Here is a 164,423-nt window from a genome sequence, read left to right as displayed (position 1 = left end):
CGTTCAGGTCCGCGTCCCTGATCGCCCCGGTCGCGAAGATCACCGCGTCGTAGTGCGCCCGGAGGTCCTCCAGGCGGACATCGGTGCCGTAGTCCACGTTCCCGAAGAACCTGATGTCGCCACGGTCCAGTACCTTGTGCAACGCGTTCACGATGCCCTTGATCCGCGGATGGTCAGGAGCGACCCCGTAGCGGATCAGCCCGTACGGTGCCGGGTATCGGTCGAACAGATCGATCTCGACCTCGAGCTGCCCGTCCTGCACGGGGTCCGACTTCGTCAGGATGTCGGCGGCATAGACACCCGCCGGTCCGGCCCCGATGATCGCGACCCGCAGCGAACGGGCCGCCGCAGTGACAGGCACGGAAGCAGGCGGAGAGGAGGGCGAGGAGTCGGATGCAGTGTTGGGCACGAGCAGGTTCCTGTTCTGGCGAGGGGTGGCGGCGTGGAAGGGCCGGACTAGCAGGGCATGAAGTGGGGCGAGAGCGTGACGACGTCACCCACCACGATGACCGCCGGGGCGCGCACGCCGGTTGCCTCCGCGCGGTCCGCGATGGTGGCGAGCATCCCCGTGGTGACGCGCTGGGTCGGCATCCAGCCGTCCTCGATGATCGCGACCGGAGTGGAGGCAGCGCGCCCACCGTCCATGAGGATCCGGGCGGACCTTCGGAGGAGGGAGACGCCCATGAGGAGGATCAGCGTGTGGTCGCTCCCCGGAGGAATCAGCCCGACCTGTTGGGTGATGCCCTCGTGTCCGGTCAGGACACTGAATCCCTTGGCGATACCCCGGTGGGTGACGGGGATGCCGGCGGCGGCAGGGACGGAGATCGCGGACGTGACGCCGGGAACCACTTCAACGGGCACGCCGTACTCCCGGCAGTACTGTTCCTCTTCTCCCCCGCGGCCCAGGACGTAGGGGTCCCCGCCCTTCAGTCGCACCACCAGGTGTCCGAGGAGTGCCTGTTCCACCAGGATCGTGTTGATCTCCGACTGGGGTACGGGGTGGTGCCCTGGCATCTTGCCGACGTCGATGACCTGGACGTCCGGCGCGAGCTCGTTGAGCACGGACCGGGGACCGAGCCGGTCGGCGACGACGACGTCCGCCTGCGCCAGCAGCTGCCGGCCGCGGGAGGTGATCAGGCCCGCTCCGCCCGGGCCACCGCCAACGAGCGCGACCCTGCCGGATCCGGTGATCCTCCGGTGGCTCCTCAGCGGCAGCGCGCCGGTCTCGAGAGCGGCGGCCACGCCGTCGCGTAGTGCCATCGCCCGGCGCGGGTCACCGTCGGTGTTGACGGCCACCGTCACGCCGTCGAGCGATGCCACGGCCGGGACCCAGGCCGTCGAGTGGTCGGAGTCCCCGCCCTTGACGCACCAGATGCGCGCGGCCTCGGCATCGGCGGCGATCACGGCCTGGATGCGGTCGCTTCCCGAATGGGCCAGCACCAGCCAGGCGCCGTCGAGATCGCGGACGTGGTAGCCCCGTGCCTTCCACTTCAGTGTCCCGGCTGCGGCGAGTTCGCGGATTTCCTCGCACGCCTCCGGGGCGACGACGGTGATGAGGGCCCCGTCCTCGGCGAGTGCGGGAATGCGGCGTGCGGCCACCGGGCCACCGCCCACCACGAGGACCTTCCGTCCCGCGAGCTGGAGTCCGAGGGGGTAGGTCATCGCGTACCTGCTTCCAGTAGCCCGCGGCGACGGAGCAGACGGCGTTCCAACGGCCCGAAGACGATCAGTTCCACCACCACCCCGATCAGCAGGATGATCAGGACAGCAACCAGGACGACTGCCATGTCCGACAGCACCCGGCCCTGCTCGAGGAGTCCGCCCAGACCGAAGCCGAGCGCGCCGCCCGTCGCGATGATCTCCGCTGCCATCAGTGAGCGCCAGGAGAAGGCCCAACCCTGCTTCAGCCCCGCAACGTACCCGGGAAGCGCCGCCGGAAGAACGATCTTCACCACCAGTGCCCACCGTCCTGCACCCAACACGTGGCCCACCCGGCGGTACTGGTCGGGCACCTGATCCACCCCGGAGATGAGCCCGTTGACGATCGACGGGATCGCCCCCATGAGGACGACGAAGTAGACGGTGGCGTCGCTCAGGCCGAACCAGACGATGGCGGCCGGCACCCAGGCGACCGAAGGGAGGACCTGCAAGCCGGAGATGATCGGACCGAAAGCTCCACGAAGGAGCCCGTTCTGGGCGAGCAGCAGACCCAGCGGAGTGGCGATCAGCACGGCGATGACGAACCCTGCCAGGCCTCGTTCGAGGCTCGTGAGGATGACAGCCTGTGCCTGGCCGTCTGCGATGAGCCCGCGCAGCGTCAGGAACACGTCGGCGGGCCCGGGCAGCACGTCGGGACGCGGCCGCACCAGCCACACATACATCTGCCAGCAGTAGATGACCGTGACGACTGCGGCGACGGGCAGCAGCGCCTTCGTCACTCGCGCGGACCAGCCGATGGGAGGAACTGTCTGCTGTTGGAGTGCATCGAGGCCCGCGTCGAGTTCCCGGCCTGAATCGCAGCCAGGATCGATCCCACGGTCGAGGCCGGGCGCGCGGGTTGCGGACCGATGATCCTGCAGGTGCTGCGTCGGCGGCCCCACGGCGTGAGGGTCGGACACGTGCGTCTCAGGCTGCATGGCGTCGGATCTCCTTCCGCAGTTCGGCGGTGATGCTCGCCGTCAGGGCTACGGCATCCCGGCCGGCGGTGGACCACTCACCGACGACCCTGCCCGGCCGCGAGGACATCAGCAGCACTCGCTGCCCGAGCAGCACCGCCTCTCGGACGTTGTGCGTGATGAAGACGATGGTGCGGCCCGTCTGTCGCCAGACCCGCAGCAGCTCGTCGTGCAGCAGGTCGCGAGTGATCGCATCGAGCGCGGCGAAGGGTTCATCCATGAGCAGCACGTCCCGGTCCTGCGCGAGCGATCGCGCCAGGGCGACCCGCTGGCGCATGCCTCCGGACAGCTCATGCGGTTTCTTGCGTGCGGCGTCGGCGAGGTGCACCACATCGAGGAGGCGCGCTGCCTCGCTGCCCCGCTGTGCCCGCGGTACCCCGCGCAGTTCGAGCGCCAGCTCCACGTTGCCCTGTGCCGAGAGCCACGGGAACAGGGAGGGGTCCTGGAACATGAACGCGGCCCTGGGTGCGGCAATGGTGCCCGTCGTCGGCGATTCGAGTCCCGCGATGAGGTTCAGCAGGGTCGATTTGCCGCAGCCGGACGCGCCGAGGAGGGTGATGAACTCACCCGTCGCCACGTCGAGATCGACGCCGTCCAGGACCAGTGGAGCCTGGTGCGAGAACTGTTTGGACAATCCTCTGACGGTGATGCTGGGAGGCTCGAGCACTACGTTTCCTCAGCCCTCTCCTGATCCGGTCGCGGACACCGGATCAAGTGCGGATTCCGCCCGCACGTCATTGAGGAGTGTGAGGTCCAGGATTCCTCCGATGTCGTACTCCTGGGCCGTACCAGCAGCTATTGCATCGGCCAGGAGCTGTTCCAAGGAGCCTCCGAGCGGGTCCTGGGTGAACTCGAGGCTGCCGAGCGCCCGGTTCAGTACGGCGTCGGGCAGTGCTTTCGATTGTGCCGCTTCGAGGCCCCGGTTGAGCACGTCGGCGGCATTACCGGCAGTTCCGGCAGCCCCGGTTCCACCGGTGTTCGCCTCCAGCCACTGCAGTGCTCGCAGTTCTCCGCGCAGCAGGGCTTCGACCTGCTCCGGGTGATCGGCGAGATAGGTCGAGGACACCACGAGGAGCGTGGTGGGGAACCGCCCTCCGGGCCACAGGTCCTTCTCGTCGACGAGGACCGTACCGCCTGCTTGGAGGACGAGGCGGGAGGCCCACGGCTCGGGCACCCATGCGCCGTCGAGGTCGCCGTTGGCGAAGAGCTGCAGGGAGAGGGCATTCTCCGTCGGAGTGATCAGGACATCGCCCGTGGCACCGGTGCCGGTCGACAGACCGTTGTCGGCCAGCCAGGTACGCAATGCCACGTCCTGCGTGTTGCCCAACTGCGGTGTCGCGAGCGTTGCGCCGCGGAGATCATCGGCGGTCCCTATACCGGGTCGCACGACGAGTTGCGCTCCTCCGGACGTGGCTCCGGCCACGACGCGCAGGGACTCGCCCTCGCTCTGGATATAGGAATTGATGGCTGGATTCGGCCCGATGAAGGCGGCATCGAGGGCACCGGCGTTCAGGGCCTCGACCGCAGCGGGCCCGGCGTTGAAAGCCTGGGCAGTGAGGCTCGTATCACCGAGCTCGTCCTCGAACATCCCTGTCTCGAGGCCTACGAGGGCAGGAGCGTGGGTCAGGTTGCCGAAATAGCCGAGGCGGAGTTCATCCGCTGCCGAGGCCACCTGCGGAACAGAGGCGGTCGAGGTTACCTGCTGCGAGGAGGCGTAGGCCGCGACGGCGGCACCTGCCGCCACCGTAGCGACCAGGCAAGCCCCGAGGGCTGTCTCCACCGCCCGGCTCTTCAGGACGCGCCCGCGTCCCGAGCGGCGTCGGGCCAGGTTCTCGTTGATCGGTCCCGTGGCTTCAGGAGACATCGGGACCCCCAGCGGATCGGGCGCCTGCAGGGCCCGCCGACGCAGGATCGGAGCCGGTCACGAGACCTGCGGCCAGGGTGTTGCCGTCCCCTGGGTCGATCACGAGGAACGAGCCGGTATGGCGCGATGCGGCATAGGCGTCGATCGGCAGCGGGGAAGCGACCCTCAGGCGCACGGTTCCGATGTCGTTGAGGCCGAGCCGCGCGGCGGGCTGGTCCGTGAAGGTGTCGAGGTCGAGTCGACCGAGGATCTCCGAGATCCTGCCGCGCACCGTCGAGCTGCCGTGCTTGATCAGCACCAGCGATCCGGGTTCGAGTGCCTTGGGCGAGAGCCAGCACAGGGACGCCTGGATGTCCCGGCTGCTGCCCCCGTGTGTTCCGGCCTCGGCGATCAGATCACCGCGCGCGATGTCGAGGTCCTCCCGCAGCCTGAGCACCACGGATTGCGGCGCAAAGGCTTCGTCCAACTGCTCACCCGCGGCATCGATCGCTGAGACCACCGTCGTCCGCTCACCAGGAAGAACAGCGACAGCATCTCCCACACGGACTGTGCCGGCGACGATCTGGCCGGCGTAACCGCGATAGTCCCGGTACTCGTCGGGGTCGAGCCCCGGTGCCAGGGCACTCTGTGGCCGGATGACAGTCTGGACCGGGAAGCGGAAGGACTCGCTTCCGGTCTCGAGATCGGTGAGCGAGGGCAGGCGCTCGAGGATCTCGAGAAGTGACGGACCCGCATACCAGGGTGTGCGCTCCGAGCGGTTCACGATGTTGTCACCTCGCAGCGCGGACACGGGCGCTACAGTGAGGCTCGTCTCCCCCAGCTCTGCGGCCGCACGCTGGAGTTCTGCCTCCACACTGCGGAAGCGGGCTTCGCTGTAGTCCACGAGGTCGATCTTGTTGACCGCGGCGATGAGGTTGGGCACGCGCAGTAGCCGGGCGACGGCGAGATGGCGTCGCGTCTGTTCGAGCACTCCCTTCCGGGCGTCGATGAGTACGACGACGGCGTCCGCGGTCGAGGCCCCGGTCACCGTGTTCCTGGTGTACTGCACGTGTCCCGGGCAATCGGCGAGGATGAAGGAACGCTTCGCCGTCGCGAAGTACCGGTAGGCGACGTCGATGGTGATGCCCTGCTCGCGCTCGGCGCGGAGTCCGTCGGTGAGCAGGGCGAGGTCGAGTTGCTGCACGCCGTCCACCGCCGCACCGCCGAACCCCCGTTCGGCCGAAGTCCGTTCGACGGCGTCGAGTTGGTCGGCCAGGACCGATTTGCTGTCATGCAGCAGCCGTCCCACGAGCGTCGACTTCCCGTCGTCCACAGAGCCTGCCGTCGCGAACCGGAACAGCGAGCCGGTGGCGAGGTCCGGAACATTCTCGGTGAGGAGGGTCATCAGAAGTACCCGTCTTTCTTTCGGTCTTCCATGGCGGCTTCGGAGATGCGGTCGTCGGCACGGGTGGCGCCGCGCTCCGTGATGGTGCTCAGGGCCACTTCCCGCACCACGTCGGCGGCGCTGGCGGCGTCGGACTCGACCGCGCCGGTGCAGGACATGTCGCCCACGGTGCGGTAGCGGACGGTCCGCACCTGCACCTTTTCGTGGGGTTCGGGTCGGGACACCTCCCCCACGGCGCGCCACATGCCGTCACGGCGGAACACTTCACGCGCGTGGGCGTAGTACAGCGGCGGGAGAGCGATGCCCTCCCGTTCGATGTACCGCCAGATGTCCAGCTCGGTCCAGTTGCTGATGGGGAAAGCCCTCACATGCTGGCCCACGGTGTGCCTCCCGTTGTAGAGCCGCCAGAGTTCGGGGCGCTGGTTCCGGGGGTCCCACTGGCCGAACTCGTCGCGCAGCGACAGGATGCGCTCCTTGGCCCTGGCCTTGTCCTCGTCCCGGCGGCCGCCGCCGAAGACGACGTCGAACCGATTGGTGCTGATGGCATCGAGGAGCGGCTGGGTCTGCAGGGGGTTCCGGGTACCGTCGGCGCGTTCGGAGAGCCGGCCGTCGTCGATGTAGTCCTGCACCGATCCGACGACGAGCCGCAGCCCCAGCCGCTCCACGGTCTCGTCGCGGAAGGTGATCACCTCGGGGAAATTGTGCCCCGTGTCGACGTGGAGCACGGGGAAGGGCACCCGACCCGGCCAGAACGCCTTCGCCGCGAGGTGGAGCATCACCACTGAATCCTTCCCGCCGCTGAACAGCAGGGCGGGTCGCTCGAATTCGGCGGATGCCTCGCGCAGGATGTGGATCGCTTCGGACTCGAGGGCGTCCAGGCCCGACAGCAGGCGATTCCCGATTGCAGTGCTCATTGGTGTATCCCGCATTCTGTCTTGGCGAGTCCTGCCCAGCGGCCGGCTCGCGGGTCTTCTCCCGGGGCCACCGGACGCGTGCAGGGACGGCAGCCGATCGAGGGGTAGCCGTTGGACAGCAGCAGGTTGACCGGTACCTGGTGCGACCGGGCGTACTCCAGGAGGTCGTCGAAGCTCCAGGCGGCCAGCGGATTTACCTTCACGAGCTCGTGCTGGGTGTCCCACGTGACCAGGGGTGTGGTGGTGCGTGTCGGAGCTTCGTCGCGCCGTACCCCGGTGAACCACACGTCGTAGCCTGCCAGTGCATCCTTCAGCGGATCCATCTTCCGCAGCGCGCAGCACCGCGCCGGGTCGGTACCGAAGAGATCCCTGCCGTAGCGGCGGTCCTGCTCCTCGACCGTGAGCGCGGGAAGGACGTCCACGAGGTTGACGTCGAGGCTTCCCGCCACTTCGTTGCGCGTGGCGAGGGTTTCCGGGAAGTGGTACCCGGTCTCCAGGAACAGGACGTCGACGCCCGGGAGTTGCTGCGAGACGAGGTGGGGCAGGACGGCGTCCGCCATCGAACTGGCCACCGCCGTGGCTGCGACGCCGAACTCCCGCGCGACCCAGGCGACGATGTCCTTGGCCGGTGAGTCCCAACCCAGTTCCTCGTTGCCCTGCAGTGCGAGTGCCCGGAGCTCCTCGCTGGTGCGACCGTGACCCGTCATAGCAGTGCTCCTTCCTCTGCTCGGTGTGCCCACTCGGCGAAAGTCTCCGACGGGTGCTTGTCCGCCACGAAGCGGCGCACCAGTCGTTCCACGTACTGCGGAAGATTGTCGGCGGTGACCTTCAGACCGCGGACCGTGCGCCCCAGGCCGGCCTCCTCACGGTCCATGGAGGTCAGACCTCCCCCGAGGTGGACCTGGAAGCCGGGAGACTGGCCACCCTTGCCGTCGGGCAGCAGCTGGCCCTTCAACCCGATGTCGGCCGTCTGAATCCGGGCGCAGGAGTTGGGGCAGCCGTTCACGTGCAGCGAGAGCCTCTCCGGCAGGAGCCCGGACTCCGCGAGGTCCGCGAGCCGCGTCTCGAGCTCGGCCACCGCCGTCGCCGCCGTGACTTTGGTCTCCACGATCGCCAACTTGCAGAACTCGATCCCTGTGCACGCGATGGACGAACGACGGAACACCGAGGGCTTCGCGGAGAGCCCCAGGGCCCCCAGCCCGGTGACCAGCGAGTCGAGCCGGTCCTCGGAAACGTCGAGCAGGACGAGTTTCTGGTGCGGAGTGGTGCGCAGCCGCTCTGATCCGTGCTTCTCGAGCAGGGTTGCGAGCGAGGTGAGGGTGGAACCGGAAAGACGTCCGACGACGGGCGATACTCCGACGAAGTACCGTCCGTCCTTCTGCCGGTGGATCCCGACGTGGTCACCAGGAGTGGAAGGCTTCGGTGCTGCCGGGCCGTCGGCCAGCCGGTACCCGAGGTATTCCTCCTCGAGGACGTCCCTGAATCTCTCCGCTCCCCAGTCGGCGAGCAGGAACTTGAGACGGGCCTTGGTCCGGAGCCGTCGGTAGCCGTAGTCCCGGAAGATCCTGGTGATGCCGACCCAGACGTCGGCGACCTGCTCGGGCTGGACGAAGGCGCCCAGGCGCTCCGCCAACCGGGGTGTGACGGAGAGGGCGCCGCCCACCCAGAGGTCGTACCCCGCTCCGAGCTCCGGGTGAAGCATTCCCACGAAAGCGACGTCATTGATCTCGTGGACCACGTCCTGGCTGGGATGGCCCGTGATGGCGGTCTTGAACTTCCTGGGCAGGTTGGCCAGCTCGGGATCGCCGATGAAACGCTGGGCCAGTTCCTCGATGGCCGAGGTGGGATCGATGATCTCGTCGGCGGCGATTCCGGCGACCGGAGAACCGAGGATCACGCGCGGGACGTCACCGCACGCCTCGGTGGTGGAGAGACCGGCGGCCTCCAGCCGACGCCAGATCTCGGGTACGTCCTCGACCCGGATCCAGTGCAGCTGGATGTTCTGGCGATCCGTCAGGTCCGCTGTTCCACGTCCGAAGTCCGTCGAGATCCCACCGATGACCCGCAGCTGGTGGGTGGAGAGGGAACCGCCGTCGATGCGGACCCGCAGCATGAAGTACTTGTCCTCGAGCTCGTGCGGTTCGAGGGTTGCTGTCCTTCCGCCGTCGATCCCGGGTTTCCGCTGCGTGTAGAGACCCCACCACCGGAAACGCCCGTGCAGGTCGGTCTTCTCGATCGAGTCGAATCCCTGGCGGGAGTACACCTGCCCGATGCGCTCGCGCACGTTCAGGCCGCTGTCCTGCTGCTTCCACGCCTCGTTGGCATTGAGCGGGGCGGTCCCGTCGACCTTCCACTGCCCGTTCGGCTTGCCGGTCTTCGTTGCGCCGATCCTGGTCCGGGTGTCCGCAGCGGCTGCTGATGAACTTGTCATACAGGGACAGTACGGCGACATGGCCGGTGCCCGATGAAGCGTTACCGAGGCCCTTCACGGTGGGTCTCACGCAGTAATACGGGGACGCACCCCGTCATGGAACAGCCCTCGATGACCGCGCTCGGCGGCCCGGCGACGACGGCAGTACAGTGTGTGCGGACCGACGGATGAGAGTGTCGGAGCCCGGTTCCCGAAGCTCGAGGAAAGGCGTGGGAAGTGACCTACGTAATCGCGCAGCCATGCGTGGACGTCCAGGCCAAGGCCTGTATCGAAGAGTGCCCTATGGACTGCATCTATGAGGGCGATCGATCGCTCTACATCCACCCGGATGAATGCGTGGACTGCGGCGCGTGTGAGCCCGTGTGCCCCGTCGAGGCGATCTACTACGAGGACGACACCCCGGAGCAGTGGGCCGAGTACTACAAGGCGAACGTGGAGTTCTTCGACGACCTCGGTTCACCCGGCGGAGCGGCCAAGGTCGGCAACACCGGATTCGACCACCCGATCATCGCCGCCCTGCCGCCCCAGAACCAGCCCGCCTAGCGGACCCCCTTCGACGGCGGTCCCCGACTCTTCCCGAGAGTGTTGCACGCTATGTTACTCGCCAGTAACATAGTCGCGGACCAACATCTCGAAGAGGAGCACCAGGTGAGCCCAGGAACCGGCAGCACGCCCGTCAGGAGCGCATCGCGCGCCGTTCGCGACGTCGTCTTCGTCGACGGAGTGCGGACCCCCTTCGGCAAAGCGGGCGACAAGGGCATCTATGCGGGCATGCGGGCCGATGACCTGGTCGTGAAGTGCATCCGTGACCTCCTGCGCCGCAACCCCTCGTTGCCCCCGGAGCGCATCGACGATGTCGCCATCGCCGCCACCACGCAGACCGGGGACCAGGGGCTGACGATCGGCCGCACGGCCGCCCTCCTCGCCGGGCTCCCCCGCACCGTTCCCGGCTTCGCGATCGACCGCATGTGCGCCGGGTCCATGACTGCCGTGACCACGACGGCGTCGGGTATCGCCTTCGGCGCGTACGACGTCGTCATCGCCGGCGGAGTGGAGCACATGGGCAACCATCCGATGGGCGCCGGTGCCGACCCTAACCCGCGCTTCCAGTCCGAGCGGATCGTGGACCCTGCGGCGCTGAACATGGGCAACACGGCCGAGAACCTGCACGACCGTTTCCCGGCCATCACCAAGGACCGCACGGACGCCTACGCCGTCCGCAGCCAGCAGAAGCTCGCCGCCGCGTACGAGGCCGGACAGATCCAGCCCGACCTCGTACCCGTCGCCGGCCGGAGGCCCGGTTCCGGCTGGACGCTCAACTCCGTCGACGAGCCGCCGCGTCCCGGAACCACCCTGGAGGACCTCGCCTCCCTCCGCACCCCGTTCCGCGCCCACGGCCGGGTCACGGCCGGCAACGCGGCAGGCCTGAACGACGGCGCCACCGCCGCCCTTCTCGCATCGACGGACGCCGCGGCCGAGCTGGGGTTGAGCGTGCGCATGCGCCTGGTCTCGTACGCCTTCGCGGGCGTCGAGCCGGAGGTGATGGGGATCGGACCCGTTCCTGCCACCGAGAAGGCCCTGCGTCAGGCCGGGCTCGAGATCGACGACATCGGCCTCTTCGAGATCAACGAGGCCTTCGCCGTGCAGGTGCTGTCCTTCCTCGACCACTTCGGCATCGACGACGAGGATCCGCGCGTGAACCGCTACGGAGGCGCCATCGCAGTCGGCCACCCCCTGGCGTCCTCCGGGATCCGGCTCATGAACCAGCTCGCCCGCCAGTTCGAGGAGGACCCGACGGTGCGCTACGGCATGACCACGATGTGCATCGGCCTCGGAATGGGTGCCACCGTCATCTGGGAGAACCCCCGCCACGGACACTACGGACAGGATGCAGCATGAGCTTCGACCGCTACGACGAACTGGCAGCACTGGTTCCCGACGAGATCGTCACGCACTCGTACGTCCAGGACATCACCCTTCCCGGAGGGGCCGGCATCCTGGCGCTCATCACGCTGGACAACGACCTCGACCACATCAGGCCCACGACCCTCGGTCCCAACACCCTCATCGAGTTCGGCCGCACCCTCGAAGGGCTGAAGGAACGCGCTGCCAGGGGTGAGATCTCCGCCGTCGCCGTCACCGGCAAGCCCTACTTCCTCGTCGCCGGCGCCGACCTCAGCACCGTCAAGAGCGTGAAGTCCGAGCACCTCGGCCGCCTCATGGCCGAACTCGGCCATGAGGCGTACGACCTGCTCGCCGACCTGGGCGTCCCCAGCTTCGCCTTCATCAACGGCGTCGCGCTCGGCGGCGGGCTCGAGATCGCCCTCGCCGCGAACTACCGCACGGTGTCCACCGGCGCCAACGGGATCGGCCTGCCCGAGGCGTTCATCGGCCTCGTGCCGGGCTGGGGTGGCGTCTACCGACTGCCGCGGCTCATCGGGCCGGTGAACGCAGTCAAGGTGATGGTCGAGAACCCGCTCAGCAACAACCGCAGCCTGGACGGCACCTCCGCATACGGACTGGGCATCGCCGATGCCCTCTTCGAGCCGGCGGACTTCATCGAGCAGTCCCTGCTCTGGGCTGCCCGCGTGCTCACCGGCGGCGAGGCCGACGCCGTCGGGCAGCGCCGCGCCGAGCTCGCACGGTACGACGACGCCGCCTGGACCGGCGCCGTCGCGGCGGGACGGGCCTTCGTCGAGGCGAAGACCAGCAACGCAGCACCGGCGCCGTCGCGGGTCCTCGATCTGCTCGAGGCGGGCCTGACCTTCACGCAGAAGGAATCGGCAGCGGCGGAATGCGCTGCCCTGGCCGAACTGATGCAGACGCCCGAGTTCCATGCCACCGTCTACGCTTTCCTGGACCTCGTGCAGAAGCGCGGCAAGCGCCCGGCAGGAGCGCCCGACCGGAAGCTGGCCCGTCCGGTCTCCAAGGTCGGCGTCGTCGGGGCCGGCCTCATGGCAAGCCAGCTCGCCCTCCTCTTCGCACGCCAGCTCACGGTGCCCGTCGTCATGACCGACGTCGACCAGGCGCGCGTCGACAAGGGCGTCGGGTATGTCCACGCTGAGATCGACAAGCTGCTCGGCAGGAAGCGGCTCACCCAGGACGCCGCGAACCGGACCAAGGCGCTCGTCTCGGGTTCCGTGTCCAAGGACGAGTTCTCCGACGCCGATTTCGTGATCGAGGCCGTCTTCGAGGAGATGTCGGTCAAGAAGCAGGTTTTCGCGGAGGTAGAGGTCGTCGTCTCCCCCGAGTGCATCCTCGCGACCAATACGTCGTCGCTCTCGGTAGCGGAGATGGCGGCGGACCTCCTGCATCCCGAGCGCGTGGTCGGATTCCATTTCTTCAACCCGGTGGCCGCCATGCCGCTGCTCGAGGTGGTCCGCGCCCCGAAGACGGACGACGCCGTGCTCGCCACGGCCTTCGTCCTCGCGAAAGGCCTGAAGAAGAACGCCGTCCTCGTGCAGGACGCCCCCGCCTTCGTGGTGAACCGGATCCTCGGCCGCATGTTCGGCGAGATCACCGCCGTGTTCGACGAGGGCACGGACGCGGAGACCGCGGACGGCGCGCTGCGCCCCATGGGCCTGCCCATGACACCCTTCCGGCTGCTCGCGCTGGTGGGCCTGCCCGTCGGCCAGCACGTGCAGGAGTCGCTGCACGCCGCGTTCGGTGACCGGTTCCACGTCTCGGCGAATCAACGGAAGCTCATCGACGCAGGTATCAAGGGTCTCTGGGAGAAGCAGGAGGACGGCAGCTACGCCGTTCCCGAGTCCACCCTCGCCCTGCTCGAACGCGGGGACAGGCCGTCTACCGCCGAGGAAGTCCTGATGCGCACCCAGGACGCGCTGGCCGACGAGATCGGCCGCATGCTCGACGAAGGGGTGGTCGCGTCCGCCGAGGACATCGACCTGTGCATGATCATGGGGGCCGGCTGGCCGATGCACCTGGGCGGCATCACGCCCTACCTCGACAGGGTCGGCGCCTCCGAACGCATCAACGGCAGGACCTTCCACCAGTCCTGACCCGTCTCCGCAGTGGTCGGCAGCAGCCGTCACCACCTGCGGCGGGAAGGCTCCCCAGCCCGGACAGGGGCTGGGGAGCCTTCACGTCGGAACTACCCGCTCGCCGTTCCAGGTGCGATGCCGCACGCGGAACGGCGACTCACGCCGCCGGCCGCGGAAAGATCCGATCCAGTTCCGCGAGATCCTCGTCCGACGGCGTCCAGTCGGCAGCCGCGGCGTTCTGGCGGACCTGCTCGGGCGAGGTGGCTCCGGCGATCACCGATCCGACCGACGGCTGCGCGACGAGCCAGGAGAACGCCACCTGCACCTCGGTGAGGTCCCGTTCGCGGACGAACGCGGAGAATGCCTCGAGCTGGTCCCAGTCCGCCGTCTCCAGGACGTTCTTCCGGGAGTGCGTCAGCCGACTCCCGGCTGGTACCTCGTCGCGCCGGTACTTGCCGGTGAGGAGACCGTTGGCGAGCGGGAAGTAGGGCAGGACTCCGAGCCCGTAGGCTTCGACGGCCGGGACGATCTCGCGCTCGAGCCGGCGATCCAGGAGGTTGTACGGGTTCTGGGCGGAGATGAAGGGTGTGTAGCCGCCGCTGCGAGCCGTGAACTCGGCCTCCGCGATTTGCCATCCTGCGAAGTTGGAGTGCCCGAGGTAGCGCACCTTGCCGCTCGTGACGAGGTCGTCGAGGGCTGCGAGCGTCTCCTCGATCGGGGTCAGGGCATCCGGGGCGTGGTACTGGTAGAGGTCGATCCAGTCCGTCCCGAGGCGGCGCAGGGACGCCTCGACCGCGCGGATGATGTAGCGCCGCGAGCCTCGGGCGCCCCAGTCCGGACCGTTCGCCCCGCCCATGTCGAGACCGAACTTGGTGGCCAGCACGACGTCGTCGCGCCGGGTGCCGAGGGCCTTGCCCAGCTGGATCTCGCTGACCCCGGGGGCCCTGCCGTACATGTCCGCGGTGTCGAAGAGTGTGATGCCGGCGTCGATGGCAGCATGCACGACGGCGTCCGTGCCCTCCTGTGACTCGGAGGTCGTGCCGGCCCTTCCGAGATTGTTGCAGCCGAGCCCGACGGTGGAAACGCTGAGTCCGGAGGAACCCAGTCTGTGATAGGTCATCATCGCCCTAACCTACCAAGACAGTTGCCCCGGGCACATGACCCGGGGCAACTGATCAGGAGTTGCCTCTAGGCGAACCAGATGCCGATCTCGCGCTCTGCGGACTCGGCCGAGTCGGACCCGTGCACCAGGTTCTGCTGCACCTTCACACCCCAGTCGCGGCCGAAGTCGCCCCGGATGGTGCCCGGCGCTGCGGTCGTCGGCTCCGTCGTCCCGGCGAGCGAGCGGAAGCCCTCGATGACCCGCTGGCCTTCGAAGACCGCTGCGACGATCGGGCCGCTGAGCATGAACTCGACGAGGGGTTCGAAGAACGGCTTGCCGACGTGCTCCGAGTAGTGCTCCTCGAGCAGTTCACGGGTAGCCCGCACCTGCTTCAGCTCGGCGATGGTGTAGCCCTTCGCCTCGATGCGGGACAGGATCGTGCCGGTCAGTCCGCGGGACACGCCGTCGGGCTTGACGAGGACAAGGGTGCGCTCAGTGCTCATGGAAACTCCTGGGTGGGCGCCACGCATGGCGCGGTGGTCGGGTATCACCGTCGACTCTACTAAAGGCGGCGCCGCTATTCAGGGTTGGCCTTCTCCCACTCGGCCTGGAGGCGGTCACGCTCCACGTTCTCGCGGTCCACCCGGATACCCTGCCGGATACCGAACAGCCAGGTCGCGGCGAACGCGAGGCCGACGGCGAACATGGCCGGCTCGAGGAACCCGCTCGCGATGAGAACGAGTTGGAGCACCCACCCGAGGCCTATCCCCCACTTCCGCGTCAGCACGGCGCACGTGAGGATGAGGACGACGCTGAGGACGATCCCCGAGATCAGGATGACGGCGGGCGATATCTCGTCGCGCCTGAGGCCGAAGACAGCGAGAGTCGCGAAGAACACGACGAACGCCTCCAACAGGAGGACGGTGGAGGCGAACATGATCTTCGTCGAGCGCCGCTTCTTCGGCATGCCGGGGCGCCACTCGCGCTGGGCTCTGGTCATGCGTGCCATGGATCGCCTACTTCCCCAGGAGCGTGCGGGCTTCGCCGACGACCGTGATGGAACCGGTCACGAGGATGCCTCCCGCAAGGTCATTGTTCTCCTCCGCCTTCATCACTGCCCACTCGAGGGCGTCGTCGAGGCTCGGGGCGATGTTGATGTTCTCCTCCGCGAAACCGGCCGAGAGCGCGGCCTGCAGGAGGTCCGCTGCCGGGACGGACCTGGGCGACGTCGACTGCGTGAGGCAGACGTCCTCCAGGATGCCCCCGAGCTCTTCGTGCAACTCCGCGAGGATCCCCTCCGCATCCTTGTCCTGCAGGACCCCGATGACCAGCACGAGCCTGCTGAAGTCGAAGGCCTCGTGGATCCCCTTCGCCGCGGCACGGGCCCCTGCCGGATTGTGTGCTGCGTCCACGACGATGCTCGGGGCGGTACGGACCACCTCGAGGCGACCGGGAGAGGTGACGGCACGCAGGCCGTTGCGCACGAGCACCGTGTCGAGCTCGCGTTCCCCGCCGCGCAGAAAAGCCTCCACCGCCGCGACGGCCACGGCGGCGTTCTCCGCCTGGTGCTCGCCGTGCAGGGGCACCAGCAGTTCGCCGTAGCGGCCGGCAAGTCCGGTAAGCGACACCACCTGGCCCCCGACGGCGACCGTACGGGACTCGACACCGAACTCGACGCCTTCGAACCGGAACTCCGCGCCCACCTCGCGGGCACGCTCGAGGAGCACCTGGGCAGCATCGCGCGGCTGGATCGCGCTGATGAGGAAGGAGCCCGGCTTGATGATGCCGGCCTTCTCCAGGGCGATGTCCTCGACCGTGTCCCCGAGCAGGTCCGTGTGGTCCAGGGAGATCGGCGTCACCACGGCCACCTGCCCGTTCCCGACGTTCGTGGCGTCCGTGATGCCCCCGAGCCCGACCTCGATCACGCCGACGTCGATGGGCTCGTCGGCGAAGATGGCGAACGCGAGGATGGTGACGCACTCGAAGTAGGTCAGGCGTGGTTCGCCGGCGACCAGCAGTTCGCCGTCGACGATGTCGAGGTAGGGCTTGATCTCGTCCCACACCCGCACGAACGTCTCATCCGCGACGGGCTCACCGTCGATGCTGATGCGCTCCGTGACACGGGAGAGGTGCGGGCTCGTGAAGCGGCCCGTCCGCAGGTCGTGCGCCAGCAGCAGGTTCTCGATCATGCGCGCCGTCGACGTCTTGCCGTTGGTACCCGTGATGTGGATGATCGGGAACGCCTTGTTCGGTTCACCGAGGATCTCCATGGCCCGATGCAGCGGAGCCATCCGGGGCTCCATCCTGTTCTCGGGCGCGCGGCTGAGCAGTTCGGCGTAGACGCTCTCGACCGAGAATCCGTCCAGCGCGGCTCCTCCCTCAGTGCCCGTACCGTTCGTGTCATCCATGCTGCTGCTCCTGCTTTCCGACGGTGATGCTGAATTCGTTGCCCGCGTCCTCGACGGCGGTGATGCTGAGCTCCACGGTCAGGGTCTCCGCCCTGATGAGGTCCGCGTTCGCCTCCAGCGCCGGAACCTGGTCCGGTGCGACACCGATCGTCGTGCTGATGCGGTCGCTGATGTCGAGGTCCGCGTCCCGGCGGGCCTGCTGGATCGCACGGATGGCGTCGCGCGCCGTGCCCTCCGCCGCGAGTTCGTCCGTGACCTCCGTGTCGAGGACGAGGAACCCGCCGCCCGGCAGTACCGTGACGGCCTTCGAGGCCGCGTCGTTTCCCTCCACCACGGTGTCCAGCGTGTACTCGTGGGGCTCGAGCGCCAGGCCACCGGCGGTGACGGCGCCGTCGTCGTCCACGTGCCAGTCGCCCGACTTCGACGCCTTGATCGCGGTCTGCACGTTCTTGCCGAGGCGGGGCCCCGCCGCCCGAGCGTTGACCACGAGGCGCTGCGAGATGCCGAACTCGGCAGGCTCGGCGTCGGCCGAGTCGACCAGCCGGACGCCCTTGAGGTTGAGCTCGTCGGCGATGATCGAGGAGTACTGTCCTGCGAGGTCGGCGGCGCCGGGGGCGACGATGGTCAGTTCCCTGAGCGGCAGCCTCACCCTGAGGTTCGCAGCCTTCCGGAGGCTGGAGCCGACGGAGCACACCTGCCGCGTGCGGTCCATCTGCTCCACGAGGTCGGGAGCAGCGGGGAACGACGCGGTGTCCGGCCAGTCGGTGAGGTGGACGGACCGTCCTCCCGTGAGTCCTCGCCAGATCTCCTCGGTGACGAGGGGAAGCAGCGGCGCTGCGACGCGGCAGACCGCTTCGAGGCAGGTGTACAGGACGTCGAACGCGTCGGTGTCCTCGTCGAAGAAGCGCTGGCGGCTCCGACGGACGTACCAGTTGGTGAGCGTGTCCAGATAGCGCCGCAGGGACTCACAGGCGTCGCTGATGGTGAAGGCATCGAGGGACTCCGTGAGATCGCGCACGAGGTTGCCGGTGTTCGCCAGGATGTAGCGGTCGATTGGCTCCTTGAGCTGCGCTGCCGCCTCGGGCGTCACGGTCTTCGCCTCGTAGCCCTCGCCGCCGTCGGCCGCATTGGTGTAGAGGCTGAAGAAGTGCCAGACGTTCCACAGCGGCAGGATGACCTGGCGAACGCCCTCCCGGATGCCCTGCTCGGTCACCACGAGGTTGCCGCCCCGCAGGATGGGCGACGCCATCAGGAACCACCGCATGGCATCCGAGCCGTCGCGATCGAAGACCTCGGACACATCCGGGTAGTTCCGCAGGCTCTTCGACATCTTCTGGCCGTCGGAGCCGAGGACGATGCCATGGCTGATGACGTTGCGGAAAGCGGGTCGGTCGAACAGCGCCGTCGACAGGATGTGCAGCATGTAGAACCAGCCGCGCGTCTGGCCGATGTACTCGACGATGAAGTCGGCCGGGTTGTGGGTGTCGAACCACTGCTCGTTCTCGAACGGGTAGTGCACCTGGCCGTACGGCATCGAGCCGGAGTCGAACCACACGTCGAGCACGTCCTCGACGCGGCGCATCGTCGACTGTCCGGTCGGGTCGTCGGGATTGGGCCGCGTGAGCTCGTCGATGAACGGGCGGTGCAGGTCGACCTCGCCCTGCTTGTTCACCGGCAGCCGCCCGAAGTCCGCCTGCAACTCCGCGAGCGAACCGTAGACGTCGGTGCGCGGGTACTCGGGATTGTCGGACTGCCACACGGGGATGGGACTGCCCCAGAAGCGGTTGCGGCTGATGGACCAGTCACGCGCGTTGGAGAGCCACTTCCCGAACTGGCCGTCCTTGACGTTGCCGGGGATCCACGTGATGTCCTGGTTCAGCTCCACCATGCGGTCGCGGATCTTGGTGACCTCGACGTACCACGAGGACACTGCGCGGTAGATAAGCGGATTGCGGCATCGCCAGCAGTGCGGGTAGCTGTGGACGTAGCTCGCCTGGCGCACCAGTCGGCCCTCGGATTTGAGCACGCGCGTGATATGCCTGTTCGCCTCGAAGACCTGCAGCCCGACGATCTCCGCGAGGGGCCCCTTGCCGAACATCGGCAGGAACTTCGCACCCTCGTCGACCGAGAGGATCACCTGGATGCCGGCTTCCTCGCAGACCTTCTGGTCCTCCTCGCCGTACGCGGGTGCCTGGTGGACGAGGCCGGTGCCGTCCGTGGTCGTGACGTAGTCCGCCACGAGGATGCGGAAGGCGTTGCGGTAGCCGCCCTCCTCCGGATCGGCGAGGTAGTCCCACAGCGGCCGGTAGGCGAGTCCTTCCAGCTCGGTGCCCAGGTGCCGGGACGTGACGGCCTCGCGCGCTGCGGCGGCGTCCGCGAAGCCGAGGTCCTTGGCATAGTTTCCCAGCAGGTCCTCGGCGATCAGGAAGCGGCCGGCCTCACCGTCGCGCTCCCCATCGAGGACGACGTAGGTGATGTCGGGCCCGACGGCGAGCGCCGCGTTGGTGGGCAGCGTCCACGGCGTCGTGGTCCATGCGAGGGCCTGAACGCCGTTGAGGTCCCTCGAGAGGGCCGACTCGCCGGCGAGGATCGGGAAGGTCACCGTGACGGTCTGGTCCTGGCGGTCCTGGTAGACGTCCTCGTCCATCCGGAGTTCGTGGTTGGAGAGCGGCGTCTCGTCGTTCCAGCAGTACGGCAGCACGCGGTAGCCGTTGTAGGTCAGCCCCTTGTCGTGGAGGGTCTTGAACGCCCAGAGGACGGACTCCATGTATTCGGGGTTGAGGGTCTTGTAGTCGTTGTCGAAGTCCACCCAGCGCGCCTGGCGTGTCACGTAGTCGCGCCACTCCCCCGCGTACTTCATGACGGAGGCCCGGGCGGCGTCGTTGAAGTTGTCGATGCCCATCGCGAGGATCTGCTGCTTGTCGGTCATGCCGAGCTGCTTCATGGCCTCGAGTTCGGCGGGCAGCCCGTGCGTGTCCCACCCGAAGCGCCGCTCCACGCGGTGGCCGCGCTGCGTCTGGTACCGGCCGACGAGGTCCTTGGCGTATCCCGTCAGGAGGTGGCCGTAGTGCGGCAGGCCATTGGCGAACGGGGGTCCGTCGTAGAAGACGAACTCGTTGGAGCCGTCCACTCCCGGATCCCGCGCGTCGATGGAGGCCTGGAACGTGCCGTCCTCCTGCCAGTAGCGCAGGATGCGTTCCTCGAGCTCGGGGAAACGCGGCGAGGCGCTGGTTCCCGAGGAACGTCCGTCATCGTCGGGCGACACTGCTTTGGGGTAGATCTGCGGCATGACTCTCATCCTGTGTACGGCGGCGTCGGGTGGTGCAGGAATCCTGCCGTGAGGACGGGCGCCCGTTCCGCCTGCCGCCGGTTGCCTGACCGGCCGCAGGGGTTCTGGACCCGCGGTACCACCTCACTTGCCGCCGTCGTCCGCCGCGCACCTGCTGCCAGGACGCGACGATCGGGGCTGCCGCTCGTTCGCAGGCTGTGACGGGCCGCCCCGTCCGGTTCTACGGGCCGCCCGCGAGGGGATGGGCCTTTCTTCCGGAAGCTCGCCGGTGATTGCCGGGTCGATGCTGATGCCCCAAGTCTAGCCCCGGCGCGAAATCGTTGTCGAAAGCGCGACGGCACTGCCGACAGCGGCACCCGCACGGCGGCGCCGCTGGGAGGGACGCGGAAAAGCGTTGTGGTCGGAGCTGGGGCTTGGCAGGGTGGGAAGCATCCGATAGCAACAGGACGGACCCTGCATGCCTCCCTCTACCCTTCCCACCGCGTCCGCGCTGGATACCGCGCGGCTGCTGCTGGGCGTCTTCCTGCCCACCGTCGCCAAGGGACCCATCATCAGGCGGCCGCGCGTCGTCGGGCTCGCGGCCCGCCTCGAGCTCGATGCGAAGGCCGTCGACATCGTCAGGAGGGTCCACGCCAAGTACCCGTCGGGCCCCCTGATGCTGAAACTGCCGATCCGCAAGCAGGCGGTGATCCTGGCGCCCGACGACGTCACCACCGTCCTGGCCCGGTCACCCGAGCCGTTCTCGCCCGCGACCAGCGAGAAGAAAGCGGCACTGTCGCACTTCCAGCCCGCCAACGTCCTGATCTCGCGGGGTTCCGTGCGCACGGTGCGCCGCGCCCTCCAGGAGCAGGTCCTCGACACCGGCCATCCGGTGCACCACCTCGCCGACCGGTTCGTCCCCATCGTCGAGGAGGAGATGCAGCAGCTGCTCGCCGACGCCGCGAGCAGCGGCTCGCTGCCCTGGGACGACTTCCTCGACGCGTGGTACCGCGTGGTGCGCCGCGTGGTCTTCGGCGACCACGCACGGCACGACAAGGAACTCACGGCAATGGTGATCCGCCTGCGGAAGGACGGCAACTGGGCCTTCCTCAGACCGGTGCGGAGAAGGACGCGCGCGCGGTTCCTCCAGCGCATCTCCGACGAGCTGGCGAACGCGGAGCCCGGGAGCCTCGCGGCCGTCCTGGCGGCAGCACCCATGGGGGACGGCGCCGAGCCCTCGCAGCAGGTGCCCCAGTGGCTCTTCGCCTTCGATCCGGCAGGAATGGCGACCTTCCGCACCCTGGCCGTCCTCGCGACCCACGACGAAGCGATGGCGACGGCGAGACGCGAGGTCGATGGCGACACCTCCGGACGGCGGTTCCTGCCCTACCTGCGGGCGAGCGTCCTCGAGTCCCTGCGCCTGTGGCCCACGACGCCGATGATCCTCCGCCAGACCACCGCGCCCGTCGAGTGGGACCACGGAGTGATGCCGGCGCAGTGCGGCATCCTCATCTACTCGCCCTACTTCCACAGGGATGACCGGTCCCTGCGCAACGCGCACGGCTTGCGGCCGGAACGCTGGCTCACCGACGAGGACGACGGCTGGCCGCTCGTCCCGTTCAGCGACGGACCGGTGGTCTGCCCTGGCAAGCAGTTGGTGCTGCTCCTGACGAGTGCGGCGCTGGCCTCATTGGTCAGCGGGAACGACGTCGAGCTCGCCCAGGGTCAGATCCTCGACCCGTCACGACCGCTGCCCGGCACGATGGACAATTACTCGGTGCGCCTCGTCGTGTCCCCGCGGGCGCCATGACCGCTACTGCGGGAAGCGCAGCACCTTGTGGTTCGCCGCCTGGGCAAGGGGCCGGAGCACGAGCTGGTCGATGTTCATGCGGTGGGGCGCGTTGAGGGTGAACGCGACGGCGGCGGCGACGTCGTCCGCGGTGAGCGGGTGTGCCACGCCCTCGTAGACCTTGTCGGCGGCGCCCTGGTCACCGCCGAGCCGGTTGAGTGAGAACTCCTCGGTGTGCACCATGCCCGGGGACACCTCGATGACTCGGATGTTGTGCTCCGCTTCCTCGAGCCGCAGCGAGCGTGCCATGGACTCCTGGGCTGCCTTGACCCCGCAGTATCCCGCACCGCCCTCGTAGGCCGCGAGCGCCGCGGTGGAGGTGAGGAACAGGACGCTGCCCTGGCCGCCGCCGCGCAATGCAGGCAGAAGCGCGCGGGTCATCCGCAGGGAGCCGAGCACGTTCACGTTGTACATCCACTCCCAGTCCTCGGTCCTCGCCTCGGCGACACGTTCGGTGCCGAACGCCCCGCCCGCGTTGTTCACCAGAGCGTGGACTGGGCCGGCCGCCGCGACCTCTGCGGCGAAGGCGTCGACGGAGACCTGGTCCGTGACGTCCAGGACCATCGGAACCGCGCCGGTCTCCTCGGCGAGGGCCTCCAGGCGGTCGACGCGCCGGGCTGCGGCGACGACGTCCCAGCCGGCCCGGCGCAGGGCGCGCACCGTGGCCGCGCCGATTCCGGAACTGGCTCCCGTGACGACGGCACGGAGGGCGGAGGGGGCTGGTGTCACGGGTGCGCCGAGCTGGGCGGGAGTCTGGGTCATGGAGCCACTGTAGCGATGGGGCGCGGACGCGCGCGTAAGGTCCGGTCATTGACCATCGGGTGGCAGGGCATCCCCGAGCGCACCGCAGGCGGTGTCAGTACCTGTTCAACCGGTCGATGAACTCGTCGGCGCGGGCGAGGGTCTGCACCAGCTTCTCCCGCCGTTCCGCAGCCGAGGCGCGAAAGGCGTCGAGGGACGCGCGGAGCAGCTCCCTGCGGTCAGGGTCCGTCTCCGTGTCCCACTGGTCCGTGACGTCCAGGAGGGCCTGCATCTCCTCGAGCGAGAACCCGAGGGGTTTCATCCTGCGGATGAGCAGCAGGCGCTCGACGTCGTCCTCCGTATACAGCCGGAATCCCCCCTCGGAGCGCGACGAGGGGGGCAGGATGCCGACCTCGTCGTAGTGGCGGATGGTCCGCAGGGACAATCCGGTCCGTTCGGCGAGTTCTCCGATGTGCATGGTCTGCATCACCCCATCATCCTGCTTCACACCGGCCCTCCTCGTCGTGACAACCCTACCGTTACGTTAGAGTTGATTCTGGCGCCGGCCTAGGCGGGCGCGCTCCCTGCACAGCAGCAGCCATCGTCCCGCGGCGCTCCGACGCCGGCACGACGCAGCCCCGCACCCCGAGGACAGACCATGACGACCACTCCACGGACTCCCACCGACCCTGCTGCCCTGACCCCGGTCGAGCGGCAGTCCGTCGCCCGGACGCTGAAGGACGCGCGACTCCTGAAGACGGAAGTCCTCGCCGGGCTCGTCGTCGCACTGGCCCTCATCCCCGAGGCGATCGCCTTCTCGATCATCGCCGGAGTCGATCCACGCCTGGGTCTGTTCGCGTCCTTCACGATGGCGGTCTCCATCGCGTTCCTCGGTGGCCGCCCCGCCATGATCTCGGCCGCCACCGGAGCCGTCGCCCTCGTCATCGCACCCTTGGTTGCCAGCCACGGCGTCGATTACTTCATCGCCGCGGTCATCCTCGGCGGGGTCTTCCAGGTCATCCTCGGTCTCGCAGGCGTCGCACGGCTCATGCGGTTCATCCCCCGCTCCGTCATGGTCGGCTTCGTCAACGCGCTGGCCATCCTGATCTTCATGTCCCAGGTGCCCGAGCTCATCGGTGTTCCGTGGCTGGTCTACCCGATGGTCGCCGTCGGACTGGTGATCGTCTTCGGCCTGCCCCGCCTGACGAAGGCGGTCCCGGCACCCCTGGTGGCCATCGTCGTCCTGACCGTGTTCGCGGTCCTCGCCAACGTTCTCGTACCCACCGTCGGGGACAAGGGCGAACTGCCGGAGAGCCTCCCGTCGCTGTTCTTCCCGAACGTGCCGCTGAACCTCGAGACACTGCAGATCATCGCTCCGTTCGCCCTCGCGCTGGCAGCGGTCGGGCTGCTCGAATCCCTCATGACCGCCAAGCTCGTCGACGACATCACCGACACCCGATCGAACAAGACCCGCGAGTCCTGGGGTCAGGGAGCCGCGAACATCATCACCGGCCTGTTCGGCGGCATGGGCGGCTGCGCCATGATCGGCCAGACGATGATCAACGTGAAGGCCTCCGGGGCGCGCACGCGCATCTCGACCTTCCTGGCCGGCGTCTTCCTGCTCATCCTCGTCGTCGCCCTCGGGGACATCGTGGCACTCATCCCCATGGCGGCCCTCGTGGCCGTCATGATCTTCGTGTCCATCGCCACCTTCGACTGGCACAGCATCCGGCCGACGACCCTCCAGCGAATGCCCAGGAGCGAGACCACGGTCATGCTCGCCACCGTCGTCGTGACGGTCTGGACCCACAACCTCGCCATCGGCGTCGGCGTGGGCGTCCTCGTCGCGATGGTCGCCTTCGCACGCCGCGTCGCGCACTTCGTCACGGTCGAACGGACCGAGGACACCGTGGACGGTGACCGCCACGCCACGTACACCGTGGACGGGGAGCTGTTCTTCGCGTCCTCCAACGACCTCTACACCCAGTTCGAGTACGCCACCGACCCCCACCGCGTCACGATCGACCTGCACGGTTCACACCTGTGGGATGCCTCGACCATCGCCGCCCTCGACGCCATCCAGGAGAAGTACCGCACCCACGGCACCGACGTGAAGATCGTCGGCCTCAACGAAGCCTCGTCGAGGATGCGCGAACGCCTCGGCGGGAAACTCGGTGCGGGCCACTGACGTCCGGAACGTCATCGTCCCGCCGTAGGGAACAATGGGGGCATGGCCGACACGACCCAGGGCACAGACACGCCCTCCTCCCAGTCCGTTTCCGTTCCCGACAAGCCCGCCCTCGAGGGGCTCGAAGAGAGGCTGTCCCGCCAGTGGCGCGAGGACGGCACCTATGCCTTCGACCGCGACACGACGCGCGGCGCGGTCTATTCGATCGATACTCCCCCGCCAACGGCGTCCGGGTCCCTTCACGTCGGGCACATGTTCTCCTACACCCAGACGGACGTCATGGCCCGTTTCAAGAGGATGAGGGGCGCGAACGTCTTCTATCCGATGGGCTGGGACGACAACGGGCTCCCGACCGAGCGCAGGGTCCAGAACTACTACGGGGTCCGCTGCGATCCCAGCGTCGCCTACGACCCCGACTACCGGCCGCCCGCCGAGCCGCCCAAGAACCAGCGCGACTTCGACGCCGTATCCCGCCGCACCTTCATCGAGCTCTGCGAGGAGCTGGCCGTCGAGGACGAAAAGGTCTTCGAGAACCTCTTCAGCACGCTCGGGCTCTCCGTGGACTGGAACCTGACCTACCGCACCATCGACGACACCTCGCGTGCCGTCTCGCAGCGGGCCTTCCTCGAGAACCTGCGGGCGGGCGACGCCTACCTCGCCGAAGCTCCGACGCTGTGGGACGTCACCTTCCGCACGGCTGTCGCTCAGGCCGAACTCGAGGATCGCGAGCAGCCCGGGGCATACCACCGCATCGCCTTCCACGGCGCAGGTGGCGAACAGATCCACATCGAGACCACCCGACCCGAACTCCTGCCGGCGTGCGTGGCCCTCGTTGCCCACCCCGACGACGAGCGCTACAAGCCGCTCTTCGGCACCACCGTGACGTCACCCCTGTTCGACGTCGAGGTGGAGGTCAAGGCACACCCCCTCGCCAAGCCGGACAAGGGCAGCGGCATCGCCATGATCTGCACCTTCGGTGATCTGACGGACGTCACCTGGTGGCGCGAACTGCAGCTGCCGACGCGAGCCGTCGTCGGTCGCGACGGCAGGATCCGCTCCGAGACGCCCGAATGGATCGCCACCGACCGAGCGCGCGAGAACTACGCGCAGGTGGCCGGCAAGACGATCTTCAGCGCCAAGGAGGCCGTCGTCGCCCTGCTGCGCGACAGTGGCGACCTGGACGGCGAACCGAAGAAGATCATGCACCCGGTCAACTTCTACGAGAAGGGCGACAAGCCCCTCGAAGTGGTCACGAGCCGCCAGTGGTACATCCGCAACGGCGGGCGCGACGCCGGCAAGCGGGACGCCCTGATCCAGCGCGGGCGCGAGATCGAGTTCCACCCGTCCTTCATGCGCTCGCGCTACGAGAACTGGATCGAGGGCCTGAACGGCGACTGGCTCGTCTCGCGACAGCGGTTCTTCGGCGTGCCCGTACCCGTCTGGTACCGCCTGGACGCCGACGGCGAACCGGAGTACGACGACCCCATCCTCCCTGCCACGGAGTCGCTCCCGGTCGACCCTGCCGCCGATCCCGCTCCCGGCTTCGACGAGTCGGCCCGCAACCAGCCGAACGGTTTCATCGGGGACAACGACGTGCTGGACACCTGGGCGACGTCGTCCCTCACGCCGCAGATCGTCGGCGGCTGGGGCCGCGACGAGGACCTGTTCGCAAAGGTCTTCCCCTTCGACCTCCGCCCCCAGGGCCACGACATCATCCGCACCTGGCTCTTCTCGACCGCCGTGCGCGCAGACGCCCTGCAGGACTCCGTGCCGTGGAAGCACGCAGCCCTCTCGGGATGGATCCTCGACCCGGACCGCAAGAAGATGTCGAAGTCGAAGGGCAACGTGGTGGTCCCGACGGATGTCCTGGAACAGTTCGGCGCTGACGCCGTCCGTTACTGGGCCGCTTCGGCGAAACTCGGTGCGGACACCGCCTACGAGATCAACCAGATGAAGATCGGCCGCCGCCTGGCCATCAAGCTGCTGAACGCCTCCAAGTTCGTCCTGAACCTCGGCGTCACCGAGGCGTCCGTCGGCGAAGGCGCACTCGGCCGTGTCTCGAACGCCCTGGACCTCTCGCTGCTCGCTCAGCTGCGTACCGTGACCGAGCAGGCGACGGCCGCCTTCGAGAAGTACGACTACGCCCGGGCCCTGCAGCTCTCGGAGTCCTTCTTCTGGACCTTCACGGACGACTACGTGGAACTGGTCAAGGACCGGGCCTACGGCGACGCGGGCGACCCGGAGACGCAGTCCGTCCAGACGACCCTGGCCACGACCCTCGACGCCCTGCTGCGCCTCTTCGCACCGTTCCTCCCGTTCGCGACGGAAGAGGTCTGGAGCTGGTGGCGCCAGGATTCGGTGCACCGGGCAGCATGGCCGAGCGCCGAAGCTCTGGGGGCGCTGCCGGGCACGGCCGACCCCCACGTCCTGACCTCCGTCGCCCTGGCGCTGGGCGGCATCCGGAAGGCGAAGTCCGAGGCGAAGGTCAAACAGCGCACCGAGGTGGAGACCGCCGTCGTGACGGCGCCGGCTGCCCAGGTGGAGCAGGTGCGCGCGGGCCTGGCCGACCTGCTCGCGGCGGGCAATGCGAGGGACCTCCAGCTCGCGGAGGGCGACGGCGCCCTGAGCGTCTCCGCCGTGCACCTGGTCCCCCAGCCGGTCGAGTAGTTCTCCGCGCAGTCCAGTAGTGCCCCGCACAGGGAAGGGACCCACCGATCGGTGGGTCCCTTCTCTGTCCTGCGCGGGCTACGGCGGGCTACGGCGGGCTACGGTGGGATCCGCAGTCCAGGGCCGGGTCCTAGTCGAACGTCGGTCGTTCTGTCCGGGAGCGCTTCAGCTCGAAGAACTCCGGGAACTCCGCCAACAGCACCGCGCCGTCGAAGATGCGGCCTGCCTCCTCGCCGCGGGGGATCCTCGTCAGGACCGGTCCGAAGAATGCCGTCCCGTTGAAAGCTACGACGGGCGTTCCCACCTCGTCGCCGACGCGGTCAATGCCGTCCTTATGGGAGGCACGGAGCTGCTCGTCGTATTCGTCGGAATGGGCGTATCGCGCGAGGTCCGAGGGCAGACCCACTTCCTGGAGCGATTCACGGATGACCGCGTCGAAGTCCTTGTTCTGGCCGATGTGGATGCGGGTACCCATCGCGTCGTACAGCTTCTTGATGTACTCCTCGCCGTGGAGCTCGCGGGCGGCGATGATGACGCGGACGGGTCCCCAGCCCTGCAGCATCATGGCCTGATACTCCTCCGGCAGGTCCCGTCCCTCGTTGAGGACGGAGAGGCTCATCACATGCCAGTCCACGGAGATGTCGCGGACCTGCTCCACCTCCCCGATCCAGCGCGAGGTGATCCATGCGAAGGGGCACAGGGGATCGAACCAGAAATCAGCTTTCTCGACGGTAGTGGACTCGCTCATGCGGTACTCCTTGCGACGTTGGGAGGCCGAGGCCTTTTCCGGTGCAACCGTGCCCGTCACCGGCCTATTCCGCTCGGATTGGTGCCCTGCGCACCGAGACGGTGTAATGGAGGAACACGACCAGTCGACGATGCCTGGCGCTATCCCTGCGTCGCCATCGGGCTGGATGAGTTCGCACCGGCGCTCCCGGTGCTCGAAGGGACGCAGTCTTGCAGCACCACCGGACCGAGAACGCCCACACCCACGACACCTGGCTCGAACGCGAGGCGCTCGCAGAGGCCATGATCCCGATCATCGGGCACCTGTACCGCACCAACAACGTGGTGACGAGCATCCATGGACGCAGCCTCATCAACAAGTCCACGATGAACATCCTCAAGGCGCACCGCTTCGCCCGCCGCATCACCACCGAGGAACTCCGCCTCGAGGACACAGCTCCCCTGCTCCGGGTCCTGGCCGATCTAGACCTCGGCGCCGCCGCCATCGACATCGGGCGCCTCCGTCTCGCCTACGACCGGGCATTCGCCGCCGGTGACGAGAAGACACTGGAGGAATTCCTGCGCAGCGAGCTCGCCGACATCGTCGGTCAGGGCGGACGGGACGAGCGCACCAGCACCGACGTCGTCCTCTACGGCTTCGGCCGGATCGGTCGCCTCGTCGCCCGGCTGCTCATCGAGAAGGCCGGCGGCGGGCACGGGCTCCGCCTGCGCGCGGTCGTCGTCCGCCGCGGATCGGCCAACGACCTCAGCAAGCGCGCCAGCCTGCTCCGCCGGGACTCCGTCCACGGATCCTTCGAGGGCACCACCCAGGTCGACGAAGCCACGAATACGATCACCGCCAACGGCACCTGCATCCAGGTCATCTACTCCGACGACCCCGCCACCATCGACTACACCGCCTACGGCATCACCGACGCCCTCGTCGTCGACAACACCGGCCGCTGGCGTGACGAGGAGGGCCTCTCCCAGCACCTCAGGAGTACCGGGGTCGCCAAGGTCCTCCTCACGGCACCCGGCAAGGGAGCCCTGAAGAACATCGTCCACGGGATCAACCACGCCACCATCGAGGACAGCGACAGGATCATCACCGCTGCCTCCTGCACCACCAATGCCATCACCCCTGTCCTGAAAGCGATCAACGACCGCTACGGAGTCGTCCACGGCCACGTCGAGACCGTGCATTCCTTCACGAACGACCAGAACCTCATCGACAACTTCCACAAGGGTGACCGCCGCGGCCGCTCCGCCGCCCTGAACATGGTGCTCACGGAGACGGGAGCAGCCACAGCCGTGGCCAAGGCCCTGCCCGAACTGGCCGGCAAGCTCACCGGGAGCTCGATCCGCGTCCCGACGCCCGACGTCTCCATCGCCATCCTCAACCTCACTCTGGAGGCAGGGACCACGAAGGAGGAGGTCAACGAGTACCTCCGCGAGATGTCCCTGCACTCCGGCATGCGCAAGCAGGTCGACTACATCGACAGCCCCGAGGTCGTCTCCACCGACTTCGTCGGCTCACGCCGTGCGGGCATCGTCGACGGACTCGCGACCATCGCCGACGGCGTGCACCTCGTGCTGTACGTCTGGTACGACAACGAATTCGGCTACAGCTGCCAGGTTGTGCGCGTCATGGAGGAGATGGCCGCCGTCCACCCGCCGTCCTACCCTGCGGCCGATACCAGCGCGCCGGTGGCAGCGAGCGTCTGACACTGCCGCCGATGCAGGAGGGGCCCGGCCAGACGGCCGGGCCCCTCCTCATCCGCGCGTCAGGCGGACTTGTTGCGACGCTTTGCAACCACCTCGTGCGAGATGAGCGTTGGCTCGGCGCGCTTGGCGACGACGTCGTCCGTGATGACGACCGTGGCGATGTCCTCCCGGCTGGGGAGATCGAACATCACCGGCAGGAGTACCTCTTCCATGATCGCCCGCAGGCCTCGTGCACCTGTCCCGCGATCGAGGGCGAGATCCGCGATCGCTTCGAGCGCTTTGGGCTCGAAGACGAGTTCGACGCCGTCGAGCAGGAACATCTTCTGGTACTGCTTCATCAGGGCGTTCTTCGGCTCCGTCAGGATCTGCATGAGAGCAGGACGGTCCAGGTGCGTGACGGTGGTGATGACCGGAAGTCGTCCGATGAACTCGGGAATCAGGCCGAACTTCAGCAGGTCCTCGGGCATGACGTCGCCGTAGCTCGCCTCCTCGTTCTTGAGGGAGCTGAGCGGCGCACCGAAACCGATGCCCTTGCGTCCGGCGCGTGATCCGATGATCTCCTCGAGTCCGGCGAAGGCTCCGGCGACGATGAAGAGGACGTTCGTGGTGTCGATCTGGATGAATTCCTGGTGGGGGTGCTTGCGCCCGCCCTGCGGCGGCACGGAGGCCACTGTTCCCTCGAGGATCTTCAGGAGTGCCTGCTGGACGCCCTCACCCGAGACGTCACGCGTGATCGAGGGGTTCTCGCTCTTGCGCGAGATCTTGTCGATCTCGTCGATGTAGATGATTCCCTGCTCGGCCTTCTTGACGTCGTAGTCCGCGGCCTGGATCAGTTTGAGCAGGATGTTCTCGACGTCCTCGCCGACGTACCCGGCTTCCGTCAGCGCAGTGGCGTCCGCGACGGCGAACGGGACGTTCAGCCGACGGGCCAGGGTCTGCGCGAGGTAGGTCTTGCCGCAACCGGTGGGGCCGATGAGCAGGATGTTCGACTTGGCGATCTCGACGTCTTCGGTCTCGGCGGCATCGGCGAGGGTACCGGCGGCACGCGGGCCGTTGCCCGACTGGATGCGCTTGTAGTGGTTGTACACGGCGACCGCTAGGGACCGCTTGGCAGGCTCCTGGCCCACGACGTATTCCTGCAGGAAGTCGAAGATCTCGCGGGGCTTGGGCAGCTCGAAGGTCCCGAGATCAGCCACCTCGGAGAGCTCTTCCTCGATGATCTCGTTGCACAGGTCGATGCACTCGTCGCAGATGTACACGCCGGGGCCTGCAATCAGCTTCCGGACCTGCTTCTGGCTTTTCCCACAGAAAGAGCACTTGAGTAGATCCGTGCTCTCACCAATGCGAGCCATGGTTCAATCCCCTTAGGTATTTCGCGATTGCTATGTCCACTCTAGGCCACGAGGACCTCGGAACCAGTATCAAAATGCCCGTGGTGCCTTGCGGCGCCACGGGCGATGACCCTCTCTGTGCTGCGGGTCCGGGACCGTCTGGACCCGGACCCGCCGTCACGCCTAGGGGGTGTTGATCTTCGGCGGGGTGATCTTGCGCGACGTCAGGACCTCGTCCACCAGGCCGTACTCGACGGCGTCCGCAGCGGTGAGGATCTTGTCGCGCTCGATGTCGATGTTCACCTGTTCCGAACTGCGGCCCGAGTGCAGGGCCAGCGTGTCCTCGAGCCAGGTACGCATGCGCATGACCTCGTTGGCCTGGATCTCCAGGTCGGAGGCCTGGCCACCCTGCCCGCCGGACAGCGCGGGCTGGTGGATGAGCACCCGCGCGTTGGGAAGGGCCAGGCGCTTGCCGGGGGCACCCGCCGCGAGCAGCACCGCGGCGGCACTCGCCGCCTGGCCGAGGCATACGGTCTGCACCTCGGGACGGATGAACTGCATGGTGTCGTAGATCGCCGTCATGGCGGTGAAGGATCCACCGGGCGAGTTGATGTACAGCGTGATGTCCCGCTCCGGGTCCGTGGACTCGAGGACGAGCAACTGAGCCATGACGTCGTCTGCCGACGCGTCGTCGACCTGCGTGCCGAGGAAGATGATGCGGTCCTCGAACAGCTTCGTGTACGGGTCCTGGCGCTTGAAGCCGTACGGCGTGCGCTCTTCGAACTGGGGAAGGATGTAGCGGCTGGTCGGGAGGTTCTGCGCCTTGGATTCCGCTGCTGCCTGGAAATCGTGGTTCATGGTGTCTCCTGTAGGACGACTGATAGAGGAAGGGGCTGGGCGCGGACTACGGCGTCTGGTCGGTTCCGCCGCCACCGGAGACGGACCCCGAGTGCGCCGAGATGTGGTCGAAGAAGCCGTACTCGAGCGCTTCCTGGGCCGTGAACCACTTGTCGCGGTCGTTGTCCTTCAGGATTTGCTCGACGGTCTGGCCCGTCTGCTCCGCCGTCAGTTCGGCCATGACCCGCTTCATGTGCAGGATGAGCTCTGCCTGGATGCGGATGTCCGTCGCCGTTCCGCCGATGCCGCCGGAAGGCTGGTGCATCAGGATGCGGGCGTGAGGAGTCGCGTAGCGCTTCCCCTTGGTGCCGGAGGACAGCAGGAACTGACCCATCGACGCGGCGAGGCCGGTCGCCACGGTTACGACGTCGTTCGGGATGAACTGCATGGTGTCGTAGATCGCCATGCCCGCGGTCACGGAGCCGCCGGGCGAATTGATGTAGAGGTAGATGTCCCGCTCGGGGTCCTCCGCCGAGAGCAGCAGCAGCTGCGAGCAGATGGCGTTCGCATTGTCGTCGCGGACCTCGGAACCGAGCCAGATGATGCGCTCCTTGAGGAGCCTGTTGTAGATGTACTCGTCACGGCCGCCCATTTCGGGGCCGGCCATCCTCGGGGTGCTTGGTTCGGTTGCCATCGACGTTAACCTCTCACTCTGGCGGGCCGCTGCCACTCCGGCCGACCCGTCCGTTTGTCTCTCCTTGGACACTAACCCGCTGCGCTCCCGAATTGCTCCCGCGCGCGGAACTGTTCGCTGACGGCGCACGGTGGTGGGAACGGACGCCGACGCCCGTCCTTCCCGAGCTGCCGATCGCCGAGAGGGCCCGTTAACGCACCAGCGGTGCCGCTGCCCGGAGGCTGCGGCACCGCTGGTGGAGGCTGGGCGAACTACTCGGCGCTTGCCTTCTTCTTGGTCGTCTTCTTCTTCGGCGCTTCAGCGACTTCCTGCTCTGCAGGAGCATCCGCGGTCTCTACCGACTCGGCCGATGCGGCGGCCTCCGGCTCACCGGCCTGGATATCCTCTGCCACGTCCTGCTCGGTCTCGACGTCGTCCGCGCTGATGGTCTCCGGCTCGTCCCCGGCGGGCCGCACGAACTCGCTGAGGTCCACTGCTGCACCGTTGGTGTCCGTGACGGTTGCGTATTCGAGGACCTTGGCCAGCGCCTTCCGGCGGCGGACCTCGCCGACGATCATCGGGACCTGGCCGCTCTGGTCCAGCATCTGGGCGAACTGGTTGGGCTCCATGCCGTACTGGCCCGCGGTGGACACGATGTAGTCGATCAGCTCGGCCTGGCTGACGCCGACCTCTTCCTTCTCCGCAACGGCGTCGAGGATGACCTCGTTCTGGAAGGCGCGCTCCGTGTTGGTGCGGATCTCCGCCCGGTGCTCCTCGGTGTCGTGGTCCTCACCGGCGCTGTGGGCGTTCTCACCGTTGAAGTGCTGCTCCAGCTGCTCCTCGATCACGCTGTCGGGAACCGGTACCGCGACGAGCTCGACGAGCTTGTCCAGCACCTTGTCGCGTGCCTCGACGCCCTGGTCCATCAGCTTCGACTCCGATGCCTGCTTGGCGAGGTCGGCCCGCAGTTCCTCCGCGGTGTCGAACTCGGAGGCGAGCTGCGCGAATTCGTCGTCGACCTGGGGAAGCTCGCGCTCCTTGACGGCCTTGACGGCGACGGTGACCTGAGCATCTGCGCCGGCGTGCTCGCCACCGGCCAGCTTCGTCTCGAAGATTGCGCTCTCGTCGACCGACAGGCCGGTGACAGCCTCGTCCATACCTTCCAGCATGGTTCCGGAGCCGATCTGGTAGGAGAGGTCCTGGGCCGAGTCGACCTCTTCACCGGCCACCGACGCGGTGAGGTCGATGGTCAGGAAGTCGCCGTCCTGGGAAGGGCGGTCGACCGCTGTAAGCGTACCGAAGCGTCCACGAAGCTCGTCCATCGCCTTCTCGATGTCCTCGTCGGAGGCCGCCACGGGCTCCACGGTGACCTCGATGCCCTTGTAGTCGGGCAGTTCGATCTCGGGGCGGATGTCGAGCTCGACCGTGAAGGTGAGCTGGCCGTCCTTCTTGGCGGGATCCGGCACCTCGGTGATCTCGACCTCGGGGCGGCTCAGGGGACGGATTCCGGTCTCCTGGACAGCGCTCTGGTAGAAGCCGTTCAGGCCGTCATTGATGGCTGTCTCGATGACGTAGCCGCGGCCGACACGCTGGTCGATGAGCTGCTGGGGAACCCTGCCCTTGCGAAATCCCGGAACCTGGACCTGGGTGGCGATGGTCTTGTAGGCCTCGTCGATGCTGGGCTTCAGCTCCTCGAAGGGAACCTCGACGTTCAGCTTCACCCGGGTGGGGGAAAGGGTTTCAACAGCGCTCTTCACAGCGTAGGACTCCTGAAATGATGGGGATTGGTTCTGCAGTGGAGGCGTTTTCTTCATCACACGACAGAGTCGGGGTGACAGGAGTTGAACCTGCGACTTCCTGCTCCCAAAGCAGGCGCTCTACCAAGCTGAGCTACACCCCGTAAGTGCGAGTGACAGTCTACGCATCTTTGCGCCTGCCGCGCACATTTGGCGATAGCGCGGCAGCTGTGGTGTAGTTATATGCGTTCCGAGGGGCACCGCGAGGACCCTCTGCGGGGATGTAGCTTAATGGTAAAGCCTCAGTCTTCCAAACTGATTACGCGGGTTCGATTCCCGTCATCCCCTCTTCCGGCCGCGAGGCCACCATCACCCGGACCCGCCGTCCGGGTGATGGGCTTTTAAGCCCCTGCTCCACGGGTGGTGCGCACTCCCGTCACTCCGCCTGGCACCGAGGGCACCAGTACACCTTGCGCGCAGCCAACTCCCCGGTCAGGATCGGGGTTCCGCAGCGTCGGCACGGTTCTCCGGTGCGCTTGTACACGTAGTGCGGCGCTGAGCGCTTCGGGCGTCCGTTCCTCGCCTCGGCCGTCGTCGTCACGATGCGTCCTTCGCGCACGCCGTCCCTCATCAGCCGCACGGTGTCCGTCCAGATGGCGGCCGCTTCGTCCTCGCGGACCTGCCGGCCGGGCCGCCACGGATTGATGCCCTGCAGGAAGAGCACCTCGGCGCGGTAGACGTTCCCGATCCCTGCGACGACGGACTGGTTCATCAGCTGGATGCCGACCGGCGTCACGCTCGACGTCAGCTTCCGGACGAAGACCGACCCGTCCGACCCGGCCTGAAGCGGATCGGGGCCGAGCTTCGACCGTGCCGCCTTCTCCTCCGCCGCACTGATGACCTCGCACGCGGTCGGCCCGCGCAGGTCGGCCCAGCCGTGAGCCGAGACGAGGCGTACCCTGACGGCTCCGACGGGAGCGGGCGGGCCGCTGTACGACGCCGTCCCGCCGGGCTCGCCCTCGTCGGAGGCCTGCTCCGTCTCACCCACCCTGCGCGGAGCACCGATGCTCGAAGCGCCGCGGAACGTCGCGTCGCCGCCGAAGCTCCACGCGCCGTAGAGGCCGAGGTGCACGCGCAGCACGCGGTCGTTGTCGAACCGCAGGAACATCTGCTTTCCGTGGGCCAGGGCGCTGAGCAGCGTGGCGCCATCCAGTTGCGCGGCACCAGCGGAGAAACGGCCCTGGGGACTCGACACCGCGAGTCGCTCACCGACGAAGACCGAGGTGAACTGCTGCGCGAGCCGGTGGACCGAATGGCCCTCAGGCAACGCGCCCGGATCCCTCGTACAGTGCGATCTGCGCGATCCTCCGCGCGTGTCGCTCGGCGCCGCTGAACGGTTCGGCGAGGAAGGCCTCGATGATCGCCGTCGCCTCCTCGACCGAGTGCTGGCGGCCACCGACGGCGATCACGTTCGCGTCGTTGTGCTGGCGCGCGAGGCGCGCGGTGTCCAGGTTCCAGGCAAGTGCTGCCCGCACTCCACGCACCTTGTTCGCTGCGATCTGCTCGCCGTTCCCCGAGCCGCCGAGAACGATCCCGAGTGCCTCGGTGCCCTGCGCCTGGTCGGCCACGACAGCCTCCGCCGCATTGATGCAGAACGAGGGGTAGTCGTCCTCGGGGTCGTAGGACGTCGGTCCGTGGTCGACGACGTCGTATCCCGCTGCGGTGAGGTGCGAGAGCAGGTGGGCGCTCAGCTCCATGCCGGCGTGGTCTGTGGCGAGGTGGACGCGCATGGCGATCTGTTCCTTTGTCTGGCGTGGATGGCACCGGACGAACCGGCGGTGGGGTGTGACGTCCGCCCGGCGGCAGGACGGTCCCAGCCTAGTGCGCGTCGCCAGATGGAGACCAAGCGGATGACGGCGCCGCATCGGATGAGAGAATACGAATCGCGCGTAACCCGCATCACACGCGCCGTACCCGCAACCCACCCTGGAGGCGATCCTTGCCCGGTCTGAACCTGACGCGCGACGAAGCACGCACGCGCGCCGAACTGCTCTCTGTCCACTCCTATGACGTCACCGTCGACCTGACGCGCGGTGACCGTGTGTTCCGGTCGACGACGGTCGTCTCTTTTGACGCCCGGCAGGGAGCCTCGACCTTCATCGACGCAGTGACCGACACCGTGCACCGCGTCGAACTGAACGGGGTGGAGCTCGACGCAGCCGAGGTCGCCGACGGCGTGCGGATACAGCTACCCGCGCTCTCCGCCAGCAACACCCTCGTCGTAGAGGCGGACATGCTTTACATGAACACCGGAGAGGGGCTCCACCGCTTCACCGACCCCGTGGACGGCGAGGTCTACCTCTACACGCAGTTCGAGGTGCCCGATTCGCGCCGGGTCTTCGCAGTGTTCGAGCAGCCGGACCTGAAGGCGACGTTCCGCTTCGCCGTGACGGCGCCCTCGCACTGGGATGTGATCTCCAATGCGCCCACGCCCGAACCTGTGCAGGCCGGTTCCGACGCTGACGCCGGAGCGAACTCGACGTGGTACTTCGACCCCACGCCGGTCATGTCCTCCTACGTGACCGCGCTCATCGCCGGGCCGTACCAGTCCGTGCGCAGCGAGCTGACGAGCTCGGACGGCCGGACGATCCCGCTCGGCGTCTTCGCCCGCAAGTCGCTGATGCAGTACATGGACGCGGAGAACATCTTTGAGCTGACGCGCCAGGGTTTCGAGTTCTACGAGGAACAGTTCGGCACTCCGTACCCCTTCGCGAAGTACGACCAGCTCTTCGTCCCCGAGTTCAACGCCGGCGCGATGGAGAATGCCGGTGCCGTCACCTTCCTCGAGACCTACGTGTTCCGCTCCCGCGTGCCGGACGCGACGATCGAGCGCCGTGCGATCACGATCCTCCACGAGCTCGCGCACATGTGGTTCGGGGATCTCGTGACGATGCGCTGGTGGAACGACCTCTGGCTGAACGAGTCGTTCGCGGAGTTCATGTCCACGCTCGCCGCGGCCGAGGCGACGGAGTTCACGCAGTCGTGGACGACCTTCGCCATCCTCGAGAAGGGCTGGGCCTACCGGCAGGACCAGCTTCCCTCGACCCACCCCATCGTGGCGCAGATCAACGACCTCGAGGACGTGCAGGTCAACTTCGACGGAATCACGTATGCGAAGGGCGCGTCGGTGCTCAAGCAGCTGGTGGCCTGGGTGGGACAGGACAAGTTCATGGAGGGCGTGCGCCAGTACTTCGCGAAGCACTCCTGGAAGAACACCGAACTCGTCGATCTCCTGTCCGAGCTCGAGGCGGCCAGCGGCCGCGACCTGAAGGCCTGGTCCGCACTCTGGCTCGAGACCGCGGGCGTCAACACGCTGCGTCCCGAGTTCAGCACGGACGACGACGGCACCATCACCTCGTTCGCCATCCTGCAGACCGCGATCGAGGCCTTCCCCACGATCCGCCCGCACCGCCTCGCCGTCGGTTTCTACGACCACGACGACGACGGCGCGCTGGTGCGCACGCACCGGGTCGAGCTCGACGTCGACGGCGAGCGCACGGAGGTCGAGGACCTCGTGGGCCGCAGGCAGCCGGCGCTCGTGCTGCTGAACGACGACGACCTCGCCTACGCGAAGATCCGACTCGACCCTGCCTCTCTCCGCACCTCGGTGCGGCATGTGAAGGACTTCAGGGAGTCACTCCCCCGTACGCTCGTCCTCGCATCGGCCTGGGACGCCGCCCGCGACGGCGAGACGCCTGCACGCGACTACGTGGAGCTGGTGCTGCAGAACATCGGCGCGGAATCGGACTCCTCCGTCGTGCTCGTCCTGCTCCGTCAGCTGGCCTCGACGCTCGCGTTCTACGTCAATCCCGACGATCGCGAGGCGATGGGCGATGCAGCCGCGGACAGCCTCCTCGACCTCGCGCTGGAGGCCGAGGCCGGGTCGGACGCGCAACTGCAGTTCACGAAGGCGTTCTCGTCCCACGCCCGCACCGCCCGGCACCTCGACACCGTCGAGGCACTCCTGACCGGCGAGCGCGTTCCTGCCGGCCTCAGCGTCGATCAGGACCTTCGTTGGGAGCTGCTGACCAGTCTCGTGGTGGGCGGCCGGTACGGTCAGTCCGAGATCGATGCGGAACTCGCCCGCGATACGACGGCGACGGGTCAGCTCGCGGCCGCCGGAGCACGTGCGGCCGTTCCGACACCCGAGGCCAAGGAAGCGGCCTGGTCCGCGCTGGTGGATTCCGCCGACCTGCCGAACTCGACGCAGCGCTCCATGATCGCGGGCTTCTCTCGGGTGCACGAGCGCGCACTCCTCGAGCCGTTCGTCGAGAAGTACTTCGCCTCGATCCAGGACGTCTGGGCCACCCGCACGCACGAGATCGCCCAGCAGATCATCGTGGGTCTCTATCCCTCGCTGCTGACGACCCAGGCGACGCTGGACCGGACCGACGCGTTCCTCGCGGAGCTCGGGGAGGCATCGCCTTCCCTCCGCCGGTTGGTCCTGGAGAGCCGGGACGGAATCGAGCGCGCCCTCAGGGCGCAGGCGGCCGACAGGTAGCAGGTCGACCGGCACGGAGGAGGACGACGTCGCTGTCCCCTCCGTGCCTGTCCCGGCGCGTCCCGAGAGCGTACTAGGGTCGATCCATGAATCTGCAGGAGCACCACTACTCGGCACGGATCCGCTGGACGGGCAACCTCGGTTCCGGTACTTCCGGCTACCGGTCCTACAGCCGTGACCACGAGGTGGACGTCGACGGCCCGGGGCTTCTCCTCGGGACCGCCGATCCCACCTTCCACGGCACGAAGGAGCGCTGGAATCCCGAACAGCTGCTGCTGGCCGCCGTCGCGCAGTGCCACATGCTGTCCTACCTCCACGTCGCCGTGAAGAACGGTGTGATCGTGACGGGCTACCGCGACACGGCGACCGGCTCGCTGCGTCTCAACCGGGACGGCAGCGGTGAGTTCACCGGCGTCGTGCTGCGCCCCCACGTGGAGTTGCTGGACGAAGCCCAGGCCTCACTGGCCGACTCGCTGCACGGGGAGGCGAACCGGCTGTGCTTCATCGCCCGGTCCGTGAACTTCCCCGTGCACCACGAGCCGACGTCCGGCCCCACGCCGCAGCACTCGTGACGAGCACGCCCCCGTCGTCGGGCCGCGCCCGCCGCTGTAGCCTGTTAAGGCGTCCCCGCGCCTTCCGGCTCCCTGTGGCGGACTCCCCCGGATCCCCTGCATGAAAGCGATCCCCATGACATTCCTTCCCTCCCTCGGTTATGGCGGCCAGGTCATCGGCGCGCTGATCATCCTGATCGGCGCCGTGCTCCTATGGCTCGTTGTCCGCTACCTCATCGCGCGCTCCGTGAAGCGCGTCCAGGACGGCTACAGCGTCTTCAAGAAGCCGCACTTCAAGTGGGCGCAGCCTGTGCTCCGTCCCTTCGACAGTGCTCGTCGCGTCCAGCGGGCGGAGACGATCGGCGGCCTGATGTCGAGCGTCGCTGCCGGGACCATCGCCATCGTCGCGACCCTCATGGCCATCGATACCCTCGGCTTCAATATCGGTCCGATCCTTGCGAGCGTGGGCATCGTCGGTATCGCCATCGGTTTCGGTGCACGCGAGGTGATCCGGGATGCCTTCCTGGGGTTCTTCATCACGATCGAGGACCAGTACGGGATCGGCGACACGATCGAGGTCGGTGACACGGTGGGCGTCGTGCAGTCGCTCGGGCTGCGGATCACCCGCATGGTCGACGAGAACGGAGCTATCTGGTACGTCCGGAACGGGGACATCACCAAGGTGGGCAACAGGTCGCAGGGCAACTACGTGGCGCCGCCGGAACCTGCACAGGCGGCGGCGGAGGGGCAGTCATGAGTTCGTCCGAGCACCCCACCCGTGAGACGGACTCCGGCGAGGACGCGCAGCACGCCGGTTCCGCCGCGCCATCGGGCGAACCGCCCCTGCTTGCGCAGCCCCCGGGAGCGCGGGCAGCGCTGCCCGTCGAGCGCCTCGTCGCCGCGGGCCAGGGTTTCACCCAGCCCCAGTACACGGACAACTTCTACGACACGGTGGGCGGCCACGAGACGTTCGTGAGGCTCGTCGACACCTTCTACGACGGCGTGGCGCGGGACGACGTCCTCCGTCCCATGTATCCGGAGCAGGACCTCGGCCCCGCGAAGGAACGCCTTCTGCTCTTCCTCGAGCAGTACTGGGGCGGGCCGAAGACCTACGGGGAGCAACGGGGACACCCGAGGCTCCGCATGAGGCACATGCCCTTCCGCGTCGGGCCCGAGGCGAGGGACCGGTGGCTCCTGCACATGCGCGCCGCCGTCGATTCCCTGGACCTGGCTCCCCTGCATGAGGCGACCCTGTGGGACTACCTCGACCGTGCCGCACACTCGATGGTGAACGCCGCGGATTGAGGTCTGCCCACCGATCGGTCCGACCAGCCATGCATCGATGGTGCGCTTCGTCCGGGCCACCCGCCACACGGGGCCGATGCACGCCGGTCCTCGAAGAACTCAGAAGATGGCAGCAGCGCGCACGAGGACGTGCCCGCGGCCCGTGCTCACGCGGGACCAGCGTCCCTTCGTGCGGATCGTCGCGTCCGCTCCCGGCTCGAGGAATCCCAGGCTGAACGCACCGAATGCAGCTCCTGCCGCTACCGAACCGGGAACCCCTTCCAGCGGGCGTCCCCAGACCGCGGCCCGGACGCTGCTCACGAGGGGCGCGCCCGCCCGATCGGGAAGGCCTCGTGCCACGGCCCCGATACCGTCCTTCGCCGCCTGCTCGAGCGCATCGCACGGCACCATTCCTTCGTGCACCCATCCGGACCGCGGCGGCAGGACCCCGGCCCAGTTCTCCGTCGCGGTCACGGTCGGCACGGGGAATTCGACGTCGTCGTCCCCCATCCGGGCCAGTCGGTCGAGGACCGACCCCAGCGACACCGTCACGTCGACATCCGCGCCGGCACCGAGTGCCATGGTTCGCAGTCCGAGCACCGTCGGAACCGGCTCACCGAGGACGGTGGGACGAAGCGTGCAGACATAGGCCGCCAGGACGGAACCGGCCGTGAGCAGCCGCATGCCGCCGTCCTCGGTGGCCCGCGCCCGGGCAGTAAACGTCTGTAAATCGGCAACCGTCTGCTTGTCTCCGAAGCGCAGCGTGGGGGACGGCACGGCGCGCTACCTGCCGCGCGGGCGACGGAAGGCCACAGCCGGTCCGCGCCAGGTCGAGAGGATGTCCTTCTGGCTCTCCGACAGACGGACCGGGCGCCCGGTGCTGCGGCTGACCAGGACCATGGTGGTCGCAGCTACCGCACTCGTGGTGCTGCCTTCCAGCACCACCTGATCCCGCACGGCGTAGCCCAGTTCGAAGCTCGATCCGCCGATATCGGTGACCCACAGGTCGACGGCCGCAGGTGTGGTGCTGAAGTTCAAGGGAGCCCGGTATTCGATCTCCTGCCGGCCGACGAGGGTGTAGTGGTCAGGGTCGACGAGGTCCATGAAGGATCCCCCCGGCTGCGACTCACTCATCAGCAGCACCCGCGCGTCCTCCAGGAACTGCAGGAAACGGACGTTGTTCACGTGTCCGTAGGAATCCTCGTCGCCAAATCGCAACTGGAGGGGAATGGTGTGGACCGGGGGCATGAAGCCATCCTTCCAGACGCCGTCGGGCCGGTGCCATTCGGGCGCCGTCAGGGCGCGCAGTGTGAGCAAGGCCATGAGCGCTGGCGTACACCCGCCTTGAGCGCATATACGGCTCCGTCTACTGTCAGTAGGTGCCTGGAGTGTCCGCGATGGCTGGTCCGGTCGACGCTCGCCCTCCCCTTCCACAGCACCTGTTCCACGAGGAGACACCCGACGATGGCAGAACAAGCGCCAACACCTGAAGCACCGGCGGTACGAGAGCCAAGGAAGGATCCGACGGCAGCACTCCTGGACCTGCTCGACCTCAGCAGCGCGGAGGGAGCGCAGACCGACGAGGAGATCTTCGTCGGCGGCTCCGCGCGCCAGCCGAGCCGCCGCGTCTTCGGCGGTCAGGTGCTCGCCCAGTCACTCATCGCGGCCATGCGGACCGTGGACCGGACGCGGGACGTGCACTCCATGCACGCCTATTTCCTGCGGGCGGGTGACGCGGATCAACCCATCACCTTCGGCGTGCAGCGCCTGCGCGACGGGCGTTCCTTCTCGGCTCGCCGGACCCACGCCTACCAGAACGGTGTGCCTATCCTGTCGATGATCGCGTCCTTCCAGGAGCCCGACGGCGGCATCGTCCACCAGGATCCGATGCCCGGCGACGTGCCCGACCCCGAGAGCCTGCCATCGACAGCCGATATCCTCGGCGGTCTGGATCATCCTGTGGCACGTGCGTGGGCGTATGACCGCCCCTTCGACATCCGGCACATCGACGCGCCGCTGTATCTCTCGAACGAGGGTTCACGGGAGCCCCGGAACGCGGTCTGGATGCGCAGCCTGGGACCGATGCCGGACGACCCGAACGTCCATCGCGCCGCCCTCGCCTACGCCAGCGACTACACGCTGCTGGAGTCCATACTGCGTCCCCACGGCCTCAGCTGGATCCAGCCCGGCATGAGCGTCGCGAGCCTCGACCATGCGATGTGGTGGCACCGCCCGGTGCGCGTGGACGAATGGCTGCTGTACGTGCAAAGTTCTCCGAGCGCATCCGGAGCCCGTGGACTCGCCGCAGGTCGCATCTACAGCCGTAACGGAGACCTCGTCGCCAGTGTCGCGCAGGAGGGGATGGTCAGGATTCCGCCTGCGTGAGCGCTGCGCCCGGTACTCGCCCTCCCCCGGGAGTACCGCTGGACGAAGCGACGAACGACAGGAGGGACACGGCTTCGAGCCGTGTCCCTCCTGTCGTGCGGTGATGCTAGTCGCGCGTGAGGCGGCGGTGCGTGACGCGGTGCGGCTTCGCGGCGTCGGCCCCGAGGCGCTCCACCTTGTTCTGCTCGTAGGCGTCGAAGTTGCCCTCGAACCAGTACCAGTTGTCCGGGTCTTCCTCCGTGCCCTCGTAGGACAGGATGTGGGTCGCCACCCGGTCCAGGAACCACCGATCGTGCGAGACGACAACGGCGCAGCCCGGGAATTCGAGTAGCGCGTTCTCGAGGCTCGAGAGCGTCTCGACGTCGAGGTCGTTGGTGGGCTCATCGAGCAGCAACAGATTGCCGCCCTGCTTGAGCGTCATGGCCAGGTTCAGCCGGTTCCGCTCTCCACCGGAGAGAACCCCCGCCTTCTTCTGCTGGTCCGGGCCCTTGAAACCGAAGGCCGAGACATAGGCGCGGGACGGCATTTCCACCTGTCCGACCTGGATGAAGTCGAGGCCGTCGGAGACGACTTCCCACAGCGACTTGTTCGGGTCGATTCCTCCCCGCGACTGGTCCACGTAGGAGATCTTGACCGATTCGCCGATCCGGAGTTCTCCGCCGTCGAGCGGCTCGAGCCCGACGATGGTCTTGAACAGCGTGGTCTTGCCGACACCGTTGGGTCCGATGACACCGACGATGCCGTTGCGCGGCAGCGAGAAGGACAGTCCGTCGATGAGGATGCGCTCGTCGTAGCCCTTGCGCAGGTTGTGTGCCTCGATGACCTGGCTGCCGAGCCGGGGGCCCGGCGGGATCTGAATCTCCTCGAAGTCGAGTTTCCTGGTGCGCTCGGCTTCCGCAGCCATCTCCTCGTAGCGGTTGAGGCGAGCCTTCGACTTCGTCTGGCGTCCCTTGGCATTGGACCGGACCCACTCGAGTTCATCGCTCAGGCGCTTCGAGAGTTTCTGGTCCTTCTTGCCCTGGACTTCGAGCCGGGCGCGCTTCTTCTCGAGGTAGGTCGAGTAGTTGCCTTCGTACGGATAGAGGTGGCCGCGGTCGACCTCGGCGATCCACTCGGCGACGTGGTCGAGGAAGTACCGGTCGTGGGTGACGGCCAGGACCGCACCCGCATAGGACTTGAGATGCTGCTCGAGCCAGAGCACGCTCTCGGCGTCGAGGTGGTTGGTGGGCTCGTCGAGGAGGAGGAGGTCCGGCTTCTGCAGGAGGAGCTTGCACAGGGCGACCCGGCGACGCTCACCTCCGGAGAGGACGCGGACGTCGGCGTCCGGCGGCGGGCACCGCAGCGCATCCATCGCCTGCTCGAGCTGGGAGTCGAGATCCCACGCATCGGCGGCGTCGATGGCTTCCTGCAGCTTGCCCATCTCATCGAGGAGCGTGTCGTAGTCCGCGTCCGGACTGGCCATCTCTTCCGAGATCTCGTTGAACCGCTGGATCTTCCCGTAGATCTCGCCCACGCCCTCCTGGACGTTGCCGAGCACGGTCTTCTCCTCGTTCAGGGGCGGTTCCTGCAGGAGAATGCCGACCGTGTAGCCGGGGCTCAGACGTGCTTCGCCGTTGGAGGGAGTGTCCATGCCCGCCATGATCTTCAGGATGGTCGACTTACCCGCGCCATTGGGTCCGACCACGCCGATCTTCGCGCCCGGGAAGAACGACATGCTGACGTCGTCGAGGATAACTTTGTCGCCAACGGCCTTGCGCGCCTTGGTCATTGTGTAGATAAATTCCGCCATGCCTCTAAGGCTAGTGGTTGGCTACCGTCTTCTCACATTCGCGGGGCCTGCCGGCACCCCGGTCGCAGGAGGTCAGCCAAGGGAATCCGCCCGGCAGGAACAGCTGCACGCGGGACGAATGCTCATAACGCTGAGCGCCCTCCACGGAAGCACCCAGCCCGCAGGTACGAGCCCGCTAGCGTTGGTCGCCGACGAAGCACAGACCGGTGGCCAGAGCCGGTAGCAGCGTCACCGAGACCGTTCCCTCGCGAACCTCGCCGACGATGCACGTCTCTCCTGTACGGCCCGCGCCCTGGATGGAGTCGACATCGAGCCCTGTCGGCGTGCGGTCGATGGACACCTCCACGGAGTCGGGCACGGATCCGGCATCAGCGAAACCCTGCTCGATCGCTGTCCGTACCTCGGCGCTCGTCACCGAGGCCTGCGCACTTGCCAGCGTCCGCAGCGCACCTTCGACGGCGGCGGCGATTCTTGCGGCGTCCGACGGCGTCTCGTCGGGCGCGGCCGTCGACTCCGACCCGCCCGCCCCTTCGCCCGGAGGGGTTGCTACCGCGGAGGCACCGCTGCCCGCAGTAGCCAGAGGAGCGGGGCCAGGGGTTGCCGTGCACGACGTCAACGCGAGGAGGGCGCCGGTCACCAGCACGGTCAGAACCCTCTCCAGGCTGGGCCTTCGGGGGTTCTGCTCGGGGAGAGTGGCACTAGTCACGCGTTTCATCCTGCCACGCGCGCCGCTCCCCTGCGTCCGCGCTGCCGCCGTTGCCGCGCTGTGTGATCCTCCCGTTCCTCCTCCGTCGACCCGGCTAGAACGGTACGGCCTCCGGATCCAGGGTGCCGTCGCGATCCCTGCTACCTTCACCGATCGCGGCCGCTTCGCCCAGCCCTGGACCGTGCGATGTCTCGTAGAGCTCACCCGTTGCGGGGTCCACGGTGTCCGGGACGTCGCCGTCCGGCATGCCGCTGCCGGCCTGAAGGCCGGAGGGATCATCAGTACCCGCACCGGGAAGCGCCTCGCTCCGGTCCGCCGTCGTCCGCCTGAAGTTCGCGGTACCCCACATGAGATCGTGGCCGGCGGTGTCCGCATCGATCTCGACCGAGGTGCCCGTCCGTCCGTCCGCGTTGATCCAGGGACGGATCCGCAGGCGCCCGGCGACAATCACGCGGTCACCCTTCTTGATGCTGGCTCCGGCATTGGTCGCCAGCTGCCGGAACATCGACACCGAGTACCAGTTCGTGTGGCCGTCCACCCACGCGTTGGTCTCCCTGTCGAATCGGCGTTCTGTCGAGCACATGCGGAATCCCGTGATCGGAAGACCGCTCTGAGCCAGGGAGAGCCGTACCTCTGTGGCGACGTAGCCCCGCACGGTGATGATGTCAGTCATGATCTGTCCTTCCGTAGGTCCGAAGGGCGGCGATACGTGCCGGCCTGGGTCCAGTCTTCGCCGCACGTCGGAAACGGTCGGCGCCGCTCACCCCTATGTGGACAACGCTCCGGCTGGCTAGGCCACGGAAGCCCGGAGGGGAAGCAACCGGCTCGCAGCAATAGTCCCTTGAGCTGATGCCGCCCGTTTTCCTAGCGTGGAGGGATGGAAACTGCATCACGTCACGACACCATCGGAGCCGACGACCGCGTGATCGGCTCGCTCGAGGAACTGGCCGCTCTCGTACGGGGCGCGGAGACTGTGTACCTCCGCTACTCCTGCGGCTACGAGGCAGACCGCGATTCGACGAGCGAGGACGGCGAGAGCGGGCTCGCGCTGCCGGGGTTGTCCGTCAACCCGCTCACACCCGAGCAGTGGTGGACCCGCCCCATCGAGGACTGGCTGGCACGGCAGATCTGCCAGTACCGGCATCTGGCGGAGGACGAGGAAAGGTATCCCTGGGTGCTCACCGGGTCCTGCGTCGGCCGCGGTCCGGACTGTGAGCCGCTACTTGCCGAGGTGGAGCCGCTCGGTCGGCTGCATGACGGACTTCTTCAGGAGGCAGAGCGGGTCTACGATGAACGCTTCGACACGGGCAACCGTCCCTGAGACCCTGCGCTCGGGCACCGGGCCGAGGAATGCGAAGGGCCGGACGCATCGGCGTCCGGCCCTCGTGCTGTGCCCCCGGCAGGATTCGAACCTGCGACCAGAGGATTAGAAGGCCCCTGCTCTATCCCCTGAGCTACGGAGGCAGCTCACCCAGTTTACTATCCGCGGTTACCATGAGCGGCGCACTGTTGGGTGAGGCGCCCGGAACGCCACTACTCGTCGGCGGTGAAGACCACTTTGAGCTCGAGGCGGTGCTGGCCGTCCGGGTCCTGGGAGTAGATGGCCTTGCCCGAGATGCCGCTGAGTCCGCCGGTTCCCGATCCGGGAATGATGTGCCCCGAACTCGCTGCTTCCGCCCCCTCCGCGACCCCCCAGTGCTGGACGGTCATCGTTCCGTTCCGGTCCCCGACCGACCCGACGAACTGTTCGGACGCCACGTAACCGGCGCCGACGTCGTTCCCCGCCATCAGGAGTTCGGCGGTGCTGGTGCCGCTGATGTCCCCCTCGAAGACTTTCTCCGCCCTGACCCTGGACAGCTCCCCGGTGCTGCCCGGTGCCGAATAGGCTTCCGCGTCCCAGGCGGTGATCTCGTACTCGCCGCTGTACGTCGTCGTTCCTGTATCAGTCATCTGCTTAGTATTGCCGCTCCGTGGGTGTCATGCATGCCGCATCTGTGCGGCTCCGGCTCCTGCGTGCCGACCGCACCGACCGGGATCAGTGCAGTTGCCCCGGTGCGAGGGGCTGGTAACGACGACGGAACAATACCTTCGTACTGCGGTCCAGGAAGACGAGGTACAGCGCGAAGCCGAGGGCGGCGACAGCAGCGAGCTGGCGCGCCATCGCGAGACTCAGGTCGAAGTAGGGGAAGATGTCGAGCTGGTCCGAGATCGCGTAGACCATGAAGAAGGCGACGGTGACGTAGAGGAACTTGACCTGCCAGTCGTCGCGGATACCGGTCACCGCGAAGAGCGGGATGAGCCAGACGACGTACCAGGACTGGATCATGGGTGCCAGCATGACGATCGCGGCGAGGGAGAACGCCAGCCGTCGCACGAGCCGGCTGTGGTCGCCGCGGAGGACCTGGAACGCGATGATCACGAGGGACGCAACCCGCGCAAGGGTATGGAACGCGTTGGCGAGGTCCCATCCGCGGAGGCCGAGCGCGTCACCGAGCGTAGCGATGACGAGTCCGATGAAACCGACCGGCGCGTACCAGATCCACACGCTTCCCGGGGTACTCAGCGCTCCGACCCATCCGAATCCGAAGGTGTTCACGAGGCCCATGATCCACAGGATGCCGAGGCACAGCCCTGCCGTCAGGAACCAGTAGAGGAAGCGCCGCGGCCAGGACGCCCCCCTGCCGGCCCACATGAGCCCCACGAACGGCAGGAAGATCAATGTGATCGGTTTGATGCCGACGGACAGGGTGATGAGCAGGATACCGAGCACGGGCCGTTTGGCTGCGGCGAAGTAGAGACCCGCGAGCGCCAGGCCGATCATCAGTGCGTCATTGTGGATCGCGGCGACGAAGTTGATCAGGAAGAGTGGGTTGGCTGCCGTCAGCCAGAGCGCCCGGTTGGCGTTGATGGAGTGCAGCTCGGCAAGTTTCGGGACGAAATAGACGCACAGCGCGACCCCGATCAGCGCGACGACCCTGAAAAGGATGATCGACGTGTCGGGGTGTCCTCCGGTGATCCTGACGATGCCCTCTTCGATCCAGAGGAAGACCGGCCCGTAAGGGGTGGGGCTCTGAGCCCACAGATCGTCGGCGCCGATCTGCAGGTAGTTGGAGATCTGCGAATAGCCGTCGACGTAGGGGTTGAGTTTGGCCACCATGACCTGGCCCTGCGCGATGTAGGCGAACACGTCCCTGCTGAACAGCGGAAGCGCTGCTGCGAGTGGGATCGTCCAAGCGACGATGGCCTTCAGGAGATAGGGGCGTGTCTCGTCGGACCAGCCGTTCAACCGTTGACCGAGCCGGAGCCACGCCCGGATCAGCAGCATCCCGCCCAGCGCCAGGACCAGGACGGACAGCACGGCCCCGGCGGGTTCGAAGCGGAGCCAGATGATGATCGGATGACGGCGCAGTTCGGCGGAGGCGAGTGAAAGCCAGCCAACCCCGAGCGATCCCATCCACATCATCAGGGACCCGATGAATCCCTGGAGGACGGCGACATTGGGTCGGTTGGGGCCCGGCTGCGTCTCGATCTCGGTGAGCGGGACCTGGGCGGGCATCTGGAAAATCCAATCTTCGGCAAGCAGGAGTCGGCGTGGAACGCCCTCGTTCTCAGACCTTCCACCGTCATGCGGTGGACGGCGGGCGTCCGCGGTGCGGCACCCTTGCCGGAAGCAGCAGGGTCACCCAGATCTCCCCGCAGGCCTGAGCGAACTGTTCGAATATTAGCACCGGGCCTCCGCCTGCACCGTATGGGCAGGCTGTGGGATCGGCATCGACAGGCCGCCCCTGACATGGAGCGGGACCAGGAAGCGCACGGCCTGGGGCGGCGCCGCGGGGTCAGGGCCGAGCGGTACATTGGTCTGATGCCGATATCGAATGAACACATCGTCTGGATCGACTGCGAGATGACGGGACTGGACCTCGTCAACGACGCCCTGATCGAGGTGGCCGTCCTCGTGACCGATTCCGAGCTCAACATCCTGGGAGACGGTGTGGACGTCGTGATCAGACCCACTGCCGAAGCTCTCGCCCAGATGGGCGATTTCGTCCGCGACATGCACACCACCTCAGGCCTGCTCGAGGAACTGGACGGCGGCATCACGATGGAGGACGCGCAGGAACAGGTTCTCAGCTACATCCGGAAGTGGGTCCCGGAGCCTCGAAAGGCGCAGCTCGCGGGTAATTCCGTAGGAACGGACCGCAACTTCCTCGTCCGCGACATGCCGCTCGTCGTCGACTACCTGCACTACCGCATCATCGACGTGTCCACCATCAAGGAACTCGCACGCCGCTGGTACACCCGTGCCTACTTCCAGGCTCCTGCGAAGACCGGCGGACACAGGGCGCTGGGTGATATCGAGGACTCCATCAGGGAGCTGCGCTACTACCGTGCAGCAGTCTTCGTTCCTGCACCCGGACCGGACTCGGCCACGAGCAGGGCCATAGCCCGCACGATCGCTTCCTGACCGCCGCTGCCACCCGCCCCGGCGGGCGGTCGGAAGCACACGAAAAAGTGTGTAAACTTGTATCCGCTGCCTTCCGCAGACAGCTTCGACGGAGCGATCCGACGGGCCGGACAGCGGAGACACTTGGTGGGTATAGCTCAGTTGGCAGAGCGCCTGGTTGTGGTCCAGGAGGTCGCGGGTTCAACCCCCGTTACTCACCCTCAGTCGTCAGGGACATCCTGACCACGTATGCCGTCCCGGAGACCGTCCGGGACGGCATACGCATTTCCGGCCCCAGTAAGCCCACGCCCGGATGACAGTCCGCCACTGTCTGAACTCCTCCGGCTGACTGCAACGAAGGATCCCTGCCATGGAACGCACAGTGTTCGAAGAGGATCACGAACTCTTCCGTGACGTCGCCCGCGAGTTCAACGATCGCGCCGTCGCTCCCCACTACGCGGGGTGGGACCAGCGCCACATGATGGACCGGTCGGTCTGGACTGCCGCCGGGGAGCAGGGGCTTCTCGGGTTGGCCGTACCGGAGGAGTTCGGCGGCGCGGGTATGCCCGACTACCGCTTCCGATCGGTGCTCGACGAGGAGTTCGCACGCAGTAACCACCTCGCCGTAGGACTGGCCTTCCACCTGCACGACGATCTCGTCCTGCCGCACCTGCTCGCTCACGGCTCGGACGACCTCAAGGAACGCTGGCTGCCGGGTATGGTCTCCGGCGAGATCGTCACGTCGTGCGCGTGGACCGAACCAGGAGCAGGCAGCGATCTGCGGGGCATCCGCACCAGGGCCGTCCGCGACGGCGACGACTGGTTGATCACCGGCCAGAAGGTCTTCATCGGCAATGGAATCAGCGGCGATGCCTCCCTGGTGCTCGCTCGTACCGACGGCAGCACAGGCCGTGGATCGAGCGATTCCTTCTCGCTCTTCATGGTGGGCAAAGGCGAGGGCTACACTCCCGGCCGCCAGCTGGACAAGATGGGACTCCGGGCATCGGACACGGCCGAACTGTTCTTCGACAACGTGCGCGTCCCGGGAGGTGACCTCGTCGGTGAGGTCGGTCAGGGACTGCGCTACAGCCTCGAGCAGATTCCTCAGGGCCGGCTGGGGATCGCCGTCGCCTCCTCCGCCCTCGCGCGGGCGACCTATGAGCAGACGCTGAGGTACGTGACCGAGCGTAGCGCCTTCGGTGAGCGGGTGCTCGACTTCCAGAACACCCGCCATGTCCTCGCCGACATCCTCACCGAGGTGGAGGTGACGGAGACCTTCGTCGACGCCGCGGTGCTCGCGTTCAACTCCGGTTCCCTGACGCCCACTGCTGCAGCGCAGGCCAAGCTGTGGGCGAGTGAGCGGGCGAAATCCATCACCGACAGGTGCCTGCAGCTGCACGGCGGGTACGGCTACATCCTCGAGTACCCGGTATCTCAGGCCTTCCTCGCAGCACGGCTGTTGACCATCTTCGGCGGCACCAGCGAGATCATGCGCGAGTCGATCGGGCGGTCGATCGCCGACCGTCCAACCCAGAAGAGGTAGGTTCCATGGCTGTCCACCCCATCACCATCATGGGAGAACCCGTTCTGCACCGGCGTGCCCAGCTCGTCGAGGCCTTCGACGATGAGCTGCGGAGCCTGATCGCCGACATGTTCGAGACGATGGACGTCGCCAACGGCGTCGGTCTCGCCGCGCCGCAGATCGGCGTGGGACTGCGCGTCTTCGTCTACGCGATGGAGAACGACGACGGCGTCGCCCCCCGCGGCGTGCTCGTGAACCCGACGCTCGTCACCTCCAAGGTCCCCGGCTCGGATCCCGATCCGGAGGAGGAGTCCGAGGGCTGCCTCTCCGTCCCCGGAGAAGCGTTTCCGCTCAAGCGCGCCAAATGGGTTCGGGTGTCCGGGTTCGACGGTCATGGCGCTCCGGTCGGATTCGAGGCGACAGGGTGGTTCGCCCGGTGCATGCAGCACGAGTACGACCATCTGGACGGCAAGCTCTACGTCGACAGGCTGAACAATCGCCAGGCGCGGAAAGCGAGCAAGGCGATGAAGAATCAGGGGTGGGGTGTGCCAGGGCTGACGTGGATGCCCGGGGTCGATCCTGATCCCTTCGGCCACTAGGTCAGGCCGACGAGAACCAGGCGCGGGAGCGCCGTCATGCTCTCCCTGACGTACCGAGGCCTTTCTCGGGAGTCCCGAGGTGTGGCCCGGGTGCCTCGACGAGGTCTTCCAGTCTCCTGACACCCCGCAGTGGTCCCACCAGGGCGACGAGGGGGGCGAGGGAGGCGATCAGTACGCCGATCAGCACGGCCTCGCGAATGCCGAGCGTCTCTGCCAGGACGCCTGCCAGCACACTGGCCAGGGCAAGCATGCCCCAGCTCACGGTCCTTGAGGCAGCCCCCAACCTGCCCATCATCCCCGGCGGGCACACTCGCTGACGGAAACTCGAGCCGACGACGATGTTCCAGGCGACGCTTGCGCCCATCACGAACATGCCGAGGATTCCCCAGAGCATGCCCCACCCGGGAGTGAGCATCAGCAACGAGGCATAGCCGAAGACACCCGGCACCATGGACCAGCGCCAGAGGGGTCCTGATCCGAAGCGCTCCCCCATGGAGTGGGCGGTGATACCACCGACCGCTCCGCCGGCGGAGGCAGCCGCCAACAGGAATCCCAGCCACACCTCCGACTCCCCCAGGGTCCTCAGCACGAGGAGGACGAGCAGGGAGGCCGCGATGTTGCCGCCCAGATTCCAGAGGGCGGCGTTGAGGAGAATGGCCCGCAGCGGAGCCGTGCTGAAGGTGTAGCGGAGCCCCGCCCACATGTCGTGGAGGATCCGCCGGTCGGTGTGAGGCTGCACGATCTCCTTCACGTCGAGGCGCTGGATGGCGATGAGGGATACGACCGACGTCGCCAGTTGGACGACGAGCGTGTTGGAGGCTCCCGCCATCGTCGTCAACCATCCTGCGACCGACCGGCCCGCCGCGTCCGCTGCCGCTCCTGAACCGGTGATCAGGCCGTTCCCTTCCATGAGCTCGTCGGGTGTGACGGCCTGCTGCACGAGGGCTGCGTCGGCCAACTGGAAGAAGACGGACGCGATACCGGCGAGGAAGGCCGCCGCGAACAGCAGTGGCGTGCTGAGGAAACCGAGCCAGTACCCGAGCGGCAGGAGCGCGAGAACGACGACGCGCGCGGCAAGGGACGCCAGCATCACCGGCCTGCGCGGCAGCCTGTCCACCCACACGCCGATGGCAAGCCCGAAAAGGAGCCACGGCAGGAACGTCATGCCGGCGAGGGCCGCGACCTCGAAATTGCTGGCGTCGAGTTCTACCGCAGCGATGACAGGCAGTGCTACGGCTGCGACTGCGTTCCCCAGCACGCCGAACGTGCTGGAGACCATCAGTGCCCGGAAGTTGTGGTTGCGCACCAGCAGGTGTCTCGTCCCGGTACCCCCAGCGCTCATCCGATCACCCTAACCGAGCACGACTAGGAGGACCGGCCCGAGCAGTCCAATGATCGGCTCCTTCTCACGGCCCCTTGACCAACGCATTCCTCACACCGATAATTGTTCGCTTCAGCAATGAATGGGCAGGTCCCGCGGAGTTCCCGATTTCACCGATGGCTTAGCCGCAGCTATTACGTTGCCGCGCGACGAGGGTGGGCGGAAGATAGTTCCCGGGAGGGTTTCCCGCGGTCGTTCCCCCAGCAGTATCGCGGTCGATGCCCTCCTGAGGCGGCTATAGACGCCGGGCGGTCCCCCTACCTCTTGAGACCGGGTACGGGGGGCCGCTTCATAATGCCGCCGGGATGGCGGGATGGGCCGACCGATACGCCGGGTTCTGTCATCGCGCGCCGTTACCGTCGCGCGAGTGGCGGCCATCCATCTACGGACGCCGTTGCCGACGCCCTCCAGCGGCCTACCCGTGCACTCGGGCGGGCAGCCCTGATAACGCGCACTGTCTGGCCTTGCTCCGGGTGGGGTTTACCGAGCCATGCCGGTCACCCGGCACGCTGGTGGTCTCTTACACCACCTTTTCACCCTTACTGCCCGTGCGTGGGCCGAGGCCTGCTGCGGACAGCGGTTTCTTTTCTGTGGCACTGGCCTGCGGGTTACCCCGAGTGGGCGTTACCCACCACCCTGCCCTGCGGAGCCCGGACGTTCCTCGGTGGAACCGATGCTTGCACACCATCCAACGCGACCGCCTGGTCGACCCATCCGTCGTCCATTCTAGGGGACCCGGAGCTTCTGCCGCACAGCGGTCGGGCGGGTGCCCGAGTTGGATAGAGTTGATCAGTGCTGATCCTGCTTCCGCCGTCCGAGGGTAAGACCGAAGCCCGCAAGGGCGAGCCGCTGCGGCTGGAGGACCTGCACTTTCCCGAACTGCTCAGCGCCAGGCGCGCGGTGCTCACCGCTCTGGCTGAGGCCAGCAGCGCAAACGACGCGCATTCGATCCTCGGCGTCGGCGAGTCCCTTGCGGCAGATGTCAGGCGCAACGTGATCCTCGACGAGGTACCCGCCGCACCCGCGCACGACGTCTACTCCGGCGTCCTGTACGACGCTCTCGACTACGCCGGAATGACAGCGGCCCAGAAGCGCAAGGCGCGGGAACAGTGCGTCGTCGTCTCCGCCCTGTGGGGTGCCATCGGCTTCGGCGACCGAATCCCCCCCTACCGGTTGTCCATGGCGGTGGATCTTCCCGGTACGGGACGCCTCGCGGGGTACTGGAAGAGACACCTGGCGGATCCCCTGGTGCAGCACGCCGGCGCGGACCTCGTCGTCGATTGCCGGTCCAGCACCTACGCTGCAGCCTGGGCGCCGCCCGTGCACCAGAGTGCTGCCGTCAACGTGTACCAGGTGCGCAACGGCAAGCGCACCGTGGTGTCCCACTTCGCGAAGCACACACGCGGTGAGCTCGCCCGGCATCTGCTGACGCGGCGCGGCACGCCTCCTGCGACTCCCGAGGCCCTGCTGAGGGCCGCACGGGAGAGGTGGACGGCTGAACTCGAACCGGCATCGACACGGAAGCCTGCTCAGCTCAGCATCATCCTCGGGTGAGGAACCCGGGGCCGTCAGACGGCCACGAGCTCCACCTCGAAGCCCTCCGCGTTCTCGAGGTACGCCGCATAGTGCTCGGGTCCTCCAGCGAACGGGTGGCGGCCGGCGAACAGCAGGGTCCACCCGTGGCTGCCTGCCCGTCGTGCCAGGAGGTCGACGTCGGCACGGCTGCCTGCTCGGAACGCAAGATGGTTCACACCGGGGCGACGGCGCTCGTGGGAAGCATCGGCGACGTCCGGACCACTCTCGAGCACCACGTAGAAATCGTCGGAGCCGTAACTGACGCCGTCCTTCCAGGACTCCATGCGCGGGAAGCCCAGCCTCTCGAGCAGCCAGCCGAGACTTGCTTCCGCGGCGGTCAGATCACGCGTCCAGACCTCCAGGTGATGAAGCCTGCCGGCAGGACGAGGAACCGCTGCCGCGACGGGTGGTTCGCCCGCCGTGGTTGCTGCTGCCGCCCGCGGTTTCCAGTCGACGCCGGCCATGCCGGCGTCCATCGCCTCATTGGACAGCCGGTCTGCGTCCTTGTTGCGCTCGCGCGGGATCCACTCGTAGGTGACCCGGCGCGGATCGAGCACCTTGCGGGCCTTCGCTGCAAGGACGCGCATGTCCGCGTGCTTGATCTGCCAGCGCCCTGACATCTGTTCGACCACGAGCTTGGAGTCCATCTTGACGTGCACCGACGCGGCGGGATTGATCTCACGCGCCAACTCGAGGCCCGACACCAGGCCCGAGTACTCCGCGACATTGTTGGAGGCCTTGCCGATGTAGGCGGCCTTCTCGACGAGGATCCGCCCGGTGTCGGGGTCCCGCACGAGCGCACCATAGCCGGCGTGTCCCGGATTCCCGCGGGAGCCGCCGTCGGCCTCGACGATGAGCCGCGCGGGCGCGTCCGCAGGCTGCTGGTCATGGTCCGATTCGTAGGGATCGAACAACTGCTGGTCCGTCACGGCTACTGGTTTCCCCAATCGCCGGACCGCACCAGGATGCAGCCGGAATCGGGGCACAGCACGACGTCGTCCGGCGCAGCGCCGGAGATGTCGGCGAGATCGCCCGGACTGAGCTGCATGCCCGAGCCCTCGGACTTCCCGTGGAACAGCCGCGCGGCGCCGACGCCGCGCTTCGCCAGGATGCGCTCGTAGATCGCCAGCAGGCCGGCCTCGAAGGTCGCGGCGAGTTCGTCCCGCTGGGCCTGCACCCGGGTGCGCTGGACCTCGACGTCGGCGAGTTCCGCATCGCGGGCCTCCTCGAGCGCGCGGAGTTCCGCGCGGACCGCATCCGTGCGGCCCTGGACTTCAGCCTGTGCAGCACGTGCTGCATCGACACGTTCCATCACGTCCAGTTCGACGTCCTCGAGGTCCGAACGCCGCTTGGTGAGCGATGCGACCTCGTGCTGCAGGGCGGTGAGGTCCTTCGAGGTGCCGGTTCCGCTGTTCAGCCGCTTCTCGTCCCGTTCGAGCCGGTTGACGACGCTCTGTACCTCGTCCTCCGCCTTCGTCAGTTCGCGCTGGAGATCGCCGAGCTCGGTCGTCGCACGGACGAGTTCGCCGTCCACCTCGGCCACGCGCGCGGCGACGACGCCCAGTTCGGGGTTGCTGCGGGCGGCGGCAGCCTGCCTGCTGAGTTTGTTCAGGGTCGAGTCGAGTGCCTGCAGGTCGAGCAGGCGGAGTTGTTCCTCGGGTGCAGCCTTGGCCACGGTAACCTCCAGGGTCGGTCGAAAAAGGGCAACGACGGGCGGGCGTCAGCGTCGTTCCAGCCTAGGTCACGTCGTCGTTCGTCAGCGGCCCGGCGTGAGGACGAAGTCCCAGGGATCGGTGTTGACCCCGCTGACCCGGATATCGGTGACGAATCCCTGATCGGACAGGACGTTGCTCAGGGCGTCGCTCGCGGGCGTGAGCCACAGCCACTCGCTGCCGAAGTGCGAGACATCGATGAGGTACGGCGTCCCGCCGGACGCGGCCTCCCGTACTTCCGAGGCGGCGTGGTGGCGCAGGTCTGCGGTGACGTAGACGTCGGCCTGGCTCGAGCGGACGCGGTCGAAGAGGGAGTCACCAGCTCCTCCGCACACGGCGATCCTGCGCACGAGCGCGTCCTTGTCCCCCGCCACACGAACTCCTCCGGCGACGGCCGGAAGGATGGAGAACACCATCTCCGCGAACGAACCGAGTGCCATCGGAGCTCCGAGGTTGCCCACGCGCCCGATTCCCTCCTCGGGCAGGCCGTCCGCTGCCGGAGCGAGCGGTTCGACGTCCGTCAGTCCCAGCGCATCGGCCAACACGTCGGAGACACCGCCGACGGCGCTGTCACCATTCGTATGCACCGTCACCAGAGCGCATCCCGCCTCGATCAACCGGTGCACGACCTCGCCCTTGAACCCTGTCGCTGCGACGGAGGTGACCGGCCTGAGCAGCAGCGGGTGGTGGGACACGATCATCGCCGCTCCCCACGCGAGCGCCTCGTCGAGGACCTCAGCGGTCGGATCGACGGTGAACAGGATCTTCTCCACCCGGTTCTCGGACCGCCCGGCGACGAGCCCGACGGCGTCCCACCCCTCGGCGAGGCTCTCGGGCCACAATTCCTCGATCGCGAGCAGCACGTCCCCGACCGTCGGCGCTACTGCGACCGCTGCGCTCCCGTCGGCCCCGGTCCGCGCGGTACCTGTCTCTTCGTCTCCCACCGTGCCGCCGGTCGGGGACGCTTCGACGCCGGCGTCGTGATCGTTCTGTTCCATGACACCAGTAATACCTGCCGCTGCCGGCCCCTCCAACTCTGCGGGCTTCCTCCCTGGGCGGATGACAGACGGGAATCATCGGTGCCCGCCGTGCATTGACACAGTCATGAAGACTTTTGTGCTCGGAGGGGGCTGTTTCTGGTGCCTCGATGCCCTTTACCAGAAGACCCGGGGGGTGACCGAGGTCGTATCCGGTTACACCGGCGGCCATACGAAGCACCCCGACTACGACTCCGTCTGCTCGGGCATCACGGGTCATGCGGAGGTTGTCGCGGTGACCTTCGACGAGACCGTCATTCCGGAGGACGTCATCCTGGACATGTACTTCGTATCGCATGACCCGACGACGCTGAACCGACAGGGATACGACGTCGGCACGCAGTACCGGAGCGTCATGTACTACCAGGACGCGGAGCAGAAAAGCCTCTTCGAGGAAGCCATCGCGCGCAACCAGGAGAACTGGAAGAACCCGATCGTCACCGAGGTCAGCCGCCTCCCCGAGTTCCACGTGGCGGAGGAATGGCATCAGAACTACTACGCGAAGCACCCGGAACAGGGCTACTGCCAGGTGATCATCAACCCGAAGCTGTCCAAGGCCAGGAAATATTACTCCCAGTGGCTTGCCGCGTAGGCGCATCAGCACCCAGCCGTTAAGCTGACCGCCGTCGGTGACGGGGTGGCTTCCATGCGCCCGCGGCCGACGTCATCCCGAACGTCCCGACTCCTCTGAACAGGCAGGCTCCGCATGGCAAAGATCTACGACGACGTCACCCAACTGGTGGGACGCACTCCCCTCGTCCGCCTCAACCGCCTCACCGAGGGTCTCGACGCCCAGGTCGCCGTCAAGTTGGAGTTCTACAACCCCGCGAACAGCGTGAAGGACCGCATCGGCGTCGCCATCATCGACGCGGCAGAGAAGGCCGGAGCCCTGCGTCCCGGCGGCACGATCGTCGAAGGAACCTCCGGGAACACCGGTATCGCCCTGGCCATGGTGGGCGCCGCACGCGGCTACAAGGTGATCCTCACGATGCCCGAGACGATGTCGACCGAGCGCCGTGTCATGTTGCGCGCGTACGGAGCGGAGATCGTCCTGACCCCTGGTTCCGAGGGCATGCGGGGCGCCGTCGAGCGGGCAAAGGAGATCGTCGCCACGACGGAGAACGCCATCTGGGCGCAGCAGTTCGCCAACGCGGCCAACCCTGCCATCCACCGCGCGACGACGGCCGAGGAGATCTGGGACGACACCGACGGAGCCGTCGACATCTTCGTCGCGGGTGTGGGTACCGGTGGCACCATCACCGGCGTCGGTCAGGTACTCAAGGAGCGCAAGCCCGGCGTCCAGATCGTCGTCGTCGAGCCCGCGGACTCCGCGATCCTCAACGGTGGTGCGCCCGGTCCCCACAAGATCCAGGGGCTCGGCGCGAACTTCGTACCGGAGAACCTCGACCGCACGGTCTACGACGAGGTACTCGACGCCACGGTCGAGGACTCGGTGCGGGTGGCTCGTGCACTCGGCACGCAGGAGGGGATCCTCGGAGGGATCTCGTCCGGGGCGATCGTCTGGGCTGCGCTCGAGCTCGCGAAGCGACCGGAGAACGCCGGTAAGCTCATCGTGGCCGTCGTCTGCGACTTCGGCGAGCGGTACATCTCCACGGTGCTCTTCGACGACATCCGCGGCTGAACCGCGGTCAACGGTCTCCCGGCCGATCCGTTACACCTCCGTCACCCCACGAAAAGGTAGTAGTGAGCTTCCTCGAACGACTGCGCGAAGACCTCGAGACAGCGCGCGCCCACGACCCTGCTGCTCGTGGTTCGCTGGAGAACACCGTCGTCTACTCGGGGCTGCATGCGATCTGGATGCATCGGCTCACGCACCGCATGTGGCGTAACGAGCGGCTCCGGTTCCCCGCTCGCGTCCTGTCTCAACTGACTCGCGCGCTCACCGGTGTCGAGATCCATCCGGCAGCCACCATCGGCCGCCGGTTCTTCATCGACCATGGCATGGGCATCGTGATCGGCGGTACTGCCGAGATCGGTGACGACGTCATGCTCTACCAGGGGGTGACCCTCGGCGGGCGGTCGCTCGAGAAGATCAAGCGCCATCCGACGATAGGCGACCGCGTGACGATCGGAGCCGGAGCCAAGGTTCTCGGTCCGATCACGATCGGGGCGGGAAGCGCTGTCGGTGCGAACGCGGTCGTCGTGAAGGACACGCCGCCGGATTCCATCGTCACCGGGATCCCTGCGACGTTCCGCCACCGCGATTCGCGCCGGGAGACGCACCCCGCCGTCGACCCGGCGGAGTATGTGGATCCTGCTATCTACATCTGATGAGGGTCATGCGTCGCTGACGCACGACCCGATTCAAACCCGACGCAGAACGAGGAAAGCCCCGGACAGCTGTCCGGGGCTTTCCTCGTTATCGATCGACCGTGCGTCAGTGGGTGTCGACGGCCTCGATCTCGGACTTGTCCTCGCCCCAGAGGGTGTGGAACGTTCCTTCGGTGTCGACGCGGTTGTAGGTGTGGGCGCCGAAGAGGTCACGCAGGCCCTGGGTGAGCGCGGCGGGAAGGCGTGTGCGGCGCAGTCCGTCGTAGTAGGCCAGGGACGCCGAGAAGACGGGCACGGGGATGCCCAGCTGGACGGCAGTCGCGACGACGCGCCGCCAGGCCGGTACCGCGCCCGCGATCGCTTCCGCGAACGCGGGAGCGAGGAGGAGGTTAGCCGGACGGTCGTCACCGGCGTAGGCCTTCATGATGTCGTCGAGGAGCTCGGCGCGGATGATGCAACCGGCACGCCACAGCGACGCGATCTCGTCGAGCTTGAGTTCCCAGCCGTACTCCTTGGCGGCGGCCGTGAGCATGTCGATGCCCTGCGCGTAGCTCACGAGCTTGGACGCGTAGAGCGCGAGGCGGACGTCCTCGACGAAGGTCTCGGGCAGTTCGACCGTGCCCTCGTGGCCCTGCAGGACTTCCTGGGCCTGGAGGCGCTGCTCCAGCTGCGAGGACAACGCGCGGGCGAAGACAGACTCGGCGATACCCGACGTCGGGCTTCCCAGTTCGAGCGCGGAGACGACCGTCCAACGCCCGGTCCCCTTCTGCCCGGCCGCATCGACGACGACGTCGACGAAGGGCTTGCCGGTGCGCCCGTCCGTGTGACCGAGCACCTCGGCGGTGATCTCGATCAGGAACGAGGACAGGGTGCCCGAGTTCCAGTCCGTGAAGATCTTCGCCTGCTCCGCCGGCTCGATCCCCGCACCGGAACGGAGGAGATCGAAGGCCTCGCCGATGACCTGCATGTCGGCATACTCGATGCCGTTGTGCACCATCTTCACGAAGTGTCCGGCTCCATCCGTGCCGATCCAGCGGCAGCAGGGTTCGCCGTTGTACTTCGCGGAGATCTTCTCCAGCATCGGGCCGAGCGAATCGTAGGACTCGCGGGATCCACCGGGCATGATCGATGGGCCGAGGAGCGCGCCTTCCTCCCCACCGGAGACGCCGACGCCCACGAAGTGGAGGTCCTGCGCCGACAGGGCAGCTTCGCGGCGGCGGGTGTCCTCGTAGTGCGAGTTGCCGCCGTCGATCACGATGTCACCGGGTTCCAGCAACGGCGTGAGCTGATCGATCACGGAATCCACCGGCTTGCCCGCCTTGACCATGATCAGCACGCGGCGAGGCTTCTCGAGGGAGTCGACGAGCTCCTGCAGGGTCTCCGTGCGGATGAACTCGCCGTCGCCGCCGTGCTTCTCCAGCAGCGCGTCCGTCTTCTCGACCGACCTGTTGTGCAAGGCCACCGTGTAACCGTTCCGGGCGAGGTTCCGGGCGAGATTCGCCCCCATGACTGCAAGGCCTGTGACGCCGATCTGTGCGCTCAATGTGTTTCCCGTCGTTTGTCAGCTGCATGCATAGCGCTGCATGTGCCGGTGCTCCGGGCGCGTCGCCGCGCGAGCCATCCGGTCGCTTTCACACTATTACCGTGGCAACACCCGCCGCCACACCACCCGCCCCACACGGCGTTATGTTTCATCGGTGCGGCACGGCGATGTGTCCGCATTAACAGACCACGGACTGTGACGCTGGCGCCATCCGTGAAAGAATGATAAGGATGTCCGACGTTACGGTTACTCCCGCTGCCCCAGCCCCCTCTTCCTCGCGCCCTCAGGTGCGCCCTGAAGTGGAGGGTGCCGAGCCGATCGTGGCGAGCGATGGGCGCCCGTTGCTGCAGTTCAAGTCGCCGCGCGTCAGTCAGCCACCCGTGCATCTGGCGGATCTCACGCTCGTCGAGCGGCAGGAGCGCCTGAAGGAACTGGGCCACCAGGGCTTCCGCGCGAAGCAGCTGTCGACCCACTACTTCTCCCACTTCACCACCGACCCCGCGGCGATGAGCGATCTTCCCAAGGCCGGTCGGGAGGAGCTGGTGGAGTCCATGTTCCCGCCGCTGCTCACCGAGGTGAAGCGCCTGACGACGGACAACGGGGACACGATCAAGTTTCTCTGGCGTCTCTTCGACGGGGCGCTCGTGGAATCGGTCCTGATGCGCTACCCGGGCCGCGTGACGCTCTGCGTCTCCTCGCAGGCCGGCTGCGGCATGAACTGCCCCTTCTGCGCCACCGGCCAGGCCGGTCTGACGCGCAACATGTCGACGGCGGAGATCGTCGACCAGGTCGTCGCGGCCAACCGCGCCCTCGCCGAGGGTGCCCTCGGTGACCTGCGCACGGATGGCGGGCACGACGCCGATCGCGTCACCAACATCGTGTTCATGGGTATGGGCGAGCCCCTGGCGAACTACAAGCGCGTGATGGCGGCATTGCACCGGTTCGTGGACGACTCCCCGGAGGGTCTCGGCATGTCGGCGCGCAACATCACGGTGTCCACCGTGGGCCTGGTACCGGCGATCAACAAGCTCGCAGCCGAGTCCCTGCCGGTGACCTTCGCACTGTCGCTCCACGCTCCCGACGACGAGCTCCGCGACGAGCTGATTCCCGTGAACACACGCTGGAAGGTCGATGAGGCCCTCGACGCGGCCTACAACTACTACCGCACCACCGGGCGTCGGGTGAGCATCGAGTACGCACTGATCAAGGACATGAACGATCACGCCTGGCGTGCCGACCTGCTCGCAAAGAAGCTCAACCAGCGCGGGCGCGGGTGGGTGCACGTCAACCCCATCCCGCTCAATCCGACCCCTGGTTCCATCTGGACCGCGTCGGAGAAGCATGTCTCGACCGAGTTCATCAATCGGCTGCGTGCTGCCGGGATCCCGACGACGCTGCGCGATACGCGCGGCAAGGAGATCGACGGCGCCTGCGGTCAGCTTGCAGCCGGCGAGTGAGGCCACTCCGATCGGCGCGGTACTCCGATCGGGACGGCACCCCGATTGGCGCGGCACCCCGCCGAGCCGGTATAGTCGTCCCTCGTGATGGCGACCGTCGAGCGGTAGCCGACGGAACGGCATCGCAGGTTTCGGGTCTTTAGCTCAGCTGGTAGAGCGCCACGTTTACACCGTGGATGTCATCGGTTCGATCCCGGTAGGACCCACCACGGAACAGGCCGAGCCCCACTGCGGGGCTCGGCCTGTTCCTGTTTGTACCGCGTCCTGGTCGATGGCGTCCTGCACGGACTGTCCGGCGCGTGATCACCCCTCGACGCTACCCGTGCGGCAGGTTCGGCAACCGCGCGGCGAGATAGGTCAGGGCCTCGGAGACACCGACCTCGACCTTGAGCGATGCGAAGTCGTCGCCGCGGGTCGGGCCACGATTGATGATGACCACCGGTTTGCCTGCCTTGGCCGCGTGCCGGACGAAGCGCAAACCGCTCATCACCGTCAGCGATGATCCGGCGACCAGCAGGGCGTCTGCCGCATCGACCATGGCATAGGCGTCGGCCACCCTGCTCTTCGGGACATTCTCGCCGAAATAGACGAAGTCGGGCTTGAGCATTCCTCCGCAGACCGGACACGGTGCCATCACGAAATCGCCCGTGTCATCGACATCGGCATCCGCGTCCGGTGCGACGTCACCGGCGTCGGACGCACGCTCGAGGTAGCCGGGATTCAGGTCCTCGAGGATCTCCGCGATGCGCGACCGAGGGAAGACCGACGCGCATTGCAGGCAGACCACCCGGTCGAAGGTCCCGTGCAGGTCGATGACGTTGACGCTCCCGGCGGACGAGTGGAGCCTGTCGACATTCTGCGTGATCAGGCCCGAGAGCAGGCCCCGCTGCTCCAGCAGGGCGACCGCCGCGTGGCCCGCGTTGGGATCGGCTCTGCGAAGGTGGCCCCACCCCACGTGGTTCCTGGCCCAGTAGCGGCGCCGCAGATTCTCATCGCCGACGAACTGCTGGTAAGTCATCGGGTTGCGCGGCACGGACTGAGGCCCTCGATAGTCCGGAATGCCGGAGTCGGTACTCAGTCCCGCTCCGGTCAGCACCGCAAGACGCAGCCCGGCCAGCAGCTCGACTGCCTGATCGAGGAGTTCCTGCTCCCGGACCGCCATCGGGGCGAGATCGGATGCCGGGGTCCCACTGACGAAACCGGTCAGCCCGAGCTGCGGGTTGGACTCCGGACCCGGGAGGTCGTTCCCGCTCGCCCCGCCGTCACCCTGGGCGCTCACAGGGCCGCTTCGACGGCACCCAGCGTCCGTGCGTAATCGCCGATCGGTCGGCCTTGCCCGTGGGGCGAGGAAATGACCGCCCGCACGGTGCCCCCGCCGTCCAGGACATAGCTGACACGTTCGGCGAAGCCCTGGGCGTCGTCGAACGCGTCGTAAGCCCGCGTCACGGCGCCGTGGGGCCAGAAGTCGGCGAGGAGATCGAATGAGATGTCATTGGCATCCGCGAAGGCGCGCAACGTGTACTTGTGGTCGACGGAGACTGCCACGAGGGTCACGCCCGCGGCGTCGAACAGGTCGAGGTTGTCCCGCAACTGACCGAGCTCGTCGGTGCATACCCGCGAGAAGGCGAAGGGGAAGAACACGACGACAGCTCCCCCGCTGAGCGAAGAGCTCTCGACGGTCTCGCCGAACTGGTTCGCGAGGGCGAACCCGGGTGCGACGGACCCCACCTCCAGCGGCAAGGCCTACTGCTTCCGTCGACTGACGAGCCGGGTCGCGGCCCATTCCTTCGAGACGCCGGCGGACGACGTCGAATGCAGGCCGGCCGTCGGAGCGGCTTCCTGGACGTCTGCGGGAGCGACGTAGCCCGGCCGTCCGGACTTCGGCGTGAGTAGCCAGACCACACCGCCGGCTCCGAGCGAGGTCAGGGCGTCGACCAGAGCGTCGACCAGGTCACCGTCGCCACTGCGCCACCAGAGGATCACGCCGTCGACGACGTCCTGGTCATCTTCCGTGAGCAGTTCGGACCCTATGCCGTCCTCCAGGTTCTCCCGGAAGTCGAAATCGACGTCGTCGTCGTCGTAACCGAGTTCCTGAAGAAGGTCTCCATTCTTGAAACCCAACTTGCCTGCCACGTTGACCGCAGTGGCGGCTTCAGCCTCGCTCACTTAGCTCCTCCTGGAAAAACGGGACTGTCGCCTGACGGGCCCTCGTATGGAAATACATTGCTACCAGCCAACACCTTTATACGCCAAGCATCAAGCCAGTCGGGCGATTGAGGGCTCCGGAATGCATCGGTCGACCGCCACGAGCGGGAGGGGTTGTGTGCAAGCCCTCGGCGTAATCTGTCGGACGGCCTCGATCCCGCTACGCATCGAAGGCGCGGCGGCGATAGAGTGAATCGGTATATGGCCCCGGTTCCTACACCGATCGGCCGAGCATGTATCCCTGCGCGTGCCCACACGAGCCCCGCGCAGGCATAAAGCGACACAGACAAGATCTGTGGAAGTGGAGAGATATCGCGTGGCTGCAGAACAAGGTACGGCGGATATTCTGAGCGGTCTGACCGTCGGCAAGCCCGACGGCGATCCCGAAGAGACCGCGGAGTGGATCGAATCCCTCGACCAGCTGATTCGCACCCAGGGCACCGAGCGCGCGCAGTACATCATGCGTTCGCTCCTCCAGCGTGCCGGTGCACAGTCCGTGGGCGTGCCCATGGTCACCACGACGGATTACGTCAACACCATCCCTGCCGACCAGGAACCCGAGTTCCCGGGCGACGAGGAGATCGAGCGGAAGTACCGCGCATGGATGCGCTGGAACGCCGCTGTCATGGTTCACCGCGCACAGCGCCCCGAGATCGGTGTCGGTGGCCATATCTCCACCTACGCCGGTGCGGCCACGCTCTACGAGGTCGGCTTCAACCACTTCTTCAAGGGCAAGGACCACCCCAGCGGCGGCGACCAGGTGTTCTTCCAGGGACACGCGTCCCCGGGGATGTACGCGCGCGCCTACCTCGAGGGGCGCCTCACCGAAGAGGACCTCGACGGGTTCCGCCAGGAGAAGTCGAAGGAAGGGCATGCGCTCTCCTCCTACCCGCACCCGCGCCTGATGCCGGACTTCTGGGAATTCCCGACCGTCTCGATGGGCATCGGTCCCATGAACGCGATCTACCAGGCGCAGTCCAACCGCTACCTGCACAACCGCGGGATGAAGGACACGTCCGAGCAGCAGGTGTGGGCCTTCCTCGGTGACGGTGAGATGGACGAGCCCGAGTCCCGTGGCCTTCTCCAGCTCGCTGCGAACGAGAAGCTGGACAACCTGAACTTCGTCATCAACTGCAACCTGCAGCGCCTCGACGGACCGGTCCGCGGCAACGGCAAGATCATGCAGGAGCTCGAGGCGTTCTTCCGCGGCGCGGGCTGGAACGTCATCAAGGTCGTCTGGGGTCGTGAGTGGGATTCACTGCTCGCCAAGGACGACGGCGCACTCGTCGACATCATGAACCAGACTCCGGACGGTGACTACCAGACGTACAAGGCCGAGTCCGGTGGCTTCGTGCGCGACCACTTCTTCGGCAAGTCCCCCGCGACCAAAGCCATGGTCGAGGACCTCTCCGACGCAGAGATCTGGAACCTCAAGCGCGGCGGCCACGACTACCGCAAGGTCTACGCCGCCTACAAGGCAGCGACGGAGTTCAAGGGCAAGCCGACGGTCATCCTCGCCAAGACGGTCAAGGGTTACGGTCTGGGTCCGCACTTCGAGGGCCGCAATGCAACCCACCAGATGAAGAAGCTGACGAACGCCGACCTCAAGGCGTTCCGCGACCACCTGCGCATCCCCGTCACCGACGAGCAGATCGACGACGACCTCTACAACGCGCCGTACTACCACCCGGGTGCCGATGCTCCCGAGATCAAGTACCTGCTCGAGCGTCGCCGCGAACTGGGCGGTTTCGTCCCCGAACGGCGGACGAAGCACGCCGACGTCGTCCTGCCGGGGGACAAGGCCTACGAGACGGCCAAGCGCGGTTCCGGCAAGCAGATGGCCGCCACGACGATGGCCTTCGTCCGCATCCTGAAGGACCTGATGCGGGACAAGGAATTCGGCAAGCGCATCGCGCCGATCATCCCTGACGAGGCACGGACCTTCGGCATGGACGCGTTCTTCCCGACCGCCAAGATCTACAACCCCAACGGGCAGAACTACCTGTCGGTGGATCGCGATCTCGTCCTGGCGTACAAGGAGTCGATCGAGGGCCAGATCCTGCACGCGGGCATCAACGAGGCTGGGTCGATGGCAGCCTTCACGGCAGCCGGAACCGCCTATGCCACGCAGGGCCAGCCGCTCATCCCGATCTACGTGTTCTACTCGATGTTCGGTTTCCAGCGGACGGGCGACTCGATCTGGGCCGCCGCGGACCAGATGGCACGTGGTTTCATCATCGGGGCAACCGCCGGACGCACCACGCTGACGGGCGAAGGCCTGCAGCACGCGGACGGGCACTCGCCGATCCTCGCGGCGACGAACCCCGCGGTGGTCACTTACGACCCCGCATTCGGCTACGAGATCGGGCACATCGTCCGTGACGGGCTCAACAGGATGTACGGGGATATCGGCGACAACCCGGAGTCCTTCCGCAACGTCATGTACTACCTCACGGTGTACAACGAGCCGTTCGTACAGCCCGCCGAACCGGAGGAACTGGATCTGGACGGCCTGCTGAAGGGGATCTACCTCCTGAAGCCCGCGAAGGTGGACGGTCCCCGGACGCAACTGCTCGCGTCGGGTGTCGCCGTGCCGTGGGCCCTCGAAGCCCAGAAGATCCTCGCGAAGGACTGGGGAGTCTCGGCCGATGTCTGGTCGGTGACCTCCTGGAACGAGCTGCGCCGGGACGGCCTCGAGGCCGAGGAGGAAGCCTTCCTCAACCCGGGAGCAGACGCGCGGAAACCCTTCGTCACGCAGCAGCTCGAGGGTGCGACCGGGCCGATCGTCGCGGTGTCGGACTTCATGAAAGCCGTGCCCGACCAGATCCGCCAGTTCCTGCCGAACGAGTTCGCGACCCTCGGTGCGGACGGCTTCGGGTTCTCCGATACACGAGCGGCCGCTCGTAGGTTCTTCAAGATCGACAGCCACTCGGTCGTCGTCCGGGCGCTCGAGATGCTCGCACGCAGGGGCGAGGTCGACGCGAACGCGCCGAAGGAAGCCATCGAGCGGTACCGCCTGCTGGACGTGAACGCCGGAACGACTGGCAACGCCGGCGGCGACTCCTAGGACCTAAGCGGGTCCCCCGAGGGGCGACGGCGGAGCAGCTGCAGTGCTGCTCCACCGTCGCCCCTTTTTGTAGCCTTCTCACAAATGGGAGCACGTGGCACAAAGCCGTATGCTCGGAGGATGCCGCAGCCCGAAGAAGTATCCGGTAGCGCCCCGGACCGAGCCGGAGCGACGAATGCAGGCACCTCTCCCCCGGATCCGGCGACGGTCGACAAGCTGCGGGCGACGATCGGTTCGCTGTCCACGGCGACCCTCAAGCAGCTCGACGCAGACCTGCCGTGGTACCGGGGACTCCGACCGGACGAGCGGTCCGCCCTCGGCCTGGTCGCGCAGAAGGGCATCGCGTCCTTCGTCAACTGGTACCAGAAGCCGGTATCACCGGCCTGGGTGCTGAGCGACGTCTTCGGGACCGCACCGACGGAACTCACCCGCTCCATCAGCCTCCAGAAGGCCCTGCAACTCATCCGCGTCGTGGTGCAGGTCGTGGAGGACCATGTGCCCTTCCTCGCTCCCGCCGCAGACCAGGCTCCCCTCCGGGAAGCGGTCCTGCGCTACTCGCGCGAGGTGGCGTTCGCCGCGGCGGACGTCTATGCGCGCGCTGCCGAGACCCGGGGCTCCTGGGATACGCGGCTCGAAGCGCTCGTCGTCGATGCCATTCTCCGCGGTGAGAGCTCCGATGCCCTGCGTTCGCGCATCGCCGCCGTCGGGTGGAAGTCCCAGGCGCGCATCACCGTCATGGTCGGTAGTGCTCCCCCCGAGCCCAACGCCGGTTTCCTCAACGAACTCCGCCGCATCACGGGTCGGTTCGCCGAGGATGTCCTCGTCGGCATCCAGGGCGAGCGGCTCATCCTGGTGCTGGGCGGCGTGAAGGACGCAGCGAAGGCGTACCCCCGCATCAGCGAACTCTTCGGGGACGGAGCCGTCGTGTTCGGGCCCGAAGCGGAATCCCTCGTCGAAGCCAGCAGTTCGGCGCAGGCGGCATTCGCCGGCCTCACGGCGGCCCGGGCCTGGCCCGCGGCACCACGTCCCGTCTCCTCGGAGGACCTCTGGCCGGAGCGCGTCGTTTCGGGTGACGAGACAGCACGCCGCGCGCTCGTGCGGAACATCTACCGGCCGCTTGTCGCGGCATCGAACGGTCTCGAGCAGACCCTGTCCGCCTACCTCACCCTCGGGCACTCATTGGAAGCCACCTCACGCTCCCTCTTCGTCCACGCCAATACGGTGCGGTACCGCCTGCGGCGCGTCTGCGACGTGACCGGCTGGGATCCCCTCATCCCTCGGGAGGCGTACGTGCTGCAGACCGCACTCGTCGTCGGGCGCCTGTCCGCACCAACCGTGCCCCTCGTGCCCCCGTCAGGCGGATCAGCCCCCGGCTCAGGGCGCGCCGTCCGCTCGGGAGTAACCGACAAGGCCGCTCCCGCCGCGCCCGCTCGCTCGTCCAGCTTGTAGACTTCCTACAAAGGCACACTGCGAGCTTGGTTCAGCCGAACACCCGATAATGCCCCACCACTTTGGAAAGCTGGAAGAGTGCTTGCAATCGCCTGCCCGGGACAGGGCTCACAGACTCCGGGTTTCCTGAACCCATGGCTCGATCTCCCGGGAGTCCGAGGCCATCTTGAGCAGCTTAGCGACCGTGCCGGCACGGACCTGATCCGGCACGGCACCGTCTCTGACGAAGACACCATCAAGGACACCGCCGTCGCCCAGCCGCTCATCGTCGCCGCCGGCATCGTGACGGCCCGACTGCTGCTGACCGACCACACGCTGACCGCGGCGACGGTTCTCGCCGGTCACTCCGTCGGGGAGATCACCGCGTCAGCAGTTGCCGGAGCCCTCAGCGAGGAGGATGCAGTCGCCCTCGTCCGCGTCCGCGCCAACGCCATGGCCGAGGCAGCCGGCGCGACCCCCACCGGCATGAGCGCCGTTCTCGGCGGCGACCCGGAGGAAGTCGCTTCGCGGCTGGCCGATCTGGAGCTCACGGCAGCGAACGCCAATGGGGGCGGGCAGGTCGTCGCAGCCGGAACTCTGGACCAGCTCGCCGCCCTCGCCGACAATCCGCCGGCCAAGGCCCGCGTGATCGCACTGAAGGTCGCCGGAGCCTTCCACACCAGCCACATGGCTCCTGCGGTCACTGCACTCGAGCAGTTGCGGCCTCTGCTGGCTCCAGCCGACCCCATCGCCACCCTCATCTCCAACTACGACGGCAACCCGGTGGCTACCGGCGACGGCAATCTCGACAGCCTCATCGCGCAGGTGTCACGTCCGGTGCGATGGGATCTGTGCATGGAATCCATGCAGGGCATGGGTGTCACCGGCATGATCGAACTGTCTCCCGCAGGGACGCTGACCGGTCTCGCGAAGCGCGGAATGCGCGGTACGGCGACCTTCGCCGTAAAATCGCCGGAGGACCTGGACGCCGCCCGCAGCTTCATCGAAGACCACACGCGGACCACGGACCTCGATCCGTCCCTTAGACCTGAAGGACCCCAGTGAGCATCACCGCGATCAAGCAAGCGCCCCTCCGCGAGCACACCCGACTTCTCGGCGTCGGCGCCTACCGGCCGGAGATCATCGTCACCAACGACGACGTGTGCCAGTGGATCGACTCGTCGGACGAGTGGATCCGGCAGCGCACGGGCATCGTCACACGCCACCGGGCTCCCCGCGACGTCAGTGTCATCGACATGGCGGAGGCAGCCTCCCGGGAAGCTCTGGCCGCCGCCGGCATCGACGCATCCCAGCTCGGCGCGGTCCTCGTCTCGACCGTGACGCACCCCTACGCGACACCGTCCGCGGCCGCGCAGCTGACGGACCGCCTCGGTGCGACTCCGGCGCCCGCCTTCGACATCTCCGCGGCATGTGCAGGGTACTGCTACGGCATTGCACAGGGCGACGCCCTGGTGCATGCAGGGACGGCCGAGTACGTGCTGGTCGTCGGCGTGGAAAAGCTGTCGGACTTCATCGACAACTCCGACCGGACCATCTCGTTCCTGCTCGGCGACGGCGCCGGTGCCGTCGTCATCGGGCCTGGCGACACACCCGGAATCGGCCCTTCGGTCTGGGGTTCGGATGGCAGCAAGCACGAGTCGATCCGCATGACGCGCTCGCTCACCGATGTCCGTGACTACGCGCTCGGCGCCGTCGCGACGGATACCGAACGCGACGAAGACATCGACGCCGGCCGCGAGAGCCTCTGGCCGACCATGCGCCAGGACGGGCCGACCGTCTTCCGTTGGGCCGTATGGGAGATGGCGAAAGTCGCGCAGCGGGCACTGGACGAAGCGGGTGTGACAGCCGATGATCTGGCCGTCTTCCTTCCCCATCAGGCCAACATCCGTATCATCGATGAGATGGTGAAGCAGTTGAAGCTTCCCGAGCACGTCCACGTCGCGCGGGACATCGTCGACGCCGGCAACACCTCGGCTGCTTCGATTCCCCTGGCCATGCATCGCACACTCAAGGAACAGCCCGAACTCAGCGGCAAGCTCGCGCTGCAGATCGGTTTCGGCGCCGGCCTCGTCTTCGGGGCGCAGGTCGTGGTTCTTCCGTAGATTTCAAGCCCAGACCGCGCACAGTGCGGTTTGACCATCCCCGCCGGCACACCGGCAAGAACAGAAAAGGAGCCACCATGGCTAGCAATGAAGAGATCCTGTCCGGTCTGGCCGAGATCGTGAACGAGGAGACGGGCCTCGCGCCCGAGTCGGTCGAGATGGACAAGTCCTTCACCGACGACCTCGACATCGACTCCATCTCGATGATGACCATCGTCGTCAACGCGGAGGAGAAGTTCGGCGTCCGCATCCCCGACGAAGAGGTCAAGAACCTGAAGACCGTCGGCGACGCCGTCAACTTCATCTCGGGCGCGCAGGCCTAGTTCCAGCCCTTTCCAGCGCTGCGGCCGCTCCCGGTGTCACCGCCGTGGGCGGCCGTATTCGTCATCTCCCTGCCCCGGCGCTGCCGGCGCACGCCACAGCTTTGAAAGAGTGACCATGCCACGCAAAGTCGTCATCACCGGACTCGGTGCAACCACCCCCATCGGCGGGGATGTTCCCACCATGTGGGCCAACTCCCTCAAGGGCGTATCGGGCGCACGGACGATCGAGGCCGACTGGGTGCAGAAGTACGAGCTGCCCGTGACCTTCGCCGCCCAGATCGCCACCCCGGCCGCGGAGGTCCTCACCCGCGTCGAGGCGAAGCGCATGGACCCGTCGACGCAGTTCGCCGTGGTCGCTTCCCGGGAGGCCTGGCGTGACTCCGGTATCGAGGAGGTCGACAAGGACCGCCTTGCTGTGGCGTTCGCTACCGGAATCGGCGGGGTATGGACCCTGCTCGACGCATGGGACGTCCTGCGCGAGAAGGGACCCCGGCGTGTCCTCCCCATGACCGTTCCGATGCTGATGCCGAACGGGCCCGCGGCGGCGGTGAGCCTGGATCTGGGCGCACGTGCGGGGGCGCACACACCAGTATCGGCCTGTGCCTCCGGCACCGAAGCGCTGCATCAGGGACTCGAGCTGATCCGCTCCGGGAAGGCCGACGTCGTCGTGTGCGGTGGCGCCGAGGCCGCGATCCATCCGATGCCCATCGCGGCCTTCGCTGCCATGCAGGCATTGTCGCGGCGCAATGACGAGCCCGAACTCGCATCGCGTCCGTATGACACCAACCGCGACGGGTTCGTCATGGGCGAGGGAGCCGGCGCCCTCGTCATCGAGGCCGAGGAGCACGCCCTCGCCCGCGGTGCACGTATCTACGCCGAGCTGGGTGGCACCTCCGTCACTGCCGACGCCTACCACATCACAGCGCCGGACCCCGAAGGCCTCGGAGCCACACGTGCATTGAAGGCCGCACTCTTCGACGCGCGGGCCCAGGCGGAGGACGTCGTCCACGTCAACGCCCACGCGACATCGACACCCGTCGGTGACAAGCCCGAGTACACCGCTCTGAAAGCTGCACTGGGTTCCCACGTCGACCAGGTAGCCGTATCGGCCACCAAGTCACAGACCGGTCACCTCCTGGGAGCGTCCGGAGCTGTCGAGGCCGTCATGACGGTGCTTGCGATCCACGACCGGAAGGTCCCCGTCACGATCAATCTCGACAACCAGGATCCCGAGATTCCACTGGATGTGGTCACCTCACCCAGGGAACTGCCTCAGGGCGACATCGTCGCACTGAGCAACTCGTTCGGGTTCGGCGGCCACAACGCCGTCATCGTGCTTCGCAGCGTCTGATCCACCCGCCAAGCCCGGATACGCGAGAGGCGCCACCCATCGGTGGCGCCTCTCGCGTATCGGGTTACCAGCCGATCCGCTTGTTTCTGTCTCGCGAGTACCCCGCTATGGAACGGGACCATCAGCTAGAACCCTCGTGGGGTTGTCAGCCCACCTGGTGGAGCCAGCGAACGGGAGCACCCTCGGCGGCATGCCGGAAGGGTTCGAGCTCCTCGTCCCACGACTCCCCCAGCGCCAGGGACAACTCGTGGTAGACCGCGGCCGGGTCGCCGGCACCCGTCTCGTAGGCATAGCGGATGCGGTCCTCGGTCACCATGATGTTGCCGTGCACGTCCGTCGTGGCGTGGAAGATCCCCAGCTCCGGGGTGTGCGACCACCGGCCGCCGTCTGCCCCGGCGCTCTGCTCCTCGGTGACCTCATAGCGGAGGTGCGCCCAACCCCGGAGGGCAGAAGCAAGCTGCGCCCCTGAACCCTGCGGTCCTATCCACGACAGCTCCGCACGCAACATTCCGGGCGCGGCGGGCTGCGCCGTCCACTCCATGTCGATGCGCTTGTCCAGCACAGAACCGATGGCCCACTCGACATGAGGGCACAACGCAGAAGGGGCTGAGTGCACGTATAGGACACCGCGCGCCATCACAACAGACATTCCATCCTCCATAGCTGTAGGTACGTCTTCCCCAACGACCTTCTATGGCTGATGACACTGCGATGAATCGACGGAACCTCCACGAGACCTACCCGCACGCACGGCGCGGGCTCCCTGTGACTATTGCCCATTGTGCCCGAGAAGGGGAAATTCCGCCACTGTAACTACTGCAGTGCTATTCAGCGCTTCGCTGCCAGCGTTCGTGAAAGATCCGAAGCACCTCAGGCCCTGGGGTGCGCCTGCTCGTAGCTGCGCCGGAGACGATCGACGGAGACATGGGTATACAGCTGGGTGGTTGCCAGGCTCGAGTGTCCGAGGAGCTCCTGTACCGCCCGGAGGTCGGCCCCTCCGTCCAGGAGGTGGGTCGCGGCGCTGTGCCGTAGTGCGTGCGGGCCACGCGCCGCGGTGTCACCGAGGCTCTCCAGCGCTTCCTTCACCTGGGTTCGGACAGCACGCTGGTCGATCCGCCCGCCGCGGCGTCCGAGGAACAGCGCAGGCCCGCTCTTCTCCGTCCACCACTGCGCCCGGCCGCGCCTCAGCCAGTCATCGAGAGCATATGCCGCTGGAGTGCCGTAAGGGACCGTGCGCTCCTTCGAGCCCTTACCCAGCACCACGAGCGTTCGTCGCTCGGCGTCCACATCGTCCACGTCGAGTCCGACGAGTTCTCCGACGCGGATCCCTGTCCCGTACAGGAGTTCGAGCATCGCGCGTCGCTGCAGCAGGTGCGGGTCGCCCTGCTCGGCGTGGTCGTTCATCCCGTCGAGCAACGAGGCCGCCTGCTGGTGAGTCAGCACCGTCGGCAGGCTGCCGTGTCGCTTCGGGGACCGCAACCGGACAGCGGGATTGGCGGGGATGAGTTCTTCGCGCACAGCCCAATCCATGAAGCTCCGTATCGAAGCGGCTCGCCGAGCGATGGTGGAACGGGAAAGCCCTGCCCCGTCGAGTGCACCCAGCCAGGAGCGGAAGTGGTGCAGTTCGAGCTGTCCCACCTCGGATACCCCTGCCTGGGCAGCATGCGAGAGGAAGAGTTCTAGATCCTTCCGATATGCCCTGATAGTGTGCGTCGAGCGATTGCGCTCCCGCACCAGATAGTTCTCGTATCCCTGGATGGTTTGGAAGAGACCAGCAACCAGAGGAGCACTGCCTTCTGTCATCTCCGCCTTCCCTGCCAGCAACCACCGGCAAGCCAGCATAGCCTGGACCTCTCACTGGAACGGGGATCACCTGCGTGCTTCTTCGAGTACCCGTGAAGGCCCGGCTGCGCTCCGGCCCCTGCGCCTCAGTCGCCGGTTGCATGACCGGTACGCCCTCGGCGCTATCCGGGGTCGGCGCTGACGCCTTCGAACTGCCGGTATGCAGGACTTCCCCGACTGCCAGGCAGTGCAGATCACGCTTCACCGGGCGCTCGATGAAGCGAAATGTTCCTCCCGTTCCAGCAACGCCATCTTGGCATCGGTGCCCGCGGAGTACCCCACGACAGCGCCTGCACTGCTGACCACCCGATGGCCAGGAATGACGATGGAGAGTGGGTTGGCCCTGACTGCCGCTCCGATCGCCCGCCCCATGCTCGCGTTCCCCAGGGCGGCCGCCACATCGCGGTAGCTTCGCTTTTCGCCGTAGGGAATCTGCACCAGTGCAGCCCACACTTGTCGCTGGAACGGCGTTCCCCGAGGCTCGATCGGTATGTCGAAGGCTCGACGGGAGCCTTCGAAATATCCGTCGATCTCCCGCGTTGCCGCATCGAGCAACTCAAAGGTGGTGTGCGTCGGACCATACATCCCATCCGTGGCCGTCCGGCACGCACCGCCCCTCTCCGGCGTACGCAGGACATTGATGGGTAGACCGAGGAGGGACTGCGCCGGACAGGGATCGTGGTTCTCGTGGTAGATACCGGTCACCGCCGAACCGGATGCGACGATCCGCAGCGAACCGATCGGTGTCGCCATCACGCAGTGGAACCGCTCGTCGTCTCCGGTGTTCGTCCTTGCACTGTCCATCCCTGATCTCCTGTCCTGGTGTTGCTGCGGGCGGTGACCGGCGGTCACCGATAGTGTCGGCGCGTCGAATATCGGCACTCGTCGTCGTGGGTGCGCCGAGCAGGTCACTTCTTCTCTCGGCGCCACCCCTCGCTCGTCTTTCTGGCCAGACCTTCGATCTCCAGTCGCGTGAGGCCGCTGATGACCTCCTTTGCAGAAAGCCCCGCCACCTGCGCGAGCTTGTCGACCGTCGTCCACGCACGAACCGGTAACGCGTCCAGGAGCAGGAGATCCGGTATGGTCAGCCCGTCGTGATCCTTCCTGGGTGCTGACTCCTCCCTCACTCGGTCGCCGAAGGGGTCAGTTCCGAGTGGACCCGCCAGCTCGGCCACGTCTGCCGCGTCCGTGGTGCAGACAGCCGTACCGTCCCTGAGCAGCCGATGGCAGCCGGCGGAGTTGGCCGAATGGACAGAGCCCGGTACTGCGCCGACAGGCCTGCCCAGGCCGGCCGCGTGATGGGCGGTATTGAGAGCGCCGGAGCGCCACCGCGCCTCGATGACGACGGTGACGGCGCTGAGCGCAGCGATGATCCTGTTGCGCTGCAGGAACCTCCACCGGGTCGGCGAACTGCCGGGTGGTACCTCGGAGATCAGGAGGCCGCGCTGCATGATTGTTCTCAACAGGTCTTCATTCCCTGCCGGGTAGTATCGGTCGACACCGCACGCGAGGACCGCGATTGTCGCCGGAGGCCCGCCTGCCTCGGAATCCACCCCGACCACGGCCAGTGCGGCGCGGTGTGCCTGTGCATCGATGCCGTACGCGCCCCCCGACACGATCGTGTAACCACGGCTCGAGAGGCCGGACGCCATGTCCGCCGTCACCGAGGCTCCGTAGTTGGTGCTGTCGCGCGACCCCACGAGCGCAGCGATGCAGCTCGACTCGGGAATTCTCGAGTGTCCCCGCACCCACAGACACAGCGGTGCCGAGCCTTGCAAGTCGTCGAGGGAATGGGGCCACTCTGTCGATTCAGGCACCACCAGTCGCCCGCCCAGCCGTTCCAGCGTCGCGAGGTCACGCGCGGGAGCCAGGTCACGAAGCCTCGGCGACCACCGGTCCAGCCCGTCCGTCAGGAGGTTGCTGCGAGCAGGTTCGACGTCAAGTGCCGAGCACAGCTGCAATGTCATGTCTCTGCCCGCAGCGATGTCCCGTCGAGCGATCCGCAGGGCATCGACCGGGCCCGCAATGGACACCAGTGCGAGCCCGACGGCATCAGAGGGTTCGAACAACCGCGAAAGGGCAGCTCGTGCCAGCGTGGTCTCCAGCAAGCTACTCACGCTGCTCGCTCCTGCAGCCGGAACCCGAGAGCGGTGACGACATCATCGGCGCTCGGCCTGTCCTGACCGGCGAGATCAGCGATGGTCCACGCCACCCGGAGGACCCGGTCCCAGCCGCGCGCGCTGATCAGGTTGCGCTCCAGCGCCTTGTCCAAAGGGGCAGTGACCGACCGGGGCAACGCGAGGTCACCACGAAGGATACGTCCCTGCACCTCGGCGTTGGTTGCGTACTTCCACCCTCGCAGCCTCTCTCGCTGGGCCTCCCTTGCCTTCGCGACGCGAAGAGCGACTGTTGCTGATTGCTCAGCCGGCTCTGCCCCCACGTAATCGGCCAGCCCCACCCTTTGCACGACCAACTGCAGGTCCACGCGGTCCAGCAGCGGACCGGAGAGCCTGTTGAAGTACCGCCGGCGCTGCTGGGCAGTGCACATGCAGTCGATTCCCTTGCCGCTCGCCAGCCCGCAGGGGCACGGGTTGAGAGCGAGGACGAGTTGGAAGCGGGCGGGATAGGTAGCAGTACCTGACGAGCGGTGCAGTACCAGTCGCCCACTTTCCAGGGGCTCGCGCAGCGCCTCGAGCACACGGCGCTCGTACTCCGGTGCCTCGTCGAGGAACAGGATCCCGCGATGGGCACGTGACGCAGCACCCGGCCTAGGGATGCCACTTCCTCCTCCGATGATGGAGGCGGGCGTCGCAGTATGATGCGGGCTCTCGAAGGGCGGCTTCCGAACCAGCTCCGTACAGTGCTTCTCACCACTCAGGCTGTGAATAGCGGTGACCTCCATCGCATGGTCATCCTGCAGATCCGGCAGGATGCCCGGTAGCCGCTCGGCCAGCATCGTCTTCCCTGCTCCCGGCGGTCCGACCATGAGCAGGTGATGAGCGCCGGCCGCGGCGATCTCCAGCGCGTACCTCGCTTCGTGCTGTCCTGCTATGTCCGACAGGTCCCGTAGCGGTCCGGCCGATACGACGGGAACCTGAGGCACCTGCCGCTGTGCCCGCACGGGCACCGTGACCTGGGCATCGTCTGCCCCGAAGGCAAGTGCGACGTCGGCAAGCGTCAGGAAGGAGCGGACCTCGGCGGAGGGAACCAGGGCTGCCTCAGCAGCATTCTCCGCGGCGACCACGATGCTTCGATGACCGGCGTCCACCGCCGCCATGACGGCCGGCAGGACACCATGGACCGGCCTCAGCTGCCCGTCCAATCCCAATTCCGCGATGAACACCGTGGAGCCGGAACCTCGCACGTCCCCGGCCGCTGCCAGTGCAGACATGACGATTGCCAGATCGAAGGATGATCCGCGTTTCGGAAGCGAGGCGGGAATGAGGTTGACCGTGATCTTCCGGCGACTGAGCGGTACGCCTGCGTTGCGTGCTGCGGCCCTGATGCGGTCCTTCGCCTCATTCAGGGACGCGTCCGGCAGGCCGAGCAGCACGAACGCCGGCAGGGTTTGACCGATGTCGGCCTCGACCTCCACGACATGACCGTTCATACCCACCAGGGACACCGCGTAGGTGCGTCCGAGTGGCATCAGACCACTGCTCGCACATGTTCGACCCGTGGTGCGCCGGAGCCGTCGTCGAGGACACCGACGGCGTCGATACGGAAGCCGCTGAAGCGCAGGTTGTGCGCTCGGGCCCACTTCGAGGCGAGCACGTAGAGTCTCTCGAGCTTGCCGGCGGTGATCGCCTCCAATGGTTGGCCGAAGTTGTCCGAGCTACGGGTCTTCACCTCGACGATGACGAGCGTCGATCCGTCGATGGCTACGAGGTCGATCTCCCCTGCGGGACACCTCCAGTTGCGATCGACGATCTTCAGCCCGGCCCGTTCGAGAAACACAGCGGCCGTCGCTTCCCCGCGACGACCCAGTTGATCTTTCGCCAACATGGCTTCACCTCCCAGCCTCAGCCTTCGGGATGGGCGGGTGGAGGAGGACCTCGTTCAGGGCTATGTGGACAACGAGCACGGTAGGCGTCGCACAGGGCGCAGTTGTGCACAGTGCGAGAAAGCGGTGGCACCAGCCCGTACTCGCTCGTAGCGTGGGAGCGTGGGTTTACAGTTCCCGTCACGTCGGCCGCAACGAAAAGGAGAGACAGTGTCAGAAAGCAGCGCCCTACCCAGTGGCACGGAGGCGGACCGCCAGGAACAGGGGACCATCGTCCCCTCCGGCGCCGCCGGACCCGGTCCGGACATCGTGAGCGCCGGAACTGGCGGGTCGGAAGCCGATCTCCAGGAACAGGCCGTCCCGGCGGATTCGGCAGAGACAACGGATACCGGCAGCATCGGAGGCGAAGGAACAGGCGGGTCCGAGGCGGACCGTCTGGAACAGGTTGCGGTCGTGCCGCTCGAAGGAGAAGACGCCTTCCCCCGTGGCGCAGCCGATGAGGACAGGTCGCAGTGACCCGGGCAATGCGTACCCGGACGACGCCGGCCTAGGCCGCAGCGACCTGCGCAACGCCGGCCGTGACGACGCCCGCCCGGGAAACGCCAACTCAGGCCACGTCACTTGTTGCGGTCGAAGGTGCGTTAGGCCGATCCTCCGCCAGCCTCCCCTGAGGGACGGCTACTGGTCCGTGCCTGCGGTTCCGGCAGCGCAGCAGAGAAGCAGTATCAGTTGCCCAGCGTGCCGTCCTTCGGCAACGCGATGTCATCCGATTTCGACAGCTCCTCGACGTTGACGTCCTTGAAGGTGATGACGCGCACGTTCTTCACGAAACGCGCTGATCGGTAGACGTCCCACACCCACGCGTCCTGCAGCGTCAGGTCGAAGTAGATCTCGCCGTCGGCCGACCGGGCCTGCAGGTCCACGTTGTTGGCGAGGTAGAAGCGGCGCTCCGTCTCCACGACGTAGCTGAACAGCCCGACGACGTCGCGGTATTCGCGGTAGAGCTGAAGCTCCATGTCGGTTTCGTAGTTCTCAAGATCCTCGGCGCTCATTCGACCATCATCCTCCAATTTCGACGCGTGGCATGTCGGGCCGGTCCAGGCTTCCCAGTCGCCACGTCTTCCGGTGATACTCGCTGGGTCCGACGACGTCGATCGCCGCCCGGTGTCCCTCGGTGGCGTAGCCCTTGTTCACATCCCAGCCGAACGCAGGATGGTCGCTCGCCAGGGACACCATCAGGGCATCGCGCTCCACCTTCGCCAGAACGCTTGCGGCTGCGACGCTCTGGCACGTCAGGTCGGCCTTGATCCGCGTGCGCACGGGTGCGGTGCAGCCAGCTACCTCGATCTGCGTCGGCCCGTCAGGCTCGAAGAGGGCCTCCTGGGCGGCCGGCGTGGAGAGCCAGTCGTGGTTGCCGTCGAGGATCACGGCGTCCGGCCTCACCGTCTCGAGAACGGACGCCCAGGCCCTGCTGCCGGCGGTGCGCAGGGCGGCCATCAGCCCCAGTTCGTCGATCTCGGCAGCACTGGCATGCCCCACGGCGGAGGCCGCTGACCAGCGGCGGATGCGCGGCACCAATGCCTCGCGCTCGGCCGGCAGGAGCAGTTTGCTGTCACGAACTCCGCGGAGGGTCTTCGAGGCGTCGAGGTCGACGACGACGATCCCGACCGAGACCGGCCCGGCCAGGGCTCCCCTGCCGACCTCGTCGCACCCGGCGATGTACCGGTGGCCGTCGACGGCGAAGGACTTCTCGAACCTCAGGCTGGGAGCAGTGGAGCGCTTCTTGCGCAGAGGTGCCGTCATTCTGCAGGGACGGGCTGTGCCGACGGTTGCGGATCGGGGACGTCGTCGAACACGTCCGGATGGTTGCCGAGGAAGCCGATGCGATTCAGCGGCCAGGCGATGACGGCCGCTTTGCCTTGGATGTCATCGACATCGACGAAACCCTCGCCGGGCTTGTCCCGGTTTGCCCGTGAGTCGGCGGAAGCGTTGCGGTGGTCCCCCATCACCCAGATCCGGCCCTCGGGTACCACCACGTCGAACGGGAGGTCGGAAGGATTCGCTCCCGGATACAGGTAGGGCTCGTCGAGCGGCTGCCCGTTCACGGTGATGCGTCCTTGTGCATCACAGCAGATCACATGATCGCCAGGAAGACCGATGACACGCTTCACGAGGTGCTGCTGCGACTCGTCCGGGGCCAGCCCGATGAAGATCATCGCCTCCTTCAACCAGCTGACCTCCACCTCGGCCTGTTCGGGCAGCCAGCCTTCGGTGTCGCGGAACACGACGATGTCGCCGCGTTTCAGATCGAAGGGCTGCGGCACGAGCTGATTGACGAAGATCCGATCGTCGATCTCCAGAGTCTCCTCCATCGATCCCGACGGGATGAAGAACGCCCGGAAGAGAAAGGTCTTGATGAGGAAGGACAGCACCAGCGCGATCACCACGATCGTGCCGATCTCCTTCAGCCACGCGAGGAAACCCCGATCCGTGTTCTTCGTGTCGTGCTTCGGGCTCCGGGAGGCATCGGCGGAACCGGCCGGCACGGCGGCTTCAGGATCGAAAGCGGGTACTGCGGGTGTCTCGGCCCCAGAGGGCGACTTCCTGCGGAAGCTCCGTGCCATGTGCTGATGTCCTCTGTGGTCGTAATACCGGCGGCCACCCACCGAATGGAGTACTGCTGAGCGCCGGTTGCGCCGGACGTGTCAGTCGACCGGCTGGTCGATCGGGGCGAACCGGTCAAGTGGCCAGACTAACTGAAAGGCTCGTCCGATGATCCGATCCTCGGCGATGAGCCCTCCCCCCGGCGCACCCAGCAACGAGCGTGAATCCATCGAGGCCGAGCGGTGATCGCCGAGGAGCCACACGCGCCCCTCGGGCACGACAGAGTCGAACCCCAGGTCGCTCGCGGCGTCCCCCGGATAGACGTACGGCTCATCCAAGGCGTTCCCGTTGAGCATCAGTCGTCCGTCCTTGGCGCAACAGGCGACGCGATCGCCGCCCACTCCGATCACCCTCTTGACGTAGACCGTGTCACTGCCCGTCAGCCCTAGCCACTGGCCGGCGCCGGCCAGCAGGCGCTCCGGCACACTTCGTCCATCACTGATCGGATCGAACGAACCGCGCCCGTCGAACACGACGACGTCCCCCCGCCGCACGCCGCCGGGTTCACCCTCGAATTTACTCACGAGCACCCTGTCACCTTCGGTGAGCAGGGGCTCCATGGACGTCGACGGTATGTAGTAGACGTCGACGAAAAAGCCTCGTACGAGTCCGGTGAGGAGGGCTGCGATCACGACGGCGGAGAACACGAAACGCCAGCCCGCAGAACGGGACCGGCGTTTCGTGTGCTCTCCGACCGGAAGCCGGGAAGCGGGGGTTTCGTGCACCAGAGGAGGTTACTTGACCGTCTTGGGGTCGCGCTTCTCCTTGATCTTCGCTGCCTTGCCGCGCAGTTCGCGCATGTAGTACAGCTTGGCGCGGCGCACATCGCCCTTGGAGACAACTTCGATCTTGTCGAGGACCGGGCTGTGGACCGGGAACGTACGCTCCACACCGACACCGAAGCTCACCTTGCGGACCGTGAAGGTCTCGCGGATGCCGTCGCCCTGGCGGCCGACGACGAAGCCCTTGAAGATCTGAACACGGGTGTTCTTGCCTTCGATGATGTTGACGTGGACGTTGACGGTATCGCCAGCGCGGAAGTCGGGGACGTTGTCGCGGAAGGATCCGGCGTCAACGGAATCGAGAATATGCATGATGCTGCTCCTGGTGAACGCCACAGGTCACTCACGTGGGTCACGACGGTCAAGGACGAGGCGCAGGGCCGCGGCAATGCCGTCGAAGTAGATTCCCGGCTGATCCGATGATTCGGAAGCCGGTGTGCTGAACTGTTGGCTGGACGCCCCCTGTGGCAGGGTCCGGCCCAGTGGACACAATCTACGATTATTCCACAGTGACCACGTCGATCGTTAATGCGATACGCGCCTGAGCACGCCGTCCACGATGTCGAACCCGGTCTCGCGCAACGCCTTGAGGTCGGCCTTCGTCAGCTCGCCGGTGTCGACGCTCGCGAGCAGGTCCGGTCGTCGCTCTGCGGTGCGGTGGAACTGCTCCAGCCGCCGCCACTGGGCAATCCTGGCGTGGTTGCCGCTCAGCAGGACCTCGGGGACGTCGCGACCCCGCCACGATGAGGGTTTCGTGTAGACCGGGTACTCGAGCAGACCGTCGGAATGGGATTCCTCGACGAGCGAAGCAGGATTGCCGACCACTCCCGGAATGAGCCTGCCCACCGCCTCGACCATTGCGAGGACGGCCACCTCTCCCCCATTCAGGACGTAATCCCCCAGGGAGACCGGGCGGACATCGAATGCGGTCCGCGCCCAATCGACTGCGCGTTCGTCGATACCCTCGTAGCGTCCGCAGGCGAAGACGAGGTGGTCCAGTTCGGCGAGCTCGTACGCCATCGCCTGGTTGAAGACCGCTCCTGCCGGCGACGGCACGATCAGGGTAGGAGGGCGTTCTGCCGCCGGAGCTTCCGCCAGCACCGCTTCGAGCGCTTGCGCCCACGGCTCCGCCTTCATGACCATTCCCGCGCCCCCGCCGTAGGGAGTGTCGTCCACCGTCCGATGCCGGTCCGTGGTGAAGGCACGCAGGTCGTGGACGCGTACGTCGAGGACGCCGTCCTGCCGCGCCTTGCCGATGAGCGACAGGTCGAGTGCGGCGAGGTACTCCGGGAAGATGGAGACGACGTCGATACGCACTAGAGGCGTGCCTCGCCCTCGGGTGCTGTCATGCCGTCGCCGTCATCGGGCGCCTGGTTCGAGCCGGGGGTGTTGAGATCGAACAGGCCCGAGGGCGGGACGACCACCACGAAGCCGTCGACGACATTCACCTCGGGCACGATAGCTCCCACGAACGGCACGAGGGCCTCGTGTCCATCGGCCAGTTCGACCACCAGCAGATCCTGCACGGCCATGGTCCGCAGTGCGGTGACCTTGCCGACCGCCTCGCCGTCGACTCGGACGTCGAGCCCCACGAGTTCGTGCTCGTACCAGGCGTCGTCCTCGTCGCTCGTCGTGTCGCTGTCGATGAAGAGCCGTGCACCGCGCAGTGTCTCGGCCTGGTTGCGGTCGGCCACCTGCTCGAAGCCGACGATCAGGATGTCCTTGTTCCATCGCGCCTTCGCGACGGTCAGGGCGGACACCGCGGCGTCCTCGACCCGGAACGTCTCGCCCGGTTCGAAGCGGTCCTCGGGTGCGTCGGTGAACAGCTGGACCGTCACCTCGCCCCGGATGCCGTGGGGCTTGCCGATCCTCGCAACGAGTACTTCCATGGTGGTGCTCCTGCTGCTTGTGCCTTCAGTGATCCGTGCGGTGATGCGTGCGTGCATACGTGCGGTGTCGGAGGTACCGACACGGGTGGAACATGAGATCGGCCCCACCGCCATGTCCTGGTGGTGGGGCCGATCGAATAATGGTGGCGTGAAGCTCCGGGCGGGGTCAGCCCCGGCGGCGGTCGGTGTCGACGACGTCGACCCGTACGGGCTCACCGTCCGCGAGGGCGGCGACGACGGTACGCAGGGCACGCGCCGTGCGGCCCTGGCGACCGATCACCCGGCCGAGGTCCTCCTGATGGACCCGGACCTCGAGCGTCTCACCGCGGCGGTTGTTCTTCACGGATACCCGGACGTCATCCGGGTTGTCCACGATGCCGCGGACGAGGTGCTCCAGAGCTTCGGCCAGCAAGTTACTCTGCCTCGGTGGCTTCCGCCGCGGCGTCGTCGCTCTTCTTCGCCTTGGGGGTGATGGCCTCGGGGACAATCACGGAGCCCTTCTCGGGTGCGACGAACGACTCCTTGGCTGCCTTGGTCCTCAGGGTGCCTTCCTGGCCCTTGAGTCCCTTGAACTTCTGCCAGTCACCGGTGATCTTCAGCAGTACGGAGACCTGCTCGGTCGGCTGTGCACCGACGCCGAGCCAGTACTGCGCACGCTCGGAGTTGATCTCGATGAACGAGGGCTCCTCGGTGGGGTTGTACTTACCGATCTCTTCGAGGGCACGGCCATCACGCTTGGAGCGTGCATCCATGACGACGACACGGTAGAAAGGTGCGCGGATCTTGCCCATGCGCTTGAGGCGAATCTTTACGGCCACTTGTGTGGTCACTCCTTGTAAATGAAAAGGGGCGAACCCGTCGTCCTGCTCCCGTGGGGCGGGCCATTCAGAGGGGTTCAAAGGACACAATTCACGCACAGAGAGAGGGGCTGCACGGATCGAGTACGAATCCATTGTGCCAGACCGCCGTACTTTAGGCGATTCCGCCGTCCTGCCCGTCTGCCGCGACTCTCAAACGGTTCCGCCAAGGGTCCTCGAAGCGCAGTTCGGCCCCGGTGTGGTGGCTTGTGATCCCGGCGTGGGAGAGCCTGTCGGCCAGCGCAGCCACCTCGTCGGCCGCGGGCACCCGGATGAGGACCTCGCCGAGCCCGAGGGTATCCTTGCGGGGCCCCGCTCCCCTGCTGTTCCAGACATTCATGGCCATGTGGTGGTGGTAGCCGCCCGCCGAGACGAAGAGCGCCTGGTCATGCCAGCCTGCCGTGCGTTCGAACCCGAGCACGTCGACGTAGAAGCGCTGGGCGAGGTCGACATCACCGACCTGCAGGTGGACGTGCCCGACCGACGCGCTGCGGGACACCGCGTGCGACGCGGCGTCCTCGGTGAGGTGCCTGTCGATGTAATCCCGGGGTGCGAGCGGAAGACTGTCCATCACGACCGTGCGGTTTCCGCGCTCGTCCTGCGACCAGTTCCATACGTTCCGCGGCCGATCGAAATACAGTTCTAAACCGTTGCCTTCGGGGTCGCTGAAGTAGAACGCCTCACTCACGAGGTGATCGGCACTTCCCACGAAGGTGCTGAGGGGGTGGCGGGCGGCGGAGGCGACGGCCGCGGCGAGACCTGCGCGATCCGGGAAGAGGAGAGCCGTGTGGAAGAGGCCGGCTTCGCCGCGCTGCGGCAGGTGCAGCTGCCGGGCCTCCTCCATACGGATGACGGCCGCGCCCTGGCGCCCGAGCACGACGACGTTCACGCCATCCTCGAGCACCTGCAGGTCGAGGGCCGTGGCGTAGTAGGTGGACATCAGGGCCAAATCGCCGACCCTGAGTGTCAGCGTTCCCATGGTGGTGTCGGTGGGCAGCAGATCCTGCGCGGACATGTCGGCTCCTGGGTAGGAAGAACAGCGGATACGCACACAACTGCTTGAACATTCAACTTATTCCTCGACCGCGCGCTCCCCGAGCGTTCCATGCAGGACGCCGGACGGGAGGTACGCCCGGGAGACGAGGTCCCCCGGGGATTGGGGCTGCAGGCGACGGCGGCCCGCGCCGGCTCCAGGCGCGGCCATGGCTCGTCAGGCTGCTGCTTGCTCGCTGGCAGAGCGCAGGAAGGCCCGGATGTGCGCGTCTCCTTGCACGGTGTCATGCGGACGGTGTCCCCCGGGAGCGACCCGGTGCACCGCGCCGGTACCTGCGAGGTACTCGGCGACCTCTTCGTAGAGCGGTTCCCAGCCACCCGTCAGGACGAGGGTCGGTACTCCGGGCACGATCGACAGGGGCGCCTCCCAGGGCGGGGCCTGCAGGCGCAACCTCGCAGCGTCGCGGCGGGCATCGGTGGTCGCCGGCGCGGGAGCGTCGGCGGCGAAGACCCGGCGCACGAAGGTCTGGAGGAACTCCTCGTCGGACATCAGTTCACGATCATCGAACAGCGGGGCCATCAGCGCGATGTGCGCAGCCGTCGCCGGGAGGCCGACCGTCAGGGAGAGGCACGCAGGTTCGATCAGCGTGAGCGTCCTCACCAGGTCCGGGCGTTCGACTGCGAGCATCATGGCAGGGACAGCGCCCTGCGAGTGGGCGACGACATCTCCGCCCGCTCCCAGGGCTTCCGCGATGATCGCCTGATCGCGAACGTGGTCGGTGGGGGAAGGTTCCTCCACAGCGGAGAAACCGTGGCGACGCAGGTAGAGGCAGTCGAACTCGAGGGACAGACCGTGCTGCCTCGGCCATGCGGCCGCGCCGAACTCGCCGCTGCCGTGGACGAAGACGACCCGCTCGGCGCTCAGCACCGAGCCGCTCCTCGAACGGGGGACGGGCATGACTCCCGTTACTTCCCGAGGAACTTCTCGAAGCCCTTGGGCAGGTTCATCGCGGCGGGATCGAAGTCCTGCTGGCCCCCGAACGCAGCTCCCGTCGGCGCCGCGGTTCGGGCGGCGGCGCGCCGCGCCTCGGCTTCCTGGGCCTCTAGGGCGGCCTTGGCAGGATTACCCGACCGCGGCTTCTTCTTGCCCTTGGCCGCCGCTGCAGCCTTGGCCTTCCGCGGACCGCCGAAACCGCCGGGCCCTGCCATGCCTGGCATACCCGGGATACCACCACCGGACGCCATCTTCCGCATCATCTTCTGCGCCTGCGTGAAGCGCTCCAGCAGGCCGTTCACCTCTGATACGTGCACGCCGGAACCGCGGGCGATCCTCGCGCGGCGCGATCCGTTGATGATCTTGGGTGCCAGGCGCTCGTGCGGGGTCATGGAGCGGACGATGGCTTCCACGCGGTCGATCTCACGCTCGTCGAAGTTCTCCAGCTGTTCCCGCATGTTCGCAGCACCCGGCATCATCATGAGCATCTTCTTCATGGAGCCCATGTTGCGGATCTGCTGCATCTGCGCGAGGAAATCGTCGAGTGTGAAATCCTCCTGGTCGGCGAACTTCTTCGCCATCCGGGCCGCTTCGTCCTTGTCCCAGGACTTCTCCGCCTGCTCGATCAGGGTCAGGATGTCGCCCATGTCGAGGATGCGCGATGCCATGCGGTCGGGGTGGAACAGCTCGAAATCGTTCAGCCCCTCGCCCGTGGAGGCGAACATGACCGGCTTGCCGGTCACGGATGCGACCGAGAGGGCGGCGCCGCCGCGGGCATCGCCGTCGAGCTTCGTCAGCACGACGCCGGTGAAATCGACGCCCTCGTTGAAGGCGAGCGCGGTGTTGACAGCGTCCTGGCCGATCATCGCGTCGATGACGAACAGCACCTCGTCAGGGCTGATGGCAGCGCGGATGTCGGCCGCCTGCTGCATGAGCTCGGCGTCCACGCCGAGACGGCCGGCGGTGTCGACGATCACGACGTCGTGCAGGCGGGCACGCGCCTCGGCGACGCCCTGGCGCGCGACGGCGACGGGATCACCGGTGGCGGACTCGAACTCCGAACTGACGCCCGGGTGTGGGGCATAGACGGGGACGCCGGCACGCTCGCCGTTGACCTGGAGCTGTCGGACAGCGTTCGGACGCTGGAGGTCGCACGCGACGAGGAGGGGGCTGTGGCCCTGGCCCTTGAGCCACTTGGACAGCTTGCCCGCGAGGGTCGTCTTTCCCGCGCCCTGCAAACCCGCCAGCATGATGACCGTGGGCGGATTCTTGGCGAGGCGGAGCCGTCGGGTCTCCCCGCCCAGGATCCCCACGAGCTCCTCGTTGACGATCTTGACGATCTGCTGCCCGGGGTTCAGTGCCTGCGAGACCTCCAGCCCGAGGGCGCGTTCCCTGACGGCGGCGGTGAACGCACGCACGACGGGCACGGCCACATCCGCGTCGAGCAGGGCCCGCCGGATCTCACGCACCGTCGCGTCGATGTCAGCCTCGGTGAGGCGGCCCTTCCCACGGAGGTTCTTGAAGGTCGCAGTCAGCCGGTCGGAGAGTGAATTGAACACGTGCCGTGAACTACTTTCATCGGGAGATAGGAAGACTCAACTCCCAAGGGTACCAACTGAGCAGCGCCGCGGGCTGTCCGGGTCCTGCCTCCGCTCGTCAGCGGGGCCGGTGGTCGCACCAGCCGACACACCAGCCGACACGCCAGCCGACGCATTGCCGGACGCGATGCTGGACAGCGGGACACACGCAGGGATAAGTGGCAAGGTGAAGAGGTGGATACTTCCTCTCTCGCAGAACACGACATGATTCCCGCCGAGGCCGATACCCGCGTGAAGACCCTGCTCATCCTGGGGGCATCCGGTGACCTCACCGGGCGGCTGCTGCTCCCCGGACTCGCGCGGCTCATCCGCCTCGGTCGCGCTGACGGCTTGAAGCTGGTGGGTGCAGGTTCGGACGACTGGACGGACGAACAATGGCGCCAGCGCGTCGACGGAGCGTTCTCCGCCGCCATGGAGAAAGCGGACGACGCCGGCCGCGCGTCCCTCCAGCAGGTTCGCGACAACAGTTCCTACCACCTGATAGACGTCACCCAGGACGGCCTCGCCGATCTGGTGAGGACGCTCGAGGGGCCGGTGGCCCTCTACTTCGCCCTCCCCCCGGCTGTCAGCCAGATGGCCTGCAGCGCCCTGGGCACCAACTCCCTGCCGAAGAGCACCCGCCTGGTGATGGAGAAACCCTTCGGCACCGATCAGGCCTCAGCCCACGACCTCAACGAGAAGCTCTCGAAACTGGTCCCGGAGCAGAACATCCACCGCGTCGACCACTTCCTCGGCAAGGCGACGGTCTTCAACATCCTGGGCCTCCGCTTCGCCAACCGCATCCTCGAGCCTGTCTGGAACAATCTGCACATCGAGAAGGTCGAGGTGATCTTCGACGAGGATCTCGCTCTCGAGAACCGCGCGCGCTACTACGACGGGGCCGGCGCACTGCGGGACATGATTCAGAGCCATCTCCTGCACGTCATGGCCCTCCTTGCGCTCAACGCGCCGTCGACCCTTCATGAACGGGACCTGCGGGATCACATCGGCTCGATCCTCAGGGCCAGTACGGTCGATCTCGACACGCCGGGAAGTAGCCGCCGTGCCCGCTACACGGCCGGCAGCATCGGTGACCGACAGATTCCCGACTACACCGCCGAACCGGGGGTCGATGCGGCGAGGGGCACGGAGACGCTGGCCGAGGTCACCGTCTCCATCAACAACGAGCGGTGGTCCGGCGTGCCGTTCGTCCTCCGCTCCGGCAAGGCGCTCGGCGCGAAGCGCAAGGAGGCTGTCATCACCTTCAAACCCGTCAGCCACCTGCCCGTCGGATTCACCGGTCAGGACGCCCCGACGAAGCTCCGCATCGGGTTCGGACCGGACACGCTGCAGCTCGAACTGGACGTCAACGGCCCGGGCGACATCTTCTCGCTGGACCGTGCGACCCTCAGCGCGGATCTGAACGAGACGGACCTCCTGCCCTACGGAGAAGTGCTCGACGGCGTCTTGGCCGGTGATCCGACACTCTCGGTCCGCGGCGACACTGCCGAGGACTGCTGGCGCATCGTGGAGCCCGTCCTCAAGGCGTGGTCGGAGAACAGGGTTCCGCTGGAGGAATACCCTGCAGGGTCCACGGGACCCGACTCCTGGCCTTCCTCGCACGGCCGCGCTCAGTACTGAGCGTTCGGCCGTTGCTCGAGCGGCCCTGCGCACGGCCTGCGGTCTTCGGAGGGCTCTCCCTCCGAGGACCGCAGACAGCGAGGAAGGGCCATCACATCCCGTGATGGCCCTTCCTGCTTCCGACCTGGTACCGCCCGTCGGCTGCTCCTACAGGGCGGCGTCCCCTCGCTCGCCCGTGCGGACCCGGACTGCTTCCTCGACCGGGATCACCCAGACCTTGCCGTCCCCTGCCCGGCCGGTATTGGCGGTGGAGACCAGGACATCGACGATGTCGGTGACCCAGGCGTCCGCTACGAGGACCTCGACACGCGCCTTCTGCAGGAGGTCCACGGTGTACTCGGCTCCGCGGTAGACCTCGGTGTGGCCGCGCTGACGGCCGTAGCCGCTCGCCTGGCTGACCGTGAGCCCCTGCACACCGTAGTTCTCAAGGGCACCCCGGACACCGTCGAGCTTGTCGGGACGAACGATTGCTGTCACGAGTTTCATGAATGGATGCCCTCCGTGAGGTTCTGCTGCGGAGCCTTATCCGCAGTCTGGGTGGTCTTCTCCGTGTCGTTCTCCTGCGTGCTGCTTCGCTGGTGGGAGAACATCTGCTCCGCGAAGGGGTGGAACGATCCGCCGACTCCCAGCCCGCCGAACTCGTACGCCGTCTCGGCGTGCTCCGACAGGTCGATGCCGGAGACCTCGTTGTCGGGAGTGACTCGGAAGCCCATGGTCTTGTGGATGGCGAGACCGATGATCGCGGTCATCACGGCGGACAGCGCGATCGCGATGACCGCCGCGACGATCTGGGCGACCAGCTGGCCGCCACCGCCACCGTAGAAGAGCCCGCCACCCTCACCGTCGACGGGCAGCATGATGAACCCGATGGACAGGGTACCGATGATGCCTGCAACGAGGTGCACGGCGACGACGTCGAGTGAGTCGTCGAACCCGAGGCGGTACTTGATTCCTACTGCCAGCGCGCACAGTGCTCCGGACACGATGCCGAGGCAGATCGCCCCGACGGGGCTGACGTTGGCACACGCGGGAGTGATGGCGACGAGGCCTGCGACGATGCCCGAGGCTGCGCCGAGGGATGTTGGACGGCCGTCACGGATGCGTTCCGTCATGAGCCAGCCGACCATCGCGGCGGCAGGAGCGGCCATGGTGTTGACCCAGATGAGGCCGGCTTCCTCGGCCGTTCCTGCTGCTCCTCCGTTGAATCCGAACCAGCCGAACCACAGGAGGGCTGCTCCGAGCATCACGAAGGGTATGTTGTGGGGCCGCTGGGCCGGGTCCTTGCCGAAGCCCTGGCGCTTGCCGAGGATCAGTGCGAGGACGAGCGCTGCGACGCCTGCGCTGATGTGGACCACCGTGCCGCCCGCGAAGTCGATCGCCTCTCCGACTGCTCCACCCACTGCGCCTTCGGCGCTGAGGAGTCCGCCGCCCCACACCATGTAGGCGAGAGGGCAGTACACGAGGGTGACCCAGATCGGCACGAAGACCGTCCAGGCCCCGAACTTCGCGCGGTCCGCGATCGCCCCACTGATGAGGGCCACGGTGATGATGGCGAAGGTCACTCCGTACCCGGCGCCGATGAGGTCCTCGGTGCCGACCAGGCCACTGAGGCCGAAGGAGGCGAACGGGTTGCCGAAGAGCTGTGCGACGCCGTCGCCGCCGGTCATCGAATAGCCCCACAGGACCCAGACGACACCGACGAGCCCGACGGCGATGAAGCTCATCATCATCATGTTCAGGGCGGCCTTGGCGCGAGTCATCCCGCCGTAGAAGAAGGCGAGGCCCGGGGTCATGAGAAGTACGAGGGCGGCTGAGATCATCACCCAGACGTGGCCTGCTGTCAGATCCATCAAACACGATCCTTCCAAAGGGGCGGGGACTTCCCGCTCCTCCAGAATGCGGCGGCCGTGTTTCCGTCCTTTGGGCGTTTCGTTGCACGGAGGTTACATCAGTCTCACCGAGGTAAAAGCCGCATGACGCCGATGTTTCCGGGAGGTTTCCCGACCCCACCGCCCTTGCCAGGAGACATTGGCGGGGCTAGCACGTGGGGGTTGCTAGTTGAGCAGGGCGTCCACGAAACTCTCCGCTTCGAAGGGAGCGAGATCGTCGGCACCCTCGCCCAGTCCGATCAGCTTGACGGGTACACCGAGGCTCCGCTGGATCGCGACCACGATGCCGCCCTTCGCCGTGCCATCCAGCTTGGTCAGCACGATGCCCGTGATGTTCACGACCTCGGCGAAGACCCGCGCCTGGTTGAGCCCGTTCTGGCCCGTCGTCGCATCCAGGACCAGCAGCACCTCGTCGACCGTGCCCTGCTTCTCGACGACACGCTTGACCTTGCCGAGCTCGTCCATCAGGCCGACCTTGTTCTGGAGCCGACCAGCCGTGTCGATGAGGACGACGTCCACTTCCTGCTCGATCCCCGCCTTGACCGCTTCGAAGGCCACCGACGCCGGATCCGCGCCGTCGACGTCGGACTTGACGGTGGGAACCCCGACGCGGGCGCCCCAGGTGGCCAGTTGTTCGGCCGCAGCCGCGCGGAACGTGTCCGCAGCACCGAGAAGGACGTCCTTGTCGTCGGCGACCAGCACTCGGGCCAACTTGCCGACGGTGGTGGTCTTCCCGACTCCGTTGACACCGACCACCATGACGATGGCCGGCCGGTCGGCGTGGCGCGCGGTCGCGAGGGTGCGGTCCATCGTGGGATCGACGAGCTTCACCAGCTCCTCGCGCAGCATGTCCTTCACCTCCGCCGGATTGCGGCTTCCTGCCACTTTCACGCGGTCGCGGAGGGCATCCACGAGTTCCATCGTGGGTTCGGTCCCGAGGTCCGCCATGAGCAGCGTCTCCTCCACCTCGTCCCACACGTCCTCGTCGATCTTGTCGCGGGACAGCAGGGCGAGCAGGCCCTTGCCCAGTGCGTTGTTCGAGCGGACCAGCCGGGCCCGTAACCTCGCGAGCCTGCCCTGGACCGGTTCGACGGTATCGAATCGCGGTGCGGGAGGAGCTTCATCGAGGCCGCTGAGATCGTCCGGTACCAGGACGTCGGTCGTCGTTCCGTCAGGGCGGTCCAGGACGTCGGTCGACGTGGCGCCGTGGGCGGCCCCGGTCACCTGGTCATCGGGATCCCTCGGTGAGGAGTAGAGGCCCGGAGGAGTACGCCTGCCGCGCAGGAGGAGTACGGCGAGCGACCCGACCACGGCGATCGCGAGGATGACGAAGATGACAGGCAGAAGGATGTCGTTCACTGATCCACCTTCTCACACGGGCCGATTGAGCATCCGGTTCAAGCAGTGACACAATGCGAGGACCATGGCCGGAACCTCTCGCGCGCGCAGGCGCCTCCCCAGGATTCCCGTGCGGAGAGGGCAGGCAGCCGCGCAGTCCGCTCCCCCTGCGGAACCCGAGCGCATCCCGCGCGAGATCAGGGTGCTCATCGCCGCCGCCTTCGTGATCGCCATCGGTTTCGGTCTCGTCGCTCCGATCCTCCCGCAGTTCGCCCAGAGCTTCGACGTCGGAGTGACGGCGTCGTCGGTCATCGTGAGTGCCTTCGCCTTCACGCGCCTGGTGTTCGCGCCTGCGGGCGGCCGGCTCGTGGAGAAGCTCGGAGAGCGGCCCGTCTACATCATCGGCCTGCTCATCGTCGCTCTCTCCACCGCTGCCTGTGCCTTCGCGGCGGACTATTGGCAATTGCTCGTCTTCCGCGGGCTCGGTGGCATCGGCTCCACGATGTTCACCGTCTCCGCCATGGGGCTGATCGTCCGCCTCGCGCCGCCATCCCTCCGGGGCCGCGTGTCCGGCGCGTACGCGACCGCCTTCCTGCTCGGCAGCATCGGCGGCCCGATCCTCGGAGGCCTGCTGGGTCGCTTCGGGCTCCGCGTGCCGTTCCTCGTCTACGCCGCGGCGCTGCTCGCGGCCTCCGCCGTCGTCTTCTTCCAGCTCAAGGGCACTACCCTCGCCGACCGCCAGGCGGGTCGGCGCGAGGCACCGTTGACTGTACGCGAAGCCTTCAGGGACTCCGCGTACCGGGCCGCCCTCGTCTCGAGCTTCGCGAACGGATGGTCCTCGTTCGGAATCCGCATGGCGCTGGTTCCCCTCTTCGCAACCGCCGTCCTCGCCGCAGGACCGGAGATAGCGGGAGTCTCACTCGCCTTCTTCGCCGCCGGGACGGCCCTCGCCCTGACGGTGTCCGGGCGCCTTGCGGACTCGGTGGGACGGAAGCCCCTGGTCATCAGCGGGCTTCTGGTGAACGGCGCAGCCATGGCCGCCCTCGGCTTCTCGGCCAACCTCGTCGTCTTCCTGGCGATCTGCGTCGTCGGCGGAATCGGCACAGGCCTGCTGAACCCGGCCCAGCAGGCTGCGGTCGCGGACGTCATCGGTAACGGACGCAGCGGCGGCAAGGTCCTGGCGATGTTCCAGATGAGTTCGGACCTCGGCGCCATCTTCGGTCCGATCGTGGCCGGTGTCATCATCGACCAGCTCTTCGTCGGGGCGTACGACGTCGCCTTCGTGGTGACAGGGGCGCTCACGGTGGGTGCTGCCGTCGTGTGGCTGATGTCGAGGGAAACCCTTCCGGCACACCATCCCGGGTCAGGAACGCGCACCGACGCGGACGAGGACGAGCGACGCGCACCGGCTGCGGACCAGGACGCGTCCTCGCCGCGCACTCCCTCTCCGGAGGACTAGCGGCGCGGGGCGCCCTCGTCGAGGACCTGTTCGACCTCGGCGGCAAGGCGCTGGCTGATGACGGTCGAGACGCCGTCCCCGCGCATCGTGACGCCGTAGAGCGCGTCGGCGACCTCCATCGTGCGTTTCTGGTGCGTGATGATGATGAGCTGGCTCGATTCCCGCAGTTCCCTGAAGATGGTGATGAGCCGTCCGAGGTTGGTATCGTCCAGCGCAGCTTCCACCTCGTCCATCACGTAGAACGGCGAGGGCCTGGCTTTGAAGATCGCCACGAGCAGCGCCACCGCGGTCAGGGATCGCTCACCGCCCGACAGCAGTGACAGGCGCTTGATCTTCTTTCCCGCAGGCCTCGCCTCCACCTCGATCCCCGTCGTGAGCATGTCCGACGGGTCGGTGAGGACCAGGCGGCCCTCACCGCCCGGGAAGAGCGTCCCGAAGACGCGCTCGAACTGCTCGGCCATGTCCCGGTAGGCGGCGGTGAAGACCTGCTCCACGCGCTCGTCGACCTCGCGGATGATGTCGAGCAGATCCTTGCGTGTGGCTTTCAGGTCCGCGAATTGGGTGCTGAGGAACTGGTGCCGCTCCTCCAGCGCAGCGAATTCCTCGAGCGCGAGGGGATTCACTTTGCCGAGTGACGCGAGATCCCGCTCCGCCCGCTTCAGTCTCTTCTCCTGCTGCTCGCGCACGAACGGGACGCCCTGGGGTACCGGATTGCCGTCGTCGTCGACCGGTGCCCGCAGGGCTGCCCACTTGTCCCCGGTGACGACGTCCTCCGGTACGGGGAGGTGTGGACCGAATTCGTCGACCAGGTGGTCCGGCGTGAGCCCGAGCTCCTCGATCGAGCGGTTCTCCAGCGCCTCGATCCTCAGTCGCTGCTGGGTGCGGGCAAGTTCATCGCGGTGGGCGGAGTCGGTCAGCCGCGTCAGTTCGGTGCCGAGATCCGCCGTCGTCCTGCGGATTTCCTGCAGTTCCCTGTCCTGGTGCTCACGCAGGCGCTCGGCGGCGTCACGCTCGTCGGCCGCCACCGCGATCGACTCGGCGGCCCTCTGCTCGGCACGGCGTGCCGCCTTCGCGATGGCGGCCGCCGTGAGGGCCTGCGCCCTGCGAATCCTCGCCTTCTCTGCGGCCTGCTCGCGCGCCCGGCGCTCCGTCTGGGCAGCGCGCTCGAGGGACGCCGCCCGGTTCTCGAGCGCCGCCAGTTGTTCTTCCCGGCTACGCAGGGCCAGGCGCGCCTCCAGTTCGGCCTGCCGGGCATCGACGGCGGCCCGTTGAAGCGCATCCCGTTGTTCGGTCGACGGCTCGCCCTCGACGGGCTGCTCCTGCAGGTCCTGCAACCGCTGGGTGGCCTCCTGCAGCCGGATCTCCTCCTGTGCGAGGTTCGCTTCGGCCACCCGGACGAGGGCGGTGAGTCGTTCGGCCTCACCCGAAGCGGACCGCAGGGTCGCGTTCAGTTGTCCGAGCTTCTCCGCGACGGCGGCCATGCGCGCATCGGACTCGTGGAGTCGCTCCAGGGCGGTGTCGACACGGTGCTGCGCCGCCTGCCGCGCGGTCCTCGCTCCGGACAGGCGGAAGCGCAAGCGCTCGATCGCCGCCGAGACGTCGGCCAGTTTCGTTTCCGTCTCCTCGGCAGCTGCGCGCAGCTCGAGGTAGCCCGCAGCACCAGGGGTCCCGCCACGGGCTGCATACCGGGACAGCACGTCGCCGTCGCGCGTCACTGCCACGAGCGATGCACCACGGCGGGCACCGCCGTCGTCACCACCGAGGGCCCCCGCGTCATCAGCGCCACCAGTACCGCCAGCACCATCCTCACCGCCGTCAGCAACGCCGTCAGCGCCGCCGTCAGCACCGCCATCGCCGACGACCCTGCGGGCCTCCGCAAGATCGGCGACGACGACGATGCCGCCCAGCAGGTCCTCGACGGCGGGCTGAAGGGCCGTCGGCACTGTCACCACCGAGAGGACCGGCCTGGCTCCAGCGGCATCGGCGACGGGCGACGTCGACACCGGCGACACCGGCGACACCGGTGACAGCGCCCTCTCCCCCGAGCTGCCGTCATGTACCGGAGCGACGACGAGGGACACTTGCCCCGCATCCTCGGCCTTCAGCAGTTCCAGGGCCTGAACCGCGGCGGCTACGCTCTCGACGGTGACGGCGTCGGCAGCAGTGGACAGTGCTGCGGCCACTGCCTTCTCGAATCCCGGAGCGACCTGCAGGAGCTGGGCCAGCGGCTGCGAGACACCGTCGAGCCCTGCTGCGAGGAGCACCCCTGAGCCGTCACGCTGCTGCAGGCCCTCGCGCTGGGCCTCGAGGCGGGCTGCGAGGGCACCACGCTCACGCTCGGCTGTCCGCTCCTCCTCGACGAGTCCGGCCAGTTCCGCGTCGAGTGACAGGAGGACGGCGGAGGCCTCCTCGAACTCGGCGTCGAGGCCCTCCTCGCCCTCCTCATGACCGGCAACCTGGATCTCCAGTGCGGTGAATTCGTGCTCGGCTGTCCGGCGCCGCTCCTCCGCGGCTGCTATCGACGCACGCAGCCGGCCCAGCTCGGCAACGGCCGCCTCGACCCGTGACCGTGCCGCTCCCACCGTCCCGGCGACGCGCGCCTCACCCTCCCGTCGATCGGCGGCCAGCCGGAGCAGGCGCGCCAATCTCGCCTCCTCTTCCCTCGATGCCTCCTCCGCCGCCCGGCGCCCGTCGAGTGTCACCTCGAGTGCGCGCCCGAGGGACGCGACCTCGTCCCGTAGGCCTTCGACCTCGGTCCGGACGCGAGCCGCCTGTCGGTCGAGGTGGTCGGGATCGCGCCCCTGGTCCGGCTCGGTACCGCCCTGCCCGAGCAGGTGGCCGCGGTCCTCGGCCCGCGCAGCGAGCGCGGCGAGCTTCTCGCGCGCACTGGACAGGGCGTACCACGTGTCCCTCGCGCGCTGGAGTGCCGGAACCGAGGCCGCCGCTGCCTGCTCGAGCTCGGCCTGGCGCTGCCGACCCGTACCGAGCGCCCTCTCGACCTCGTCCCGGCGCGCCTGCAGTGCGGCTTCGGCGGCAATGTCGCGTTCGAAACTCGACCGCAGCGTCACCAGCTCGTCCGCGAGCAGGCGGGAGCGGGCGTCACGGACGGTGAACTGCACCTGCTGGGCGCGCCGCGCCACCTCGGCCTGCTTCCCGAGCGGCGTCAGCTGGCGTCGAAGCTCGGCGGTGAGGTCCGAGAGCCGGGCAAGGTTCGCCTGCATGGCGTCCAGCTTGCGGACGGTCTTCTCACGGCGACGGCGGTGCTTGAGGATCCCGGCGGCCTCCTCGATGAATCCGCGACGGTCCTCCGGTGTGGCATGCAGCACCTTGTCGAGCTGTCCCTGGCCGACGATGACGTGCATCTCCCGGCCCAGCCCCGAGTCGGAGAGGAGTTCCTGGATGTCGAGCAGCCTGCAGTTCTTGCCGTTGATGGCGTACTCGGAGCCGCCCGCTCGGAAGAGCGTGCGGGAGATGGTGACCTCGGTGTATTCGATCGGGAGCGCGCCGTCCGAATTGTCGATGGTGAGCGACACCTGCGCCCGCCCGAGTGGTGCCCGTCCCGAGGTGCCGGCGAAGATGACGTCCTCCATCTTGCCGCCCCGCAGGGTCTTGGCTCCCTGCTCGCCCATCACCCAGGCCAGCGCGTCGACGACGTTGGACTTGCCGGAACCGTTGGGACCGACGACGGCGGTGACGCCGGGTTCGAAGTCGAAGGTGGTCGCCGAGGCGAAAGACTTGAACCCTCGCACGGTTAGACTCTTCAGATGCACAGTGTCAGGATCTCCAGGTGGACGGGACCTCCCCAATCTACTGGAACGCACCGACCGTGCAGGGCATGAGGCATGCAAGACGGCGAACGCCAGGATTCCCGAGTGACCGGGCTGCGCGTTAAGAAGTAGGCTTACAAAAGTTTCAGCGGTAGCACGAAGTATCAAGCAGCATCCAGAGGCGTCCAGGCCGATCCATCAGTGGGTCCTTCACGGCCACCCACCGGCGCTGACCAGTTGACGAGGCAGGGAATTTGACCGGTAACGCGACGTTTCGACATGACAACACGGCTTTGCTCGCCGTCACGAGTGTGGAGGCGCCGGTAGTCGTCAGTTCCGCAGAGTTCGACGAACGGCTGGCCCCCAGCCTGAAGAGGCTTCGCCTCTCCAAGCGCCTTCTCGAGCGCGTGGCCGGCGTGACCGAGCGACGATGGTGGTCGCCCGGATCCGACTTCGACGACGCCGCTATTGAGGCCGGCGCGAAGGCCATGGCGGAGGCCGGTATCGAGCCCGACGACGTCGGACTCCTCATCAACACGTCCGTGACCCGGCGCAACCTCGAGCCCTCAGTGGCCGTCAAGATCCACCACTCCCTGGGTCTTCCCACGTCGGCGATGAACTTCGACCTGGCGAACGCCTGCCTCGGCTTCGTGAACGGCATGACGCTCGCCGCCAACATGATCGATTCCGGGCAGATCAAATACGCCCTCATCGTTGCGGGCGAGGATGCGCAGCGTACGCAGGAGGCCACGTTCAAGCGCCTCAATCGCGAGGACTCGACGCGCGAGGACTTCCTCAGCGAGTTCGCGACGCTCACGTTGGGTTCCGGTGCTGCAGCAGCAGTCATCGGCCCGGCGGACCTCCACCCCGGCTCGCACCGCATCCTGGGCGGTGTCTCCAGGGCCGGCACCCAGCACCACGAGCTGTGCGTGGGCGGCATCGACGGCATGTACACCGATACGAAGGGCTTGCTCGACGGGGGCCTGGAACTCGTGGTCACCGCCTGGCACGAGGCCCAGGCCGACGGCTGGTCGTGGAACGCGATGGACCGCTACGTGACGCACCAGGTCTCGAACAGCTACACCAACGCCATCATCAAGGCCGTCGACCTCGAGCGTGAGAAGGTGCCCATCACCTTCCCGCACTGGGGCAACGTGGGGCCCGCATCACTGCCCATGACCCTCGCCCAGGAGTCGCAGTCCCTGGCTCCGGGAGACCGGGTGCTGTGCCTCGGCGTCGGATCAGGCCTGAACACGTCGATGATGGAGATTGCGTGGTAGCACTCCCCGGCGTCGATCCTTCGTGGTCGACGTACATCGACGTGCCCTCGACCAGCGGATCGGATGCTCCTGGTACCAGTCACCGCTGGCACTACCTCGACAACCGGCTCGGCCTCGGCGGCGACGACGACGCCAGGGGGACGCTCCTGTGCGTCCACGGGAATCCGACCTGGTCCTACCTGTGGCGCAGTTACCTGGCGGCCGGGACCGCGGCCGGATGGCGCGTCATCGCGGTGGACCAGCTCGACATGGGCTACTCCGCCCGCACCGGAGCGTTCCGGCGCCTGGCGGACCGCATCACCGACCTCGAGGACTTCGTCCGTGCCATCGGTCTCAGCGGCTCCGTGGTCACGGTGGGGCACGACTGGGGAGGCGTCGTCAGCCTCGGCTACGCGAACCGGAACCGGGAGCACTTGGCGGGCGTCATCCTGACGAACACGGCCATCCATCAGGACCCGGACCGCCCGATCCCGGCACCGCTGAGGCTCGCACTGGCGCCGGGCGTGCACGGGATGGGCACCAGGACCACCAGAGCCTTCCTGGATGTGACTCTCGCCCTCGCCCGTCCCTCTCTGGACAGGGACGTGAGGCGTGCCTTCAGGGACCCCTACCGCAGCGCCTCGGACCGGCAGGGCATCGCCAACTTCGTCTCGGACATCCCCGTCGACGATTCGCACCCCAGCTACGCCGCCCTGACCGCGACGGCCACCGGCATCCGCAGCCTCCGCGTGCCCACCCTCATGATGTGGGGCCCCCACGATCCGATCTTCTCGGACCCATACCTCGAGGACCTCGCCCGCCGGATGCCGCACGCCGACGTCCACCGTTTCGAACACGCGGGCCACCTCGTGCAGGAGGATGCCGATACCGCTTCGACTGCCATGGAGTGGCTCGCCACCCGGAGTGTCGGAGATGCAGCGGACCACACCGACCACGGATCCTCCCCCGACGAGGTCCCGTACGTTCCGCTCGGCCGCCGCATCGACGAACTGGCAGCCGGGCCCGAGGGAGCGGTGACCGCGGTCGCCGAGATGTCCTCCTCCGGCCCGCCGCGGACACTGACCTGGCGGGAACTCGCCGACGACGTCGCCGCCGTCGCCGCAGGCCTCGAAGCCCTCGGCTACGGTTCCGGCACGAGGGTGAGTCTGCTCGTTCCGCCCGGAGTGGACCTCACCGTCCTGATCTACGCGTGCCTCCGGATCGGTGCCGTCATCGTCGTCGCAGATGCCGGCCTCGGCACCCGCGGGTTGAGCCGAGCGGTTCGGGGCTCGGCACCCGACGTCGTCATCGGCATCGAGCGCGCCCTCGGTGCCGCCCGAGCCTTCGGTTGGCCGGGGCGCCGCATCAGCGCCACTCCGCTCTCGGCGGCCAGACGGAGGGTGCTGCGTGTGGACGCGTCGCTGAACGATCTCCGCGCCGCAACTGCCCTGCCGGACGTCCTGGCGGATTCGCCGGTACCGGCCGCTGACGCCGATGCGGCAATCCTCTTCACCTCCGGCTCCACCGGACCGGCGAAGGGCGTCGTCTACACGCACCGCCGGCTCGCAGCGATGCGCGACGCCGTCGAGTCCACCCTCGGTCTGGGCCCGGGCACCGCACTTGTTGCAGGTTTCGCGCCGTTCGCCCTGCTCGGTCCTGCCCTCGGTGCGACGTCGGTGACCCCCGACATGGATGTCACTGCGCCGCGGACCCTGACGGCCCAGGCTCTCGCCGATGCGGCGGGCGCCATCGGCGCTAGCGTCGTGTTCGCCTCTCCTGCCGCCCTCCGGAATGTCCTGGCCAGCTCGGGCGACCTGAGCGCGAAGGGCAGGGAGGCCCTGCACAGGATCTCCCTGCTGCTCTCGGCAGGCGCGCCCATCCCCGTTCCCCTTCTCGAGGCCGTGCAGGGCCTCGTCCCGGCGGCGGCACTGCACACGCCCTACGGGATGACGGAATCGCTTCTCGTCGCCGACATCGACCTCGACGGCATCAGGGCCGCCGCGCGCGCTGCAGCGGCAGGGGTCGACGGAGCAGGCAACGGCGTGTGTGTCGGGCATCCCGTCCACCGTGCTCGCGTCGCGGTGAGCCCGCTCGACACAACTGGCGCGGCAACGGGCGACGTGACGGCAGCACCCGGAGTGACGGGCGAGATACTCGTCGACGCACCGCACGTGAAGGACCGCTACTTCCGGCTGTGGAAGACCCAGCAGGACTCGGCGCGCACGCGCCCGTGGCATCGCACCGGAGACGTCGGACACTTCGACGCCGATGGCCGACTGTGGGTCGAGGGCAGGCTCGGCCACGTCATCACGGCGGCTTCCGGCGTCGTGACGCCCGTCGGGCTCGAGCAGGCACTGGAGCTGCTCGAGGGAGTCCGCCTCGCTGCGGCCGTCGGCGTCGGGCCCGGCGGCACGCAGGCCGTCGTCGCCGTCGTCGAGGCGACGGCAGCGGTGCGGCGTCCACAGCTCGCTGACGCCCAGCTCGCGGCCGAGGCCCGCTCGTCCGCCCGCGAACGTGGTGTCGAACTCGCCGCGGTCATCGCTGTTCCCGCGCTTCCCGTGGACATCCGTCACAACGCCAAGATCGATCGCGCCCGGGTCGCCCAATGGAGCAGCAGATTCCTCTCCGGTACGCGGGCCGGATCGCTGTGACCGTCCTCGTCACCGGGGCCAGCGGCATGCTCGGGCGGGCCGTCGCCGAGCAACTCGTGGCCGACGGCGACGACGTCCGATGCTTCCAGCGCCGGCCGTCCGGCGTCGCCGGTGCCCACGACATCCTCGGCTCGATCGAGGACCAGTCCGCCGTCGGTACGGCGGTCCGGGGCTGCAGCGCTGTGGTCCACCTGGCGGCAAAGGTCTCCTTCACCGGGGCAGCGTCCGGCTTCGACCGCACCAATGTCGAGGGGACGAGGCTCCTGGTCGACGCGGCGCAGCAGGCGGGCGTGACCGACGTCGTGTACATCTCCTCACCGTCAGTGGCGCACACGGGGACGTCCCTCGTCGGCGCTTCGGCGGGACCGGCCGATCCCATCCGAGCACGCGGCGACTACGCGAGGACCAAGGCCACTGCGGAGCTGCTGGCCCTCAGCCGCTCCTCGAGCCGGTTCAGGGTCGCGGCCCTGCGTCCTCACATCGTGTGGGGACCGGGCGACACACAGCTGGTGGAACGCGTGGTCGACCGTGCGAGGCACGGGCGCCTGCCGTTGCTCGGCGGTGGCACCGCCCTGATCGACACCACCTACGTCGACAACGCCGCGTCCGCCATCGTCGCCTGCCTGCGCCGGATCGACGCGACGCAGGGGCAGTCGCTCGTCGTGACCAACGGCGAACCGCGCCCCATCGCAGAGCTGCTGCAGGGGATATGCGTCGCCGGCGGCGTCGAGCCGCCCCGATGGTCGGTTCCGGGAGGGCTTGCTCGGGGCGCCGGAGCCGTGATCGAGCGGACCTGGCTCCGCATGGGACGCGCGGACGAGCCTCCCATGACCCGGTTCCTCGCCGAGCAGCTCTCCACGGCCCACTGGTTCGACCAGCGGCGGACACGCGCTCTGCTCGACTGGCAGCCGACCGTCAGTATCGACGAGGGCTTCCACCGCCTCGCTGCGCACTACCGGCGCTGAATCGCCCTTTCACGCAAGAAGCGCGCACACACGCGAAAGGACGGGATGCAATGCATCCCGTCCTTTCGCTGTGTCGTCGCCGAGGGCGATTAGCGGGTGTAGTACCCGTCGACCGCCATGACGTTGACGGAGTGGATCTGCGTGCCCTGCGAAGGGTTCAGCGCACTGATCATCTGACCGTTACCGAGGTAGATACCGACGTGGCCGCCGCCGTTCTGGCTCACGAGGTCACCCGGCTGCGGGTTGCTGGTGGGCCTCAGGGAGGCGAACTGCGACCACGTGGTGCGGGGCAGGTTGATGCCGTGCTGGGCGTAGACCCACTGCACGAAGCCCGAGCAGTCCCAGGCACCGTAGGAGGTACCGCCGTAGACGTATCCCGAACCTTCGCCCTGCAGCGCAGTCGCGACGATACCGCTGACGGGTCCCCTCGACGCTGCGGACTGCGTGCTGAGGCCCGTGGAGTTTCCTGCAGTTGCGGGAGCAACGACGGCTGCCGACTGCACCGAGTACTGCTGCGGAGCAGCGGAACCACCGAGTGAGATGGACTGGCCGGGGTAGATGATGGAGCTGTACCCAAGCCCGTTGGCCGTGAACAGCGCTTCGAGGCTCAGGCCGTGGGCCGCTGCGATGCTTCCCAGCGTGTCGCCCGCCTGCACCGTGTAGCTGGCCGTCGCAGTCGTGCTGACCGCTGCCTGCTGGGTACTCACGGATTCGAGGCTGACCTCGCCTGCTGCGGCATTCGCCGGGAGCGCTGCGCCGAACATGATGCCCGAAGCGACGGCGACGACGCCGGCGGGCTTGCCTGCGACGGACGCGGTTGCCGTGACGGCACGCGACGCCGTGACGAGGGGGTTGACGCGCGTGGGGACTGCCCGGTGGCGCGCGATATGGCTCTTCTTGGACATGCTGTTGCCTTTCCCAATGCCTGCGAAGTTAGCTGTCGGGTTCGGATGGGACATCCGGACGCCTTGCCTGCAGACCACCGCCCCAAAGCTGGTCTACGCGCGTCTTTACCCCTAGGACTCGTGGAACGAGCCCGCTATCGGTTCCCCCGCCCCTGTCGAACGTGGTGTGCGAACGGTCCATCCTCATCGACAGGGTTAGGCAGAGTGAGGGTGGGCGCCCTTCCGTTGTGGAACGAGCGCGCCCTCAACGGTACGCGCCGTCCGAGCTATTGTCACGTTTGGGTTACGAGGCGCTGATCACTCGGGCGGCAATGGTGCGCCGTCGCCTACATCCTGGCGTTGCGCGGCCTGGGCTGGCAGAACGGGCACAGGAACGAGGAACGGTTCATGAAGGACTCCCTACGCATGGCCGTCTGCCTGCCCTCGTCCAGGCACCGGCGGCAGTAATGCCCCGCGCGCCCATAGGCTTCGAGCTCACGCGCGAAGTATCCCGACGCTCCGTTGACGTTCACGTACAGCGAGTCGAAACTGGTGCCACCCGCGTCGAGGGCACGCTCCATGACAGCCGTCACGGCATCGATGATCCTGACGGTGTCGGGTCGGCGCATCGTGTCGGTGGGACGGGCATAGTGCATCTTCGCGAGCCAGAGCGCCTCGTCCGCGTAGATGTTGCCGATCCCCGAGATGAGGCCCTGGTCGAGGAGGGCGCGCTTGAGTCCCGTCCGGCGCTCCCGCAACCGCCGGTGGAAGCTCTCGACGGAGAACGCGGGATCGAGCGGATCCCTCGCGATGTGCGCAGCCTGGCGCGGTATCAGCGCCAGGTTCTCCACTCCGAGTCCACCGGGTTGTCCATCGGCGGTCGGTTCGAGGTCGGTGACGAACATGCCGCCGAAGATCCGCTGATCGACGAACCGCAGCTCGGTCGGCAGCCGTCCACCCTCCTCGTCGAAGGCGGCGGAGAGCCTGAGGCGGACCTTGAGGTGCTTCTCCGTCGGGGCGTCCGGTTCTTCGATGAGCAGTTGTCCGCTCATGCCGAGATGGGACATCAGCGCGTCCCGCGGCTGGGGGTGCGGCCGGGTCGGGTCCTCGAGCGTCATCCAGAGGAATTTCCCCCGGCGCACCACGTCGCGAATGCGGGCGCCCGTCAGGTTGCCCACGAAATCCTCGGCGCCGAGGACGTGCCTCCGCAGGGACCGGGGATCGAGCACGTCCACCGCCTCGATGCTGCGGCCCGCGGCCCAACGGACCAGTCCGCGTCGGACCACCTCGACCTCGGGCAGCTCGGGCACTCAGGCCCTGTCTGCCTGCTGGGCTCCGGCTCCGGCCGGCTCGCCGTCCGCCTGCTGGGCCCCGGCCGGATCACCGCCGACCGGAGTCGCCGGACGGTCCGAGAGGAGCTTCCAGGACTCTGCGGCCGCCGCCTGCTCGGCCTCTTTCTTCGAATGGCCGCATCCGGATCCGTACTCGACGCCGCCGATCACCAGGCGCGCCGTGAAGGTGCGCGCGTGGTCGGGGCCTGTTCCCTCTACCTGGTAGTCGATTGGGCCCAGGCGCCGACCGGCGGCCGTCTCCTGGATCCGGGTCTTCCAATCGGTGCCCTCACCAAGGATCGCGGAGTCGCGCAGCAAGGGCGCGATCAGCCGCATGACCATGGCGCGTGCAGTCTCGATGCCGTGGCTCAGATAGGCGGCACCGATGACCGCTTCCATGGTGTCCGCAAGGATGGACGCCTTGTCCCGTCCGTTGGTGAGCTTCTCCCCCTGGCCCAGCAGCACGTGGCTGCCGAGGTCGAGGCCGCGCGCCACGCCTGCGAGTGCCTTCGTGCTGACCACCGCGGATCTCCGCTTGGCGAGCTCACCCTCGGACAGGCCGGGGTTGTCCCTGTACAGGGCATCGGTGACCGCAAGACCCAGCACGGAATCGCCCAGGAACTCGAGGCGTTCGTTCGTGGGTATGCCGCCCTTCTCGTAGGCGTAGGACCGGTGCGTCAGGGCAAGACGAAGCGTCTCGGTGTCGATATCGACACCGAGACGCTTCGTGAGTTCTGCTGTATTTTTCACAACCGCATCAGCTGATCCAGCATCGGACGGAAGCCCGCTCAGGCAGGAAGCCCGAGCGGGTCACGGTCCGTTGTCAGACGTCGGCTACCTTGCGGCCCTTGTACTCAAGGAACAGCGGGGTACCGGCTGAATCGGTAACAACCTTGGCCTGGTGGGCGAGGCTGTAGGTGACGCGACCGTTCTCGAGGGTCTTGACCAGCTTGGGGGCGGTTGCCTTCCACTGGGACCGGCGTGCACGGGTATTCGCGCGGGACATCTTCCGCTTCGGGACAGCCACGGCTAACTCTCTTCTCTCTCGTCTGACTCTGACTTTGGTGCCGCGTCGTTCTCTGCGGCGGTGCCCGCCAACCCTGCGAGGGCTGACCAGCGAGGGTCCAAAACTTCGTGGTGGTGGTCCGGATCGTCATTGAGCTGGGCTCCACATTCGGAGCACAGGCCCTTGCAATCCTCCCGGCACACCGGCTGGAAAGGCAGCGATGTGACCACCGCGTCCCGCAGCACGGGCTCCAGATCGACCGAATCGTTCTCCACCCTGTGCTGTTCTTCTTCCTCTTCCACCGACAGCGACTCGGAGTCGCTGTAGAAGAAGAGCTCCTGGAGGTCCACCTCGCGGTCGAACCGCAGTGGCTCCAGGCAACGGCCGCACTCGCCGGTTACCTCGACGTTCGCCGTTCCCGACACCAGGATTCCCTCGTGCACCGATTCGAACCGCAGGTCGAGCTCCATCTCGGAACCCTCCTGCACGCCGATCAGCGCGACTCCGAAGTCCTTGGGCGCCGGTACATGTTCTTCGATTGTCCGCATGCTTCCCGGACTGCGTCCGAGATCCTTGACACTGAAAGTCAAAGGCGAACTGAGATCGCTTTTAATGGTGACTCCTGTAGAACATATGACCGACGTACCATCCTAGCCTGATGAGGCGGGCAGTCCCAAAACGCGCCGCTCGAGGGCCATAGCACCTGGCGTGCCCGGTCCGCCGGTGGGTGCGCGGCAGGGCTGCCCTCCGGACGGGCCCCCGGCGGACGCCGGGTTACGGCACGAGTCGACGTAGGACGGCGTCCGGCACGAAGGGACCCACGTCGCCACCGAGCGACGAGACTTCCTTGATCAGGGTGGACGAGACGTGGGCGAGCTGCGGCGCGGTCGGCAGGAAGACCGTCTCCACGTCGCCCAGGTGACGGTTCATGGTGGCCATGGGCATCTCGTAGTCGAAGTCCAGGCCCGACCTCAACCCCTTGATGAGCGCCGTCGCGCCCTGTTCCCTGCAGAAGTCGGCCAGCAGCCCCGATCCCAACGGGAGGACCGTCACCTCGGGCAGGTGCGCGAGGCTCTGCGCGCAGAACGCCATGCGTTCGTCGATGCCGAACCGGTACTTCTTCGCATAGTTCGTCGACACCGCCACGACCACCTCGTCGAAGAGCCGGGCAGCCCGGCCGATCACATCCACGTGTCCGTTGTGGATGGGGTCGAACGATCCTGGGCAGACGGCGCGTGTCATACACCCCACGGTACCCAGTACCGAGGTGCGCGGGATATGACGCGGCGGTGGCCGGCTGTCGGGGCGGACCAGCAGAGGGCAGCACGGAACGGCAATACTGGTGTCATGACGACACACACGCGGCCGGTTGCCATCGCCGGTGCACCAGCGCCATGGGCGAGGACCGCGCGGGGCGCGAACCTCCTCGGGGACGACGGCACGCTCGGCATCACGATCTTCGAGGAGATCACGGCGCTCGCGCAGGAGCACTCGGCCATCAACCTCGGCCAGGGTTTCCCCGACGAGGACGGTCCGCAGGAGATCCTCGACGCGGCGCGTGCAGCGATCGCCGAGGGAGCGAACCAATACGCACCCGGCCAGGGACTCGCTGTCCTCCGTGAAGCGATCGCAGCCCACCAGGAACGCTTCTACGGGCTGCGGGTCGATCCGAGGACCGACGTCATCGTCAGCACCGGTGCCACGGAGTCGATCGCCGCAGCCATTCTGGCCTTCGCGGGACCGGGCGACGAGGTGCTGACGTTCGAGCCCTTCTACGACTCCTACGGCGCCGTCATCGGCCTCGCCGGTGCCACGCACACCACCGCACCCCTGCTCGCCCCGGATTTCCAGCCGGACGCCGCGGGGCTGGAGGCCGCGTTCAGCGATCGGACGAAGATCGTCGTCCTGAACAATCCGCACAACCCGACGGGCAGCGTCTTCGCCCGTCCCGTCCTCGAACGCATCGTGCAGCTGGCGGAGCGTCACGGCGCCGTCATCGTGACCGACGAGGTCTACGAACACCTGACGTTCGGGACGAGGCACCTGCCGATAGCGTCCCTGCCCGGGGCAGCGGATCGGACCCTGACGATCTCATCGGCGGGGAAGACGTTCTCCGTGACCGGATGGAAGGTCGGCTGGCTCAGCGGACCGGCGGAACTCGTGGCGCAGGTCCGCACCGTCAAGACGTTCCTCACCTATACCTCCGGAACACCGTTCCAGGGAGCCGTCGCCCTCGGCCTGGGTCTTCCCGGGGAGTTCTTCACCTCGATCGCGGCCACGCTGCGGAAGAAGCGGGACCTTCTCGGTGAAGGGCTCCGTGCAGCGGGCTTCGACGTCTTCGAGGCGGAGGGCACCTTCTTCACCATGGTCGACGCCGCACCGCTGGGCATCGGTGACGCGACCGAACTCGCCCGACGCCTGCCGTCGCTCATCGGCGTCGCCGCCATCCCGGTGTCCATGTTCTGCCACGAGGAGGGTGCCGAGCGTACGCGATCCCTGCTGCGCTTCGCGTTCTGCAAGCGGTTCGACGTCATCGAGGAAGGCGCCCGGCGCCTCGGCACACTGAGGGAGCGCGTGTGAGTGCAGCGCATTCCGGAGACGCCGAGCAGCGGACCGACCCTGAACCCGAGCGCGACGGCGGCTTCGACGTCCCGACGCGCTGGTTGTCCGGAATCGGAGCCTATGCGGAGATCGATGAGGACGCCTACATCGAGGGAGCGCTGATCCTCAGCATCGGCGGTGCCCAGCAGTCCCACGTCGATGTGCAGCACCCGGAGCGGATCTTCTACGAGTACCTTCAGCGCATCGCGCACGTCATCGATGTGCTGAGGGCCCCCGGCGCTCCCCTGCGGGTTCTCCATCTCGGCGCGGGAGCCCTCACTCTGGTCCGCTATATCCAGGCGACGCGTCCCGGGTCCGTCCAGGTCGCCGTCGACACCGAAGCCGACCTGATCGACTTCGTCCTCGACGCCATGCCGCTCCCGCACGGTACAGCGTGCGAGGTCGTCATCGCGGACGCGGCGGACGCGGTCCTCGAGCAGCCCGACGCCGCCTTCGACGCCGTCGTACTCGACATCTTCGCGGGAGCCGACGCCCCCTCCCACCTGACCTCGCCGGATTTGGCAGCACACCTGCTGAGGATCTGCGCCGAGGACGGGATCGTCCTGGTCAATGTCGGGGACGATCCTCCGCTGTCCTTCGCCCGGGCCCAGAGCCGCCAGATGACCTCGCTCGCCGTCGAGACCGCCGTGCTGACCGAAGCCGCCATGGTGAGCGGTCGATCCGCAGGGAATGTCATCGTCGCGGCACGACGGCAGTCGTGGCCGGCCGCTTGGACTGCGGCACTCCTCGCCGCCGGGCCACATCCTGCAGCAGTGCTGGTCGGACCCGCGCGGGAGGCCTTCGAGCAGGCGCCCCGCGCGTAGCATCCGCACCGAGGTGTGACGGTCACCACACCGGGAACCGTGCGACGTCGGCCTGTCAAGCGGGAATATGGCGCGCAATCGGCGTTCCATGACTCCTAGCCTTGAGGTGCTGAAGCGCGCACGGAACACCTTCCCACCGAGGGCCGAACGATGAGCCATAGACTCCGCATCACCGTCCGTCCGGACGGTCGCGTCCGCGGCCTGGGCGGTGCCGACCGCGTGTCTCGGTTCCACCGGCCACACGGCAATCAGAGGCCCGCAGCATGAGCCGGGCTCCCTCCTTTCCCATGCAGCACCGCCGCCGCATCGAGCCCTCCCCCGACAACCGACCCGGCAGGAGCGGACGATGACCGCTGAGTATGCAGATTCGACGCTGGCAGCGACGCCGGCGGCAACGTCGAAAAGCCGGGCCCCAGGGCGGATCATCGTCGAGTGGATCACGACGACGGACCACAAGACGATCGGTTACCTCTACATCATCACGTCGTTCGTATGGTTCTCCCTGAGCGGGATCGAGGCCCTCATCATCCGGGCGGAACTCTTCGCACCCGGCATGCAGATCCTGCAGACCAAGGAGCAGTACAACCAGCTGTTCACGATGCACGGCACGATCATGCTGCTCCTCTTCGCGACACCGCTGTTCGCCGGTTTCGCGAACGTGATAATGCCGCTGCAGATCGGCGCACCCGACGTCGCCTTCCCGCGCCTGAACGCCCTCGCCTACTGGTTCTACCTCTTCGGCGGGATCATCGTCGGCCTGGGCATCTTCACGCCCCAGGGCAGTGCCTCCTTTGGCTGGACGTCCTACCCGCCCCTCGCGAACGTCAGCTTCTCCCCCAGTATCGGCGGGGATCTATGGGTTTTCGGGCTGGCGCTGGCAGGCTTCGGCACCATCCTCGGATCCGTCAACTTCATCACCACGATCATCTGCATGCGCGTTCCGGGCATGACCATGTGGCGCATGCCCATCTTCACCTGGAACACCCTGATCACCTCGATCCTCGTCATCATGGCCTTTCCCGTCCTGGCCGCAGCCCTGTTCGCCCTCGGCGCGGACCGCCGGTTCGGAGCGCACATCTTCGACCCGGAGAACGGTGGGGCGATCATGTGGCAGCACCTCTTCTGGTTCTTCGGGCACCCGGAGGTCTACATCATCGCGCTGCCGTTCTTCGGCATCGTCTCCGAGATCTTCCCGGTCTTCAGCCGCAAGCCGATCTTCGGCTACAAGGGCCTGGTCTTCGCGACGATCGCGATCGCGGCGCTGTCCGTGACCGTGTGGGCGCACCACATGTACGTCACCGGGGCTGTCCTGCTGCCGTTCTTCGCCTTCACGACCATGCTCATCGCCGTGCCGACAGGAGTGAAGGTCTTCAACTGGATCGGCACCATGTGGCGCGGGTCCCTCACCTTCGAGACCCCGATGCTCTGGAGCCTCGGCTTCCTCGTCACGTTCATCTTCGGTGGCCTGACCGGTATCATCCTGGCCTCGCCGCCGCTGGACTTCCACGTCTCCGACACCTACTTCGTCGTCGCCCACTTCCACTACGTGGTGTTCGGCACCGTGGTGTTCGCGATGTTCGCCGGGTTCTACTTCTGGTGGCCCAAATTCACCGGCACCATGCTCAACGAGCGGTGGGGCAAGATCCACTTCTGGATGCTGTTCCTCGGTTTCCACGCCACCTTCCTGGTCCAGCACTGGCTCGGCGTCGAGGGTATGCCGCGACGCTATGCCGACTACCTGCCGGAGGACGGCTTCACGGAGATGCACCAGTTCTCCACCATCGGCTCGTTCCTCCTCGGGGCATCCATCATCCCGTTCTGGTGGAACGTCTACATCACCTGGCGGCACGGCAAGAAGGTCGAGGTGGACGATCCATGGGGCTTCGGAGCCTCGCTCGAGTGGGCGACGTCGTGCCCGCCGCCACGCCACAACTTCACGTCCATCCCCCGGATCCGCTCGGAGCGTCCTGCCCTCGACCTGCACCACCCCGAACTGCAGCAGACACATACTCCCGACGACAACGCCGCGAGCTTCATGGGCGCGGCAGACCGGAAGGACGCCAAGGAATGAGGGAAGCACCTGCGCCGTCGCCCGCCGGTCCCGCCACCGTGGCCCTCGCGTGCGCGGTCCTGGCCCTCACCACCGCAGGGCTGGAGCTGCTCGTCGCCTTCCGCGGGGTCGCGCCGTGGAACGGGATCGCGCTGTGCCTGATCGTGACGTCCCTTCTGGTCGGCCTGGTGGGCGGCGCCCACCTCCGTCGACACCGCGATCACGCGCAGCAGACACGGTGACCGCCCGACGAAAAGCCGATTCCCGACGGGTGCTGCACATGCTCGTGCCCGGCGCCCATCCGCGGAGGCCTGCCGAGCGAAGTAGGTGTACGCTCGCGCGGCGTCCGGCAGTTGTACCCTGAGAAGGGCGCACCCCGTCAGGAGCGCCACATGACAGGATGAATGGGGAGGAGGGAACGATGGCTGCCTCGGGGCTCCCCTACGCACGATCCGTCGTTCTCGTCTCACTGATCCTCTCGGTCTCCTCCGCATCGCACGTCGTGGCCGCTGGGCACCTCCCCGCTCCCGGAGTTCTGGTCCTGTTCGGCGTGCTGCTGCTCGTACCGACCCTCCTGATGGCCCGGCGCACGCTCACGCTGCGCTCATCGCTGGTGGCCATGGGATCAGGGCAGATACTGCTGCACCACCTCTTCGGCATGACCGCCGTTCCGGCCGTGTGCCGGAGCTCGTCGGCCACGCCCGGACACCATGCAGCCTTCGAACTCGCGTGCTCGCCGGTTGCGTCGGAACAGCTCGGAGCAGGCACGGCGCCTGCCATGATCGTCCTGCACGCGATCGCCACCCTCATCCTCGCTTTCGCCGTCGCTCGCAGTGACGCAGCGGTCGAGCTCCTGCACGCATGGCTCCGGCCCCTCCTCGCGCCGCCGGTCGTGCCTCCCCTCGCGGCCCCGGCGCATCGTCCGGCCCCCGACGCCACCGCGCCCCTCGCGCCGTTGTCGGTGCATGCCGCCGTGCCGACCCTCCGGGGACCGCCGGCGCTGGTCCAGTCCCCAGCCTGACCCAGCCTCGCCGATAGGAGGAGGTCCACCATGGACCTCGCCGGCGGCAGCTGGGCGCGCGGCGGGCACCGCCAGCACCCCATCAGCTTCCGCTGCTCCATCGCCCGCGATCCCGCGGATGGAGCGCATCCCCGAAAGGCAGTTCAATGACTACTTCCTCCCCCAAGCGCGCCCTCACGACCGGCGCTATCGCCCTAACCACGGCAGGGTTGATGGCCATCGGCCTCGGCGCAGCCAGTGCGCACGTCACCGTCGCACCGGCGTCGACGACCGAGAACGGCTACTCCCAGCTAACCTTCAGCGTGCCGAACGAGTCCGAGAGCGCCGCCACGAACAAGCTCGAGGTGCAGCTCCCCATGGAGCAGCCCTTCACGTCGGTCCGCGTCAAGCCGGTCGAGGGCTGGACGGCGGAAGTGGTGACGGGCACCCTTCCGGACCCTGTCACGACCGCCGACGGCGCCACCCTGACCGAGGGCCCGCTGTCGGTCGTGTGGACGGCCGAGGCCGGCGCCGAGATCTCGCAGCAGGAGTACCAGACGTTCTCGATCTCGGTCGGCCGCCTTCCTGAGGCGGGCTCCACGGTGATTCTCCCGGCCACGCAGTCCTACACCGATGGCGACGTCGTGGAATGGAACCAGGAGACCGTCGAGGGAGCGGAGGAACCCGACAAGCCGGCGCCCTCCTTCGTCACCACCGCCGCGGTCGAGGGAGAGGACTCCCATGGCTCTCACGGAGGCGCTGCCGGAGGCACCGAGACCGCTGAAGCAATCGACGCCGAGCAAGCGGTAGCGAGCACGGAGGCCGATTCCTCGTCGGCTCTCGGCTGGGTCGGTCTCGTCGCCGGCCTGCTGGGACTCGCCGCCGGCGTGACCGCCCTGGCGAGGACGCGACGCACGGCGTAGCCCGCGGAACCGGCGCGGCACCGGAGTGCGAACCGGCGCCGCGCCCCAGGGCCCCGGGATGGTTTGCTGGGTCGGACCGGGAGAGGGCCAGGGGCCGCTCAGGGGGTCGATGGATCCTCGACGGCAGGCTCGAGGAACCACAGGCGGGTCTCCCCGTACTTCTTGTCCGAGAAACGCTCGAGCCAGGCCGGCCAGGCGGGCTCGGGCGACCGCGCGGATCGCTCCACGACCACGACGGCGCCCTCAGCGAGCCTCGACTCGAGGGCCGCGAGAACGGCGATCACGCCGTCGGCCCCGACCGTATAGGGCGGGTCCATGAGGACCAGATCCCACTGCAGTTCAGGGGCCACCCGCTCCAGGTAGGTCTCGACCTTCGCCCGGTGGACCCGGACGGCCGTCCAGCCGAGCACACGGTTCACCAGGTCGGCGTTCCGCTGCGCCACTGCTGCAGCCCGGTCGGCGGACTCGACGAGGTCCACGGTCGCCGCTCCCCGGCTCGCGCTCTCCACGCCGAGCGATCCTGATCCCGCGTAGAGGTCGAGCACATGGGCACCGTGCAGGATGTTGTAGGACTCGAGGCGCGAGAACAGTGCTTCCTTGACACGGTCGGTCGTGGGTCGGGTCCCGTTGCCCTCGACGCTGGCCAGGGTGGAGCCGCCCGCGGCTCCGGCGATGATGCGGGTCATGTCCCGACTCTATCGCCCGGCCGTGGCGCAGCGCAGATCGGCCCCCTAGACGGGGTAGACGACGGCGTCGTGGTGCCGCAGGCCGAGGAACACCTCGGCTCCGGGCTCGATACCGAGCTCGACGACGTCCGCGGGAGTGACGTCCGCCGAAAGCCCCGCTGCATGCACGCGGACGGTATCGCCGCGGTGTTCGGCGTCGTCCACGACGGCCCTGATCCAGCTCCAGCCGGGCTCCTCGCCCGGCGCTCGGGCTACGGCGACTCGGGCCGGGCGCACGGCGAGGGCGAGCCGCGGCCCTTCGGGCGTTCCCTCGCCCACCGGCACCTCCAGCCCGTTGCCGGCCCGGAATCCGGTCGCCGTCACTTCGCCCGCCACGAGGTTGAGGCCGGCGAGGCGCGCTCCGAAGGCCGTGACGGGGCGCGTGAGGACGTCCCTGGTGCGGCCGGCCTCCACGACCCTGCCGGACTCGAGGATGAGGACCCTGTCCGCAAGCAGAAAGGCGTCGAGCGGATCGTGCGTGACGATGATGGCGGAGCGATGCGCCAGGACATCGCGCAGAAGGACGCGGAGGGCCGGGGCGACGGTGACGTCGAGGGCTGCGAGTGGTTCATCCAGCAGCAGCAGGAACGGATCGGCAGCCAGCGCCCGCGCGACGGCGACCCGCTGCGCCTGACCGCCGGAGAGCTCGGCCGGCCTGCGGGCAGCGAGGTCGGTGACCCCCACCCGTTCCAGCCAGCGTCGGGCCGTCGACCGGGATGCGCGCCGGCGCTCTCCCCGGCTCCGGGGTCCGAAGGCGACGTTGTCGAGGGCCGTGAGGTGGGGGAACAGCAGAGCCTCCTGCGCCAGGAGCGCCACGCCTCGGTGCCGCGGCTCCGTGAGGACGCGGCGGCCCTCGGCGACGTCGAACAGGAGCCGTCCGTTCAGCTCCGCCCGGCCCGCCGTGGGTGCCAGCAGGCCTGCGAGGAGCCCGAGCAGCGTGGACTTGCCTGCACCGTTCGGACCGAGGACGGCGAGGGTCTCCCCCGCCTCCAGCTCGAATGCGACGTCGAATCCGCGATCGGCGACGGTAGCGGCGAAGGTGAGGCTCACGGGAGGCGCCCGTACCCGCCCGGGGGCCGCGTGGATCCGCCCGGAGCGGCCCGGAGGGCCCCCAGCGGCCTCACCCGGTGCGCTATGCCGACGACCACGACGGCGACCACGACGAGGATGAGCGACAGAGCGACGGCAGCGTCGGGATCGGTCTCCCGCTGCAGGTAGACCTCGAGCGGCAGCGTCCTGGTCGTACCCTCGAGGCTCCCGGCGAACGTGAGGGTGGCCCCGAACTCCCCCAGCGCGCGGGCGAACGAGAGGACCGCCCCCGACACGAGGGCGGGCAGGACGAGGGGCAGGGTGATGCGCCGGAGCACCGTCCAGCGGTCCGCCCCGAGCGTGGCCCCGACGGCTTCATAACGGGTTCCGACGGTGCGGAGGGCTCCCTCGAGACTGAGGACGAGGAACGGCAGTGCGACGAACGTCTGGGCCATCACGACCGCCGTCGTCGAGAAGGCGATGTCGATGCCGAGCGTGCCGAGGGTGCTGCCGAGCAGTCCCCGGCGGCCGAAGGTGTACAGGAGGGCAATGCCGCCGACCACGGGCGGAAGGACCAGGGGCAGGAGCACGAGGGACCGGACGAGCTGCTGTCCGCGGAACGACGTGCGGGCGAGAACGAGGGCCATGGGCACGCCCACGACGACACAGAGTGCGGTCGCGGTGAGCGAGGTCCGCAGACTGAGCAGGAGCGCTGCCCGCGCGCTGTCCGAGCTGACGAGGGGAAGGAAGCGCGGCCAGTCGACCCGGAGTGCCATGGCGGCGATCGGCAGCAGGACGAAGAGTCCGCCGACGACGGCGACGGCCACCACCCAGCGTGGAACGCGTGCCGTGTCCGCACCCGCCGCCAGAGACCGGGGACGTGCACGTGCACGTGCGAGCCTAGGGTGCACCGAAGCCAGCCGCCCCGAGCACTGCCCGGCCGACCGGACCAGACGTGAACTCGACGAACTCCTGAGCCGTCGCCGGGGCGGCGCTACCGGCGAGAGCCGCGATCGGGTAGGTGTTGACGGCACTGCCGGCCTCCCGGATCCCGATGCCGCGGACAGCAGCTCCCGCAGTCCGGACATCCGTCACATAGACCAGCCCGGCGTCCGCCTCGCCCGACGTGACCTTTCCCAGTACGTCCGTCACCGAGGACTCCTCGCTGACGGGCACGAGGTCGACGTCGGCTGCCGCCTGGACCCTTGCCGCCAGGGCACCGCACGGTACTCGCTCGGCACAGACGACCACCTTCACTCCCGGCCTGGCCGCGTCCGCGAGCGAGGTGATCCCGGCAGGATTATCGGACGGGACCACCAGCTGGAGGGTATTGGTCGCGAACGCGACCGGTTCGCCGGCGAGCAGGTCCGCTTCGGCCACCTTTGCCATGCTTTCCTCGTCCGCCGAGGCGAAGACATCTGCCGGCGCACCCTCGCTCAGCTGACTGACGAGATCCGACGACCCGGCGAAATTCAGGGTCACCTCCGAACCCGGATACGCCGCCTCGAACTGCCCCGCCAACTCCGTGAAGGGTGCCTTGAGCGAAGCCGCGGCGAAGACGGTGATGCTGCCGTCCGAAGCATCATCCGACACGCGTGCAGCGTCGGGGCCGTCGGTTCCGCAGGCAGCTATGCCGAGCACGGCGGCGGCCAGGGCGGCGGGCATCATCAGACGCCTCGCTCCGGCCCCGGAGGCCCGCCTGGCCGACACCGGGTTCACGCCCGACCGGAGGGGGTCTCGATGATGACGGTGGTCGCCTTGACGACCGCTATCGCAACGGATCCCTGCTCGAGCCCGAGTTCCCGGACCGCCTCGCTGCTCATCAGGGACACCACGCGATGCGGACCGCATTGCAGCTCGACCTGTGCCATGACGCTGTCGAGGACGATCCCGGTGACGATGCCGACGAACCGGTTGCGTGCCGAGCGTCCGATGTCCGACGGGTCTCCCGGCAGGACCGCGTTGCGGTGTGCCAGCTGCGCGAGCTCCAGTGCGTCGACGACAGCCCTGCCCGAGGCATCCTTGGAGCTGCCGAGGATGCCGGTCTCGATCCAGCGCCGCACGGTGTCGTCGCTCACGCCCAGGAAGCGGGCGGCGTCGGATATCCGTATCTGCGTCACAGAAATGATGCTACGCCCTCGTCTGCGGCATTCCCAGCGCTAGCCCTTCTCGAGGAAGGCTTCCTTCTCCGGGTTCAGATAGAGGTCGATGGCGAGGAGGAGGCCCGGGTGGGCCCGCAGATCCGGATCCTCGGCGACGATGTGCTGGGCATCCTCCCGTGCCTTCTCGATGACCTTGCCGTGCTGCGTGATCTTCAGGAACCGCAGCGCCGACCGGCCGCCTGACTGCGACGCACCGAGGATGTTGCCCTCCCGTCGGAGCTCCAGGTCCTTCTGGGACAACTCGAACCCGTCCGTCGTCGAGGCGACGGCGGACAACCGCTCACGGCTCGGATGGTCGGGCTCGAGCTTCGTGACGAGGAGGCAGGTCCCGGCGTGCCCGCCGCGACCGATGCGACCGCGCAACTGGTGGAGCTGGGAGATGCCGAAGCGGTCCGCGTCCATGATGACCATCAGCGTCGCGTTGGGTACGTCCACCCCGACCTCGATCACGGTCGTCGCGACGAGCAGCTGCACGCTCCCCTCGGCGAAGCGTGACATGACGTCCGCCTTGTCCTGTGGGTCCATTCGCCCATGCAGCATCCCGCTCGTCACTCCCTGCAGCTGCGGGACCCCGCCCAGGGACTCGAAGAGGGCGACGACGCTGGTCAGCTCCTGCTGGCCGCCGGACTTCCGGTCGACCTGCGGTTCCCCGTACAGCACCTCGGGAGCATCCTCCTCGGCCTTGCCGTCGTCGCCGATCTTCGGGCACACGACGTACACCTGACGCCCCGCGTCGATCTCCTCGCGGGCCCTCGACCAGATCCGGTCGATCCAGGCCGGGTGCTCCGTGAGCCCTACCTCGTGCGTGGCGATCGGGGACCGCCCCGCCGGCAGCTCGGACAGCGTCGACGTCTCGAGGTCCCCGAACACTGTCATCGCGACTGTCCGGGGAATCGGCGTCGCGGTCATCACGAGGACATGCGGGGACGTGCGCGCCTTCGTCCGCAGCGAGTCACGCTGCTCCACCCCGAAACGATGCTGCTCGTCGACGACGACGAGCCCGAGGTCGAAGAACTCCACGTTGTCCGACAGCAGGGCGTGCGTGCCGATGACGATCCCTGCGTCACCGGAGGCAGCCTCGAGCAGCGATCTCCTGCGCTGCGCGGTCGGCATCGATCCCGTGAGAAGGACCACGCGCGTGCCGTCGGCCGCACCTCCCAGCATGCCGCCCTCGGCGAGGGGACCGAGCGTCCTGGTGATCGACTGGAGGTGCTGGGCGGCGAGGACCTCCGTGGGCGCGAGGAGGGCTGCCTGCCCGCCGGCATCTACGACCTGCAGCATCGCGCGCAACGCCACCAGGGTCTTGCCGGAACCGACCTCGCCCTGCAGCAGCCGGTTCATCGGATGATCCAGGGCGAGGTCCTCCGCGATCGTCCTTCCGACGTCGAGCTGCCCCTGCGTCAGGGTGAACGGCAAGCGCGCGTCGAACTGGTCGAGCAGTCCGCCGTCGCGGGGCGGTCGTGCCGTCGCCTGCTCGCGAGCAGCCAGTGCCCGTCGCCTGGCGAGGGCGGCCTGGAGGACGAATGCCTCCTGGTACCGGAACCGGTGCTGCGCACGGTACGCGTCCTCGATCTGGAGGGGACGGTGCACGAGCTCATAGGCGGTAGCGAGGCTCATGAGCTTGTCCCGGCGGGCGATCGCCTGGGGCACGGGATCGTCCAGTTCCGAGAGCCTGAGCGTATCCAGCAGCGTGCCCACGGCGATCGCGATCCGTTCGCTGCCGAGCTTCTCCACGGCCGGGTAGACCGGGATGGGGCGATTGACGTACTCGGGGTCGCCGTCGCTCTCGTCGAGGAGGACGTAGCGGGGATTGGTCAGCGAGAGCTTGCCGCGGTACACGGTGACCTTGCCCGAGAACATCGCACGCACGCCGGGGCGGAGTTCGCGTTCGGCGCCGTACCCGTTGAAGAACGTCAGGTTCATCTGACCGATCCCGCCGTCGGCGTCGTCCGTGATCACGACTTCGAGGAGCATTCCTTTGCGGGTGTGCATCCTGCGGGAGTTGGCGGACTGCACGCGGGCGATCAGCGTGACCTCCTCGTCCATCGGCACGTCGGCGATCGGGGTCAGCTCGCCGCGCTTGAGATAGGTACGCGGGAAGTGGTTGAGCAGTTCGCCCACCGTAGTGATGCCGAAGTGCTTGGCCAGTAGCTTCGCGACCGGGCCCAGATGCCGGTCGAGCGGTGCGTCGAGGTCCGAGGCGGTCACCGACCGCGCCGTATCAGGAGTCACGGGCCTCGGCTCCGGTCGCGGGGGCGGCGAGCTGGGTCACCGTGATGTTGACCGGCTCGCCCGCCTGGTGGATCAGTGCCAGGGCGGGAGCGGCGTCGGGCACGTGGACGTGGACGCGCCAGCGGTAGCCCTCGGGGACCTCGGTGACGGCACTCATGATGACCGAATCACCCAGTTCGTCGAGGTGGAGGCGCAGGGTCGCGGCATCGAGCGGACTGAGGTTGATGGTGCACATGACCTCGACGCCGTCGGCATCACCGCCGTTGTGGATGTGCGGCGCCTGGATGTCGTAGCCGTGGAGGCCGTCGAGCAGTTCGTCCTGCAACTCCTCGCCGAGCGCCGCGGCACGCAGCGCATCGAGGATCAGCAGGAACCCGACCCCACCGGCGTCCACCACCTTCGCGGCGGTCAGGGCGCCGAGCTGCGATTCCGTCTGCACGACTGCGCGCAGGGCCTGCTGCACGGAGGACCTCAGGGTCAGCGCGAGCGCGAGATTGCTGTCGTCGGCGGTGTGCGCGGCCGCGGTCTCGGCAGCTCCACGCGCGCTGGCTTCCAGTACCGACAGCATGGTGCCAGGGACGGGATCGCTCAGGGCGGACCAGCTGCGGATCTGCGCGCGGTGCAGCGACGACGCCAGGAGAGTACAGGTGAGTCGCGTGGTTCCGTGCAGGGGCTCGGCGAGGGCTGCCAGGAACACCGCGAACAGGGTTCCCGAGTTTCCCCGCGCGTCCTCCATTGCTGCCATCCCAGCGATGGCGAGCAGGTCACCGAGGTCCGAGGTGTCGGCGTCATGGGCGGCTCGGGCCGCGGCACGGACGGTCTGGTACAGGTTCGTCCCGGTATCGCCGTCCGCCACCGGGAAGATGTTGATGGCGTTCAGGCGGTCGCTGTGATTGCCGAGCGACTCTTCGGCCTTGCTCAACCATCGCTTCATCGCCACAGCATTAGCGGTGACTTTAGTGTGCAAAATGATCCCATCCCCTGATGACCGTCGCCCGTGACGCCAGTGTCACCAGTGGCTTGCCCGGCACTACCGAGCCTACCGCAGTGAACCCGGGTGGCAGGGAGCGATCTGCCGGGAAGGTCGCCAGTAGACCGTGGTCCTCTCCACCACCGAGCACCCAGTGCATCGGATCCTCTCCCAGCAGATCGGCGGTCGAGCGGAGTTCCTCGGCGAAGGGAAGGAGGGCTGCCGGCCGGAAGTCGAGTTGCACTCCGCTGGCCGTCGCTATCCGTGCGGCGTCGCGCACCAGCCCGTCCGAGATGTCGAGCATGGCGCTCGCTCCGGCGGCCGCGGCTGCCGGACCGGACGCGAGGGGTGGGACCGGACGCAGCTGTGCCGCCACCAGTTCCTTTCCTGCAGGACCGAAATCGGCGATGGGGCGGCCGTCCTCCAGGAGGGCAAGACCGGCGGCCGCACGGCCCAAGGTTCCCGCAATGGCGATCGTGTGACCTGGTTCGGCGCCCGAGCGGAGCACGGGAGCGCCCCGGAGCTCCCCTGTCACGGCTGCCGTGATCACGAGCTGCGCTCCCCCACCGAGGTCTCCGCCGACCACCGAGCAGTTGTCGGCGCCGAGCTCGCTGATCGCTGCCGCAAGTCCACGGGCGCAGTCCTCGACCCACGCGGCGGACGTGGCCGGAGGGAGCGTCAGGCTCACGACGAGCGACGTCGCCGTGCCACCCATGGCGTTGATGTCGCTCAGGTTCTGGGCGGCGGACTTCCAGCCCACGTCATACCCCGTGGTCACGAAGCCGTTCGGCCGCATCAGCCGGAAGTCGTGGTCCTCCACGAGGGTGTCCATCGAGATGACCACGGGCCCCGATCCCGGCACCAGCACCGCGGCGTCGTCGCCCGGCCCGACGAGCGCTCCCTTCGACGGACCGAGCAGCGGGAAGATCCTCGCAAGCAGCTCCCGCTCGCCCAGACCACCGACCGTGGGACCGCCACCGACGGTGGGACCGCCGTCGGCCGGGGCGGGGCGGGCGCCGGAGGCGGAACGCGGGTCCGGTCCTTGCGATGCATCAGGCATGACGCCTACCGTACGGTGCGCGACCGACGGATCCGGTTGCCTCTCGACGACCGGCTCACGAGGCCGTCAGCGCGGCGACGTAGGCGGCCAGGCGGTCCGCCGCGGCTGCCGGCAGGAACCCGGTCGCCTTGAGCTTCGTCAGATCGAGAGTGCTTTGCAGCGGTCTCGGCGCTGCAGCCTTGCCGGCGAAATATTCGGAGGTGGTGACGCCTGTGACGTCGGAGCGGTCCCTGCCGCAGAGCGCGTACACGTCCGCCGCTATGTCCGCCCAGCTCTGCGGGTCGCCGTCATTCGTGACGTTGTAGGTGCCGAACGGAGCGCGTGTCGCCAGGAGATGCAGGATGGCGGCAGCGAGGTCCTCAGTGAAGGTGAGACGGCCCACCTGGTCGTCGACGACGCTCGGCGAGACACCGCGACCTGCGAGGCCGGCCATGGTGCGCACGAAGTTGTTCCCCTCACCGATCACCCAGCTCGTCCGCAGGATGTAGTGGCGGGGAGAGGTCGCGACGATCGCATCCCCTGCTGCCTTCGTCTGGCCGTACACGCCGAGCGGGCTGAAGGGCTCGGCCTCGTCGTGGACGTCGCGGGAGCCGTCGAAGACGTAGTCGCTCGAGATGTGGACGAGCGTCAGGCGATGCGCCGTGGCCACCCTCGCGAGGGCCGCGACGCCCGCCACGTTGACGGCCCAGGCGGCGGCGCGTCCGTCCGGTGTCTCCGCTGCATCGACCGCGGTATAGGCTGCGGCGTTGATGATGGTGTCGTAGGCGGCCCACTGCCGTGCGCCGTCGAGGTCTCCGAGCAGGTCCAGGTCGTCGCGGGAGGCGAACTCGACCGACGCTTGATCGGCGAGGGCGCTGCGCAGTGCCTTGCCGAGCTGGCCGTCCGCGCCGACGACGAGCGTCTTCCGCGGAGCCAGCGGTGTCACGTCCGCCAGGCGGGGGTGGTTCCGGTCCTTTTCTGACAGCTCCGCCTCCGACAGCGGGACCGGCCACGCGATGGCGGCCGTCTCGTCGGCGAGGTTGAGGAACACGTACTGATCCTGCGCGTCGGCGGACCAGTGGTCGTTGACGAGGTAGGTGTACGCCGTCCCGTCCTCGAGGGTCTGGAACGCGTTGCCGACGCCCCGGGGGATGAAGATCGCCGTCGACGGATCGAGTTCCGCGGTGAACACCGCGCCGAAGGACGGCCCCTCGCGCAGGTCCACCCACGCGCCGAACACCCGGCCGGTGGCCACGGAGATGAACTTGTCCCACGGTTCCGCATGGATGCCGCGCGTGGTGCCCGCGGTCTCGTTGAACGAGATGTTGTTCTGCACCGGACCGAAGTCGGCGAGACCCTCCGCCGTCATCTTGGCCCGCTGCCAGTTCTCCTTGAACCAGCCGCGGTTGTCGCCGTGCACCGGGAGGTCGAACAGCAGGACGCCGGGGATGGGCGTCTCGCGGGCTGCGAGCGGCTTCGAGAAGGTGGGACCCACGGCTACTGTCCCAGCTCGGTGTACTTGGACTCCGTGACGGCCTTCTGTGGGCGCCACCACGCCTCGTTGTCCCGGTACCAGGCGATGGTGTCGCGGAGGCCCTGCTCGAAGTGGTGGAACTCCGGCGTCCAGCCGAGCTCCGTCCGCAGCTTGGTGGAATCGATCGCGTAGCGCAGGTCGTGTCCGGCACGATCCACCACGCGGTCGTAGGCGTCGGTCGGCTGGCCCATCTCGGACAGGATCAGCTCGACGACGTCCTTGTTGTTCCGCTCCCCGTCCGCTCCGATGAGGTAGGTCTGGCCGATCTCCCCCTTGTTCAGAATTGTCCACACCGCCGAGGAATGGTCGTTCGCGTGGATCCAGTCGCGCACGTTCAGGCCCTCGCCGTACAGCTTCGGGCGGATGCCGTCGATCACGTTCGTGATCTGGCGCGGGATGAACTTCTCCACGTGCTGGTAGGGGCCGTAGTTGTTCGAGCAGTTGCTGATGGTGGCCTGGACCCCGAAGGAACGCACCCAGGCACGGACGAGGAGATCGGACCCTGCCTTCGTCGACGAGTAGGGGCTCGAGGGGTTGTAGGGGGTGCTCTCGGTGAAGCGTGCGGGGTCGTCGAGCTCGAGGTCGCCGTACACCTCGTCCGTGCTGATGTGGTGGAACCTCTTGCCGTACCGTCGCGCCGCCTCGAGCAGCGTGTACGTACCGATGATGTTCGTGTCCAGGAACGGGCGCGGGTCGTGCAGCGAGTTGTCGTTGTGCGACTCGGCGGCGTAGTGCACGACGGCATCGGCTCGCTCGGTCAGCGGGTCGACGACGGCGGCATCGGCGATGTCACCCACGACCAGCTCGAAGCGGTCGGCGGGCAGCCCTTCGAGCGAGGCCTGGTTGCCGGCGTAGGTCAGCTTGTCGAGGACCGTGACGGAGACGTCCGTGTGCTCCACCAGGTAGTGGACGAAATTGGACCCAATAAAGCCGGCTCCGCCGGTCACCAGAAGATTCTTCACGTCCTGCACTTTACCGGTCACGTGCTGTCCCGCCCGATTCGGCCCGCACGCGGGAGGGCGGTACCAGCGGCTCCCCGGCCATCCACGATGACAGGCATCGTGCGGATTCAGGCCGTGAGGGGCCAGGACCGGGGGTCAGGACTGGTGGCGTCCGCGACGGCGGATGGCCAGGACGACGACGGCGGCGAGTGCAACGGCGAGGATTCCCGCGCCGATCACCGCGACCGGGGCCAGGGAGGCAGCGCGCTCCTCCTCCGCTGCGACCCCCGCGGTGCTGGACCGGGCTGGGGCCGTCGTCGTGCGGCTGCTCGGCGTGGAAGGGGCGGACGTGGAGGGAAGGGCCGCCGTCGCGGTGACGACGGGAGCCGGCGGTTGCGTCGGGGACGGCGCGACCGGTACCGGCACGGGCGCGGGCGGTGACGCGTCCGGCGTCGTCCCGCCGGCGCCGGGGCGTGGCACCGGCACCTCGCCGGCGATTGCGACGACTTCGCCCGTCGGGGAGTCGTAGCGCAGGTTCGTGTAGATGAGCGTGTCGGCGAACAGGAGGTACCCGGTCCCCGGTTCGATCAGGTGCCCGGTGGCCGGGTGGACCAGGAAGCCGGTGCGCTCGTTGATCGCGAACCCGGTCTCCGGGTCGATGCCCGAGGTCGCCGTCGGATCAGGGACGGGTGGAGCCGGTTCGACGAATGTGCCCTGCGGCTGTGGCTGCTCGACGACGGTGGGCTCCTGCTGGCCCACGACGGCAGGACGGGGCCCGGGCGGCGTGCCGGATCCGGTAGCGGCGGCCGGCGCCGCGAGGACGGCGACCACGACCAGCGCTGCCAACGGCGCGGAGATGGCTGTGGCGACGGCACCGGGTACGGTTCGTCGGAAGACTGGGGTCACCGGGATCCGGCGGTGGGGCGTTGTCATGCGTCCTCGGCTCGCGCTCTCGCACCAGCGCTGCGGTGGGCCGCGGCGCCGGATGCGGGTGGAAGGGGGCAGCCTGCGGTCGGCTGCGGCCCCTGCAGCATACTGTCACCGACCGTCGCTGCCGCGCTTCTCGCGAGCAGAACCCGTTCCGTGTCGGTTCCGGCCTCCTGCCACCTACTAGGGTGGTGCCATGCCTGCCTCTTCCCGCGCCGTGACCGCCCTGGCGATTCTCGCGGCACTCGTCGTCGGGCTCCCCGGCTGCGCATCGGTCGTCGACGTCGACCCGGCAGTGGATGCGGCGAACGCGCGCTGCGCCGATGTCATGATCGCGTTGCCTCCCACCGTGGCGGAGAACCAGCAGCGCGCCACCAACAGCCAGGCGACGTCCGCCTGGGGCGATCCCTCGAAGGTCGTCCTGCGTTGCGGCGTGGACGTCCCCGGGCCGACCACCGATCCATGCGTGACCGTGAACGACGTCGACTGGGTGCTGCGGGAGGGCGATCCCGCCTGGACCGCGACCACCTACGGACGCGATCCCGCCGTCGAGGTTCTCTTCGACCCGGAGGAAGTGGCGTCGAGCACCGTCCTCGTGGAACTCGGGGACGCCGTGTCGCGCGTCGAGCAGGCCCGTGCCTGCGTCGGCCTGGCCGACGCGACCCCCGCGCCGGCGGGCGGTTGACGCGGGGTCGATCCCCATGCACGACGCACACCACCCGACGACTGCCAGGAGGCACCGTGAAAGCCGAGCAAATCTCCGACGTCTGCACCTTCCACGGGGAGGGCCCCTACTGGGATCCGCGCCGCGGCGAGCTCCTGCTGGTCGACATGATGGAGGGTGACGTCCTCGTACGCCACGACGACGGGACCTTCGACCGGCACGACGTCCACCCCCGCCTCGCGGGAGTCATCCGTGGCCGCGCATCCGGCGGATACGTCGTCGGCGTCGAGCGGGGATTCGTGTTCGCCGACGACGCGTTCTCGACTTTGGAACAGGGCCCGGAGGCGTTCGGCGACCCCGGCGTCCGGATGAACGACGGCGGATGCGACCTTACAGGCCGGTTCCTCTGCGGATCGATGGGCTGGGAGGGCGGCTTCGGAGCGGGCAGCCTGTATTCGCTCGGCCGCGACCACGCCGTATCCACCGTCCTGACGGGCATCACCGTGTCCAACGGCCTGCACTTCTCCCCGTCGGGCGATACCGCTTTCTTCAGCGACACGCCCACCGGGCGCATCGACGCCCTAGGGTACGACGTGGGTAGCGGACGATTCACCGACCGCCGGACGTTCGCCGTCGTCGAGCCGGCGCTCGGCGTGCCGGACGGAATGGCGATCGACGCCGAAGGCGGTATCTGGACGGCGCTGTACGGGGGCGGGGCGATCGCGCGCTACGACGCCGCGGGCAGGCTCAGTGAGCACATACCGCTCCCGGTGACGAACGTGACTGCGTGCGCGTTCGGCGGCAAGGACCTGAGAACCCTCTTCATCACGACGACCCAGGAGAACATCCCTGAGGGCTCGGAGCCCGCGGCGGGCGCGCTCTACGCCGTCGAGACGGGAATCGCCGGCGCTCCCCTGCCGATGTTCGAGGGCTAGGGCGGTACCCCTCCCGCGCGGTTGCGGCCGGGAGGGGTACTCCCCATCGGGCGACGTGGCACGACACCGGACGGATGGGTGCCACGCCCCGCGCGACGTGTCATGTCGCGTCGAGTCGCGGAGAGTCTCGTCGCGTTGCCCGACCCGACGCGACCCGGCTTGAGTCGGGTCGAGTCGGGTCGGATCGGGTCGAGCTCCCGGAGTAGCCCTCCGGACGCGTGTCAGAGGATCGGCTGCCCTCCGGTCACCGCGATGCGTGCACCTGACACATAGCTCGCCTCGTCCGAGGCGAGCAGCACGTACACCGGGGCAAGCTCTGCCGGCTGGCCCGCGCGCTGCATCGGCACCTGCTGGCCGAAGCTCTCGACCTGCTCCTCGGGCATCGTCGCCGGGATCAGCGGGGTCCAGATGGGCCCGGGCGCCACGGAATTCGCCCGGATGCCGCGCTCGGCCAGCAGCTGCGCCATCGAGGCGGTCATGTTCGCGATGCCGGCCTTCGTCGCGGAGTAGGGCAGCAGCGTGGGCACCGGGTTGTCCGAGTTCACCGAACTCGAGCCGATGATGGACGAACCCGGCCCCATGTGCGGCAGGGCAGCCTTCGTCAGGTGGAAGAAAGCGCTGAGGTTGATGGCCAGAGTGCGGTCCCACTCCTCGTCCGGGATCTCCTCGATCGTCTCGTGGGTCATCTGGAACGCGGCGTTGCTGACGAGGATGTCCACCCTGCCGAACACCTCGACCGCCTTGTCGATGACGGCGCGGCAGGTCGCGGCGTCGGCCAGGTCGCCCGGGAACAGCACGGCCTGCTGCCCTGCTTCCTCGACCCAGCGAGCAGTCTCCTGTGCGTCCTCGTCCTCGTTGAGGTAACTGATGAGGACGTCCGCGCCTTCCCTGGCGTAGGCGATTGCGACGGCACGGCCGATTCCGCTGTCACCGCCCGTGATGACGGCCTTCTTGCCGCTGAGTCGGCCGCTCCCGCGGTAGGACTGCTCACCGTGGTCAGGCGTCGGCTCCATGGCCTCGGTGGTTCCGGGCGGTTCCTGCTGCTGTGCGGGCTGGCTCACTGTTCCTCCTGTGTCTACGGGTGATCGACCTCGTGGGTCCCTTGCACACCCACCGTAAGCAGCCTTAGTAATTGAAGGGAAGCGGACGAGCGTCCGGTAAACCCGTTGCACAAGGAGGACACAGGCTCCCCATGCGGTATGCAGCCGAGTACATCCTGCCGTTGAAGTGGACCGGCGAGGGACCCCTGGCGGAATTGGCCCGTTACCTGGCGGACCTCGTGCAGTGGATCGACGTCACCGTGGTGGACGGCTCTCCGGCACCGATTTTCGCGGGGCACGCCCGCGCGTTCCCGCCCGGGGTCCGCCACCTCCCGCCCGACCCCGGACTGGTGGGCGGTGGCAACGGCAAGGTCCACGGCGTCCTGACCGGCCTTTCCGCGGCGCGGCACGACCTCGTCGTCATCGCCGACGACGACGTCCGGTACCGGCGACCCGAACTCGCGCGACTTCTGGAGCTCCTCGAGCAGGCCGACATCGTCCGCCCGCAGAACTACTTCGCGCAGCTGCCCTGGCACGCCCGGTGGGACACCGGCCGTTCCCTGCTCAACCGAGCAGCGGGCTCCGACTACCCCGGCACGCTCGGTGTCCGGCGCAGCACCGTCCTCTCCACGGGCGGCTACTGCTCCGATGCCCTGTTCGAGAACCTCGAACTCATCCGGACCGTACGGGCCGCCGGGGGCCGGGAGATCCGGGCGGACGACCTCTTCGTCGCGCGGCTCCCCTGTTCTTCGCGGCACTTCCTCAAGCAACGCGTCCGCCAGGCGTACGACAGCTTCGCCCAGCCCGGGCGGCTCGCGATCGAGCTCGGCCTCCTTCCCGCCGTCGTCCTGGCACGACCGGAACCCCGCTACCTCGCGCTGGCCGGACTCGCCGTCGTGGCACTGGCGGAGACAGGCCGCCGGCGCCGTGGAGGGCGGACCGTCTTCCGTCCGACGGCAGCGCTGTGGGCGCCGGCCTGGGTTCTCGAGCGCGCCGTCTGCAGTTGGCTCGCCGTCGCCAGCCGGGCGCGAGGGGGCGTGCGGTACGCCGGTGGCCGGATGCTTCTCGCCGCGCACTCGGAGCGACACCTGCGGTCGCACCTCGCGCAGCGCGTCGCTCCGATGCCGCACGCCCACCCGATCCCTGCCACTGCCACCGCTGGTTCGCAGGTGCCCGGTGAATCCTGAGCCGCGACGTCGCCGGTCGACGACGCGTGCTCTCCTCGGCTTGCAGTCGTATCCACCGCTGCGAGCAGGTCCGGCTGTCAACCCTTCCGGAACGAAACGGGAAAGTAAGTAGACTGATGACTCACGCAGGACACGACGACAAGGAACAGACATGGCAGACACACTGGGAAGTCCGAAGTCCGAGCCCGAGGGCGGCTTCGAGCGGGACCCCTCGGACTGGGTGACGGGTGACGAGCCCATGACCGCCGCGCAGCGCAGCTACCTCGACACGCTTGCACGCGAAGCCGGCGAGGAGATCCCGGCGGACATCACCAAGGCCGAGGCATCCGAGCACATCGACCGGCTGCAGGGCAAGAGCAAGAGGCTCGGCGACGACTCCTGATCGTCCCGGCGTGGCCTGACGGCCCGGCCGACCGCACCTCAGGGCCCGGATCCTCGCCCTACCGCGTCGCCGCGAAATTGAATTCGGTGCAGATGTCCTGTCCGAACACGAAGCGACGGACGGGCGCGGTCCGGGCCTCGGCGAGTGCATCCGAGCCGGAGAATCGAATGCCGGGCACCCCGTCGCCTACGAGGACGGGCGCGGTCGTGAGGTAGAGCCTGTCGAGCAAACCGGCCTCGAGGAAGCGTGAGACGGTGTTCCCGCCGCCTTCCACGAGGACCTTCTCCATCCCCCTCGCCTGCAGCACGTCCAGGACCCGCGCAGGTGCGAAGTCGTCCATGGGCAGCCGCACCACCTCCACCGAGGCCGGCACGCCCTCGGGGACGGCCGCGTCGCGGGCGACGATCCAGAGCGTGGGCACGCCGTCGTCGGCCAGGACCCGCGCGTCGGCACCCACTTTCGCGCCTGCATCGAGCACCACGCGGACCGGGCTGGTACCGGGCACGTCCTCGACCGAGAGCGAGCAGTCCTCCGCGAGGACGGTGGACGCGCCGACGACGACGGCGTCGACGAGGGCGCGCAGCCGCTGGAGGTGCGCGCGGTCCCCACGGTCGTCGTGGAACCCGGGGTCGCCCGACCGCGAAGCGATGAAGCCGTCGAGGCTCTGCCTCAGCTGCCCGACGACGATCCGTCCGGTGGCACCGGCGAGATACCCGTAGCGGTGGGTCAGTTCCTCCGCTTCGCCGGGCGCGGGTGCCGCTGGCACGACGCCGTCGAGGAGGGAGTTCCAGGCATCCGCGGACGGGGCGACGTCGTGCCTCATGCGCGCACGCTTGGTCGCGAGGTAGCCCGCATTCTCCCTGCGTTCGGACACGGCGAGTCCGTGGCGCTCGACGACGGCGATGCCCAGCTCCTCGAGTGCTTCCTCCTTCGCCGGGTTCCCGGACAGCAGGCGGACGGACGTGATCCCGAGGTCCTGGAGGATCTCCGCGGCCTGGTCGTACCGCCTCGCGTCGACGGGGAGGCCCAGCTCGGTGTTCGCATCGACCGTGTCGATGCCCTGGTCCTGCAGCGCATAGGCCTTGAGCTTGGCGAGCAGGCCGATGCCGCGCCCCTCATGCCCGCGGACGTACACCACGACGCCGCGACCCTCCCTCGCGATGGCAGCGAGCGCAGCCTCGAGCTGATCGCCGCAGTCGCAGCGCCAGGACCCGAAGGCGTCCCCCGTCAGACACTCGCTGTGGACCCGGACGAGCGGAGCCGCACGCGTCATGCTCCGCGCTCCACCATCGGCGTCGTCGATCCCCTGCGCGAGGGCCACGTGCTCGATTCCCCCACTGTCGCGGTAGCCGATCATGCGGAAGAGGCCGTGCCTGGTGGGCAGGACGGTCTCCGCGACCCTCTCGACGGTGGCCGGCACGGCTGCCGGTTCGAGCTGCGGGGACGTGGTGGACATGAGACAACCTTAGGAGCGGGGCGGCATGACGGGAAACTGCGTGTCGCAGGGAACAACCGTGGCAGAGGGGCGTCCTAGTGCGGTGACGGAGTGTGGGGCACCCCTGCCGCAGCCCGTCCGAGGACCTCCCGGAAAGCGAGCACCGCCGGCCGACGTGCACCCGCACGTCGCACGGAGGTGAAGATCGAACGACGCGGGCCCTCGTCGAGATCGAAGAGCTGCACCGGCACGTTACGCCCCGTCCAGACGAGATCGGGCATGAGGGCGACGGCGTTGCCGGACTCGATGAGCCGGATCTGCGCCTGGAGGTCCGCCGTCTCGTAGCGGACGTCGGGCTCGAACCCGGCGCGGCGGCACGCCTGCTCCGCCCAGTGACGTGAGGCCGCTCCTCTCGGCTCCATGACCCACGCGGCATCGGCGGCCTCCGCGACGGCAGAGATCCCGGCGTCGTGGAGCCCGTCCCGCGGAACAGCGAGGCGGATCGCGTCCTCCGTCAGCGGCACGTGGTCCAGCTCAGGGTGGCGGGGAGCCGCGTGTCCCGGGTACTGCTCGGCGATCACGAGATCGAAGTCGCGGGCGAACGTCTCGTACAGGGCTGTTTCAGGTTCGCGCTGGACCATCTCGACGCGCACGTCCGGATAGTCCCGGGTCATGGCCGTCAGGGCATCCGGCATCAGCGCGAGCGCGGCAGACTGGAAGACTGCCACCCGGACCGTCCCGGACACCGTCGTCAGGGAGGCCGCGAGATCGGCTTCTGCCCGTTCCAGTGTCTCCAGCAACTCCGCCGTGTGGGCAACCAGCACCTCGGCCTGCGGTGTCAGGACGACCCGGCGGCCCGTCTTCCGCAGCAGCTCGACGCCCACCTCCTTCTCGAGCAGGGCGAGTTGCTGCGACACGGACGACGGGCTGTAGCTCAGGGCGGCCGCGACGTCGGCGAGCGTGCCGCGGAGCTTGAGCTCGCGCAGCAGGCGCAGTCGGCGCAGATCGAGCACGGGACCTCCCTTCTTCGGTTTCTTCGATGAATATCGTTCGGAATTCATCGCTTTTCCTAATCGTACCGGGAGCCCGATACTGAACCTGAAGTAGCTGCTTCATCCTGTGCCCGGCGTGAGCCGTCGAACGAAAGCCGTTGCCATGACAACCCAGATCCCGCCCCGCGAGGGTTTTGCCGCTACCCCGGCACCCCAGGACGCGCCCAGCACCCCCTACCCCGGGTCCGACGACACATCCGCGCACTTCTCGGCCGGTCCCGGCGGCACCACCGACATCCCGGCGGCGCTGCCGGAGGAATCGATCGCCCTCGTGCGGCGATGGCTCGTCGAGGCGTCGAAGGTCCCGGTCGACGCATCCGCCAAGCAACTCGCGGGCGTCCTCAAGGACCCGAACGGGCTCGCCTTCACCGTCGGCTTCGTCGACGGCGTGATCCGCCCCGAGGACCTCTCCGTCGCGGCGCGCAACCTCGGCGCCATCGCACCCATGGTGCCGGGTTTCCTCCCCTGGTACATGCGTTCCGCCGTCAAGGTAGGCGCCGCCGTCGCCCCCGTCCTGCCGCAGGTCGTCATCCCGATCGCCCGGCGCGTCCTGCGCGAAATGGTCGGGCACCTCATCATCGACGCCTCGGACGCCAGACTCGGCCGGTCGATCAGCAGGATCAGGCGCGAAGGCGTCCGCCTGAACGTCAACCTGCTCGGCGAGGCGGTCCTCGGGGACCATGAGGCGGAACGCCGCCTGGAGGGCACCGTCCGGCTCCTCGAGCGCCCGGACGTCGAGTACGTCTCCATCAAGGTGTCCTCCACCGTCGCCCCGCACCCCGCATGGGCATTCGAGGAGGCCGTGGAGCACGTGGTAGAGAAGCTCGCTCCGCTGTACACGCTCGCGGCGACTTCCGAAGAACCCAAGTTCATCAACCTCGACATGGAGGAGTACAAGGACCTCGACCTCACGATCGCGGTCTTCATGGCGATCCTCGACCGGCCCGAGTTCACGAACCTCGAGGCCGGCATCGTGCTGCAGGCGTACCTCCCCGACTCCCTGGCAGCCATGATCCGGCTGCAGGAATGGGCGGCTGCCCGTCGCGCCCGTGGCGGTGCCGGCATCAAGGTCCGCGTGGTGAAGGGAGCCAACCTCCCCATGGAGCAGGTCGAGGCGTCGCTCCACGACTGGCCGCTGGCGACCTGGGGCTCGAAGCAGGACTCGGACACGCACTACAAGCGCGTACTCAACTATGCGCTGCAGCCCGGCCGCATCGACAATGTCCGCATCGGCGTCGCGGGCCATAACCTGTTCGATCTGGCCTTCGCGTGGCTGCTCGCCGGCGAGCGCGGGGTACGCCACGGCATCGAGTTCGAGATGCTCCTCGGCATGGCGCAGGGGCAGGCGGAGGCCGTCAAGCGCGACGTGGGGTCCCTGCTGCTCTACACACCGGTCGTCCACCCGAGCGAGTTCGACGTCGCCATCGCGTACCTGATCAGGCGCCTCGAAGAGGGCGCGAGCCAGGACAACTTCATGTCTGCCGTGTTCGAACTGTCCGAGAACGAGGCGCTTTTCGAGCGCGAGAAGAACCGCTTCCTCGCCTCGCTCCAGCATCTCGATACCTCCATCCCGGCTCCTAATCGCCGTCAGGACCGCACGCTGCCCGTCCCGGCGCACCCCGGGACCGGGTTCGTGAACACTCCCGACACCGATCCCTCCCTGCCTGCCAATCGGGCGTGGGGGCGGGCGATCCTCGAACGCGTGGCCACCTCCGAGCTGGGCAACGACCTCGTCGCCGCCACCAGCCTCGCCCGTGCCGAGGACCTCGAGGACACGATCGCCGGCGCAGTTTCCGCGGCTGAGTCCTGGGGAGACCTCACAGGGGCGGAGCGCGCCGTGATCCTGCACCGGGCGGGAGACTCGCTCGAGGCGCACCGCGCGGAGCTGATGGAGGTCATGGCTGCCGAGACCGGCAAGACGCTGGACCAGGCGGACCCGGAGATCTCCGAGGCCGTCGACTTCGCCCACTACTACGCCGAGCGCGCCCGCGAGCTCGACGACGTCGACGGCGCCCTGTTCTCTTCCGTCCGGTTGACCGTCGTCACGCCCCCGTGGAACTTCCCGGTGGCGATCCCGGCGGGCTCGACCCTCGCGGCGCTGGCAGCCGGGTCCTCCGTGATCATCAAGCCCGCCTCGCAGGCGCGCCGGTCCGGGTCCGTCATGGTCCAGGCCCTCTGGGCAGCAGGAGTGCCGAAGGAGGTCCTGCGCCTGGTGCAGGTCGACGAGGGCGACCTCGGGCGGCAGCTCATCTCGGACCCACGGGTCGACCGCGTGATCCTGACCGGCGGGTACGAGACCGCCGAGCTGTTCCGGTCCTTCCGGACGGACCTGCCGCTCCTGGCCGAGACGTCCGGCAAGAACGCCATCATCGTCACCCCGAGCGCCGACCTCGATCTCGCGGCGAAGGACGTGGCGCAGTCGGCCTTCGGCCACGCGGGCCAGAAGTGCTCGGCGGCGTCCCTGGTGATCCTCGTCGGCAGCGTGGCCTCGTCGCCGCGGTTCCGCAACCAGCTCCTCGACGCGGTCACATCGCTCTCCGTCGGCTACCCCGACGATCCCGGCACGCAGATGGGACCGGTCATCGAACCGGCGGAGGGAAAACTGCTCGACGGGCTGACGGTGCTCGGCGAGGGAGAGTCGTGGCTCGTGGAGCCGCAGCGACTCGACGACTCGGGCCGCCTGTGGAGCCCGGGCGTGCGCGACGGTGTCAGGCGCGGGTCCACCTACCACCTGACGGAGTACTTCGGCCCGATCCTCGGCATCATGACCGCGGCGACCCTCGACGAGGCCATAGCACTGCAGAACGACATCGATTACGGCCTCACGTCCGGTATCCACTCACTGGACAGCCGGGAGATCGCGACCTGGATCGACGGCGTGCAGGCAGGCAACCTCTACGTCAACCGCGGCATCACGGGCGCCATCGTCCAGCGCCAGCCGTTCGGCGGCTGGAAGAAATCGGCGGTCGGCGCGGGAACCAAGGCGGGGGGACCGAACTACCTCGTGGGCCTCGGGGCGTGGACGTCCAGGGAATCGGAGGCGCAGGATGCCCCCCTTCCCGTCGTCGCCCCCCTGCTGTCAGCGGCGCGCAGCGCCGGTCTGTCCGCGCCGGATCTCGCCCGCCTCGACCGCGCGGCCGCCTCGGACGCTGCTGCGTGGGCCGCCGAGTTCGGTCGGGTCAAGGACGTCTCCGGGCTGCCCGTCGAGCGCAACCTCTTCCGCTACCTTCCCCATCCCGTGACGGTACGGTTGGCGGAGGGAGCTGCCCTGGTGGACCTGGTGCGTGTCCTCCTCGCCGCCGTTGCCGCCGACTCCGTGGTCACGGTGTCCAGTGCGGTCGACCTCCCGGCGTCGCTGCGGGCCGTCGTCGCAGCCCGGTCAAACAGCATCATCATCGAGGACGATGAGGCGTGGCTCGCACGCAGCGCGTCGCTCGACGCTCGGCGCGTCCGACTCATCGGCGGAAGCGCTTCAGCTCTGGCGAGGGCGACCGGCGGGCCGCCCGACCTGGCGATCTACGCGCAGCCTGTCACGGAGTCGGGCCGGGTGGAGATGCTGCCGTTCCTGCAGGAACAGGCCATCAGTGTCACGGCCCACCGGTTCGGCACGCCCAACGGCCTCACCGAGGGCATCATCTGAACCGCGTCACCAGCAGTGCATCGGTCCGCCCGGCGGGCTCTCCGGCCTGAAGGTCGTGCGGCCTCTGGCAGAATCGACCGAACAGCACGTCGCCGTTGCCGCCGGAAGGACCGACGCCGCAGATGAACACCAGCACCACCCGGGAGGCCCGGTACCGACTGCTCCTAGCGTGGGTCCCGGGTCTTCTCGTCATGGCTGCCGGCGTCGGGCTGTCCATGGCCCTGGCCGGCGTCCAGACCGTCCTCGGAGCCCTTGTCATCGCCCTGGTCCTCGGCGTCCTGCTCGGCAACTCCGGCGTGTACTCGGCAATGCTTCGCACGGGGATCAGTGGCGGAACCATGCGCCTGCTCCGTGCCGGGGTCGTGCTGCTCGGGCTCCAACTCGCTGTTCCGGACATCCTCGCCCTGGGGCCGCAGGTCGTCCTGCTGATCGTCACCTGCGTGTTCATGAGTTACTACGCCACTCTCTGGCTGGGCAGGCGCCTCGGCCTGACCCGCTCCGGAGCGGCCCTCATGGCGGCAGGCTTCTCGATCTGCGGGGCGTCCGCCGTCGCCGGGATGCAGGGCATCGTCGACGCCGACGATGACGAGGTCGCCTCCGCCGTCGCGATGGTCACACTCTACGGATCCCTGATGATCGTGGTGCTGCCACTGCTCAATGCCGTCGTCGGGCTCGACGCGGCACGATTCGGCGTATGGTCCGGGCTGGCCGTCCACGAGGTGGCCCAGGTGGTGGCTGTGGCCAGCACGGCCGGGACGACGGCGCTGGCCGTGGCCACGGTGGTCAAGCTGGGGCGCGTCGTCCTGCTGGCGCCGGTCACTGCCCTCGCGAGCGTCGGGGTACGACGCCGCGCGGCCGCTATGGATCGTGGATCAGGGGAAGACGCGGGGCGGCCCGGCCGCAGGAAGACACCCCTGGTGCCCCTCTTCGTCCTGGGCTTCCTGGCCATGGTCGTGCTGCGGTCGCTGGACATCCTGCCCCCGTCGCTCCTGGACGCCGGCCGCACCCTCACCACCGTCCTGCTGGCCGCGGGGATGTTCGGGCTCGGCGCCGGCATCGACCTCCGGCGCCTGCTCCGCACGGGTGGACGGTTCGCGATCGTCGGGGCGGGCTCGACGCTGTTCCTCGTCGGGCTCTCGCTCCTCGGAGTCCTCGTCGTGGCCTAGCCGCCCATTGCTCAGCGCAGGCCGGTCCCCCGCTCCAGCGCGAGTCCGATGAGCTCGTCGATGAGTTCCGTGTAGCCCAGCCCCGACTTCGCCCACATCTGGGGATACATGCTGATAGGGGTGAATCCGGGCATGGTATTGATCTCGTTGATGACGAGGCGGCCGTCGGGCGTGTAGAAGAAATCGACCCGCGACAGGCCCTCGCCTCCGATCGCGTCGAACGCCCTGCCCGCGAGATCCCGCACGCGGTCGATCACGTCCTGCGGGAGGTCCGCGGGGCAGGAGAGCTCCGCAGCGGCGCCGTCGACGTACTTCGCCTCGAAGTCGTACCAGGCGTGGTCGCCCGGCTGGATCGCGATCTCGCCTGGAAGCGACGTGCGCGGCGCGTCGAGTCCGCGTCCCTGCAGGACGGCCACCTCGATCTCGCGTCCCACGATGCCGGCCTCGATCACCACCTTCGGGTCGTGTGCTCGCGCCGCCTCCACCGCGGCCAGGATCCCCTCCGCGTCCTCGACGCGGCTGATGCCCATCGAGGACCCTGCGCGCGCCGGCTTGACGAACAGCGGGAAGCCGAGCGACGCTGCTCGCCTGATGCACCCCTCGGCGTCAGTGCGCCACTGGCGGTCCGTCACCACCTCGTAGGGGCCCACCTCGAGTCCCGCCGCCGCGAAGACCACCTTCATGTAGTGCTTGTCCATCCCGACGGCTGAGGCCAGGACACCGGCACCCACGTAGCGCATGTCGGCGAGCTCCAGCATGCCCTGCAGCGTGCCGTCCTCCCCGAACGGACCGTGCAGGAGCGGCAGGACGACGTCCACCCCGCCAAGGCTCCTGGGGACGGAGCCGGGCGCTGCGACGAGGAGTTCCTGTCCCTCCCCGCCATCCGCCGCGGTACCCATGACCACTGCCTGCTCCGTCGCGGTCACCTCGGGAAGCACATCGGAGCGGAGAGACCACGCCGACGGATCACCCGAGACGAGGGACCATTGCCCTGACTTCGTGATGCCGACCGGCACGACGTCGTACCGTGTGCGGTCGATCGCCTCCAGGACCCCGGCGGCTGTCACGCAGCTGACGGCGTGCTCGCTGGATCGGCCGCCGAACAGGACGAGCACGCGTGGCTTGCGGGACAGGGCTGAAGTCTCGGTGTTCTCGGTGGTCACGGTGGTCACGGTGCGCGATCGCCTTCCGGCTTGAGGTTGCGGGCCAGCAGGCGCGGCCCGAGGTCGTTGACGGACAAGCGCCCCTGCAGGACGGCCACCACGCTCGCCGTGATGGGCATGTCGACGCCCAGCTTGGTCGCGGAGTCCAGGACGGCCTGCGCGGATTTGATCCCCTCCGCCGTCTGGTTCATCCTCACCGTCACCTGGTCGAGGGTGAGACCCTGACCCAGGAGGTGCCCGGCGGTGTGGTTGCGCGAGAGCGCGGACGAGCAGGTGGCGATCAGGTCTCCCATGCCGGCGAGCCCGGCCATGGTCTCCGGCCGCCCGCCCAATGCGACGGCCAGACGCGTGGTCTCGGCCAGCCCGCGTGTGATGACGGACGCCTTGGTGTTGTCGCCCATCCGCCGCCCTTCGCAGATCCCGACGGCGAGTGCGATGACATTCTTCACGATGCCCCCGATCTCGACACCGATCACGTCGGTGGACGTGTAGGGCCGGAAGTAGGACGCCGTGCAGGCGCCCGCGATCCACGTCGCTGTGTCGTGGTCGGGACACGCGACGACGGACGCCGTCGGCTCCTCCCGCGCGATCTCCATCGCGAGGTTGGGTCCGGAGACGACAGCGATCCGCTCCGCCGGCAGTGCGAGTTCCTCCGCGATCACCTCGCTCATCCGCGCGTCCGTACCGACCTCGAGCCCCTTCATCAGCGAGACGACGACGGCGTGTGCGGGGATGAGCGGGCGCCATTCCGGAAGTTGCGCACGCAGTGTCTGCGCCGGGACGGCCAGCACCACGAGGTCGCTCCCCGCGAGGACCGCGTCGACGTCGACCGACGCACTGACGTTCGATGGGAGCGTGGTGTCGCCGAGGTACCGCGAATTGCGGTGCTCCGACGTGATCTCGTCCGCCACTTCGGAACGCCGGGACCAGAGCATGATGTCCGTGCTCGCGGACGCGTCCGCGAGCACCTTCGCGAACGTCGTTCCCCAGCTCCCGGAACCGAGCACCGCGATCTTCGCCGGCTGCCGCCTTCGGTCCGCGCCGTTCGGCACCCCGGGTGATGCTTCGCTCATCAGGCCGTTCCTCCGGCCGCGGGCGCACCGGGGACATCCCGCGCGCCGTTCCGACGGGCGGAGCCGTCCTCAGGGGCGGCGCCGTCCTCAGGGGCGGAGCCGTGCGGAACGGCAGGCCCGGTCGCGTCGCCGTTCGGAGTTTCGGGACCGCGGCCCATCCGCTCCTGCTGCTTCTGTGCCGGATCCCAGCGCTCGCCCGGCGGTGTCTCTCCGCGCAGCTCGGCCAGGAGCTCGGTGATCGCATCGATGATGCGGTCCGTTGCTGCCTCGAGGGTGGTACGGGTCAGCGGCGCGCCCTGGAACTCGCTGAGGTCCACGGGGTCGCCGACGAGCACGCGCGCGCGCTTCCGTGGCACGAGGTAGAAACGCTTGGCATACCGGGGGAAGACCTCGTGCGCTCCCCACTGTGCGATCGGGACAACGGGTGCACCGGTCTGCAGCGCGAGGCGCGCGGCGCCCGTCCTGCCCTTCATGGGCCACATGTCGGGGTCGCGGGTGAGCGTACCCTCCGGGTAGATGATGATGCCGCCCCCGTCGGCCAGGACGTCCCGGGCTGCCTCCAGCGACCGGTTCGCTCCCGCCGAGACGCGCTCGACCGGGATCTGCCGGATGGTCCTCAGGATCCAGCCGATGACGGGCACCTTGAACAGCGACGCCTTCGCGAGGAAGTGCGGCATGATGCCCTGGTTGTACAGGAAGTGTCCCACCACCACCGGATCGATCTCGGTGACGTGGTTGGGGCAGACGATCACGCCTGCGCCGCGTGGCAGCCTCTCCTGTCCGTGCCACTCCTTGCCCATTAGCGCGTTCATCACGGGCCGCACCCAGGAGGCGAGGAACGTGAACATGGCGCGCGAGCCCCTGGGCTCCCCCATCGCCGGGACCGCCTAGGAGATTGCCACGGCGGCAGCCGGGGCGTCCTCCGTGATGTCGAAGTCGGCGCCCAGTCCCTCGAGCTTGTCCTGGAACCGCTCGTAGCCGCGGTTGATCAGCTCGATGCCGGTCACGCGGGAGACTCCCTCGGCCGCGAGTGCGGCGATGAGGTGGCTGAATCCGCCCCGCAGGTCGGGGATGTCGATGTCGGCTCCGTGGAGCTGGGTCGGTCCGGAGATCACCGCGGAGTGGAGGAAGTTGCGCTGCCCGAATCGGCAGGGCACGCTCCCGAGGCACTCACGGTGCACCTGGATGTTCGCCCCCATGCGGATGAGGGCCTCGGTGAAGCCGAACCTGTTCTCGTACACCGTCTCGTGGACGATCGACACGCCGGATGCCTGCGTGAGGGCGACGACGAGCGGCTGCTGCCAGTCCGTCATGAAACCGGGGTGCACGTCCGTCTCGAGCACCAGCGGGGTCAGCGGGCCGCCCGGGTGGTAGAAGCGTATGCCGTCGTCGTCGACGTCGAAGGCGCCGCCGATCTTGCGGTAGGTGTTGAGGAAGGCGGTGAGATCGAGCTGGCGTGCGCCCTCGACGTAGATGTCACCCTTGGTGACGAGCGCGGCCGAAGCCCACGACGCCGTCTCGTTGCGGTCCGAGATCGCCTTGTGGTTGTAGCCCGTCAGTTCCTTGACACCCTCGATGCGGATCACCCGGTCCGTCTGCACCGTGATGATCGCACCCATCTTCTGCAGCACCGCGATGAGATCCATGATCTCGGGTTCGACGGCGGCACCGGAGAGCTCGGTGATGCCTTCAGCGCGGATGGCGGTCAGCAGCACCTGCTCGGTGGCTCCGACGCTGGGGTAGGGCAGCGTGAGCTTCGCGCCGTGCAGACCCTTCGGCGCGGAGATCGAGATGCCGCCCGGGCGTTTGTCGACGACGGCGCCGAAGTTGCGGAGCACCTCGAGGTGGTAGTCGATGGGCCGGTCGCCGATCTTGCATCCGCCGAGGTCGGGGATGAAGGCCTCGCCGATGCTGTGCATCAGGGGCCCGCAGAAGAGGATGGGGATACGCGAGTCGCCGGCGTGTGCGTCGATGTCCTTCGAGCGTGCCATCTTCGCGTCGCTCGGATCCATCGTGAGGTCGCCCGTGACGGGGTCCTTCGTCACCTTGACGCCATGCAGCTGCAGGAGGCTCGTGACGACGTCGACGTCCTTGATCTCAGGAACATTGCGCAGTACCGAGGGCGTGTTGCCCAGGAGCGATGCCACCATAGCCTTCGGTACGAGGTTCTTCGCACCGCGGACGAAAACCTTGCCCGTCAACGGAATGCCGCCGCGAATGGTCAGAACGCTACCCATGAATACCTATTTTCCTCATACGTTGAACCCCCGCGGACTCTGAAATGCTCGTTCCAAGCATAGGAGCACCCCGAAGCAGACAGAAATACAAGGGTACTTCGCGCACTCCCTGTTCACTGGTAGGAACCCGTGCAGGTGCGTCGTCATTCCGCACACGTGCGCTCGGCCGCTGTGAGGTGCGCGACACCGAGCCGCCGGCGCCCCTGCGCCGACGCCGGATTTCAGGAGCGGGCGGGAAGCGTGGTCGGCTTGTAGGACGGGCGGCGGGACTCGAAGGCCGTGATGTGCTCCTCCTGGCGAAGCGTCAGACCGATGTCGTCCAGCCCCTCGAGAAGGCGCCACCGCGTGTAGTCGTCCAGCTGGAAGGGGGCACTGACGGAGCCGCACTGGACGCTGCGCGACTCCAGGTCCACCGTCACAGTTGCGCCGGGCTCGTTCTCGAGGATCTTCCAGATGAGTTCGATGACGTCCTGGGCGACCTGCGCGGCGACGAGCCCCTGCTTGCCCGAGTTGCCGCGGAAGATGTCGGCGAACCGCGAGGACAGGACGGCCTTGAAACCGTAGTCCTTCAGTGCCCAGACAGCATGTTCCCGGGAGGACCCGGTGCCGAAATCCGGCCCGGCGACGAGCACGGAGCCGCGGGAGTAGGGCTCACGATTGAGGATGAAGCCCTCCTCCTTGCGCCAGGCCGCGAAGAGGGCATCCTCGAAGCCCGTCCGTGTGATCCGCTTCAGGTACACCGCGGGGATGATCTGGTCCGTGTCGATGTTGCTCTGGCGCAGCGGGACGCCGATGCCGGTGTGGGTGGTGATCTTTTCCATGGCGGGCTTCCTATGCAGCGGGAACGGTGGATGCGGCGGCATGGGCCCCGGTGCCGCGCGGCAGGGGTTCCAGGTCCGACGGCGAACTGAGGGTGCCGCGGACAGCGGTCGCGGCGGCGACGACGGGCGAGACCAGGTGCGTCCTTCCGCCCTTGCCCTGGCGTCCTTCGAAGTTGCGGTTCGAGGTCGAGGCGCAGCGCTCGCCCGGTGCCAGCTGGTCCGGGTTCATCCCGAGGCACATGGAGCAGCCGGCGAACCTCCACTCGGCGCCGAAGTCCTTGAACACGCGGTCCAGTCCCTCGGCCTCGGCCTGCAGTCGCACGCGGGCCGAGCCGGGTACCACCATCATCCGGATCGCGGGGTCCTTCTCCCTGCCGCGGATGATGTCCGCCGCGATCCGGAGGTCCTCGATCCGGCTGTTGGTGCAGGAGCCCAGGAACACCGTGTCGACGCGGATGTCCTTCATCGGGGTGCCGGGTTCGAGTGCCATGTAGTCGAGGGCCCGGGTGCAGGCGGCCTTGTCGTTCTCGTCGGCGAAATCGTCGGGTGAGGGGACGGCCTGCGAGAGGGAGACACCCTGACCGGGATTCGTGCCCCAGGTGACGAAGGGCTCGAGGTCGTCAGCGTCGAGGAAGACCTCGGCGTCGAAGACGGCGTCGTCGTCGGTGCGCAGTTCACGCCAGTCCGCGACGGCGGCGTCCCAGTCATCGCCCTGGGGCGCGTGGGGACGGCCGCGCAGGTACTCGAAGGTCGTGTCGTCGGGCGCCACCATGCCCGCGCGCGCCCCGGCCTCGATCGACATGTTGCAGATCGTCATGCGGGCTTCCATCGACAGGGACCGGATGGCCGACCCACGGTACTCGAGGACGTAGCCCTGACCGCCTCCGGTACCGATCTTCGCGATGATGGCCAGGATGATGTCCTTCGAGGTGACGCCCGGCTTGAGTGTTCCCTCGACCGTGATGCCCATGGTCTTGAACGGCTTGAGTGAGAGCGTCTGCGTCGCCATCACGTGCTCCACCTCGGAGGTGCCGATGCCCATCGCCAGCGCTCCGAAAGCACCGTGGGTGGAGGTGTGCGAATCGCCGCACACGACGGTCAGTCCCGGCTGCGTCAGCCCGAGCTGGGGTCCGACGACGTGCACGATTCCCTGCTCCGCGTCACCCAGTGAGTGCAGGCGGACGCCGAACTCCCGGCAGTTCGCCCGCAGTGTCTCGATCTGCGTCCGGCTGGTGAGGTCGGCGATCGGCTTGTCGATGTCCACCGTGGGCGTGTTGTGGTCTTCCGTGGCGATCGTCAGGTCGGGGCGGCGGAGGGGACGGTTGGCAAGCCGGAGTCCCTCGAAGGCCTGCGGCGACGTCACCTCGTGCACGAGGTGCAGGTCGATGTACAGGAGGTCGGGCTGCGCTTCGTTCCCGACGACCTCGCCCTTGCGGACGACATGTGCGTCCCAGACCTTCTCTGCCAGTGTCTTGCCCATGACGATCGTCCTTTTCTGTTCCGGCGAAGCCGCGACCCCGGGGTGTGCCCCGGCCGCGATCCGTGGTTCCACTCAACCAGCGCTCCCGGAGGAGTGCCAGCCGGGCGGCTTGCGTCTCAGATAATGAGACGGCAATATCATTCTATGGACAATTCTAGCGGCGTCGGTGTCATCGACAAGGCCGCACTCGTGCTCGATGCGCTCGAAGCCGGACCGACGACGCTCGCCCAGCTCGTCGCGTCGACGGGGCTCGCCCGCCCGACAGTTCACCGGCTGGCCCTCGCGCTCGCCCACCACCGCCTCGTCGGGCGCGACATGCAGGGTCGCTTCGTGCTCGGGAGCAGGCTCGTGGAACTGGCGTCGGCCGCCGGCGAGGATCGCCTGATCGCCGCTGCTGGTCCCGTCCTCCTCGGTCTCCGCGACGCGACAGGCGAGAGCGCGCAGCTCTTCCGTCGGCAGGGCGACTGGCGCGTATGCGTCGCATCGGCCGAGCGCCCCGTCGGCCTGCGCGACACCATCCCCGTGGGTACCCAGCTCTCGATGAGGGCAGGTTCGGCGGCACAGTGCCTCCTCGCCTGGGAGGACCACGACCGCCTGCTCAAGGGACTTCAGAACGCACGCTTCACCCCCACGGTGCTCGCGGGCGTCCGACGTCGCGGCTGGGCCCAGAGCCTCGGCGAACGGGAGGCAGGCGTGGCGTCCGTCTCGGCACCGGTCCGCGGCCCGTCCGGTCGTGTCATCGCCGCGGTGTCCATCTCCGGCCCGATGGAACGGCTCACCCGCCAGCCCGGGCGCATCCACGCCGAGGTCGTCTCCGATGCCGCCCGCCAGCTGACGCTCGCCGTGGCGAAGGCGGCGGACTGAGGTGGCGGGTTGGAATGACTGAGACGACTGGGATGGCGGGAAGACGCGTGGCGGGAGAGGACAAGCACTACGCGATCTTCCTGCGCGGAGTGAACGTCGGCGGCATCACCGTCCGCATGGCGGAGCTCCGCGACGAACTTACCCGGCTTCCGGTCCACGACGTCGCAACGGTCCTCGCGAGCGGCAACGTCACGTGTTCCTCACGTCTCGGTGCTGCCGAGCTGAAGAACCTCGTGGAGGATGCTTTGCGACGCCGCTTCGGCTACGAGGCTTGGGTCATCGTGGTCGACCACGCCGGTCTCGCTGCGATCGCGGCGTCGATGCCCGAGCAACCGGCCGCAGCGGCGACTGCGGGCTCCGATTCGGAGCCGGGGGTGGATCCCGATACTGCACCGAGCGCCCCGGCCGACATGCACTCCTACGTGACACTGTTCACGGGCACCGCGGAAATGGAGGCGTTCGTCGACGAGGCACGCGGGCTCGGCGAACGGCCTGCCGTTCTCGAGGGTGGCTCCGCCATCGCCTGGTTCTCCCCCAAAGGCCGATCGACCGACGTGCCCCTCGCGAAGCTGCTCGGCAGGACGCGGTACGCGTCGACCTCCACCACACGGAACATCAACACGGTGGAGAAAGTTCTGCGCCTTCTGCCGTAGCGACTCGAACACCACAGTGACGAGCGTCGTGGTCCGGCCAGTCGTCCCGTCGGCGTGCAGGCAGTCGGCGGCGCCGTCAGGTGCGCTGCAGTGCGGACAGCACCGCTACCCGGAAGCCGTTGCAGCGCTCGACCTCGTTCCCGACTGGCTGCACCACGACGCCGTTCACCACCTGGGCGCAGGAGGCGAGCAACCGCCGGCGCACCCGCTCAGCCCTCCGCGCCGCCCCCCACCGGGCGAGCAACGCGGCCAGGACACCGAGCAGGACGCCGGCCGACAGCCCGCCGAGGATCAGGAGCGTGGGCAGCGGAAAACCCTCGATCCGGGGGACGTCGATCGTGGGCAGTTGCAGGAAGTTGAGGACCGCCAGCACCCCGAGCCATGCCAGGCCGGCAGCGAAGGCGACGACCATGATCCACTGCAGGACGCCGAAGAGTCCCCACCAGCCCCGGCGCCCGGTCTCGAGATCCGTTCCGGTGATCGCGGCATCGAGTGCGTCCTTGAGATCGGTCGCCGTCCCACGAGCGGCGTCCCGGATGGAGGAGTGCCACGGCTCCACGGCTCCACTTGCCGATGAGTCCCCGAACACCCGCAACGCGTGGTCCACCCGGGCTCCCTGAGCCGGCTGGACGAGGGGAAGCGACGAGCTCCGAAGCTCCGGAAGGACATCGTCACGGCGCAGATTGAGCCGGCGGAGTGGGTCCGGGCGGAACCGGGCGAGCCACCGCGTCACCGGCCAGCCCGTGACCGCATGGGCGTCGCGACGATACGCGCGGGTCACGGCGTCGACGACGACCGGAACTCCAGCAGCCGCGGCGAGTTCCGTGGACAACGCCGCACGAGCCTGCTGGGAGGGCACATCCACCGGTCGATCGGCAGTGAACGGGAGGAGTTCCGCGGCCGCCAGGGAGGCGTCCGCGGCCATCCTGCGAGTAGCGGCGGCCCTGCTCTCGGCAAGGGACCGGATCTCGTCGGCGAGCGCGGGTACGCCGATCCCGGTTCGCGCGGATACCGGAAGGACGGCGACGCCCGGGAGGCCCTCCCCGGCCAGGATGTCGGCGAGCGAACCCGTGACGGCGTCGAGGTCGTGCGGCTCCAGGCGATCCGCTTGGTTGAGGGCGATCAGGGTCACGGCCTCGTGGGTCGCAAGTCCGCGCAGGAACCCGTGGTGGAGCGCCGCGTCGGCATACTTCTGCGGATCGACGACCCAGAGCAGGACGTCGACCTGACCTGCCATCCGCTGGACGATCTCGCGATGCGCGGCGGCGGTCGAATCGAAGTCTGGGAGATCCAGGAGGATCAGGCCGGGAACCTGCGTCGAGTCGGCTCGTCCAGCGGATCCTGCGGCATCAGCGTGGTCGAGGGAGGAAGCGGACGTCGCGGCCGCACCAGGACGGTGGGCCCCCTTCCCCGCGTTTGCCGTCGACGCTACCGCGGTGCGGCGCCACCGGAAGAGCCCTCGACGAGCTGGCTCCTGCGGGTCCGTCCTGCCGCCCGCCTGCGCCTCGCCCATCGTTGCGGTGCGTGCGTTGTCGACGGCACGGGCGGATGCATCGCGGGACTCCTGGCGGCCACGGGTGCCGCCGTCCACGGACCAGCCGGTGATGAGTGGTGCGCCGTCGGGCAGTTCCACCCTCTGCGTGACCCCGAGCCAGTCGAGCAACTCCCCACTGCCCCTGGCCCCCCAGACAAGGGCAAGGGGCTCGGACGTCGTCGGCCGCCTCGCGGCCACACGTGCGGCTGCCGTGCCACTCAGCGCGTTGACGAGCGAGGACTTACCACTCCCCGTCGGGCCGAAGACCCCGACGACCGTGTGATCAGCTGACAACGACCGCCGGCTGCCCGCCCTGTCGAGCGTCCCGTGCAGCCGTTCGAGCGCCTCCTCGGGCAATCGGTCCCGTCCGAGCTCATAGGCGGTCTGCAACCGCTCGAGCGCATCCGTGAGCGACGTGGCCAGTGGAGTCTCGGCGACAGCGCCCCGGTGTCGGCTCACGCGTCGTCCCCCGCTGCAGCGTGCTGCCCGCTCGGCAGGGCCGTCCGGAGCTGATGGGCCAGCACGTGCAATGCCTCCGCCGACGTCTGACGCGCCAGTGGCTCCAGGCAACGGTCGAAGGACGCCCGCTCCTTGCCGAGCAGTCCTTCCACCCGCCGGGACAGGTTCTTCCGCGCTGTCGCCGTGAGGCGCCGGACGGCGTCGTCCCCGAAGACCGCCTCGAGGAGCTTCTGGCCTGCGATCGCCGACGCCCCGGCGATTCCTATCTCACCGCCGGTGAGTCCTCCGGTCGAGGCGAACACGACGACCATCAGGGCCACCGCGATGCCGTTGACGCCGAAGGACAGCATGCGCGCGGTGAAGCGCTTGTCCGCGCCCTCGGCCTGCACGAGGTGCAGGAGGTCCTGCTGCCAGTCGCGGATCTCCCGGGCCACCTCGGACGAGAAGTCGTCGGCTCGCCACGGAGGCAGGCTCTCGAGCAGCACGGCGCCTGCGTGCTCGGACCTCCAGCGCCGCCGGGTGGCCTCGTCCGCCCGTGCCGCCTGCTCTACGATGACCGTCTGCAGACCGCTGCCGATGGCGTCGGCGACGGTGGCCGCCGGAGCCGGGCGACCCGTGAAGAAGGCGCTCACTCGGTCACGGGCCCATCCGATCCTCGTCTCGAGCCCGCGCATGAACTCGCCGGTGCCGACGAAATCCTGCCAGCGGGCGAGGACCTCGCCGCGCAGCAGCCTGCCATCCTCGGTCGACGCTAGGACGTCGGCGAGCGCGTCCCGGTAGGCACCGTCGATCGAGGCCCGGAGGGCGTTGCCGACCGACTGCTCCTGCTCCGCAGCCTCCGCGATGGAATCGATCCGTCCGGCCAGCGCGCGCATGGCTCCCCTCACCGTGCGCCGCGCGATGTCCCGTCGGCCCTCCGCGTCCGCCGCGAGCGCCTGCAACCAGCGGGCGATGGGCTCGACGGCCTCCGGGGGAAGCATGCGCGACGGACCGAGGGACATTTCCGGGACGACGAAGATGGGGGCGTGTCCGAGGTTCTCCGCGGAGAGCAGCGTGAGCAGGTCGCCCCGGATCTCCTCCTCGACACCGCGGGGAACGCGATCGAGCACGACCGCCACGAGGACGTCGCGTCGCCCCGCTTCAGCCAGCAGCTTCCACGGCACCGCATCTGCGTAGCGGTTCGCCGTCGTGACGAAGATCCAGAGGTCCGCGGCCGCAAGCAACTGCCCCGCGAGCCGCCGGTTCTCGTCCGCGATGGAGTCGACATCGGGAGCATCGAGCAGTGCGAGTCCGATCGGCAGGGTGCGCGTGGGCCGCAGCAGCAGGGTGTCCGGTCCCGGCCCGGCATGCGGGCGTGGCAGCTGCGCGGGATCCCTCGGCTGCGCGTCGGTCGGCTGCTCGTCGGTCGGCCGCACGTCGGTCGGCTGCGCGGCGTCGTCACTCAGGCGCACGCGGCTGAGTGACGGCAGGATGCGTTCGTCGTCGAACCATGCGCCGTCCTCCGGATGATGCAGCAGGAGGGGCTGGCGGGTCGTGGGACGCACCGCGCCCGTCACGGAGACCGGGCGACCGACGAGCGCATTCACCAGCGTCGACTTTCCGGCGCCCGTCGAGCCGCCGACGACGGCGACGAGCGGGGCGTCGAGGTTCGCCAGCCGGGGAAGGATGTAGTCGTCGAGCTGGGCACGGGCCGCCACGGCGGATCCGCGCGCCTGGACCGAACTCGCGAGGGCCAGGGGGAATGCGAGGTTCTCGAGTGCGGCCTGCACCTCGCGCAACAGCGGGGAGAGCCCGCGGGCTTCGCCGGCCAGGGAGGGTGCGCTCATGGCTCCATCATGCCAGCCCTGGCGTGCCGCATCGGCGGTTCCCGCTCGCGAGCAGCCCCCGAAGACAACTGGCGGGCAACCCCATACGACAGAAAGTCCCGGACATCGTGATGATGTCCGGGACTTTCCTTTGTGTCCTTGCGGACGCTGTGACCCCAGCGGGATTCGAACCCGCGTTACCGCCGTGAGAGGGCAGCGTACTAGGCCGCTATACGATGGGGCCAGTACTTGTACATCCTACTACTGCTTTTGTACTGCTTGTGCCACCCTGTCCGGGAACAGGATTGCGCTGGGGTACCAGGACTCGAACCTAGAATGTTGGTACCAGAAACCAGTGTGTTGCCAATTACACCATACCCCAATGGCACTTTTCGAAGACCCGATCCTGCTGGGTTTCGCTCGCGTAACCGCTCCGCGCCGAGAAATAACTTTACCGGACAGAGGCCATGAACTGCAAAACGGCGTCCAGCCCCGTGATGCGTGGCACCTCCGCCGCCCTGTCCGTGGCCCGGCGATCCGGCACCCCGCCGGGTGACCCCGCCTCCGAGCCGACCCCCGCACGGTCGAGCCAGACCCCCACCAGCCCGGCCGCCCGCGCCCCCTCCGCGTCGACCAGCCGATTGTCTCCGACATAGAGCGTGCGTGAGGGATCGGCTCCGATCAGGCGTGCTCCCTCCAGGTAGATCCGCGGGTCGGGCTTCGCCACCCCGACCGTGTCGATTCCCACCAGCACCCTGATGCGCGCCAGTCCCGCCCGGTCCAGTTTGGTCCGCTGGTAGTCGTGCACGTTGTTACTGACTGCCCCGTAGGGCACCCCCCGCGCATCGAGCTCATCCAGCAGCGGCACAACGTCGTCGTACGCCGTGAAGTGCAGCGGAAGCGTCCTCTCGTAGGCCCGCACCCAGGCATCGGCCGCCTGGCCCAGGAACGGCTCGCGGGTGAAGCCCGATCGGGCGTGGCGGATGCGGTGCACCCGCTGCTCCTCGAAGGTGAGCTCCCCCGCGAGGAACCGGTCGTAGTGCCTCTGCGGGTCCGTCGTGTACAGCGCTTTGTAGCGCACCCAGTCGTCGTCGCTGAGGTGGCTGAGGGCAGGATCGGGGATGGACTGCAGCGTACGGCCCATGGCGTGCTCGAGGTCCACCAGGGTGTCGTCGATGTCGAACAGCACGCCGTCGACGCCGCCATGCGCCCCTCCGACGGTCGGCTCGTGCATCTGCCGGTCCGGCTCGCTCATCGTTCAGCCCACCGTCGCCCTGAGCGCCCGGACCCGGGCGAGCGAGGAATTCCGTCCGAGGATGACCATCGACTCGAACAGGGGCGGTGAGATCCGGCGGCCAGAGATAGCGGTCCGCAGCGGTCCGAAAGCGAGCCGCGGCTTGAGCCCGAGGGTGTCGACGAGGGCGCTGCGTAGAGCAGACTGCAGGGCCTCGGCGTCCCAGGTCGGGCACGCTTCGAGCGCAGCGAGGGTCACGTCGAGGACTTCGCCGAGATTCTCCGGCAATCCCTTGCGGGCGTCGTCCGCGATGTCGATGGCGTCATTCGCCTTGAAGAGGAAAGCGAGCATCTCCGGCGCCTCGCCCAGAAGGGTGATGCGTTCCTGGATGAGCGGAGCCGCCTCGGCCACGATGCGGAGCTCGTCCTCCGTCGGATCGGCGCCGATGACCCCGGCAGCAGCGAGGTACGGCAGGAGCCGCGATCGGAACTCGGCCGGGTCCAGGAGCCGCACGTGCGTGCCGTTGATCGCTTCGGCCTTCTTGAGGTCGAAGCGTGCCGGGTTCGCGAGGACATCGCGCACGTCGAACTTCTCGACCAGCTGTTCCACGGAGAAGATGTCCTCATCGGCGGATAGGCTCCAGCCGAGGAGCGAGAGATAGTTGAGGAGGCCCTCCCGGATGAACCCACGCTCGCGGTGCAGGAAGAGGTTGGACTCGGGATCACGCTTGGACAGCTTCTTGTTGCCCTGGCCCATGACGTACGGCAGGTGCCCGAACAGCGGCATGTAGCGGGCTACTCCGATGTCGATCAGCGCACGGTACAGGGCTACCTGTCGCGGTGTGGAGGACAGGAGGTCCTCCCCCCGCAGCACGTGCGTGATGCCCATGAGGGCGTCGTCGACCGGGTTCACGAGCGTATAGAGCGGCGCGCCGTTCGCGCGCACGACGGCGAAGTCCGGAACGCTGCCGGCGCGGAACGTGATGTCGCCGCGCACGAGATCCGTGAAGGTGATGTCCTCGTCCGGCATACGCAGTCGCAGGACCGCAGGGCGGCCGGCGGATCGGAAGGCTTCCTTCTGCTCCTCCGTAAGGTCACGGTCGAAATTGTCGTAGCCGAGCTTGACGTCGCGCCCCGCAGCCCTGTGCCGTTCCTCCACCTCGTCCGGAGTGGAGAAGGACTCGTAGAGGTGGCCTGCTGCGACGAGGCGATCGATGACGTCCCTGTACAGGTCGCCGCGCTGCGACTGCCGGTACGGTGCGTGCGGGCCTCCTACCTCGACTCCCTCGTCCCAGTCGATGCCGAGCCACCTCATCGCTTCGAGGAGCTGCTCGTAGCTCTCCTCGCTGTCACGGGCGGCATCGGTGTCCTCGATACGGAAGATCAGCTTCCCGCCGGTATGGCGTGCGTAGGCCCAGTTGAACAGGGCGGTCCTGATCAGGCCGACATGGGGCGTACCGGTCGGCGATGGGCAGAACCGGACCCGAACGGGTGTGGCATCGGTGACAGTGGGGAGATCTGCGGCAATAGTCATGATGACCCCAGTCTAGGTGGGAGCGTCAGGGCCGTCGGTGCCCCAGCACGCCGCGGGGCCTCCCTGATCGGGCCCCACGGCGGCGACGGTTATCGGCGCGCCGGGTTGGACAGCCGTCCGATTCCTTCGATGTCGACGTCGAACCGCTGGCCGTCGGTGATCAGGCCCACGCCGGCGGGCGTTCCCGTGAGGATGATGTCGCCGGGCAGCAGGGTGAATGCCTGGGAGACGTAGGCCACCAACTCCCGGGCACCCCAGATCATGTCGCTGGTCGAGCCGTCCTGGCGGAGTTCGCCGTCGAGCGTTCCACGGATGCTCAGGTTCTCGGGGTCCAGGTCCGTCTCGATCCAGGGCCCGATCGGGCAGGACGTGTCGAATCCCTTGGCCCGCGCCCACTGGTTGTCCGTCTTCTGGACGTCACGCGCCGTCAGGTCGTTCGCGCAGGTATAGCCGAAGACGACGTCGTCGACGCGCTCGATGGGGACGTCCTTGCAGATGCGGCCGATGACGACGGCCAGTTCGGCCTCGTAGGAAATCTGGTCGGAGAAGGACGGCAGCATGACCGGGTCGCCCGGGCCGATGACCGAGGTGTTCGGCTTGAGGAACATCAACGGCGCGGCCGGCGTCTCGTTGCCCATCTCCTGGATGTGATCGGCGTAGTTGCGCCCGATCCCGATCACCTTGCTGCGGGGGATGACGGGCGCGAGGAGCCTGACGTCGTCCAGGGCGTGGCGCGCTCCGGTCAGTTGGACACCGGCGTAGAAAGGATCGCCCTGGATGACAGCGATCTCCTCGCTGCCGAGCGCTCCTTCCACGACACCGAACAATGGATCATCATTTACGACAAAACGTGCAATTCGCATGGGGCCAAGCCTAGCGCTGGAGCAGCGCGGCGGGAGTCGCTCGTCGTCGCGCCGTCGTCGGGTATGCGTCACGCCGGAGCCGTAAAGGCGTCACGCTCGCGTCGGGCAGGAAGCGCGGAGAAATACCGCGGGCACTCCCTCCCCAGAAACGAGGGTGCCCGCGGTATCAGAGCCGGTTCTGCAACCGGTGCAGCGGTCCTGCACCCTACTGACGGGGATGACCCGCCGACGGTTGGCTAGAAGGGCCAGGATCCGACACGGTCGGGAGAGGAGACGGGAGCAACGGTGCCCGACTTGGCCGGAGCCGCGTTGGCTGCTGCGGCGCCGCCGGTGATGATGAGGGTTGCGAGGAGGAATGCGGAGGTGATGCGCTTCATGGCAGGAGTCCTTTGGGTGGAATTGGCAGTGGAGGTGAGATACCGCTCAATACCACGAGCGGCTCGTCAATCATCGTAAGCCACTCCAGCCACTTCTAAACATTCTTGAGGCCTTTTTCTGAAGTATTGTCCGACGAATCGCGGTCGGACAACGAAAACCCGAATAATGGGATCGAGTTGCCCGATCAACGCGGAAGCCGAAGGTGCGCAGAATGTACGGAGAAGCGGCGGGTCAGCGGTTGCTGCTCGAGCTACGAGCCCGCGACGCGTGGAACCAGCGGGACTACACGGGAGCCCAGAAACTGGCCGAGGAACTGGCGGCGGCGGCTCTCGAGGGCGGGGACGACCTCGGCTGGTGGAACGCTACGTTCCTGATCGGGGAATGCCTGAGGAAACAAGGGCTCATGGAGGAGTCCCGATCTGTTGCAGATGAACTTGCCGGGCACCCTCTCACCAAGCGGTCGAGGGCACTGAGCGCACGGGTGCTCACCCTGCGGGCTTTCGCCCTGCAGGGCACCGGCGATCTCGCCACAGCAGTGGAGGCAGCGCGACGTGCCGTTGCGGAAGCTCGGCTCGAGCCGGACCACAACGCCATCGTCATCGAGGCCCAGAATGCCCTCATCGCCGCACTGGCTGAAAGTGGCCAGCTCGAGGACGCCTGGGCGGAGTGCCGCAACCTCGCGGGACTTCTCGATGAGAACCCGGACAACAAGTACGCGGGCCAGTCCTACTGGGCTATCGGCAACGTGGCCTTCCTCCTCAAACACATCACCGAGGGAGTGTCCTACCACGAGCTCGCAGCGAAGACCCTGTCACCGACGAATGACCTCGATCTGTGGGCGCGATTCAATCGGGGATCGGCGGATTTCCGCCTCGCAGCGGGTGTTATCGAGCCCGAGACGCTCGAGTGCATCGAGCGGGCCGAACTCGCCAGCTCCATCGTCGGAGGAACCGAGCGTGACCGTCTCGAGCTGAAGCTGATCCGGGCACAATGGCTCGTCCTCACCGGGCAGTTCGAGGCCTCGATCGACCAACTGTCCGAGGTCATCGCCCACCAGGACCTCCTGGCGACCCACGTCGCCGCGCAGGCCCATTTCCTCCAGGGGCAGGCACTCTCGGCGCGTACCAGCAACGCGGAGGCCGCGGTACACCTCGAGAAGAGCGAACAGCTCTTCCTGCGGTCGGGTGCCCGCGAACGGGCAGCAACAGCCCGAACCCTGCTGGACACCCTGCGGGAGCAGCACCACGTCACGGCACCGGTCAGGCGCGATGTCAAGGAGGAGTAGGCAACGGGCCGGATGCCAGCGCGCGGCGCCGATGGCATAGAGTCATCTTCAGGCCCTGGTCGGGCCGGGCGTTTTCCCCCATTACTCCCACCCCGGCCGGGGCTCATCCATGCCGGGCCTGGAAGTCGGCGGGAACACGCGCTCCACTCGTACTCCCCTACCCACGCTCGACGGACTGTACGCTGGAGCCGATGAGCGCTGACCACAAGGACCCCCGACTCGCACTGCTGGTCGAGAGCATCGTGCGGCTCTCCCGGGGGGAACTCAGCAGCCGGATCGAGCCCTCGAACGCGAGGGACGAAGTCGACGCCGTCATCACCGGCGTGAACCTCCTCGCCGAAGAACTCGAACAGGTCTACGAGCAGTTCGAGAAGCGCGTCGAGAGCCGGACGGCCATGCTCCGCCAGGCGCACCTCGACATGATGAAGATGGCGATGTCGGACGCTCTCACCGGGCTCGCGAACCGTGTGGCGCTGATGGACGGCATCGAGGAGGCGCTGAGCCAGGCTGCGAACGGAGCGCCTCCTCCGGCCCTCCTGCTCCTCGACCTCGACAGCTTCAAGAACGTCAATGACCGCTTCGGCCACGACGCCGGTGACCGGGTCCTGCAGGAGGTCGCCGTACGCCTCACCAGCGTGGTCCGGGAGAGTGACCTGGTGGCGCGGTTGGGCGGCGACGAGTTCGCCATCCTCCTCCCCGGTGCCACCATGGATGTCGCCATGCAGGTGGCCGGCCGGGCCCTGGAGGTCCTCGGTGAACAGATCAGGCTGGACTCGCTCTACGTCCACTCCCGGGCGAGCATCGGCGTGCGGCTCGGAACCGCGGACCAATCGCCCGAGGAACTGCTCCTGGACGCCGACACTGCGATGTATGCGGCAAAACGAGAGGGCCGCAGCATCATCAAGGTCTTCGAGCCCGTCATGCTGTACTCGCGGCAGCTCCGGAGCCAGATGGCCACGGAATTGCGCGGAGCCATCAGCGCCAACGAGCTGGTGCTCCACTACCAGCCCGTGGTGGAACTCGCCACGAACCGGATCCTCGGGGTCGAGGTACTGGTGCGGTGGCAGCACCCCGTGCGTGGGCTGATCCCGCCCGACACCTTCATCCCGCTCGCCGAGGAGATCGGGGTCATCCACGACCTCGACCGGTGGGTCATGTCCGCGTCCCTGCGCCAGCTGGCGCAGTGGCGCAAGGACTTCCCGCTCGACGACGACTTCCAGCTGCGGGTCAATCTCTCGGCCGTCGAACTCAAGCAACTGGACCTGGTGGACCATATCCGCACCCTGCTGCGTGAGCTCGACCTGCCGGCCCGCAACCTGGTCGTCGAAATCACCGAGACCGCGATCGTGACGCGCGGGGAGGTCGAGATGTATTCGCTGCTCAGCCTCCAGCAGCTCGGCGTCGGCATAGAGATCGACGATTTCGGGACAGGCTATTCCTCCATCAGCTACCTGCGGGAACTCCCCGTCAGCATGGTGAAGGTGGACCGCTCCCTGCTCGTCGAGCTCAACACGAGGGCCGGCCAGCTCGAGTTCGTGGCCGCGATCCTGCAACTCATCCGCGCGGCGGGGCTCGAGGCGGTCTTCGAGGGCATCGAGACGCGCGAGCAGGCGACCCAGTTGCGCGCCCTGGGGTGCGCGAGCGGTCAGGGGTACTACTTCAGCCGCCCGCTGCCGGCTGGGGAAGCCGCCGCCCTGCTCGCCTCCACACGCCACCTCCGCATGGGCGAGGAAATCGACGGTCCGGAGACGATCTCCTCCCACTGACAGCGACGGTTCCGGCCACGAGCGGACGCGGAGCGAATGCGCGTGCGCCGACGGACGTGCTGCCGCCCTTCGCCGACGCCGTGACCTAGGAGGGCCGGACGGCGTCGGCTCGGAGCGGCGGGTTGCTCAGACCAGGCGCGTGAGCCAGCCGTGGGCGTCCTCGACCACTCCGGTCTGGATCCCCAGCAGCTGACTCCGGATGGACATCGTGACCTCACCTGCCCGCGCGTCGGGCGCTCCGATGAACTCGTCGCCGTCGCGCAACTGTCCGATGGGGGTGATGACGGCCGCGGTGCCGCACGCGAAGACCTCGGTGATGTCCCCGCTAGCGACGCCGTCGCGCCACTCGTCCAGCGTGATCTTGCGCTCGCTCACCTTCAGTCCGCGGTCCCTTCCCAGCTGGATGATCGAGGATCGCGTGACGCCCTCGAGGATGGTCCCGGACAGGGCGGGGGTCACGAGGGATCCGTCGCGGAAGACGAAGAAGACATTCATGCCGCCGAGTTCCTCGACGGCATTGTCATTGAACTGGTCCAGGAACAGGACCTGCTTGCAGCCGTGCGCCTCGGCTTCGAGCTGCGCGGCCAGGGACGAGGCGTAGTTGCCGCCGGCCTTCGCCGCACCGGTACCGCCGCGTCCGGCGCGGGCGTAGTTGCGTGAGACCCAGATGTTGACCGGCTTGACCTCGCCGCCGAAGTAGTTGCCCGCCGGCGAGGCGATCACGCGGTAGGAGACCTCGCGTGCGGGCCGGACCCCGAGGAACGCCTCGGTGGCGATCATGAAGGGGCGCAGGTACAGGCTCTCTCCATCGCCGGACGGGATCCATTCCTGGTCCGCGGCCACCAGCTGACGCAGCGACTCGAGGAACAGCTCCTCGGGCAGCTGCGGCAGGGCGAGGCGCACGGCCGAGCGGTTCAGTCGGGCGGCATTCGCGTCGGCGCGGAAGGTCCAGACCGATCCGTCCTCGTGCCGGTACGCCTTCATGCCCTCGAAGATCTCCTGCCCGTAGTGCAGCACCGCGGCCGCCGGGTCCAGCGCGATCGGACCGTAGGGCTCGAGCCGGGCGCTGTGCCAGACTCCTACACCGGATGCGTCGATACTGAAGTCGACGATCGCCGTGTGGTCGGTGAAGTAGTTACCGAAGCCCGGGTTCGCCAGCACCGCCTCGCGCTGCTCGGCCGAGGCGCGGTGCGTCGACAGGTGCTGGGCAAAACGGGTATCGGTGGCTGTCATGGTTCCTCCGCGCTGGAACGGATGTCGCCGGCAGCACGGCCGCCGTCGTCCGTCGGTGGTCAGTGCCGTGGCACTGGGTTAATGATGTGTAACCACCTTAGGACACGGCAGCGGCAATAGCATCGCCGACGGCGGAGGTGCTCCGCGCACCCGTGCGTGCGGCGATGTCGGCCTCGACAGCGGCTTCGATGCGTCCGGCGTGGGCGTCGTGCCCGAGGTGACGGAGCAGCAGGGCTGCGGACAGGATCGCTGCCGTGGGGTCGGCCACCTGCCGGCCCGCGATGTCCGGTGCGGACCCATGCACGGGCTCGAACATGGACGGCGCGGTGCGGTCCATGTTGAGGTTCGCCGAGGCCGCCAGGCCGATGCCCCCCGATACAGCCGCGGCGAGGTCCGTCACGATGTCCCCGAAGAGGTTGTCCGTCACGATGACGTCGAAGCGCGAAGGGTCCGTGACGAGGAAGATCATGGCCGCATCGACGTGCAGGTAGTCGTGGCTGACGTCGGGGAACTCCTCGGCGACTGCCTCCACGGAGCGCTTCCACAGGTGGCCCGCGTACACGAGGACGTTGTGCTTGTGCACGAGCGTCAGTTTCTTCCGTCGAGCGGCAGCGCGCGCGAAGGCGTCCCGCACGACGCGCTCGACGCCATGCGCGGTGTTGAGCGACACCTCGGTGGCGACCTCGTGCGGCGTACCGCCACGGAGCGTACCGCCGTTTCCCGTGTACGGGCCCTCCGTGCCCTCGCGCACGACCACGAAATCGATGACACCGGGATCAGCCAGGGGGCTCGCCACGCCGGGGTACAGCTTCGACGGGCGCAGGTTCACGAAGTGGTCCAGGGAGAAACGGAGTTCGAGCAGGAGCTCCCGCTCGATGAGTCCCGACGGGATTCGGGTGTCCCCCGGGGCCGCGCCCACCGCACCGAACAGGATGGCGTCATGGCTGCGGAGCCTGTCCAGCGTGGCATCGGGCAGTGTCTCCCCCGTGGCGAGCCAGTGTTCGGCTCCGAGCGCGTACTCGGTGAGCGCGAGCTCGACGTCCCCATGGACGACGGCGCTCAGCACCTTCACCGCTTCGGCGGTCACTTCGGGGCCGATGCCGTCTCCGGGGATGACGGCGAGGTCGATACGGTGCGGGGCGTCAGTCATGCTCCCAGCCTAGGAAAGGGCCCTGACCGGCAACAATCGGTCCGCAGGATGAGACGGCTCCACCCACGGTCGGATGTGCTGGCGCGGCCGGCAGACCTAGAGTTGGTACCCATGGACATCCACCTGAGGCTCGCACGCTGGATACGTGCGCACCCCAGGACCGTCGATGCCTGCCTCGCACTGGCGATCTTCGTCTTCCTGGTCCTGCCGTTCGCCGCGGGCGGCGTGCAGGGCGTGGGCATGATCGTCATGGTCTCCGCGGCGCTGGTGATAGCCCTGGTCTGGCGCCGTTCGCGCGTGATCCTCTCGGCCGGCATCATCGCGGGGATCTCGTTGCTGCAGCTCATCACGGGGATCGAACCCGTCCCGGCGCAGTTCGTGATCCTGGTGACGCTGTACACGCTTGCAGCCTACGGGCCCCGCTGGGCAAGCCTCGGCGGCCTCGGTCTCGCCATCGCCGGGGTGGCCGTCGGCCTCGTGCGGTACGGCGAACTGACGGGCGTGAGTACGAGTGATTCGATCCTCACCACGGTGCCACTGTTCCTGATCCTGCTCTTCTTCGTGGAATCGCTCGTGCTGCTCGCCTGGACCATGGGCGATCTCGCACGGTCGCGTCGCCTGACGTACCAGGCCCTCGAGGACAGGACCCGCCGCCTGGAGGTCGAGCGGCAGCAGGAGCGCGACCTCGCCGCCGCCGATGAGCGGAGCCACATAGCCCGCGAGATGCACGACATCGTGGCGCATTCCCTGTCCGTCATCATCACGCAGGCCGATGGAGCACGGTACGCGAGCGCGCAGGCACCCGAGCTGGCTGTCCAGACGCTCGGGACGATCGCCGACACCGGCCGGGGGTCGCTGCGCGAGATGCGGCGCCTGCTGGGCGTGCTCCGCGGCGACGAAAGCGCCTCGACGCGTCCGTTGCCGACGCTCGACGACATCGATGCGCTGATCCAGTCGGTACGGCGCTCCGGCGTCCGGGTGGCGTGCCGTCGGGTCGGCACGCCGCGCAGGGAGCTCCCCCTGGGCGCCGAGCTCACGGCATACCGCGTCATCCAGGAGTCGCTCACCAACGTGCTCAAGCACGCGGGTGCGGACACGACGACCGAGGTGGCTCTCGACTACGGCCCCCGCGGGCTCACCATCACGGTCGACGACGACGGCCGCGGAGCCGCTCCTGATCCGACCACCGCGGGCGCCGGCCAGGGGATCACCGGCATGACGGAGCGCGTGAGGCTCTACGACGGGACAGTCGTTGCCGGCCCTCGCACCGGGGGCGGGTACCGGGTGGAAGCGTTCATCCCGTACACGCAGGCCTAGCGTCCACACGGCGGGACGCGGTGGATGCACAGGTGGATGCACAGGTAGACGCGCAGGTAGAGACGCAGTTGGACACGCAGGCACAGACACGCAGGCACAGACACAGGCAGAAACACAGGAGAACGAGAGCATCGTGGTGAGTACAGCAGGTACAGCGGAAACACAGGCTATTGCCGACCCGACCGGCGACGGCGGCACCATCCGCATCGCCATCGTCGACGACCAGCACCTGGTGCGCAGCGGCTTCGCCATGCTCATCAACTCCCAACCCGATCTCCGGGTCGTCTGCGAGGCCGCCAACGGAGAGGAAGCGGTCCGCGCGCTCTCGGTGACGCGCGCCGATGTGGTCATGATGGATGTGCGCATGCCGGGCATGGACGGCATCGAGGCGACGCGGCGCATCCTCGCGGGGAACGGGCAGGCACCTGGGGGAAGCAGCGAGTCCCAGGGGCCGCGGATCGTCGTACTGACGACCTTCGACCTCGATGAGTACGCGCTGTCGGCGATCCATGCGGGTGCCAGCGGCTTCCTGCTCAAGGACGCGCCACCGGAGGAACTGCTCGAGGCGATCCGCACCGTGCACCGCGGCGACGCCGTCATCGCGCCTTCGACGACGCGCCGGCTGCTGGACCATGTGGCGCCCCTGCTGCGGCAGCCTTCACCTGCACAGGACGCGCATGCCGCAGCGGTGGCGCGCCTGACCGCCCGCGAGCGCGAAGTGTTCGAGCTCATCGCGCAGGGACTGTCCAATCCGGAGATCGCGGCGAAGCTGTTCCTCTCGGAAGCGACCGTCAAGACGCACGTAGGGCACATCCTCGCGAAGCTCGAGGCACGGGACCGCGTCCAGGCTGTCGTCATGGCCTACGAGACGGGTATCGTCCGCCCCTGACCGCAGCCGCGCTGCCGACGGCCGTCGGTGGGCACCCGCGGTCGCAGTGGGCGCGCTCCCCGCTCATCCCCCGGGATGAGACTGCACCGCGGAACGCGGGACCTGGCGGCGATCCGTCCGGAGGCCGTGATCCATAGCGTGGGAGCATGACAACTTCCACGAATCTTCCCGGGAGCCTGACGGGCTCTCCCTCCCCCGCTCCATCCGCTGCCGTCGCTGCCCGCGGCGTCTCCAAGAGCTACGGCCGCGGCGAGACCGCCGTCCACGCACTCCGGGACATCTCGCTCGACTTCGACCGGGAACGCTTCACCGCGATCATGGGACCTTCCGGGTCGGGCAAGTCGACCCTGATGCACTGCCTCGCCGGGCTGGACAGCATCGACTCAGGGCACCTCTGGATCGGTGGGACCGACATCACCGGTCTTCCGGATGCGGCACTCACCCGGCTCCGCCGCGAGCGCGTCGGGTTCGTCTTCCAGGCTTTCAACCTCGTGCCGACCCTGACCGCCGAGCAGAACATCACGCTGCCGGTCGCGCTCGCCGGCGGTACGGTGGACACCACCTGGCTGCAGCAGATCTCGGCCTCGCTCGGACTCGAGGACCGCCTGTCCCACCGCCCCCACGAGCTCTCCGGCGGGCAGCAGCAGCGGGTCGCCGTCGCACGCGCCCTCCTCACGCGGCCCGACGTGATCTTCGGCGACGAGCCGACGGGCAATCTCGACTCGGCGACGGGCGCCGAGGTGCTGTCGCTGCTGCGCCGGAGCTGCCGCGAGATGGGCCAGAGCATCATCATGGTCACGCACGACCCGGTGGCCGCCTCGTATGCCGACCGTGTTGTCCTGATGAAGGACGGTGCACTCGTCGGAGAACTCGAGCAGTCCACGCCCGACGCCATCCTCGGCGCCCTCGCGACACTGGGGGCCTGACATGCTGCAGGTAGCCCTCGCACAGATCCGCGTCCACTCCCGGCGCTTCATCGCCGTCGGCCTCGCCGTGATGCTCGGTGTCGCCTTCCTTTCGGCGACACTCATGGTCAACGCGACCACCCGAGCGAGCCTCAGCGAGAGCATCGGAGCGTCGTATGCCAAGGCCGACCTCATCGTGTCGGTCGACGACGGCAACACCGTGCCCGCCGACCTGGCCGACGAGCTCGCCGCCGTGCCCGGCGTGGAGGTCGTCCACGGCCTCGAGCGCGCCCACACCCAGCTCCTGACCGGTGATGCGACGTCGCTCGCGGTCCTCACCGCCTCCGCGCCGGAACAGCTGGAGACCGCGCAGCTCACGATGGGCGCCTACCCGTCGGAGCCCGGCCAGGTGGCACTCGACGAGGCCTCGGCCGCGCGGCTGGACGTCGCACCCGGTGATACGGTCGCCGTCGATGCCGGCGCTTCCCCCTCCGCCCTGGGCGACGCCCTTACCGTTACGGGCCTGACCCTGCCGAGCGATGATCCGACGCAGTCAGGAGTGGTGCAGGTCCTGGCCTCCACGGCCCTGGTCCGCGAACTCAACGGTGGTGAGACCGCCTTCCGCAACGTGCAGCTCGCCCTGGTGCCCGAGGCCGAACCGACGACGGTGGCGGAGGCCGTCACCGGCGTCCTGGACGCCTCTCCGACGGCCGGGGGCGCCGTCGTACGTTCCGCCGCCGAGCAGACGACGGTCGACGTGGCACGGCTCTCGGGTGGCACGGATGTGCTGACGGGGATCCTCCTCGCGTTCGCGGCCGTCGCGGTGATCGTCGCCGGGCTCGTGATCTCCAATACCTTCTCGGTCCTCGTGGCACAACGGACCCGTGAGCTCGCCCTGCTGCGCTGTATCGGTGCCGAGCGACGCCAGGTCCGGATGTCCGTGCTCGTCGAAGCCGCCGTGGTCGGCATCGTGTCCTCGGTGCTCGGCGTGCTCCTCGCGATCGGTGTGATGGCCGGTCTCGTGGGCCTCGCACGGCGGACGGACTTCGGCTCCTTCGCCGTGCTGGCTGTGCCACCCTCGGCCGTGGCCATCGGAATCGCCGTGGGCGTCCTGATGACACTCCTCGCCGCGCTCGTCCCCGCACGGGCCGCCACCCGGGTCGCTCCTCTGGCCGCACTCCGTCCCATCGCACCCACTGCCGTCGGGACAAGGAGTGGGCGTGTGCGGCTGGCCGTCGGACTCGCTGCCCTCGTCGGTGGCGGGGCGCTCCTGCTGCTCGGAGCCGTCTCGGCCGCGATCGTCCCGGCCGTCGCAGGCGGTGCCGTGTCCTTCCTCGGCGTCGTCCTGCTCGCGCCGTTCTTCGTTCCTCCGAGCGTCGCCGCGATCGGCAGGATGGCCCGTCCCCTCGGTGTGCCGGGGAGCCTTGCATCGGTCAACGCGGTGCGGAATCCCTCCCGCACCACGTCGTCCTCGGCCGCGCTGATGGTCGGCGTCACGCTCGTGACCATGATGATGGTCGGTGCGCAGACCGCCCGCGTATCGCTCGAGCGCGAACTCGACGAGAACTACGCCGTCGACCTCGCTGTCTCGGGTTCCGGTTCCGGGTCCGCGCAGGACGGAACAGGAGAGCCGATGACCCAGCGGGTGGATGTGCCGACCCTCCTCGGCGTCGACGG

The 164,423-nt window shown here is 67.8% G+C and carries 147 protein-coding genes, 7 tRNA genes, 1 other RNA gene, 1 pseudogene and 1 riboswitch (1 of these 157 cut by a window edge); of the genes and pseudogenes, 56 read left to right on the top strand and 100 right to left on the bottom strand.

The window, feature by feature from the left end; genetic code table 11:
- The 9 genes and pseudogenes from FDK12_RS03645 to FDK12_RS03605 all read right to left on the bottom strand — a co-directional run.
- Positions 1 to 409, bottom strand: a pseudogene (locus tag FDK12_RS03645) (FAD/NAD(P)-binding protein); the annotation flags it as partial.
- 47 nt (positions 410 to 456) lie between these two features.
- On the bottom strand, positions 457 to 1,662 hold the full coding sequence (gene cobA / locus FDK12_RS03640; protein ID WP_137368215.1) for a uroporphyrinogen-III C-methyltransferase: 1,206 nt from the start codon (positions 1,660 to 1,662) through the stop codon (positions 457 to 459).
- Positions 1,659 to 2,636 (bottom strand): ABC transporter permease, encoded by a 978-nt coding sequence (locus FDK12_RS03635; protein ID WP_137368214.1) that lies wholly within the window; start codon positions 2,634 to 2,636, stop codon positions 1,659 to 1,661. Before FDK12_RS03635 ends, cobA begins: the two co-directional genes overlap by 4 nt.
- Positions 2,626 to 3,342, bottom strand: a complete 717-nt coding sequence (locus FDK12_RS03630; RefSeq protein WP_223263052.1) for an ABC transporter ATP-binding protein — start codon at positions 3,340 to 3,342, stop codon at positions 2,626 to 2,628. Before FDK12_RS03630 ends, FDK12_RS03635 begins: the two co-directional genes overlap by 11 nt.
- Positions 3,343 to 3,351: 9 nt before the next feature.
- A complete protein-coding gene (locus FDK12_RS03625) occupies positions 3,352 to 4,539 on the bottom strand; it encodes an ABC transporter substrate-binding protein (RefSeq protein WP_137368213.1) in 1,188 nt (395 codons plus the stop codon).
- Positions 4,529 to 5,923 carry a sulfate adenylyltransferase subunit 1 gene (locus FDK12_RS03620; protein ID WP_137368212.1) on the bottom strand — a complete coding sequence of 465 codons (1,395 nt, stop codon included), beginning with the start codon at positions 5,921 to 5,923 and terminating at the stop codon, positions 4,529 to 4,531. The genes FDK12_RS03625 and FDK12_RS03620 overlap by 11 nt, the downstream gene beginning before the upstream one ends.
- Complete coding sequence (gene cysD / locus FDK12_RS03615) at positions 5,923 to 6,837, bottom strand: sulfate adenylyltransferase subunit CysD (protein WP_223263051.1); 915 nt, start codon at positions 6,835 to 6,837, stop codon at positions 5,923 to 5,925. The genes FDK12_RS03620 and cysD overlap by 1 nt, the downstream gene beginning before the upstream one ends.
- The gene (locus FDK12_RS03610; RefSeq protein ID WP_137368210.1) at positions 6,834 to 7,544 is read right to left on the bottom strand and encodes a phosphoadenylyl-sulfate reductase; all 711 of its coding nucleotides are present in this window, start codon (positions 7,542 to 7,544) and stop codon (positions 6,834 to 6,836) included. Before FDK12_RS03610 ends, cysD begins: the two co-directional genes overlap by 4 nt.
- Positions 7,541 to 9,268, bottom strand: a complete 1,728-nt coding sequence (locus FDK12_RS03605; RefSeq protein ID WP_137368209.1) for a nitrite/sulfite reductase — start codon at positions 9,266 to 9,268, stop codon at positions 7,541 to 7,543. Before FDK12_RS03605 ends, FDK12_RS03610 begins: the two co-directional genes overlap by 4 nt.
- 216 nt (positions 9,269 to 9,484) lie before the next feature.
- On the opposite strand from FDK12_RS03605, the gene fdxA reads away from it, so the two are divergent.
- From fdxA to FDK12_RS03590, 3 genes are all read left to right on the top strand, one after another.
- Entirely contained in the window at positions 9,485 to 9,811 is a 327-nt protein-coding gene (gene fdxA, locus FDK12_RS03600) for a ferredoxin (protein ID WP_137368208.1), read from the top strand.
- A 105-nt stretch (positions 9,812 to 9,916) separates the two neighbouring features.
- Positions 9,917 to 11,167 carry a thiolase family protein gene (locus FDK12_RS03595; protein ID WP_137368207.1) on the top strand — a complete coding sequence of 417 codons (1,251 nt, stop codon included), beginning with the start codon at positions 9,917 to 9,919 and terminating at the stop codon, positions 11,165 to 11,167.
- Positions 11,164 to 13,287, top strand: coding sequence for a 3-hydroxyacyl-CoA dehydrogenase NAD-binding domain-containing protein (locus tag FDK12_RS03590; RefSeq protein WP_137368206.1), 2,124 nt, complete (start codon positions 11,164 to 11,166; stop codon positions 13,285 to 13,287). Before FDK12_RS03595 ends, FDK12_RS03590 begins: the two co-directional genes overlap by 4 nt.
- A 139-nt stretch (positions 13,288 to 13,426) precedes the next feature.
- On the opposite strand, the gene FDK12_RS03585 is transcribed toward FDK12_RS03590, so the two are convergent.
- From FDK12_RS03585 to ileS, 5 genes are all read right to left on the bottom strand, one after another.
- A complete protein-coding gene (locus FDK12_RS03585; RefSeq protein ID WP_137368205.1) occupies positions 13,427 to 14,392 on the bottom strand; it encodes an aldo/keto reductase in 966 nt (321 codons plus the stop codon).
- Positions 14,393 to 14,457: 65 nt separating this feature from the next.
- Positions 14,458 to 14,874, bottom strand: a complete 417-nt coding sequence (gene ndk / locus FDK12_RS03580; protein WP_104118553.1) for a nucleoside-diphosphate kinase — start codon at positions 14,872 to 14,874, stop codon at positions 14,458 to 14,460.
- 74 nt (positions 14,875 to 14,948) lie between these two features.
- Positions 14,949 to 15,380 (bottom strand): DUF4233 domain-containing protein, encoded by a 432-nt coding sequence (locus FDK12_RS03575; protein WP_137368204.1) that lies wholly within the window; start codon positions 15,378 to 15,380, stop codon positions 14,949 to 14,951.
- Between the two features lie 7 nt (positions 15,381 to 15,387).
- Positions 15,388 to 16,779: a bifunctional folylpolyglutamate synthase/dihydrofolate synthase gene (locus tag FDK12_RS03570; protein ID WP_137368203.1), complete on the bottom strand. Its 1,392-nt coding sequence runs from the start codon at positions 16,777 to 16,779 to the stop codon at positions 15,388 to 15,390.
- Entirely contained in the window at positions 16,772 to 20,077 is a 3,306-nt protein-coding gene (ileS, locus tag FDK12_RS03565) for an isoleucine--tRNA ligase (RefSeq protein WP_137368202.1), read from the bottom strand. Before ileS ends, FDK12_RS03570 begins: the two co-directional genes overlap by 8 nt.
- A gap of 448 nt (positions 20,078 to 20,525) precedes the next feature.
- Here ileS and FDK12_RS03560 point away from each other — a divergent pair, with 448 nt between their 5' ends.
- On the top strand, positions 20,526 to 21,857 hold the full coding sequence (locus FDK12_RS03560; protein WP_137368201.1) for a cytochrome P450: 1,332 nt from the start codon (positions 20,526 to 20,528) through the stop codon (positions 21,855 to 21,857).
- A 3-nt stretch (positions 21,858 to 21,860) separates the two neighbouring features.
- Here the strand turns inward: FDK12_RS03560 and FDK12_RS03555 are convergent, their stop codons facing one another.
- Positions 21,861 to 22,658, bottom strand: a complete 798-nt coding sequence (locus FDK12_RS03555) for an SDR family oxidoreductase (protein WP_137368200.1) — start codon at positions 22,656 to 22,658, stop codon at positions 21,861 to 21,863.
- Positions 22,659 to 22,752: 94 nt separating this feature from the next.
- Positions 22,753 to 23,124: a MerR family transcriptional regulator gene (locus FDK12_RS03550; protein ID WP_137368307.1), complete on the bottom strand. Its 372-nt coding sequence runs from the start codon at positions 23,122 to 23,124 to the stop codon at positions 22,753 to 22,755.
- Positions 23,125 to 23,295: 171 nt separating this feature from the next.
- On the opposite strand from FDK12_RS03550, the gene FDK12_RS03545 reads away from it, so the two are divergent.
- Positions 23,296 to 24,825 (top strand): SulP family inorganic anion transporter, encoded by a 1,530-nt coding sequence (locus tag FDK12_RS03545; RefSeq protein WP_137368199.1) that lies wholly within the window; start codon positions 23,296 to 23,298, stop codon positions 24,823 to 24,825.
- 42 nt (positions 24,826 to 24,867) lie between these two features.
- Entirely contained in the window at positions 24,868 to 27,492 is a 2,625-nt protein-coding gene (valS, locus tag FDK12_RS03540; RefSeq protein ID WP_137368198.1) for a valine--tRNA ligase, read from the top strand.
- A 130-nt stretch (positions 27,493 to 27,622) separates the two neighbouring features.
- Here valS and FDK12_RS03535 read toward each other — a convergent pair whose 3' ends face one another.
- Positions 27,623 to 28,240 (bottom strand): DsbA family protein, encoded by a 618-nt coding sequence (locus tag FDK12_RS03535; RefSeq protein WP_137368197.1) that lies wholly within the window; start codon positions 28,238 to 28,240, stop codon positions 27,623 to 27,625.
- Positions 28,241 to 28,449: 209 nt separating this feature from the next.
- Between FDK12_RS03535 and FDK12_RS03530 the strand changes: the two genes are divergently transcribed.
- Positions 28,450 to 29,943, top strand: coding sequence for a glyceraldehyde-3-phosphate dehydrogenase (locus FDK12_RS03530; RefSeq protein ID WP_137368196.1), 1,494 nt, complete (start codon positions 28,450 to 28,452; stop codon positions 29,941 to 29,943).
- Between the two features lie 59 nt (positions 29,944 to 30,002).
- Here the strand turns inward: FDK12_RS03530 and clpX are convergent, their stop codons facing one another.
- The 5 genes from clpX to FDK12_RS03505 form a co-directional block, all read right to left on the bottom strand.
- The gene (clpX, locus tag FDK12_RS03525; protein ID WP_104118543.1) at positions 30,003 to 31,295 is read right to left on the bottom strand and encodes an ATP-dependent Clp protease ATP-binding subunit ClpX; all 1,293 of its coding nucleotides are present in this window, start codon (positions 31,293 to 31,295) and stop codon (positions 30,003 to 30,005) included.
- A gap of 162 nt (positions 31,296 to 31,457) precedes the next feature.
- Positions 31,458 to 32,132: an ATP-dependent Clp protease proteolytic subunit gene (locus FDK12_RS03520; RefSeq protein ID WP_137368195.1), complete on the bottom strand. Its 675-nt coding sequence runs from the start codon at positions 32,130 to 32,132 to the stop codon at positions 31,458 to 31,460.
- A 46-nt stretch (positions 32,133 to 32,178) separates the two neighbouring features.
- Positions 32,179 to 32,805: an ATP-dependent Clp protease proteolytic subunit gene (locus FDK12_RS03515; RefSeq protein WP_317616706.1), complete on the bottom strand. Its 627-nt coding sequence runs from the start codon at positions 32,803 to 32,805 to the stop codon at positions 32,179 to 32,181.
- Between the two features lie 251 nt (positions 32,806 to 33,056).
- Complete coding sequence (gene tig, locus FDK12_RS03510; RefSeq protein WP_137368194.1) at positions 33,057 to 34,541, bottom strand: trigger factor; 1,485 nt, start codon at positions 34,539 to 34,541, stop codon at positions 33,057 to 33,059.
- Positions 34,542 to 34,610: 69 nt separating this feature from the next.
- Positions 34,611 to 34,684, bottom strand: a tRNA-Pro gene (locus FDK12_RS03505).
- A 113-nt stretch (positions 34,685 to 34,797) separates the two neighbouring features.
- On the opposite strand from FDK12_RS03505, the gene FDK12_RS03500 reads away from it, so the two are divergent.
- Positions 34,798 to 34,868, top strand: a tRNA-Gly gene (locus tag FDK12_RS03500).
- A gap of 88 nt (positions 34,869 to 34,956) precedes the next feature.
- On the opposite strand, the gene FDK12_RS03495 is transcribed toward FDK12_RS03500, so the two are convergent.
- On the bottom strand, positions 34,957 to 35,847 hold the full coding sequence (locus FDK12_RS03495; RefSeq protein WP_137368193.1) for an Fpg/Nei family DNA glycosylase: 891 nt from the start codon (positions 35,845 to 35,847) through the stop codon (positions 34,957 to 34,959).
- Entirely contained in the window at positions 35,840 to 36,310 is a 471-nt protein-coding gene (locus tag FDK12_RS03490) for a ribose-5-phosphate isomerase (protein ID WP_137368192.1), read from the bottom strand. The genes FDK12_RS03495 and FDK12_RS03490 overlap by 8 nt, the downstream gene beginning before the upstream one ends.
- A gap of 218 nt (positions 36,311 to 36,528) precedes the next feature.
- Between FDK12_RS03490 and pepN the strand changes: the two genes are divergently transcribed.
- The 4 genes from pepN to FDK12_RS03470 all read left to right on the top strand — a co-directional run bounded on the left by pepN (position 36,529) and on the right by FDK12_RS03470 (position 40,937).
- Positions 36,529 to 39,081, top strand: coding sequence for an aminopeptidase N (gene pepN, locus FDK12_RS03485; protein WP_137368305.1), 2,553 nt, complete (start codon positions 36,529 to 36,531; stop codon positions 39,079 to 39,081).
- 86 nt (positions 39,082 to 39,167) lie between these two features.
- On the top strand, positions 39,168 to 39,653 hold the full coding sequence (locus FDK12_RS03480; protein ID WP_137368191.1) for an OsmC family protein: 486 nt from the start codon (positions 39,168 to 39,170) through the stop codon (positions 39,651 to 39,653).
- 115 nt (positions 39,654 to 39,768) lie between these two features.
- Positions 39,769 to 40,389 carry a mechanosensitive ion channel family protein gene (locus FDK12_RS03475; protein WP_137368190.1) on the top strand — a complete coding sequence of 207 codons (621 nt, stop codon included), beginning with the start codon at positions 39,769 to 39,771 and terminating at the stop codon, positions 40,387 to 40,389.
- Between the two features lie 119 nt (positions 40,390 to 40,508).
- The gene (locus FDK12_RS03470; protein WP_189636254.1) at positions 40,509 to 40,937 is read left to right on the top strand and encodes a globin; all 429 of its coding nucleotides are present in this window, start codon (positions 40,509 to 40,511) and stop codon (positions 40,935 to 40,937) included.
- A 99-nt stretch (positions 40,938 to 41,036) separates the two neighbouring features.
- On the opposite strand, the gene FDK12_RS03465 is transcribed toward FDK12_RS03470, so the two are convergent.
- Both FDK12_RS03465 and FDK12_RS03460 read right to left on the bottom strand, forming a co-directional pair.
- Entirely contained in the window at positions 41,037 to 41,693 is a 657-nt protein-coding gene (locus tag FDK12_RS03465; protein WP_137368188.1) for a hypothetical protein, read from the bottom strand.
- A gap of 6 nt (positions 41,694 to 41,699) precedes the next feature.
- Positions 41,700 to 42,239, bottom strand: coding sequence for an acyl-CoA thioesterase (locus tag FDK12_RS03460; protein ID WP_223263050.1), 540 nt, complete (start codon positions 42,237 to 42,239; stop codon positions 41,700 to 41,702).
- Positions 42,240 to 42,380: 141 nt separating this feature from the next.
- Between FDK12_RS03460 and FDK12_RS03455 the strand changes: the two genes are divergently transcribed.
- Positions 42,381 to 43,301: an acyl-CoA thioesterase gene (locus tag FDK12_RS03455; RefSeq protein WP_137368187.1), complete on the top strand. Its 921-nt coding sequence runs from the start codon at positions 42,381 to 42,383 to the stop codon at positions 43,299 to 43,301.
- 106 nt (positions 43,302 to 43,407) lie between these two features.
- Here the strand turns inward: FDK12_RS03455 and ettA are convergent, their stop codons facing one another.
- The 3 genes from ettA to ssb all read right to left on the bottom strand — a co-directional run bounded on the left by ettA (position 43,408) and on the right by ssb (position 46,469).
- Positions 43,408 to 45,090, bottom strand: a complete 1,683-nt coding sequence (gene ettA / locus FDK12_RS03450; protein WP_137368186.1) for an energy-dependent translational throttle protein EttA — start codon at positions 45,088 to 45,090, stop codon at positions 43,408 to 43,410.
- A 175-nt stretch (positions 45,091 to 45,265) separates the two neighbouring features.
- Positions 45,266 to 45,796: a DUF6993 domain-containing protein gene (locus FDK12_RS03445; RefSeq protein WP_137368185.1), complete on the bottom strand. Its 531-nt coding sequence runs from the start codon at positions 45,794 to 45,796 to the stop codon at positions 45,266 to 45,268.
- A 94-nt stretch (positions 45,797 to 45,890) separates the two neighbouring features.
- The gene (gene ssb / locus FDK12_RS03440) at positions 45,891 to 46,469 is read right to left on the bottom strand and encodes a single-stranded DNA-binding protein (RefSeq protein WP_137368184.1); all 579 of its coding nucleotides are present in this window, start codon (positions 46,467 to 46,469) and stop codon (positions 45,891 to 45,893) included.
- A gap of 204 nt (positions 46,470 to 46,673) precedes the next feature.
- On the opposite strand from ssb, the gene FDK12_RS03435 reads away from it, so the two are divergent.
- The gene (locus FDK12_RS03435) at positions 46,674 to 47,117 is read left to right on the top strand and encodes a DUF6098 family protein (protein WP_137368183.1); all 444 of its coding nucleotides are present in this window, start codon (positions 46,674 to 46,676) and stop codon (positions 47,115 to 47,117) included.
- 70 nt (positions 47,118 to 47,187) lie between these two features.
- Here the strand turns inward: FDK12_RS03435 and FDK12_RS03430 are convergent.
- The 3 genes from FDK12_RS03430 to mptB all read right to left on the bottom strand — a co-directional run bounded on the left by FDK12_RS03430 (position 47,188) and on the right by mptB (position 49,352).
- A tRNA-Arg gene (locus FDK12_RS03430) sits at positions 47,188 to 47,260 on the bottom strand.
- 69 nt (positions 47,261 to 47,329) lie between these two features.
- Positions 47,330 to 47,746, bottom strand: coding sequence for a DUF3224 domain-containing protein (locus FDK12_RS03425; RefSeq protein WP_137368182.1), 417 nt, complete (start codon positions 47,744 to 47,746; stop codon positions 47,330 to 47,332).
- A gap of 85 nt (positions 47,747 to 47,831) precedes the next feature.
- Positions 47,832 to 49,352, bottom strand: coding sequence for a polyprenol phosphomannose-dependent alpha 1,6 mannosyltransferase MptB (gene mptB / locus FDK12_RS03420; protein ID WP_189636243.1), 1,521 nt, complete (start codon positions 49,350 to 49,352; stop codon positions 47,832 to 47,834).
- A gap of 306 nt (positions 49,353 to 49,658) precedes the next feature.
- On the opposite strand from mptB, the gene orn reads away from it, so the two are divergent.
- The 4 genes from orn to def all read left to right on the top strand — a co-directional run bounded on the left by orn (position 49,659) and on the right by def (position 52,361).
- Positions 49,659 to 50,261, top strand: coding sequence for an oligoribonuclease (orn, locus tag FDK12_RS03415; RefSeq protein ID WP_137368181.1), 603 nt, complete (start codon positions 49,659 to 49,661; stop codon positions 50,259 to 50,261).
- A gap of 126 nt (positions 50,262 to 50,387) precedes the next feature.
- A tRNA-His gene (locus FDK12_RS03410) sits at positions 50,388 to 50,460 on the top strand.
- Positions 50,461 to 50,610: 150 nt separating this feature from the next.
- Complete coding sequence (locus tag FDK12_RS03405) at positions 50,611 to 51,783, top strand: acyl-CoA dehydrogenase family protein (protein ID WP_137368180.1); 1,173 nt, start codon at positions 50,611 to 50,613, stop codon at positions 51,781 to 51,783.
- A gap of 5 nt (positions 51,784 to 51,788) precedes the next feature.
- Complete coding sequence (gene def, locus FDK12_RS03400; RefSeq protein WP_137368179.1) at positions 51,789 to 52,361, top strand: peptide deformylase; 573 nt, start codon at positions 51,789 to 51,791, stop codon at positions 52,359 to 52,361.
- 34 nt (positions 52,362 to 52,395) lie between these two features.
- Here the strand turns inward: def and FDK12_RS03395 are convergent, their stop codons facing one another.
- Entirely contained in the window at positions 52,396 to 53,703 is a 1,308-nt protein-coding gene (locus FDK12_RS03395; RefSeq protein WP_137368178.1) for an MFS transporter, read from the bottom strand.
- A 349-nt stretch (positions 53,704 to 54,052) separates the two neighbouring features.
- An RNA gene (rnpB, locus tag FDK12_RS03390) (RNase P RNA component class A) lies at positions 54,053 to 54,455 on the bottom strand.
- 79 nt (positions 54,456 to 54,534) lie between these two features.
- On the opposite strand from rnpB, the gene FDK12_RS03385 reads away from it, so the two are divergent.
- Positions 54,535 to 55,296: a YaaA family protein gene (locus FDK12_RS03385; protein WP_137368177.1), complete on the top strand. Its 762-nt coding sequence runs from the start codon at positions 54,535 to 54,537 to the stop codon at positions 55,294 to 55,296.
- Between the two features lie 14 nt (positions 55,297 to 55,310).
- Here FDK12_RS03385 and FDK12_RS03380 read toward each other — a convergent pair whose 3' ends face one another.
- The 3 genes from FDK12_RS03380 to FDK12_RS03370 all read right to left on the bottom strand — a co-directional run bounded on the left by FDK12_RS03380 (position 55,311) and on the right by FDK12_RS03370 (position 58,027).
- Entirely contained in the window at positions 55,311 to 56,246 is a 936-nt protein-coding gene (locus FDK12_RS03380; protein WP_223263049.1) for a reverse transcriptase-like protein, read from the bottom strand.
- Between the two features lie 2 nt (positions 56,247 to 56,248).
- On the bottom strand, positions 56,249 to 56,992 hold the full coding sequence (locus FDK12_RS03375; protein ID WP_137368176.1) for a zinc ribbon domain-containing protein: 744 nt from the start codon (positions 56,990 to 56,992) through the stop codon (positions 56,249 to 56,251).
- Between the two features lie 81 nt (positions 56,993 to 57,073).
- A complete protein-coding gene (locus FDK12_RS03370) occupies positions 57,074 to 58,027 on the bottom strand; it encodes a Nif3-like dinuclear metal center hexameric protein (RefSeq protein WP_137368175.1) in 954 nt (317 codons plus the stop codon).
- Positions 58,028 to 58,133: 106 nt separating this feature from the next.
- On the opposite strand from FDK12_RS03370, the gene msrA reads away from it, so the two are divergent.
- The 3 genes from msrA (at position 58,134) to epsC (ending at position 60,358) form a co-directional block, all read left to right on the top strand.
- Positions 58,134 to 58,658: a peptide-methionine (S)-S-oxide reductase MsrA gene (msrA, locus tag FDK12_RS03365; protein ID WP_104118521.1), complete on the top strand. Its 525-nt coding sequence runs from the start codon at positions 58,134 to 58,136 to the stop codon at positions 58,656 to 58,658.
- Between the two features lie 114 nt (positions 58,659 to 58,772).
- The gene (gene cysK / locus FDK12_RS03360) at positions 58,773 to 59,708 is read left to right on the top strand and encodes a cysteine synthase A (protein ID WP_104118520.1); all 936 of its coding nucleotides are present in this window, start codon (positions 58,773 to 58,775) and stop codon (positions 59,706 to 59,708) included.
- 62 nt (positions 59,709 to 59,770) lie between these two features.
- The gene (gene epsC / locus FDK12_RS03355; protein WP_137368174.1) at positions 59,771 to 60,358 is read left to right on the top strand and encodes a serine O-acetyltransferase EpsC; all 588 of its coding nucleotides are present in this window, start codon (positions 59,771 to 59,773) and stop codon (positions 60,356 to 60,358) included.
- 106 nt (positions 60,359 to 60,464) lie between these two features.
- Here the strand turns inward: epsC and gndA are convergent, their stop codons facing one another.
- Complete coding sequence (gene gndA, locus FDK12_RS03350) at positions 60,465 to 61,901, bottom strand: NADP-dependent phosphogluconate dehydrogenase (protein WP_137368173.1); 1,437 nt, start codon at positions 61,899 to 61,901, stop codon at positions 60,465 to 60,467.
- Positions 61,902 to 62,131: 230 nt separating this feature from the next.
- On the opposite strand from gndA, the gene rlmN reads away from it, so the two are divergent.
- A complete protein-coding gene (gene rlmN, locus FDK12_RS03345) occupies positions 62,132 to 63,358 on the top strand; it encodes a 23S rRNA (adenine(2503)-C(2))-methyltransferase RlmN (protein ID WP_411266146.1) in 1,227 nt (408 codons plus the stop codon).
- 133 nt (positions 63,359 to 63,491) lie between these two features.
- Positions 63,492 to 63,567: transfer RNA gene (locus FDK12_RS03340), tRNA-Val, on the top strand.
- Positions 63,568 to 63,674: 107 nt separating this feature from the next.
- Here the strand turns inward: FDK12_RS03340 and FDK12_RS03335 are convergent.
- The 3 genes from FDK12_RS03335 to FDK12_RS03325 form a co-directional block, all read right to left on the bottom strand.
- Entirely contained in the window at positions 63,675 to 64,520 is an 846-nt protein-coding gene (locus FDK12_RS03335) for an NAD-dependent protein deacetylase (protein ID WP_137368302.1), read from the bottom strand.
- 113 nt (positions 64,521 to 64,633) lie between these two features.
- The gene (locus tag FDK12_RS03330) at positions 64,634 to 65,098 is read right to left on the bottom strand and encodes a redoxin domain-containing protein (RefSeq protein WP_137368171.1); all 465 of its coding nucleotides are present in this window, start codon (positions 65,096 to 65,098) and stop codon (positions 64,634 to 64,636) included.
- A 3-nt stretch (positions 65,099 to 65,101) separates the two neighbouring features.
- A complete protein-coding gene (locus FDK12_RS03325) occupies positions 65,102 to 65,524 on the bottom strand; it encodes a DUF3052 domain-containing protein (protein ID WP_137368170.1) in 423 nt (140 codons plus the stop codon).
- A 355-nt stretch (positions 65,525 to 65,879) separates the two neighbouring features.
- Here FDK12_RS03325 and aceE point away from each other — a divergent pair, with 355 nt between their 5' ends.
- The 6 genes from aceE to fabF all read left to right on the top strand — a co-directional run bounded on the left by aceE (position 65,880) and on the right by fabF (position 73,855).
- Complete coding sequence (gene aceE, locus FDK12_RS03320; protein WP_137368169.1) at positions 65,880 to 68,630, top strand: pyruvate dehydrogenase (acetyl-transferring), homodimeric type; 2,751 nt, start codon at positions 65,880 to 65,882, stop codon at positions 68,628 to 68,630.
- Between the two features lie 120 nt (positions 68,631 to 68,750).
- Positions 68,751 to 70,079: a PucR family transcriptional regulator gene (locus tag FDK12_RS03315; protein WP_411266145.1), complete on the top strand. Its 1,329-nt coding sequence runs from the start codon at positions 68,751 to 68,753 to the stop codon at positions 70,077 to 70,079.
- A gap of 78 nt (positions 70,080 to 70,157) precedes the next feature.
- Positions 70,158 to 71,123: an ACP S-malonyltransferase gene (locus tag FDK12_RS03310; RefSeq protein WP_137368167.1), complete on the top strand. Its 966-nt coding sequence runs from the start codon at positions 70,158 to 70,160 to the stop codon at positions 71,121 to 71,123.
- Entirely contained in the window at positions 71,120 to 72,181 is a 1,062-nt protein-coding gene (locus FDK12_RS03305; protein WP_137368166.1) for a beta-ketoacyl-ACP synthase III, read from the top strand. The genes FDK12_RS03310 and FDK12_RS03305 overlap by 4 nt, the downstream gene beginning before the upstream one ends.
- A gap of 77 nt (positions 72,182 to 72,258) precedes the next feature.
- Positions 72,259 to 72,504 (top strand): acyl carrier protein, encoded by a 246-nt coding sequence (locus FDK12_RS03300; protein WP_104118510.1) that lies wholly within the window; start codon positions 72,259 to 72,261, stop codon positions 72,502 to 72,504.
- Between the two features lie 115 nt (positions 72,505 to 72,619).
- Positions 72,620 to 73,855 carry a beta-ketoacyl-ACP synthase II gene (gene fabF / locus FDK12_RS03295; RefSeq protein ID WP_137368165.1) on the top strand — a complete coding sequence of 412 codons (1,236 nt, stop codon included), beginning with the start codon at positions 72,620 to 72,622 and terminating at the stop codon, positions 73,853 to 73,855.
- A gap of 145 nt (positions 73,856 to 74,000) precedes the next feature.
- Here fabF and FDK12_RS03290 read toward each other — a convergent pair whose 3' ends face one another.
- The 6 genes from FDK12_RS03290 to FDK12_RS03265 all read right to left on the bottom strand — a co-directional run bounded on the left by FDK12_RS03290 (position 74,001) and on the right by FDK12_RS03265 (position 79,702).
- Positions 74,001 to 74,504, bottom strand: coding sequence for a DUF3145 domain-containing protein (locus FDK12_RS03290; RefSeq protein WP_104118508.1), 504 nt, complete (start codon positions 74,502 to 74,504; stop codon positions 74,001 to 74,003).
- A gap of 221 nt (positions 74,505 to 74,725) precedes the next feature.
- Positions 74,726 to 75,658 (bottom strand): tyrosine recombinase XerC, encoded by a 933-nt coding sequence (locus tag FDK12_RS03285; protein WP_137368164.1) that lies wholly within the window; start codon positions 75,656 to 75,658, stop codon positions 74,726 to 74,728.
- Positions 75,659 to 75,898: 240 nt separating this feature from the next.
- Entirely contained in the window at positions 75,899 to 76,501 is a 603-nt protein-coding gene (locus FDK12_RS03280; RefSeq protein ID WP_137368163.1) for a methylated-DNA--[protein]-cysteine S-methyltransferase, read from the bottom strand.
- 104 nt (positions 76,502 to 76,605) lie between these two features.
- Positions 76,606 to 77,814 (bottom strand): DNA-processing protein DprA, encoded by a 1,209-nt coding sequence (gene dprA, locus FDK12_RS03275; RefSeq protein ID WP_223263048.1) that lies wholly within the window; start codon positions 77,812 to 77,814, stop codon positions 76,606 to 76,608.
- A complete protein-coding gene (locus tag FDK12_RS03270; RefSeq protein WP_137368162.1) occupies positions 77,811 to 79,346 on the bottom strand; it encodes a YifB family Mg chelatase-like AAA ATPase in 1,536 nt (511 codons plus the stop codon). The genes dprA and FDK12_RS03270 overlap by 4 nt, the downstream gene beginning before the upstream one ends.
- Entirely contained in the window at positions 79,346 to 79,702 is a 357-nt protein-coding gene (locus tag FDK12_RS03265) for a YraN family protein (RefSeq protein ID WP_137368161.1), read from the bottom strand. Before FDK12_RS03265 ends, FDK12_RS03270 begins: the two co-directional genes overlap by 1 nt.
- 208 nt (positions 79,703 to 79,910) lie before the next feature.
- On the opposite strand from FDK12_RS03265, the gene FDK12_RS03260 reads away from it, so the two are divergent.
- Positions 79,911 to 80,216, top strand: coding sequence for a hypothetical protein (locus FDK12_RS03260; RefSeq protein ID WP_137368160.1), 306 nt, complete (start codon positions 79,911 to 79,913; stop codon positions 80,214 to 80,216).
- Between the two features lie 209 nt (positions 80,217 to 80,425).
- Here the strand turns inward: FDK12_RS03260 and FDK12_RS03255 are convergent, their stop codons facing one another.
- The 13 genes from FDK12_RS03255 to ffh all read right to left on the bottom strand — a co-directional run bounded on the left by FDK12_RS03255 (position 80,426) and on the right by ffh (position 89,438).
- Positions 80,426 to 80,752 (bottom strand): DUF2469 domain-containing protein, encoded by a 327-nt coding sequence (locus FDK12_RS03255; RefSeq protein WP_104118502.1) that lies wholly within the window; start codon positions 80,750 to 80,752, stop codon positions 80,426 to 80,428.
- Between the two features lie 7 nt (positions 80,753 to 80,759).
- A complete protein-coding gene (locus FDK12_RS03250; protein WP_137368159.1) occupies positions 80,760 to 81,503 on the bottom strand; it encodes a ribonuclease HII in 744 nt (247 codons plus the stop codon).
- Complete coding sequence (lepB, locus tag FDK12_RS03245) at positions 81,500 to 82,324, bottom strand: signal peptidase I (RefSeq protein ID WP_137368158.1); 825 nt, start codon at positions 82,322 to 82,324, stop codon at positions 81,500 to 81,502. The genes FDK12_RS03250 and lepB (FDK12_RS03245) overlap by 4 nt, the downstream gene beginning before the upstream one ends.
- An 81-nt stretch (positions 82,325 to 82,405) precedes the next feature.
- Positions 82,406 to 83,089 carry a signal peptidase I gene (lepB, locus tag FDK12_RS03240; RefSeq protein WP_223263047.1) on the bottom strand — a complete coding sequence of 228 codons (684 nt, stop codon included), beginning with the start codon at positions 83,087 to 83,089 and terminating at the stop codon, positions 82,406 to 82,408.
- Between the two features lie 9 nt (positions 83,090 to 83,098).
- Entirely contained in the window at positions 83,099 to 83,458 is a 360-nt protein-coding gene (gene rplS, locus FDK12_RS03235) for a 50S ribosomal protein L19 (protein WP_087075993.1), read from the bottom strand.
- A 213-nt stretch (positions 83,459 to 83,671) separates the two neighbouring features.
- Complete coding sequence (gene trmD, locus FDK12_RS03230) at positions 83,672 to 84,463, bottom strand: tRNA (guanosine(37)-N1)-methyltransferase TrmD (RefSeq protein WP_137368157.1); 792 nt, start codon at positions 84,461 to 84,463, stop codon at positions 83,672 to 83,674.
- The gene (gene rimM / locus FDK12_RS03225; protein WP_137368156.1) at positions 84,463 to 85,035 is read right to left on the bottom strand and encodes a ribosome maturation factor RimM; all 573 of its coding nucleotides are present in this window, start codon (positions 85,033 to 85,035) and stop codon (positions 84,463 to 84,465) included. Before rimM ends, trmD begins: the two co-directional genes overlap by 1 nt.
- A 166-nt stretch (positions 85,036 to 85,201) precedes the next feature.
- Positions 85,202 to 85,447, bottom strand: coding sequence for an RNA-binding protein (locus FDK12_RS03220; RefSeq protein WP_137368155.1), 246 nt, complete (start codon positions 85,445 to 85,447; stop codon positions 85,202 to 85,204).
- A gap of 1 nt (position 85,448) precedes the next feature.
- On the bottom strand, positions 85,449 to 85,853 hold the full coding sequence (gene rpsP / locus FDK12_RS03215) for a 30S ribosomal protein S16 (protein ID WP_137368154.1): 405 nt from the start codon (positions 85,851 to 85,853) through the stop codon (positions 85,449 to 85,451).
- 154 nt (positions 85,854 to 86,007) lie between these two features.
- Positions 86,008 to 86,907 (bottom strand): VOC family protein, encoded by a 900-nt coding sequence (locus tag FDK12_RS03210; protein ID WP_137368153.1) that lies wholly within the window; start codon positions 86,905 to 86,907, stop codon positions 86,008 to 86,010.
- Positions 86,908 to 86,964: 57 nt separating this feature from the next.
- The gene (locus FDK12_RS15335; protein WP_262983245.1) at positions 86,965 to 87,096 is read right to left on the bottom strand and encodes a hypothetical protein; all 132 of its coding nucleotides are present in this window, start codon (positions 87,094 to 87,096) and stop codon (positions 86,965 to 86,967) included.
- 6 nt (positions 87,097 to 87,102) lie between these two features.
- Complete coding sequence (locus FDK12_RS03205) at positions 87,103 to 87,810, bottom strand: alpha/beta fold hydrolase (protein ID WP_137368299.1); 708 nt, start codon at positions 87,808 to 87,810, stop codon at positions 87,103 to 87,105.
- A gap of 41 nt (positions 87,811 to 87,851) precedes the next feature.
- Positions 87,852 to 89,438: a signal recognition particle protein gene (gene ffh, locus FDK12_RS03200; RefSeq protein WP_104118494.1), complete on the bottom strand. Its 1,587-nt coding sequence runs from the start codon at positions 89,436 to 89,438 to the stop codon at positions 87,852 to 87,854.
- Between the two features lie 243 nt (positions 89,439 to 89,681).
- Here ffh and FDK12_RS03195 point away from each other — a divergent pair, with 243 nt between their 5' ends.
- On the top strand, positions 89,682 to 91,097 hold the full coding sequence (locus FDK12_RS03195) for a glucose-6-phosphate dehydrogenase (protein ID WP_137368298.1): 1,416 nt from the start codon (positions 89,682 to 89,684) through the stop codon (positions 91,095 to 91,097).
- A 147-nt stretch (positions 91,098 to 91,244) separates the two neighbouring features.
- Here the strand turns inward: FDK12_RS03195 and FDK12_RS03190 are convergent, their stop codons facing one another.
- The 3 genes from FDK12_RS03190 to ftsY all read right to left on the bottom strand — a co-directional run bounded on the left by FDK12_RS03190 (position 91,245) and on the right by ftsY (position 94,345).
- Positions 91,245 to 91,583 (bottom strand): P-II family nitrogen regulator, encoded by a 339-nt coding sequence (locus FDK12_RS03190; RefSeq protein ID WP_055773303.1) that lies wholly within the window; start codon positions 91,581 to 91,583, stop codon positions 91,245 to 91,247.
- The gene (locus FDK12_RS03185) at positions 91,580 to 92,947 is read right to left on the bottom strand and encodes an ammonium transporter (protein WP_104118492.1); all 1,368 of its coding nucleotides are present in this window, start codon (positions 92,945 to 92,947) and stop codon (positions 91,580 to 91,582) included. Before FDK12_RS03185 ends, FDK12_RS03190 begins: the two co-directional genes overlap by 4 nt.
- A 204-nt stretch (positions 92,948 to 93,151) precedes the next feature.
- Positions 93,152 to 94,345: a signal recognition particle-docking protein FtsY gene (gene ftsY / locus FDK12_RS03180; RefSeq protein WP_137368152.1), complete on the bottom strand. Its 1,194-nt coding sequence runs from the start codon at positions 94,343 to 94,345 to the stop codon at positions 93,152 to 93,154.
- Between the two features lie 64 nt (positions 94,346 to 94,409).
- Between ftsY and FDK12_RS03175 the strand changes: the two genes are divergently transcribed.
- Positions 94,410 to 95,783: an MFS transporter gene (locus tag FDK12_RS03175; RefSeq protein WP_137368151.1), complete on the top strand. Its 1,374-nt coding sequence runs from the start codon at positions 94,410 to 94,412 to the stop codon at positions 95,781 to 95,783.
- Here FDK12_RS03175 and FDK12_RS03170 read toward each other — a convergent pair.
- Positions 95,780 to 99,553 carry an AAA family ATPase gene (locus tag FDK12_RS03170; RefSeq protein WP_137368150.1) on the bottom strand — a complete coding sequence of 1,258 codons (3,774 nt, stop codon included), beginning with the start codon at positions 99,551 to 99,553 and terminating at the stop codon, positions 95,780 to 95,782. The genes FDK12_RS03175 and FDK12_RS03170 overlap by 4 nt on opposite strands.
- A gap of 251 nt (positions 99,554 to 99,804) precedes the next feature.
- Here FDK12_RS03170 and FDK12_RS03165 point away from each other — a divergent pair, with 251 nt between their 5' ends.
- Genes FDK12_RS03165 through FDK12_RS03155 form a run of 3 tightly spaced genes read left to right on the top strand, consistent with a single transcriptional unit; the run spans position 99,805 to position 104,425 of the window.
- Complete coding sequence (locus tag FDK12_RS03165; protein ID WP_137368149.1) at positions 99,805 to 100,830, top strand: 3-oxoacyl-ACP synthase III; 1,026 nt, start codon at positions 99,805 to 99,807, stop codon at positions 100,828 to 100,830.
- Positions 100,824 to 103,460, top strand: a complete 2,637-nt coding sequence (locus FDK12_RS03160; RefSeq protein WP_137368148.1) for an alpha/beta fold hydrolase — start codon at positions 100,824 to 100,826, stop codon at positions 103,458 to 103,460. Before FDK12_RS03165 ends, FDK12_RS03160 begins: the two co-directional genes overlap by 7 nt.
- Positions 103,457 to 104,425, top strand: coding sequence for an NAD-dependent epimerase/dehydratase family protein (locus tag FDK12_RS03155; RefSeq protein ID WP_137368297.1), 969 nt, complete (start codon positions 103,457 to 103,459; stop codon positions 104,423 to 104,425). The genes FDK12_RS03160 and FDK12_RS03155 overlap by 4 nt, the downstream gene beginning before the upstream one ends.
- Positions 104,426 to 104,514: 89 nt before the next feature.
- Here the strand turns inward: FDK12_RS03155 and FDK12_RS03150 are convergent, their stop codons facing one another.
- The 6 genes from FDK12_RS03150 to coaD form a co-directional block, all read right to left on the bottom strand.
- Positions 104,515 to 105,330 carry a C40 family peptidase gene (locus tag FDK12_RS03150; protein ID WP_137368147.1) on the bottom strand — a complete coding sequence of 272 codons (816 nt, stop codon included), beginning with the start codon at positions 105,328 to 105,330 and terminating at the stop codon, positions 104,515 to 104,517.
- 2 nt (positions 105,331 to 105,332) lie between these two features.
- A riboswitch (cyclic di-AMP (ydaO/yuaA leader) is annotated at positions 105,333 to 105,542 on the bottom strand.
- A gap of 114 nt (positions 105,543 to 105,656) precedes the next feature.
- Positions 105,657 to 106,619: a bifunctional DNA-formamidopyrimidine glycosylase/DNA-(apurinic or apyrimidinic site) lyase gene (gene mutM, locus FDK12_RS03145; RefSeq protein ID WP_137368146.1), complete on the bottom strand. Its 963-nt coding sequence runs from the start codon at positions 106,617 to 106,619 to the stop codon at positions 105,657 to 105,659.
- Positions 106,620 to 107,390, bottom strand: coding sequence for a ribonuclease III (rnc, locus tag FDK12_RS03140; protein WP_137368145.1), 771 nt, complete (start codon positions 107,388 to 107,390; stop codon positions 106,620 to 106,622).
- A 73-nt stretch (positions 107,391 to 107,463) separates the two neighbouring features.
- Positions 107,464 to 107,667 carry a 50S ribosomal protein L32 gene (gene rpmF, locus FDK12_RS03135; protein ID WP_043445822.1) on the bottom strand — a complete coding sequence of 68 codons (204 nt, stop codon included), beginning with the start codon at positions 107,665 to 107,667 and terminating at the stop codon, positions 107,464 to 107,466.
- 2 nt (positions 107,668 to 107,669) lie between these two features.
- Positions 107,670 to 108,236 carry a YceD family protein gene (locus tag FDK12_RS03130; RefSeq protein ID WP_104118483.1) on the bottom strand — a complete coding sequence of 189 codons (567 nt, stop codon included), beginning with the start codon at positions 108,234 to 108,236 and terminating at the stop codon, positions 107,670 to 107,672.
- 184 nt (positions 108,237 to 108,420) lie between these two features.
- A complete protein-coding gene (gene coaD / locus FDK12_RS03125; protein WP_137368144.1) occupies positions 108,421 to 108,888 on the bottom strand; it encodes a pantetheine-phosphate adenylyltransferase in 468 nt (155 codons plus the stop codon).
- Between the two features lie 105 nt (positions 108,889 to 108,993).
- Between coaD and FDK12_RS03120 the strand changes: the two genes are divergently transcribed.
- The 6 genes from FDK12_RS03120 to FDK12_RS03095 all read left to right on the top strand — a co-directional run bounded on the left by FDK12_RS03120 (position 108,994) and on the right by FDK12_RS03095 (position 115,044).
- Positions 108,994 to 110,226: an aminotransferase class I/II-fold pyridoxal phosphate-dependent enzyme gene (locus FDK12_RS03120; RefSeq protein WP_137368143.1), complete on the top strand. Its 1,233-nt coding sequence runs from the start codon at positions 108,994 to 108,996 to the stop codon at positions 110,224 to 110,226.
- Complete coding sequence (locus tag FDK12_RS03115) at positions 110,223 to 111,071, top strand: spermidine synthase (RefSeq protein ID WP_189636242.1); 849 nt, start codon at positions 110,223 to 110,225, stop codon at positions 111,069 to 111,071. The genes FDK12_RS03120 and FDK12_RS03115 overlap by 4 nt, the downstream gene beginning before the upstream one ends.
- 346 nt (positions 111,072 to 111,417) lie before the next feature.
- The gene (ctaD, locus tag FDK12_RS03110; RefSeq protein WP_137368142.1) at positions 111,418 to 113,142 is read left to right on the top strand and encodes a cytochrome c oxidase subunit I; all 1,725 of its coding nucleotides are present in this window, start codon (positions 111,418 to 111,420) and stop codon (positions 113,140 to 113,142) included.
- Positions 113,139 to 113,363, top strand: a complete 225-nt coding sequence (locus FDK12_RS03105; protein WP_137368141.1) for a hypothetical protein — start codon at positions 113,139 to 113,141, stop codon at positions 113,361 to 113,363. Before ctaD ends, FDK12_RS03105 begins: the two co-directional genes overlap by 4 nt.
- Positions 113,364 to 113,542: 179 nt before the next feature.
- Positions 113,543 to 114,142, top strand: a complete 600-nt coding sequence (locus FDK12_RS03100; protein WP_137368140.1) for a hypothetical protein — start codon at positions 113,543 to 113,545, stop codon at positions 114,140 to 114,142.
- A 146-nt stretch (positions 114,143 to 114,288) separates the two neighbouring features.
- The gene (locus FDK12_RS03095; RefSeq protein ID WP_137368139.1) at positions 114,289 to 115,044 is read left to right on the top strand and encodes a YcnI family protein; all 756 of its coding nucleotides are present in this window, start codon (positions 114,289 to 114,291) and stop codon (positions 115,042 to 115,044) included.
- A gap of 98 nt (positions 115,045 to 115,142) precedes the next feature.
- Here the strand turns inward: FDK12_RS03095 and rsmD are convergent, their stop codons facing one another.
- The 11 genes from rsmD to FDK12_RS03040 form a co-directional block, all read right to left on the bottom strand.
- Positions 115,143 to 115,730, bottom strand: coding sequence for a 16S rRNA (guanine(966)-N(2))-methyltransferase RsmD (rsmD, locus tag FDK12_RS03090; protein ID WP_137368138.1), 588 nt, complete (start codon positions 115,728 to 115,730; stop codon positions 115,143 to 115,145).
- Positions 115,731 to 115,775: 45 nt separating this feature from the next.
- Positions 115,776 to 116,819 (bottom strand): sulfate/molybdate ABC transporter ATP-binding protein, encoded by a 1,044-nt coding sequence (locus FDK12_RS03085; protein ID WP_137368137.1) that lies wholly within the window; start codon positions 116,817 to 116,819, stop codon positions 115,776 to 115,778.
- Positions 116,816 to 117,667, bottom strand: coding sequence for an ABC transporter permease (locus FDK12_RS03080; RefSeq protein WP_189636253.1), 852 nt, complete (start codon positions 117,665 to 117,667; stop codon positions 116,816 to 116,818). Before FDK12_RS03080 ends, FDK12_RS03085 begins: the two co-directional genes overlap by 4 nt.
- A 31-nt stretch (positions 117,668 to 117,698) precedes the next feature.
- Positions 117,699 to 118,463 (bottom strand): molybdate ABC transporter substrate-binding protein, encoded by a 765-nt coding sequence (modA, locus tag FDK12_RS03075; protein WP_223263046.1) that lies wholly within the window; start codon positions 118,461 to 118,463, stop codon positions 117,699 to 117,701.
- A gap of 50 nt (positions 118,464 to 118,513) precedes the next feature.
- Positions 118,514 to 118,918, bottom strand: a complete 405-nt coding sequence (locus FDK12_RS03070) for a molybdopterin-binding protein (RefSeq protein WP_137368135.1) — start codon at positions 118,916 to 118,918, stop codon at positions 118,514 to 118,516.
- A gap of 39 nt (positions 118,919 to 118,957) precedes the next feature.
- Entirely contained in the window at positions 118,958 to 121,192 is a 2,235-nt protein-coding gene (locus FDK12_RS03065; RefSeq protein ID WP_223263045.1) for an ATP-dependent DNA helicase RecG, read from the bottom strand.
- Positions 121,182 to 122,126 carry a DAK2 domain-containing protein gene (locus tag FDK12_RS03060; protein ID WP_137368134.1) on the bottom strand — a complete coding sequence of 315 codons (945 nt, stop codon included), beginning with the start codon at positions 122,124 to 122,126 and terminating at the stop codon, positions 121,182 to 121,184. The genes FDK12_RS03065 and FDK12_RS03060 overlap by 11 nt, the downstream gene beginning before the upstream one ends.
- A gap of 22 nt (positions 122,127 to 122,148) precedes the next feature.
- Positions 122,149 to 123,222: a thiamine-phosphate kinase gene (gene thiL, locus FDK12_RS03055; RefSeq protein ID WP_137368133.1), complete on the bottom strand. Its 1,074-nt coding sequence runs from the start codon at positions 123,220 to 123,222 to the stop codon at positions 122,149 to 122,151.
- Between the two features lie 55 nt (positions 123,223 to 123,277).
- Positions 123,278 to 124,696, bottom strand: a complete 1,419-nt coding sequence (locus FDK12_RS03050) for a sugar nucleotide-binding protein (protein WP_137368132.1) — start codon at positions 124,694 to 124,696, stop codon at positions 123,278 to 123,280.
- A 2-nt stretch (positions 124,697 to 124,698) separates the two neighbouring features.
- Positions 124,699 to 125,697: a dTDP-glucose 4,6-dehydratase gene (rfbB, locus tag FDK12_RS03045; protein ID WP_137368131.1), complete on the bottom strand. Its 999-nt coding sequence runs from the start codon at positions 125,695 to 125,697 to the stop codon at positions 124,699 to 124,701.
- A gap of 135 nt (positions 125,698 to 125,832) precedes the next feature.
- Positions 125,833 to 126,609 (bottom strand): hypothetical protein, encoded by a 777-nt coding sequence (locus FDK12_RS03040; RefSeq protein WP_137368130.1) that lies wholly within the window; start codon positions 126,607 to 126,609, stop codon positions 125,833 to 125,835.
- 190 nt (positions 126,610 to 126,799) lie between these two features.
- Here FDK12_RS03040 and FDK12_RS03035 point away from each other — a divergent pair, with 190 nt between their 5' ends.
- Positions 126,800 to 127,288 carry a DUF3515 family protein gene (locus FDK12_RS03035; RefSeq protein WP_137368129.1) on the top strand — a complete coding sequence of 163 codons (489 nt, stop codon included), beginning with the start codon at positions 126,800 to 126,802 and terminating at the stop codon, positions 127,286 to 127,288.
- Between the two features lie 56 nt (positions 127,289 to 127,344).
- Complete coding sequence (locus tag FDK12_RS03030; RefSeq protein ID WP_223263044.1) at positions 127,345 to 128,202, top strand: SMP-30/gluconolactonase/LRE family protein; 858 nt, start codon at positions 127,345 to 127,347, stop codon at positions 128,200 to 128,202.
- 221 nt (positions 128,203 to 128,423) lie between these two features.
- On the opposite strand, the gene FDK12_RS03025 is transcribed toward FDK12_RS03030, so the two are convergent.
- Complete coding sequence (locus tag FDK12_RS03025) at positions 128,424 to 129,263, bottom strand: SDR family oxidoreductase (RefSeq protein WP_189636241.1); 840 nt, start codon at positions 129,261 to 129,263, stop codon at positions 128,424 to 128,426.
- Between the two features lie 131 nt (positions 129,264 to 129,394).
- Between FDK12_RS03025 and FDK12_RS03020 the strand changes: the two genes are divergently transcribed.
- Complete coding sequence (locus tag FDK12_RS03020; protein WP_137368128.1) at positions 129,395 to 130,429, top strand: glycosyltransferase; 1,035 nt, start codon at positions 129,395 to 129,397, stop codon at positions 130,427 to 130,429.
- A gap of 151 nt (positions 130,430 to 130,580) precedes the next feature.
- A complete protein-coding gene (locus FDK12_RS03015) occupies positions 130,581 to 130,811 on the top strand; it encodes a DUF3072 domain-containing protein (RefSeq protein ID WP_104117966.1) in 231 nt (76 codons plus the stop codon).
- A gap of 58 nt (positions 130,812 to 130,869) precedes the next feature.
- On the opposite strand, the gene ribA is transcribed toward FDK12_RS03015, so the two are convergent.
- Positions 130,870 to 132,267 carry a GTP cyclohydrolase II gene (gene ribA / locus FDK12_RS03010; protein WP_137368127.1) on the bottom strand — a complete coding sequence of 466 codons (1,398 nt, stop codon included), beginning with the start codon at positions 132,265 to 132,267 and terminating at the stop codon, positions 130,870 to 130,872.
- Between the two features lie 74 nt (positions 132,268 to 132,341).
- Positions 132,342 to 133,259: a LysR substrate-binding domain-containing protein gene (locus FDK12_RS03005; RefSeq protein ID WP_137368291.1), complete on the bottom strand. Its 918-nt coding sequence runs from the start codon at positions 133,257 to 133,259 to the stop codon at positions 132,342 to 132,344.
- A gap of 142 nt (positions 133,260 to 133,401) precedes the next feature.
- Between FDK12_RS03005 and FDK12_RS03000 the strand changes: the two genes are divergently transcribed.
- Both FDK12_RS03000 and FDK12_RS02995 read left to right on the top strand, forming a co-directional pair.
- Positions 133,402 to 136,938 (top strand): bifunctional proline dehydrogenase/L-glutamate gamma-semialdehyde dehydrogenase, encoded by a 3,537-nt coding sequence (locus FDK12_RS03000; protein WP_137368126.1) that lies wholly within the window; start codon positions 133,402 to 133,404, stop codon positions 136,936 to 136,938.
- A 122-nt stretch (positions 136,939 to 137,060) separates the two neighbouring features.
- Positions 137,061 to 138,104 carry a YeiH family protein gene (locus FDK12_RS02995; RefSeq protein ID WP_137368125.1) on the top strand — a complete coding sequence of 348 codons (1,044 nt, stop codon included), beginning with the start codon at positions 137,061 to 137,063 and terminating at the stop codon, positions 138,102 to 138,104.
- Positions 138,105 to 138,115: 11 nt separating this feature from the next.
- On the opposite strand, the gene FDK12_RS02990 is transcribed toward FDK12_RS02995, so the two are convergent.
- The 6 genes from FDK12_RS02990 to leuC form a co-directional block, all read right to left on the bottom strand.
- A complete protein-coding gene (locus FDK12_RS02990; protein ID WP_223263072.1) occupies positions 138,116 to 139,267 on the bottom strand; it encodes a D-alanine--D-alanine ligase family protein in 1,152 nt (383 codons plus the stop codon).
- A 5-nt stretch (positions 139,268 to 139,272) separates the two neighbouring features.
- Positions 139,273 to 140,340, bottom strand: a complete 1,068-nt coding sequence (locus FDK12_RS02985) for an NAD(P)H-dependent glycerol-3-phosphate dehydrogenase (RefSeq protein WP_137368124.1) — start codon at positions 140,338 to 140,340, stop codon at positions 139,273 to 139,275.
- Positions 140,340 to 141,215, bottom strand: a complete 876-nt coding sequence (locus FDK12_RS02980; protein ID WP_137368123.1) for a lysophospholipid acyltransferase family protein — start codon at positions 141,213 to 141,215, stop codon at positions 140,340 to 140,342. The genes FDK12_RS02985 and FDK12_RS02980 overlap by 1 nt, the downstream gene beginning before the upstream one ends.
- A gap of 12 nt (positions 141,216 to 141,227) precedes the next feature.
- Positions 141,228 to 142,577 (bottom strand): UDP-N-acetylglucosamine 1-carboxyvinyltransferase, encoded by a 1,350-nt coding sequence (gene murA, locus FDK12_RS02975; protein ID WP_137368122.1) that lies wholly within the window; start codon positions 142,575 to 142,577, stop codon positions 141,228 to 141,230.
- A 221-nt stretch (positions 142,578 to 142,798) separates the two neighbouring features.
- On the bottom strand, positions 142,799 to 143,398 hold the full coding sequence (gene leuD, locus FDK12_RS02970) for a 3-isopropylmalate dehydratase small subunit (RefSeq protein WP_137368121.1): 600 nt from the start codon (positions 143,396 to 143,398) through the stop codon (positions 142,799 to 142,801).
- 10 nt (positions 143,399 to 143,408) lie between these two features.
- On the bottom strand, positions 143,409 to 144,878 hold the full coding sequence (leuC, locus tag FDK12_RS02965) for a 3-isopropylmalate dehydratase large subunit (RefSeq protein WP_137368120.1): 1,470 nt from the start codon (positions 144,876 to 144,878) through the stop codon (positions 143,409 to 143,411).
- Between the two features lie 144 nt (positions 144,879 to 145,022).
- Here leuC and FDK12_RS02960 point away from each other — a divergent pair, with 144 nt between their 5' ends.
- Both FDK12_RS02960 and FDK12_RS02955 read left to right on the top strand, forming a co-directional pair.
- Complete coding sequence (locus FDK12_RS02960; RefSeq protein ID WP_104117975.1) at positions 145,023 to 145,742, top strand: IclR family transcriptional regulator; 720 nt, start codon at positions 145,023 to 145,025, stop codon at positions 145,740 to 145,742.
- Between the two features lie 14 nt (positions 145,743 to 145,756).
- Positions 145,757 to 146,395, top strand: a complete 639-nt coding sequence (locus FDK12_RS02955) for a DUF1697 domain-containing protein (protein ID WP_137368119.1) — start codon at positions 145,757 to 145,759, stop codon at positions 146,393 to 146,395.
- 76 nt (positions 146,396 to 146,471) lie between these two features.
- Here FDK12_RS02955 and FDK12_RS02950 read toward each other — a convergent pair whose 3' ends face one another.
- The 8 genes from FDK12_RS02950 to FDK12_RS15005 all read right to left on the bottom strand — a co-directional run bounded on the left by FDK12_RS02950 (position 146,472) and on the right by FDK12_RS15005 (position 154,200).
- The gene (locus tag FDK12_RS02950) at positions 146,472 to 148,388 is read right to left on the bottom strand and encodes a dynamin family protein (RefSeq protein WP_189636240.1); all 1,917 of its coding nucleotides are present in this window, start codon (positions 148,386 to 148,388) and stop codon (positions 146,472 to 146,474) included.
- Positions 148,385 to 150,214 (bottom strand): dynamin family protein, encoded by a 1,830-nt coding sequence (locus tag FDK12_RS02945; RefSeq protein ID WP_137368117.1) that lies wholly within the window; start codon positions 150,212 to 150,214, stop codon positions 148,385 to 148,387. Before FDK12_RS02945 ends, FDK12_RS02950 begins: the two co-directional genes overlap by 4 nt.
- A gap of 150 nt (positions 150,215 to 150,364) precedes the next feature.
- Positions 150,365 to 150,437 (bottom strand) — tRNA-Glu (locus tag FDK12_RS02940).
- Positions 150,438 to 150,503: 66 nt separating this feature from the next.
- Positions 150,504 to 150,575 (bottom strand) — tRNA-Gln (locus tag FDK12_RS02935).
- Positions 150,576 to 150,644: 69 nt separating this feature from the next.
- Positions 150,645 to 151,448 carry an HAD family hydrolase gene (locus tag FDK12_RS02930; protein ID WP_223263043.1) on the bottom strand — a complete coding sequence of 268 codons (804 nt, stop codon included), beginning with the start codon at positions 151,446 to 151,448 and terminating at the stop codon, positions 150,645 to 150,647.
- Positions 151,449 to 151,451: 3 nt separating this feature from the next.
- Entirely contained in the window at positions 151,452 to 152,960 is a 1,509-nt protein-coding gene (gene gltX / locus FDK12_RS02925; protein WP_137368116.1) for a glutamate--tRNA ligase, read from the bottom strand.
- Positions 152,961 to 153,049: 89 nt separating this feature from the next.
- Positions 153,050 to 153,823, bottom strand: a complete 774-nt coding sequence (locus tag FDK12_RS02920; protein ID WP_137368115.1) for a fumarylacetoacetate hydrolase family protein — start codon at positions 153,821 to 153,823, stop codon at positions 153,050 to 153,052.
- A gap of 236 nt (positions 153,824 to 154,059) precedes the next feature.
- Positions 154,060 to 154,200: a hypothetical protein gene (locus FDK12_RS15005; RefSeq protein WP_181036427.1), complete on the bottom strand. Its 141-nt coding sequence runs from the start codon at positions 154,198 to 154,200 to the stop codon at positions 154,060 to 154,062.
- 212 nt (positions 154,201 to 154,412) lie between these two features.
- Between FDK12_RS15005 and FDK12_RS02915 the strand changes: the two genes are divergently transcribed.
- Together FDK12_RS02915 and FDK12_RS02910 are read left to right on the top strand one after the other, a co-directional pair.
- Positions 154,413 to 155,486 carry a hypothetical protein gene (locus FDK12_RS02915; RefSeq protein ID WP_137368114.1) on the top strand — a complete coding sequence of 358 codons (1,074 nt, stop codon included), beginning with the start codon at positions 154,413 to 154,415 and terminating at the stop codon, positions 155,484 to 155,486.
- A gap of 191 nt (positions 155,487 to 155,677) precedes the next feature.
- The gene (locus tag FDK12_RS02910; RefSeq protein WP_137368113.1) at positions 155,678 to 157,252 is read left to right on the top strand and encodes a putative bifunctional diguanylate cyclase/phosphodiesterase; all 1,575 of its coding nucleotides are present in this window, start codon (positions 155,678 to 155,680) and stop codon (positions 157,250 to 157,252) included.
- Between the two features lie 126 nt (positions 157,253 to 157,378).
- Here the strand turns inward: FDK12_RS02910 and FDK12_RS02905 are convergent, their stop codons facing one another.
- Positions 157,379 to 158,485: a branched-chain amino acid aminotransferase gene (locus FDK12_RS02905; RefSeq protein WP_137368112.1), complete on the bottom strand. Its 1,107-nt coding sequence runs from the start codon at positions 158,483 to 158,485 to the stop codon at positions 157,379 to 157,381.
- A gap of 97 nt (positions 158,486 to 158,582) precedes the next feature.
- Positions 158,583 to 159,635 (bottom strand): 3-isopropylmalate dehydrogenase, encoded by a 1,053-nt coding sequence (locus tag FDK12_RS02900; RefSeq protein ID WP_137368111.1) that lies wholly within the window; start codon positions 159,633 to 159,635, stop codon positions 158,583 to 158,585.
- A gap of 111 nt (positions 159,636 to 159,746) precedes the next feature.
- Between FDK12_RS02900 and FDK12_RS02895 the strand changes: the two genes are divergently transcribed.
- From FDK12_RS02895 to FDK12_RS02880, 4 genes are all read left to right on the top strand, one after another.
- Entirely contained in the window at positions 159,747 to 160,952 is a 1,206-nt protein-coding gene (locus tag FDK12_RS02895; RefSeq protein WP_137368110.1) for a sensor histidine kinase, read from the top strand.
- A 205-nt stretch (positions 160,953 to 161,157) separates the two neighbouring features.
- A complete protein-coding gene (locus FDK12_RS02890) occupies positions 161,158 to 161,841 on the top strand; it encodes a response regulator (RefSeq protein ID WP_137368288.1) in 684 nt (227 codons plus the stop codon).
- A gap of 146 nt (positions 161,842 to 161,987) precedes the next feature.
- The gene (locus FDK12_RS02885; protein WP_137368109.1) at positions 161,988 to 162,767 is read left to right on the top strand and encodes an ABC transporter ATP-binding protein; all 780 of its coding nucleotides are present in this window, start codon (positions 161,988 to 161,990) and stop codon (positions 162,765 to 162,767) included.
- A 1-nt stretch (position 162,768) separates the two neighbouring features.
- A protein-coding gene (locus tag FDK12_RS02880; RefSeq protein ID WP_137368108.1) for an ABC transporter permease crosses the window boundary here: on the top strand, positions 162,769 to 164,423 show its 5' portion. The gene runs 916 nt beyond the window's last position; only the first 1,655 of its 2,571 coding nucleotides appear in the window; the start codon lies at positions 162,769 to 162,771; its stop codon lies beyond the right edge, outside the window.

Origin of the sequence: Arthrobacter sp. NamB2, assembly GCF_005281365.1 — a bacterium.
In the GTDB taxonomy this organism is placed as follows: domain Bacteria; phylum Actinomycetota; class Actinomycetes; order Actinomycetales; family Micrococcaceae; genus Arthrobacter_D.
Note: the sequence above shows the minus strand (reverse complement) of the source record. Positions and strands in the feature narration are given on the sequence as shown.

What these genes read in the sequence shown, in the direction of transcription:
- cobA (WP_137368215.1), bottom strand. Translation starts at nt 1,662, where the DNA reads ATGACCTACCCCCTCGGACTCCAGCTCGCGGGACGGAAGGTCCTCGTG.
- FDK12_RS03635 (WP_137368214.1), bottom strand. Translation starts at nt 2,636, where the DNA reads ATGCAGCCTGAGACGCACGTGTCCGACCCTCACGCCGTGGGGCCGCCG.
- FDK12_RS03625 (WP_137368213.1), bottom strand. Translation starts at nt 4,539, where the DNA reads ATGTCTCCTGAAGCCACGGGACCGATCAACGAGAACCTGGCCCGACGC.
- FDK12_RS03620 (WP_137368212.1), bottom strand. Translation starts at nt 5,923, where the DNA reads ATGACCCTCCTCACCGAGAATGTTCCGGACCTCGCCACCGGCTCGCTG.
- cysD (WP_223263051.1), bottom strand. Translation starts at nt 6,837, where the DNA reads ATGAGCACTGCAATCGGGAATCGCCTGCTGTCGGGCCTGGACGCCCTC.
- FDK12_RS03610 (WP_137368210.1), bottom strand. Translation starts at nt 7,544, where the DNA reads ATGACGGGTCACGGTCGCACCAGCGAGGAGCTCCGGGCACTCGCACTG.
- FDK12_RS03605 (WP_137368209.1), bottom strand. Translation starts at nt 9,268, where the DNA reads ATGACAAGTTCATCAGCAGCCGCTGCGGACACCCGGACCAGGATCGGC.
- FDK12_RS03590 (WP_137368206.1), top strand. Translation starts at nt 11,164, where the DNA reads ATGAGCTTCGACCGCTACGACGAACTGGCAGCACTGGTTCCCGACGAG.
- FDK12_RS03585 (WP_137368205.1), bottom strand. Translation starts at nt 14,392, where the DNA reads ATGATGACCTATCACAGACTGGGTTCCTCCGGACTCAGCGTTTCCACC.
- ndk (WP_104118553.1), bottom strand. Translation starts at nt 14,874, where the DNA reads ATGAGCACTGAGCGCACCCTTGTCCTCGTCAAGCCCGACGGCGTGTCC.
- FDK12_RS03575 (WP_137368204.1), bottom strand. Translation starts at nt 15,380, where the DNA reads ATGGCACGCATGACCAGAGCCCAGCGCGAGTGGCGCCCCGGCATGCCG.
- FDK12_RS03570 (WP_137368203.1), bottom strand. Translation starts at nt 16,779, where the DNA reads ATGGATGACACGAACGGTACGGGCACTGAGGGAGGAGCCGCGCTGGAC.
- ileS (WP_137368202.1), bottom strand. Translation starts at nt 20,077, where the DNA reads ATGAGAGTCATGCCGCAGATCTACCCCAAAGCAGTGTCGCCCGACGAT.
- FDK12_RS03560 (WP_137368201.1), top strand. Translation starts at nt 20,526, where the DNA reads ATGCCTCCCTCTACCCTTCCCACCGCGTCCGCGCTGGATACCGCGCGG.
- FDK12_RS03555 (WP_137368200.1), bottom strand. Translation starts at nt 22,658, where the DNA reads ATGACCCAGACTCCCGCCCAGCTCGGCGCACCCGTGACACCAGCCCCC.
- FDK12_RS03550 (WP_137368307.1), bottom strand. Translation starts at nt 23,124, where the DNA reads ATGCAGACCATGCACATCGGAGAACTCGCCGAACGGACCGGATTGTCC.
- FDK12_RS03545 (WP_137368199.1), top strand. Translation starts at nt 23,296, where the DNA reads ATGACGACCACTCCACGGACTCCCACCGACCCTGCTGCCCTGACCCCG.
- valS (WP_137368198.1), top strand. Translation starts at nt 24,868, where the DNA reads ATGGCCGACACGACCCAGGGCACAGACACGCCCTCCTCCCAGTCCGTT.
- FDK12_RS03535 (WP_137368197.1), bottom strand. Translation starts at nt 28,240, where the DNA reads ATGAGCGAGTCCACTACCGTCGAGAAAGCTGATTTCTGGTTCGATCCC.
- clpX (WP_104118543.1), bottom strand. Translation starts at nt 31,295, where the DNA reads ATGGCTCGCATTGGTGAGAGCACGGATCTACTCAAGTGCTCTTTCTGT.
- FDK12_RS03520 (WP_137368195.1), bottom strand. Translation starts at nt 32,132, where the DNA reads ATGAACCACGATTTCCAGGCAGCAGCGGAATCCAAGGCGCAGAACCTC.
- FDK12_RS03515 (WP_317616706.1), bottom strand. Translation starts at nt 32,805, where the DNA reads ATGGCAACCGAACCAAGCACCCCGAGGATGGCCGGCCCCGAAATGGGC.
- FDK12_RS03490 (WP_137368192.1), bottom strand. Translation starts at nt 36,310, where the DNA reads ATGCGCGTCCACCTCGCCACAGACCACGCCGGCATGGAGCTGAGCGCC.
- FDK12_RS03480 (WP_137368191.1), top strand. Translation starts at nt 39,168, where the DNA reads ATGAATCTGCAGGAGCACCACTACTCGGCACGGATCCGCTGGACGGGC.
- FDK12_RS03475 (WP_137368190.1), top strand. Translation starts at nt 39,769, where the DNA reads ATGACATTCCTTCCCTCCCTCGGTTATGGCGGCCAGGTCATCGGCGCG.
- FDK12_RS03460 (WP_223263050.1), bottom strand. Translation starts at nt 42,239, where the DNA reads ATGGCCTTGCTCACACTGCGCGCCCTGACGGCGCCCGAATGGCACCGG.
- FDK12_RS03455 (WP_137368187.1), top strand. Translation starts at nt 42,381, where the DNA reads ATGGCAGAACAAGCGCCAACACCTGAAGCACCGGCGGTACGAGAGCCA.
- ettA (WP_137368186.1), bottom strand. Translation starts at nt 45,090, where the DNA reads ATGGCGGAATTTATCTACACAATGACCAAGGCGCGCAAGGCCGTTGGC.
- ssb (WP_137368184.1), bottom strand. Translation starts at nt 46,469, where the DNA reads ATGACTGACATCATCACCGTGCGGGGCTACGTCGCCACAGAGGTACGG.
- FDK12_RS03435 (WP_137368183.1), top strand. Translation starts at nt 46,674, where the DNA reads ATGGAAACTGCATCACGTCACGACACCATCGGAGCCGACGACCGCGTG.
- FDK12_RS03425 (WP_137368182.1), bottom strand. Translation starts at nt 47,746, where the DNA reads ATGACTGATACAGGAACGACGACGTACAGCGGCGAGTACGAGATCACC.
- mptB (WP_189636243.1), bottom strand. Translation starts at nt 49,352, where the DNA reads ATGCCCGCCCAGGTCCCGCTCACCGAGATCGAGACGCAGCCGGGCCCC.
- orn (WP_137368181.1), top strand. Translation starts at nt 49,659, where the DNA reads ATGCCGATATCGAATGAACACATCGTCTGGATCGACTGCGAGATGACG.
- FDK12_RS03405 (WP_137368180.1), top strand. Translation starts at nt 50,611, where the DNA reads ATGGAACGCACAGTGTTCGAAGAGGATCACGAACTCTTCCGTGACGTC.
- def (WP_137368179.1), top strand. Translation starts at nt 51,789, where the DNA reads ATGGCTGTCCACCCCATCACCATCATGGGAGAACCCGTTCTGCACCGG.
- FDK12_RS03395 (WP_137368178.1), bottom strand. Translation starts at nt 53,703, where the DNA reads ATGAGCGCTGGGGGTACCGGGACGAGACACCTGCTGGTGCGCAACCAC.
- FDK12_RS03370 (WP_137368175.1), bottom strand. Translation starts at nt 58,027, where the DNA reads ATGGAACAGAACGATCACGACGCCGGCGTCGAAGCGTCCCCGACCGGC.
- msrA (WP_104118521.1), top strand. Translation starts at nt 58,134, where the DNA reads ATGAAGACTTTTGTGCTCGGAGGGGGCTGTTTCTGGTGCCTCGATGCC.
- cysK (WP_104118520.1), top strand. Translation starts at nt 58,773, where the DNA reads ATGGCAAAGATCTACGACGACGTCACCCAACTGGTGGGACGCACTCCC.
- rlmN (WP_411266146.1), top strand. Translation starts at nt 62,132, where the DNA reads ATGTCCGACGTTACGGTTACTCCCGCTGCCCCAGCCCCCTCTTCCTCG.
- FDK12_RS03335 (WP_137368302.1), bottom strand. Translation starts at nt 64,520, where the DNA reads ATGGCGGTCCGGGAGCAGGAACTCCTCGATCAGGCAGTCGAGCTGCTG.
- FDK12_RS03315 (WP_411266145.1), top strand. Translation starts at nt 68,751, where the DNA reads ATGCCGCAGCCCGAAGAAGTATCCGGTAGCGCCCCGGACCGAGCCGGA.
- FDK12_RS03300 (WP_104118510.1), top strand. Translation starts at nt 72,259, where the DNA reads ATGGCTAGCAATGAAGAGATCCTGTCCGGTCTGGCCGAGATCGTGAAC.
- fabF (WP_137368165.1), top strand. Translation starts at nt 72,620, where the DNA reads ATGCCACGCAAAGTCGTCATCACCGGACTCGGTGCAACCACCCCCATC.
- FDK12_RS03290 (WP_104118508.1), bottom strand. Translation starts at nt 74,504, where the DNA reads ATGTCTGTTGTGATGGCGCGCGGTGTCCTATACGTGCACTCAGCCCCT.
- FDK12_RS03285 (WP_137368164.1), bottom strand. Translation starts at nt 75,658, where the DNA reads ATGACAGAAGGCAGTGCTCCTCTGGTTGCTGGTCTCTTCCAAACCATC.
- FDK12_RS03280 (WP_137368163.1), bottom strand. Translation starts at nt 76,501, where the DNA reads ATGGACAGTGCAAGGACGAACACCGGAGACGACGAGCGGTTCCACTGC.
- FDK12_RS03270 (WP_137368162.1), bottom strand. Translation starts at nt 79,346, where the DNA reads ATGCCACTCGGACGCACCTACGCGGTGTCCCTGGTGGGTATGAACGGT.
- FDK12_RS03265 (WP_137368161.1), bottom strand. Translation starts at nt 79,702, where the DNA reads ATGTTGGCGAAAGATCAACTGGGTCGTCGCGGGGAAGCGACGGCCGCT.
- FDK12_RS03255 (WP_104118502.1), bottom strand. Translation starts at nt 80,752, where the DNA reads ATGAGCGCCGAGGATCTTGAGAACTACGAAACCGACATGGAGCTTCAG.
- FDK12_RS03250 (WP_137368159.1), bottom strand. Translation starts at nt 81,503, where the DNA reads ATGACGGCACCTCTGCGCAAGAAGCGCTCCACTGCTCCCAGCCTGAGG.
- lepB (WP_137368158.1), bottom strand. Translation starts at nt 82,324, where the DNA reads ATGGCACGGAGCTTCCGCAGGAAGTCGCCCTCTGGGGCCGAGACACCC.
- rplS (WP_087075993.1), bottom strand. Translation starts at nt 83,458, where the DNA reads ATGCATATTCTCGATTCCGTTGACGCCGGATCCTTCCGCGACAACGTC.
- rimM (WP_137368156.1), bottom strand. Translation starts at nt 85,035, where the DNA reads ATGGAAGTACTCGTTGCGAGGATCGGCAAGCCCCACGGCATCCGGGGC.
- FDK12_RS03210 (WP_137368153.1), bottom strand. Translation starts at nt 86,907, where the DNA reads ATGTCCGCGCAGGATCTGCTGCCCACCGACACCACCATGGGAACGCTG.
- FDK12_RS15335 (WP_262983245.1), bottom strand. Translation starts at nt 87,096, where the DNA reads ATGGCCGCGCCTGGAGCCGGCGCGGGCCGCCGTCGCCTGCAGCCCCAA.
- FDK12_RS03195 (WP_137368298.1), top strand. Translation starts at nt 89,682, where the DNA reads ATGATTCCCGCCGAGGCCGATACCCGCGTGAAGACCCTGCTCATCCTG.
- FDK12_RS03190 (WP_055773303.1), bottom strand. Translation starts at nt 91,583, where the DNA reads ATGAAACTCGTGACAGCAATCGTTCGTCCCGACAAGCTCGACGGTGTC.
- FDK12_RS03185 (WP_104118492.1), bottom strand. Translation starts at nt 92,947, where the DNA reads ATGGATCTGACAGCAGGCCACGTCTGGGTGATGATCTCAGCCGCCCTC.
- FDK12_RS03175 (WP_137368151.1), top strand. Translation starts at nt 94,410, where the DNA reads ATGGCCGGAACCTCTCGCGCGCGCAGGCGCCTCCCCAGGATTCCCGTG.
- FDK12_RS03150 (WP_137368147.1), bottom strand. Translation starts at nt 105,330, where the DNA reads ATGTCCAAGAAGAGCCATATCGCGCGCCACCGGGCAGTCCCCACGCGC.
- coaD (WP_137368144.1), bottom strand. Translation starts at nt 108,888, where the DNA reads ATGACACGCGCCGTCTGCCCAGGATCGTTCGACCCCATCCACAACGGA.
- FDK12_RS03120 (WP_137368143.1), top strand. Translation starts at nt 108,994, where the DNA reads ATGACGACACACACGCGGCCGGTTGCCATCGCCGGTGCACCAGCGCCA.
- ctaD (WP_137368142.1), top strand. Translation starts at nt 111,418, where the DNA reads ATGACCGCTGAGTATGCAGATTCGACGCTGGCAGCGACGCCGGCGGCA.
- FDK12_RS03105 (WP_137368141.1), top strand. Translation starts at nt 113,139, where the DNA reads ATGAGGGAAGCACCTGCGCCGTCGCCCGCCGGTCCCGCCACCGTGGCC.
- FDK12_RS03100 (WP_137368140.1), top strand. Translation starts at nt 113,543, where the DNA reads ATGGCTGCCTCGGGGCTCCCCTACGCACGATCCGTCGTTCTCGTCTCA.
- FDK12_RS03095 (WP_137368139.1), top strand. Translation starts at nt 114,289, where the DNA reads ATGACTACTTCCTCCCCCAAGCGCGCCCTCACGACCGGCGCTATCGCC.
- rsmD (WP_137368138.1), bottom strand. Translation starts at nt 115,730, where the DNA reads ATGACCCGCATCATCGCCGGAGCCGCGGGCGGCTCCACCCTGGCCAGC.
- modA (WP_223263046.1), bottom strand. Translation starts at nt 118,463, where the DNA reads ATGCCCGCCGCCCTGGCCGCCGCCGTGCTCGGCATAGCTGCCTGCGGA.
- FDK12_RS03060 (WP_137368134.1), bottom strand. Translation starts at nt 122,126, where the DNA reads ATGAAGCGATGGTTGAGCAAGGCCGAAGAGTCGCTCGGCAATCACAGC.
- thiL (WP_137368133.1), bottom strand. Translation starts at nt 123,222, where the DNA reads ATGCCTGATGCATCGCAAGGACCGGACCCGCGTTCCGCCTCCGGCGCC.
- FDK12_RS03040 (WP_137368130.1), bottom strand. Translation starts at nt 126,609, where the DNA reads ATGACAACGCCCCACCGCCGGATCCCGGTGACCCCAGTCTTCCGACGA.
- FDK12_RS03035 (WP_137368129.1), top strand. Translation starts at nt 126,800, where the DNA reads ATGCCTGCCTCTTCCCGCGCCGTGACCGCCCTGGCGATTCTCGCGGCA.
- FDK12_RS03020 (WP_137368128.1), top strand. Translation starts at nt 129,395, where the DNA reads ATGCGGTATGCAGCCGAGTACATCCTGCCGTTGAAGTGGACCGGCGAG.
- FDK12_RS03015 (WP_104117966.1), top strand. Translation starts at nt 130,581, where the DNA reads ATGGCAGACACACTGGGAAGTCCGAAGTCCGAGCCCGAGGGCGGCTTC.
- ribA (WP_137368127.1), bottom strand. Translation starts at nt 132,267, where the DNA reads ATGTCCACCACGTCCCCGCAGCTCGAACCGGCAGCCGTGCCGGCCACC.
- FDK12_RS03000 (WP_137368126.1), top strand. Translation starts at nt 133,402, where the DNA reads ATGACAACCCAGATCCCGCCCCGCGAGGGTTTTGCCGCTACCCCGGCA.
- FDK12_RS02995 (WP_137368125.1), top strand. Translation starts at nt 137,061, where the DNA reads ATGAACACCAGCACCACCCGGGAGGCCCGGTACCGACTGCTCCTAGCG.
- FDK12_RS02985 (WP_137368124.1), bottom strand. Translation starts at nt 140,340, where the DNA reads ATGAGCGAAGCATCACCCGGGGTGCCGAACGGCGCGGACCGAAGGCGG.
- FDK12_RS02980 (WP_137368123.1), bottom strand. Translation starts at nt 141,215, where the DNA reads ATGGGGGAGCCCAGGGGCTCGCGCGCCATGTTCACGTTCCTCGCCTCC.
- murA (WP_137368122.1), bottom strand. Translation starts at nt 142,577, where the DNA reads ATGGGTAGCGTTCTGACCATTCGCGGCGGCATTCCGTTGACGGGCAAG.
- leuD (WP_137368121.1), bottom strand. Translation starts at nt 143,398, where the DNA reads ATGGAAAAGATCACCACCCACACCGGCATCGGCGTCCCGCTGCGCCAG.
- leuC (WP_137368120.1), bottom strand. Translation starts at nt 144,878, where the DNA reads ATGGGCAAGACACTGGCAGAGAAGGTCTGGGACGCACATGTCGTCCGC.
- FDK12_RS02960 (WP_104117975.1), top strand. Translation starts at nt 145,023, where the DNA reads ATGGACAATTCTAGCGGCGTCGGTGTCATCGACAAGGCCGCACTCGTG.
- FDK12_RS02955 (WP_137368119.1), top strand. Translation starts at nt 145,757, where the DNA reads ATGACTGAGACGACTGGGATGGCGGGAAGACGCGTGGCGGGAGAGGAC.
- FDK12_RS02945 (WP_137368117.1), bottom strand. Translation starts at nt 150,214, where the DNA reads ATGAGCGCACCCTCCCTGGCCGGCGAAGCCCGCGGGCTCTCCCCGCTG.
- FDK12_RS02930 (WP_223263043.1), bottom strand. Translation starts at nt 151,448, where the DNA reads ATGAGCGAGCCGGACCGGCAGATGCACGAGCCGACCGTCGGAGGGGCG.
- gltX (WP_137368116.1), bottom strand. Translation starts at nt 152,960, where the DNA reads ATGACTATTGCCGCAGATCTCCCCACTGTCACCGATGCCACACCCGTT.
- FDK12_RS02920 (WP_137368115.1), bottom strand. Translation starts at nt 153,823, where the DNA reads ATGCGAATTGCACGTTTTGTCGTAAATGATGATCCATTGTTCGGTGTC.
- FDK12_RS15005 (WP_181036427.1), bottom strand. Translation starts at nt 154,200, where the DNA reads ATGAAGCGCATCACCTCCGCATTCCTCCTCGCAACCCTCATCATCACC.
- FDK12_RS02915 (WP_137368114.1), top strand. Translation starts at nt 154,413, where the DNA reads ATGTACGGAGAAGCGGCGGGTCAGCGGTTGCTGCTCGAGCTACGAGCC.
- FDK12_RS02910 (WP_137368113.1), top strand. Translation starts at nt 155,678, where the DNA reads ATGAGCGCTGACCACAAGGACCCCCGACTCGCACTGCTGGTCGAGAGC.
- FDK12_RS02905 (WP_137368112.1), bottom strand. Translation starts at nt 158,485, where the DNA reads ATGACAGCCACCGATACCCGTTTTGCCCAGCACCTGTCGACGCACCGC.
- FDK12_RS02900 (WP_137368111.1), bottom strand. Translation starts at nt 159,635, where the DNA reads ATGACTGACGCCCCGCACCGTATCGACCTCGCCGTCATCCCCGGAGAC.
- FDK12_RS02895 (WP_137368110.1), top strand. Translation starts at nt 159,747, where the DNA reads ATGGACATCCACCTGAGGCTCGCACGCTGGATACGTGCGCACCCCAGG.
- FDK12_RS02885 (WP_137368109.1), top strand. Translation starts at nt 161,988, where the DNA reads ATGACAACTTCCACGAATCTTCCCGGGAGCCTGACGGGCTCTCCCTCC.